Annotated in this window: 205 protein-coding genes and 2 pseudogenes (2 of these 207 cut by a window edge); 110 read left to right on the top strand and 97 right to left on the bottom strand. The window is 73.9% G+C overall.

Going from position 1 to position 227901, the window contains the following annotated elements:
* Together OG617_RS05680 and OG617_RS05675 are read left to right on the top strand one after the other, a co-directional pair.
* Window positions 1-72: the 3' end of a dihydrofolate reductase family protein gene (locus OG617_RS05680; protein WP_405099321.1), read on the top strand. It extends 492 nt beyond the left edge of the window; only the last 72 of its 564 coding nucleotides appear in the window; its start codon lies off the left edge, out of view; the stop codon is at window positions 70-72.
* A gap of 738 nt (window positions 73-810) precedes the next feature.
* On the top strand, window positions 811-1401 hold the full coding sequence (locus OG617_RS05675) for a DinB family protein (protein ID WP_405099319.1): 591 nt from the start codon (window positions 811-813) through the stop codon (window positions 1399-1401).
* 123 nt (window positions 1402-1524) lie between these two features.
* On the opposite strand, the gene OG617_RS05670 is transcribed toward OG617_RS05675, so the two are convergent.
* The 3 genes from OG617_RS05670 to OG617_RS05660 all read right to left on the bottom strand — a co-directional run bounded on the left by OG617_RS05670 (window position 1525) and on the right by OG617_RS05660 (window position 3571).
* Window positions 1525-2250 (bottom strand): PrsW family glutamic-type intramembrane protease, encoded by a 726-nt coding sequence (locus OG617_RS05670; protein WP_405099317.1) that lies wholly within the window; start codon window positions 2248-2250, stop codon window positions 1525-1527.
* Window positions 2225-2548, bottom strand: coding sequence for a hypothetical protein (locus tag OG617_RS05665; RefSeq protein ID WP_405099315.1), 324 nt, complete (start codon window positions 2546-2548; stop codon window positions 2225-2227). The genes OG617_RS05670 and OG617_RS05665 overlap by 26 nt, the downstream gene beginning before the upstream one ends.
* Before the next feature lie 168 nt (window positions 2549-2716).
* Window positions 2717-3571 carry a helix-turn-helix transcriptional regulator gene (locus OG617_RS05660; protein WP_405099313.1) on the bottom strand — a complete coding sequence of 285 codons (855 nt, stop codon included), beginning with the start codon at window positions 3569-3571 and terminating at the stop codon, window positions 2717-2719.
* 129 nt (window positions 3572-3700) lie between these two features.
* Between OG617_RS05660 and OG617_RS05655 the strand changes: the two genes are divergently transcribed.
* Window positions 3701-4360 (top strand): Atu4866 domain-containing protein, encoded by a 660-nt coding sequence (locus OG617_RS05655; RefSeq protein ID WP_405099311.1) that lies wholly within the window; start codon window positions 3701-3703, stop codon window positions 4358-4360.
* Between the two features lie 182 nt (window positions 4361-4542).
* On the opposite strand, the gene OG617_RS05650 is transcribed toward OG617_RS05655, so the two are convergent.
* Window positions 4543-5157 carry a class I SAM-dependent methyltransferase gene (locus OG617_RS05650; protein ID WP_405099309.1) on the bottom strand — a complete coding sequence of 205 codons (615 nt, stop codon included), beginning with the start codon at window positions 5155-5157 and terminating at the stop codon, window positions 4543-4545.
* Between the two features lie 90 nt (window positions 5158-5247).
* Here OG617_RS05650 and OG617_RS05645 point away from each other — a divergent pair, with 90 nt between their 5' ends.
* The 4 genes from OG617_RS05645 (at window position 5248) to OG617_RS05630 (ending at window position 8222) form a co-directional block, all read left to right on the top strand.
* Window positions 5248-6114, top strand: a complete 867-nt coding sequence (locus tag OG617_RS05645) for a hypothetical protein (protein WP_405099307.1) — start codon at window positions 5248-5250, stop codon at window positions 6112-6114.
* 224 nt (window positions 6115-6338) lie between these two features.
* Complete coding sequence (locus tag OG617_RS05640; protein ID WP_350882678.1) at window positions 6339-6557, top strand: hypothetical protein; 219 nt, start codon at window positions 6339-6341, stop codon at window positions 6555-6557.
* Between the two features lie 148 nt (window positions 6558-6705).
* Window positions 6706-7332, top strand: a complete 627-nt coding sequence (locus OG617_RS05635) for a class I SAM-dependent methyltransferase (RefSeq protein WP_405099304.1) — start codon at window positions 6706-6708, stop codon at window positions 7330-7332.
* 326 nt (window positions 7333-7658) lie between these two features.
* Window positions 7659-8222, top strand: a complete 564-nt coding sequence (locus OG617_RS05630) for a hypothetical protein (RefSeq protein WP_405099303.1) — start codon at window positions 7659-7661, stop codon at window positions 8220-8222.
* A 159-nt stretch (window positions 8223-8381) separates the two neighbouring features.
* Here the strand turns inward: OG617_RS05630 and OG617_RS05625 are convergent, their stop codons facing one another.
* On the bottom strand, window positions 8382-8627 hold the full coding sequence (locus tag OG617_RS05625) for a GntR family transcriptional regulator (protein WP_405099301.1): 246 nt from the start codon (window positions 8625-8627) through the stop codon (window positions 8382-8384).
* A gap of 153 nt (window positions 8628-8780) precedes the next feature.
* Between OG617_RS05625 and OG617_RS05620 the strand changes: the two genes are divergently transcribed.
* Window positions 8781-9098 carry a hypothetical protein gene (locus OG617_RS05620; RefSeq protein ID WP_405104121.1) on the top strand — a complete coding sequence of 106 codons (318 nt, stop codon included), beginning with the start codon at window positions 8781-8783 and terminating at the stop codon, window positions 9096-9098.
* Window positions 9099-9110: 12 nt separating this feature from the next.
* Here OG617_RS05620 and OG617_RS05615 read toward each other — a convergent pair whose 3' ends face one another.
* Window positions 9111-9482, bottom strand: coding sequence for a DUF4259 domain-containing protein (locus OG617_RS05615; RefSeq protein ID WP_405099299.1), 372 nt, complete (start codon window positions 9480-9482; stop codon window positions 9111-9113).
* Between the two features lie 245 nt (window positions 9483-9727).
* On the opposite strand from OG617_RS05615, the gene OG617_RS05610 reads away from it, so the two are divergent.
* Entirely contained in the window at window positions 9728-10102 is a 375-nt protein-coding gene (locus OG617_RS05610) for a nuclear transport factor 2 family protein (protein WP_396682799.1), read from the top strand.
* Window positions 10103-10127: 25 nt separating this feature from the next.
* Here OG617_RS05610 and OG617_RS05605 read toward each other — a convergent pair whose 3' ends face one another.
* The 6 genes from OG617_RS05605 to OG617_RS05580 all read right to left on the bottom strand — a co-directional run bounded on the left by OG617_RS05605 (window position 10128) and on the right by OG617_RS05580 (window position 15852).
* The gene (locus OG617_RS05605; protein ID WP_405099297.1) at window positions 10128-11636 is read right to left on the bottom strand and encodes a SulP family inorganic anion transporter; all 1509 of its coding nucleotides are present in this window, start codon (window positions 11634-11636) and stop codon (window positions 10128-10130) included.
* Window positions 11637-11897: 261 nt separating this feature from the next.
* Complete coding sequence (locus OG617_RS05600) at window positions 11898-12518, bottom strand: hypothetical protein (RefSeq protein ID WP_405099295.1); 621 nt, start codon at window positions 12516-12518, stop codon at window positions 11898-11900.
* A gap of 247 nt (window positions 12519-12765) precedes the next feature.
* On the bottom strand, window positions 12766-13989 hold the full coding sequence (locus OG617_RS05595; RefSeq protein ID WP_405099293.1) for a S8 family peptidase: 1224 nt from the start codon (window positions 13987-13989) through the stop codon (window positions 12766-12768).
* A gap of 106 nt (window positions 13990-14095) precedes the next feature.
* Window positions 14096-14872, bottom strand: coding sequence for a nucleotidyltransferase domain-containing protein (locus OG617_RS05590; protein ID WP_405099291.1), 777 nt, complete (start codon window positions 14870-14872; stop codon window positions 14096-14098).
* A 141-nt stretch (window positions 14873-15013) separates the two neighbouring features.
* The gene (locus tag OG617_RS05585) at window positions 15014-15517 is read right to left on the bottom strand and encodes a roadblock/LC7 domain-containing protein (protein WP_405099289.1); all 504 of its coding nucleotides are present in this window, start codon (window positions 15515-15517) and stop codon (window positions 15014-15016) included.
* Window positions 15514-15852, bottom strand: a complete 339-nt coding sequence (locus OG617_RS05580) for a hypothetical protein (RefSeq protein WP_405099287.1) — start codon at window positions 15850-15852, stop codon at window positions 15514-15516. Before OG617_RS05580 ends, OG617_RS05585 begins: the two co-directional genes overlap by 4 nt.
* A gap of 630 nt (window positions 15853-16482) precedes the next feature.
* Here OG617_RS05580 and OG617_RS05575 point away from each other — a divergent pair.
* From OG617_RS05575 to npdG, 4 genes are all read left to right on the top strand, one after another.
* Window positions 16483-16686, top strand: coding sequence for a hypothetical protein (locus OG617_RS05575; protein WP_161690512.1), 204 nt, complete (start codon window positions 16483-16485; stop codon window positions 16684-16686).
* Between the two features lie 82 nt (window positions 16687-16768).
* Window positions 16769-17611, top strand: a complete 843-nt coding sequence (locus OG617_RS05570; RefSeq protein WP_405099285.1) for a histone — start codon at window positions 16769-16771, stop codon at window positions 17609-17611.
* Between the two features lie 124 nt (window positions 17612-17735).
* The gene (locus OG617_RS05565) at window positions 17736-19169 is read left to right on the top strand and encodes an RNB domain-containing ribonuclease (RefSeq protein ID WP_405099283.1); all 1434 of its coding nucleotides are present in this window, start codon (window positions 17736-17738) and stop codon (window positions 19167-19169) included.
* Between the two features lie 96 nt (window positions 19170-19265).
* Window positions 19266-19964, top strand: a complete 699-nt coding sequence (gene npdG, locus OG617_RS05560; protein ID WP_405099281.1) for an NADPH-dependent F420 reductase — start codon at window positions 19266-19268, stop codon at window positions 19962-19964.
* Here the strand turns inward: npdG and OG617_RS05555 are convergent.
* From OG617_RS05555 to OG617_RS05545, 3 genes are all read right to left on the bottom strand, one after another.
* A complete protein-coding gene (locus OG617_RS05555; protein ID WP_405099279.1) occupies window positions 19951-20529 on the bottom strand; it encodes a hypothetical protein in 579 nt (192 codons plus the stop codon). The two genes, npdG and OG617_RS05555, sit on opposite strands and share 14 nt — an antisense overlap.
* A gap of 69 nt (window positions 20530-20598) precedes the next feature.
* Window positions 20599-21444 (bottom strand): 3-methyl-2-oxobutanoate hydroxymethyltransferase, encoded by an 846-nt coding sequence (gene panB, locus OG617_RS05550; protein WP_405099277.1) that lies wholly within the window; start codon window positions 21442-21444, stop codon window positions 20599-20601.
* A 146-nt stretch (window positions 21445-21590) separates the two neighbouring features.
* Complete coding sequence (locus tag OG617_RS05545; protein ID WP_405099275.1) at window positions 21591-23351, bottom strand: NAD+ synthase; 1761 nt, start codon at window positions 23349-23351, stop codon at window positions 21591-21593.
* Window positions 23352-23596: 245 nt separating this feature from the next.
* On the opposite strand from OG617_RS05545, the gene glnA (OG617_RS05540) reads away from it, so the two are divergent.
* On the top strand, window positions 23597-24946 hold the full coding sequence (glnA, locus tag OG617_RS05540) for a type I glutamate--ammonia ligase (protein ID WP_405099273.1): 1350 nt from the start codon (window positions 23597-23599) through the stop codon (window positions 24944-24946).
* A 103-nt stretch (window positions 24947-25049) separates the two neighbouring features.
* Window positions 25050-25475, top strand: a complete 426-nt coding sequence (locus tag OG617_RS05535) for a DUF350 domain-containing protein (RefSeq protein WP_396682771.1) — start codon at window positions 25050-25052, stop codon at window positions 25473-25475.
* Window positions 25476-25559: 84 nt separating this feature from the next.
* On the opposite strand, the gene OG617_RS05530 is transcribed toward OG617_RS05535, so the two are convergent.
* Window positions 25560-26081 (bottom strand): hypothetical protein, encoded by a 522-nt coding sequence (locus tag OG617_RS05530; protein ID WP_405099270.1) that lies wholly within the window; start codon window positions 26079-26081, stop codon window positions 25560-25562.
* Between the two features lie 184 nt (window positions 26082-26265).
* Between OG617_RS05530 and OG617_RS05525 the strand changes: the two genes are divergently transcribed.
* Window positions 26266-27147, top strand: a complete 882-nt coding sequence (locus tag OG617_RS05525; protein ID WP_405099268.1) for a virginiamycin B lyase — start codon at window positions 26266-26268, stop codon at window positions 27145-27147.
* A gap of 4 nt (window positions 27148-27151) precedes the next feature.
* Here the strand turns inward: OG617_RS05525 and OG617_RS05520 are convergent, their stop codons facing one another.
* A complete protein-coding gene (locus tag OG617_RS05520; RefSeq protein WP_405104120.1) occupies window positions 27152-28081 on the bottom strand; it encodes an LD-carboxypeptidase in 930 nt (309 codons plus the stop codon).
* Window positions 28082-28208: 127 nt separating this feature from the next.
* On the opposite strand from OG617_RS05520, the gene OG617_RS05515 reads away from it, so the two are divergent.
* The 8 genes from OG617_RS05515 (at window position 28209) to OG617_RS05480 (ending at window position 38986) form a co-directional block, all read left to right on the top strand.
* On the top strand, window positions 28209-28976 hold the full coding sequence (locus tag OG617_RS05515; protein ID WP_405099266.1) for a type 1 glutamine amidotransferase: 768 nt from the start codon (window positions 28209-28211) through the stop codon (window positions 28974-28976).
* 5 nt (window positions 28977-28981) lie between these two features.
* Entirely contained in the window at window positions 28982-32074 is a 3093-nt protein-coding gene (locus OG617_RS05510; RefSeq protein WP_405099264.1) for a bifunctional [glutamine synthetase] adenylyltransferase/[glutamine synthetase]-adenylyl-L-tyrosine phosphorylase, read from the top strand.
* Window positions 32067-33716: a hypothetical protein gene (locus tag OG617_RS05505; protein WP_405099262.1), complete on the top strand. Its 1650-nt coding sequence runs from the start codon at window positions 32067-32069 to the stop codon at window positions 33714-33716. Before OG617_RS05510 ends, OG617_RS05505 begins: the two co-directional genes overlap by 8 nt.
* Window positions 33717-34473: 757 nt before the next feature.
* Window positions 34474-34992, top strand: coding sequence for a helix-turn-helix domain-containing protein (locus OG617_RS05500; RefSeq protein ID WP_405099260.1), 519 nt, complete (start codon window positions 34474-34476; stop codon window positions 34990-34992).
* 106 nt (window positions 34993-35098) lie between these two features.
* The gene (gene mptB / locus OG617_RS05495; protein ID WP_405099258.1) at window positions 35099-36520 is read left to right on the top strand and encodes a polyprenol phosphomannose-dependent alpha 1,6 mannosyltransferase MptB; all 1422 of its coding nucleotides are present in this window, start codon (window positions 35099-35101) and stop codon (window positions 36518-36520) included.
* A 14-nt stretch (window positions 36521-36534) separates the two neighbouring features.
* Complete coding sequence (mptB, locus tag OG617_RS05490) at window positions 36535-38052, top strand: polyprenol phosphomannose-dependent alpha 1,6 mannosyltransferase MptB (protein WP_405099256.1); 1518 nt, start codon at window positions 36535-36537, stop codon at window positions 38050-38052.
* 98 nt (window positions 38053-38150) lie between these two features.
* Window positions 38151-38507, top strand: coding sequence for an ArsR/SmtB family transcription factor (locus OG617_RS05485; RefSeq protein WP_405099254.1), 357 nt, complete (start codon window positions 38151-38153; stop codon window positions 38505-38507).
* 14 nt (window positions 38508-38521) lie between these two features.
* On the top strand, window positions 38522-38986 hold the full coding sequence (locus tag OG617_RS05480) for an SRPBCC domain-containing protein (protein WP_405099252.1): 465 nt from the start codon (window positions 38522-38524) through the stop codon (window positions 38984-38986).
* 63 nt (window positions 38987-39049) lie between these two features.
* Here the strand turns inward: OG617_RS05480 and OG617_RS05475 are convergent, their stop codons facing one another.
* The 3 genes from OG617_RS05475 to glnA (OG617_RS05465) form a co-directional block, all read right to left on the bottom strand.
* The gene (locus tag OG617_RS05475) at window positions 39050-40048 is read right to left on the bottom strand and encodes a hypothetical protein (RefSeq protein WP_405099250.1); all 999 of its coding nucleotides are present in this window, start codon (window positions 40046-40048) and stop codon (window positions 39050-39052) included.
* Window positions 40045-40407, bottom strand: a complete 363-nt coding sequence (locus OG617_RS05470; protein ID WP_405099248.1) for a PadR family transcriptional regulator — start codon at window positions 40405-40407, stop codon at window positions 40045-40047. The genes OG617_RS05475 and OG617_RS05470 overlap by 4 nt, the downstream gene beginning before the upstream one ends.
* 134 nt (window positions 40408-40541) lie before the next feature.
* Window positions 40542-41966 carry a type I glutamate--ammonia ligase gene (glnA, locus tag OG617_RS05465; RefSeq protein WP_405099246.1) on the bottom strand — a complete coding sequence of 475 codons (1425 nt, stop codon included), beginning with the start codon at window positions 41964-41966 and terminating at the stop codon, window positions 40542-40544.
* A gap of 253 nt (window positions 41967-42219) precedes the next feature.
* Here glnA (OG617_RS05465) and OG617_RS05460 point away from each other — a divergent pair, with 253 nt between their 5' ends.
* On the top strand, window positions 42220-42618 hold the full coding sequence (locus OG617_RS05460) for an RDD family protein (protein WP_405099244.1): 399 nt from the start codon (window positions 42220-42222) through the stop codon (window positions 42616-42618).
* A gap of 134 nt (window positions 42619-42752) precedes the next feature.
* Here the strand turns inward: OG617_RS05460 and OG617_RS05455 are convergent, their stop codons facing one another.
* The 3 genes from OG617_RS05455 to lipA all read right to left on the bottom strand — a co-directional run bounded on the left by OG617_RS05455 (window position 42753) and on the right by lipA (window position 46195).
* Window positions 42753-43442: a DUF4191 domain-containing protein gene (locus tag OG617_RS05455; protein WP_405099242.1), complete on the bottom strand. Its 690-nt coding sequence runs from the start codon at window positions 43440-43442 to the stop codon at window positions 42753-42755.
* Window positions 43443-43501: 59 nt separating this feature from the next.
* Window positions 43502-44989 (bottom strand): NAD(P)/FAD-dependent oxidoreductase, encoded by a 1488-nt coding sequence (locus OG617_RS05450; RefSeq protein ID WP_405099240.1) that lies wholly within the window; start codon window positions 44987-44989, stop codon window positions 43502-43504.
* Window positions 44990-45187: 198 nt separating this feature from the next.
* Window positions 45188-46195, bottom strand: a complete 1008-nt coding sequence (gene lipA / locus OG617_RS05445) for a lipoyl synthase (protein ID WP_405099238.1) — start codon at window positions 46193-46195, stop codon at window positions 45188-45190.
* Between the two features lie 458 nt (window positions 46196-46653).
* Here lipA and aspS point away from each other — a divergent pair, with 458 nt between their 5' ends.
* Window positions 46654-47940: an aspartate--tRNA(Asn) ligase gene (aspS, locus tag OG617_RS05440; RefSeq protein ID WP_405104119.1), complete on the top strand. Its 1287-nt coding sequence runs from the start codon at window positions 46654-46656 to the stop codon at window positions 47938-47940.
* Between the two features lie 443 nt (window positions 47941-48383).
* Here aspS and OG617_RS05435 read toward each other — a convergent pair whose 3' ends face one another.
* The 4 genes from OG617_RS05435 to OG617_RS05420 form a co-directional block, all read right to left on the bottom strand.
* Window positions 48384-48776 carry a VOC family protein gene (locus OG617_RS05435; protein ID WP_405099236.1) on the bottom strand — a complete coding sequence of 131 codons (393 nt, stop codon included), beginning with the start codon at window positions 48774-48776 and terminating at the stop codon, window positions 48384-48386.
* Window positions 48777-48815: 39 nt separating this feature from the next.
* Window positions 48816-49463: a lipoyl(octanoyl) transferase LipB gene (gene lipB, locus OG617_RS05430; RefSeq protein WP_405099234.1), complete on the bottom strand. Its 648-nt coding sequence runs from the start codon at window positions 49461-49463 to the stop codon at window positions 48816-48818.
* Window positions 49464-49639: 176 nt separating this feature from the next.
* On the bottom strand, window positions 49640-51457 hold the full coding sequence (locus OG617_RS05425) for a DUF2079 domain-containing protein (protein ID WP_405099232.1): 1818 nt from the start codon (window positions 51455-51457) through the stop codon (window positions 49640-49642).
* Between the two features lie 265 nt (window positions 51458-51722).
* The gene (locus OG617_RS05420; RefSeq protein ID WP_405104118.1) at window positions 51723-52700 is read right to left on the bottom strand and encodes an NAD(P)-dependent oxidoreductase; all 978 of its coding nucleotides are present in this window, start codon (window positions 52698-52700) and stop codon (window positions 51723-51725) included.
* 84 nt (window positions 52701-52784) lie between these two features.
* On the opposite strand from OG617_RS05420, the gene OG617_RS05415 reads away from it, so the two are divergent.
* Entirely contained in the window at window positions 52785-55856 is a 3072-nt protein-coding gene (locus tag OG617_RS05415; protein WP_405099230.1) for a BTAD domain-containing putative transcriptional regulator, read from the top strand.
* A 66-nt stretch (window positions 55857-55922) separates the two neighbouring features.
* On the opposite strand, the gene OG617_RS05410 is transcribed toward OG617_RS05415, so the two are convergent.
* Together OG617_RS05410 and OG617_RS05405 are read right to left on the bottom strand one after the other, a co-directional pair.
* Window positions 55923-56822 (bottom strand): TIGR01777 family oxidoreductase, encoded by a 900-nt coding sequence (locus OG617_RS05410; RefSeq protein WP_405099228.1) that lies wholly within the window; start codon window positions 56820-56822, stop codon window positions 55923-55925.
* A 183-nt stretch (window positions 56823-57005) separates the two neighbouring features.
* Window positions 57006-57482: a hypothetical protein gene (locus OG617_RS05405; protein ID WP_405099226.1), complete on the bottom strand. Its 477-nt coding sequence runs from the start codon at window positions 57480-57482 to the stop codon at window positions 57006-57008.
* 350 nt (window positions 57483-57832) lie between these two features.
* Between OG617_RS05405 and OG617_RS05400 the strand changes: the two genes are divergently transcribed.
* Complete coding sequence (locus tag OG617_RS05400) at window positions 57833-58075, top strand: winged helix-turn-helix domain-containing protein (protein WP_405099224.1); 243 nt, start codon at window positions 57833-57835, stop codon at window positions 58073-58075.
* 193 nt (window positions 58076-58268) lie between these two features.
* Here OG617_RS05400 and OG617_RS05395 read toward each other — a convergent pair whose 3' ends face one another.
* From OG617_RS05395 to lpdA, 9 genes are all read right to left on the bottom strand, one after another.
* Entirely contained in the window at window positions 58269-58694 is a 426-nt protein-coding gene (locus tag OG617_RS05395) for a type II toxin-antitoxin system VapC family toxin (protein ID WP_405099222.1), read from the bottom strand.
* Window positions 58684-58953 carry a type II toxin-antitoxin system Phd/YefM family antitoxin gene (locus OG617_RS05390; RefSeq protein ID WP_405099220.1) on the bottom strand — a complete coding sequence of 90 codons (270 nt, stop codon included), beginning with the start codon at window positions 58951-58953 and terminating at the stop codon, window positions 58684-58686. Before OG617_RS05390 ends, OG617_RS05395 begins: the two co-directional genes overlap by 11 nt.
* A 304-nt stretch (window positions 58954-59257) precedes the next feature.
* Window positions 59258-60088: a CPBP family intramembrane glutamic endopeptidase gene (locus tag OG617_RS05385; protein ID WP_405099218.1), complete on the bottom strand. Its 831-nt coding sequence runs from the start codon at window positions 60086-60088 to the stop codon at window positions 59258-59260.
* A gap of 86 nt (window positions 60089-60174) precedes the next feature.
* Complete coding sequence (locus OG617_RS05380) at window positions 60175-61107, bottom strand: LLM class flavin-dependent oxidoreductase (protein ID WP_405099216.1); 933 nt, start codon at window positions 61105-61107, stop codon at window positions 60175-60177.
* 116 nt (window positions 61108-61223) lie between these two features.
* Entirely contained in the window at window positions 61224-62012 is a 789-nt protein-coding gene (locus OG617_RS05375) for a class I SAM-dependent methyltransferase (RefSeq protein WP_405099214.1), read from the bottom strand.
* An 80-nt stretch (window positions 62013-62092) separates the two neighbouring features.
* Window positions 62093-62608 (bottom strand): hemerythrin domain-containing protein, encoded by a 516-nt coding sequence (locus OG617_RS05370; protein WP_405099212.1) that lies wholly within the window; start codon window positions 62606-62608, stop codon window positions 62093-62095.
* Window positions 62609-62824: 216 nt separating this feature from the next.
* Window positions 62825-64162, bottom strand: a complete 1338-nt coding sequence (locus tag OG617_RS05365; protein WP_405099210.1) for a low temperature requirement protein A — start codon at window positions 64160-64162, stop codon at window positions 62825-62827.
* A 132-nt stretch (window positions 64163-64294) separates the two neighbouring features.
* Entirely contained in the window at window positions 64295-66133 is a 1839-nt protein-coding gene (sucB, locus tag OG617_RS05360) for a 2-oxoglutarate dehydrogenase, E2 component, dihydrolipoamide succinyltransferase (RefSeq protein ID WP_405099207.1), read from the bottom strand.
* A gap of 73 nt (window positions 66134-66206) precedes the next feature.
* A complete protein-coding gene (gene lpdA, locus OG617_RS05355) occupies window positions 66207-67598 on the bottom strand; it encodes a dihydrolipoyl dehydrogenase (RefSeq protein ID WP_405099205.1) in 1392 nt (463 codons plus the stop codon).
* A gap of 177 nt (window positions 67599-67775) precedes the next feature.
* On the opposite strand from lpdA, the gene OG617_RS05350 reads away from it, so the two are divergent.
* On the top strand, window positions 67776-68105 hold the full coding sequence (locus OG617_RS05350; RefSeq protein ID WP_405099203.1) for a hypothetical protein: 330 nt from the start codon (window positions 67776-67778) through the stop codon (window positions 68103-68105).
* A gap of 96 nt (window positions 68106-68201) precedes the next feature.
* Here the strand turns inward: OG617_RS05350 and OG617_RS05345 are convergent, their stop codons facing one another.
* Window positions 68202-69770 carry a leucyl aminopeptidase gene (locus tag OG617_RS05345; RefSeq protein WP_405099201.1) on the bottom strand — a complete coding sequence of 523 codons (1569 nt, stop codon included), beginning with the start codon at window positions 69768-69770 and terminating at the stop codon, window positions 68202-68204.
* Between the two features lie 164 nt (window positions 69771-69934).
* On the opposite strand from OG617_RS05345, the gene gcvT reads away from it, so the two are divergent.
* Complete coding sequence (gcvT, locus tag OG617_RS05340; protein ID WP_405099199.1) at window positions 69935-71065, top strand: glycine cleavage system aminomethyltransferase GcvT; 1131 nt, start codon at window positions 69935-69937, stop codon at window positions 71063-71065.
* A 92-nt stretch (window positions 71066-71157) separates the two neighbouring features.
* Here gcvT and OG617_RS05335 read toward each other — a convergent pair whose 3' ends face one another.
* From OG617_RS05335 to OG617_RS05320, 4 genes are all read right to left on the bottom strand, one after another.
* Window positions 71158-72450 carry a DUF2314 domain-containing protein gene (locus OG617_RS05335; protein WP_405099197.1) on the bottom strand — a complete coding sequence of 431 codons (1293 nt, stop codon included), beginning with the start codon at window positions 72448-72450 and terminating at the stop codon, window positions 71158-71160.
* 64 nt (window positions 72451-72514) lie between these two features.
* Window positions 72515-73324: an adenosylcobinamide-GDP ribazoletransferase gene (locus OG617_RS05330; protein WP_405099195.1), complete on the bottom strand. Its 810-nt coding sequence runs from the start codon at window positions 73322-73324 to the stop codon at window positions 72515-72517.
* Entirely contained in the window at window positions 73314-75338 is a 2025-nt protein-coding gene (locus OG617_RS05325; RefSeq protein ID WP_405099193.1) for a bifunctional adenosylcobinamide kinase/adenosylcobinamide-phosphate guanylyltransferase, read from the bottom strand. Before OG617_RS05325 ends, OG617_RS05330 begins: the two co-directional genes overlap by 11 nt.
* A 119-nt stretch (window positions 75339-75457) precedes the next feature.
* Entirely contained in the window at window positions 75458-77590 is a 2133-nt protein-coding gene (locus OG617_RS05320) for a protein kinase domain-containing protein (protein ID WP_405099191.1), read from the bottom strand.
* 154 nt (window positions 77591-77744) lie between these two features.
* Between OG617_RS05320 and OG617_RS05315 the strand changes: the two genes are divergently transcribed.
* Both OG617_RS05315 and OG617_RS05310 read left to right on the top strand, forming a co-directional pair.
* Window positions 77745-77945 carry a hypothetical protein gene (locus OG617_RS05315; RefSeq protein WP_396682704.1) on the top strand — a complete coding sequence of 67 codons (201 nt, stop codon included), beginning with the start codon at window positions 77745-77747 and terminating at the stop codon, window positions 77943-77945.
* Complete coding sequence (locus OG617_RS05310; protein ID WP_405099189.1) at window positions 77945-78745, top strand: site-2 protease family protein; 801 nt, start codon at window positions 77945-77947, stop codon at window positions 78743-78745. The genes OG617_RS05315 and OG617_RS05310 overlap by 1 nt, the downstream gene beginning before the upstream one ends.
* A gap of 85 nt (window positions 78746-78830) precedes the next feature.
* Here the strand turns inward: OG617_RS05310 and OG617_RS05305 are convergent, their stop codons facing one another.
* A complete protein-coding gene (locus OG617_RS05305; RefSeq protein ID WP_405099187.1) occupies window positions 78831-79829 on the bottom strand; it encodes an aldo/keto reductase family protein in 999 nt (332 codons plus the stop codon).
* 56 nt (window positions 79830-79885) lie between these two features.
* Window positions 79886-85576, bottom strand: a complete 5691-nt coding sequence (locus OG617_RS05300; RefSeq protein WP_405099185.1) for a WG repeat-containing protein — start codon at window positions 85574-85576, stop codon at window positions 79886-79888.
* Window positions 85577-85739: 163 nt separating this feature from the next.
* Between OG617_RS05300 and OG617_RS05295 the strand changes: the two genes are divergently transcribed.
* The 3 genes from OG617_RS05295 to OG617_RS05285 are packed head-to-tail and all read left to right on the top strand — an operon-like array spanning window position 85740 to window position 88430.
* Entirely contained in the window at window positions 85740-86591 is an 852-nt protein-coding gene (locus OG617_RS05295) for an ABC transporter permease (protein ID WP_405099183.1), read from the top strand.
* On the top strand, window positions 86584-87441 hold the full coding sequence (locus tag OG617_RS05290) for an ABC transporter permease (RefSeq protein ID WP_405099181.1): 858 nt from the start codon (window positions 86584-86586) through the stop codon (window positions 87439-87441). The genes OG617_RS05295 and OG617_RS05290 overlap by 8 nt, the downstream gene beginning before the upstream one ends.
* Window positions 87438-88430, top strand: a complete 993-nt coding sequence (locus OG617_RS05285) for an ATP-binding cassette domain-containing protein (RefSeq protein WP_405099179.1) — start codon at window positions 87438-87440, stop codon at window positions 88428-88430. The genes OG617_RS05290 and OG617_RS05285 overlap by 4 nt, the downstream gene beginning before the upstream one ends.
* A 43-nt stretch (window positions 88431-88473) precedes the next feature.
* Here OG617_RS05285 and OG617_RS05280 read toward each other — a convergent pair whose 3' ends face one another.
* The 3 genes from OG617_RS05280 to nadA all read right to left on the bottom strand — a co-directional run bounded on the left by OG617_RS05280 (window position 88474) and on the right by nadA (window position 91948).
* Window positions 88474-89076, bottom strand: coding sequence for a DUF3043 domain-containing protein (locus OG617_RS05280; protein WP_405104117.1), 603 nt, complete (start codon window positions 89074-89076; stop codon window positions 88474-88476).
* A gap of 105 nt (window positions 89077-89181) precedes the next feature.
* On the bottom strand, window positions 89182-90537 hold the full coding sequence (gene murA, locus OG617_RS05275) for a UDP-N-acetylglucosamine 1-carboxyvinyltransferase (RefSeq protein ID WP_405099177.1): 1356 nt from the start codon (window positions 90535-90537) through the stop codon (window positions 89182-89184).
* 214 nt (window positions 90538-90751) lie between these two features.
* Window positions 90752-91948, bottom strand: a complete 1197-nt coding sequence (gene nadA, locus OG617_RS05270) for a quinolinate synthase NadA (RefSeq protein ID WP_405099175.1) — start codon at window positions 91946-91948, stop codon at window positions 90752-90754.
* Between the two features lie 93 nt (window positions 91949-92041).
* On the opposite strand from nadA, the gene OG617_RS05265 reads away from it, so the two are divergent.
* The 3 genes from OG617_RS05265 (at window position 92042) to OG617_RS05255 (ending at window position 95042) form a co-directional block, all read left to right on the top strand.
* Window positions 92042-93178, top strand: coding sequence for a glycerate kinase (locus OG617_RS05265; protein WP_405099173.1), 1137 nt, complete (start codon window positions 92042-92044; stop codon window positions 93176-93178).
* A gap of 240 nt (window positions 93179-93418) precedes the next feature.
* Window positions 93419-93790, top strand: a complete 372-nt coding sequence (gene erpA / locus OG617_RS05260) for an iron-sulfur cluster insertion protein ErpA (protein WP_161690397.1) — start codon at window positions 93419-93421, stop codon at window positions 93788-93790.
* Window positions 93791-94064: 274 nt separating this feature from the next.
* Complete coding sequence (locus OG617_RS05255; RefSeq protein ID WP_405099171.1) at window positions 94065-95042, top strand: carbohydrate kinase family protein; 978 nt, start codon at window positions 94065-94067, stop codon at window positions 95040-95042.
* Window positions 95043-95105: 63 nt separating this feature from the next.
* On the opposite strand, the gene OG617_RS05250 is transcribed toward OG617_RS05255, so the two are convergent.
* The 5 genes from OG617_RS05250 to OG617_RS05230 form a co-directional block, all read right to left on the bottom strand.
* Window positions 95106-95603, bottom strand: coding sequence for a GNAT family N-acetyltransferase (locus tag OG617_RS05250; protein ID WP_405099169.1), 498 nt, complete (start codon window positions 95601-95603; stop codon window positions 95106-95108).
* Between the two features lie 11 nt (window positions 95604-95614).
* Window positions 95615-95830: a hypothetical protein gene (locus OG617_RS05245; protein ID WP_405099167.1), complete on the bottom strand. Its 216-nt coding sequence runs from the start codon at window positions 95828-95830 to the stop codon at window positions 95615-95617.
* Window positions 95827-96354, bottom strand: coding sequence for a hypothetical protein (locus OG617_RS05240; RefSeq protein ID WP_405099165.1), 528 nt, complete (start codon window positions 96352-96354; stop codon window positions 95827-95829). The genes OG617_RS05245 and OG617_RS05240 overlap by 4 nt, the downstream gene beginning before the upstream one ends.
* A gap of 118 nt (window positions 96355-96472) precedes the next feature.
* Window positions 96473-96700: a DUF397 domain-containing protein gene (locus OG617_RS05235; protein ID WP_405099163.1), complete on the bottom strand. Its 228-nt coding sequence runs from the start codon at window positions 96698-96700 to the stop codon at window positions 96473-96475.
* Window positions 96701-96715: 15 nt separating this feature from the next.
* Window positions 96716-97282 carry a DUF5753 domain-containing protein gene (locus tag OG617_RS05230; protein ID WP_405099161.1) on the bottom strand — a complete coding sequence of 189 codons (567 nt, stop codon included), beginning with the start codon at window positions 97280-97282 and terminating at the stop codon, window positions 96716-96718.
* 120 nt (window positions 97283-97402) lie between these two features.
* Here OG617_RS05230 and OG617_RS05225 point away from each other — a divergent pair, with 120 nt between their 5' ends.
* Window positions 97403-97684, top strand: a complete 282-nt coding sequence (locus OG617_RS05225) for a hypothetical protein (RefSeq protein ID WP_405099159.1) — start codon at window positions 97403-97405, stop codon at window positions 97682-97684.
* 1 nt (window position 97685) lies between these two features.
* Here the strand turns inward: OG617_RS05225 and OG617_RS05220 are convergent, their stop codons facing one another.
* Both OG617_RS05220 and OG617_RS05215 read right to left on the bottom strand, forming a co-directional pair.
* Window positions 97686-97946 carry a sulfurtransferase TusA family protein gene (locus OG617_RS05220; protein ID WP_405099157.1) on the bottom strand — a complete coding sequence of 87 codons (261 nt, stop codon included), beginning with the start codon at window positions 97944-97946 and terminating at the stop codon, window positions 97686-97688.
* Window positions 97943-99094: a cysteine desulfurase family protein gene (locus OG617_RS05215; protein ID WP_405099155.1), complete on the bottom strand. Its 1152-nt coding sequence runs from the start codon at window positions 99092-99094 to the stop codon at window positions 97943-97945. The genes OG617_RS05220 and OG617_RS05215 overlap by 4 nt, the downstream gene beginning before the upstream one ends.
* A 168-nt stretch (window positions 99095-99262) precedes the next feature.
* Between OG617_RS05215 and coxB the strand changes: the two genes are divergently transcribed.
* Window positions 99263-100234: a cytochrome c oxidase subunit II gene (coxB, locus tag OG617_RS05210; protein ID WP_405104116.1), complete on the top strand. Its 972-nt coding sequence runs from the start codon at window positions 99263-99265 to the stop codon at window positions 100232-100234.
* A gap of 10 nt (window positions 100235-100244) precedes the next feature.
* A complete protein-coding gene (locus OG617_RS05205; RefSeq protein WP_396682668.1) occupies window positions 100245-100670 on the top strand; it encodes a cytochrome c oxidase subunit 4 in 426 nt (141 codons plus the stop codon).
* Between the two features lie 260 nt (window positions 100671-100930).
* On the opposite strand, the gene OG617_RS05200 is transcribed toward OG617_RS05205, so the two are convergent.
* From OG617_RS05200 to OG617_RS05185, 4 genes are all read right to left on the bottom strand, one after another.
* Window positions 100931-101134 carry a hypothetical protein gene (locus tag OG617_RS05200; protein WP_405099153.1) on the bottom strand — a complete coding sequence of 68 codons (204 nt, stop codon included), beginning with the start codon at window positions 101132-101134 and terminating at the stop codon, window positions 100931-100933.
* Between the two features lie 229 nt (window positions 101135-101363).
* Window positions 101364-102410: an anthranilate phosphoribosyltransferase gene (gene trpD, locus OG617_RS05195; RefSeq protein ID WP_405099151.1), complete on the bottom strand. Its 1047-nt coding sequence runs from the start codon at window positions 102408-102410 to the stop codon at window positions 101364-101366.
* 142 nt (window positions 102411-102552) lie between these two features.
* Window positions 102553-102948: a hypothetical protein gene (locus OG617_RS05190; protein ID WP_405099149.1), complete on the bottom strand. Its 396-nt coding sequence runs from the start codon at window positions 102946-102948 to the stop codon at window positions 102553-102555.
* A 105-nt stretch (window positions 102949-103053) separates the two neighbouring features.
* Window positions 103054-104031, bottom strand: coding sequence for a cytochrome c oxidase assembly protein (locus OG617_RS05185; protein WP_405099147.1), 978 nt, complete (start codon window positions 104029-104031; stop codon window positions 103054-103056).
* 108 nt (window positions 104032-104139) lie between these two features.
* Here OG617_RS05185 and OG617_RS05180 point away from each other — a divergent pair, with 108 nt between their 5' ends.
* The 5 genes from OG617_RS05180 to OG617_RS05160 all read left to right on the top strand — a co-directional run bounded on the left by OG617_RS05180 (window position 104140) and on the right by OG617_RS05160 (window position 109355).
* Complete coding sequence (locus OG617_RS05180; protein ID WP_387023613.1) at window positions 104140-104739, top strand: heme-copper oxidase subunit III; 600 nt, start codon at window positions 104140-104142, stop codon at window positions 104737-104739.
* Window positions 104740-104811: 72 nt separating this feature from the next.
* Window positions 104812-105648, top strand: a complete 837-nt coding sequence (locus OG617_RS05175; RefSeq protein ID WP_405099145.1) for a cytochrome c — start codon at window positions 104812-104814, stop codon at window positions 105646-105648.
* A 67-nt stretch (window positions 105649-105715) separates the two neighbouring features.
* On the top strand, window positions 105716-106810 hold the full coding sequence (locus OG617_RS05170) for a ubiquinol-cytochrome c reductase iron-sulfur subunit (RefSeq protein WP_405099143.1): 1095 nt from the start codon (window positions 105716-105718) through the stop codon (window positions 106808-106810).
* On the top strand, window positions 106807-108432 hold the full coding sequence (locus OG617_RS05165) for a cytochrome bc complex cytochrome b subunit (protein ID WP_405099141.1): 1626 nt from the start codon (window positions 106807-106809) through the stop codon (window positions 108430-108432). The genes OG617_RS05170 and OG617_RS05165 overlap by 4 nt, the downstream gene beginning before the upstream one ends.
* 191 nt (window positions 108433-108623) lie before the next feature.
* A complete protein-coding gene (locus OG617_RS05160) occupies window positions 108624-109355 on the top strand; it encodes a DUF4142 domain-containing protein (protein WP_405099139.1) in 732 nt (243 codons plus the stop codon).
* A 64-nt stretch (window positions 109356-109419) separates the two neighbouring features.
* On the opposite strand, the gene OG617_RS05155 is transcribed toward OG617_RS05160, so the two are convergent.
* From OG617_RS05155 to OG617_RS05135, 5 genes are all read right to left on the bottom strand, one after another.
* Window positions 109420-109707 carry an Lrp/AsnC family transcriptional regulator gene (locus tag OG617_RS05155; protein ID WP_405099137.1) on the bottom strand — a complete coding sequence of 96 codons (288 nt, stop codon included), beginning with the start codon at window positions 109705-109707 and terminating at the stop codon, window positions 109420-109422.
* A gap of 124 nt (window positions 109708-109831) precedes the next feature.
* Entirely contained in the window at window positions 109832-110704 is an 873-nt protein-coding gene (locus tag OG617_RS05150; RefSeq protein WP_405099135.1) for an NDP-sugar synthase, read from the bottom strand.
* Entirely contained in the window at window positions 110701-111237 is a 537-nt protein-coding gene (locus OG617_RS05145; RefSeq protein WP_405099133.1) for an NUDIX hydrolase, read from the bottom strand. The genes OG617_RS05150 and OG617_RS05145 overlap by 4 nt, the downstream gene beginning before the upstream one ends.
* Before the next feature lie 53 nt (window positions 111238-111290).
* The gene (locus OG617_RS05140; protein ID WP_405104115.1) at window positions 111291-113078 is read right to left on the bottom strand and encodes a RelA/SpoT family protein; all 1788 of its coding nucleotides are present in this window, start codon (window positions 113076-113078) and stop codon (window positions 111291-111293) included.
* Window positions 113079-113207: 129 nt separating this feature from the next.
* A complete protein-coding gene (locus OG617_RS05135; RefSeq protein WP_405099131.1) occupies window positions 113208-114965 on the bottom strand; it encodes a DEDD exonuclease domain-containing protein in 1758 nt (585 codons plus the stop codon).
* Between the two features lie 127 nt (window positions 114966-115092).
* Between OG617_RS05135 and OG617_RS05130 the strand changes: the two genes are divergently transcribed.
* The 5 genes from OG617_RS05130 (at window position 115093) to OG617_RS05110 (ending at window position 119714) form a co-directional block, all read left to right on the top strand.
* The gene (locus tag OG617_RS05130; RefSeq protein ID WP_405099129.1) at window positions 115093-116544 is read left to right on the top strand and encodes an NYN domain-containing protein; all 1452 of its coding nucleotides are present in this window, start codon (window positions 115093-115095) and stop codon (window positions 116542-116544) included.
* A gap of 177 nt (window positions 116545-116721) precedes the next feature.
* Window positions 116722-116943 carry a hypothetical protein gene (locus OG617_RS05125; protein WP_405099127.1) on the top strand — a complete coding sequence of 74 codons (222 nt, stop codon included), beginning with the start codon at window positions 116722-116724 and terminating at the stop codon, window positions 116941-116943.
* Window positions 116944-117076: 133 nt separating this feature from the next.
* The gene (locus tag OG617_RS05120) at window positions 117077-117337 is read left to right on the top strand and encodes a hypothetical protein (RefSeq protein WP_405099125.1); all 261 of its coding nucleotides are present in this window, start codon (window positions 117077-117079) and stop codon (window positions 117335-117337) included.
* Window positions 117334-118593: a M48 family metallopeptidase gene (locus OG617_RS05115; RefSeq protein ID WP_405099123.1), complete on the top strand. Its 1260-nt coding sequence runs from the start codon at window positions 117334-117336 to the stop codon at window positions 118591-118593. Before OG617_RS05120 ends, OG617_RS05115 begins: the two co-directional genes overlap by 4 nt.
* The gene (locus tag OG617_RS05110; protein WP_405099121.1) at window positions 118590-119714 is read left to right on the top strand and encodes a glycosyltransferase family 4 protein; all 1125 of its coding nucleotides are present in this window, start codon (window positions 118590-118592) and stop codon (window positions 119712-119714) included. Before OG617_RS05115 ends, OG617_RS05110 begins: the two co-directional genes overlap by 4 nt.
* Before the next feature lie 112 nt (window positions 119715-119826).
* Here OG617_RS05110 and OG617_RS05105 read toward each other — a convergent pair whose 3' ends face one another.
* The 5 genes from OG617_RS05105 to OG617_RS05085 all read right to left on the bottom strand — a co-directional run bounded on the left by OG617_RS05105 (window position 119827) and on the right by OG617_RS05085 (window position 126896).
* Window positions 119827-121488 carry a putative bifunctional diguanylate cyclase/phosphodiesterase gene (locus tag OG617_RS05105; RefSeq protein WP_405104114.1) on the bottom strand — a complete coding sequence of 554 codons (1662 nt, stop codon included), beginning with the start codon at window positions 121486-121488 and terminating at the stop codon, window positions 119827-119829.
* A gap of 193 nt (window positions 121489-121681) precedes the next feature.
* Window positions 121682-122494 carry an SAM-dependent methyltransferase gene (locus OG617_RS05100; protein ID WP_405099119.1) on the bottom strand — a complete coding sequence of 271 codons (813 nt, stop codon included), beginning with the start codon at window positions 122492-122494 and terminating at the stop codon, window positions 121682-121684.
* A 196-nt stretch (window positions 122495-122690) separates the two neighbouring features.
* The gene (locus OG617_RS05095; RefSeq protein ID WP_007072219.1) at window positions 122691-123359 is read right to left on the bottom strand and encodes a response regulator transcription factor; all 669 of its coding nucleotides are present in this window, start codon (window positions 123357-123359) and stop codon (window positions 122691-122693) included.
* A gap of 7 nt (window positions 123360-123366) precedes the next feature.
* Window positions 123367-125064 (bottom strand): GAF domain-containing sensor histidine kinase, encoded by a 1698-nt coding sequence (locus tag OG617_RS05090; protein WP_405099117.1) that lies wholly within the window; start codon window positions 125062-125064, stop codon window positions 123367-123369.
* A 14-nt stretch (window positions 125065-125078) separates the two neighbouring features.
* Complete coding sequence (locus tag OG617_RS05085; RefSeq protein ID WP_405099115.1) at window positions 125079-126896, bottom strand: AMP-dependent synthetase/ligase; 1818 nt, start codon at window positions 126894-126896, stop codon at window positions 125079-125081.
* A 223-nt stretch (window positions 126897-127119) separates the two neighbouring features.
* On the opposite strand from OG617_RS05085, the gene OG617_RS05080 reads away from it, so the two are divergent.
* The 6 genes from OG617_RS05080 to OG617_RS05055 all read left to right on the top strand — a co-directional run bounded on the left by OG617_RS05080 (window position 127120) and on the right by OG617_RS05055 (window position 132387).
* Window positions 127120-127575: an SRPBCC family protein gene (locus tag OG617_RS05080; RefSeq protein ID WP_405099113.1), complete on the top strand. Its 456-nt coding sequence runs from the start codon at window positions 127120-127122 to the stop codon at window positions 127573-127575.
* A 43-nt stretch (window positions 127576-127618) separates the two neighbouring features.
* Window positions 127619-128314 (top strand): hypothetical protein, encoded by a 696-nt coding sequence (locus OG617_RS05075; RefSeq protein ID WP_405099111.1) that lies wholly within the window; start codon window positions 127619-127621, stop codon window positions 128312-128314.
* Between the two features lie 77 nt (window positions 128315-128391).
* Window positions 128392-129339: an ROK family glucokinase gene (locus OG617_RS05070; protein WP_405099109.1), complete on the top strand. Its 948-nt coding sequence runs from the start codon at window positions 128392-128394 to the stop codon at window positions 129337-129339.
* Window positions 129340-129350: 11 nt separating this feature from the next.
* Window positions 129351-130055 carry an endonuclease/exonuclease/phosphatase family protein gene (locus tag OG617_RS05065; RefSeq protein ID WP_405099107.1) on the top strand — a complete coding sequence of 235 codons (705 nt, stop codon included), beginning with the start codon at window positions 129351-129353 and terminating at the stop codon, window positions 130053-130055.
* A 104-nt stretch (window positions 130056-130159) separates the two neighbouring features.
* Window positions 130160-131566 (top strand): flavin-containing monooxygenase, encoded by a 1407-nt coding sequence (locus OG617_RS05060; protein ID WP_405099105.1) that lies wholly within the window; start codon window positions 130160-130162, stop codon window positions 131564-131566.
* A 26-nt stretch (window positions 131567-131592) separates the two neighbouring features.
* On the top strand, window positions 131593-132387 hold the full coding sequence (locus OG617_RS05055; protein WP_405104113.1) for an alpha/beta hydrolase: 795 nt from the start codon (window positions 131593-131595) through the stop codon (window positions 132385-132387).
* A gap of 47 nt (window positions 132388-132434) precedes the next feature.
* Here OG617_RS05055 and OG617_RS05050 read toward each other — a convergent pair whose 3' ends face one another.
* Entirely contained in the window at window positions 132435-133853 is a 1419-nt protein-coding gene (locus OG617_RS05050; protein WP_405099103.1) for a trehalose-6-phosphate synthase, read from the bottom strand.
* Between the two features lie 260 nt (window positions 133854-134113).
* On the bottom strand, window positions 134114-134941 hold the full coding sequence (locus OG617_RS05045; protein WP_405099101.1) for a DUF308 domain-containing protein: 828 nt from the start codon (window positions 134939-134941) through the stop codon (window positions 134114-134116).
* Between the two features lie 245 nt (window positions 134942-135186).
* Between OG617_RS05045 and OG617_RS05040 the strand changes: the two genes are divergently transcribed.
* Window positions 135187-135897 carry a lysophospholipid acyltransferase family protein gene (locus tag OG617_RS05040; RefSeq protein ID WP_405099099.1) on the top strand — a complete coding sequence of 237 codons (711 nt, stop codon included), beginning with the start codon at window positions 135187-135189 and terminating at the stop codon, window positions 135895-135897.
* A gap of 39 nt (window positions 135898-135936) precedes the next feature.
* Here the strand turns inward: OG617_RS05040 and OG617_RS05035 are convergent, their stop codons facing one another.
* Together OG617_RS05035 and OG617_RS05030 are read right to left on the bottom strand one after the other, a co-directional pair.
* Complete coding sequence (locus tag OG617_RS05035) at window positions 135937-139521, bottom strand: ATP-binding protein (RefSeq protein WP_405099097.1); 3585 nt, start codon at window positions 139519-139521, stop codon at window positions 135937-135939.
* A 481-nt stretch (window positions 139522-140002) separates the two neighbouring features.
* Window positions 140003-140695, bottom strand: coding sequence for a Crp/Fnr family transcriptional regulator (locus OG617_RS05030; protein ID WP_161690328.1), 693 nt, complete (start codon window positions 140693-140695; stop codon window positions 140003-140005).
* Window positions 140696-140931: 236 nt separating this feature from the next.
* Between OG617_RS05030 and OG617_RS05025 the strand changes: the two genes are divergently transcribed.
* From OG617_RS05025 to OG617_RS04995, 7 genes are all read left to right on the top strand, one after another.
* Complete coding sequence (locus tag OG617_RS05025) at window positions 140932-141429, top strand: polyadenylate-specific 3'-exoribonuclease AS (protein ID WP_405099094.1); 498 nt, start codon at window positions 140932-140934, stop codon at window positions 141427-141429.
* Between the two features lie 79 nt (window positions 141430-141508).
* Entirely contained in the window at window positions 141509-142012 is a 504-nt protein-coding gene (locus OG617_RS05020) for a pyridoxamine 5'-phosphate oxidase family protein (protein WP_405099092.1), read from the top strand.
* 165 nt (window positions 142013-142177) lie between these two features.
* Window positions 142178-143206, top strand: a complete 1029-nt coding sequence (locus tag OG617_RS05015) for a 6-phosphofructokinase (protein WP_405104112.1) — start codon at window positions 142178-142180, stop codon at window positions 143204-143206.
* Between the two features lie 186 nt (window positions 143207-143392).
* Window positions 143393-144211 (top strand): pyrroline-5-carboxylate reductase, encoded by an 819-nt coding sequence (gene proC, locus OG617_RS05010; protein ID WP_405099090.1) that lies wholly within the window; start codon window positions 143393-143395, stop codon window positions 144209-144211.
* 64 nt (window positions 144212-144275) lie between these two features.
* Window positions 144276-144626: a DUF2203 domain-containing protein gene (locus OG617_RS05005; RefSeq protein WP_405099088.1), complete on the top strand. Its 351-nt coding sequence runs from the start codon at window positions 144276-144278 to the stop codon at window positions 144624-144626.
* Between the two features lie 125 nt (window positions 144627-144751).
* A complete protein-coding gene (locus tag OG617_RS05000; RefSeq protein WP_405099086.1) occupies window positions 144752-147610 on the top strand; it encodes a BTAD domain-containing putative transcriptional regulator in 2859 nt (952 codons plus the stop codon).
* A 169-nt stretch (window positions 147611-147779) separates the two neighbouring features.
* A complete protein-coding gene (locus OG617_RS04995) occupies window positions 147780-148295 on the top strand; it encodes an RICIN domain-containing protein (RefSeq protein WP_405099084.1) in 516 nt (171 codons plus the stop codon).
* Between the two features lie 517 nt (window positions 148296-148812).
* Here the strand turns inward: OG617_RS04995 and OG617_RS04990 are convergent.
* The 3 genes from OG617_RS04990 to OG617_RS04980 are packed head-to-tail and all read right to left on the bottom strand — an operon-like array spanning window position 148813 to window position 151248.
* The gene (locus tag OG617_RS04990) at window positions 148813-149346 is read right to left on the bottom strand and encodes a flavoprotein (RefSeq protein ID WP_405099082.1); all 534 of its coding nucleotides are present in this window, start codon (window positions 149344-149346) and stop codon (window positions 148813-148815) included.
* A complete protein-coding gene (locus OG617_RS04985; RefSeq protein WP_405104111.1) occupies window positions 149343-150035 on the bottom strand; it encodes a 5-formyltetrahydrofolate cyclo-ligase in 693 nt (230 codons plus the stop codon). Before OG617_RS04985 ends, OG617_RS04990 begins: the two co-directional genes overlap by 4 nt.
* A gap of 46 nt (window positions 150036-150081) precedes the next feature.
* Window positions 150082-151248, bottom strand: a complete 1167-nt coding sequence (locus tag OG617_RS04980; RefSeq protein ID WP_405099080.1) for a helix-turn-helix transcriptional regulator — start codon at window positions 151246-151248, stop codon at window positions 150082-150084.
* A 246-nt stretch (window positions 151249-151494) separates the two neighbouring features.
* Between OG617_RS04980 and OG617_RS04975 the strand changes: the two genes are divergently transcribed.
* Window positions 151495-152901 (top strand): FAD-binding oxidoreductase, encoded by a 1407-nt coding sequence (locus tag OG617_RS04975; protein WP_405099078.1) that lies wholly within the window; start codon window positions 151495-151497, stop codon window positions 152899-152901.
* A gap of 24 nt (window positions 152902-152925) precedes the next feature.
* Here the strand turns inward: OG617_RS04975 and OG617_RS04970 are convergent, their stop codons facing one another.
* Both OG617_RS04970 and OG617_RS04965 read right to left on the bottom strand, forming a co-directional pair.
* Entirely contained in the window at window positions 152926-153759 is an 834-nt protein-coding gene (locus OG617_RS04970; RefSeq protein ID WP_405099076.1) for an exonuclease domain-containing protein, read from the bottom strand.
* Between the two features lie 195 nt (window positions 153760-153954).
* On the bottom strand, window positions 153955-154554 hold the full coding sequence (locus tag OG617_RS04965) for an NADPH-dependent F420 reductase (RefSeq protein WP_405099074.1): 600 nt from the start codon (window positions 154552-154554) through the stop codon (window positions 153955-153957).
* An 89-nt stretch (window positions 154555-154643) separates the two neighbouring features.
* Here OG617_RS04965 and OG617_RS04960 point away from each other — a divergent pair, with 89 nt between their 5' ends.
* Window positions 154644-155447 carry an SGNH/GDSL hydrolase family protein gene (locus tag OG617_RS04960; protein WP_405099072.1) on the top strand — a complete coding sequence of 268 codons (804 nt, stop codon included), beginning with the start codon at window positions 154644-154646 and terminating at the stop codon, window positions 155445-155447.
* A 93-nt stretch (window positions 155448-155540) separates the two neighbouring features.
* On the opposite strand, the gene OG617_RS04955 is transcribed toward OG617_RS04960, so the two are convergent.
* Complete coding sequence (locus OG617_RS04955) at window positions 155541-156029, bottom strand: glutathione peroxidase (protein WP_405099070.1); 489 nt, start codon at window positions 156027-156029, stop codon at window positions 155541-155543.
* Between the two features lie 148 nt (window positions 156030-156177).
* Between OG617_RS04955 and OG617_RS04950 the strand changes: the two genes are divergently transcribed.
* The 4 genes from OG617_RS04950 to OG617_RS04935 all read left to right on the top strand — a co-directional run bounded on the left by OG617_RS04950 (window position 156178) and on the right by OG617_RS04935 (window position 161158).
* A complete protein-coding gene (locus tag OG617_RS04950) occupies window positions 156178-157794 on the top strand; it encodes a glycosyl hydrolase family 18 protein (RefSeq protein ID WP_405099068.1) in 1617 nt (538 codons plus the stop codon).
* Between the two features lie 293 nt (window positions 157795-158087).
* A complete protein-coding gene (locus OG617_RS04945) occupies window positions 158088-158570 on the top strand; it encodes a hypothetical protein (RefSeq protein WP_405099066.1) in 483 nt (160 codons plus the stop codon).
* Window positions 158571-158669: 99 nt separating this feature from the next.
* Entirely contained in the window at window positions 158670-160076 is a 1407-nt protein-coding gene (locus OG617_RS04940) for a class II 3-deoxy-7-phosphoheptulonate synthase (protein ID WP_161690297.1), read from the top strand.
* A gap of 50 nt (window positions 160077-160126) precedes the next feature.
* Window positions 160127-161158, top strand: a complete 1032-nt coding sequence (locus OG617_RS04935) for a threonine aldolase family protein (protein WP_405099064.1) — start codon at window positions 160127-160129, stop codon at window positions 161156-161158.
* A gap of 156 nt (window positions 161159-161314) precedes the next feature.
* Here the strand turns inward: OG617_RS04935 and OG617_RS04930 are convergent, their stop codons facing one another.
* Window positions 161315-162184: a deoxyribonuclease IV gene (locus tag OG617_RS04930; protein WP_405099062.1), complete on the bottom strand. Its 870-nt coding sequence runs from the start codon at window positions 162182-162184 to the stop codon at window positions 161315-161317.
* Between the two features lie 2 nt (window positions 162185-162186).
* The gene (gene pknB, locus OG617_RS04925; RefSeq protein WP_405099059.1) at window positions 162187-164172 is read right to left on the bottom strand and encodes a Stk1 family PASTA domain-containing Ser/Thr kinase; all 1986 of its coding nucleotides are present in this window, start codon (window positions 164170-164172) and stop codon (window positions 162187-162189) included.
* A gap of 175 nt (window positions 164173-164347) precedes the next feature.
* On the opposite strand from pknB, the gene OG617_RS04920 reads away from it, so the two are divergent.
* Complete coding sequence (locus tag OG617_RS04920) at window positions 164348-164740, top strand: Rv2175c family DNA-binding protein (RefSeq protein WP_387023539.1); 393 nt, start codon at window positions 164348-164350, stop codon at window positions 164738-164740.
* Between the two features lie 263 nt (window positions 164741-165003).
* Here the strand turns inward: OG617_RS04920 and OG617_RS04915 are convergent, their stop codons facing one another.
* Window positions 165004-166086 (bottom strand): polyprenyl synthetase family protein, encoded by a 1083-nt coding sequence (locus OG617_RS04915; protein WP_405099057.1) that lies wholly within the window; start codon window positions 166084-166086, stop codon window positions 165004-165006.
* 106 nt (window positions 166087-166192) lie between these two features.
* Window positions 166193-167707: a transcriptional regulator gene (locus OG617_RS04910; RefSeq protein WP_405099055.1), complete on the bottom strand. Its 1515-nt coding sequence runs from the start codon at window positions 167705-167707 to the stop codon at window positions 166193-166195.
* 363 nt (window positions 167708-168070) lie between these two features.
* On the opposite strand from OG617_RS04910, the gene metF reads away from it, so the two are divergent.
* Window positions 168071-168988, top strand: a complete 918-nt coding sequence (metF, locus tag OG617_RS04905) for a methylenetetrahydrofolate reductase [NAD(P)H] (RefSeq protein ID WP_405099053.1) — start codon at window positions 168071-168073, stop codon at window positions 168986-168988.
* 43 nt (window positions 168989-169031) lie between these two features.
* On the top strand, window positions 169032-169721 hold the full coding sequence (locus tag OG617_RS04900) for a CDP-alcohol phosphatidyltransferase family protein (protein ID WP_405099051.1): 690 nt from the start codon (window positions 169032-169034) through the stop codon (window positions 169719-169721).
* A 164-nt stretch (window positions 169722-169885) separates the two neighbouring features.
* On the opposite strand, the gene OG617_RS04895 is transcribed toward OG617_RS04900, so the two are convergent.
* The 7 genes from OG617_RS04895 to OG617_RS04865 form a co-directional block, all read right to left on the bottom strand.
* Complete coding sequence (locus OG617_RS04895; protein ID WP_405099049.1) at window positions 169886-171373, bottom strand: phytoene desaturase family protein; 1488 nt, start codon at window positions 171371-171373, stop codon at window positions 169886-169888.
* Window positions 171374-171384: 11 nt separating this feature from the next.
* A complete protein-coding gene (locus OG617_RS04890) occupies window positions 171385-172512 on the bottom strand; it encodes a glycosyltransferase (RefSeq protein ID WP_405099047.1) in 1128 nt (375 codons plus the stop codon).
* A complete protein-coding gene (locus OG617_RS04885; protein ID WP_405104110.1) occupies window positions 172509-173300 on the bottom strand; it encodes a carotenoid biosynthesis protein in 792 nt (263 codons plus the stop codon). The genes OG617_RS04890 and OG617_RS04885 overlap by 4 nt, the downstream gene beginning before the upstream one ends.
* An 83-nt stretch (window positions 173301-173383) precedes the next feature.
* A complete protein-coding gene (locus tag OG617_RS04880) occupies window positions 173384-173974 on the bottom strand; it encodes a GNAT family N-acetyltransferase (protein WP_405099045.1) in 591 nt (196 codons plus the stop codon).
* Window positions 173971-174708, bottom strand: a complete 738-nt coding sequence (locus OG617_RS04875) for a monooxygenase (protein ID WP_405099043.1) — start codon at window positions 174706-174708, stop codon at window positions 173971-173973. Before OG617_RS04875 ends, OG617_RS04880 begins: the two co-directional genes overlap by 4 nt.
* Window positions 174705-175193, bottom strand: a complete 489-nt coding sequence (locus OG617_RS04870; protein ID WP_405099042.1) for a YbaK/EbsC family protein — start codon at window positions 175191-175193, stop codon at window positions 174705-174707. The genes OG617_RS04875 and OG617_RS04870 overlap by 4 nt, the downstream gene beginning before the upstream one ends.
* Window positions 175194-175293: 100 nt before the next feature.
* Entirely contained in the window at window positions 175294-176340 is a 1047-nt protein-coding gene (locus tag OG617_RS04865) for an EamA family transporter (RefSeq protein ID WP_405099040.1), read from the bottom strand.
* Between the two features lie 537 nt (window positions 176341-176877).
* Here OG617_RS04865 and OG617_RS04860 point away from each other — a divergent pair.
* The 9 genes and pseudogenes from OG617_RS04860 (at window position 176878) to OG617_RS04820 (ending at window position 187788) form a co-directional block, all read left to right on the top strand.
* Window positions 176878-177327 carry an SAV_6107 family HEPN domain-containing protein gene (locus OG617_RS04860; protein WP_396682874.1) on the top strand — a complete coding sequence of 150 codons (450 nt, stop codon included), beginning with the start codon at window positions 176878-176880 and terminating at the stop codon, window positions 177325-177327.
* A gap of 275 nt (window positions 177328-177602) precedes the next feature.
* The gene (locus OG617_RS04855) at window positions 177603-178412 is read left to right on the top strand and encodes a hypothetical protein (RefSeq protein ID WP_405099037.1); all 810 of its coding nucleotides are present in this window, start codon (window positions 177603-177605) and stop codon (window positions 178410-178412) included.
* Between the two features lie 5 nt (window positions 178413-178417).
* Window positions 178418-180139, top strand: a pseudogene (locus OG617_RS04850) (DNA polymerase Y family protein).
* Window positions 180140-180229: 90 nt separating this feature from the next.
* A complete protein-coding gene (locus OG617_RS04845) occupies window positions 180230-183592 on the top strand; it encodes an error-prone DNA polymerase (RefSeq protein ID WP_405104109.1) in 3363 nt (1120 codons plus the stop codon).
* 119 nt (window positions 183593-183711) lie between these two features.
* The gene (locus OG617_RS04840; protein ID WP_405099035.1) at window positions 183712-183861 is read left to right on the top strand and encodes a hypothetical protein; all 150 of its coding nucleotides are present in this window, start codon (window positions 183712-183714) and stop codon (window positions 183859-183861) included.
* Window positions 183862-183938: 77 nt separating this feature from the next.
* Entirely contained in the window at window positions 183939-184706 is a 768-nt protein-coding gene (locus OG617_RS04835) for a methyltransferase domain-containing protein (RefSeq protein ID WP_405099033.1), read from the top strand.
* On the top strand, window positions 184703-185968 hold the full coding sequence (locus OG617_RS04830; protein WP_405099031.1) for an alkaline phosphatase family protein: 1266 nt from the start codon (window positions 184703-184705) through the stop codon (window positions 185966-185968). Before OG617_RS04835 ends, OG617_RS04830 begins: the two co-directional genes overlap by 4 nt.
* Window positions 185969-186017: 49 nt before the next feature.
* Window positions 186018-187277 (top strand): DNA polymerase IV, encoded by a 1260-nt coding sequence (locus OG617_RS04825; RefSeq protein ID WP_405099029.1) that lies wholly within the window; start codon window positions 186018-186020, stop codon window positions 187275-187277.
* 115 nt (window positions 187278-187392) lie between these two features.
* Window positions 187393-187788 (top strand): DUF3040 domain-containing protein, encoded by a 396-nt coding sequence (locus OG617_RS04820; RefSeq protein ID WP_396682886.1) that lies wholly within the window; start codon window positions 187393-187395, stop codon window positions 187786-187788.
* 284 nt (window positions 187789-188072) lie between these two features.
* Here OG617_RS04820 and OG617_RS04815 read toward each other — a convergent pair whose 3' ends face one another.
* The 3 genes from OG617_RS04815 to OG617_RS04805 form a co-directional block, all read right to left on the bottom strand.
* Window positions 188073-190541, bottom strand: a complete 2469-nt coding sequence (locus OG617_RS04815) for a transglutaminaseTgpA domain-containing protein (RefSeq protein ID WP_405099027.1) — start codon at window positions 190539-190541, stop codon at window positions 188073-188075.
* Window positions 190542-190682: 141 nt separating this feature from the next.
* A complete protein-coding gene (locus OG617_RS04810; RefSeq protein WP_405099025.1) occupies window positions 190683-191981 on the bottom strand; it encodes a DUF58 domain-containing protein in 1299 nt (432 codons plus the stop codon).
* Window positions 191982-191983: 2 nt separating this feature from the next.
* The gene (locus tag OG617_RS04805; RefSeq protein ID WP_405099023.1) at window positions 191984-193039 is read right to left on the bottom strand and encodes an AAA family ATPase; all 1056 of its coding nucleotides are present in this window, start codon (window positions 193037-193039) and stop codon (window positions 191984-191986) included.
* A gap of 585 nt (window positions 193040-193624) precedes the next feature.
* Here OG617_RS04805 and leuS point away from each other — a divergent pair.
* On the top strand, window positions 193625-196486 hold the full coding sequence (gene leuS / locus OG617_RS04800) for a leucine--tRNA ligase (protein ID WP_405099021.1): 2862 nt from the start codon (window positions 193625-193627) through the stop codon (window positions 196484-196486).
* A gap of 402 nt (window positions 196487-196888) precedes the next feature.
* On the opposite strand, the gene OG617_RS04795 is transcribed toward leuS, so the two are convergent.
* From OG617_RS04795 to OG617_RS04785, 3 genes are read right to left on the bottom strand one after another with little or no spacing between them, the layout of a single operon-like run.
* On the bottom strand, window positions 196889-197575 hold the full coding sequence (locus tag OG617_RS04795; RefSeq protein ID WP_405099019.1) for a TVP38/TMEM64 family protein: 687 nt from the start codon (window positions 197573-197575) through the stop codon (window positions 196889-196891).
* Window positions 197572-198291 (bottom strand): type 1 glutamine amidotransferase, encoded by a 720-nt coding sequence (locus OG617_RS04790; RefSeq protein WP_396682898.1) that lies wholly within the window; start codon window positions 198289-198291, stop codon window positions 197572-197574. The genes OG617_RS04795 and OG617_RS04790 overlap by 4 nt, the downstream gene beginning before the upstream one ends.
* Entirely contained in the window at window positions 198281-199528 is a 1248-nt protein-coding gene (locus OG617_RS04785; protein WP_405104108.1) for a MurT ligase domain-containing protein, read from the bottom strand. The genes OG617_RS04790 and OG617_RS04785 overlap by 11 nt, the downstream gene beginning before the upstream one ends.
* Window positions 199529-199883: 355 nt before the next feature.
* Here OG617_RS04785 and mraZ point away from each other — a divergent pair, with 355 nt between their 5' ends.
* From mraZ to OG617_RS04660, 25 genes and pseudogenes are all read left to right on the top strand, one after another.
* Window positions 199884-200315: a division/cell wall cluster transcriptional repressor MraZ gene (gene mraZ / locus OG617_RS04780; protein ID WP_396682900.1), complete on the top strand. Its 432-nt coding sequence runs from the start codon at window positions 199884-199886 to the stop codon at window positions 200313-200315.
* A gap of 204 nt (window positions 200316-200519) precedes the next feature.
* A pseudogene (rsmH, locus tag OG617_RS04775) lies at window positions 200520-201610 on the top strand (16S rRNA (cytosine(1402)-N(4))-methyltransferase RsmH).
* Window positions 201607-202209, top strand: coding sequence for a hypothetical protein (locus OG617_RS04770; protein WP_405099016.1), 603 nt, complete (start codon window positions 201607-201609; stop codon window positions 202207-202209). The pseudogene rsmH and the gene OG617_RS04770 overlap by 4 nt, the downstream one beginning before the upstream one ends.
* A gap of 3 nt (window positions 202210-202212) precedes the next feature.
* Window positions 202213-204441 carry a peptidoglycan D,D-transpeptidase FtsI family protein gene (locus tag OG617_RS04765; RefSeq protein ID WP_405099014.1) on the top strand — a complete coding sequence of 743 codons (2229 nt, stop codon included), beginning with the start codon at window positions 202213-202215 and terminating at the stop codon, window positions 204439-204441.
* Between the two features lie 52 nt (window positions 204442-204493).
* The gene (locus OG617_RS04760; RefSeq protein WP_405099012.1) at window positions 204494-206056 is read left to right on the top strand and encodes a UDP-N-acetylmuramoyl-L-alanyl-D-glutamate--2,6-diaminopimelate ligase; all 1563 of its coding nucleotides are present in this window, start codon (window positions 204494-204496) and stop codon (window positions 206054-206056) included.
* Window positions 206053-207453 (top strand): UDP-N-acetylmuramoyl-tripeptide--D-alanyl-D-alanine ligase, encoded by a 1401-nt coding sequence (gene murF, locus OG617_RS04755; RefSeq protein ID WP_405099010.1) that lies wholly within the window; start codon window positions 206053-206055, stop codon window positions 207451-207453. Before OG617_RS04760 ends, murF begins: the two co-directional genes overlap by 4 nt.
* A complete protein-coding gene (gene mraY, locus OG617_RS04750; protein ID WP_405099008.1) occupies window positions 207450-208583 on the top strand; it encodes a phospho-N-acetylmuramoyl-pentapeptide-transferase in 1134 nt (377 codons plus the stop codon). The genes murF and mraY overlap by 4 nt, the downstream gene beginning before the upstream one ends.
* Window positions 208584-208867: 284 nt before the next feature.
* Window positions 208868-210274 (top strand): FtsW/RodA/SpoVE family cell cycle protein, encoded by a 1407-nt coding sequence (locus OG617_RS04745; protein ID WP_405104107.1) that lies wholly within the window; start codon window positions 208868-208870, stop codon window positions 210272-210274.
* Window positions 210274-211380 carry an undecaprenyldiphospho-muramoylpentapeptide beta-N-acetylglucosaminyltransferase gene (gene murG, locus OG617_RS04740; protein ID WP_405099006.1) on the top strand — a complete coding sequence of 369 codons (1107 nt, stop codon included), beginning with the start codon at window positions 210274-210276 and terminating at the stop codon, window positions 211378-211380. Before OG617_RS04745 ends, murG begins: the two co-directional genes overlap by 1 nt.
* Before the next feature lie 34 nt (window positions 211381-211414).
* Entirely contained in the window at window positions 211415-212908 is a 1494-nt protein-coding gene (gene murC, locus OG617_RS04735; RefSeq protein ID WP_405099004.1) for a UDP-N-acetylmuramate--L-alanine ligase, read from the top strand.
* A 32-nt stretch (window positions 212909-212940) separates the two neighbouring features.
* Window positions 212941-213723, top strand: a complete 783-nt coding sequence (locus tag OG617_RS04730; protein ID WP_405104106.1) for a cell division protein FtsQ/DivIB — start codon at window positions 212941-212943, stop codon at window positions 213721-213723.
* A 270-nt stretch (window positions 213724-213993) separates the two neighbouring features.
* The gene (gene ftsZ / locus OG617_RS04725; RefSeq protein ID WP_405099002.1) at window positions 213994-215109 is read left to right on the top strand and encodes a cell division protein FtsZ; all 1116 of its coding nucleotides are present in this window, start codon (window positions 213994-213996) and stop codon (window positions 215107-215109) included.
* Window positions 215110-215118: 9 nt separating this feature from the next.
* A complete protein-coding gene (locus OG617_RS04720; RefSeq protein ID WP_405099000.1) occupies window positions 215119-215865 on the top strand; it encodes a YggS family pyridoxal phosphate-dependent enzyme in 747 nt (248 codons plus the stop codon).
* Window positions 215866-216052: 187 nt separating this feature from the next.
* On the top strand, window positions 216053-216763 hold the full coding sequence (locus OG617_RS04715; RefSeq protein WP_405098998.1) for a cell division protein SepF: 711 nt from the start codon (window positions 216053-216055) through the stop codon (window positions 216761-216763).
* A gap of 29 nt (window positions 216764-216792) precedes the next feature.
* Complete coding sequence (locus OG617_RS04710) at window positions 216793-217095, top strand: YggT family protein (protein ID WP_396682922.1); 303 nt, start codon at window positions 216793-216795, stop codon at window positions 217093-217095.
* A 52-nt stretch (window positions 217096-217147) separates the two neighbouring features.
* A complete protein-coding gene (locus tag OG617_RS04705; protein ID WP_396682924.1) occupies window positions 217148-217948 on the top strand; it encodes a DivIVA domain-containing protein in 801 nt (266 codons plus the stop codon).
* Window positions 217949-218021: 73 nt separating this feature from the next.
* Complete coding sequence (locus OG617_RS04700) at window positions 218022-218720, top strand: hypothetical protein (protein WP_405098995.1); 699 nt, start codon at window positions 218022-218024, stop codon at window positions 218718-218720.
* Window positions 218721-218726: 6 nt separating this feature from the next.
* Window positions 218727-219026, top strand: a complete 300-nt coding sequence (locus OG617_RS04695) for a DUF167 domain-containing protein (RefSeq protein ID WP_161690192.1) — start codon at window positions 218727-218729, stop codon at window positions 219024-219026.
* Between the two features lie 22 nt (window positions 219027-219048).
* Window positions 219049-220554, top strand: coding sequence for a potassium/proton antiporter (locus tag OG617_RS04690; RefSeq protein ID WP_405098993.1), 1506 nt, complete (start codon window positions 219049-219051; stop codon window positions 220552-220554).
* A gap of 223 nt (window positions 220555-220777) precedes the next feature.
* Window positions 220778-221197 carry a TraR/DksA family transcriptional regulator gene (locus OG617_RS04685; RefSeq protein ID WP_405098991.1) on the top strand — a complete coding sequence of 140 codons (420 nt, stop codon included), beginning with the start codon at window positions 220778-220780 and terminating at the stop codon, window positions 221195-221197.
* 62 nt (window positions 221198-221259) lie between these two features.
* Window positions 221260-221874 carry a signal peptidase II gene (gene lspA, locus OG617_RS04680; RefSeq protein WP_405098989.1) on the top strand — a complete coding sequence of 205 codons (615 nt, stop codon included), beginning with the start codon at window positions 221260-221262 and terminating at the stop codon, window positions 221872-221874.
* Window positions 221871-222815: an RluA family pseudouridine synthase gene (locus tag OG617_RS04675; protein ID WP_405098987.1), complete on the top strand. Its 945-nt coding sequence runs from the start codon at window positions 221871-221873 to the stop codon at window positions 222813-222815. Before lspA ends, OG617_RS04675 begins: the two co-directional genes overlap by 4 nt.
* Before the next feature lie 142 nt (window positions 222816-222957).
* Window positions 222958-223824 (top strand): hypothetical protein, encoded by an 867-nt coding sequence (locus OG617_RS04670; RefSeq protein ID WP_405098985.1) that lies wholly within the window; start codon window positions 222958-222960, stop codon window positions 223822-223824.
* 76 nt (window positions 223825-223900) lie between these two features.
* Window positions 223901-225499 (top strand): AAA family ATPase, encoded by a 1599-nt coding sequence (locus OG617_RS04665; protein WP_405098983.1) that lies wholly within the window; start codon window positions 223901-223903, stop codon window positions 225497-225499.
* Window positions 225500-225556: 57 nt separating this feature from the next.
* Window positions 225557-226543 (top strand): DUF2567 domain-containing protein, encoded by a 987-nt coding sequence (locus OG617_RS04660; protein WP_405098981.1) that lies wholly within the window; start codon window positions 225557-225559, stop codon window positions 226541-226543.
* Here OG617_RS04660 and OG617_RS04655 read toward each other — a convergent pair.
* Entirely contained in the window at window positions 226458-227159 is a 702-nt protein-coding gene (locus tag OG617_RS04655) for an LON peptidase substrate-binding domain-containing protein (RefSeq protein WP_405098979.1), read from the bottom strand. The genes OG617_RS04660 and OG617_RS04655 overlap by 86 nt on opposite strands.
* Window positions 227160-227265: 106 nt before the next feature.
* Here OG617_RS04655 and hisD point away from each other — a divergent pair, with 106 nt between their 5' ends.
* A protein-coding gene (gene hisD / locus OG617_RS04650; RefSeq protein WP_405098977.1) for a histidinol dehydrogenase crosses the window boundary here: on the top strand, window positions 227266-227901 show its beginning. The gene runs 687 nt beyond the window's last position; 636 of the gene's 1323 nt are visible here — the first part of the coding sequence; it begins with the start codon at window positions 227266-227268; its stop codon lies beyond the right edge, outside the window.

The following is a 227901-nucleotide window of genomic DNA, read 5'->3' as shown; positions in this document are numbered from 1 at the left end:
AACCTGAACCTGGTGGAGACGCGGACGTTTCCCGGCGGGGTGGTTCTGACCAGGTACGAGACGAGGCGCTAAGCGCGCGCATGATCGTGCATCTCGATATCAAAGTGTGCGGCCTGTAATCAGTGCGGTCGAGGCGCTTGCATCGTCTGCTTTGGGGGCAAGGTCTGAGACGCCTGCATAAGCGGGTGAGATCGCCTTGGCGGGGTGCGTCAGTCGGGCTTGGACTGCTGGAGGTATGAGGAGGATCGGCTGGACGGCCCAGCGACGGCCCACAGTGGTTGTCGCCGGGCTCCGCCCCAGGTCAGTGGCGTTTCATCTTCATAATCCGGCGTACAGGTCGACTCGTCCGTCGCCCACCAGCCCCCACCAGCTCAGAGCCCTGATCAAGGCTCTGAGCTGGTTCTATGTTCGGGTGCCGATGGTCGTTCTTGGTCAACATTGGCCGGCGTTTGACGCCCTGAGAACGCCCTGACGCCCTGGAGACGCCCTGAGCGTGGGCTCAGTTGACCTTGCCTCGGCCCTGGCGGGCTGCGCTGTCGTGGGGGCCTTTCCGGGGCTGGCGCTCGGGGCTCTGGGTCGGGGCCAGCGGCTGCGGGGAGGGTCGGGCACGTCCTGGCGGTGGAGTTGGTGCCGCTACCCGGTGACCCGGTGGCAAGCCAGTCCCGGGTTTGGACTGGCGCGGCAGCCGGAAGCCCCGACCACGCGACCGGAGTTGCTCGCCGGCTTCCGTCACGGCCTTGCCGGGCTCGTTCCCTGTCGTACGGCCGGCGCCCCGCATGATGGTTCGGCGCATAAGGAAGACTGGCGGGCATGGCTGACTTGGGCGATGCGAAGGCTGCGCTGCACCACTACCTCGAAACGACTCGCGAAGACCTGATCTGGAAGCTCGACGGGCTGAGCGAACGCGAAGCCAGACTGCCCCGCACCGCGACCGGCAACAACCTGCTGGGAGTCCTTAAGCACTGCCTCAATGTCGAAGTCGGCTACTTCGGGCCTACCTTCGGGCGCGAATTCCCGACGCCTGCGGAACTGGTCCCCATGCAGGCGTACGACGAGGACCCGCAGGCAGACTGGTACGCGCGGGAGGACGAGACGAAGGATGGGCTGATCGACCTGTATCGCCGTGTCGGGGTGTTCGCGGATCAGACGATCGAACAGCTACCGCTCGACGCACCGGGGCGGGTGCCATGGTGGCGGCCAGGTGGACAGGCCGTGACGCTGCAAAGGATCATCGCCCACGTGACCTGCGACCTCGCTCGTCACGCCGGTCAGGCCGACATCATGCGCGAGCAGCACGACACGGCGATCGGCCTGCGGCGGGAGAACACCAACATCCCCGACGACTATGACTGGCCGGCGTACGTCACCAAGCTGACGAAGCTGGCTGACCGCTTCGGATAGCCGCCCGGTCCCGTCGGCACAGTTGGTGAGTTCAGCATCCGTCTCCGGCATGACAGGACCTTGCCTCGGCGGCCGTCCTGTCGCCCCTGGCTTGCTGGATTCGCCATGCATCAGGTGAAGCCGCTACTTGCGGTTACGGAGGCGATCGACCTCTGCCCGGGCGTGCTCGACGGCTTCGGTATCGCGCCCGCCGGAGCGGGCGACTTCCTGGGCCAGATCGTTGGCGGCCTCAAGGACATGCTTGGCAGCCTTGCGATCATGGTGCCCACGGATCGACTTGCGGTAGGCGCGGCGCTTTCGGTACCCGCTGGCTGCGGCCTCGACCTCAGCCTCGGTAAGCAGGCCACGGTCGGCCTCGGGAGCGAGAATGGCGCGTAGCCATCCCTGTTCCTGTGGGGCGGCAAGGCGGAACGTGACCGTCAGCAGTATCAATCCGACGATGAACAGGATGATCAGGATGAGGAAGAGGCCGGCAGCGCCGGCCAGGCGTTCACCGTAGGCGGCGGTGTTGTCCCAGCCGTTGTGCACCAGCATCGCGGCGAGTATCAGCAGCAGACCGCGCAGCCGGTGCCGGCCCTCGCCTCGGCCGATCAACCACATCAGGCCCGCGCAGAAGACCGCGCTGAACAGCACATGCTGGACCAGGCCGCTCACCGCTCGGGTGCCGATGATCTGCATGGCCGCGCTGACCTGACCCGCCCCGAAGCCGTTGCCCGCCGCGTTGAACACGTACAGCGCGTCTTCGGAGATCTGCAGGCCGAGGCCGGCGAACGCGCCGATCATCAGACCGTCGTACGGGCTACGAACCAGCCGCGGGGCCAAGTCACCCGTCGCCGGAGAACGCCGCATCGGCCGTACCCGCGGTGACCGGCACCGTGGTCTTGTCACCGACCCGGATTCCGCTCTCCAGCTCCCAGCCGGCCGGCGGCGTGACGACGATGCCCCCGCCCAGATCCAGGCGCTCACCGGCCCGGATCGGATCGTCCTGCGGCACCGCCCGATCGATCAGCGGCACCACGAACGTCAGCAGAACTGCGATCGCCGCGACCATGATCGTCGGCGTCAGGCTGCGCCTGTCGAGCCCGAGCCACCGGCGTTCCACCGGCACCCAGCCCTCGGCATTCCGCCCCCCACAGGTGTCGACCATGAATAACACCATGTCAGGTGCGCGGACGCCTCGTACCACCAGGAGACCGACGTTACGTCGTCCCCAGAGTGACGGTCGACCTGGCCGCTTCGGGAGGAAGTCATTCGGCGTGCGTCACGAGGCGTTGCGGAACTGGATTCGTCAGTCCGAGGCCGACGCGGGTGAGCGTCACGACCGGCCCACCGGCGAGATGGTCGAGGAGAACCGCCGGCTCGTGGACAGCATGCCGAGGAGTTTGAGGGCTTCGGCGCTGCGGCTGTTGGGCTCGGCCTGGTAGACGATCAGCTGCTGGTCGGCGGCACCCCGGACGTCGAAGGCGTGGTAGGAGAGGGTCAGGTCGCCTACCGCGTTGTGGCGGAAGGTCTTCGCCTCGTGGGTCTTGCCGCGTACGTCGTTGCGTTCCCACAGTGACCGGAACTCCGGCGCCCGCTCGGTCAGTTCTGCCACCAGTTGCAGCGCCGGCCGGTCGTGCGGGTCGCGGCCGAGGGCGAGGCGCAGGTTCGCCACGCTGGCCTGCGCCGAGCGTTCCCAGTCGGCGAAGAACGTCCGGCCGGCGGGGTCGAGGAACGTCATCCGGGCGTAGTTGTCGGCGCTGGTGAAGTCGCGGTAGAACGCGTCGGCGAGCGCGTTGCGGGCCAGCAGGTCGAGCCGGTGGTTCATGACGATGGCGGGTGTGTCGGGCCAGGCGTCGAGCAGTTCACGCAGGCCGCGCGTCACCTGGGGGCGCGCCGGCGCGGGGGCGACGCCGACCGGGCTGTCGGCCAGGCGGAACAGGTGCTCGCGGGCCTCGGGGCCGAGGTCGAGCGCGCGGGCGATCGCATCCAGGACGGCGGGTGACGGGTTGCGCTCGCGGCCCTGCTCGAGCCGCGTGTAGTAGTCGACGCTCACGCCGGCCAGCACCGCGACCTCCTCGCGGCGCAGCCCGGCCACCCGGCGGGTGCCGGTCGAGACCATCCCGACCTCGTCCGGGTTCAGCCGGGCGCGTCGGGCCGCGAGGAACGCACCGAGTCGGGTTTGAGGCATGTGACCAGCGTAGACGCGCTCCGGGGGCGGGCAGCCAGGGTGTCGCGCACCCGGGGAGAGCCTGGCCTGGTTGCGGCAGCTCCGGCGGCCGAGTGTGGGTGTCAACAACCCCTAGCTCGGAGGTACACCGTGAGCACTCCACTGCTCGACGAGGCAGTCCTGTCGGCCGACCGCAACCGGCCGCTGCTCTTCGTCAACGCCACCATTGACACGCTGGACCCGGTGATCGGGGAGACGACCGGCGCTGACCTGATGATCGTGGGCGCCGAGATCGTCTGCGTCGGGCCCGGGCTGCACACCGCCGCGGAGGACGACAACTCGATCGTGGTCGACTGCACCGGGCTGACCATCGTCTCGATCTTCTCCCCGTCGGTCAGCTCGCTGGCCCCCGGTAATCCGGCCACCTTCGCGGTGGTCCCCTCCCCGTCGACCGACGATCGCGCCGAGAAGGTCGTCCGGTGGCCGTCGCAGGCCGCCGCGATCGTCGTGGACGGGGAGTTCGTCCTGTTCAACGGCGTTTCCCGGGCGTCGTTCATGCCGGCCGCGCCGTCATCCAACTCGCCCTATGTCGGCATGTGGATCAACTCGACCGGGTTCATCCACCAGGAGCTGACCGCCGAGGGCCGCTACGACGAGGCGCGCGGCGGGCGACCGCACGCCTACGAGGGCTCGTACTGGATCGACGGCGACCGCATCGTCTACCGCGACGACCTGGGCTTCTGGGCCTACGGCCAGTTCATCGACGGCGTGCTCCACCACGCCGGATACACCTTCACCCGCCAGTCCTGACGGCCGGCGGCTCCTGACCAGGAGTTCGCGCTGACCGACCGCTGATCGCGGGCGGGATCAGGCTGGGAGCCACGGCTTGTCCCGTGGGACGGGCGCCGTTCAAGGGTGTCCGCCCCACGGGCGGGCAAAACGACCAAAGCAGCCCAGCGGAGGTTGCAAGAGGAACCACTGATCGTGACCCGTCACGGCAGCGGAACGGTTGCGACTGCCGCGATGGCGGCGTGCGGCCGATGAGCGCCTTCGCCGGGCCGCTGCAGGCGCTCAACTTCCGTGAAGCCGGCTCGCGCCAGCCGCTCGGAGAACTCGTCAACGGGCCAGCGATAGGCGGTCACGACTTTGTGGTCGAAGGCGGCGACCTCGTCACCTACGAAGAAACCGATCACCAACGTTCCGGCCGGGGCCATTGCTCGCCGGAACTCAGCGAGCATGCCGTCGAGATCTTGCGGCGGCAGGTGGATCAGCGAGCCCCAGGCCAGGATGCCGGCGGTGGAGTGGTTGGCAACGTCGAGGACTTCCATCGACCCGAGCTGGTACCTGCCGCCCGGGTGGGCCGCCTGCGCATGGGCGATGAACTCGGGGACCATGTCGATTCCCGTTGCGTCGACGCCCAACGAGCGAAGGTAACCGGTGATATGGCCAGGCCCGCAGCCCAGATCCAGCACCGTGCCAGGTCGGCCCGCCAGATGTCGCCCGATGAAGGCGAGGTCGTCGGCGTGTACCTGCTGGCTCGTACCGAACAGCCTGATGTAGAGCTCTGCGACGGACGAATAGGCCTGCCGGACCTGCTCCAGGTTCACCGCGTGACTGTAGCTGTCGGAGTGGGCAGAGGCCGGAGCGCTGGAACCACTCGACCCTAGGCATTGGTGGGTTCGGGGGAGATCCGGACCATGCTCGGCGACATCTCGCGGCAGCGCGTCCACCAGATCACCAGCCGGGGATCCCTGGCGGGGTACGACCGCCGTGGGCGTTTGCATCCCTGTGCGTACCGTTTGGTCGTGCCCGCCATGATCGATGCCTTCGTGGCCCGTCGCCGCCGCCCGATCCTCGTCATCGTGCTGGTCGCGACGGCTGCGGTGGTCCTGGCGCTCCTGCTTCAGGAGGGCAGCCCGAAGGTGGTCGACCTGTTCGCTGTCGTGGTCGGCTCCGCTGCGGTCCTGCTGGTGCTGTCCATGCTGAGCTGGGGGCGCTCCCGTCCGGCCGTGCTGGTCGTCGACTCGCAGCACCGGGCCTTTCGGGCCCCGCAGAGCGCGACCGACGTGTACTTCGCCGCCGCGTACGTCGTTCTGCTGTGCCTGCCGATCGCCATGCTGTCGTCCTCCTCAGGCCAGGATCTGGCCTGGCCCCTGGTTTCGTGCTTGGTGTGGGCCTACCTGGCCGCGCTCCGCGTCATCGACGCCTGGCGAGGTACCCACCTGCACCTGCGCTCCGAGGGTATCGAGGAGCGAACGGCCCAAAGTTCGCTGTTCGTGCCCTGGGACGCCTTGCAGGCCGGGCATCCGCAGCGGCCGTCGCCGCGCGCCCACCAGCTCACGTTGTCCTACTCACACCCTCACCGAGTGGGCCGCCGAGGACTTGGTTCGGGGAAGCGGCTGCCGATCGACACCGTGCATCCGTGGTTCATCGCCGACGTTATGCGCCATTACGCCGAGTACGCCGAACACCGCGCCGCTATCGGCACACCCGACGAGTACCGCCGGCTCCTTGGCCGGCTGGCCGACGGGACTGGCACCCCGTACCCGGACGACAATCCCTAGACCGACCATCAAGCATCAGGTGGGACGCATCAGCCTCACGAGGTGATACCGGCGGCCCGGTCGGCGCCGCAGGTCAGAGCCCGTTTGCTCGTGCTGAGTGAGGACTCTGTGGCGCACAGACCAGGATCGGGCGAGGGGCCGGGGCGCGGATGCGGGGGCTCGTCCGGGCCGGGCGGCCTGGACACGATCCTGGCGGTACTCGCGTCTCCTGGTACGGTCGCGAGGTGAACGTCGAGGAGCACTGGTGGAATGGGGAAGCGACGCCGCGGGGACGTCGCGACATCTACATCCGTACTGATGGTCAGCGCTGGGAAGTTCAGGCGCAGATCGGTGGTGCACAAGGTCGTTCGAAGGTGCTGGAATGTTCCAGCCGCAGCTCGGCGAGCATCCTCGCCGGGGCCTGGCGCGGGAGTAGCCCGACCTGGCGCGAACTGCCTCACTGAGCGTCGTTTCCGTCAGACTGAGGGTAGTGGCAGCGGCCGGAGGCCGCCCGCCGGGCAGCAGTCCGCAGGCGGGCGGTTTCCGGCTGTACGGGCACACGGAGCGGGCATCGGATCGGCAACGGGCATCGGGACTCGTAGTCTCGCCAGGATGGGCGGCAACGACGAGCGGGACCTGGTTCGACGTGGTTACGACGCGCTTTCCTACCACTACCGTGCGGACGATGCCGACGACGGCCAGTACGCGTCCTGGCTCGCCGACCTGCACCAGCGCCTGCCGACCTCGGCGGCGGTCCTCGACCTCGGCTGTGGCTGCGGCGTGCCGGTCGCCCGTTTCCTCGCCCACGCCGGGCACCGGGTCACCGGCATCGACATCAGCGACGTGCAGATCGAACGGGCCCGCCGCCTGGTGCCCACCGCCATCTTCCTGCGCGCGGACGCGACCCAGCTCGACCTGGCACCGGAGTCGTTCGACGCCGTGGTCTGCCTTTACGCCCTCATCCACATGCCCCTGCCCGACCAGCCGCGTCTGGCCGAGCGGATCGCGACGTGGCTACGCCCCGGCGGCTGGCTGTTGACCACCGTCGGCCACGACGCGTGGACCGGCACCGAGGACTCCTGGCTCGACGGTCCCGCCGCCATGTGGTGGAGCCAGGCGGACACCCCCACCTACCGTTCCTGGCTGCGGCACGCCGGATTGACTGTCACCGCCGAGGCATTCGTCCCCGAGGGCGCGAGCGGGCACACCCTGTTCTGGGCGCGGCGACCGGTGCGCTGATCGGGTGGGTCGGACGTTCCGCGTTCCGGGGAGCGTCGCTGCGCGCCTCGCCGGCAACGGCACGCGACACGTGCTCTCCAGTCGTGACCTCGGCTCAGGCAGGGCGGATGTCGGGCCGTTGTTACGATCTTGCCGTGCCCACACACCCCACCCCACCAGGCCGAATGCAGTCTGGTCCCTGGCAGCCAGTCGACGGGCGAGCCGTCCGTCCGGGACCGGCCGAGCACAATCCGTACCCGTACGGATACGTTCCCACCGGAGCGCCCCCGACCGGTCCCGTTCCGGCGGCGGGCGCCTGGTCGGCCGGCAAATCGGTCCGGAGGACCATGCTGGTGGTGCTGCTCGGCCTGGCCGTCGTCGGGCTGAGTACCGCCGTCGCGTACGCCACGGCCGGCTGGCCGAAGGCGGTGCCGATCAGCACCGGCCTCGCCCTCTGCGTCGTCTTTGCGTCGGTCGTAGGTGTGTTGCACCGGGCGGCGTGGCTGGCCTTCCTCGCGATGGTTCCCGCCCTGTTCGTCCTCGTGGGGTCGGTGCAGTTCGCCCCCGAGGCGGTGCTGGAGGCGCGCGGCGTTCGTCAGCAGGTGGCCATCGTCAACGTCGAGGTTGTCGGTAAGCGACACGCGTTCACCCTCCGGGGCGAGGACGGGCCGCTCGACGAGCCACTGATCTATCGGGGCAGCAACCCCGGCTACCAGCTCGGCGACACCCTGGTCGTGCTCACCGACCCGGACGGGGTGGTCCCGCTCCAGGACGCCGATAAGGTCGACTCCCGTGGGATGCTGGTGGCACTGGCACTCGGTGCCGCCGGCTGGACCGTCATCACACTGCTCGCCGGCTGGCGCGGGCACGTCCGCCGCCGCAAGGGCCGGTTCGATACCCTGATCATCTAGCCAATGCCGGCCGGGACCCGTGCCCGGGGGACAAGCCGGGACCTCTCGGTGCGCTCGTCCGGGAAGGGCTCGATGTCCCATCGCCGGCCAACATCTGCCATCGCCCGAGACGGCGGTGGCCCCGGCCGGCCCGGTTTTCGGCGGTAGTCGACCGCATGCTCAGCCCTGCGGTTCGCGCGGCTCTGGTTCGTCGGTCACAAAGACGCCCTGGCCCTGCTGCCCGTACACCAGGTTGCGCGCGTGCAATTCCTTCACGGCCCGGTGCGCCGTGGACCGCGCGATTTTGTAGATCTCGCCCAGCTCGGAGACCGAGGGCAACTGCTGCCCGCTCGGGTACTCGCCCGATCTGATCCTCTGCTCGATGTCGTCGGCGACACGTCGGTAGTGCGGCGGTCTGGTTGCCATGATCAGCTCTCCTGGACTTCAGCGAAGATCATGCTTCCAGGTCCGGACGCGGATGGACAAGCCAGCGAGCCGGCAAGTGAGCACAGTGAAAACTTGACCCGCCCGGCGGAGACGGTGGAGGGACTGCGCCGGAGGGGGAAGCCGGTGGACGGCCTGCCCTCCCCGGGTGACGTCGTGCTGGTCACCCGGGCCGCGTCGGTGCAGTTCGTCCGGCCGGTGATGTTCCGCGTGATCCGGGTGGTCACGGAGTGGGTCACCTACGACGGCTGGACCTGGCTGCACGGCTATTCGCTCGACGAGCGCGGCAACGCCGTCGAGAAGCGGGACCTCTTCGTGTGGCCGGTGGGCCTCCAGCTCATGCGCCGGCCGGCCGCGCCTCCCCCGCGCCGGACCAACCAGCGGCCGGCGGCCCCGACCCGCCGGCCCGCGCCCGTACCCGCGCCGGGCCCACGCCAACCGGTACGCCGGTGAACGGCGACCGCGTCAGCTCTTGCTGATCGCCAACTCGGCCAACTGGTCGAAGGTGCGTACGAGGACCTCGCGCCGCTGCGCCCGGTGCTCCGGGCCGGGTTCCAGGCCGTCGATCGACCCGTCCCAGACGGCCAGGAACCGGGTCTTCCAGGCGGCGATGGTGGCCGGGTCGGGCAGGACGGCCCCGACGTAGTTCTGCCGCGCGACGAGGTGGAGCAGCTCCAGGTTGCAGGGCACCGCGACGCCCCAGTAGTCGTCCGGCTCGATCCCGGACGGGTCGCCGGACATCGCCTCGGCGACCTCGGCGATCAGCCGGTTGGTCAGGTCCGACAGGTGGTCGGCCGCCGTGTCGTCGTCGAAGTTCCCGCTGCCCCAGGTTCCCATGGTGTCCGCACCCTCTCCGTTCTCAAGTCCGACCGGCATTGAAGCAGGTCCCACCGACGGTTCTCCCGGGCCGCCGGTTGGCCCGTGCGGCCCGGGAGACTCGCATAGGGTCGTGACGTCGGGGCCCGGCCGTCGTCCCGAACCATCGGTACGCCGGGGCGGGCCGGGCAACCGGCGGCCGAGTGACAGCACCTCGGGTGGCGGCCGGGCTTGCCGACGAGGTCTGGTCTGAGGAGGAGGACACGATGCCGGACAGCGAACGTGAGGCCGAGCTTTTCGACGCCGAGCGCCGGCTTCAGGCCGCCCAACGGGCGGGGGACGTGGCCGCCTTCGGCGAGCTGCTCGACGAGCGCCTGATCGCCTTCGGCCCGGACGGGAACAGGTTCACCAAGCAGGACGACCTGATCGCCCACCGCGACCGGACCTCCGTCATCGACGAACTGGTGGAGGAGGAGCTGGACCTGATCGTCGAGGGGACGACCGGGGTGACGTTCTTCCTGGGCCGGGTGACGGGGACCTTCGGTGGCGTCCCGGTCACGGCGAGGCTCCGGTACACCAGGACGTGGACGTACGGCGATCGCGGCTGGCGGATCCTGGCGGCCCACATCAGCCCGGCCTGAGCGCGGCCCGGCCCACGGGACGGGGTCACTCGGTGGCGTCGACCGTCCGGGGCCGGTCCTCCTCGGCCGGGCGCGGGGCGACGATCTGCACGGACACCCCCGCGTTGCCGTTGTGCGTCTCGATCCAGGCGTCCAGCGCCGACCGGCAGGCGAGGTCCACGTGCCGCAGGCCGCGCAGGTCCAGCCGTACGGTCCGGTCGGCCGGCATCCCGTTCAGCGTGGTGAGGATCGTGGGCAGCCGCAGGAACGTCGCGTTCCCGGAGATCGCGACGTCGATCGGCCCGGCCCGGCCGTCCCGCACGGTGACCCGCACGTGGGACGTCTCCCACGCCGTCTTGACGATGGCCAGGCCGAGGCCGACGAGCACGCCGACGAACATGTCGGTGGTGAGGATGGACACGGCGGTCACCGCGAGCACCACCACCTCGCCCCGGTGCCCCCGCCACAGCTCCGGTACCGCCCGCAGCGGCAGCAGCTTCACCCCGGCGTGGACGAGCACGGCGGCGAGCGCGGGTAGTGGGATCAGCCCGAGCAGGCCGGGCGCGGCGGCGGCGAACAGCAGCAGCCACACCCCGTGCAGTACCCGGGACGCCTTCGTCCGCGCGCCGGCCCGCACGTTCGCGGAGCTGCGCACGATGACCGCCGTCATCGGCAGCGCGCCCAGCAGGCCACAGACGGTGTTGCCGGCGCCCTGCGCCACCAGCTCCTTGTCGAAGTCGGTGCGCGGGCCCTGGTGCAGCCGGTCGACCGCCGCCGCGCTGAACAGGCTCTCCGCCGACGCGAGCAGGGTGAACGTCCCAATGGTGGCGAGGACGCCCAGGTCCGCCAGCGTGCCCCAGTCCCCGAGGGAGGGCTGCACCGCCGCGAGCAGTCCTTCGACCTGGATGGTGTGCACCGGCAGGCGCAGCGCGGCGGTCACCACGGCCGCGACCGCCACGGCGACCAGCGCGCCGGGGACCGTCCGGAGCCGGCCGGGCAGGGCGTCCCAGAGCACCATGACCACGAGGGTGGCCACGCCGACGGCGAGCGAGAGCCGGGCAGTGTCGGACGTGACGAGGTCGCCCGCAAGCCCGGGCAGGGCGGTGAACTTGCCCAGCCCGGAGTGCGGCGCGGTGCCACCGGCGAGGACGTGGAGCTGGCCGGCGATGAGCAGCAGGCCGATGCCGGCGAGCATGCCCTGCACCACGGCCACGGAGATGGCCCGGAACCAGCGGCCGAGCCGCAGCAGCCCGAGGGCGACCTGGAGCAGCCCGGCGACCAGCACGATCGTGCCGAGGCCGGCCAGTCCGTAGCGGTCCACGGCCTCGGCGACCAGCACGGTCAGCCCGGCTGCCGGGCCGCTGACCTGCATGCTGCTGCCGGGCATGAACCCCACGACCAGGCCGCCGACCACGCCGGTGACCAGGCCCAGTTCGGCGGGTACGCCGGAGGCGACGGCGATGCCCACGCAGAGCGGCAGCGCGACGAGGAAGACGACGAGGGAGGCGGGCAGGTCGGCGCGCAGCGCACGCCAGGACTGGGCGGAAGGCAGCATGGTCCACTCCGGAAGGCAGCGGGGGAGCAACGGGTCGGCGCACCACCGCCCGGCGGAGACCGGGCGTACCGCCGACGACGGTCGGCGGTACGAGGGCGGAGGTGCGCGTGGTCGGCGGGCGACCGCGTGGTCGGCGGTGTGCGGTGTGCTCCGGCGTTTCCGGGCTGCGCCGCTGTCGCCGCCCGTCCTGTCGGCCGACCTGGGCGACCTCAGCGGGCGGGCGGGCGGGTGGCTGCGGCGGGGACGCCCGGGGCACGCCGGTCAGCAGCGCAGGATGCTCAGCCGGATCGGGTCGGGGGCCGCGTCCGCGGTGAGCGGACGGCCGTCGGCGGTGTTGTCCCTGCGGTACGACACGTCGGGCGGCGTCGACGTCTCCTGTTCCACCGGGTCGCGGCGGTCGGTCGTCGGGTTGCTCCGCCCGGGGCGGGTGACCGACCCGTACGCCCTGCCGTCGAAGCTCGCCCCCACGGTCCCCTGCGGCGACCGGCCGGTCCGCGCGGCGAGGGCGGTCACGTCGAGGTACGCCGCGAACCGCACCCGGTCAGCCCGGGCGGGAACCGGGGCGAGGCTGGCCTGCGCGGGAACCGGGGCGAGGTCGGCCCGCACCTGGCGTGGCGCGGCGCCGGTCCGCGTGGTTGGCGCGGTGACGGCGGCTCGCGGCTCGGGTGTCGGCGTGTCGGTGGGTGTCGGTGCGTGGGTGGAAACCGGCGGGTGAGTGGAGACCGGCGCGTGGGTGGGTGGCGGTGCGTCGACCGACGCCCGGGCGTGGGTCGCGACGAGTCCCTGGACGGCCGGGGCGAACGGTGGGCGGGAGGCGAAGCCGAGGTGCAGCAGGAGCGCGCAGGCGAGCAGCGGGGCGACGGCGACGAGTCTGTGCTGCACCGCTCACCCCCAGGCCGTGACGTGTGCCCGCGGGACCGCACGCCCACGTCGTGGGGACCAACCCGCCGCCGGGGGCATCGGTTACGCCCGTTCCAGCAGGTGAACAGGGCTGGCGGGAGGCCGGCAGGTGGAACGGCTCTCGGGCCGGTGCCGCCGACGTGATCGCGCCCGTCGCGGCCTGACGCCGGACGCGGTGCGGCCCCGGAGCGATCGAGCGCTCCGGGGCCGCACCAGGGGGGTGGGAGGATCAGCTGGTGGGGGAGAGGTACAGCAGGCGGTTCGGGGAGCCGGTGCCCGGGCTGCCCACCACGCCGGAGGTGGCGGTGGAGACCAGGTACGACGCCACCTGGGCCGGGGTCCAGGTCGGGTTGTTCTGCAGGACGCGGGCGGCGGCGCCGGCCACGTGCGGCGAGGCCATCGAGGTGCCGCTGATGGTGTTGGTCGCCGTGGTGCTGGTGTACCAGGCGGACAGGATGCTGGTGCCCGGCGCGAAGATGTCCACGCAGGTGCCGTAGTTCGAGTACGACGCCCGGGCGTCGTTGCTCTGCGTCGCGCCGACGGTGATGGCGGTGGCGGTGGAGGCCGGCGAGTAGTTGCAGGCGTTGGCGTTGGAGTTGCCGGCGGCCACCGCGTAGGTGACGCCGTCGGCGACGGAGTTCGCCACGGCGGTGTTCAGCGCGGTGTTGAGCCCGCCGCCGAGGCTCATGTTCGCCACCGCCGGCTGGCCGGCCTGGTGGTTGGAGGTCACCCAGTTGACCCCGGCGATGACGCCGGCGTTGGTGCCGCTGCCGGCGCAGTTGAGCACCCGCACGGCCACCAGCCGGACGTTCTTGGCGACGCCGTACGTCGAGCCGCCGACCGTGCCGGAGACGTGGGTGCCGTGGCCGTTGCAGTCGGCGGCCGGCAGGGCGTTGTCGACCGCGTCGTAGCCGTCGACGGCCCGCCCGCCGAAGTTGGTGTGGGTGGTCAGGATGCCGGTGTCGATGATGTACGCGGTGACGCCCGACCCGGTGCTGGTGTAGCTGTACGCGCTGTTCAGCGGCAGGTTGGTCTGGTCGATCCGGTCCAGGCCCCACGGCGGGTTGGTCTGGGTGGTCTGGAGGGTGACCTCGTGGTTCTGCTCGACCCAGGCGACTGCCGGGTCGGCGGCGAGCCGCTTGGCGGCGGCCTCGGACAGTCGAGCCTCGAAGCCGTTGAGCGCCTCGCCGTACACCTGGGCGACGTCGCCGCCGTAGCGCTTCGCGAGCTTGTCCGCGGAGTTGGTGACGGCGGCGGCCCGGGTGCCGGCCTTGCCGCCGACGGCGGCGTCGTTCAGAACGACGATGTAGCTGGAGGGGACGGCGGTGGCACCGCCGGCGGAGCGGATCTCACCGGTCGTCGGTGCGGCTGTCGCCGGGCCGCCGATCATGGCCGTTGCCATCGCGGATACGGTCAGCACGCCGAGGGCAGCGACCTTGCGGGGGAGCGTCATCTGTCGGTCTCCTCTGTCGTCGACCGCGTCGGAGCTGGTCGTACGCGGTCCGAGATCGTGATGACAGGCTATCGACATATCCACGTTTGGCTATATATCAGTAAGGTCATAGCATCGCGTGCAGCTCGTCGAGGACGGTCCGCTGGAAGGCCCGCGCGGCCTGGCCACCCGGCGGCGGGCCGCCGTGCCGGGCGGCGATCGCCCGCTCGACCAGCGCCGCCCCGGGATGCCCCCGCTCCACCAGCCGCCGCCCGGCCGCGACCTTGGGCAGCCACACCCCGTCGCGGCAGCGCACCAGCGAGCGGCAGGCGCCGAGCACGGCGTCCTCGGCGCCGGCAGCCGGCACGTCGCCGGGCGGCGTCGGCAACGCGAGCCACCAGGTCAGCGCGTCCACCAGCAGTCGGCGCAGGTCGGCCGGCGTCAGGTCGGCGAACGTCTCCGCCGCCGGGGGCCCGGCCAGGGCCAGCCCGCCGGAGTGCAGGATGCTGCGGTCCAGCCCGTACCAGAACCGGCCGTCCGCCGCCGGCCGCCCGTCGCCGGACCAGGTCACCCGGAACGGCATCCGGGCGCCGGTGTTCAGCTCGACCTCGAAGCCCGGCTCCGGGGTGCCGGAGCGGGCCACCTCCCGCCGGTAGACGACCAGCTCCAACCCGCGCGCCGGGCAGGGCAGCGACTCGTGCCGCAGCCGGGCCACCAGCTCCCGCTTGCGCCCGTCGGCCAGGGCATGCGCGCAGACCAGCGCCACGTCGACGTCGCTGCGCCCCGCCTGGTACGCGCCGAGGGCGACCGAGCCGGCCGCGTACGCCCCCACCAGGTCGGTGCCGAGCACGTCGCGGGCCGCCCCGACCAGGTCGGTCAGGTACCGCCGTACGTCCGGGTCCATGCCGCATTGTGGCGTGCCGGCCCGGGGCGGGTGGCCCCGGGCCGGCACGAGGGGTCGACCGGCCGTGGCGTCGGCGAGGCCGGACCGTGGCGGTGCCCGCCCGTGTGTTCCCGGTCCGTCAGCTCGCCGGCAAGTGCCGGGTCACCGTTGCCGGGAGGTCGGCGTCACGCCGTCGAGCAGGACGGCGAGCCGCTCGGCCACCTGCGGGGCGTGCAGGTGCAGCCGGGCCACGTTGATGGTGTCGCCCCCGACCACGGCGAGCAGCGCCTGCGCGCTGACCGCGTAGACGCTCAGGTAGCCGAGGGCGTTGCGGACCGTGGACTGTTGGAAGTCGCCCTGGCCCAGCCGCAGGCCGACCTGGCGACCCAGGCCGTACGTGGTCGCCGCGAGCGCCGCCAGGTCGCTCGGGTCGATGTCGGTCTGCAGGTTGTGGGTGATCATCAGACCGTCCACCCCGCCCAGCACGCAGCCGTGCACCCCGGGGATCTGCACGCGAAGCTCGGCCAGCTCCTGACCGATCTGCGGGTACGGCAGCGCCGGGTTCCCGGCGAGCGACGGTGGGAGCGACCGGGGCGGCGGCATCCCTCCGGGCTGCCGGGCGGTGCGGCGAGGGAGGGCCGTCCCGATGTTGTCCAATCCGCTCACAACTCCAGGTTCTCCTCGATGGTGCGCAACTGGTGACGGGCCATCGCCAGGTTGGCCCGGCTCTTGCTCACCATCAGGTAGAGGAAGAGCCCCTTGCCGGTGCGGCTGCTCACCGGCCGGATCAGGTGGTACTGGCCGCCGAGCGTGATGAGGATGTCCTCGATCTCGTCGTCGAGGTTCAGCATCTCGATGGTGCGCATCTTGGCGCGTACCACGTCGGTGTTGCCGGCGGCAGCGACGGTCAGGTCGATCTCCCCGGTGCCGCCGGCCACGCCGAGCGTCATGCCGCTGTTGTAGTCGACGAGCGCCACCCCGATCGCCCCATCGATACTCATCGCGCTCTTCAGCGCAATGTCAAGGTTCGCCACAGTTCTTCCCCCCAGCTATGACGGGCCGGCGCCACCGTCTCCGTGCCGAGGGTCACCCCTCGGTGACAGGTGGCGCGACGCCGTGAAAATGCTCCGACGAGGCTCGCACACGGCAGGTTCCGGCGCACCCGAGGGTGATCGCATCGACCTGAGCGGACGAAGCGACTGGTCCCGCCAGTCCCGTAAGTGGGACGCTCCGACGGATGGTTGATCTCGGGTCCAGCTGATATGAAGTTCCCCAGGTCGGGCGGTATGGGGCAACAGCCTCTTTGGCTAACCTCGCGGTCTCCTCCGACACCGCCGTCAGGCCGACCAGCTCACCGCCCGGCGGACCCGGTCCCGCGTCGTCCTCCGTGTCGCACCCCGGGATTGTGCGCCATCGCCCGCCGCCCGGCTGCCCCGCCCGGCTGCCCCGCCCGGCCCTTCCGTGGCCGCCCCGACGGCGGGCCCGGGCCGCCCGGCGGGGTCGCGACGTACCCGGTCCGGCGGGTTTCGCGGTTCCGGCCCGGCCGCTGACCAGCACGTCTACTGTGGAAGCCGCCACCGGTTCTGGTTGAACCGGTGGCGGCCGGGCGGTTCGCGGTGCACAGTGATCCCATGAGCGACAGCGGAAGTGGTGGGCACTACTACTGGTGCACCCGACACCACCGGGTCGAGACCGATGCCGACGTCTGCGCGGCGAGGCACGTGCTCGGTCCGTACGCCTCGGCAGCCGACGCGGAGAACGCCCTGCAACAGGTGCGGGAGCGTAACGACGCGTGGGACGCCGCGGACGCCCGCTGGGCCGGGGAGGACAGATAAGCGGCGCGGGACCGCCCGCGTCGAGGAACTCCGTGCCCCGCGAGGCGGCACGCGAGCGCATGTCCCCAAGGAGGGAACCCAGATGGCCGAAGCACAAAAGGCCACCACCCGCCCGGCCGCCAAACGTACGCCCGCGAAGAAGACCGCCACGGCCGGGCGGGCCGCGGGCGGGACCCGTGCCACGGCCGCGCGCCCCTCGGGGACGGCCGGCGCGGCCCGGGGGTCGACCGTGACCAAGGCGTCCCCCAACGCCTCCGGCGCCGGGGCTGGCCGGGTGCCGGCGAAGACGGCGGTCGCGAGGAAGGCCGCCGCGACGAAGATCGCCACACGTAAGGCCCCGGCCTCGAAGACCGCCGCGAAGAAGGCCCCGGCCACCAGGACCACGGCGAAGACGGCCCCGGCAGCCCGGAGCACGGCGAAGAAGACGACCGCCGCCGCGGGCCCGGCGACGAAGCGGACCACCACCGCAGCCGCGGGCACTGCGGCGAAGCCCACCGGGGCGAAGTCCACCGCGGCGGCGAAGGCCACCGCGAAGAAGGCGCCGGCGGCGAAGAAGGCGGGCGCGGCGGCGACGAAGACGACCACCGTGGCCAGGAAGGCCCCGGCGAAGAAGACGACCGCCGCGAAGAAGACGACCGCCGCGAAGAAGACGACCGCCGCGAAGAAGACCACCGCCGCGACGAAGGCCGCCTCGACCCGGCCCACCGGCGGCGCCCGCAAGGCAGCCGCGAAGAAGGCCCCGGCGAAGAAGGCGACCGCCACCTCGTCGAGCACCACCCGCAAGGCTGCGGCGGCGAAGAAGGCCCCGGCGAAGAAGACCACGGCGAAGAAGGCGACGGCCCGGACGGCTGCGCCCCGGACGGCGGCGGCCCGCGCGAGCGCGCCGCGCGGCACCCGGGCGACGGCCCGCAAGGCCACCGGCTGAGCGAGGCCGCCCGTCGCTGACCGCCCGTCGCCGGCCCCGCCACCCGCACCGGTACGCGGCCCGGCGGCGGGTCCGCGAGGTGCCGGGGGAGCGGATCGCCCGTTCCGCTGTCAGGATTGACCCCGTGGTGATCCGACGCGTACTGGCGCCCCGCATCGACTTCAGCGCGCTGCGCCGCGAGCTGGGGCTGCCCGAGCAGTTCCCGCCCGCGGCGCAGCGCGAGGCCGAGGCGGCGGCAGCCGCGCCGCCCCGGCCCGCCGTCGACCGCACCGACGTCCCGTTCGTCACCGTCGACCCGGCCACCTCGCGGGACCTCGACCAGGCGATGCACCTCGCCCGCCGCCCCGGCGGCGGCTTCCGGGCCCGGTACGCGATCGCGGACGTCGCCGCGCACGTGCGCCCCGGCGGCGCGCTGGAGGAGGAGACCTGGCGGCGGGGGCAGACCGTGTACCTGCCCGACGGCAACGTGCCCCTGCACCCGCACACCCTGAGCGAGGGCGCGGCCAGCCTGCTGCCGAACGAGGACCGGGCGGCCGTGGTGTGGACCATCGACCTCGACGCCGACGGCGACACGGTCGCCGTCACGCTGGAACGCGCCCTGGTGCGCAGCCGCGCCAAGCTGGACTACGCGGGCGTCCAGGCCGACGCCGACGCCGGGCGACTGCCCGAGCCGATCGCCCTTCTGCCCGAGATCGGCGCCCTGCTCACCGCGCGCGGACTGCGCCGGGGCGCGGTGAACCTGCCGCTGCCGGAGCAGGACGTCGAGGCGGACGGCGACGGCTGGCGGCTGGTGCTGCGCGGGCCGGTGCCGATGGAGGACCACAACGCCCAGATCTCCCTGCTCACCGGGATGGCCGCCGCCGACCTCATGCTGGCCGGCGGGATCGGGCTGCTGCGCACCATGCCGGCGCCGAAGCCGGAGGCGGTGGCCCGGCTGCGCACCGCAGCCGCCGCGCTCGGCGTCGACTGGCCGGCCGGTGTGGGCGTCGGCGAGGTACTCGCCGGGCTGGACGCCTCGAAGCCCCGGGCGGCGGCGTTCGTCGACCAGGCGGCCGAGCTGATGCGCGGCGCCGCGTACACGGCGTTCGACGGCGTGCCGCCCGAGCAGCCGCAGCACGGCGGGGTCGCCGCCGCGTACGCCCACGTCACCGCGCCGCTGCGCCGGCTGGCCGACCGGTACGCCACCGAGGTGTGCCTGGCCCTGCACGAGGGGCGGGCGGTGCCCGACTGGGCCCGGGCGGTGCTGCCGAAGCTGCCGGAGGTGATGGCCGCGACCGACCGGGCCGCAGGCGCGGCCACCCGGGGCGCGGTCGAGCTGGCCGAGGCGGTGCTGCTGGAGCACCGGGTCGGTGAGACGTTCGACGCGGCGGTGCTCGACGTGGACACCCCGCCGAACGGCCAGCCGAAGCCGGGCCGGCAGCCCGGCGGCACGGTGGCCCTGGACTCCCCGTCGGTGCGGGCCCGCTGCACCGGCGAGCTGCCGCTGGGGGAGCGGGTCCGGGTCCGGCTGGTCACTGCCGACCCGGTTGCCCGGAAGATCCTGTTCGCACTGGCCTGAGCGCGACCCGTCGGCCTGATCATGGGCCGTGACCAGCGAAGATTCTCACACCGGCGGACGCCGCCAGGGCGGCCAGCCGTTTGCGAGGATGGGCGCATGGCATACAACGCGAGCAGGCAGCCCGACGTGTCTGGGCTGACCGTCGGGATCATCGGCGGCACCGGCGACCAGGGCCGGGGCCTGGCCTGTCGGTTCGCCCGGGCCGGGCAGACCGTGCTGATCGGCTCCCGGTCCGCCGAGCGGGCCGTGCAGGCCGCTGAGGAGATCGCCGTCATGCCCGGAGTGCCATCCGGCGCGACCGTCACCGGCGGCGACAACGACGAGGTGGCCCGCCGCAGCGACGTGGTGGTGATCGCGGTGCCGTGGGACGGTCACGCCGTCACCGTCGCCGCCCTCGCGCAGCCGCTCGCCGGCAAGATCGTCATCGACTGCGTGAACCCGCTCGGCTTCGACAAGCAGGGCCCGTACGCGCTGCTCGTCGCCGAGGGCAGCGCCGCCCAGCAGGCCGCCGGGCTGCTGCCCAACTCCCGGGTCTGCGCCGCGTTCAACCACGTCAGCGCGCCGCTGCTGGCCGACCCGGAGATCGACCGGATCGACCTCGACGTGCTGATCTGCACCGAGGACCGCGAGCTGGTGGACGTCGTGGGGGCGCTCGCGGCCCGCATCCCCGGCATGCGTGGCGTCTACGCCGGACGGCTGCGCAACGCCCACCAGATCGAGGCCTTCGCCGCCAACCTGATCGCCATCAACAAGCGCTACAAGTCGCACGCCGGCATCCGCGTCACCGACGTCTGAGCCGCCGGGGCGGGAGATCCCGGGCGGGCAGCTTCCCGCCGGGGCCACCGGCGGCGGGCAACGGATGGCGGAAGTAGCGGGGGTCGGGCGGGCCGAAGACGAGGCCGTTCTCGTCGAGGGCGTTGTGGACGACCAGGTCGCCCCGGGGGAAGGCGAGACCGAGCGCGACGGCACCGTTGGCCAGGTCGCGCTTGGCTCCCCGCCACTGCAGCAGCGTGACCGCGCGCAGCTCCTGGCCCCGCAGCGCGGCCAGTTCGGGCAGCGGCTCCGCGCGCCAGGCCAGCCGGGAACCGGGCCAGGCGGGCCCGTCGACCGGGGACACCGAGTTCCAGGTGACCGAGAGGTCGTCGAACTTCTGGTGGTTGACCTCGACCTGCTCGCCGGCGAAGTCCAGCAGCACCGGGCAGTCGGCGAACCAGGAGTCGTCGTCCAGGTCCCAGGCCAGCCAGGCCCCGGTCAGCGGGCGTCCGGCCAGTGCCGCGAGCCGGTCCCCGTGGGCCGCCTCGACGGCCGCCCGCCCCTGGAGCCACGCCGGCCGGTAGCCGGAGATGCCGAAGTCGAACATCCCCCGATTGTGGACGCGGTGACCGCGGGGTGGGCAGCCCACCCCGCGGTCACCGCACCCGCGTACCGGTCAGAAGGTGTGCTCGGCGGCGGGGAACTCGCCGCCGCGGACCTCGTCGGCGAACCGGCGGGTGGCGTCGGTCAGCGCGCCGGCCAGCTCGGCGTAGCGCTTCACGAAGCGCGGGGCCTTTCCGGTGCGCAGGCCGGCCATGTCCTGCCAGACCAGCACCTGCGCGTCGGTGTCCGGGCCGGCCCCGATGCCGACGGTCGGGATCGGCAGCTCCGCGGTGACCCGCCCGGCCACCTCGCCCGGCACCATCTCCAGCACCACCGCGAACGCGCCCGCCTCGGTCACCGCCCGCGCGTCGGCGAGCACGTCGTCGGCCGCGTCGCCCCGCCCCTGCACCCGGTACCCGCCGAGGGTGTGCTCGCGCTGCGGGGTGAAGCCGATGTGCGCCATCACCGGGATGCCGGCGTCGACGATCGCGGCGATCTGCGCCGCGCAGCGCCGGCCGCCCTCCAGCTTCACCGCGTGGCAGCCGCCCTCCTTCATGAACCGCACCGCGGTGCGCAGCGCCTGCGTCGGCCCCTCCTCGTACGAGCCGAACGGCAGGTCGCCGACGACCAGCGCCTGCCGGGTGGCCCGCACCACCGCGCGGACCAGCGGCAGCAGCTCATCGACGGTCACCGGCAGCGTCGTCTCGTAGCCGAAGACGTTGTTCGCCGCCGAGTCGCCGACCAGCAGCGCAGGGATGCCGGCGGCGTCGAAGATCGACGCCGTGTACTGGTCGTATGAGGTCAGCATCGACCACCGCTCGCCGCGCTCCTTGGCGGCGAGCAGATCGCGGGTGCGGACCCGCCGGGTGGCCGGGCCGCCGTACAGCGCCGTCACCTCGGTCGGGGTGGACTCCACCATGACTGTCTCCTTCCTCGAGGCCGCCTTCGCGGTCCCCGGGCTCCGCCGCGATCGTCGCACCGGGTGGGCGGCGGCGGGAGGAGTCAGTGCAGGATTTCACTCCCCGGCGGCGGGGCGGGCCGGCCGGCGGGCGTACCCCCGCCGGGTCAGCCGTCCTCGCGCCAGCGGTTGGTGATCGGCAGCCGGCGGTCCCGCCCGAACGCCTTCATCGAGATCTTCGTGCCGGGCGCCGACTGCCGGCGCTTGTACTCGGCGGTGTCCACCATCCGCAGCACATGGTCGACGACCGCCGGGTCGTGGCCGGACTCGACGAGCCCGGCCCGGCCGAGGTCGCCGTCGACGTACCCGATCAGGATTGGGTCGAGCACGTCGTAGTCGGGCAGCGTGTCGCTGTCGAGCTGGCCGGGGCTCAGCTCGGCGCTCGGCGGCTTGCCGATCGAGTTCTCCGGGATCGGCGGCGTCTCGCCCCGGCGGGCGGCGTCCGCGTTGCGCCACTTCGCCAGCCGCCAGACCAGCGTCTTCCACACGTCCTTGATCGGGTTGAACCCGCCGACCGAGTCGCCGTACAGGGTGGAGTAGCCGACCGCCAGCTCGCTCTTGTTGCCGGTGGTGAGGACGAGGTGGCCCTCCTGGTTCGACAGCGCCATCAGCAGCACCCCGCGTACCCGGGCCTGGAGGTTCTCCACCGCCAACCCGGACAGCGACAGGTTCGCCAGGAAGGTGTCCACCATCGGCTGGATCGGCTGCACCCGGTAGTCCAGCCCGGTGCGCTTGGCCAGGTCCTCCGCGTCCTCCCGGGAGTGTTCCGAGGAGTGCTGGCTGGGCATCGACACCCCGACCACCCGGTCCGGGCCGAGCGCGTCGACCGACAGGGCCGCCACCACCGCCGAGTCGATGCCGCCGGAGAGCCCCAGCACCACCGACGGGAACCGGTTCTTGTCGACGTAGTCGCGCAGGCCCAGCACCAGCGCCTGCCACACCTCGGCCTCGTCGGCGGCCGGCTCGATGATCCCGCCGACCGCCACCTCACCCGGGGCCGGCGGCAGCGGGTCGCTGACCTCGGCGCGCACGATCCGCATCCCGCCTTCCACCTCCCCGACGCCGCCGACCGGCTCCGGCGCCGCCGGCAGCTCGACGTCGTGCAGCAGCAGGTGCTCGACGAACTGCGGGGCGCGGGCCAGCAGCGTCCCGTCCGCGCCCACGATCATCGAGTCGCCCTCGAAGACCAGCTCGTCCTGTGCGCCGACCATGTTGACGTACGCCACGGTGGCGCCCGCCTCGGCGGCCCGGCGGCGCACCAGCGGCAGCCGGACGTCGTCCTTGTTCAGCTCGTACGGCGAGCCGTTGATCGTGACCACCAGGCCCACGCCGGCCTGCCGGGCCACCGCGAACGGGCCGCCGGCCTGCCACAGGTCCTCGCAGATGGTCAGCGCCACGTCCACCCCGCCGACCCGCACCACGGTCAGGGTGTCGCCGGGAACGAAGTAGCGATCCTCGTCGAACACGCCGTAGTTGGGCAGGTGGTGCTTGAAGTAAATGGCCACCACCTCGCCACGGTGCAGCACGGCGGCGGCGTTGCGGGCCCCGTGGCCCGGCTGGGCGTCGGCGCTGACCTGCGGCGGGCCGTCGGCGTCCAGGTAGCCGACCACCACCGGCAGCTCGCCGAGGCCGTCGGCGGCCAGGTCGGCGGCGAGGCGGCGCAGCGCGGCCTGGGACGCGGCGACGAAGGACCGGCGGAAGACCAGGTCCTCGACCGGGTACCCGGTCAGCGTCATCTCCGGGAACAGGACGAGCTGGGCGCCCGCATCGGCGGCCCGCCGGGTCCACCGGCGGACCAGGTCGGCATTGCCGGCGAGGTCGCCGACGCTCGGATTGACCTGGGACAGGGCGAGACGCAGGGTGGACATGCCCTCATCTTGCCCCAGCCGGACTGGCCCGACACGGCGGGCGGCGGGAGACGGCGGCCACCGGCCTGGGCGCCCTGGAACCCGGCCGGGGACCATGGGGGCAGGTCCGCCGGTCAGCCCGCCAGGTGGCGGGACACGACAGGACGCGGCCCGGAAGGGTCGCGTAACGTCTGCGTAAAGGACCCGGTGGAGACTGGGCGATCAGGCCCGGCCGGTGCTGGGCAACAGTGTCGCGAGGGGTGGAAGTGGACCGTCAGCAGGAGTTCGTCCTCCGTACGCTGGAAGAGCGGGACATCCGGTTCGTCCGGCTGTGGTTCACCGACGTGCTGGGCACCCTCAAGAGCGTCTCGGTCGCGCCCGCCGAGCTGGAGGCGGCCTTCGAGGAGGGCATCGGGTTCGACGGCTCGGCGATCGAGGGCTTCGCCCGGGTCTTCGAGTCCGACATGGTGGCCATGCCCGACCCGACCACCTTCCAGGTGTTCCCCTTCGAGGGCGGGGTGAGCGGCGAGAGCGCCCGGATGTTCTGCGACATCCTGCTCCCCGACGGCGGCCCGTCCTGGGCCGACCCCCGGCACGTGCTGCGCCGGATAATGTCCAAGGCCGCCGAGAAGGGCTTCACCTTCTACACCCACCCGGAGATCGAGTTCTTCCTGCTGGAGAACGGCCCGCAGGACGGCTCGGTGCCCGTCCCGGTCGACACCGGCGGCTACTTCGAGCACACCACCCACGCGGTGGCCCGGGACTTCCGCCGCCAGGCCGTGCTGGCCCTGGAGCGGATCGGCATCTCGGTGGAGTTCAGCCACCACGAGGTCGCCCCCGGCCAGCAGGAGATCGACCTGCGCTACGCCGACGCGCTGACCACCGCCGACAACATCATGACCTTCCGGCACGTGGTCAAGGAGGTGGCCCTCTCCACCGGGGTGCAGGCCAGCTTCATGCCGAAGCCGTTCACCGACCAGCCGGGCAGCGGCATGCACACCCACCTGTCGCTGTTCGAGGGGGAGCGCAACGCGTTCCACGACGCCGGCGACCCGATGAAGCTGTCGAAGGTGGCGAAGTCGTTCATCGCCGGGCTGCTCATGCACGCCCGGGAGTACACGGCGGTCACCAACCAGTGGGTCAACTCGTACAAGCGGCTGTTCCCGCAGGCGCTGCCCGACCGGATCACCGAGAGCCCGGCGTACGTCTGCTGGGGCCACCTGAACCGGTCCGCGCTGGTCCGCGTCCCCGCGTACGGCAAGCCGAACTCCGCCCGGGTCGAGGTCCGCTCGCTGGACTCGGCGACCAACCCCTACCTGGCCTTCGCGATGCTGCTCGGCGCCGGCCTCAAGGGCATCGAGGAGGGCTACGAGCTGCCCCCGGGCGCCGAGGACGACGTCTGGTCGCTGAGCAGCGCCGAGCGCCGCGCGATGGGGTACGAGGCGCTGCCGGAGAACCTGTCCGAGGCGATCGACGTGATGGCCGGCTCCGAGCTGGTCGCCGAGGTGCTCGGCGAGCACGTCTTCGACTTCTTCCTGCGCAACAAGCGGGCCGAGTGGGAGCAGTACCGCCGCGAGGTCACCCCCTACGAGCGGCAGCGCTACCTGTCGCTGTAGGGCCGCTGCCCGGCGCGGGCCGCCGGGGGTTGCGGCGGGCCGCTATCGTCTCGATCACCGCGCCGGCACCCCCGCCGGGCGGTAGGTGGTCGGGAGGCAGTCGGTGCTGGAGGACCTGCTCAGCGGAGCCTGGCAGAGCGTCGTGTTCGGGGTCGTCGGGGTGGGGCTGATGGCGGCCGGCTTCGGCCTGGTCGACCTGCTCACCCCGGGGAAGCTGCGCGAGCTGATCTGGGTGCGGCGCAACGCCAACGCCGGGCTGCTGCTCGCCGCGAACCAGCTCGGCATCGCCGGGATCGTGTTCACCGCGATCCTCACCAGCTACAGCGACTTCGCCAAGGGGCTGGCCTCCACGGTGATCTTCGGGCTGATCGGCCTGGCGGTCATGGCGCTGGCCTTCTTCGTGCTGGACCTGCTGACCCCGGGCCGGCTCGGCGAGGTCATCTGCTCCGACGAGCCGCACCCGGCGGCCTGGATCAGCGCCGCCACCCACTTCGGGGCCGCGCTGATCGTCTGCGCCTGCATCGCCTGACCCCGGTCCCGCCCTCGCCCCGCCTGACCCTGCCGGCGCACCGGTGCGCGGCCCCACCCCGACAGGGGCGGGGCCGCGCGGGCGTCACTTGCCCTCGGACTCGCCGTCGGCTTGGTCGCCCTTGTCCTGGCTGCCCTTGTCCTGGCCGCCCTTGCCCGGGCCGCCGTGGCCGTGGCCCCGGTCGCCCCCGCCGGGGAACACGCCCGCCTCGGCGGCCTTGGTGATGGCGTCGGCCTGCTCCTGGGTGAGCTTGCCGTCCTTGACGGCCTGGTCCAGCCGCTCCTTCATCGCGGCCTGCCGGTCGGCGGCGTCGGGACGCTCGCCCCGCTCCGGCCGGTCGGCCTTGTTCTGCTCGCGCACCTTGTCCAGGGCCGCGGTCACCTTGTCGGTGGAGACCCCCAGCTCCTTGGCGAGCGCCTCGGCGAACTCGGACTGCCGGTCGGCCTGCTGCTGCTGCCGGTCGGTGCCCTCGCTGCTGCTCGCGCTCGCGCTCGGGGTCGAGCTTTCTTCGGCGAACGCGACGGCCGGCGCCGCGATCCCCACGGTGAGTACGCCTGCCGCCGCGAGGCCGGCCAGCAACTGCTTCTTGGAAATCGTGCGGGACATTCGCTCTCCATTTCGTTTGCTCGGGTGCGATGACATCACCGACAGTGACCGGGTTGGCTGGGTAAGGGCCATGGCGACCCTGTCAGCGAGCTGAAAATCAGGTTTCGAATCGGGGACAAACCGGTTGCCAAGGGACGGCCCGGCATACAGGGTGGGCTCGAGTCGAGCAGAGAGGCGGGCGTCCGTGACCACCCCCACCATCCGAGAGACCGTCCTGCCGGACCCGCACTGCGGGCCGTACGGGATCACCGCCGGGCCGGACGGCGCGCTGTGGCTGACCCTGGTCCGCGCCGGCGGGATCGCCCGGGTGGCCGCCGACGGCGCGGTGCGGACCCACCCCGGCGACCCGGCGAGCCGCCCGCTGGTCATCGCGGCCGGCCCGGACGACGCGCTCTGGTTCACCCGCTCCGGCGACGACCGGATCGGCCGGATCACCACCGGCGGGGCGGCGACGTCGGTCGCGCTGCCGGTCGGCACCGCACCGTGCGGCATCGCCGCCGGCCCCGACGGGGCCCTCTGGTACGCGGGGATGAGCAACGACACCGTGGGACGGGTCGGCACGGACGGGACGGTCACCGCGTACCCGCTGCCAGTCAGCGGCGGGTTCCCGTCGATGATCACGGCGGGGCCGGACGACGCCCTGTGGTTCACCCTCAACCAGGCGAACGCCGTCGGCCGGATCGCGCTGGACGGCGCGGTACGCCTGCACCCGCTGCCCACCGACGCCGCCGGGCCGGTCGGCATCACGCTGGGCGCCGACGGGGCCCTCTGGTTCGTCGAGATCGCCGCCGGTCAGCTCGGCCGGGTCACCCCGGACGGCCGGGTCGAGGAGTACCCGCTGCCGGACCGGGCCGCCCGGCCGCACGCGATCGTCGCGGACCCGGCCGGCGGCTGCTGGTTCACCGAGTGGGCGGCCAACCGCATCGGCCATGTCACCCCCGACGGCCACATCGACGCGTACGACCTGCCCACCCCGGACTCGGAGCCCCACGGTCTCGCGGTCCTGCCCGACGGCACGGTCCACGCCGCGTTGGAGCGGGGGGCGGTGGCCCACCTCACGCCCTGAGGGGTCAGCGGACGGCGGGCTCGACCGTGAGGGTGCCGGCGTCGGCGTCGAGCGTGGCCGGGACGCCGACGCCGACCGTGAGCTGGCCTTGGCCGTGGCCGATCGGGAGGCCGCCGAGGACCGGGACGCCGAGGTCACCGAGGCGGTCGGTCAGCACGTCGGCGACCGTGGTGTCCCACCCGTCCGCGCAGTCGGTGAACTGCCCGACGGCCACCCCGGCCAGGCCGTCCAGGGCACCGGCCCGGCGCAGCTGGGTGAACATCCGGTCCACCTTGTACGGGGGCTCCCCGACGTCCTCGACCAGCAGCACCGCCCCGGTCAGGTCGGGCATGTCCGGGGTGCCCAGCGACGCGACGAGCAGGCAGAGGTTGCCGCCGAGCAGCGTCCCGGTGGCACGGCCGGGAACCCGGACGGCGAACGTCTCCGCACCGGGGGCGGCGGCGACGGTGACCGGCTCGGTGGTCATCAGCGCGGCGTGCAGCGACTCGGCGGAGCGCAGCGGGGTGCGCTCGTCCAGCCAGGCCGCCCCGGGGCCGTGCACGCCGGCCAGCCGGGCGCCGCGCCAGAGGGCGAACTGCAACGCGGTGATGTCGGAGAAGCCCGCCACCACCTTCGGGTCCCGGCGCACCGCCGCCATGTCGATCGCGTCGACCACCCGCTGCGCGCCGTAGCCGCCCCGGGTGCAGATCACCCCCCGCACCGACGGGTCGGCGAACGCTGTGTTCAGGTCGGCGGCGCGCAGCTCGTCCGGCCCGGCCAGGTACCCCTGCCGGGCGTACGCGTGCGGCGCGAGCACCGGGCGCAGGCCCCACCCGGTGAGCAGTTCGACGCCCCGGGCCACCCGCTCCGGACGGGTCGGCCCCGACGGGGAGACCAGCATCACCGCGTCCCCCGGACGCAGGACCGGTGGGCGCAGGACGGCGTCGTCGGCGATCACAGCCGCAGAGCCTAGCGGCCGGCCGGGACCCTGGGCCGACCCGCCGCCCGGCCGGTGCCGTTTCGGGGAGCACCAAGCCGAGGCGTTCCCGGCCGCGGTCGGCGTACCCGATAGCCTCGACGGCGTGGCAACCGCGCTGGTGATCGAGAACGACCCGACCGATGACGTCCGCCGCCTGGGGGAATGGCTGGTGGAGGGAGGCCTGGAGTTGCGGGTGCTGCGCCCGCACGCCGGGGACGAGCTGCCCGCCGACCTCGACGGGTACGTGGCCCTGGTGGTGCTCGGCGGCGAGCAGCAGCCGTACCCGCTGCCCGACGGGAGCCCCGGGGCGCCCTGGTTCCCGAAGCTGGAGGGGCTGCTGCGCAAGGCGGTCCGGCACCGGGTGCCCACCCTCGGCATCTGCCTCGGAGCGCAACTGCTGGCCACGTCGCACGCCGGCCTGGTCGAGCGGAGCACGTCCGGGCCAGAGGTCGGCCCCGCCGTGGTCGGCAAGCGGGACGCCGCCGACTCCGACCCGCTGTTCCGGTACGTGCCGCTGATCCCCGACGTGTTCCAGTGGCACGCCGACGAGATCACCGAGCTGCCGCACGGGGCGACCCTGCTGGCCGCCTCCACCCGCTACCCGCACCAGGCGTTCCGCCTCGGCGACCGGGCCTGGGGGTTGCAGTTCCACATCGAGTGCGACACCGCGATGATCGTTGACTGGGCCACCGACTCGCGCCTGATCGCCGAGCTGGGCTACGACCCCGAGCTGGTGGTCGACGCCTGCGCCCGGCTGATGGCCGACGTCGAGGAGGTGTGGCAGCCGTTCGCGATCCGGTTCGCCGCCCTCGCCCTCGGCGAGCTGGGCGACGACAGCTTCCGGCGCGATCTTCCGCTGCTCGGGCACTGAGCGTGATGAGCAGACCGGCCCGGGGCCGGCTGGCCCGCTACGGCTTCGGCGCCGCCGACGGCGACAACGGTTCCCGGGCCGCCGACCTGCTCGGCCCGGCCGGGCTCGGCCTGTGGCGGCCGGAGGAACAGGAGCCGGTCGACGAGCGGGCCGCCGAACTGCTGGCCGCGCTGTCCCGGGCCGCCGACCCGGACCTGGCCCTGCGCCAGCTGCACCGCCTCGCCGAGGCCGAGCGCCGCGCGGCCGGCAGCACCGGCGGTGGGTCGACGGGTGCGCGCCGCGCCACGGGGGCCACCGGCGACGCCGGCAAGCCCGCCGACTCGGCGCTGCTGGACGCCCTGCACGTCGACCCGGGGCTCCGCCGTCGGCTCATCGCCGTGCTCGGCGCGTCGTCGGCGCTCGGCGACCACCTGGTGGCCAACCCCGACCAGTGGCCGGTGCTCGCCACCGATCCGGACGGGCTCGCCCCCGCCGCCGAGGGCCGGCTGGACCTGGCGGCGGCGGCCCGGGTCACCGCGTCCACCCAGCCGATCGCGGTGCTGCGCCAGGCGTACCGGCTGGCCCTGCTGCGGATCGCGGCGGCCGACCTGACCGGCGGGCGCGCCCTGGAACAGACCATGGCCGCGCTCTCCGGGCTGGCCGACGCCACCCTCGGCGCGGCCTACGACATCGCGGTGGGCGAACTGCCCGAGGGCACGCCACGGCCCCGGCTGGGCGTGGTGGCGATGGGCAAGTGCGGCGGCGGCGAGCTGAACTACGTCTCCGATGTCGACGTGATCTTCGTCTGCGCCGAGGACGACGAGCTGCCGGCGGCCACCACGGTCGCCACCCGGCTGATCCACATCTGTGGGCTGGTCGCCTGGCCGGTCGACGCCGCGCTGCGCCCCGAGGGCAGCCGGGGCCCGCTGGTCCGCACCCTGGCCAGCCATCTGGCGTACTACCGGCGCTGGGCGCGCACCTGGGAGTTCCAGGCGCTGCTGAAGGCCCGCCCGGCGGCCGGCGACCTGGCGCTGTCCCAGGAGTGGATCGACCAGCTCGCCCCGCTGGTCTGGCGGGCCGCCGAGCGGCCGGAGGCCGTCGAGGACGTCCGCTCGATGCGTCGCAGGATCATCGACAACATCCCGCCGAAGGAGCTGGACCGCGAGATCAAGCGCGGGCCGGGCGGGCTGCGCGACATCGAGTTCGCCGTCCAGCTGCTGCAACTGGTGCACGGCCGGGGCGACGAGGCGCTGCGGGCACCCGGCACCATCCCCGCCCTGCGCGCGCTGGTGGCCGGCGGCTACGTCGGCCGGGCCGACGGCGAGGCGCTGCTGCGCGGGTACCGCTTCCTGCGCGGCGTCGAGCACTGCCTCCAGCTCCAGGGACTGCGCCGCACCCACACCGTGCCGGCCGACCCGGCCGGGCTGCGCTGGCTCGCCGCCGCGCTCGGCTACGCGGCCACCCCGGGCCGCAGCGCCGTCGAGGAGTTCCGCGCCGAGTGGGTCACCCACGCCACCGAGGTACGCCGGCTGCACGCCAAGCTGCTGTACCGGCCGCTGCTGGAGTCGGTGGCCCGGGTCCCCGCCGACGGGCTGCGGCTCACCCCGGAGGCGGCCCGGCACCGGCTGGAGATCCTCGGCTTCGCCGACCCGGCCGGGGCGCTGCGCCACCTCCAGGCCCTCACCGGCGGGGTGAGCCGTACCGCCGCAATCCAGCGCACCCTGCTGCCGGTGCTGCTCAGCGAGTTCGCCGACGCGCCCGAGCCGGACCGGGGGCTGCTCAACTACCGCAAGGTGTCCGACAAGCTGGGCGGCACCCCCTGGTACCTGCGGCTGCTGCGGGACTCCGGCCCGGTGGCCCGCCGGCTGGCCCGGGTGCTCTCCTCCTCCCGGTACGCGGCCGACCTGCTGGCCCGGGAGCCGGAGGCGCTGCGGCTGCTGGCCGAGGAGAACGAGCTGACCCCGCGCCCCCGCGACGTGCTCTGCGAGGGCTTCGCCGCGGCGGCGGCCCGGCACGCCGACCCGGTCGAGGCGACCCGGGCGGTCCGCGCGCTGCGCCGCCGGGAACTGGTCCGGATCGCCTGCGCCGACGTGCTCAGCCGCGCCGGGTCGCTCGCCCCCACCCCGACCCGCCCCGATTCGACCGGGCGGGCCTCGCTCGGCCTCGCCGACATCACCGCCGTCGGCGCCGCGCTGGCCGGTGTCACCGACGCCACCCTCGCCGCCGCGCTGCGCGCCGCCCGGGCCGCCCGGCCGGCCCCGCCCGGGCTGCGGTTCGCGGTGATCGGAGTGGGCCGGCTCGGCGGGTACGAGTCGAACTACCTCTCCGACGCCGACGTGCTGTTCGTCTACGACCACCCGTCCGGGGCGGAGGAGGGCACGGCCAGCGCCGCCGCCCACGCCATCGCCGAGGAGCTGCGCCGGCTGCTCTCCGCCCCGGCCCCCGACCCGCCGCTCGGGGTGGACGCCGACCTGCGCCCGGAGGGCCGGCAGGGCCCGCTGGTACGCAGCCTCGCCGCGTACGCCCAGTACTACGCCCGCTGGTCGGAGGTGTGGGAGGCGCAGGCGCTGCTGCGCGCCCGGTTCGTCTGCGGCGACGTCGACCTGGGCGTCGAGTTCGAGACGATGGCCGACCCGGTGCGCTACCCGGCCGACGGGCTGACCCGGGAACAGATCGTCGAGATCCGCCGGATCAAGGCCCGGGTGGAGACCGAGCGACTGCCCCGGGGCGCCGACCCGGCCACCCACACCAAGCTGGGCCGGGGCGGCCTCGCCGACGTCGAGTGGGCGGTGCAGCTCCTCCAGCTCCGGCACGCCGGCCGGCTCCCGGCGCTGCGCGGCACGCGTACCCTCGACGCGCTCGCGGCGGCGGCCGACGCCGGCCTGGTCGACCCGGCGGACGCCGTCGAGATGGCGGCCGGCTGGACGCTGGCCGCGCAGGTCCGCAACGCGCTGATGCTGGTCCGCGGCCGGGCCGGCGACCAGTTGCCCCGGCACGGCGTGGAGTTGGCCGGGGTGGTCCGGCTGCTCGGCCGCGACGACCCGGGCGAGTTCCTCGACGAGTACCTGCGCACCGGCCGCCGCTCCCGCACGGCGATGGAACGGGTCTTCGGTGGCTGAGGCGTCAACCCGCCAGGCGCGGTCCGCCCCCGCCCCACGCGCCAACCACCGGATGCCCCTCGGCTGGTTGCCGGCCCCGGTGGTGGCGCTGCTGCTCTCCGTGGCTTTCCTGCTCGCCCCGCCAATGGGCACCGACCTGGCCGCGCAGAGCTCCCGGGCCGGGTTCGTCGCCCGCTACGGCGGTGTGCCCATCGACCTCGGCTGGTACGGCGGCGTGAACCAGTACGGCTACAGCCTCTTCACTGCCCGGCTGGGCGCGTGGGTCGGAGTGCGGCCCCTGGGAGCCCTCGCCGCAGTGCTGGGCGCCGCAGCCCTGGGATGGCTCCTCGTCCGGCACGGGGCCCGACGGCCGGTGCTCGCCGGGGTGCTCGGCGCGGTGGTGCTGGTCGGCAACCTGGCCAGCGGCCGGATCACCTTCGCCGTCGGACTCGCATTCGGGCTGCTCGCCCTCTGCGCGGTCGGCGTCGGGCGGCCAAACCGGACGGTACGGCTGACCCTGGCCGCCGTGCTCGCTGCGACCGCCACCTGGGCCAGTCCGGTCGCTGGTCTCTTCACCGGCCTGGCCGGTGCCGCGCTGCTGCTGGCCGCCCTGCGCCGCGGCGACGGACCGGGGCGGCCCCTGGCCGGCGGCTGGCGGGTGGACCGCCCGCTGGCCGAGAGCGTGGTCCTCTGCCTCACGCCGGCGCTCGCGCTTGCTCCGATGGCCGTGCTGTTCGGCAACGGTGGCACCCAGCCGTATTCGGCCGAGTCGATGCGAATCAACGTGGCGCTGGCCGTGCTGGTGTTCGTCGTCGTGCCCCGGCGGTGCCGGACACTACGGATCGGTTCGGTGCTCGCCGTGTTGTTGTTGGTCGCCGCCTTCTACCTGCCTACTCCGATCGGTTCCAACGCACTGCGACTGCCGATGCTCTTCGCGGTGCCGGTGCTTGCCGGGTACGCCACGCTGCCACGCCCGTGGCTGGCCGGGCTGCTCGCCGCCACCGTCTGGTGGCAGAACCCGGTGATGGTCGGCGATGTGACCCGCGCGGGATCGGCGGAGAGCACCGCTGCCTTCCACCGCCCGCTCGCCGACGAACTAGCCCGGCGGCAGCCGGTGGGCCGGGTCGAGGTGGTGCCGCTGCGCGACCACTGGGAGTCGGCGTACCTGCCACCGACGGTTCCCCTGGCGCGGGGTTGGGAACGGCAGACGGACACCAACCGCAACGCCGTCTTCTACGGAGACGGGCTGACTGCCCAGTCCTACGCGGACTGGCTCCGCCGCGACGCGGTCCAGTATGTCGCGGTCGCGCCTGACGCCGTGCCCGACCGATGGGGGCGTGCCGAGGCAGGCCTGATCCTTGCCGGCCAGCCCTATCTGCGTGAGGTGTGGGGGAACACGGACTGGCGGCTGTACGCCGTGGTCGATCCGACGCCGCTGGTGGGTGCCCCGGGCCGACTGGTGGCCTCTGACCAGGCGCGGGTGCGGTTCATCACAGACCAGGTTGGGCGCGTGCAGGTCCGCGTTTGGTGGTCGCGCTGGCTGTCCCTTGAAGGGGCCGACGGGTGCCTGAGGCCAGGGTCGGACGGGTGGGCCGAGGTGGCGGTCCGTACCCCGGGCGAATTTTCGATCTCCAGCGACCTCGCACCGGCGAACCACTGCTGAGCGCCGAGCCTGCTCGTGGGATGAACACTGGCCCCTGCCAGGGCAAGGGAAGCGCGCCCGCCGACGAACGGCCCCGTTCGTCGGCGGGCGCGTACCTGCCGGCAAGTCGCCGGCCAGGTGGGTTTGCTAGGCGGTTGCCCACTGGGTGCATTCGCTGTCGGTGTTGTTCGGGCCCGCGCACACCCGGTACGAGGTGATGGTGCCACCCCCCAGGGGGGACTCGGAGCCACAGTTCGGACCGTTGCCGTCCGCGTCACCGACGTGGTCAGTGACCCCGTTGGTCGTCTTGTACCACGTCCGTACCCCCCAGCCTTCGTTATTCGAATCGCATACGGAAACGGTGGTGTGGCTGGCGGTGACACAACCCGTGCCTCGATTGGGCAACGTCATGCAAGTTCCGTGTGCCTGCGCGGGGCTGGGCGCGGCGAGAACGAATGGGGTCGCGAGCAGCGCGGCTCCCAGCGCGATTCGACGGTTTCTCGACATGTCAAACTCCATTCTGAGTCGCCAGTGCCTGCTGTCAGCGCGTTTCAGGAATGAATTGCAAAATGCAGTGTCCAGCAAAGTCTTGTCGGGGATTTGTGGTGCGCTGACTCGCCATAGTCTGGCGTGGCATCCATCGTTCCGCTAGTCTTGCGAGACGATCAGGGACATTGAGGGATGTCTTGCTTCTGCTAATGTTCTGGCTGTGAATCGGGGGACTGGAATGTTGTGGAGGAAGTTGCCTGTCGGTCTTCCTGAAGCGGCTGGACGCCTGGTGATTGAGCTGCGATTTCTCAAAGACCATTCCGAATTGAGCCTGACCCGACTGGGTCAACGGACCAGTTTTAGCAGGTCATCGTGGGAGCGGTGGCTCAACGGTAAACATTTACCGCCGCGGCAGGCGGTGGAGCGCATGAGTGCCGCGTGTGGCGGGGATGGCGTCAGGTTGGCCGCGCTGTGGGAGGAAGCGGCCAGGGCGCATGCGGCCAGACTCGATGTACGCGGCTTCGGCGCTGCTGCCTCCGAGGATAGTGAGCCCTGGTCGCGGTCCGACACCTTGCCGGGGACGCCTGACGCTTGCCGATTGGCAACCCGTGTCCGCTGCCTGGTAGACCGGTCGGGACTGGACGTGGTGCGGCTGGAGGAAATTACCGACCTCAGTCGTGCCACCTGGGAGCGTTGGCTGAACGGGCAGCAGCCGTTGCCGAAACACGCCGTTCTCTACCTGGTAGCGGCCTGTGCCCAGGAAACCCCGGGCCTCCTGGCGCTGTGGGAGGAGGTCACTACGGCGTAGTAGGGGGTCGTGGACGTGGCGTGGCAGGAGTACCGAGTTCGGGCCAGGCTCGGGACGCCTCCCCGGTTGGGTGCCCGCCATTGCTCCCCGCCGGCCGGCTGGCAGCATGATGGGCGTGCCTCACCACCTCGCGCGCTGGACCGGCCTGGCCGGTTCCCTGCTGCTCGCCCTGGCCGCATTCCTCGGCGGCGCGTTCCCGGACGGTGACCTGCGCCCCACCCCCGTCAGCATCTGGCAGGGGCCGAACGGGCCACTGATTATCGCGGCCTGGCTGCTCGGCGCCGCCCTGATGGCCTGGGCGTGGTGGTCGCTGCGGGACGGGGTGCCGTCCGCGCGTTGGGCCCTGGTCACCGCCGGCCTCTGGCTGCTGCCGCTGCTGGTCGCGCCGCCGATGGCCAGCCGGGACGTGTACGCGTACGCCTGCCAGGGCGCCAGCTTCGCCAACGGGATCAGCCCCTACGAACAGGGGGTGTCCGCGCTGCCCTGTCCGTGGCTGGACTCCATCTCGTACATCTGGCGGGACACCCCGGCCCCGTACGGGCCGCTGTTCGTGGTGCTCGCCGGGGCGGTGGTGAAGGCGACCGGTTCGCTGACCGCGAGCATCGTGGCGTTCCGGCTGTTCGCGGTGGCCGGGCTGGCGCTGACCGCGTGGTGCCTGCCGGTCCTGGCCCGCCGCTGCGGCGTGCCGGTCGGCCGCGCGCTGTGGCTGGCGCTGGCCAGCCCGCTGGTCGGGGTGCACCTGGTCGCCGGCGCGCACAACGACGCGCTGATGGTCGGCCTGTTGGTTGCCGGCCTGGCCGTGGTGGCCGCCCGGCCGGGCCGGCCCGGCCCGCTGCTGGCCGGCGGCGTGCTACTCGGGCTGGCCGTGTCGATCAAAGTCACGGCGGTGGTGGTGGTGCCGTTCGCCGCCCTGGCCGCCATGACCGGGCCGTACCGGAGCCGGACGCTGGTCCGCGACGGCGGGTGGGTCGTCGTCGGCACGGTCGCCACCGTGGTCGGGGTGACCCTCGCAGCCGGTCTCGACTTCGGCTGGATCGGCGGGCTGTCCAAGGGCGGCGACGCGATCGCCTGGACCTCGCCGCCCACCGCCGTCGGGCAGACCGCCGGGTACGTCGCGCTGCTCTTCGGCGCGCACGTCGACGCGCTACCGGTGGTCCGGGCGCTCGGCGTGGTGGTGCTGGCCGGGCTGCTGCTCTGGCTGTGGTGGCGGGCCCGCACCCGGGACCCGCTGTGGCACGCCGGACTGGCGCTGGCCGCCACGGTGGCGATGTCGCCGGTGGTGCACCCCTGGTACTGGGTCTGGCCGCTGACCGTGCTCGCCGCGACCGCGCAGCGCATCCCCTGGTTCACCGTCGTTGCGCTGGTCAGCGCGTTTCTCATCCTGCCGGACGGTACCGGGCTGGCCCGGTACACGAAGCTGCCCGGTGCGCCGCTGATGACGCTGTTGCTGATCTGGGTGGTCGTCCGGTTGGTACGGTCGGCCAGGGCCGAGCGTGCGCCGACCCCAGCCGCCGCAGGAGCCGACTGAACAGGGGTGCGCCGGTGACCGTCCCCGGCGACCCGCCCGCACCCTCCCGCCGGCGGGCCGCGCTCGCCCGCTGGGCCGGGCTGCTCGGCGCGGTGCTGCTCACCGTCGCCGGCTGGCTCGGCGGGGCGCTGCCCGAGCTCACCGGCGGCAGCCCGATCGACACCTGGCAGGGCCCGCGCGGGCCGGCGGTGCTGGGCTGCTGGCTGGCCGGCACGGGGCTGACGGTCGGGGCGTGGTGGGCGCTGCGCCGGGGCGCCCCGTCGACCGGGTGGGCGTACCGCACCGCCGGGCTCTGGCTGCTGCCGCTGCTGGCCGCGCCGCCGCTGGGCAGCCGGGACGTCTACTCGTACGCCTGCCAGGGCTGGTCGTACGCGCACGGGCGCGACCCGTACGAGGTGGGGGTGGCGGCGGCCGGCTGCCCGTGGCTGGACTCGGTCGCCCCGATCTGGCGGGACACCCCCGCGCCGTACGGGCCGCTGTTCGTGCTGCTGGCCGCCCTCGCGGTGGCCCTCGGCGGCGGGCTGGTCGGCGCGCTCGCGGTGCTGCGGCTGTACGCCGTGGCCGGGGTGCTGCTGACCGCGCTCTGCCTGCCGGGGCTGGCCCGGGCGGCCGGTGCGCCGACCCGGCGGGCTGCCTGGCTGGCGCTGGCCGCGCCGCTGGTCGGGGTGCACCTGGTGGCCGGCGCGCACAACGACGCCGTGGCGCTCGGCCTGCTGCTGCTGGCCCTGCTGGTGCTGGTCCGCCGGCCCGGAAAGCCCCGCGCGTTGCTGCTGGCCGGGGCGCTGCTCGGGCTGGCGGTGCTGGTGAAGGCGACCGCCGTGGTGGTGCTGCCGTTCGCGGCGCTGGCCGCCGTGCTCGGCCCGTACACCTGGCGGGCGCTGCTGCGCGACGGCGGCTGGCTGGCCGGCGGCGCGCTGGCGGCGGCGCTGGCGACCTCGCTGGCCTCCGGGCTGGGCCTGGGCTGGGTCGGCGGGCTGGCCCGCAGCGGCGACTCCGCCCAGTGGACCTCGCCGCCGACCGCCGTCGGCTTCGTCGTCAACTACGTGGGAAGGCTGGTCGGGCGGCGGCCGGACGCCGTGCCGGCGGCCCGGGCCGCCGGCCTGCTGCTGCTCATGGTGCTGCTGGTGGCCCTGTGGTGGTGGGCCTGGCGGTCGCTGCGCCGGCTCAACGACGTCCGGCAGCGGGCCCGCGCCCTGGCGGCGGCCCGGCCCCGGGTGGCCCTGCTCGGGGCGGGCCTGGCGCTGGCCGCCACGGTCGCTCTCTCCCCGGTCTTCCACCCCTGGTACGCCCTCTGGCCCCTGACGCTGCTGGCCGTCTCGGTGATCCGGGCCGCCCGGACCACCTGGTTCGTGCTGCCGTGCGCCGTCGCCGCCGTACTGACGCTGCCGGACGGCACCAACCTGGCCCGGTTCACCAAGGCCCCCGGCGCGATCGCGATGACGGCGCTGGTGCTGGCGCTGGCGGTGTGGGCGTTCGTCGCCGCCCGCGCCGCCCCTGCCGCCCTCGGCGATGAGCGGGCGGTCGGGCGATGAGGCGGCCGGGGTGGTCGAAACGCGGCGGAAGCGCTTGACGGGGTCGGCGCCCGGCCCTATGTTTAACCCATAAGTTAATTAACGAGGTGGTTAAGAGCGTGGCAACCGATCGACTCAGCGTCATCTTCGCGGCGCTGGCGGACCCGACCCGCCGGGCGATCCTCGCCCGGCTCGCCGAGGGGGACGCCACGGTCTCGGAGCTGGCCGAGCCGTTCGCGATCAGCCTCCCGGCGATCTCCCGGCACCTGAAGGTGCTCGAACACGCGGGGCTGATCTCCCGGAGCCGGTCCGCCCAGTGGCGCTCCAGCAGTCTCAACCCCGAGCCCCTGCGGGAGGCGACGGCCTGGATGGAGCGGTACCGGCAGTTCTGGGACACGAACTTCGACCGACTCGACGCGCACCTGCGGCGGATGCGGCAGGCGCAGGCGACGCCCACCGACAACGACAAGCAGTGAGAGAGGACGACACCATGACCGAGGCCCCAGCCACCGAGACACTCGTCATCACCCGGATCTTCGACGCCCCGCGCGAGCTGGTCTACCGCGCCTTCACCGACCCCGACCAGCTCGCCCAGTGGTTCGGCCCGGTGGGCTTCTCGGTGCCCCGGGAAACCGTCAGCGTCGACGCCCGGGTCGGCGGCCACCAGCGGTTCGTCATGGTCAGCGACGCCGATCCGAGCTTCAGCTCCCCGGTCGACGCCACGTTCACCGAGGTGGTCGAGAACGAGCTGCTCGTCGGCTACGAGGAGGTGCACGGCGTCCCCGGCTTCCCGGACGGGGCCCGGCTGGAGATGCGGATCGAGTTCCACGACGAGGGCGACGACAAGACCCGCCTCGTGCTGTGCCAGGGCCCGTACTCGACGGAGGTCGAGGCGGGCGCGCGGGAGGGCTGGGGCAGCTCCTTCGGCAAGCTGGACGCCCTGCTCGCCCGCTGAACGGGGGCGGTCGCCCCGCCCGCCCGCCCCCGTCGGTCGGGGCGGGGCGGGGCGACCGACCGTTCAGCGCGACGCGCCGCAGGTGGGGCAGCAGCCGACCGCCCGCTGCGGGAGTGGCCGGCCACGGCGAGCCGCCAGCGCGAACAACAGCAGGGCCGGGCCGAGCAGGGTGACGGCCACGGCGGTGCCGGCCAGGGCCGACCAGTACGGGTTCTGCCCGATGAACTGCTCGGCCAGCTTCCGCACCGAGAGCAGGCCGGCTGGGGTGAGCAGCACCAGCAGCGCCCAGGCGCCTCGGGCGTCCCGGCGGAGAGCCAGGGCGAGCGCGAGCGCCAGCGCGACGATCAGCAGTGCGCCCCCGACGGGGGCCAGCAACTCCAGGCCGGAGCTGTGGTAGCTGACGTAGTCACCCTTGGGCGCGAGCCAGCGGACGGCGAGCGCGGCGGCGAGGGCGGCGACGGCCGCCGGGGCGAGCCGGACCCACAGGGGCAGCCGGTCCGGCAGGGCGAGCGCCAGCAGGCCCAGCGCGAGCTGCGGCACCAGCACGGACAGCGGCGGCCGGGGCGCGCCGGTCAGCGCCGCCGCCGGCACCACGAGCGCGGTGAGCAGCACGGCCAGCCCGATCAGCGAGCGCGCGTGCCGCGCCGGGGCGAGCGCGTGGGTGACGGCGGCGACCAGCCAGGCGGCCCAGGCCACCACGCCCAGGCTGGCGAACGGGCCGAACGTTCGCACCTGGAATTCCGGGGCCGGCGGGTGCGATTCCAACACCGACCACCCGGCCGCGAGGGCGGTCGCGGTGGGGAAGGCGAGGACGGCCGCGAGGCGTACCCCGGAAAGCAGGCCGGCGGTGCCGGCGGCCCGCAGCCGCTCGCGGAGGCCGCCGCCCACGAGGTCGGCGGCGTCCGCGAGCGAGGGCCGACGCCGCCCCTCGCTCGCGAGATCGAGGTACGTTCCGACGAGCTCGGCGCCCCGGTCCCGCCGGTACGCCGACGGGTACGCCCACAGCAGCCTCCGGTAGCGGCGCTCCAGCTCGCCACTGCCAGTCCTTACGCTCTCGCTCATGCCAGCCCTCCCGCCAGGCGTGCGGTGCCAGACCGGGCGGCGGCCCGGCGGCCCAGCCGGGCGGTGGCCGCCTCGACGTTGCGGCGCAGCCGCTCGGTCTCGGCCGTGAGGGTGGCGTCGCCGGCGGGGGAGAGGCGGTAGTAGCGGCGCAGTCGGCCGTCCACGATCTCCTCCCGGTCGACCTGCACCAGGCCGGCGTCGACCAGCCGGTCCAGGGCGCCGTAGAGGGTGCCGGGGCGCAGCGAGACGCGCCCGTCGGAGATGGTGGCGACCTCGCCGATCAGCCCGTAGCCGTGCATCGGCTCCCCGGCCAGTGCGGTGAGGATCAGGAACGTGGGTTCGCGCAGCGGTGTGTCCACGTCCTCAATATATCGGACGCGAAGCTATATCGGGGGGCGGTGCGTCGGGTGGTGGGACGACAAGCGGCCGGGCCGGCCCCGCGTGCTGCGGAGCCGGCCCGGCCGGTGCTGGAGGAGCGTGCTGACCCGAGGGCTCAGCAGTCGTAGTACATCGCGAACTCGTGCGGGGTCGGGCGCAGGCGCACCGGGTCGACCTCGTTGGCCCGCTTCCAGCCCACCCAGGTGGAGATCAGGTCCGGCGTGAACACGCCGCCGTCGAGCAGGTAGTCGTGGTCGGCCTCGAGCGCGTCGAGCACCTCGGGCAGCGAGCCCGGAACCTGCTTGACCGAGCCCCACTCCTCCGGCGGCAGGTCGTACAGGTCCTTGTCGATCGGCTCCGGCGGCTCGATCTTGCTCTTGATGCCGTCCAGGCCGGCCATCATCATCGCCGAGAAGGCGAGGTACGGGTTGCTCGACGGGTCCGGCACCCGGAACTCGACGCGCTTGGCCTTCGGGTTGCTGCCGGTCACCGGGATGCGGGTGCAGGCGGACCGGTTGCGCTGCGAGTAGACCAGGTTCACCGGCGCCTCGAAGCCCGGCACCAGGCGGCGGTACGAGTTGACCGTCGGGTTGGTGAAGGCCAGCAGCGACGGGGCGTGGTGCAGCAGGCCGCCGATGTACCAGCGGGCCATGTCGGACAGGCCGGCGTAGCCGGTCTCGTCGTAGAACAGGGGCTCACCGTTCAGCCACAGGCTCTGGTGGGTGTGCATGCCCGAGCCGTTGTCGCCGAAGAGCGGCTTCGGCATGAACGTGGCCGTCTTGCCGTTGGCCCAGGCCTCGTTCTTGATCAGGTACTTGAAGAGCTGGAGCTGGTCGGCCGACTGCAGCAGGGTGGAGAACTTGTAGTTGATCTCCGACTGGCCGGCGGTGCCGACCTCGTGGTGCGAACGCTCCACGGTGAAGCCGGCGTCGATCAGGCGGCGGACCATGCCGTCGCGCAGGTCGGCGTAGTGGTCGACCGGCGGCACCGGGAAGTATCCGCCCTTGTACGGGGTCTTGTACCCGCGGTTGCCGCCCGGCTCCTCGCGGCCCGAGTTCCAGGCGCCCTCGACCGAGTCGATGTAGTAGAACGACTGGTGCGCCGAGGTCTCGTGGCGGATCGAGTCGAAGATGTAGAACTCGGCCTCGGCACCGAAGTACGCGGTGTCGGCGATGCCGCTCGCGGCGAGGTACGCCTCGGCCTTCTTCGCCACGTTCCGCGGGTCCCGGGAGTACGCCTCGCGGGTGAACGGGTCGTGGACGAAGAAGTTCAGCGCGAGGGTCTTCTGCACGCGGAAGGGGTCGATGAACGCGCTCGCGACGTCCGGGAGCAGGAGCATGTCCGACTCGTGAATCGTCTGGAAGCCGCGGATCGACGACCCGTCGAAGGCGAGACCGTCGCTGAAGACGCTGTCGTCGAAGGACTCCACCGGCAGGTTGAAGTGCTGCATCACGCCGGGCAGGTCACAGAAACGTACGTCGACGAACTTTACGTCCTCGTTCTTGAGGTATCGCAGGAGTTCCTCGGGATTGGCGAACACACGTCCTCCTGGCACGTCCACGGGGTGGCTGGCTCCTGGCGACGCTATGACCGCGCGGTTGCCCGGCCGTATCTTGAGTGTTTCTGTCGTGTTACGTCGCTCGCGCTGCGTCATCTTCGCCGGTCAGTCGCCAGCCGCTGTCCGTTCGGAGGATACCCGGCGCGCCGTTGTACCGCAGATTACTGCCTTTGGTCCGATTCGTCGGCCGGTGCCGATCCGACCATCCCGGCGTGCCTGACTACCCTTGGCGACTGTGACCACGCCGCAGCATCCCGCGCCCCCCGCCGCCGACCCCGGTTTCGTCCCGCCCACCCTGGGCCGCCGGTTCGGCGCTCTGGTGATCGACTGGGTGCTCTGCCTGCTGGTGTCCAATTTCTTCGCCGACCCGGTCCACGACGGCTGGGCCCCCGTCGTGGTGCTGATCGTCGAGTACGCCCTCTTCCTCGGCCTGTTCGCCCAGACCCCCGGCATGTACATCACCCGGATCCGCTGCGTGTCCTGGGCCGACGGCGGCCGGATCGGGCTGACCCGCGCGCTGCTGCGCGGCGTCCTGCTGGCCCTGGTGGTCCCGGCCCTGATCATGGACGAGCACCGCCGCGGCCTGCACGACCGCCTCACCGGCTCGGTCATCACCCCCGCCCCCCGCCCCTGACCACCCGCCCCCGCGCCCCCTGACCTCGCGCTATTACACGGAAAGAGTGGCCTCCCGTCGACGGGAGGCCACTCTTTCCGTGTAATAGCGCGTCTTGCGGGGCCGGGCGTGGTGCCCGGGGTGGGGGTGGGGGGTTAGCGGCCTCGGGTTTGGCGGAAGGTGCCGCCTTGCGGGCGCATGTTCTTCGGGATCGCGCCCTTGGGCATCTGCGGGCGGGCGGTGAGCGCCTTGAGCCGCTTGTCGAGGGCGTTGACGTCCTTGCCGCTGAGGCTGCGCGGCAGCCGCATCAGGGTCATCCGTAGCTTGCGGATCGGCAGCTCGTTCTCGGCCTGGCCGATCACGTAGTCGTAGAGCGGGGCGGAGCCGATGACCTTGGTCAGCCGCCGCTTCTCCTGCCCCAGCAGGCCACGGACCCGCTGCGGGTTCCCCTCGGCCAGCAGGATCACGCCGGGGCGCCCGATCACCAGATGCACCATGTCCATCTGGGTGGTGGCGCTGACGGCCGGGGTGACCCGCCAGTCGCCCCGCATGTTCTCCATGATCTGCGCCGCCGCGCCGGGCTGCCCCTCTGCGGCGTTCATCATCGCCTTGTTCGACCGCAGGTTGAGCACGATCAGCACGGCGAGCAGGGTGATCAGGATGCCCAGCGGCAGCCAGAACCAGCCCCAGAGGATCACCGCGACCACGGTCAGCGCGAGCGGGATCAGCACCGCGCCGGCGGTCAGCGGCGCGAACCACCGGTCCTGCTTGGCGGTGAACTGGAACACCATCCCGATCTGCTTCAGCCGCTGGCCGAACGAGACCTTCTCCTGGGGCTTTGCCATGTCGCAGAGTCTAGTGGTCGCCGTGCAACGGGTTGAGCCGCGCCCGGTGCTCCGGGCGGTCAGGGGCGGCGGGGCAGGACCGGGGCGGCCCGTCCGGTGCCGTGCCGGCCGGTGGACCCGGCTGGCGGGGAGCCGCCGGCCTGCTCGTGGTACTCCTCCTCGACGTTGACCGCCCACACGTCGTGGTCGCCGCCGTCGAGGATGTTCTCCACGGTCAGCATCGCGGTGAGCATCGAGTGGTCCTGGTTGTTGTAGCGGTGCATGCCGTTGCGGCCGACCGGGTGCACGTTCGGCACCGCCTCGGCGAGCCAGGCGCGGAGGGTCTCCACGGCCTGCTCGTACCCGGCGTCGTAGAGCGGGTACGCCTTCGGCATCCGGACCACGTACCCGGCGGAGACCGCACCGGCGTCGACCAGCCCGAGCGCCTCCAGTTCGGCGGTGCCCAGGGCGACCAGCTCCTCGTCGGGGGCGTCCCACAGGTCGTCGCCGACATCGACGAAGTACTCCAGCCCCAGGCAGGTGAACCCCTCCCGCACCAGGTACGGCGACCAGGAGCCGAAGTTCTGCACCCGGCCGACCCGTACCCCCGGGGTGTGCACGTAGATCCAGTTGTCCGGGAAGCCGGCGGCGGCCGGCACCACCAGGGCCACGGTGAGGAAGTCGCGGTGCCGCAGCGCGTCGGCGGCGGCCAGCACCTCCGGCGGCGCGGGCGGGTCCATGGCCCGGACCAGCGCGGGCAGCGGCATGCTGCTGATCACGTGGTCGGCGGCGACCCGGCGCGCGCCGCCCGGCCCGGCCACGGTCACCGCGACCGCCCGGCCGTCGGCGCGGTGCACGGTCGCCGCCCGGGCCCCCAGCGTCACCACGCCGCCGGCCTTGGTGACCAGTTCGGCGCAGCGTTCCCACATCATCCCCGGGCCGAGCCGGGGGTACTGGAACTCCTCGATCAGGCTGGTGATGTCGGCCCGGGCCAGGCGGGGCAGCAGCGCGTTGCGCACCGCCCCCGCGAGCGACAGGTTACGGATCCGCTGGGCCGCCCAGTCGGCCTGCAACTCGGTGGCCGGGATGCCCCAGACCTTCTCCGTGTACGTCTTGAAGAACATCCGGTACAGCCGGGTGCCGAAGCGGGCCGACACCCAGCCCTCGAAGTGGCTCTGGTCCGCCGGCGGTCGCACCCGCGCCCACAGGTACGACCCGACGCAGCGGACCGCCTCGACGATCCCCAGGTTGCCCAGCGCGTTGCCGGCCCGCAGCGGGTAGTCGAACAGCCGGCCCCGGTAGTGGATCCGGCTCATCCGGGGGCGCAGCAGGAAGTCGCCGTCGGGCAGCACCTCGTGCCAGAACGCCTCGACCCGGGCCACCTTGGTGAAGAACCGGTGCCCGCCGATGTCGAACCGCCAGCCGTCCCGTTCGACGGTGCGGCTGATCCCGCCCACCACGTCGTCGGTCTCGACCACCTCGACGGGGGCGTTCCGCCTGGTCAGTTCGTAGGCGGCGGTCAGACCCGCGGGACCGGCGCCGATGATCACCGTACGTGGCAGGGGCATGACTAAATTCATCATCTTCGACGTCTCTCGGCAAGAGTCGCCCCGCTGGGTGGGACGTCGGGGGCCGGGCCGCGCGGAATTTAGCACGCGGTCGACCCCGCCTGCGGCCCCGAAGGCGGCGCCATGTCGGCAGGCGGACCCAGTGGTCGCTGTAGCCGGCGTACGTCCGTCAGTCCCGGTGCACGCCGGGCCGACGGGTCAGGCGCGGACGGCCCCGCGGGCGTCCAGCGCCTGCCGGTAGAGCCGCCCGGCCCGGTACGACGAGCGCACCAGCGGACCGCTCATCACCCCGGCGAAGCCGATCTCCTCGGCCTCCTCGCGCAGCTCCACGAACTCCTCCGGCTTGACCCAGCGGGTCACCGGGTGGTGCCGGGGCGTCGGGCGCAGGTACTGCGTGATGGTGATCAGCTCGCAGCCCGCCTCGTGCAGGTCGCGCAGCGCCTGGGACACCTCGGCCCGCTCCTCGCCCATGCCGAGGATCAGGTTGCTCTTGGTGACCAGGCCGTCGGCGCGGGCCTGCCGGATCACGTCCAGCGAACGGTCGTAGCGGAACGCCGGCCGGATCCGCTTGAAGATCCGCGGCACCGTCTCGACGTTGTGCCCCAGCACCTCGGGGCGCGAGCCGAAGACCTCGGCGAGCTGCTCGGGGACCGCGTTGAAGTCGGGGATCAGCAGCTCCACGCCGCAGCCGGGCTGGAGGGCGTGGATCTGGCGGACCGTCTCGGCGTACAGCCAGGCGCCGCCGTCGGGCAGGTCGTCGCGGGCGACACCGGTGATCGTGGCGTAGCGCAGGCCCATCGACACCACGGACTCGGCCACCCGGCGCGGCTCGTCGGCGTCGAACTCGGCCGGCTTGCCGGTGTCGATCTGGCAGAAGTCGCAGCGCCGGGTGCACTGGTCGCCACCGATGAGGAAGGTGGCCTCCCGGTCCTCCCAGCACTCGTAGATGTTGGGGCAGCCGGCCTCCTGGCAGACGGTGTGCAGCCCCTCACGCGAGACGAGCCCGCGCAGCTGGGTGTACTCCGGCCCCATCTTGGCCTTGACCTTGATCCACGGCGGCTTGCGTTCGATCGGCGTCTCGGCGTTGCGCGCCTCGATCCGCAGCATGCGCCGCCCCTCCGGGGCGACCGTGGCGGTACGCGCAGCGGGGCTGGTCGTCGGCTGCTCGGTCGTCGGCGTCGTCGGCGCGAAGTGCTCGATCGTCACGAATTGAGCCTACGCCGGACGGCCGCCGTCGATGAACGTGAGGCGACGGCCGTCACCCCCTAATCCCTGTGACGCCGCCCACCGCCACCGCCGAAAATCCCGTTACCGGCCCCGCCCGGGGTGCTAGCTTGCGGCAAAGCTGTGACGGAGCCGAGTAGCGCGTCGCCCCGCCAGTCGAGAGAGCCGCCGTTCGCTGCGAGGCGGTCTGGCGTCGGCGCGCGAAGACCCTCCCGAGCTGCGGGAAGAACGGCGTGCGCGGCTGCCCTGCGGGCGCCCGCCCAGTAGAGCCCGCCCGGCTGGCCCCGGTCATCAGGCGACGAACGAGGCCCCCGCGCGAGCGGGGGCGAAGGTGTGGTGGCACCGCGAGGACCCGCTCGCCCACACCTCCCGGGGCTGAGGCGATGCTTCGCCGCCCTGCGGCGGCGAAGGCGTTGCGATTGATCGAGGAGCAGCCCGCCGTGCAACGCATCCTGTCCACCCAGCTCCCCGCCCATGCCGGCGCGACCGTCCGGGTCGCCGGCTGGGTGCACCGCCGCCGGCTGCTCAAGTCGGTGACGTTCCTGATCGTGCGGGACGCCGCCGGCCTGACCCAGGTCGTGGTCACCGACCCGGCCGTCCGCGCCGCCGTCGGGGCGCTCACCGAGGAGACCGTCGTCGAGGTGGTCGGCACGGCCACCGCGAACCCGGCGGCCCCCGCCGGGGTCGAGCTGACCGACCCGACGGTACGACCGCTCGGCCCGCCCGCCGTCCCGCCCCCGTTCGACCTGTACCGGCCGGCGCTGACCGCGAGCCTGCCCACCCAGCTCGACCATGCGCCCGTCGCCCTGCGCCACCCGAGGAGGTCGGCGGCGCTGCGGATCTCGGCGACGGCGGTGGCCGGCTTCCGGGCCGCCCTGGACGCCCGCGACTTCGTGGAGATCCACACCCCGAAGGTGGTCGGCTCGTCCACCGAGTCCGGCGCGAACGTCTTCGCGCTGGACTGGTTCGGACGGCCCGCGTACCTGGCCCAGTCGCCGCAGTTCTACAAGCAGCTCATGGTGGGCGTCTTCGAGCGGGTGTACGAGGTCGGGCCCGTGTTCCGGGCCGAGCCGCACGACACCGTCCGGCACCTGGCCCAGTACACCTCGCTCGACGCCGAACTGGGCTTCGTGGCCGACCACCGCGACGTCATGGCCGTGCTGCGGGACACCCTCGCCGGGATGCTGGCGACCGTGGCGGACCGGGCCGGCGCTGCCCTGGCCACGCTGGGCGTGACGCCGCCGGAGGTGCCGGCGCGGATCCCGGAGGTGCACTTCACCGAGGCCCTGCGGATCGCCGGCGCCCCGGCCGACGAGCCGGACCTCGCCCCCGCCCACGAGCGGGCGCTGGGGGAGTGGGCCCGCGCCGAGCACTCCTCGGAGTTCGTCTTCGTCACCGGGTACCCGATGGCGAAGCGGCCGTTCTACACCCACCCCGACCCGGCCCGGCCGGCGTACTCCAACGGGTTCGACCTGCTGTTCCGGGGAGTGGAGCTGGTCACCGGCGGGCAGCGCCTGCACCGGTACGACGACTACCTGGCCGCCCTCGCGGCGCGCGGCGAGCCGGTCGGCCCGTACGCGGGCTACCTCGACGCGTTCCGGCACGGCATGCCGCCGCACGGCGGCTTCGCGATCGGCCTGGAACGGTTCGTCGCCCGCCTGGTCGGCGCGGCCAACGTCCGCGAGGTCACCGCGTTCCCCCGCGACCTGCACCGCCTCACCCCCTGAGCGGCCGATTCCTGCTCGGTGCCTACACGGCGTCACGGCCCGACCGGTCGCGCGTCCCCGTCACCCACCGTTAGCCGTGGCGGGCTGGCTGCCTCAGGCCACCCCGCCACGGCTACCCCTGACCTGCGTCGACCCCGCCCACCTCAACCCCCACTCCGCCCCTTTGCTCTGCACCCACCGATGCAACAGGCGCGTGCAGTAACTGTTGCGTCGGTGGGTGCAGAGCAAAGCGAGTGGGGAGGGGTGGGTGCTGGGGACGGGTGGTGTCGGTGCGTCAACGGAGTGCTCGGTCGCGTTGTCGAGCACCCGACGGGCAGCGTGCCGGGCGCGTCCGGCCGGGAGGGCGCGAGGACTCGGAGGGAGCGCAGGAAAGCCGGTGGAGCTGGAGGGCGGATTGCACCGTCCAGGGCAGGTCGCGCCGGGGCAGAGTGGGCAGGGCCGGGTCAGGCCGAGCCGAGGAGGTCCCAGGGGTTGCCGGCGATGTCCCGGAAGACGGCCACCCGGCCGTACGGCTCGGTGCGCGGGGGCCGGACGAACTCGACGCCCGCGTCGACGAGGCGGCGGTGGGTGGCCTCGAAGTCGTCGACCCGGAGGAAGAAGCCGACCCGCCCGGCGGTCTGGTCACCGACCGCCGCCTCCTGCCGCTCCCCGTCGGCGCGGGCCAGCAGCAGGCCGGTCTGCGCGCCCGGCGGGCGGACCACGACCCACCGCTTCGGGCGGCCGTCGTTGGTCAGGGACGGGGAGTCCTCGACCAGTTCGAAGCCGAGGACCTCGGTGAAGAAGGCGACGGCCGGGTCGTACTCGGCGACGATGAGGGTGACGAGATCGATCTGCATCCGCCGAGCCTAGTAAGGCGTCGCGGTGGCCGGGGCGGGTCAGGCGGGCGGGGTGACCAGGGTGGGCAGGTGCCGCTCGACCACCGGCAGCATGTCGGCGACGGTGATCGGGCGGCCCAGCTCGGCGGTGAGCGAGGTGACCCCGGCGTCGCGGATGCCGCAGGGCACGATCCGGTCGAAGTACGCCAGGTCGCAGTCGCAGTTGATCGAGAAGCCGTGCAGGGTGACCCCCCGGGCGACCCGGATGCCGATGGCGGCCACCTTGCGGGCCGGGCCCCGGTCGTCCTCGGGCACCCAGACCCCGCTGCGCCCCTCGACCCGGCTGGCGGCCAGCCCGAACTCGGCGCAGACGTCGATCAGCAGCTGCTCGGTGCGGCGGACGTAGGCGACCACGTCGACCGGGTCGGGCAGCCGCACGATCGGGTAGCCGACCAGCTGCCCCGGGCCGTGCCAGGTGATCTTGCCCCCGCGGTCGACGTCGACGACCGGGGTGCCGTCCATCGGGCGGTCCCACGGCTCGGTGCGCTTGCCGGCGGTGTAGACGCTCGGGTGCTCCAGCAGCAGCACGGTGTCGCCGCGCTCGCCGGCCACCACCGACTCGTGCAGCCGGCGCTGCTCGTCCCACGCGGCCTGGTAGTCGAGCACCCCTGCACGTACGGCGGTCAGCCCGGGAATCGTCGCGGTCACGCCCACCAGCCTAGCCCCGTACCGGCCGGTCACCCCCGGTGAGCCGCCTCACCACCCGCCCCCCCGCCCCGCGCGCCCCGCCCCCGCCCCCGCGCGATCTTGCAGTTGCGGCCCCCGGGGTGCCCTTTTCGTGCCTTTCGCCTGGGCCCGAAGTGCAAGATCGCGGGGGAGAGGGGTCAGGGTGGGGGGACCTTCCAGAGCCAGACGTCGTCGACGCGTTGTGGGGGGCCGAGGAGGGCGGTGGCGGTGCGGCGCAGGGCCTCCTCGTCGAGGTCGTACTTGGCGCCGTGCACCCGGTCGGCGAGGACCACCACCTCGACGCCCCAGTACCGCAGGTCGGCCAGGGACTCCTCGATGCTGCCCTCGGTGATGATCGGCACCAGCCCGGTGCGGCCGGCCTGGTCCATCAGGGTGTCGAAGGTGCGCGGCGGCGGGCCGATCCGGCCCCGTCCGTCCGGGCCGCCCGGGCCGAGGAAGAACCCGGCCGGGATGCGGAACTCGCCCTGCCGGTGGGCCAGCGCGTACGCCTGCCAGCGCTGCCCGTCCGGGGTCACGTCGAGGGTCAGCGGCAGCGGGGTGAGCACCCCGCCCGGGGAGACGTACTGTCGCCAGGTGCCGGCCGTGACGAACGCCGGCACCGGCTCGCGGACGCTGGTCAGCAGCGGGGTGGGCAGCAGTGGCAGCAGCGCCGCCGCGAAGCCGAGGCCCCAGGCGGCGGACGCGGCGCGGCGCCGGGGCGGGTCGGCCCGCAGCCGGTCGACGGTGTACGCCAGCAGCAGCCCGATCACCGGGGCCACCACCAGGGCCAGCCGGGACGGCAGGGCGGCGTTGACCACCGGCAGGTTGTCCAGCAGCAGGAACGGCAGCGGCCGGTCGGTGCGCTCGCCGTTCCACTTGGCCCGGGGGCCCCAGGACAGCACCGCGAAGACCACGCCGGTGACGCCCAGCGCCCACACGGTGGCCCGGCGGGCCCGGTCCCGTCGCCACAGGTAGCCGAGGCAGACGGCGGCGAGCAGCAGCAGCGGCACCCCGAAGAACGAGTTCTCCTCGGTGGGGTTGGGCGCGAGTGAGGTGCCCAGCCCGGCCTCGCCGGCCAGCGACCGGCGCGGGTACGCCCCGAACGCGGCGACGTCCTCGGAGTGGATGATCGGGTCGAAGCCGGTGCCGTGGAACCGCTGCGGCCCGGCGAAGTGCAGCCACAGCGGGTACGCCAGCAGCACCCCGGCGGTCAGCGCGGTGACGCCCAGCCCGCGCAGGAAGGTGGGCAGCGCGGCCCGGGCGGCGGCCCGCCGGCTCGGGTGCAGCGCCCAGACGGGCAGGAAGACGCCGAGCGCCAGGGCGGTGAAGAACAGCCCCTCGGCGGCGATCGAGAAGGCCACCGCGACGGTGATGCCGAGCACGATCCCGTTGCGCAGCCAGTGCGCGGGGCGGCGCAGCGCGAACAGCCGCCAGAGCAGCAGCGGCACCAGCCAGCCGGCCGTCCAGTTCAGATGGGCGTTGGCGTGCGACACCATGCCGGGGGAGTACGCGACGAACAGTGCGCCGACCGCCGCCGCGAGCCGGCTGTGGACGAACTGCCGGGACAGCAGCAGGTACCAGGCCACCGCCGTGGCGGCCAGGTTGAGGGTGAGGATCACCAGGAACGTCGCCGGCGGCCCGACCAGGTACGTCAGCGGGGCGAAGACCGCCGCGTACACGGTGATCGAGGTGTTGACCGCGAGGTTCACCCCGTCGGGGACGTTGATCAGGTACGTGAACAGCGGGTTCTCGCCGTGGGTGAGCGCGTGCCCGCCGAAGGCGAGCAGCCATTCGAACAGCGCCTGGTCGCTGGAGTTGACCGTGATGGCGCGGGTGTTCGGGTCCCGCCACAGCCCGCTGGTCACCCAGACCGCGAGCGCCAGCGCGACGAGGACGACGGCCAGGTCGGCCCGCCGGTGGCGGACGACACGGGGCGGCGGGACCGGCGACGACGCCGGGGACGGGGAGGTCGGCACCCAGGGACGTTACCAACCGCACCGGGCACGCCGGTCAGGACGCACTCGAACCCCGGCAACCTCACCGGGTACGCGTACCGGCCGCCGCCCGGTCGCCCGGCCGCTGATCTCGCGCAGGTACGCGACGAGTTCCTGCGGCTCGTGCACCTAGAACTCGCATTCATCCCGGTTCCCAGAGATTGAGGAGACGGCTCGGTATCGCGCCCGGCTCGGGCAGGGGCCAAGTCTGCCTTGTCCCCTGCCGCTGGGCCGGAAAGGCCGTGTGTCAGCCGATCCGCGTTCCGCGCTCATCGCCCCCCAGGGCTCGTGATCTCAACAGCTCGTACACGCTGGAAAAGCTGTCCTGGCCGTGACCGTCGGCCGACCGCCTGTCGAGCAGGGCTTTCAGCGGCTCATGGACGGCGGCGGCAATACCGTTGGCCTTGCTGAGTTGGATGAGACTGTCGACTCCGGCCCGGTTCATGTCGACCGTGGAGACTGCATTCGTGTACTCCGATGATCCGGCTTCGCGCGCCAGCTCGGGCAGGAACTCGGCCATGCCGCGCAGCCATTGTGCCGCCAGCGGGGCGAACACCTCCGGGGTGGTGCCCACAACGTCGAGTAGCGCCGCGGCGTGCAGGAATCCGGTGAGGGCCGCGTACCCGGTGCCCAGCAGGGCCAGGTCATGAATCTCCGCAGAGCCCGCCTTCGTGCCGAAGTAGTGCGCCGGTGCCATTACCTCCAAATCGCGCCGGTGGGTGGTGAAGGCATGCTGGGATCCGCTGTAGAGAAAAAAGCCCTCCGGGGTGGCGACGGTCTCGGGGAGGGCCATCATGGCGCCGTCGAGGTAGTCGGCGCCGTGCCCGGCCACCCACCCTGCCATCGTCGCGGCGTCCTCCGAGGTGCCGAAGGTCAGGTTCACCAGGGCCCGACCCCGCAGACTCTCTGCCACCGGCCCGAGCAGATCCCGCACGGTCGGGTAGTCCGGTAGGCAGACCACGACGAGGGGACTCGCGGCGACCGCCGCTTCCACGGTCGCCGCCCGGACGGCGCCCTGTACGACGAGGGCGTCGGCCTTCGCCGCCGTACGGTTCCACACGGTCGTCGTGTGCCCGGCAGCCAGAAATGCCTGGGCGAGCCGGCTCCCCATCTGCCCCAGGCCGATCACTGACACCGCGGATCGCTCGTGGTTGTCGTTCTCCGACATCTGATGCCTCCTTTGTTCCTTCGGCCGGCGTCGCCGGACGCGTCGTTCGGTCTTCACAGTGCCGACCGGCGCTGGCGGAACTTTGTCGAGCCGCTGTCGGTCTTCAGGCGGCCGCCGTCGGTGGCCGGATACTGTGCCGCCATGTACTTCCGCGTGCTGGGCCCGCTCGCCGTCCGGACTGCCAGCGGGACCGCGGTCGACGTCCCCGAGGCGAAGGTCCGCGCGCTGCTGGCTCTGCTGCTGATCCACGCGGGGCGTGTGGTTTCGGTGGACCGATTGGTGGACGACCTGTGGGCGGACCGGCTACCCGGAAACCCTGCCGGTGCCCTACAGACGAAGGTGTCGCGACTGCGTCGTTCCCTGGCAGGGGCCGAGCCCGGGGCCGGGGCGCTGGTGGAGTCAAGGCCGCCGGGATATCTGCTGCGGATCGGCCCCAAGGACGTTGACTCCCACCGGTTCACCGAGATGACCAACGCCGCCTACCGCACCGAGGACCTGCACACCAGGGCGAGCCTGTTGACGGAAGCTCTGGCCCTGTGGAGAGGGGACGCCTTCGCTGACCTCGGTGACCACAGATTCGTGCGGACCGCGGCCGGGCGGCTGGAGGAACAGCGGCTGACCGCCGTTGAGGCACTCGCCGAAACTCGTCTGGAGCTTGGCGAGCACCGCACGCTGATCGATGGGTTGAGTGAGCAGGTTGCCCGCCACCCACTGCGGGAACGGCTGCGCGCCGCGCAGATCCGGGCGCTCTACCAGGCCGGGCGGCAGTCCGAGGCCCTGGCCGCCTATTCCCAGCTACGGCACCAGCTGGCCGACGAACTGGGCGTGGATCCCGGGCCGGAGCTGACCGCCCTGCACCAGGCCATCCTTGAGCACGACGCCGCGCTGGAGGCGGCCCCCACCTTCCGGGAGCGCGGCGGTGAGCCAGTGGCTCCACTCACCGCTCTGATCGGCAGGGACGACGCCGTGTCCGCGGTAGGTGAACTGCTCATCTCCCACCGGCTGGTGACCCTGACCGGCCCCGGCGGGGTCGGCAAGACCCGGCTGGCCGAGGAGGCCGCCGCCCGGGCGGCCGACGTGTATCCGCACAGCGTCCGGACCGTCAGCCTCGCCGGATCCACTGAGGTGGCCGAGCAATTGAGTGCAGCGCTGGGCATCCGTGAAGTGGGGCCAGGGGGGCTCGAGGACGCGCTGCGTTCGAGGCGGCTCCTGCTGCTCCTCGACAACTGCGAGCACGTCATCGACGCGGCGGCCGATGTCGTACGCCGGATCTTGTCCGCCTCACCGGGCTTGCGCGTCCTGGCCACCAGCAGGGAACCTCTCGGGCTGGCCGGTGAGGCGGTGTGGGCCGTGCCGCCGTTGCCGCAGGCCGACGCCGAGCGGCTGTTCGCGGTGCGCGCCGCAGCCGCCGCGCCCGGGTTCGCCGTTACCGCGGACAACACGGACGCCGTCGCCACCATCTGCCGCCGCCTCGACCGGATACCTCTCGCACTGGAACTGGCCGCCACCCGGGTCCGCGCGCTGGGCGTGCACGAGGTGTCCAGCCGGCTGGATGACCGGTTCCGGCTGCTTGCCGGCGGCAGACGCGGCGTTCCACCGCGCCAGCGAACGCTGCGGGCGGTGATCGACTGGAGTTGGGAACTTCTCGCTGACGACGAGCGTGGGCTCCTGCGCCGCCTCGCGGTCTTCGCCGACGGCTGCACTCTGGACGCGGCCGAGGCCGTGTGCGGCGGCGACAACGAGGTTCTCGACCCACTGATCCGGCTGGTGGACCGCTCGCTGGTCACCGTGGCCGACGGCCCTCGTTACCGGCTGCCGGAGTCGGTGGCGGCGTACGCGCTGGAACGCCTGGAGGAGGCGGACGAGTCCGAGGCGCTCCACCTGCGCCACCACGCCTACTACACCGAACTCGCCGAACAGGTGACGGCCCAGCTCTACGGCCCCGAGCAGCAGCGCGGGCTGGACCTCCTGGACCACGAGAGCGCCAACCTGCGCATCGCCCTGGAGTGCGCCGTGCGCCGGAACGATGCCACCGGGGCCCTGCGGACGGCGCTGGCCTCGACCTGGTACTGGTTTCTTCGCGGTCGGCTGAGCGAGGCCCGACGATCGCTGGGCGAAGCCGTGCGGGTCAGCGGCAGCACCCCCAGCGTTCTCCGGCCCCAGGCCGTGCTCTGGCACGCCGGATTCACCCTGCTGGCCGGGGAGAAACGGAATGGCCCGGCTCGCCCGAACGAGGCGGAGGTGGACGGCCGGGCGGATTGCGCACGCGCCAACTGGTTCCTCGGCCACGCCTCGCTCGGCGCGGGCGAGGACCTGGCCCGCAGCGAGAGACTGGTGAACCGCGCCCTGACCGACTTCCGCGTGACCGGCGACCGTTGGGGCATCGCCGCAGCACTCAGCACCCGGGCCACGCAGGCTCTGCTGCGGGGAGATCTCATTGCGCTGAGTCGCGACGCCAAGGAGGCCCACGCGCGCTTCGAGAAACTCGGCGACCGCTGGGGACAACTGCGGACCACCTATCCGCTGGCGGCACTGGCCACGATCACCGGCGACTACACACTCGCGGCACACCTGCACCAGGCCGGCCTGCACCTGGCCGAAGAACTGGGCTTTTGGACGGAAGCCGCCGACCGGATCACCGGGCTCGGCAGAATCGCTCTTCTCACCGGTGACTTCCGGCAGGCCGCCGATCTCCACGCTAGGGCGATGGCCCTGGCTGCCGAGCACGGGTACACGGCGGGCGAGATCCACGCCGAGATCGGTCTCGCTCTCGGGGCCCGGCGCGAGGGCGACCTTGACCTCGCTGAGGAATACCTGCGCAAGACTCTCGCGTGGCACCGCCAGGTCGAATTCGGCCCGGGCCCGGCACTCCTTCTTGCCGAACTCGGATTCCTCGCCGAACAACGCGGCGACGCACCCGAGGCCCTCACCCTGCACCGCCAAGGCCTCGCCGTCGCCCGGGACAGCGGCGACCCCCGGGCCCTCGCGCTCGCCCGCGAGGGCCTCGCCGGGGCATACGCCCTCGCAGGCCAACCCGTGCGGGCCGCCCGCCTCCTGGGCGCCGCCGTCCGGGCCCGCGAATCCTCCGGCGCGCCGCTTCCGGAAGCCGAGCGCGGCGACGTCGACCGCATCACGGTCAAGGTCCTCGCGACGCTGGGCACAGAGATGTTCGCTGCTGAGTTCTCTGCCGCCGTCGACGACGATTCCGAGTAAAATCCGCCCGGCGGCCCGCATGCCCGCCCGGCTGACCGCGTACGCGTACAGCCGCGCGTGGTGTGGCTAGTCGGTGAGGGCGGCGTGCAGGGCGGTGGGCAGGTCGGGTTGGCGGTAGGTGAAGCCGGCTCCGGTGAGCACGCCCGGCAGGACGCGGGTGCTGGTCAGCGCCTCGTGGGCGAAACCGCCGAGCACCACCTTCAACGCCAGCGCCGGGATCGGCACCACCGCCGGGCGACGCAGCTGCCGGGCCAGCTCCCGGGTGAACTCGGCGTTGGTCACCGGGGCCGGTCCCACCAGGTTGACCGGCCCCACGACGTCGTCGCGGCCCAGCAGGAACCGCACGGCGTCCAGCCAGTCGGCCATCGAGATCCACGGCAGCCACTGCCGGCCGCTGCCCAACCGCCCCGCGACGCCCAGCCTGAACGGCAGCAGCTGCGGCTTGAGCAGCCCGCCGTCGCGGTGCAGCGGCAGCCCGGTGCGCAGCCGGATCACCCGCACCCCGGCGTCCTCGGCCGGGCGAGTGGCGGCCTCCCAGACCCGGCAGACGTCGGCGAGGAAGCCCTCGCCCGCCGGGGCGTCCTCCTCCACCACCCGGTCGCCCGTGTTGCCGTACCAGCCGACGGCCGAGGCGTTCAGCAGCACCGCCGGGCGGTCGGCGGTCGGCATGCCGGCGATCGTGATGGCCAGCGTGGTGGTGGTGTCGACCCGGCTGGACCGGATCAGCCGCCGGTACTCGTCGTTCCACCGCTTGTCGCCGACGCCGGCGCCGGCCAGGTTGACCACGGCGTCGGCGTCGGCGACCACCGCCGGGTCGAGCTGCGCGGCGGACGGATTCCACCGTCGCTCGTCGGGGGTACGCGCCGGCCGCCGGACCAGGCGGGTGATCTGGTGCCCGTCGGCTTTCAGGCGGTCGACCAACCGGGTGCCGAGGAAGCCGGACGCGCCGGCCATGAGGATGCGCATACCCCCATCTTCGGGTACGCGACCCCGGTCGGACGCGGGGAGCGGATCTCGATCACACCGCCCGGGCACGTCGTCGGCATCCAAGATCACGCTCGAACCCGCTTGTAGTGGCCTCGCCGTCGCTGGGAGGCCACTACAACCATGATTCTGTGTGGCTGTAGTGGTGGCCCGGGGCAGTGTCGGTCAGCTCGCCGGGTTGGGTCGGGGAAACTCGACGACGGAATCTTGGGGTGAGTCGTTCGGCGATTTGCGGACGCGTGCCCACGCCAGGAACCGGTCGAAGAGCTGCCCCGGCTCCGGGGCGTCGTGCGGGTTGAGGGTGTACAGGTGGCCGGTCGCCTCGTGTAGCAGCCCGGCGAGGTGGATCAGCAACGCGATCCGGTCGTCGGCGTACTCCCGGAGCAGCATGAGCCGGGCCGTGGCGCACGGCCAGGGGGCGGCGCAGGCCCGGCAGAGCCAGAGCGGGCGTAGCGGCAGATGCCGGCCGGCCCCCGTCACCAGCGACCGCCGTTGTTCCGCCTGGTCCGCGCGTCCGATCCGACGGACCCGTCCCGCCAGCGGGTGTTTCGCGGCGGCGGGGTCGGTGGCTCGGTGGCCGGGGTCGCGTGCCGGTCCGGGCATGCCGTCCAGCGCAGGCCGCACGAGCACCAGCGCTGCCATCCGCGCCAGGTCCGCCGGTGGCGCGGACCGAGGGGGACCGGTGTCGCGTAGCGCTGCCGGCCCGGCCACCTCACCGCGATCCTTCGGGTACGCGGAACCTCTCCTTGCCGATCGTTGAGTACACGCCTTCCCGCCCTTCCTCGCCGGATCGGTGGGGTGGCACCCGGCCGACCGGGGGAATGGTCGACCGGGTGCGTCCTGCGCAGGACAGCCAGCTCCGGGTTTGCAGACCTGGGAGCCAGCCGCCGCCAGCTTTACACAACAGGATGTGTAAAGTAAGGAAGAGCTGGTCCTTACTTGTTGTGGGTAGTAGTTCGTGGTCGAATGGCGGTGCAGACCTGGGAGTGTGGATGCCCGCTAAGGCAAAGTGGGCGCAGCTCGCCGACAACATCCGTGAGCGGATCGAGTCCGGCGAGCTTGCGCCAGGAGACAAGCTGCCGTCGACCGCGCAGCTCAAACTGGAGCACGGCGTGTCGGCCACGGTCGTGCGGCAAGCGATCCTGGTCCTTCAGATGCAGGGCTGGGTCGAGGGAGTCCACGGTGTCGGGGTGTTTGTCGCCGAGCGGCCGGAGGGCCCACTCATGCGTCCGTGACTGGCGCGGCGTGTGCGAGTGGACCGCCGCCGTCACCTCCTTATGCTGGCCGCGCGGCAGCGTCAGGGCGAAGGCGACGCCGGCGAGCAGCAGCGGCACCGCCTCGCGGTGCGGCGCGGGCGGGTCCGGCCACGGTGCGGCGGGAGTCGGACGTGATCATCACCGCTGGCACGGTGCCGACGGCCCGCACCACCTAGCGTGCGTCGGGACGCGCCACCGCCGTGATCGTCACCAGTTCTGCCAGGCCCGAGAAGTCGGTCGGGTTGGTCGTGTAGAGCGGGATCCCGTGAACGTGGGCGACTGAAGCAATCATGAGGTCCGCGATGCGGCGGCGGGTGCCCCGGCCGGATGCGAGCACGGCCGCCGAGATCAGGCCGAACGCTCGTGCTGCCTCGGCATCGAACGGCAGCGGGTCGAAGGTCGCCTCCACGTGCTGGAGAACGCTCATCCGCCGCGCACGCTCGCGCGGATCATCAGTGTGGTGCGGCCCTGCGGACAACTCGGCCAGCGTGACCGCGCTGATGACCATCTCCTCAGGAAGCTGGTGAGGGTCGAGGGCAGCGAGGTGGATGACGATGTTGGTGTCAATCAGCCCGCGTGCGAGTGCTTCACCACTCACGGTCGGAGAGTTCCTGTTCCATGGCCTCGTCGAGGTCGGCTCGGAAAGTGGCGGCGTCGAGGACAGGCGCGGTGGCGAAGGCGGCGATGACCTCGGCGCGCGGCACGAAGGTGCGGCGGCGGATCGGGATGAGCCTGCCGATCGGCGTGCCGTTGCGGGTGATCGTGAAGGATTCTCCGCGCTCCACCCCGCGCATGATCGTGCCGGAGTCGTTTCGTAGCTCGCGTTGGGTGATCTCGCGAGAAGCGTGCTCAGCCACGAGAGCAGTCTACCGAGATTGTGCTACGAAGTGCTACGCGAATCACCCTGCACCGCCATCGGCAGCGCCGGGCCGTACCGGTGCGCGGCGTCGGCGGGCGCCACAGGCTCGGGGCGTTCGCGCCGAGCGGCCGGCGGGCTGACCGGTGCGTCGTGAAGCGTGCCGTGCAGCTCGAACGGCAGTACGCCAGTCACGTGCCCTTCAGCCGACGTGATCCGTACACGGACGTGTGGAAGTTCGTCGAGGACCTCGGAGTGACCGAGTACTAGCTTCACCTCCATCGAATGAGGGCTGACGACCCAGGTCAGAGGCCGAGCAGGATGGGTGCCGCGTTGATCGCGCCGTGCACCACGAGCAGCGGCCACATCCGCCGGTACCGGGACCACAGGTAGCCCAGGAAGAGTCCGGTCACGCCCTGGTTGACCGCGACGACCGCCAGGTCGGTCCCGAGCCGGCCGGTGCCCTGGATGCCGACGTGCCAGGCCGCCCAGACCAGCGACGCCAGCACGATGGCCGGCCAGCGGCCCAGGATCGACTCCCACCGGGTCTGCAACCAGCGCCGGTAGAAGACCTCCTCCAACAGGGCGTTGAGTGCGAAGCCCACGACGAGCGTGCCGACCAGCACGGCCGCGTCGACGCTCCGGCCGTAGTCGCTGGGCGGCATGGCCAGCGGGGTGGCGTAGCTGAGCGCGAGCCAGACCACCACCGGCAGCGCCGGCCCCCAGCGGTACGCGGCGTCGGCCGGTGCTGGCTCGGGACGCCACCTCGGCGTCCGCCGACGTGCCAGCCAGAACACCCCGGCCGGTACGCCGAGCAGCAGCGCCAGCTTCAGCAGCGTGTACGCCGGCTCGCCGCCGAGCAGCGGCAGCGTGACCGCGAAGACGACGGCGGCGAGCAACAGCGGCACCGCCTCGCGGTACGGCGCGACCGGCCCGGCCCACGGTGCGGGGCCAGCCGGCGGCACCAGCCGAATGAGCGCGATGCCGACCAGCGCGGGGATCCAGTGGTGCCACATCGGGACGGTGCCGTCGTGGTCGGCGGTGTACCGGATACCGGTGTCACCGCTGGCAATCAGCCACAGCGCCGAGCTTACGATCAGGAGCCCGCCGACCGCGAGAACGATCGCCCCCGCCACGGGTCTCCGCGCTGGTGCGGGACTGTCGATCATCACCGTAGGCACGGTACCCATGCGGCGCCACCCGCCCGGCTCCGAAGGGGTGGCTACGCCGGGCGACCGTCACCGGTCAGGCGGGCGAGCACCGGGGTGAGCGGGTCGAGGGCGTTGGCGCGTACCACGAAGCGGGTGACGCCCCAGCGGCGCTCGTGCTCGGCGACCGCCGCGACGATCTCGTCCTCCGTGCCGATCAGCACGAACGGCGTGGCCAGCAGCTCGGCGACGGTGAGGCCGGTCCGGGCGGCCTGCTCGGCGGCGGCGGCCTCCGCGTCGTCGGTCACCAGCACCGTCTGCACCAGCGCCTCCAGCGCCGGCGGCTCGGCACGGCCCGCCGCCCCCTCGGCGACACGGGCGAGCTGCGCCTCGATCTGGTCGGCCCGCCACCGGGCCTCGTGCTGGTGCCCGTCTTCGAGGGTACGGCCGAAGCCGGCCAGCCCGACCACGTCGGCGTGCGCCCCCGCCCAGCGCAACAGCGTCGAGTTGGACGTCCCGACGGTCAGCGGGATGCGCTCCCGCACCGGCCGGGGCGACTCCAGCCGGGCGGCGTGCACGGTCAGCTCGGGGGAGTCGACGGTGACCTCCTGCCCGTCGAGCAGGGCGCGGACCGCCTCCGTGACCGCGACGCAGCGGCGGACCCGGCCGGCCACGTCGGGGCGTTCCCGGCCGACCGCCCGCCACTCGGCCGGGGTGTGGCCGGCGCCGACGCCGAGGCGGGCCCGCCCGCCGGAGACCACGTCGAGGGTGGCCACGTCGACGGCGAGCAGCATCGGCTCGCGGACGCCGAGGTTCGACACGTACGAGCCGAGCCCGATCGTCGAGGTCACCGACGCGGCGGCGGCCAGCGCCACGAACGGGTTGGCGCAGGAGCCGGGGTGGTCGGCGGCGAGCAGGGCGTCGAAGCCGGCGACCTCGGCCCGGCGGGCCAGGTCGAGCCAGCTCGCGGCGTCGGCGGGGGTGGACTGGAGGGAGAAGGTCGCCATCGCCCCAGGGTGCGGCGTCCACGCGCGTCGGGCCAGCGCACCGGGCCGGATTCTGCCGACCGGCGAATCAGCCGACCGCTGAACCTGGCCCGACGGCCGCCCCGGCCATAGTCTTCTCAGTCCGCGTGGCCGAACTGGGCGACGACGGTCACCCGTTCGGTGACCCGGTCGCGCCCGCCGAGGGCGGCGCGGAGTTCGGCGGTGAAGGCAGCCCGGCCAGCCGGGTCGGGCAGCAGGTCGGGTGACATCGCGGAGAAGACACCGCCGACCATGTCGTCGACGGTGAGCGGCGCGGCGTACGCCACCGTGGACTCCGTCACCCGGTAGCCGGCCGTGACCAGGGCGTCCCGGTTGCGCCGCCGGCCCGCCTCGTCGGTCTGGCACGTCGCGGTGACCGGATGCCCGAGCAGCCGCTCCAGGCCGGCCAGCAGCGCCCGGGACCAGTCGGCGTCCTGGGCCCACAGCGGGGTGCCGTTGGTGACCACGGCGATGCCGCCCCCGGGGCGCAGCAGCGGCCGGGCGGCCCGGAACAGCGCGTCGCGGTCCATGAAGTGGATCGCCACCGCGACGGTGAGCGCGCCGACCGGCCGGCCGCCCAACACCCGGCCCAGGACGGGCAGGTCGGTGTCGGCGCCGAGCAGCCAGACGACGTTTCCCGCGCCGGAGTCGACGGCGGCGCGGCGGGCCAGCGCCAGCATGTCCGGCTCGGGGTCGACGCCGACAACCGCCCCCACCCGGGCGGCGAGCGGCAGAGTGAGCTGCCCGGTGCCGCAGCCGACGTCGATCACCGCGTCGTCCGCGTCCAGCCCGAACGCCCCGGCGATCGCGTCCACCACCTCCGCCGGGTAGCCACGGCGGTGGCGCGCGTAGTAGACGGCGACCTCGCCGCTGAATCCCGTGCCCATGCCGCCCAGCCTGCCGCCCGCGCGTGCCGCAGGGATAACCGTTCTGCTCAGGGCACGCCCACCAAGTCGCGGCGGCGGTGTCACCAGGCCGGCGGGGCGAGGCCGAACAGCTCCTCGGCGGTGCCGGCGTCGGCGCGCAGCGCGTCCAGCGCGGCGATGATCGTCCGTTCCTCGAAGCCGAAGTGCGACTCGACGATGGCGGTGAGGCCGTCCAGTTCGGCGAGCACCCGGGCGGCGGCGGCCGGGTCGTCGCCCGGCGGGTCGGCGGCCAGTTCCTCGATCCGGCGGACGATGCCGTCGATGAGCCGGTGGTCCTGGGCGAGTTTCTCCAGGACCGGCCGCAGCTGCGGCGCCTCCTCGGCGAGCACCCGGAACGCGCCGGCGTCCTCGCCGGTGTGGTGCGCGGTGAGGGCGGAGCAAAAGCTCAGGCAGTGGGCCCGCAGGCTGCGCAGCCGGTCGCCGCCGGCCGGCGGGGCGGCGCCGGGTTCGAGGCTCGCCCGCAGCCGGGCCAGCTCCTCGCGGAGCCAGTGGTGGATCTCGATCAACTGGGTGCCGAGCGCCGTGAGGCGGTCGCCCGGCTGGGTGGAAGGCTGCACATCAGTCCTGTACGGTCCCGCGCCTCCATGCCCTCGGCGGTCTCCTTGCCGGGTGCACCGCGACGCCGCCGATGATCCTACCCACCGTGGCCGCCGCGTGCCGGCCTTACAAGCCGCGCCCACCATGGCCGCCCCGGCCCTGCGGCCCGCACCCAGAGTGGCCGCCGGGTGCCGGCCCTGCGGGCCCGCACCCGGCGCGGTCGGCCGGCTGATCGGTCACCGCTGGCCGGGCGGCTGATCCCCGGAGGCGTTCTCGCGCCACTGGGCCCGCCAGGCGGCATCGCTCGCCTCGTGGCTGGTGCGCTCGCGGGTGACCTCCTCGTGCAGGGCCTGCCGGCCCTCCCCCATGATGATTACCTCGGCCGCGACCAGGCCCACGCAGATCACGGTCAACAGCCCCACGGCGGCCAGCCCGGGCAGGCGGGCACCGACCGGGATGCCGGCGGCGAGCACCACGACGGCGGCGACCCGGGTCCAGGACAGCGTGCGCAGCGTGCGGAGCTGGAACAGCATGTTCCCGCACAGGTAGCAGATCACCCCGCCGAAGAGCAGGGGCACGGGCGAGCCGTGGCCCGGCTCGTCGACGGGCACGGTGGGGTCGGTGATCCCGCGCACGATCTCCTCGGCGCCCAGGGCGAACAGGATGATCCCGGCGATCATCGGCAGGTAGAGGTAGGCGAACGCGTCGCGGGCCATCGTCGCCCGGGGGCGGCCCTTCGCGGCGTGCAACGCGATCCGGGCGGCCGGCCCGATGACGTCGTAGTGGGCCCACCACAGCGCCGCGGTGAAGAAGATGCCGAGGACGGCCACGGCGACCGACGGCCAGGTCGGCGGCTGGCCGAGGAGGTTGCTGCCGACGCCGACCGAGATGACCGACTCGCCCAGCGCGATGATCAGGATGAGGTCGTAGCGTTCCGTCCAGTGCTCCGCCGACTGCACCGCCCAACCCTCGGTGCCGAAGAGTCCCGTGCCGTACTGGAGCAGCACCACGGCCACCCAGAGCCCGTCCCGGACCAGGTTCGTCCGGTCCAGGTCGTGGATCAGGGAGGGGACCAGCGCTGCGGCGAGCAGCAGCAACGTGCTGAGCACCATCTCCGGGGCGAACCGGAGAAGCTGCCGGCGCTCCCCCGGGCTGTCCCGCCCGGCGTACAGGTAGAGGAGGAACAGGTGCACGCCGCGGATGACCACGTAGCTGACCGCGACGACCACCGGCCCGGCTGAGCCCTCGCGTGGATCGTCGAAGGCCTGGGGCAGCGCGAGCGCGAAGCAGAAGAGCGCCGCCATCGCGACGACCATCAGCACCGGGACGAAGCCCTGGCCGAGCCGGATCCGGGTGGCCACCACGCTGTGCACCACCCAGGTCCACCAGAGCACGGCGAGCACCAGCATGGCGTGCAGCAGGGACGTGCCGGTGATCTCGGCGGCGGTGGCCCGGGTGATGATGAAGAACGAGAAGACGAAGACCAGGTCGAAGAAGATCTCGAACCTGTCGACCCGAGCGCCCGGGGCGACCGCCACGGCCGGGCCGAGCCTCCGCCGCCGGTTGCCGCCCACCCGTCCACTCTCGCAGCGCGCGGTGGGCCCGGGGTCGATTCGGCTCAGCCCGGCGGGCGGTACTTCGAGGACTACTGCGACGGGCGCCCCGGCCGGTGTGGCCGGGGCGCCCGTCGAGTGGGACAGCGGGAGTTACAGGCCGAGCTCGGCCTCGAAGTTGCCGGCCTCCAGCCGCTCCTTGACCGCGACCAGGAAGCGGGCCGCGTCCGCGCCGTCGATGAGCCGGTGGTCGTACGACATGGCCAGGTACACCATCGAGCGGACCGCGACGACCTCGCCCAGCTCCGGGTCGTTCACCACGACCGGGCGCTTCACCACGGCACCCGTGCCGAGCATCGCCGACTGCGGCGACGGCACGATCGGGGTGTCGAACAGCGCGCCCCGGCTGCCGGTGTTGGTCAGCGTGAACGTCGCCCCGGCGATCTCGTCCGGGCTGATCTTGTTGGTCCGGGTGCGCTCCGCCAGGTCGGCGATCCGCTTGGACAGCCCGCCCAGGTTCAGGTCACCGGCCCCGTGGATCACCGGCACCATCAGGCCGCGCTCGGTGTCCACCGCGATGCCGAGGTGCTCGGCTTCCGGGTAGGTGATCGTGCCGGCGTCGAGGTCCATGCTGGCGTTGACGATCGGGTACGTCTGGAGCGCCTCGATCGCCGCGAGGGCGAAGAACGGCAGGAACGACAGCTTCACCCCGTGCCGCTGCTGGAACGAGTCCTTGGCCCGGGCCCGCAGCTTGGCGACCTTGGTGACGTCCACCTCGACCACCGTGGTGAGCTGCGCCATCTCGTGCAGCGACTGCTGCATCCGCTTGGCGATGGTCGCCCGGATCCGGGGCAGCTTCTCGGTGGTGCCGCGCTTCGCGCTCGGCTGCGGCTTCGCGGCCGGCTTGGCCGGGGCCGCCGTGGCGGCCGGCTGCGCCGCCGGGGCCGGGGCTGCCTTCGCCGCCTTGGCCTTCTCCGCCGCCTCCAGCACGTCCTGCTTGCGGATCCGGCCACCCACGCCGGTGCCGCTGATCGAGGACAGGTCCACCCCGTGCTCGCTGGCCAGCTTGCGCACCAGCGGGGTGACGTACCCGGCAGCCTCCTCGCCGCCGCCCTCGGCGGGCGCCGACGGGCGCTGCGGGGTGGCGGTCGGGGCCGCGGGCTGGGCCTGCTGCTCGACCTGCGCCGGCTTGGCCGCGGTCTCGGCCTCCGCCGCCGGCTCGTTGTACGACTGACCCGGGGTCGGCTCCTGCACCTTCGGCGCCGGGGCGGCCTCGGCCTTCGGCTCCGGCTTCGGCTCGGGCTTGGCCTCCGGCTTCGGCTTGGCCTCCGGCTTCGGCTCTGCCTTCGCCTCGGCCGGGGCGGCACCGGCCGCGCCGATGATCGCCAGGTCGGCGCCGACGGCGGCGGTCTCGTCCTCGGCGACCTTGATCTCCAGCAGGGTGCCGGCGACCGGCGACGGGATCTCCGTGTCGACCTTGTCGGTCGAGACCTCCAGCAGCGGCTCGTCCACCTCGATGGCGTCGCCGACCTGCTTGAGCCAGCGGGTCACCGTACCCTCGGTGACGCTCTCACCCAGGGCCGGCATCTTGACCGGGGTGCCCTCGCCCGACGGGGCCGGGGCGGCCTGGGCCGCCGGCTCCTCGACGGCCGGTTGCTCCGCCTCGGCCTGCGGCTCGGCGGCGGCCTCGGCGGCCTCCTCGGCCGGCTCCTCCTGCTGCGGCGCGGCGGCCTCGCCGCCGCCCGCCGACTCGCCCTCGCCGGCAATGACGGCCAACTCGCTGCCCACCTCGGCGGTCTCGTCCTCGCCCACCACGATCCGGCTCAGCACGCCCGCCGCCGGGGACGGGATCTCGGTGTCGACCTTGTCGGTCGAGACCTCGAGCAGCGGCTCGTCGACCTCGACGGTGTCGCCCTCCTGCTTGAGCCAGCGGGTGACGGTGCCCTCGGTGACGCTCTCGCCGAGCCGAGGCATGGTGACCGATACCGGCATGTTCTAAGACTCCTTCATTCCCCTGGTGCGATCTCGCCCGTCTGTCGCCGGACGCCGCGGAATCAGTTCTCGATCAGGCGTGCGCGTGCAGCGGCTTGCCGGCGAGGGCGAGGTGCGCCTCGCCCAGGGCCTCGCCCTGGGTCGGGTGGGCGTGCACGAGCTGCGCCACCTCGGCCGGGTAGGCCTCCCAGTTGTAGATGAGCTGCGCCTCGCCGACCAGCTCGCCGACCCGGGCGCCGACCATGTGTACGCCGACGACGGGGCCATCCTCGACCCGCACCAGCTTCACGAAACCGGCGGTCTTGAGGATCTGGCTCTTGCCGTTGCCGCCCAGGTTGTAGTTGTACGTCTTGACCTTGTCAGCACCGTACTGCTCCTTGGCCTTCGCCTCGGTGAGGCCGACCGACGCCAGCTCCGGGTCGCAGTAGGTGACCCGCGGGATGCCGGCCTCGTCGATCACGGCCGGGTTCTGGCCGGCGATCTCCTCGGCGACGAAGATGCCCTGCTGGAAGCCGCGGTGGGCGAGCTGGAGGCCGGGCACGATGTCGCCGACGGCGTACATGTTCGGCACCCCGGTGCGCAGCCGCTCGTCGGTCAGCACGTAGCCGCGGTCGGTCTTGACGCCCTGCTCCTCGTACCCGAGGTCGGCGGTGTTCGGGCCGCGGCCGACGGCGACCAGCAGCAGCTCGGCCTCGATGGTCTCGCCGCCGGCGATGGTGACCTTGACGCCCTTGTCGGTCTTCTCGACCTTCTCGAACGGCTTGCCGACCTTGAAGTTGATCTTCCGCTTGCGGAAGGCCCGCTCCAGCGCCTTCGACGACTCCTCGTCCTCGGCGGCGACCAGCCGGGGCAGCGCCTCGATGATCGTCACGTCCACGCCGAAGGACTTCCACACGCTGGCGAACTCGACGCCGATCACGCCACCGCCCAGCACGATCGCCGAGGAGGGGACCCGGTCGAGGTTCAGCGCGTGGTCGCTGGTGATGATCTTCTCGCCGTCGACCTCCAGGCCGGGCAGGCTCTTCGCGTACGAGCCGGAGGCCAGCACGACGTTGCGGCCGGTGTAGCGCTTGCCGTCGACCTCGACGGCGTTCGGGGCGACGAGCTTGCCGGCGCCCGCGACGAAGGTGATGTTCTTGGAGCTGCCCACCAGGCCCTGGAGGCCCTTGTAGAGCCGGGAGATCACGCCGTCCTTGTACGAGTTGACGCCCGCCATGTCGACGCCGACCAGCTCGGCCTTCACGCCGAACTGCTCGGACTCGCGGGTCTGGTCGGCGATCTCGGCGGCGTGCAGCAGGGCCTTCGTCGGGATGCAGCCGTTGTGCAGGCAGGTCCCGCCGAGTTTGCCCTTCTCGACCAGTGCGACCGACAGGTCCAGCTGGGCGGCGCGCAGCGCCGCCGCGTAGCCGCCGCTGCCACCTCCGAGGATGACGATGTCGAAGGTTGCGTCGTTCGGCTCGCTCACGTCCAACTCCCAGTTCGCGTCACTGCATCGGGGGTCACGGCGGGGTGGCACGGACAGTCCCCACCTCGGTCATCTTGTCACCACCGCCCACCGGGCGCGTAGTGAGGTGCCCAACGACACGTCACCGACACGTACGCTTGGCGCCGGCTTCGATGACGGACACGGGGGAGACGGCCGGTGGCGCTGTTCCGACGACGCAAGCAGGCGCGCCCAGCGGGCCGCGATCGCGCGCTCGACCGCGCCGATCTCGAACACCTGGAGAACTTCGTCCGGACCCGGCGGGGCGTCGAGGCGTTCATCGAGCCGCGGACCACCGTCACCGAGACCACCGTGATCCTCATCGCCGACGACGGGGAGTGGACCCGCCGCCGCGTCGACGGCCCCGAGGGCGCCCGCCGCTTCGCCCACAAGCTGGCCATCCCCATCTACGACGTCCGCCTGATGGGCTACCCACAACGCATGCGTGACTACAACGAACGCCGCAAACGCCGCCCCCACCTCCCCTGACCCCGCGCCCCTCCCCGCCCCTGCGGGCCCCTCTTGCATGGAAGGAGTGGCCATTCCACGCGGAATGGCCACTCCTTCCGTGAAAGTGCGCGGGGGTCAGCCGTTGGTGGCGACGTCCTCGACCAGGTGGATCAGGGTGCGGACCGGGACGCCGGTGCCGCCCTTGGTCCAGTAGCCGGTCGGCTCGCCCGAGTGGTAGCTGGGGCCGGCGATGTCGATGTGTGCCCAGGCCACCTCGTCGGTGACGAACTCGCGCAGGAACACGCCGCCCTGGAGCATGTGACCCGCCCGGTCCATGCCGGCGTTGACCTGCGAGATGTCGGCGACGTCGGAGTCCATGCCCTTGCGCACGTCGTCGGGCAGCGGCATCGGCCAGGCCGGCTCGCCGACCGCGTCGCCGGCCACCCGGACCCGCTCGCACAGCTCCGGGCTGCCCATCACGCCGGCGATCCGCTTGCCCAGCGAGATCACCTGACCGCCGGTCAGGGTGGAGGTCTCGAACAGGTAGTCGGCGCCGTCCTCGCAGGCACGGGCGAGGGCGTCGCCCAGGACCATCCGGCCCTCGGCGTCGGTGTTGAGCACCTCCACCTTCTTGCCGTTGTACATGGTGATCACGTCGCCCGGCCGGTAGCTCGTGCCCGACGGCATGTTCTCGGCCATCGGCAGGTACCCGGTGACCGCGACCGCCGGCTTGAGCGCGGCGATCGCCAGCATGGCCGCGCCGACCGCAGCCGCGCCACCCATGTCGGACTTCATCTCCCACATGCCCTGGGCCGGCTTGATCGAGATGCCGCCGGTGTCGAAGGTGATGCCCTTGCCGACCAGCGCCACCCGCTTGCCGGTGCCGCCACCCTCCGGCGTGTAGGTCAGCTTGACCAGGCGCGGCGGGGCCTCGGAACCCTGGCCGACGGCGATGATGCCGCCGTAGCCGCCGGCCGCCAGGGCCTCCTCGTCGAGCACCTCGACGCCCAGCCCGGCCGCCCGCGCGGCCTCGGCCACCACGTCGGCGAACGCCGGCGGACGCAGCATGTTCGGGGCGGTGTTCACCCAGTCCCGGCTCAGCCGGACCGCGCCGGTCACCGCCTGCGCCCGCTCGACCTCCGCCTGGGCGGCCGCGTCGCCGGCCTCCGGGACGGCGATCAGCACCTCGGCCACCGGCTCCCGCCGGGCCGGCTGCGGCCGGGTCTTGTACCCGGCGAAGCGGTACGAGCCGAGCAGCGCGCCCTCGGCGACCGCGCGCAGTGCGGCGGGGGCGTCTGCGTCGTCGGGCAGCGGCAGGGTCAGCGCCACCCGGCGCGCCCCGGCCAGGGCCCGGACCACCGAGCCGGCGGCCCGGCGCAGCGTTTCCGGCGCCGGGGCGGCGCCGGTCGGCTCCGCGCCGAGCCCGACCGCGGCGACGATCGGGGCGGTGACGGTGCCCAGGGTGGCCAGCTTGATCACCTCGCCCGGGGCACCGGTCGCGCCGAGCAGCGCCAGCGTCTCGGTCAGCTTGCCGTCGAAGGCGGCGGCGATGCTCTCGGCGCCACTGGCGAGCAGCAGCGCGCTGGCCGGGCCGGCGACGTCCTGCTCTCCGGTCTGACTGTGCAGGCCGATCACGATCGCGTCGACGGCGAGCTCGGCGGGGTCGGTGTCGACCAGGCTGATGGTGGTGCTGGGCGATGTCACTGAAGCTACTCCGGGCGGGCCGGGCCGGCCGCGTCGTCGCGTACCGGCGATGAAGGTCTCCGGCGGCAACCTACCCGCCGGACGATTGGCTGTCCCACCGAAACTGCATCGGCGGGCTCCCGCCGATGCTAACCAGCCGTTCAGGCACCGGTAAGTTGCCACCCATGACCGACGTGACCTCCGACGCCGCCGCGACCCGGCTGCGCCGTTCCCCGTTGCACGGGCGGCACACCGCCCTCGGAGCCAAGTTCGCCCCGTTCGGCGGCTGGGAGATGCCGCTGGAGTACGCCGGCGGCGGAGTGCTCAAGGAACACACGGCGGTCCGTACCGGGGTCGGGGTGTTCGACGTGTCGCACCTGGGCAAGGCCCGGGTGGTCGGGCCCGGGGCGGCGGACTTCGTCAACGCCTGCCTCAGCAACGACCTCGGCCGGATCGGCCCCGGCAAGGCGCAGTACACGCTCTGCTGCGACGACGCCACGGGCGGCGTGGTCGACGACATCATCGCCTACCTGCACGCCGAGGACCATGTCTTCCTGATCCCGAACGCCGCGAACACCGCCGAGGTGGTGCGCCGCCTGCGGGCCGCCGCGCCGCAGGGGCTGGTCGTCACCGACGAGCACGAGGCGTACGCGGTGCTGGCCGTGCAGGGGCCCCGCTCGGCGGAACTGCTCGACGCGCTGGGCCTGCCCACCGACCACGGCTACATGAGCTTCCGCGCCGCCACCCTGGCCGGCGCGGACCTGGTGGTGTGCCGCACCGGCTACACGGGCGAGCTGGGCTACGAGCTGGTGGTGCCGGCCGAGCACGCCGTCGCGGTCTGGGACGCGATCTTCGCCGCGGGCCAGGCGTACGAGCTGCGGGCCTGCGGGCTGGCGGCGCGGGACACCCTGCGCACCGAGATGGGGTACCCGCTGCACGGGCAGGACCTGTCGCCGGAGATCACCCCGGTGCAGGCGCGCTCGGGCTGGGCGGTCGGCTGGGACAAGCCGGCGTTCTGGGGTCGCGACGCGCTGCGCGCCGAGAAGGCCGCCGGTCCGGCACGTACGCTGCGCGGCCTGGAGGCGGTCGACCGGGCCATCCCGCGCCCCGGCATGGCGGTGTACGCCGGCGACACGCAGGTCGGCACGGTGACCAGCGGCACCTTCTCGCCGACCCGGAAGCAGGGCATCGCTCTGGCCCTGCTGGACACGTCCGCCGCCCTCGCCGACGGCGACACGGTAGAGGTCGACATCCGCGGCCGCCGCACCCCCATGCGCCTCACCCGCCCCCCGTTCGTAACCCCCTCGGTCCGCTGACCCCCACGCCCTGTCCCGCCTGGGCCTCGTTGATCAAGGAGTTTGCGTCGGGAATCCGGCGACCGGAGACGCAAACTTCTTGATCAACACGTTCAAGGGAGGGTGGGGCGGTCGTCGGCGTCCAGGACTGCCTGGGTCCAGCCGCCCTCGGTTACGCCGGTGCCGTCGAGTATCGCCCAGTCGACCACGTCCGTCGCCTCGATCGTCACGGGGGAGCCGATGCGGACCGTGGGATCGGTGTCGGCGTCGGTGACGCTGGCCCCGACGATCCGCTCCGGGGACTCCCACGAGGTCACCCCCGCCCAGACGTACTCGGGGCCCTCGTCGGCCGGCAGGCCGTACTTGACCACGAGCTGTGACTCGCCGGGCAGCCCACCGGCCAGGAACCGGGCCCGGATGTCGTCCAGACTGGCCCGGGCGGTGGCGATCGCCGCGCTCATCGCGTCGCCCCGGCGGGCGTAGCGCACGTCCGGCTGGATGCCGTTGAACAGGGTGGCGCAGGCCGCCGCGAAGTACCTTCCCGCCGGCCCCGGGTGCCCCGGCGGCGGGCGCAGGCTCAGGAACGAGTCGGCCTCCGGATCCGTGGCCGGGTCCAGCTCCAGCCGCAGCAGCACCGGCGCGGTCGCCCCGTGCTGCTCCGGATTGCCGTACGCCACCGCGATGTCGTGCCCGGTGATCGTGGCGAGCACCGGAAGCTGCACGAACGCCGGCACCTCCTCGCCGGCCAGCCCGTCGGTCCAGTCCCGCAGCAGCCGCCGGGCCGCCCCGGTCATCACCGCGCCCCAGGCCCGGGTGAGGTGGTCGGGCACCCCCTGGGTCTGCAACTCCAGCAGCCCGAACCGGCGCAACCCCTTGGTGGTGAACCACAGCCCGTCGGCGTCCGAGGAGTACGGCACCAGCACCCAGTCGACCAGCCGGATCCGGCCCTGGTCGTCGGGCAGCGAACGCAGCGCCGTCGCCGGGTCGAGGAACTGGAGGCCGAAGACGTCCACCACGTCGCCGCCGACGGTGTCGGCGACCGCGGCGGCCACCGCCCGGGCCGCCCACTCGTGCGCGGGCGGCCAGCCCGGCCGGTACTCCGCCTGCACCACCACCAGGTGGGTGGCCGCGGCGAGCCGGTCGAGCTGCGCCCCCGTCGCCCCGAACGCGGTGAGCAGGTCCGGCGGCAGCGCGGGGAACTCGGCGATCGGCCGGGTGTCCACGCTCATCAGCGGGCTGTCCAGCATCTGGGCGGCCAGCCCGTACACCGGCTCGGCGAGCCGGCCGGCCAGCGCCCGAACGGCGGTCTTCGCGCTGACCCTCGGCAGCCCCGCCATCGGCACCAGATAGGTGGCGCTGAGCGACTCGGGGACCGGGACGGGCAGGAAGTCGTCGGTGATGAGCATGTGGGTCTCCCGTCTCCCCGTGCCGGCCTGTCGCCCGAACGCTACCCGGCCCGGCGGGCCCGGATCAGCGGGTCAGCACCAGACCCAGGTAGACCAGCGTGGTGACCAGCTCCACGGCGGCGCCGAGCACGTCGCCGGTGATCCCGCCGAGGCGGCGTACCACGTGGCGCAGCAGCGGGACCGCGACGGCGACGGCGGCGAGCACGACGAGCGGCCCCTGCCACGGGCGGCCCGGCACGGCGGCGACCGCGACGACCGCGACGGCGGCCGTGCCGAGCGCCGCCGCGATCGGGCCGACGGTGCCGGCGACCAGCGCGCCCAGCCCGTCCGGCCGGGCCGCCGGCACCCCGCGTCGGCAGGCCAGGGTGACCCCGAGCCGGCCGGCCGCCGTCGCCGTCACCACCGCCGCGAGCGCCGCCGGCCACGATCGGCCCGCCAGCTCCGCGAGTGCCGCCGCCTGCACCAGCAGTACGACCACCAGCGCGGCCACCCCGAACGGGCCGACGTCCGGCTTCTTCATGATTTCCAGCGCCGCCGCCCCACGCCGGTACGACCCGAGCGCGTCCACGGTGTCGGCCAGCCCGTCCAGGTGCAGCCCCCGGGTGAGCAGGGCGCCCACCGCGACCGTCACCCCCGCCGCGACCAGCGGTGCGGCGACGGCGGCGAGGAGCAGCAGAGTCCCGGCCAGCACCGCCCCGAGCAGCGCGCCGACCGCCGGGGCCAGCGCCATCGCGGCGCCCGCCGTGGCCCGGTCCACCCGGCCGGGGCGTACCGGCAGGACGGTGAACGTGGTGAGCGCGAGCCGGACGCCGTCGGCGAGCCCTCGCCCGGCCGGCCGGGCATGCCCGGCCCGGTCGTCGGGTTCAGCCGGCACGCCAGCCGGCCGGATCCGGCTGGGCCGGCTGGTCCGGTCCGGCGGGGGCGGGTCCGGTGGTGGCCGGTCCGGCGAGGGTCGGCTCGGTGGAGGTTGGCTCGGCGAGGGCCGGCTCGGTCGGCTCGGCGGTGGCCGGTCCGGGGCCAGCCGGCTCCGGCTCGCGGAAGTCTGGCTCCCCGTCGCCCGGGTCCTCCCCGTCGTCCTCTCCGCCGTCGCCCTCGCGACCGGGTTCCTCGCCGCCGGGACCAGTGCGGGTGGGCTCCGGTCGGGTGGGCAGCGCGGCAGCCAGCGACAGCACTGAGCGCAGCAGCGGCAGCGCGGCCAGCGCGTTGGCGCCCTCGCCCAGGTCGAGGCGCAGGTCCAGCAGCGGGGTCAGCCCCAACACGTCGGCGGCGAGCCGGACCGCCGGGTGGCCGCCGCAGTCGGCGAGCAGGCACCAGTGTCGGGCCTGCCCGGCCAGGTCCCGGCTGACCATGCCGGCGGCCAGGCCGACCGGGCCGTCCAGCAGCACCGGGATCCGGCGGGCGGTCGCGCCGAGCAGCACGCCGGTGGCCACCGCGATGTCCCCGCCGCCCAGCTCGGCCAGCACGTCCTTGGCGTTCCGCGGGGAGCGCCGGGTCCGGTGCATCGCGTCCCGGACCGCCGCGCAGCGCCGCATCCACGCCGCGTCGTTGATCTCGCCGTTCGCCGTCACCACCCGGCCGAGCACGGCCGGCGGCTCCGCCCCGGCGGTCGCCGCGAGCACCGCCGCCGCTGCGGCGTCGGCCCCGGCCCCGCACGACGCCAGCACCAGCAGCTGTACGCCCGCGTCGGCGGCCTCCTCGGCCAGCCGCCAGCCGTACCGCAGGGCCTTCTCCACCGTTTCGTGGTCCAGCGCCGGGACGCCCTCCATCGGCTCGGCGGTCGGCGCGTCCACCACCTGGAGACTGGCGCCGCTCTCGGCGGCCAGCCGGGCCAGCACGCCCTGGCCGGCGCGGGCCTGTGCGGCCCGTCGGGCCGACTCGCCGGGCACGGAGCCGGCGGCGGCGCCCCCGGCGTGGTCGCCGTGCAGCAGCAGCACCCGCACGGAGCCCCAGGGCGCCGGGGTGGCGGTGCCCTGGGTGGCGGCGGCGAAGCCGACCACCCGTTCCAGCACGCCCAGCCCGGCGCCGGGCACGTCCAGGGTGGCGAGCCGCTCCGTCGCCTGCGGCCCGGAGTACTCGTCGGGCATGGGCAGTTCCATGCCGGCCTGGATGACCAGGCCCGTGGCGACCACCGGCAGCGCCATGGTGGGTGCCGCCCACGGCGCGCCGGCCGGTCCCGGCGTGGCGGTCGGGGTGAGTACGTCCGGCAGAGCGGCCTCCCGCTCGCCGTCGTCGGGCCGGGCGGCGGCCGGCTCCGAACGCGCGGACGCGTCCACGGTCCCCGTCATCGGCGCGGCCTGGCCGGCCTGTGCCGGGACGGCGGTGGCGGTGGCGCGCGGGACGGCGGAGGGCTTCAACCAGCACGCCTGGCCGGCGACCACCAGGACCACCGCGTCGCACGCGTCGGCGACCGCCCGGTTGGCCGCCCCGAGGGCATCGGTGAACGCCCGGCCCAGCGGGGTGGTCGGCACCAGCGACAGCCCCACCTCGGGGCTGACCAGCACCACCCGTGCCGGGCAGTCGCGGAGCGCCGTGGCCAGCTCGGCGATCGTCGCCGTGTCGTCCGCCGGCTGGTGGGCCGGGTCGAGCAGCACCGTCACCCAGCCGCCGAGGTCGTCGACGAGCAGCGTGTCGTTCGGCCCGGCCGAGGAGACGACATCGGCCAGCCGGCGTGGGTCGTCGGCGGTCTCCTCGGTGGTCCAGCTTCCCGGGCGACGGCTCCGGTGCGCCTCCAGCCGGGCCGCCCACTCGGCGTCCTCCGGGTCGCCGGGCGCCGACGTCGCCACATAGCGCACCGTGGGCGCGTCGGCTACCAGCGACTCCGCGAACTCGGACTTGCCGGAGCGGATACCGCCGAGCACCAGGACCGTGTTCCACCCGTCAACGGACATGCCCGTACCTTAAAGCCGTCGGACGCCGCGCCGCCCGCCGGCCCGTATCGGTGACGGCCGTACCGGTGACCGCCGCACCGGCCCCGGCGCCGAACGATCCCCTGGCGTCACCGCCCGGCTCACCCGCAGTGCTCGAAGGGGCTGCCGTAGCCGACCCCGCCGACCGCGCCGCCCCACCGCACGCAAATCCGGTCCGCGTCCGCCCGGACTGGCCCGGCGTAGTACGCGAAGGAGCCGCTGTCGGTGCTGCGGGCCTTCCCCTTCACCTCCAGGTACGCCGACACGGCCGACTTGACGCCGACGGCGGTGTCCTTGAGCGTCACCACGCAGTTCCGGCCGGTCGAAGCCTGGTAGAGCAGGAACACCCGGCCCCGCCGGACCCCGTCGGAGCCGGTGAGGGTGGCCGTGTCGATCACCTGGTACCCGCTGCCGCAGGCCTGCGCCGCGGTGTACGGGTTCGGCTTCGGCTTCGGTGGGGCGGCCGTGGTCGGCGCGGTGGTGGCGCTCGCGGCGCCGGAGGGGCGGGCCGTGGCCCCGTCGGCGGCCGAGCGTGTCGGCCGGGCGGAGGCGCTGGGGCGGGCGGACCCGGAGGGCGTGGTCGGGTCGGCGGCACCGGTCGCGTCGGGCCGGTCCGGGCGCGCCGGCCCGGTGCCGTCGGGCGCGGTGGCGGACGCCGAGCCGACGGTCAGAGCCGTCCGCTGCTCGGGCGGCCCCGGGTCCCCGTCCGGCCACAGCGTCGTCACGGCGACCACGGCGACCAGCACCGCGACCACCGCGCCGGCGGCCCCGGCCAGGGCGAGCCGCCGGTTCCGGTGCGGCCGGCCGGCCGGATCCTCCCGGGTGGGTGCCGAGCCGGCGTCCGCCCAGCCGGGCCCGCCGGGTCCGCCGGGCGTAGGGGCGGGACCAGCCGGGTACGGCCTCGGGCTGCCCGGCAGCGGAGCCCCGTCGACGGGCCGGGCTTCCGGGCTCGCGGGCGGGGCCGGCGCCCAGGCTGGCCACGGGACCGGCCCACCACCGGGCGGCGGGGTCGGTGTGCCGGACGGTGGGGTCGGCGGGAAGGGCGGCGGGGTTGGCGTGGCGGGCCGGACGGCAGGGCCGTCGGGCTGCCGGGCCGGCCCGACGGACCACGGCACCGGATGCTCGGGGCCGGGTGCCGCCACCGGATCGGCCGCGCCGGGTCCTTCCACCGGTCGGGCCGGGCCGGGTTCCTTCCCCGGACGGGCCGCGCCGGCTTCTCCCGTCGTCCCGGCCGGGCCGGGAACAGCCGGGGCGGGGGCCTGGGCCTGGGCGGGAGCAGGCTGGGCCAGGCCGGGAACAGGCGGCGCCGGTGCCTGGGCGGGTGCCTGGGCTGGGGCGGGAACGGGATGGGCCGGGGCGGGGACCGCCCAGGGCGGGCGGGCCGAGACCGGGAAGCGGGTCAGGGTCGCCTCGCGGGCCTGTTCCGCCGCGTCGGCCAGCTCCGCCGCGCTGGCGTACCGGTCGGCCGGGCGTTTCGCCACCGCCCGTGCGACCAGCTCGACCACCGCTGCCGGGGTGTCCGGCGGCAGCGGCTCCGGCTCGTCCTGGGCGTGCCGCAGCGCCACCTGCAACGGGTTCTCGCCGTCGAACGGCGGCCTGCCGGCCAGGCAGAAGTACGCGACCGCGCCGAGGGCGTAGATGTCGGAGGACGCCGACACCGGCTGCCCGGTGGCCTGCTCCGGGGACATGTACGACGCGGTGCCGAGCACCATGTGCGCGCCGGTGATGCCGGCCGTGCTCCCGGACCGGGCGATGCCGAAGTCGACCAGCACCACAGTGCCGTCCCGCTTGACCAGCAGGTTCCCCGGCTTGACGTCGCGGTGCACGATCCCGCCGGTGTGCGCGGCGTGCAGCGCCCCCGCCGCCTGCGCCACCACCGACATGGTCGACGCCGCATCCAGCCGCCCGGCGCGGCGCAGCCAGACCACCAGCGACTCGCCGTCGACGTACTCCATCACCAGGTAGCTCACCCGGCTGCCGTCGTCGAGGACGGCCTGCCCGACGTCGTGCACGGCGACGATGCCCGGGTGCCGCAGCGCGGCCATCATCCGGGCCTCGGCCTGGAACCGGGTGGTGAACTCCGGATCGTCGCCCAGCGACGGCAGCAACACCTTGACCGCCACCTCGCGGTCGAGCAGCGTGTCGGTGCCCCGCCAGACGGCCCCCATGCCCCCGGTCGCGACGCGCTCGTCGAGCCGGTACCGGCCGTTGAGCACCACCCCATGAGTCAACACCGCGTCACCGTACCGGCGGCGCCGGCCCTGGTCACCCACCGCCCGCCGGAGCCGGTCGCGGTCCCGGGGCGGAGCGTCGGGCCGTCCGGCGCCGCGGCCGACTACGCTTGCGGGGTTCGTCCCAGGGGACTTCAGCGGCGAGGGGAGACGCGGCATGGCGTGGAGCTGGCGATACGAGGGCGCGAACGGCGAGGCGGCCGAGGGGTCGACGGAGACGTTCGGGAGCCAGGCAGACGCCGAGTCGTGGATCGGCCAGGCCTGGCGGGAGCTCGCGGCGTCCGGCGTCACCACGGTCGTGCTCGTCGAGGACGACCGGGTGGACTACCGGATGAGCCTGCAACCCCCGGCCGAGTGATGGTGTCGGACCGTCCGGAGGGCGGCGAGCCGCTCGTGCTCGGCGTGCCCCGGGCGGCGTTCCGGCCCAGCCCGGTGTTCCTGGCGTTGGTCGCGCTGTTCGTGACCAGCGCCGTGCTGACCTGGAACCGGATCGGCAACGTCCGGTTCGACGTGTTCCTGCTCGTCGTCTCGGGCTGGCTGGTGTCGCTCTGCCTGCACGAGTACGCCCACGCCGTGGTCGCGTACCGGGCCGGCGACCGCAGCGTCGCGCACCGGGGTTACCTGACGCTCAACCCGTTCAAGTACACCCACCCCCTGCTGTCGATCGTGCTGCCGGTGGTGGTGGTGCTGCTCGGCGGGATCGGCCTGCCCGGCGGCGCGGTGTGGGTGGACCGGCACGCCATCCCGGGGCGGCTGCGGCACACCCTGGTCAGCCTCGCCGGCCCGGCCACCAACGTGCTGTTCACCCTGCTGCTGGTGGCCGTGCTGCGGATCGGGTTCGGCGGGGGTGGGCCGGTGGAGTTCTGGGCCGGGCTGGCGCTGCTGGCGTTCCTCCAGCTCACCGCCAGCGTGCTGAACCTGCTGCCGGTGCCCGGCCTGGACGGCGGCAACATGATCCAGCCGTGGCTGAACCCCCAGTGGCGGCGGATGTACGACCTGTTCGCCCCGTACGGGTTCATCCTGCTCTTCGCGCTGCTGTGGAACCCGCGCATCGGCGGCTGGTTCTTCGACGCGGTCTTCGCCGTGGCGAACCTGCTCGGCCTGCCCCCGTGGCTCTACGCCGCCGGCCTGGAGCTGATCCGCTTCTGGCGCGGCTGATCCGGGGCTGATCCGGGGCTGACCCGGGGCTGGGCACGGCTGATCCGGGTCCGGCCGGCACATTCGCGCCGGCCGGACCCGAGGGTCACGGCCGCTGGGGCGGGGACTGGGTCTTCGCCGGGTTGCGCTCGACGATCGGGTCGAAGATGTCGTCGATCGCCTTCAGCAGGGCCTCGTCCAGCTTCACGCCGGCCGCCTTGACGTTGTCGCGCACCTGCTCGGGGCGGGACGCGCCGATGATCGCCGAGGAGACGTTCGGGTTCTGCAGCACCCAGGCGATGGCGAGCTGCGGCATGGTCAGCCCGGCCTGCTCGGCCAGGGGCTTGAGCTGCTGCACCCGGGTCAGCACGTCGTCGGTGAGGAACTTGGCGATGAAGCTCGCCCCGGACTTCTCGTCGGTGGCGCGGGAGCCGGCCGGCGGCGGCTGGCCCGGCAGGTACTTGCCGGAGAGCGCGCCCTGGGCCATCGGCGACCAGACGATCTGCCCAAGGCCCAGTTCCTCGCTGGTCGGGACGACCTCGGTCTCGATGACCCGCCACAGGATCGAGTACTGCGGCTGGTTGGAGACCAGCGGGACGCGCAGCTCGCGGGCGAGCCGGTGGGCCTCGCGGATCTCCGACGCCCGCCACTCGGAGACGCCGATGTAGTGCGCCTTGCCGGAGCGCACGACGTCGGCGAAAGCCTCCATCGTCTCCTCCAGCGGCGTGCTGTGGTCGTACCGGTGGGCCTGGTAGAGGTCCACGTAGTCGGTCTGCAACCGGCGCAGCGAGCCGTCGATCGACTCCATGATGTGCTTGCGGGACAGGCCGCGGTCGTTGCGGCCCGGGCCGGTCGGCCAGTAGACCTTGGTGAAGATCTCCAGACCCTCGCGGCGCTCGCCCTTGAGGGCCCGCCCGAGCACCTCCTCGGCCTTCGTGCCGGCGTACACGTCGGCGGTGTCGAAGGTGGTGATGCCCGTCTCCAGCGCGGCCCGGACGCAGGCGGTCGCCGCGTCCTCCTCGACCTGCGAGCCGTGGGTGATCCAGTTGCCGTACGAGATCTCGCTGACCATCAGGCCCGAGCGGCCCAGGTGTCGGAATTCCATGCCCCGACCCTAGCCCGGGGGGATCACCCGTCGGCGGGCCGGCACACCGGCACGGGTCACAGCAGCGGGCTGGTGTCGGCCAGGAGCCGGTCGATCTGCTCCACCACCCGGTCCCGGCTCGGGTGCACCGGGTCGAGCAACGGCTCGCCCCGCCGGTCGAGCGCGCCCCAGCGGCCGGCGCCGTCACCGACCAGGAACGCGACCGGGTGTACGACCAGCGCGGGGTGCGTCGGCGCCACGACCATCCGGCCGGTGCGGTCCACCACCCCGCGTCGGCCGTTCAGCTCCACCACGGCCAGGCCCTCGTCGGTGAAGCCGTCGACGTAGCGCCCGTCGGCGAGCGCCGTGGTGAGGCCGTGGTACCGGGTCGGCACGACCATCGCGCCGGTCCGGTCGACGGCTCCCCAGCCGCCGTCGGCGCGGACCGCCGCCACGCCGCGCCGGAACGGGCGTACGTCGTCGAAGCCCGGCGGGATCACCACGGTGTTGGACGGGTCGATCGCCATCCAGTCGCCGGTGCCGTCCATCGACACCCAGGCCAGGCCGTCGGAGAACGAGCCGGCCGCGCGATAGCCGTTGTTCGCCTGGATCAGGGTGCGCCCGGCCTCGTCGATCAGCGTCCACCGGGCGCCCTCCGGGCGGCGTACCCAGGCCATTCCCTCCCGGAACGGCTGCACCTCGGCGTAGTCGGTGCCGACGACCAGGTTGCCGTCGGCGTCGGCGTATCCCCACCGGTCCAGGTCCTCGTCGTACGTGGGCACCGGCGGCCGGCCGGTGTGCAGGATCTCGTCCCGGCTGCGCGGGTACGGGCCGAAGCCGTCCCGGCCGGCCCGCTCGGCGACCGCGTCGAGCGCCACCCGGGTCCGGCCGGTCAGCTCGGCGTCGGCCGCCCGGTGCAGGTCCAGCGCCCGCTCGAAGTGGTGACAGGCCTCGATCAGCCGGCCCTGGTCGTAGCTGCACCGCCCGGCGTGCTCGTGCAGGGCCGCGCGCAGCCGATCGGGCAGCTCGGTCGAGTTGGCCTCGGCGAACAGCCGGTCGGCCTCGGCGAACTCGCCCCGCCAGCGCAGCACGTGGGCCAGCCGAGCCCGCGCCAGGGCGGTCCGCCGGAACTCGCCAGTGCTCTCGGCGTACGTCAGGGCGAGCCGGGCGTCGTCGAGCGCGTCGTCCAGGTCGCCGAGGATCCGGGACGCGACGGCCCGCAGGCTGAGCAGCCGGGCCCGGGACCGGTTGTCCAGGGCGACGGCCAGCTTGGCGGTCAGCCCGTCCCGCACCGCACGCAACCGCTCCGGGGCGTCGGTCTCCTCCCGCAGGGTCTCCGGGTGCAGGCGCCACCGCAACGCCGCGAGCGTCCGCTCCGGGTCGGCGGCCCCGGCCGCCCCGTCGGCCGGGGCGTTGCCCCGCCGGTCCTGCCCGGTCCGGGCGTCCACCCCGTGGACGGACCCCGACCCGGCGGGCGACACCGGCCGCCCGGGCGGCCCGGAGACGGGGTACGCCGGCACTCCTGACACGGGGTACGCCGGCAGCCCGGAGACCGGCCGCGCCGGCGGTCCCGAGACGGGCTGTGCGGGCGGTCCCGAGACGGGCCGTGCCGGTGGCGCGGAGACGGGGCGTGCCGGTGGCGTGGAGGCGGGCCGTGCCGGTGGCGCGGAGACGGGGCGTGTTGGCTGCTCCGGCGTCGGGGGTGCCGACACCGGTGCTGCCGCAGTCCCATCCCTCGGCGTGGAAGCCGATCCCTCCTCCGCCGGCACCGCGACGGACGAGGCTCCCGGGGCGGCCGTCGCGGCCAACGGGCGACCTGCGTCCGGCGTCTGCTCGGGGGCCGGCGGCGCGGGCCTGCTCGGTCGGAACCAGGCGTCCGAGTGGTCCGGGGCGGGCGCGGTTGCGCGTGGCGGCTCGGTCGACACCGGGGCGTCGGGGCGGTCCGGCGGCGGTCCGGGCCGTGCCGTGGGGGAGTCGGTCGGCGCGGCCGTGGTCACGGTGTCCTGCGGCGCGGGGACGGTCACGGCCGACGACGGCTCGTCAACGGGCTGTCTGCCGGGCTGCCCGGCCTCCTGCCGCGACGGCGACGTCAGCTCGCTCCCCGGCGTCTCCGCAACGTCCCCGACGGCGAGGCTCCCATGCTCGTCGGCAACGACACTCGACTCGTCAGGGACGGCACGCGGCTCGGGGGCGACACTCGGCTCGTCGGGGACGGCGCGCGGTTCGTCCATCCGGACCTGCGGCTCAACGGCTCCGACACGCGACCCGTCGGCGTCGACGAGACCGTAGGTGTCTGCCCCGTCGACGTCCGTGCCATCGGCGTCCGCCCCGTCGATATCCGTGTCGTCGACGTCCGCCCCGGGGTTGTCGACGTCCACGCCTACGGCGGCATCGTCGAGGTCCACGGTGAGGTTGGTGTCGCCGGCGTCGGGCAGCGGACCGGCCGGCTGTTCCGGGCAGCCGACGACAGCATCCAGCCGGTCGTTGTCCGCCCCGTCGATGTCCGTCGGGCTGGCGTCCGGCTCGGCGGGCCGTGGATCGGCTGTGCCCGAATCCGGCTCGACCAGTGGCCAAGGGGCGGCCTGGACCGCAGGCAGCGGCTCCGGGACCGCAGGCAGCTGGACGATCGATTCCTCGGCGGGCTCCGGCTGACGCGGAACCGGTCGTGCTTCCGTACGTTCGGCGGGGCTGTCGTCCTCGGTTCGCCGGGGCGACGACAATTCGGCCGCGTCCAGCGGCCCGGCACCGGCGTCCGGCTCTGCGGCCCCGGGCGTCGGGCTGGGGTCGGCGGATGCCCCGGCGGCGACCGGGAGGCGAACTGCCGGGCTGGACGGCACTGACCCGGCAATATCCAACGGTACGGACTCGTCGGCACCCGCGTCCGCCGAGTCCATCGCGTCTGGAGTGTCCATCGCGTCCGGCGCGTCGGCGCGCGGGGCGGACCCCACCAGCGGCTCGTCCCGCTGTGCGGGCGCGGATGTGCGCTGGACCGGCTCGGGGGCCGGCAGGAACTCCAGTCGAAGCCGGGGCGCTGGCGGCCCGGAGACCGGCTCGACCGGAGCAGTGGACGCCACGCCCCCGGGCGGCCCGGAGACAGGCCGTACCGGCGGCGTGGGCCGGCTGGGCAGCCCGGATGCCGGTGGCGCTGGCGGCCCGGACACCGGCACGACGGATGTCGGGCCCGTGGCCGCCCGGGTGGCGGGTGGCGGGGTAACCGGCGCAACCGGCGGCGCGGGTGGCCCGGAGATCGGCGGGCCGGACACGGGGGCACCCGCAACCGGCATGCCTCGTGCCGGCCGTTCGGGACCGAAAGTGCCGGGAGCCGACGGCCCGGCCAGCGGCGGCCCAGAGCTCGGAGGACCCGAGACGGGCCGCCCCGGAATAGGCCGTCCGGCCACGGGTGGACCCGCCACCGCCCGGTCCGGCCCCGGCGGGCCCGAGACCGGCCGACCCGGGGCGCCGGAGACCGGAACGGCCGAGACTGGCGCATCGGTCGTGGGCGGAGTGCAGTGCTCGTCGTGCGATGCGCCGGCGGCCGGCTCGACCGGTGGCCGGTGCGGTGCGGCCGGCCAGTGCGGCGGTGGGCCGAGCCGGGGCGCGTCGCTGGGCCGCTGCTCGGTGCTCGGGCGCTCGGCCGGTCGGTCCGGGTGGATCGGATCCGGCCCGGGGCGGCGCGCGGCTGGCTGGTCGGCGTCGGGTACGGGCCGGACCGGGGCTTCGGGCGGTTGCCCAGCGAACCGCCGGTCGTCGCGTACCGGCTGCGTGCCCCGTTCGTCGCGAGGCAGCGGGGCGAGCCGTTCGTCGCGGGGCGCAGGGGCGGGCCGCTCGTCGCGAGGCAGCGGGGCGGGCCGTTCGTCGCGGGCGGGCGAAATGGGCTGGTTCTCGCGGGCCGATGGAGTGTCCCGGTCGCCCGGTGCGGGGCGTCCGTACCGGTCGGTGGTGGACCGCGCGTCGGGCCGGCCTTCGACCGGTCCGTCCGGGCGGTGCAGGTCGCCCGGGGCGGCGTCCGCGAACCAGGGGTCCTGTCGTGTGCCGTCGACCCGTCCCGCGCGTTCGACCGGCCGCGTGCCGTCGCCCGGCCGCGCCTCGGGGCGGGCCGGGTCGGTCGGGCTGGCGTCGGGGCGGGGAGCGTCGCCGGGGCGCGTGGGTCCCCGATCCGGGCCTGGCATCCGGCCCAGGTCCGGCCGTAGGGGACCGGGCTCCGGCCAGGGCAGACCGCCGTCGCGGGCCGGCGTCGGCCGACCGGTCGGGTGGCGGTACGGCTCCGCCCACGAGGCGGCCTCCCGGCTGGCGTCCCGGTGAGGTTGCCCGTCCCGATCGACGGGGTGGCGCGGTGCCCCGGCAGCGGGTCGGCCGGCGTCCGGCTGGCCGACGCCGGGCCGGCCGGCATCCCGCGGCCCGTGCTCCGGCACCGGCCCGTCCACAGGTCGCGCGGGGCGCGCGGGGCCGGTTCCGGGCGGCGCCGTCCGGCCGTCGCGGTCGAGGCTGGTCCGGCTGTCGCGGTCCGGTGCCGCCCGGCCGTCGCGGTCGAGGCTGGTCCGGCTGTCGCGGTCCGGCGCCGTCCGGCCGTCGCGGGCAAGGCTGGTCCGGCCGTCGTGGTCCTGGCTCGGGCGGCCGTCGTGGTCGAGGCTTGGCCGGCCGTCGCGGTCCAGGGCGGGCCGGGGACGGTCCGGCCAGCCGGGACGGCCGGGTCCGGGTCGCTCGGAACCGCTTCGGTCGCCGGTCGTCCGGTCGTGGGGGCGGTGCGGGCGCTCCTCCGGCTCGGGCAGCCACCCCGGCTCCGGCCGGTGCGCGGGGGACACCGGCGCCGCAGCCTCGGGCGGGGGAGTCCGCCGGCCGGGGTCGGCGGGGTGCCGCTGGTCGTACCGGTCACCGTGCCAGCCGGCCGCCGGGTCGCGATCCACCGTCCACTCGGGCCGGCGCGGCTCGTGACGCGGGGGCAGGTCCGGATCGGGCCGCAGCGGGTACGCCTCGACCGGTCCCCGGTCCGCCGGGTGCTGGTCGCGGCGCCACCTGCTGTCGTCGCGGCCCTGGCGGCCGTACCGGTCGTGGTCCGTCGCCTCGGGCCGGCGGTCCTCGCCCCGCAGGCCGTACCCTCGTGCGTCGTGTTCTGCGGCCCCGGCGCCGCGCGGGCGCCATGCCTGTTCGCGCTCGTCGCGGCCGTGCCGGTCGGGATCCCGCTCGTCGCGGCCCCGACGGTCGTGCCCGTCGCGGTCGGTCGGGCCGTGGTGGCGGTCGGTCGGGCCGGAACGGTGGTCGGTCGGGCCGGGGTGGCGGTCGGTCGGGTTGGGACGGTGGTCGTCCCCGCCCCGCCGCTGCTGGTCGCCGTGCGCCGGGGGCCGTTCCTCGCGTGCCGGCGGCCGGGTGTACCCGGCAGGGCGGTCGTCGACGGGGGTGGCGCGGTCCCGGGCCGGGCCGGCCCAGGCCGGGCGCGCGTCGGGCCGGCGCGGTTCGGCCGGCGCCGCGCGGCGGTCGTCCCAGCTGCGCCGGGCGTGGCCGTCCGGGGTGGGGGCCGCCAAGGGGTACGCCCCGTCGCGCCCACCCGGAGCGGGGCTCACCGGTCCGGGGTCGGGGGCGGGGCTGACCGGCCGCACCTCGGCCCGGCCGACGACGGCGGCCCGGCCACGGTGCTGGGGCGGCAGGTGTCGCAGCCCGATGTCGCCGGGGTAGCGCTGCCCCGGGAACTGAGGCTGCCACTCCGAGGTCGGCTCGAAGACCCAGGACGGTTCGACCGGGTCCCGCCAGCGGTCGTAGAAGTCGCCGCTCATCGCAAGGCCTCGTCGCCGCTCGCGTGGCGAGCCCCGGCGCCCGGCTCGCGTCGCTCGCTCACGGCGATGTCACCTCGCGTTGGAAATTGTCGCGCTGGGCGCCCCGCCTGCCGGTAAAGTCGCCCGGTCCGGCATGGCGTGGCTGCGGAAGGAGGGTAACGGCGTGGGCTCTGTCACCGCCACTGTGGCACCGCCCACCGCGTCAAACGTTATCCTATGGTTTCGGACATTCGGTGCGATAGCGGGATCGGGATTCCGACGATACGCCACGTACCGCCAGGCGGCGTTGGCCGGTGCCGTCACCAACATCGTCTTCGGGTTCCTGCGCTGCTACGTCCTCCTCGCGGTGGCCGGCGCGGCCGGCAGCGCCGCCGGGTACGACCGGGAGCAGCTCGCCACCTTCGTCTGGGCCGGGCAGGGCCTGCTGGCGGTGATCCTGCTCTGGGGCTGGACCGACCTGGCCGACCGGATCCGCACCGGCGAGGTGGCCAGCGACCTGCTGCGGCCGGTCCACCCGGTGACCAGCTACCTCGCCACCGACCTGGGGCGGGCGGTCTGGGCCGGCGTGTCCCGGCTGTTGCCGCCGGTCGTGGTGGGCCCGATCTTCTTCGACGTGCACCTGCCCGCCCGCTGGTCGACCGTGCCGCTGTTCGTGGTCTCCGTACTGGTCGCGGTGGTGCTCTCCTTCGGCTGCCGGTTCCTGGTCAACACGACCGCGTACTGGCTCGAGGACGTCCGGGGCCCGCAGATGCTGTGGCTCCTCGCCTCGGGCGTGCTGGCCGGGCTCTACTTCCCGCTGCCCTTCCTGCCCGACGCGCTGTACCTGGCGTTGCAGTTCGGCACCCCGTTCCCGAGCCTGTTGCAGATCCCGCTCGACGTGCTGGTCGAGCGGGATCCGACGGCCACCCAGGCCGGGCTGGTCGCGGTGCAGGTCGGCTGGGCGGTCGCGGTCCTGGCGCTGTGCCGGCTGGTGCAGCGCCGCGCCGAGCATCGGCTGGTGGTGCAGGGTGGTTGAGCCGGTCGTCCTGCCCCGGCAGCGGCCACCGGGGCATCCCCGGCGCCCGTCCGGCCGGCTGGCCGCGTATCGGGCGCTGCTCGGGGCGCAGGCGCGGTCCCAGGCCGCGTACCGGACGTCGTTCGTGGTGGACCTGGTCGGCAACGTCGGGGCCACCGTCTTCGACGTGGTCACCGTGCTGGTGATCTTCGGGGTCACCCGGGAGTTGGGCGGCTTCACCCTCCGCGAGACGCTGGTGATGGTGGGTCTGTCCGCCGCCGCGTTCGCCACCGCCGACCTGCTCGTCGGCAACATCGAGCGGCTGCCCAGGTACGTGCGCACCGGCCTGTTCGACGCCGTGCTGCTGCGTCCGCTCGGCGCGCTGCCCCAGCTCCTGCTGATGGACCTGCCGCTGCGCAAGGTGTCCCGGGTGCTCTTCGGCGTGGCCGTGCTCGTGGTGGCGGTCGGCTCGGCGGGGATCGACTGGACCCCGGGCCGGGTGGCGCTGGTGCTCATCGCCCCGCTGGCCGGGGTGGTCTTCTTCGGCTCGGTCTTCGTGGCCACCGCCACCGTCTCGTTCTACTGGACCGAGTCGGGGGAGTTGGCCAACTCGGTCACCTACGGCGGGCGCGACTTCACGTCGTACCCGGTCACGGTCTTCGACGGCTGGTTCCGCGCGGCCTTCGCGTACGGGATGGGATTCGCCTTCGTCAGTTACCAGCCGGCGCTGGCGCTGCTCGGCCGCGCCGACCCGCTCGGCCTGCCGGCCTGGGCCGGCTGGGCCGCTCCGGCGGTCGCGCTGGTCGCCGCCGCGCTCGCCGCCACCGCCTGGCGCGTCGGGGTCCGCCACTACCGGAGTACGGGGTCATGAGCGTCATCGAGGTACGCAACCTGCGCAAGGAGTTCACGGTCCGGGTGAAGGCGGGGCGGCTGCGCCGCGAGAAGCGCACCGTCGGCGCGGTCGACGGGGTCGACCTGCTCGTCGAGCGGGGCGAGATGCTGGGCTACATCGGCCCGAACGGCGCCGGCAAGTCCACCACCCTGAAGATGCTCACCGGCGTGCTCACCCCCACCTCCGGCGAGGTGCGCGTCTGCGGCCTGCGCCCGGTGCCCGAGCGCACCCGGCTGGCGTTGCGCATCGGCGTGGTCTTCGGCCAGCGCTCCCAGCTCTGGTGGGACCTGCCGCTGGGGGACTCGTTCGACCTGCTGCGGCACGTCTACCGGGTGCCGGCTGACGCGCACGCCGCCCGGCTGCGCCGCTGCCGCGACCTGCTCGACCTGGACGGCTTCCTGGACACCCCGGTCCGGCAGCTCTCCCTCGGCCAGCGGATGCGCGGCGAGCTGACCGCCGCCCTGCTGCACGGCCCGGAGGTGCTCTTCCTCGACGAGCCGACCATCGGGCTGGACGTGGTGAGCAAGCAGGCCGTCCGGGGCTTCCTGGGCGAGCTGGGCCGGGCCGGCGACACCACCCTGGTGCTCACCACCCACGACCTGGCCGACATCGAGCGGCTGTGCCGGCGGCTCGTGGTGATCGACCACGGCCGGGTGGTGCACGACGGCTCGATCGCCGCCCTGCACGACCGGTACGGCTCGCGTCGCCTCGTCGTCGCCGACCTGGACGCCGCCCTGCCGGAGCCGCCGGAGCTGCCCGGCGCCCCGCTGCGCCGCGTGGAGGCGGACGGGCACCGGCTGGTCTTCGCGCTGGAGTCGACGGGCGCCGCCGAGGTGGTGGCCGCCCTGGCCGGGCTGGCCACCCTGCGCGACATCTCGATCGTCGAGCCGGACATCGAGGAGGTCGTCGCCCGCCTCTACGGCCGGGAGGAGGGGCCCCTGGTCGACGCCTCCGGGGCGGCATCGTGACAGCCGCCCCGGCAGGCCCGGGCCGGACCGGAGCAGGCGCGGGTCAGACCGGGTCGCCGACCTTGACCCGGGGCTCCGGCGCGCGCATCCGGCGGAAGGTGATCGACCGCATGATCGCGTACAGGTAGAGCGAGCCCATCCGCTCGCCGCTGGTCGGGAGGCGTTCCTGGACCAGCTTCTTGATCTTGCGGCTGATCAGGATCGAGTCGATCACCACGCCGAGGGCGAGCACGCCCCAGAGGATGTTCGAGATCAGCCGGACGATCGGCGGCATCGCCTGGTTCGAGCCGAGCAGCACGATCAGCGCCCCGCCGAAGAACCAGGTGCCGATCGTGCGGCGGGAGTCGACCACGTTGCGGGCCAGCAGCTTCGCCGGGCCACGGTCGCGGGGGCCGCCCTCGCGGCGGAACTCGGCCGACGACTCGGCGCGCAACCGCCGCCGCCGCTCCCGGGCCTCCTCCTTGCTCAGCGGCTTGGTCGGGCCGGCCGGCCGGCGGCCGGCGACGGGCCGCTTCGGCGTCTCCCGCCCCAGTTCCTTCTTGCTCGGGGTGTAGCTCCGGCGGGCGGACGCGGGCGCCTCGTCGGGCGTCACCGAGGTGACGGACTCGTCGACGGGGGCGGAGGACTTGCGGCGAAACGGCGACAGCACGAGGAAAGGGTAGCCAAGCGCCCGCGCCCGGTGCACATCGCGGTGCACCGGGCGCGGAACGGGAGTGAGCAAGGTTACGGTCGAACCCGGCGGTGAGCCCGGTTACGGCCGCTCGACATGGGCGCCCAGGTCGGCCAGCTTGGCCTCGAAGTCCTCGTAGCCCCGGTTGATCAGGTCGACGCCGTACACCCGGGAGGTGCCCTCGGCGGCGAGCGCGGCGATCAGGTGGCTGAACCCGGCGCGCAGGTCCGGGATGACCAGGTCGGCCGCGTGCAGCTTGCTCGGGCCGGCGATCACCGCGGAGTGCTTGAAGTTGCGCCGGCCGAACCGGCACGGGGTGCCGCCGAGGCAGTCGCGGTAGACCTGGATGTTGGCGCCCATCGTGTTCAGCGCCTCGGTGTAGCCGAGCCGCTGCTCGTACACCGTCTCGTGGACGATCGACAGGCCCCGGGCCTGGGTCAGCGCCACGACGAGGGGCTGCTGCCAGTCGGTCATGAAGCCGGGGTGCACGTCGGTCTCCAGCGCCACGGCGTTCAGCTCGCCGCCCGGGTGCCAGAACCGGATGCCGCCCTCCTGGCCCGGGTCGCCCAGCTTCGGCGGCCGGGCGTCGGTCACCTCGTACTCGCCGCCGACCGAACGGAAGATGTTCAGGAAGGTCATCATGTCGGCCTGCTGCGCGCCGAGCACCTCGACGTGGCCGCGGGTGGCCAGCGCCGCCGCCGCCCAGCTCGCCGCCTCGATCCGGTCCGGGATCGGCCGGTGGGTGTAGCCGTGCAGCTTCGGCACGCCCTGGATCTCGATCACCCGGTCGGTGTGGACCTTGATGATCGCGCCCATCTTCTGCAGGATGCAGATCAGGTCGATGATCTCCGGCTCGACCGCGGCGTTGCGCAGCTCGGTGACGCCCTCGGCCATCACGGCGGTGAGCAGCACCTGCTCGGTCGCGCCGACGCTCGGGTACGGCAGGGCGAACTTGGTGCCGTGCAGCCCGTTCGGGGCGGACAGGTGCAGCCCCTCCGGGGTCTTGTCGACCGTGGCGCCGAACTCGCGCAGCGCCTGGAGGTGGAAGTCGATCGGGCGCGGCCCGATGTGGCAGCCGCCCAGGTCCGGGATGAACGCGTGGCCGAGGCGGTGCAGCAGGGGCCCGCAGAACAGGATCGGGATGCGGCTGGAGCCGGCGTGCACGTTGATCTGGTCGGTGCTGGCGCTCTCGACGTTGGCTGGGTCGAAGACCAGCTCACCGGTCTCCGCACCGTCGGTGACCTTGACCCCGTGCAGGCCGAGCAGCCCGCGGACCACCTCGACGTCGCGGATGCGCGGCACGTCGAACAGCCGGCTGGGGCTGTCGCCCAGCAGGGCGGCGACCATCGCCTTGGAAACCAGGTTCTTCGCGCCGCGCACGCGGATCCGCCCTTCCAGCGGAGTACCTCCGTGTACGACCAGGACGTCGTCGGTCAACGCAACCTCCAGCGCGTCGGGTGCTGCAGTGTTTGTGATGATGCGGGAGTTGTCGGTGGTACCCGCGATGCGGCCGGCGGTAAACGGATCCGCGCGCGTCGTCGCCCCGGCAGCATAGCCCTCGGTGACCAGAGTGGATGCGGTCACATCGCCCCCGAGGGCATGAAACGGGGTGTCACGTGCGCAAACGCACCCAGAATGTCACACAGGGTGGTCAGGCTGTCGGCGCTACGGGGTCGGCGGCGGGGAGGGCCAGCATCTGGTCCAGCGCCACCCGGGCGTGGTGCGCGGTGTCCGGGTCCACCGTGATCTGGTTCACCACCCGGCCGGCCGCCAGCTCCTCCAGCGCCCACACCAGGTGCGGCAGGTCGATCCGGTTCATCGTCGAGCAGTAGCAGACCGCCTTGTCCAGGAACATGATCTGCTTGTCCGGGTGGGCCAGCGCGAGCCGGCGCACCAGGTTCAGCTCGGTGCCGATCGCCCACGCCGAGCCGGCCGGGGCGGCCTCGACGGCCTTGATGATGTACTCCGTCGAGCCCACGAAGTCGGCGGCGTTGACCACCTCGTGCCGGCACTCCGGGTGCACCAGCACGTTCACCCCCGGCACCCGCTCGCGGACGTCGTTGACGCTGTCCAGGGTGAACCGGCCGTGCACCGAGCAGTGCCCGCGCCACAGGATCATCTTCGCGTCGCGGAGCTGCTCGGCGGTGAGCCCGCCGTTCGGCTTGTGCGGGTTGTAGAGCACACAGTCGTCGAGCGAGAGGCCCATCTCCAGCACGGCGGTGTTGCGGCCCAGGTGCTGGTCGGGCAGGAACAGCACCTTCGACCCCTGCCCGTACGCCCAGTCCAGCGCCCGCTTGGCGTTGGACGAGGTGCAGACCACGCCGCCGTTGCGGCCGACGAAGCCCTTGATGTCAGCCGAGGAGTTCATGTACGTCACCGGGACGGTGTCCTGCGCCACGCCCAGCTCGGTCAGCACGTCCCAGGCGGTCTCGACCTGGGACAGCACCGCCATGTCGGCCATCGAGCAGCCGGCGGCCAGGTCGGGCAGGACCACCTTCTGAGCGGCGGTGGTGAGGATGTCGGCGCTCTCGGCCATGAAGTGCACGCCGCAGAAGACGATGTACTCCGCGTCCGGCCGGGCCGCCGCCTCGCGGGCCAGCTTGAACGAGTCGCCGGTCACGTCGGCGAACTGGATCACCTCGTCGCGCTGGTAGTGGTGGCCCAGCACGAAGACCCTGTCGCCCAGCGCCGCCTTCGCCGCCGCGGCCCGGGCCACCAGGTCGGGGTCGCTGGGCGCCGGCAGGTCGCCCGGACATTCCACGCCACGTTCGGTGGCGGGGTCGCTGCCACGGCCGAGCAGCAACAGGGCCGTCGCGGTGTCGGATGGTTCCGCCCAGGTCGAAGTCACGCCCTCATGGTTCCACAGCCGGGAGCACGCGGCTCGTAGCGGTGTGGGCTGCCGCACTGCCTCGTGCGATGGGGCCCTGCCACACTGCTCGGCATGCGCGTGCTGCTCTGCCCCGACAAGTTCGCCGGCACGCTGCCGGCTCAGGAGGTCGCCGCGGCGGTGGCCGAGGGCTGGCGGGAGGTGGCCGGCGGGGACGACCTGCTCATCCGCCCGCTCGCCGACGGCGGCCCCGGCTTCGTCGCCGTCCTCGCCGAGGCGCTCGGCGGGCGCCGGGTGCCGGTGCCGACCGTCGACCCGCTCGGCCGGCCGACCGACGGTGAGATCCTGCTCACCGACGACGGCACGGCGTACCTGGAGAGCGCCCAGGCCTGCGGCCTGCACCTGCTCGCCGCCGCCGAGCGCGACCCGAAGGCCACCACCTCGTACGGGCTCGGCGCGCTGGTCACCGCCGCGGTGGAGCACGGCGCCCGGACGGTGGTGATCGGGCTCGGCGGTTCGGGCACCAACGACGGCGGGGCCGGCCTGCTCACCGCGCTCGGCGTCACCGCGCTCGACGAGACCGGCCGGGCCCTGCCGTACGGCGGGGCGGCGCTGGCCGGCATCGCCGGGCTGGACGGCGCGCCCCGGCTGCGCGGCGCCACCCTGGTCGCCGCCACCGACGTGGACAACCCGCTGCTCGGGCTGCACGGCGCCAGCAGCGTCTACGGCCCGCAGAAGGGCGCGACCCGTTCCGACGTGCTGCTGCTCGACGCCGCGCTGGAGCGCTTCGCCGACGTGCTGGAGCGGGACCTGCCCGGCTGCCCGGCGGGCCTCGGCGCGCTGCCCGGCGGCGGTGCGGCCGGCGGCCTCGGCGCGGCGATCCTGGCCCTCGGGGGCCGGTGCGAGTCCGGCATCGGCCTGGTCACCGAGGCCATCGGGCTGTCCGCCGCGCTCGACGCGGTCGACCTGGTGGTCACCGGCGAGGGCTCCTTCGACCACCAGTCGCTGCGCGGCAAGGTCGTCGCCGGGGTGGCCGGGGCCGCCCGGGACCGGGGGGTGCCCTGCGTGGTGCTGGCGGGGCAGGTGAGCACCGGGCGGCGCGAGGCCGCCTCGGCCGGGGTCACCGACGCGTACAGCCTGGTGGAGCACTTCGGCGGGGAGGAGCGCGGCGGGCTGGACGCGGCGCTCAGCCGCCCGGCGGAGGGGCTGCGCCAGCTCGGCGCCCGCCTGGCCCGCCAGTGGAGCCGCTGAGCGCCGGCCGGACGCTTCCGCTTCCCACCTATCCTCCTAGGACGACTCACCGGGTGTGGTCGGGACCGTGACGGCCGGACCAGGGGCCGATCCGGGCCTGACCCGGGGCCGGGTCACGTCGATCGGGTGCTCCGGGCCGGGGCGGCGTACCATCGGGTCTGCGACCACATCGGGAATCACTGGACGACGCGAGACGTTGGCCAGTGCGTCCAGACCCAGACCGCGCAGGGAGATTTCCACGTGACCACGCCAGCGCAGACCGAGTCGACCGAGTCGACCGAGGCCCCTACTTCCATCGTCCTCACCGACGTCGCGGCGCAGAAGGTCAAGGCCCTGATCGAGCAGGAGGGCCGCGACGACCTGCGGCTCCGGGTGGCGGTGCAGCCGGGCGGCTGCTCCGGCCTTCGGTACCAGCTCTTCTTCGACGAGCGTTCGCTCGACGGTGACGTCGTCACCGACTACGACGGCGTCGAGGTCGTGGTCGACCGGATGAGCGCCCCCTACCTGTCCGGTGCCACGATCGACTTCGCCGACCGGATCGACGCCCAGGGCTTCACCATCGACAACCCGAACGCGGGCAGCTCCTGCGCCTGCGGCGACTCGTTCAGCTGAGTCGACGCCCCACGGCCGATGCGGCAGCGGGGCCACCCCCGGCCGGGGGTGGCCCCGCTGTCTCTTTTTTCGGACGGCTTCACCCTCCGCAGCCGCCCACGGGTGCCGTCGCGGTGGGCAGACCAGGGCGGATCCGGTCCCCGGCGGACGCCGGCTGGCCGGCCGGCGACGCGGGGTCGAGCGGAACGTGAACGATCTCTCTTCGACCCGGGACCACGACACCGGATGGCCCGGTAGGCTGACCCGCGCCGTGCTCCCGACCACGAGGGTTGACATGAAGATCGCCGTGACCGGCTCGATCGCGACCGACCACCTGATGAGCTTCCCCGGCCGGTTCGCCGACCAGCTCCTCGCCGACCAGCTCGACAAGGTCTCGCTGTCCTTCCTCGTGGACGACCTGGTGCTTCGCCGGGGTGGGGTGGCCGCCAACATCGCCTTCGGCATGGGGCAGCTCGGCCTGAGCCCGATCCTGCTCGGCGCGGTCGGCGCCGACTTCGCCGACTACCGCTCCTGGCTGGAGCGGCACGGCGTCGACTGCGACTCGGTGCACGTCAGCGAGGTGGCGCACACCGCCCGGTTCGTCTGCACCACCGACACCGACATGTGCCAGATCGCCTCCTTCTACGCGGGCGCGATGAGCGAGGCACGCAACATCGAGCTGGCCCCCGTCGCGAAGCGGCTCGGCGGGCTCGACCTCGTGCTGGTCGGCGCCAACGACCCCGCTGCGATGCTGCGGCACTCCGCCGAGTGCCGCGAGCGCGGGTACGCCTTCGTCGCCGACCCGTCCCAGCAGCTCGCCCGGATGGGCGGCGATGACGTGGTGGGCCTGATCGACGGCGCCGAGTACCTGATGACCAACGAGTACGAGAAGTCGCTGCTGCAGAGCAAGGCCGGCCTCACCGACGCGCAGCTGCTGGACCGGGTGAAGGTCCGGGTGACCACGCTGGGCAGCAACGGCGTGGAGATCGCCAGCCGGGACTTCGACACCATCCACGTGCCGATCGCCCGGGAGACCCGTGCGGTCGACCCCACCGGCGTCGGGGACGGCTTCCGGGCCGGCTTCTTCGCCGCGCTCTCCTGGGGCCTGGGTCTGGAGCGGTCCGCCCAGGTCGGCTCCCTGCTGGCCACCCTGGTGCTGGAGACCGTCGGCACCCAGGAGTACGAGGTGCGCCACGACCTGTTCGTCAAGCGGCTCGCCGAGTCGTACGGCGACGTCGCCGCCGACGACGTCCGGCCGCACCTGCTGCCGTAGGCCCGGCCGGCGCGGCACGCTCCACGCAGTCGCCAGACACGATCCAGGCACCGCCTCGGCGTGTCACGAGGCGCGCGGCAGCGCCAGCCAGTCCTGCCAGGTGATGTCGCGGCCCAGATGACGGGGCTGCCGGAAGGGCCAGTCGGCGGCGATCCACTGCGGCACCAGCGCGTCGAGCGCGCGCTCGACCTCGCCGCCGACAAGGTCGTCCACCACCCACCAGGAGACCTCGCCGTCGGAGCCGGTGCGCTCGGGCGGGTCGATGTAGACACAGCCGAGGATCCCCGTCTCCTCCTCGTCCAGCAGCGCGTAGTTGAACGACTGGTGCGCGGCTATCTCCTTCTCGTGCCGCAGCAGGTCGATGCGGTCCTCTTCATAGGTCATCGTCTCCTTGGGCCAAGCCCAGGCCGGGCCGAAGATCTCCCACAAGCGCTCTCGAGAGCCCATGACGGCGGGGTAGTCGAGCGCGGTGTCCGCCTCCCGGATCGGCCGCAGGTGAAGCGCGGTGTTGGGCACGGGCACGTAGACGGGATGGACGAAGTCGTCAGGCAGCCAACTCATGAGGGCCGAGGCTACAACCGGTCGGCGCGGGCGCTACGGCTCAGCCCCGCCACCATCCGCGACTTCGACCAGGAGTTGACGGCGATGGTCGAGCGCGGGTTCACCCCGGTGCTGGCGTTGCACACCCGGATGGCCTCGCCGACGACTAGCCGCTGGACCGGGTCAAGATCCAGGTGCCCACGCTGGGCAACGGCTGCCCTCGGCCGTGCCGGCACATTCGCTGTCACTCGTCCTCGTCGTCGTACTCCCAGTGCGGCTCGGGTGACACCTGCCAGAGACAGATCCGGTAATGCTCCACGCCCGCCAGGGCCGCACCGATGGGGTCGGTATCACCCGGACCGCCCGGCTCCACGCGTTTCTCCCGTAGCTGCCGTACCCGAGTGCGGCCGTAGCCGCACACCCGCACCCCGTACGTGCCGGGACCGGCCGGAAGATCCACGCCGCGCTGGAACATGTCGTCGACCGAATACAGCACACTGATCAACCCGCCGGGCACCTCGAGCTGCCCGTCCCGCAGAAGATCAGCGGAATCGTCCGCGGCCGGCGCCTCGTCGAACACCTCGATCCGCACGTCGATGCTGACCAGGTCGGCTACCACGCGCACCATCACCGCGTTCGTCGCCCAGCCGACTACCTCCCGGCTCGCGGCGGAGATCGCCGTGGCGAAGTTCTCCGACTCCTCGCAGGTCGGATCGTGGAACCCGAACATGCAGTAGTTGGCACTGACCACCGTGCGCCAGACCAGACCCATGGCAAGCCCGTCCCGTCAGAGCGGAGATCGGATAGATCTTGGAAGATTTCGGCCCCTGGAAGGGCCGTTTGCTTCCAAGATCTCCCAGTTCGGGGTGGCCGCAGCGGTGAGCGGGGGGCTAGCGTCGCGCGTCCGCAGCCTGCGGCGGGGCGACGGTGCCCGAGGCGGTCGCGGCGATGAACGCGGACCACTGGCGGGACGGGAAGACGAGCGTGGGGCCGGACCGGTCCTTGCTGTCGCGCACCGCCATCAGCTCGGGCAGGACGGCGCACTCCACGCAGTCGCCGTTGTTGGCGCTGCGGCTGCTGGTGAACCAGTGGGCGGCGGCGAGGTCGGGGGTGGGCATGGTGGCCTCCGAGGGTTAGGCCGCGCCGGCCAGCTCCCGGATCAACGCGCGCGACTCGGCGGGGGATAGGGCGACCTGGCGCAGGTTGTCGGCCACCATGTTATAGGTCCGGACGCCGTCCGGGTCCTGCACGTACATCGCCCCGTCGAGCACCTCGGTGTAGGCGATCGGCCGGACGTGGGCGAAGTCCAGCACCACGAACTTACCCAGCGGCGTTGCGGCGTGCGGCCCGTCCTCGGGGCGGAGCACCTGGACGGTGACGTTCGGCAGCTCGGACATGGCGGCCAGGTGTGCGAGCTGGGCCCGCCGGGTCTCGTCGCCGTTGACCCGCAGCCGGAGCGCCGCCTCGCCGACCACCGCGTGCAGGGTGAGCGGCTCGTCGTCGGTGAGCCGCCTGGCCCGGGTCTGCCGGAAGGACACGAAGCGCTCGGCGTGGTCGGGGCGGACGAACCCGGTGCCGAGGGTCAGCGCCTGGGCGTACTCCTCGGTCTGGAGCAGGCCGGGGATGACCATGGACTCGAACACGAACGCGGAGTCGGCCAGCCCTTCCAGGCCGACGTACGTCTTGAACCAGTCGGGCATCACGGCGGCCCACGGCGCCCACCAGGTCTTGGCGTCGGAGCGGGTGGCGAGCGTGGTGAGCCGGTCGATCGCGGGTTGGTCGGCCCCGCAGGCCCGCAGGACGTTGGCTGGAGGTGGCTCGTGGGCGAGACGACGGTCGAGCAGTTCGGCACGGACGAGGAGTTCCAGCAGGCACTCGTGGAGCTGGCCAACGACTTCGCCCCCCGGCGGTTCGCCATCTGCGAGGAGCACGGCGACCGGATCGACGGGGAGGTCTTCGCCTGGGGCCTCGCGTTCACCGAAGGCGCGCTGGTGTGCGACGACGCTCGCTCCCTCACCGGTCACTTCCGTGATGCGGGGAGCGCGGTGCGACTCTTCGCCAGGACCGGGCGGCGGCTGCGCCTGATCTGGATCGACGAGTAGGTCAGTGGGCGCGGCGGACGTCGTAGCCGGGGCCCTCGGGGTGAGCGGCGACGAACTCCTGGCCGCGCATCCGGCACCAGGCCGGGATGTCGACGGCCGCCGCCGGATCGTCGGCGAGCACCCGCAGCACCGCGCCGACCGGCAGCTCCGGCAGCCGTCGGGCCAGCCCGATCACCGGCAGCGGGCAGCGCTGCCCCCGACAGTCCAGCACCCCGTCCGGCGCCCCGCCGTCCTGCCTTGCCCCCTCGCCCGGCCCGGTCAAAGCCCCACCACCCCCGCCTCGGCGCGCAGCTCCGCGACGATCCCGGGCAGCTCGGTGAGGAACCGCTCCACGTCCGCCCCGGTCGTCTCCCGGTGCAGCGACACCCGCACGTTGCCGTGCGAGAGCACCCCCATCGCCTCCAGCACGTGCGACGGGCGCAGCGTCGACGACGTGCAGGACGAGCCCGAGGAGACCGCGAACCCCCGGCGGTCCAGCGCGTGCAGCAGCGCCTCGCCGTCGACGTACAGGCAGGAGAAGGTGACCAGGTGCGGGAGGCGATCGACCGCGTCGCCGACCACCTCCACGTCCGGCACCTCGGCCGCCACCCGGGCCCGGATCCGGTCCACCAGCGGGGCCAGTCGGGCCGCCTCGGCCGCCGCGTCGGCCGCCGCCGCGCGCAGGCTCGCCGCCGCCGCCACGACCGCGGGCAGGTTCACCACCCCGGGGGTACGCCCCGACTCCCGCTCGTCGGCCGGCCACGGCGACTCCCACCGGGTGCCCTTGCGCACCACCAGCAGCCCGACGCCGGGCGGCCCGCCCCACTTGTGCGCGCTGGCGGTCAGCACCGACCAGCCGCCCGGCACCGGGGCCCGCCCGACGAGCTGGGCCGCGTCGACGTACAGCGGCACCCCGGCGGCGGCGCACGCGGCGGCGGCCTCGGCCACCGGCTGCACGGTGCCCACCTCGTGACTGGCCCCGATCAGGGCGGCGAGGGCCACCCCCGGGGCGGCGACCGCCGCCGACCAGGCGGCCGGTTCGACCCGGCCGAGCCGGTCCACCGGCACGCTGGTCGCCGTGCCGCCCGCCGCGACGTGCCACTCGGCGGCGTGCAGCACGGCCGAGTGCTCGATCGCCGAGTGCACCAGCGTCCCGCCCGCCCGGCGCCGCCCGGCCAGGCCGCCGAGCACGGCCGAGTGCGCCGCGGTCGTACCGCTGGGGGTGAAGGACAGCTCGTCGGCGCGGACACCGAGCGTGGCCGCGGCGGCCTCGCGGGAGGCATCGAGCAACTGCCGGGCGCGGCGGGCCTGCGTGTAGAGCCTGGCCGGGTCGGCCCAGCCGTCGTCGAGGGCGGCCAGCAGGGCCTGCCGGGCGACCGGATGCAGCGGCGCGGCGGTGGCCGCGTCCAGGTAGACCAGGGGTGCGCTCACGGCTCCGACGCTATCGCGCCGGTATCCTCAAGATCCCCCCGATGGGGGTGGACAGTGACCCCAACACGGTCAGGCCCGTCATGGTCGAGTAATCTGCGACCGTCGGTGACGCCTTTGCCGCTGGTCGGGGACAACAACCACCGCGGCGCGCTAGGGAGGCAGGACCAGGTGGTCGCAAGGAGTTCGGAGGTACGGCAGTCCGCCGTACGGCACAGCGCTTCTCCGGGAGTCGGTGGACGCCGGCGGCGTGGTGCTGGTCGGCTCGCCGGGCTCGGCCTCGGCGGCGCGGCGCTGCTGGTCCTGCTCACGGGCTGCGACGTCGGCAAGACGTTCGGCGGCTTCGGCTGGCCGCAGGGTGGCATCACGCCCGAGTCCCACCGGATGTACGACCTGTGGATCGCGTCCTGCATCGCGGCGCTCGCGGTCGGCGTGTTCGTCTGGGGCCTGATCTTCTGGTGCGTGGTGCGCTACCGGAAGCGGGGCAACGACCTGCCGGTGCAGACCCGCTACAACATGCCGATGGAGTTCCTCTACACGATCGCCCCGATCCTGATCGTGTCGGTGCTCTTCTACTACACGGCGGTCGTGCAGACCGACGTGACGAAGACGACGAAGAACCCGGACGTCACGGTCGAGATCGTCGCCTTCAAGTGGAACTGGCAGTTCAACTACCGCGACGGCCAGGGCAAGGACGCGAACACCGTCGCGTCGGTGCTCGGCACCAGCGAGGTCATCCCGATCCTGGTCCTGCCGACCGGCCAGTCCATCCGGTTCGAGGAGACCAGCAAGGACGTCGTCCACTCCTTCTGGGTGCCGGAGATGCTGTTCAAGCGGGACGTCATGCCGGGCAACATCCGCAACGTCTTCGAGGTCTCCAGCCTCGACGCCGAGGGCGCGTACGTCGGCCGCTGCGCCGAGCTGTGCGGCAGCTACCACGCGTTCATGAACTTCGAGCTGCGGGTCGTCTCCCCGGAGCAGTACGACCAGTTCCTGGCCGCCAAGCGGGACGGCAAGTCGACGCAGGAGGCGCTCACCGCGATCGGTGAGGACCCGTACGCCTCCACCACGCAGCCGTTCAACACGCGGCGCGACACGGCCAACTTCAACCCCGACGACGTTGCCGCCGGCGCGGGAAGCTGAGGGAGCGGGCATGAAGACCGAGTGGCGTATCTTCCTGGTCATCGCCGGGTTCCTCTTCGGCGTGACGGTCCTCTACGGCGCCTGGACGTACGGCGCCGACGGACATGTCGAGTGGATCGGCACCGTCGCCCTGCTGCTGTCGTTCCTGCTCTGCACGATGTGCGGTGGCTTCTTCTGGTTCGTCTCCCGCCGCATCGACCTGCGGCCGGAGGACCGGCCGGACGGCGAGATCGCCGACGGCGCGGGCGAGATCGGCTTCTTCAGCCCCGGCAGCTACTGGCCGTTCGGGCTGGCGCTGTCCGCCGCGATCGCCGGTCTCGGCCTGGTGTTCTGGCAGTTCTGGCTGGTCGGCCTGGGCCTGGTGTCGGTTGTCTTCGCCGCCTGTGGCCTGCTCTTCGAGTACTACACCGGCACCCGGCGCACCGCCGAGCACTGACCGGCGACCCGGCACTTCCGGAAGCCCGTGACCCCTTCGGGGGGCGCGGGCTTCCGTGTGTCCGCCCCCCGCCCTGCCGGGGTGCGCGCAGGTCAGGTGACACGCCGACGCGATGGCGGGGGCCGTGCCGGTTCAGGCCGACGCGACGGCGGGGCGCGCGGTGGCGGTCAGGCCGACGCGATGGCGGGGGCGCGCGATGGCGGGGGCCGTGCCGGTCAGGCCGCGCGGTGGCGGGGCTGGCGGTGGCGGGGTCGCGCCGGTCAGGCCGCGCGGTGGCGGGGTGCGCGGTGACGGCGGCCGGCGGGCTGGGTGGCCGGGAAGGTGAACGTGCCGATCATCACGGCCGTGCCGCAGCCGGTGCAGGCCAGCTCAGGGCAGTCGGCCCCGTGGCCGTCGGCGCACGGTGGCGCCTCGAACGGCTGCACGCCCTCGCAGGTGTCGCAGTAGAGCTCGCGGTCCGACACGGGCGTCTCCTCTCGTTGCTGGACGCCGTCGTGGTCGCGCGGTGCCGTCGGGCGGCTGACCGGGGACCCACGGGGACGTCGGACGGCCTGGTGGCCGGCGTGTGCCGACGTGGTGGCCGGCGGCCCGACCGGCGGTCGGGCCGGAACGGGCATCGGAAAACTACTCGGATGTAGTTTCCCACGGAGGTCCGACACGTCCGCCGGTGCCTCGGCCGTTCGGCCGCGGTGGTCAGGCGGAGCGGGCGATCTCGATCCAGCGGTCCAGCGAGGCGGCGGCGGCGCCGGAGTCGATCGACTCGGCGGCCCGGGCCATCCCGGCGCGCAGCGCCTCGACCAGGTCGCCGTCGAGCGGGCCCTGGGTGGCCAGCGCGGCCGCGGCGTTGACGAGCACCGCGTCCCGCACCGGGCCGGTCTCGCCGGCCAGCAGCCGCCGGGCCACGCCGGCGTTGTACGCCGCGTCCCCGCCCCGCAGCTCGGCGAGGGTGGACCGGGGGACCCCGAGGTCGGTGGCGTCCACCAGGGCCTCCCTGACGGTGCCTGCCTGGGCCACCCAGACCCGGGTGGGCGCGGCGGTGGTGAACTCGTCGAGGCCGTCCTCGCCCCGCAGCACCAGCACCGAGTCGCCCCGACCGGCGAAGACGGCGGCCATCACCGGCGCCATCCGCAGGTCGAAGCAGCCGACCGCGCCGGCCCGGGGCCGGGCCGGGTTGGTCAGCGGGCCGAGGAAGTTGAAGAAGGTGGGCACGCCCAGCTCACGCCGGGTCGGGCCGGTGTGCCGCATGCCCGGGTGGAACCGGCCGGCGAAGCAGAAGCCGATGCCGGCCTCGGCCACGCACCGGGCCACCCCCTCGGGGGACAGGTCCAGCGGCAGGCCCAGGAACTCCAGCAGGTCGGCTGTGCCGCACAGGGACGAGGCGGCCCGGTTGCCGTGCTTGACCACCCGGACCCCGGTACCGGCCACCACGAGGGCGGCCATCGTGGAGATGTTCACGGTGTGGGCGAGGTCACCGCCGGTGCCGACCACGTCGAGCGCGGACGTCCGCAGTTCCTCCGGCAGCTCGACGGGCACCGCCTCGCCGAGCATCGCCTCGACCAGCCCGGCCAGCTCGGCCGGGGTCTCGCCCTTGGCCCGCAGCGCGACGGCGAAGCCGGCGATCTGCGCCGAACCCGCCGAGCCGGCCATGATCTCGCCCATCGCCCAGGCGGTGTCCGCGGTGGAGAGTTCCTCGCCGCGCAGCAGCGCGGAGATCAGGTGCGGCCAGGTCCGTTCGCCCATGGCGGGCCTCCCGATCGGGCGTGGGGTGCGGGGACGGGTGGTGACCGGCGTGGGCCGGCGCGTCGGGCCGGGCGTCGCCGGTGGCGCCGGGCGCGGTGGCTCAGGCCGGGGAGCGGTGGCTCTCAGGCCAGGCCGCAGTGGCTCAGGCCGCGGCGCGGCTGCGCAGCAGCTCGGCCACGGTGGTGCCGGTGGTCACCGGGTCGAGCGGGTGCACCAGGGTGGCGTCGACCTCGGCGTACGCGGCCAGCCAGCGGTCGGCGGCGCGGGCGATCACCAGGCAGGTCGGGGGGGCGTCGTCCCGGTCGTCCTTGATCTGCCGGGCGATGCCGAGGCCACCGCCGGGGCTCGCCTCGCCGTCGAGCAGCATCAGGTCGATCTCGTACTCGTCGACCACCCGGATGCACCCGGCGTAGTCGGACGCGTCGACGAACTCGATCTGCAGCCCGGGGGCGGGCCGGGTGCCGACGGCCAGCCGCATCCGGTCACGGACCTGCGGGTCGTCGCTGTAGAGCAGGACGGTGCAAAGACGATCGCTCATCGCTGGCTGGCTCCCACCTCGTAGCTGCCCGCTGATCGTACCCGCCGCCGCCGGCCCGTCGACCTTGCGCCCACGCGGCGCGGTCGGCGTACCGGAAAGGGCAGGTCAGGAGGCTGTTTCCGCTGTTCCCGCCGCCTCCGCGGCGCGCTGCCGGGCCTCCTGGCGGTCCAGCTCGCGGTCGAGCCGGCGGGCCTCCCGCTCGGACTGGCGTATCCACTGCGCCACCAGGACCGCGAGCATCGTCACACTGACGAACTCGCCGCCGGCCCACAGGACCCCGCCGGCGACCACCTGGTCGTCCCAGGGGTTCGACCAGGTCAGGCCGAGCGACGGGTACCAGTCGCCGCCGAAGAGCGTGGTGCTCTGCATGATCGTGAGCCCGAGCACGGTGTGGAACGGCACCGACAGCACCATCAGCAGCGCCCGGCCCGGGTACGGCCACCGGCCGGGCAGCGGGTCCAGCCCGAGCAGCGGCCAGAAGAACACGCAGCCGGTCATGATGAAGTGCGCGTGCACCAGCTCGTGCGCCCAGGCGTGTTCGAGGGTGTAGCCGTACAGGTCGGTGAAGTAGAGCGCGAAGGGGTTCACCACGAAGATGGCGAACGCCACCAGCGGGAAGCTGTAGATCCGGGCGATCCGGCTGTGCACGATCGCCAGCAGCCGCTTGCGCGGCCGGACCGGCAGGGTGCGCAGGGCCAGGGTGATCGGGGCGCCGAGGGCCAGGAAGATGGGCGAGACCATCGACAGCACCATGTGCTGCACCATGTGCACCGACAGCAGCGCGGTGTCGTACGCGTGCAGGCCGCTGACCGTGACCGCGGCGATCCCGCCGAGGCCCGGGCCGAGGAAGAACACCGTACGGGCGACCGGCCAGCGGTCCCCGCGCAACCGGAGCCGGTGCACTCCGTAGAGGTACAGCCCGGCGGCGAGCACCAGCCCGAGGGCCAGCCAGCTGTCCAGCCGGGTCTCGGTGAACACCCGGGCGACGGTGAACGGCGGCGGAAGCGGGTCGCCGCCGGCCGCCACGGCCTGCGGTGCGGCGACCGCCGAGGTGGCGGCGAAGATCGAATCGACGTGCAGCACGCTTTTCAGGCTAGGCCAGGCGAACCGGACCGCCACGATCGGGCCACCTGTGCCGCCGGTTTGCCCCCCGGCTGATCGCCGGCCGTGGTCAGGGGCAATAATGACCGCGTGACTGCGGCCCCAGCCATTGACAAGAGCCGGATCCACTCTCTGACACGGCCGAACATGGTCAGCGTCGGGACGATCGTGTGGCTCTCCAGTGAACTCATGTTCTTCGCGGCGTTGTTCGCGATGTACTTCTCCATCCGCGCGGCAGCGCCGGAGCAGTGGGCGAAGCACACCGAGCACCTCAACATCCCGTACGCGACCACCTTCACGGTGATCCTGGTGTTGTCCTCGGTGACCTGCCAGCTCGGTGTGTTCGCCGCTGAGAAGGGTGACGTCCACGCCCTCCGGCGTTGGTTCACGATCACCTTCGTGATGGGTCTGATCTTCGTGCTCGGTCAGGTGAACGAGTACCGGACCCTGGTCCACGAGGGCGTGAAGATCAACGCGGACGGGTACGGGTCGATGTTCTACCTGACCACCGGGTTCCACGGCCTGCACGTGACCGGCGGTCTGATCGCCTTCATCATCTTCATGATCCGCACGACCATGGGCCGGTTCACCCCCGCCCAGGCCACGTCGGCGATCGTCGTGTCGTACTACTGGCACTTCGTCGACGTCGTGTGGATCGGCCTCTACGCCATGATCTACTGGCTTCAGTGATCATGGCGCGTCACGAACCGCGCCGCTGCCCCGTCCCCTGAGACAAGGTCCCACCGGTTAAGGACACAGGTCATGACTTCTGACAACGACCGCCGACGCGGTCTGCTCGCGCGGCTGCGCGGCGAGCGGTCCGCGGGGCGCAGCAGGGGCCGCCGCCGGCTGGGCGCCGCGTTCCGGCTGATCGCCGCGCTGACGCTGGCCGGCGGCGCCTACACCGTCTTCGCCCCCGGCGTGCAGGCGCAGGAAAACCCGCCGATCACCGGCGCCGCCGCCGAGGGCAAGGCGCTGTTCGACGTGAGCTGCGTGTCCTGCCACGGTCGCAACGCGCAGGGCGTCGAGGGTCGTGGCCCGAGCCTGGTCGGGGTCGGCGCGGCCTCGGTCGAGTTCCAGGTCGGCTCCGGCCGCATGCCGATGGCCCGCCAGGAGGCGCAGGCCATGCGCAAGCCGCCGGTGTTCACCGACGAGGAGGTCCGCCAGCTCGGCCAGTACGTCCAGGAGCTCGGCGGCGGCCCGCAGGTCCCCGAGGGCGACCTGCGCGAGGGCGCCAACCTGGCGACCGGCGGTGAGTTGTTCCGGATCAACTGCTCGCAGTGCCACGCCTTCGGTGGTGGCGGCGGCGCGCTGTCCTCCGGCAAGTACGCGCCGAGCCTGCGTCCCGCCACCGACCGGCAGATCTACGCCGCCATGCTGAGCGGCCCGCAGAACATGCCGGTCTTCGGGGACAACCAGATCACCCCGGAGCAGAAGGCGGACATCATCGCCTACATCCAGGGCACCCTGAAGGCCGACCAGGATCAGGGTGGCTTCAACCTCGGTCGGTACGGGCCGTCCACCGAGGGACTGGCGATCTTCCTGGTCGGCATCGTCGCGCTCGTCTTCGCCAGCCTGTGGATCGCGGGCAAGTCGTGACCGAGCGGATCATTCGATTCAGCGCTGTGGTGCCGCAGCCCGGCACCGCCCGTAGCGAGGTGACGGCATGAGCACCCAGACCGAGCACCAGGCCCACCAGGGCCCGGAGCCGATCGACGTCCACGATCCGCGGCTGAGCCGGTTCGACATCGTCCGGGAGGGCGCGCGTCGGGACGACATCGAGATCGTCCACTACGAGGAGCAGGTCGTCCCCGGCAGCCGGGCAGAGCGGCGGCTGACCCGCACGGTCGCCGCGATGTTCCTGCTGACCGGCCTGGCCGCGACCGCCTTCCTGATCATCTACATCTGGTGGCCGTGGAAGTACGAGCCGGGCTCGGGCGGGGACAAGTACTACACCCCGCTGCTCGGCCTCACCCTCGGCCTCGCCCTGCTGGGCGTCGGCTTTGGCATCCTGACCTGGGGCAAGAAGCTGCTGCCCAAGGAGGTGTCGATCCAGGACCGGCACGTGGAAGACCCCGACGCGCCGGAGAGCCGCAAGATCACCGGCGAGACGATGCTCTTCCTCGCCGACGAGCTGGGCGTGAAGCGCCGCCCGCTGCTGGGCATCTCGCTGCTGGCCGGCCTGGCTCCGGTCGCCGCGGTCGCCGCGGCGCCGCTGGTCGGTGGCCTGATCTCCAACCCGCACAAGAACAACCAGATGTTCACCACCGGCTTCGCGCCGGTCGGGGGCAAGAAGATCCGGCTGGTCCGCGAGGACGGCCGGCCGATCCGCCCGGCCGACGTCAGCGTCGGCGGTCAGCTCACCGTCTTCCCCGGCATCGAGCACGGGGTGAGCAACAAGCACGCCGACTCGCCGACGCTGCTGATCCACCTGCGCGAGGACGACGCCCAGCAGTCCCGGGCGGCCAACGCGCGGCCGGACATCCGCCACGGCGACTACATGTGGGGCAACTACGCGGCGTACTCCAAGATCTGCACGCACGCGGGCTGCCCGGCGAGCCTGTACGAGCAGCAGACCAACCGTCTGCTCTGCCCGTGCCACCAGTCCCAGTTCCTGATCACCGACAATGCGCGGCCGGTCTTCGGCCCGGCCAGCCGGCGGCTGCCGCAGCTGCCGATCGAGGTCGACGAAGAGGGCTTCTTCGTGGCGCGGTCGGACTACACCGAGACCGTCGGGCCTGACTTCTGGGAGCGGCCGTGAAGCGTCGTAAATTGGACATGGCGTCCGTGCCGGGCAAGGCCGCGGTGGGGATGGACGAGCGGCTCCAGGTCTCCACCCCGCTGCGCAAGCTGCTGAACAAGGTCTTCCCGGACCACTGGTCGTTCCTGCTCGGCGAGATCGCGCTGTTCTCGTTCGTCGTGCTGCTGCTGACCGGTGTCTTCCTCACCTTCTTCTACGAGCCGGCGATGACCGAGGTGGTCTACAACGGCAGCTACGCCCCGCTGCGGGGCACGCCGATGTCGGCCGCGTACGCCTCCAGTCTGGACATCTCGTTCGACGTCCGCGGTGGCCTGATCATGCGGCAGATGCACCACTGGTCGGCGCTGCTGTTCATGGCCGCGATCGTCGTGCACATGCTGCGGGTCTTCTTCACCGGCGCGTTCCGCAAGCCGCGGGAGACCAACTGGATCATCGGCTCGCTGCTGTTCTGGGTCGGCTTCCTGGCCGGCTTCACCGGCTACTCGCTGCCGGACGACGGCCTGTCCGGCACCGGCCTGCGGATCGCCTCCGCGATCATGCTGTCGATCCCGGTGATCGGCTCCTGGGTCACCTCGTCGATCTTCGGCGGGGAGTTCCCGGGCGACATCATCATGAGCCGGTTCTTCATCGCCCACGTGCTGCTCATCCCGGGTCTGCTGGTGGCGCTGATCAGCGCCCACCTCGGCCTGGTCTTCAAGCAGAAGCACACCCAGTGGCCCGGCCCCGGCCGGACCAACGACAACGTGGTCGGCGAGCGGATGTTCCCGCGGTACGCGTTGAAGCAGGGCGGCTTCTTCATGGTCGTCTTCGGCGTGATCGCCCTGATGGGTGGTCTGTTCCAGATCAACCCGATCTGGTACTTCGGCCCGTACGAGGCGTGGGTGGTCTCGGCCGCCAGCCAGCCCGACTGGTACGTCATGTTCCTCGACGGCTCCACCCGTCTCATGCCGGCCTGGGAGATCAACATCCCGATCGGCGACGGGTACGTCATCCCGCCGCTGTTCTGGCCCACGGTCGTGCTGCCGGGCATCCTGGTCGGCCTCTCCACGCTCTACCCGTTCGTGGAGGCCCGCCGGCTCAAGGACACCCGCACCCACAACCTGCTCCAGCGCCCCCGGGACGTCCCGGAGCGGACCGCGATCGGCGCGATGGCGTTGGCGTTCTACGTCGTGCTCACCCTCTCGGGTGCCAACGACGTGATCGCGGACAAGTTCCAGATCAGCCTCAACGCGATGACCTGGGCGGGCCGGATCGGCCTGCTGGTCCTCCCGCCGCTGGCGTACTACGTGACGTACCGGCTCTGCCTGGGCCTGCAGCAGCACGACCGGGAGGTGCTGGCCCACGGCGTGGAGACCGGCATCATCCGGCGGCTGCCGAACGGCCGGTTCGAGGAAGTCCACCAGCCGCTCACCGCGGCGGGCGACGACGGCCACGGCGAACTGGAATACATCGGCTGGGTGGTGCCCAAGAAGATGAACCGGCTCGGCGCCCTCGGCCCGGCCATCCGGGGCTTCTTCTACCCGATCGAGAAGCCGGCCGAGGCGCCGGTCTCGCCGGGGCACCCGCCGGTCGAGTCCCGGCCCGAGCGGGAGGAGATCGGCAGCGGCGAGAGCCGCCGCTGAGCCGCCGAGACACCGCAAGCGTGGCGCCCGCCGGATTCCTCCGGCGGGCGCCACGTCCTTTTTCGCCCTCCGGGTGGCCGCCGACCGCCGGGGGCGCCCCCTGGTGCCGCACGCACGGTGGCTGCGGAACCGGCAGGGTTAATCCGGGTCAGCCGGGTATCCGTGCGGTCCAACGAAAAAGGGGGGGAAACATGTTGGGTCTCAAACGTCTCGGGCTGCTCGCCGCCCTGGTGGTGGTCGGGCTGGCGCCCGCGGCGGCTGCGCAGGCCGCGGCACAGCCATCGACGCAGGACACCCAGTACCTGCAGGCGCTGCACCAGGTGAACCTGACGGAGATGGAAACCGGGAAGCTGGCGCAGGACAAGGGCCAGAACCAGCAGGTCAAGGACCTGGGTGCCCAGTTCGTCACGGACCACACCCAGCTGGACCAGACGGTGCAGAGCACCGCGCAGCAGCTCAACGTCCAGTTGCCGGACGCGCCGACCGCCGACCAGCAGGAGGTCATCGACAGGCTGAAGAACCTCAGCGGCGCCGAGTTCGACAAGGCGTGGGTGACCGCCGAGTTGGCCGGCCACGTCCAGGCCATCCAGGCCACCCAGACCGAGATCTCGCAGGGCTCCGAGCAGTCGGTGGTCCAGCTGGCCCAGAACGCCCTGCCGGTGCTCCAGGCGCACTACGACGCGTTGGTGGCCCTGGCCCAGACCCTGGGCGTCCCGGTCCCGCAGACCAGCGCCAGCGGCACGCCCAGCCCGGGTGGCAGCGCCACGACGCCGGCCCCGGGCGGCACCACCGAGGCCCCGACTCCGGGCGGCACCACCGAGGCCCCGACTCCGGGCGGCACCACCGAGGCCCCGACTCCGGGCGGCACCACCGAGTCGCCGGCCCCGGAGAACACCGAGGCGCCGGCTCCGAGCGTGAGCTGACGTCGTACACCGCCGGTAGCCAGCCCACCGACCGGTGGGCTGGCCACCGCCGTGCGTGGGCGGGTCAGTCCGCGCTGGCCATGCCGATCGCGAACGCTTCCTCCAGGTCGTGCCGGGAGTACGCCCGGAAGGCGATGTGCGACTCCGTGTCCAACACGCCCGGCACCTTGGAGATGCTGCCGGCGATCACCTGGGCGATCTCGTCGAACTCCCGGACCCGCACGATGGCGATCAGGTCGACGTGCCCGGCCACCGAGTAGACCTCGCTGACCCCGGGCAGGTTGGCCAGGTTCTCGGCCACCTCGGGGATCGAGTCGGTGGCGCAGTCGATCAGTACGATCGCGGTGATCACGGGTCCGCTCCTTCGTCGTGCGTCCACTCCCGCCGGTCGGCGTCGATCACCATGCTAGAGGCCGCCCGATCCGCCCGGACCGGGACCGGCAGGCCGCAACGGGTCCGCTGCCGGCGGGCCGTCGTCAGCGGGGCGCGGCCGGGACGGTCAGGCCCCCCGCCGCGCGGATGACCCCGGTCAGGCGCTCTCCGGCGGCCACCTCGGCGTCCGGCCAGACCACCGACCGGGTCACCTCGCCCCGCACCGTCGCCCCCGCACCCACCACCGCCTCCCGGCACCGACCGGTGACCGTGGCGCTCGGGTCGACCAGGTTGCCGCCGCCTGCGGCGTGCAGGTTCGCCGCCAGGTAGTCCGCCGGGGTGCCGGTGTCGTAGAAGGTGCCCCGGTACGGCACCACGGTCAGCGCCCCGGCCGCCTCGGCCGGCCGCCACACCGCCCGGACCAGGTCGCCCGGCTCGACGGGCAGGCCCCGCACCAGCCGCCAGGGCAGCAGCGAGAAGCCGACGAACCGATGGCCGTCGAAGGTGCCGGGGGCGGCCGGGTCGTCGGCGGGCTGGCCGAGCAGGCGTACGGTCTCGCCGTCCCAGCCGGCCAGCAGCGCGGCGACGTCCGGGCCCGGCACGGCGGCCGGATCCGCCAGGTACGCGTCGGCGTTGCCGACCAGCACGCCCCGGCCGGCGATCCAGTCCCGCAGGTTCGCCACGCCGCCGGCCGTGCCGAGCGGGTCGCCGGGCTCGACCGACAGGTGGGCCCGGCCGCCGACGTGCGCGACCACCTGGTCGCCGAGGTAGCAGGCGTTCACCGAGACCCGGGTCGGGCCGGTGAGGCCGAGCCCGGCCAGCCGGGCCAGCGCCCGGTCCAGCAGCGGGGTGTTGCCGACCGGGCAGAGCGCCTTGGGCAGCCGCTCTGTCAGCGGGCGCAGCCGGGTCCCCTCGCCCGCGGCGAGCACCACCGCGCAGACCTCCGGCCCGCCCCCGGCGGGGACCGGGGCGGTCACACCGTCGGGCGGTGCGGCGGCACCTCGCCGGCCCGCGGCCCGATGCCGTAGTACCCGAGCAGGTTCGCCGTCGCCCGGCTTAGCCGGGGCAGGTCGTCCAGCGGGTGCCAGGCGGCCTCGTAGACCTCCGCGCCGTCGACCTTCAGTTCAGTGGTCGACGCCGGGACCTCGGTCTCGAAGACCATGTCCACCCAGCCCTTGGCGTGCACCAGTGCGTTCGGCGCCGCCGGGCGGAGCCGGTCCGGGGCGAGCCGGACCCCGGACTCCTCGAACAGCTCGCGCGCCGCGCCGACGACCGGGTCCTCGCCGCGTTGCAGCAGCCCGGCCGGGAGCGTCCAACTGTGGCCCGGCGGCTGGCGCAGCAGCAGCAGGCGGCCGGGGCCGTCGGCCTCGGTGTCGCGGACCAGGGTGACCGCCCCGACGATGTACTTCGGCGTGGCGATCCGGACCAGCCGGCGCCGCACCGACACGGGCAGCCGGTAGAAGACCTGATAGGCGAAGGCCCGTCCGGTGGCGCGGGAGCGGGGGATCATGGGTCCAGATTAGTGGCCGGCGCGGGCCGGGCCGGCCACCGGGGGGAGAACGGTCAGTGCCGATGGTCGACCAGGTCGATGAGCTGGAGCACCACCGCGTCGGGCTCGATGGCCCGGTCAAACACCGCCACCAGCATGGTCTCCAGATCCGGGTAGCCCAGTTCCTCCGAGAGCCGCAGCAGCGGCAGGTCGCTGGCCAGCCCCCGGTTGTGCTTGCGCAGCGTCAGCCCGATGGTGGCCCGGCCGAGGCGGACCTTGTCGGCGATCGAGATGCCCGGCTCGGTGTGCTCGGCGAACCACCGGTTGATCTGCATCTGGGCGTGCGGGGACTTCACGAAGCCGAGCCACTCCTTGCGGGGGCCGCGCGGGGCGACGTCCGCCTCGAAGCCGGTCTCGGCGGCGGACTCGGTGAAGATCTCCACCACGTCGCCCTCGTCCAGTTCGGAGGAGAGCGGGGCGAGGCGGCCGTTGATCCGGGCCGCCAGGCAGCGGTCGCCCCGGTCGGGGCCCAGCTCGTACGCCACATCCACCGGGGTCGCCCCGGCGGGGAGGACCACCTGCCGGCCCTCGGTGACCACCTGGATCTGCGCCTCGGCGAGGTCGCAGCGCAGCGACTGGAGGAACTGCGCCGGATCCGCGGTCTCCTGCTCCCAGTCGAGCACCCGGCGCAGCCAGTCGAGCTGTTGGGCGCGGGCGGCGGCCCCGGCGGTGCGGGGGGACCGGAAGTCGGCGGCGATGCCGTACTCGGCGGCGCGGTGCATCTCCTCGGTGCGGATCAGCACCTCGACCGTGCGGTTCTTCGGGCCGCACACGCTGGTGTGCAGCGAACGGTAGAGGTTGTTCTTGGGGGAGGCGATGAAGTCCTTGAACCGGCCGGGTGCGGGCCGCCAGAGGCCGTGCACCGCGCCGAGGGCCGCGTAGCAGTCGGTCGCCGGGCCGTCCACCACGATCACGATCCGGGGCAGGTCGTACGGGGTGCCGTGGCCGCCGGCGACGGTGTCCTTCCAGATCGAGTAGAGGTGCCGGGGCCGGGGGGCCACCTCCGCGTCGACCCGGCTGCGGCGCAGCGCCACCTTCGCCTTGGCGACCACGTCGCCGAGGTACGCGCCCCAGCCGGGCCGGTCGTGCACGAACCGGGCGATCCGGGCGTGCTCGTCGGGCTCCAGGTGCAGCAGCACCACGTCGTCCAGCTCGCGTTTGAGGGTCTGGATGCCGAGCCGGTCGCAGAGCGGGACCAGCACCTCCAGCGTCTTGCGGGCGATGCGCTCCCGCGACGCGGCCGAGCGGACCCCGAGGGTGCGCATGTTGTGCAGCCGGTCGGCCAGCTTGATGATCAGCACCCGGACGTCCTTGCCGGCCGCGATGATCATTTTTCGGGTGGTCTCCGCCTCGGCGGCCTTGCCGTAGAACGCCTTGTCGAACTTGGTCACCCCGTCGACCAGGTGGGCCACCTCGCCGCCGAAGTCCTCGGCCAGGGCCTGGAGGGTGTAGCGGGTGTCCTCCACCGTGTCGTGCAGCAGCGCGGCGACCAGGGTGGTGGGATCCATGCCCAGCTCCGCGCAGATCTGGGCGACCGCCAGCGGGTGGGTGATGTACGGCTCGCCGCTCTTGCGGAACTGGCCGCGGTGCATGTTCTCCGCGATCGTGTACGCCCGGCGCAGCACCGACGGGTCGGTGCCGGTGTGGATCGCCCGGTGGGTGCGGACGAGGTGGGTGACCGGGTCTGTCTCGGCGCTCGGCCAGCTCAGCAGCGACCGCAGCCGACGGGCCAGGGGCAGTTCCCCCGGCTGGGTCGGGAGCGCGCCCCCCAGGGCGGCGCCGTGTCCGGCGTCGACGTCCACGAGGGACACCTCCTCACCCCGGCTCCACAGGCAGCCGGGCACGGCAACCGGGAGCAGGCCCACGAAACGGGCAGTACTGCACTTCCTTAACAGCCTAAGCGAGGCAGGGTCGTCCGATCGGTCACTTGGTCATGGGCGTTCGGTCGAGAGTTGGTGGGACGATGCGCCCTCGGCCTTGCTGAGCAGGTCACGGAAGCGGCCCGCACCGGTCGTCGGCGACGACCAGCCGGAGGACATCTCCACCAACCGGGTCTCGGGCCGCTCCAACCAGGACAGGATCCGCTCCGACTCCTCGGCGGAGGCCCGGGGCGCCGGGCCGTGGCCGGGCGGGACCGTCTCGGCCGTCGCCCGGATCGCGTTCAGCGTCGGCCGCGGGTGGACGCCGGGCGGGGAGACCCCGGCGCCGGCCAGCCGGCCGTGCCGGACCAGGGCCAGCTCCCAGCCGCCCCGGGCGGCCGGGCGGGCGGCGGCCAGCTCGGCGATGCCGGCCAGCGCGGCCAGCCGCTGCATCCGTACCGTCGCGCGCAGCACCGCGGCGAGCCGCGAGCGCACCACGGCCGCCTCCTCGTAGCGCTGGTCGGCCGCCAGCGCCTCGATCCGGGCCCGCAGCGCCTCCACCACGGCACCGGGGTCGCTGGCCGTGGCGGTGCGGAACGGCGCGACGGCGCGGTCGTCGTACTCCTGCGGGGTGATCCGGTGCTCGCAGGGCGCCGGACAGCGACCCAGCTCGGCCAGCGCGCAGGCCGGGGTGACCGTGCGCAACGACAGCCGGTGCGTGCACTGGCGCAGCGGCACGGCGTCGTGGAAGCCGGCGGCGGCCAGCTCGGCCGCCCGCCGGGAGCTGAACGGCCCCAGGTAGGCCTCGTCGCCGGGAGCCAGCGACCGGACCACCGACAACCGGGGGTACGGCCCGTCGGTGAGCCTGAGCCAGACCATCCGCTCGGGATACTTCGACCGCCGGTTGTACGGTGGCGCGTGCGCGCCGATCAGCCGCAGCTCGCGCACCTCCGCCTCCAGCGAGTGGGCGCACTCGACGGCCTCCACCCGCTCGGCGACGGCGAGCATCTCGGAGATCCGGGCCCGCTTCTCGGCGGCGGTGAAGTAGCTGCGCACCCGGGTGGCGATGTCGCCGGAGGTGCCGATGTAGAGCGGCCGGTCGTCGGCGGCCCGGAAGATGTAGACCCCGGGGACCTTCGGCAGCCCGTCGGCGAGGTGCCGTTTGCGCCGCTGGGTCGGGGTGACCGCCCGGGCGAACTCGATCGCCTCGCCGACCGTGTCGACCCGGTGCCCGCCCAGCCTGGCGATCAGCCCGTGCAGCACGTCGACGGTGGCCTTCGCGTCGTCGAGGGCCCGGTGGGTGGGCTGGGTCGCGGTGCGGAAGTACGCCGCCAGGGTGCCCAGCTTGCGGTTGGGCACCTCGTCGCGGGTGAGCACCCGGCGGGCCAGCGCCGCGGTGTCCAGCACCCGGGGGTTGGGCCAGCGGTAGCCGTGCCGCGCGCAGGCCGCCTTGAGGAAGCCGACGTCGTAGGGGGCGTTGTGGGCGACCAGCACCGCGTCGGTGATGAACTCCAGGAAGCTCGGCAGCACCTGCTCGATCGGCGGGGCGGGGATCAGCATGGCCTGGGTGATCCCGGTCAGCACGGTGATGAACGGCGGGATGGGCACGCCCGGGTCGACCAGGGTGGCCAGCACTCCCAGCTCCTCGCCGCCGCGCACCTTGACCGCGCCGATCTCGGTGATCCCACCGCCGTCCGGCGCGCCGCCGGTGGTCTCCAGGTCGACCACCACGAAGGTCGTCGCATACAGCGGCAGGGCCGGGTCCACCCCGTCGCCGGCGGCCCGGTCCAGACCGGCCAGCGCCTGCTGGACGTACTCCTCTCGTGCCACCTGCGGCACGCTAGTCCGCGGGTGCGACACTCCCGCATCAGCGGCCCCAGACGTCGTCACCGGTCTAGGATGAGAGATCGGCTCACTCACCGGGCGGTGGGCCCGGTCGCGGTGGGAGACTTGCCATATGCCCCTCACCGAGCCCCGCGACGACAACCTCCCGGGGGAGGTGTCGGCCGGTGCCATGCACCACCCCGGTGAGGACTCCCCGGACACCGACCGCACGTCCGACCTGCGGCGCGAGCCCGACCTGACGGAGCCGCCCCTCGGGGAGCCGGAGCCGACACTGCCGGAGCCGGTACGCCAGAGGATCGTCGCGCTCACCGCCGCCGTGCTGCCGGTCCTGTCCGGCGACGAGGTGCCGGTGCCGCTGCGCCGGGTGGCCAAGTTCGCCCCCAACCGCCGGGCCCGGCTCGGCGCGTCGGTGATCGCCGCCCAGCTCGCCGCCGACCCGCTGTTCCGGCAGCGGATCACCGCCCGGGTGCTCGCCGACGCCGGCGACCTCGGGGCCGCCGTGGTCGAGGGCACCGCCCCGGCCGCCGCCGACCCGGTCGAGGTGGCCGCCCTGGCGTACCTGGCCCGGCCCCGGGGCTGGCGCGAGCTGATCGAGGCCAGCGGCGCGGCGGTGCGGGCCGAGGCGGACAAGGCCGTCGTCGACGAGCTGATACGCGAGTCCGAGCAGCGGGCCGGCCGGGCCGAGCACGACCGGGCAGTGGCCCGGGTGGAGGCCGACAAGCTCCGCGACGAGCTGGCCCGGGTCCGCGAGGAGCTCGGCCAGCTCCGCGAGGAGAGCCGCCAGCTCGCCCGGACCCTGCGGGAGACCCAGGCCCGGGAGCGCAAGGCCGGCGAGTTGCTGGCCACCGAGCGGGGTCGGGCCTCCCGGGCCGCGGCCGACGCGGACGCCGAGCTGCGCCGCGCCCGGGCCCGGCTGGCCGATGCCGAGGCGGCGGCCGGCGTGGCCCGGGTCAGCGCGAAGGAGGCCCGCTCGGTCGATGACGCGAGGCTGTGGTTGCTGCTGGAGACGATCGGGCAGGCCGCCGTCGGGCTGCGCCGCGAGCTGGCGCTGGACCCGGTCGACCAGCTTCCCGCCGACTTCGTCGCCGACGCCTTCACCGACCGGTCGGCGCCCACCCCGGCCGGCGCCGCCACCCGGGCCCGCGACACCGACGACCCGGCCCGCCTCGACCAGCTCCTCGCGCTGCCCAAGGCGCACCTGGTGGTCGACGGCTACAACGTGACCAAACGCGGCTTCGGCGAGATGTCCCTGGAACAGCAGCGCAAGCGGCTGATCACCGGGCTGGGCGGGATCGCGGCCCAGACCGGGGACGAGGTCACCGTCGTCTTCGACGGCGCGGAGCGGATGCACGGCCTGCCGCCCACCCCGCGCGGCGTGCGGGTGCTCTTCTCCCGCAAGGGCGAGACCGCCGACGAGCTGATCCGGCGGCTGGTCCGGGCCGAGCCGGCGGGCCGGCCGGTGGTGGTGGTCTCCTCCGACCGGGAGGTCGCCGACGGGGTGCGCCGGCACGGCGCGTACCCGCTGGGCGCCGACTCGTTGCTGCGCCGGCTGGCCCGTTCCTGATCCGGGGCGCTTGCTCGGATCTGGGCCGTAGCGAGCTGGTTGTCCGATTCTGTCGTACCCAAGCCGTAGCGTCGGGATGACCGACGGTGGCCGGGCGGTGACGACGGCGACCTGGGCGACGACGTGGTCGGCCAGGTCGGTTCCGCCCGCCGCCGACGCATCGCTTCAGGAGGAACGATGCTGATCGACTGCGACAGGTGCGCGATCCGGGGCGCGGGCTGCTCCGGCTGCCTGGTGACCGCGTTGTTCGATGCCGACGGGCCCGGGGGCGAGCTCGGCGCCGCCGAGCAGCGGGCGATCGAGGTGTTCGCCCGGGCCGGCTTCGACGTCGAGGTGCTCCCGCCCGCCGCGCCCGTCCGGGCGCCCCGCGCCCGCCCGGCCCGCCGCCGGGTGGCGTAACCGTCCGCCTGCCGCCCGCCGCCGGTCGGGGTGGGGGCTGTCGCGGGCCGGTCGGCGCGACCGCCGCAGGCCGCCCGCCCAGGCTCCGCCGCCGTCGGGCCATAGGATGGGCGCTCACGGCGGGAGGAGTGGCATGACGCGGGTACGACGCGACAGCGGTGCACACGACCCGACGTCGACCTGCCCACCAGCGGTCCCCGCCGCGGCCGGCCGAGTGCTGCCCCGTGTCCCGCTGCCCGGTGTCCCGCTGGCTCGTGCTCCGTTGGCCGGTGCCCTGTTGGCCGGTGCCCTGTTGGCCGGTGCCCTGTTGGCCGGTGCCCTGTTGGCCCGGGGCCTGGCGGTCGGGATGGCACGGGTGGTCGGGATGGCACGGGTGGCGGGGGTGGCGGGATGACGCCGCGCGGCTGGGCGATGCTCACCCTCGCCGGGCTGGCTGTGGCGCTGCTCGTCGTCGGCGCCCTGCTGGTGCCGTGGCACCGGCCGCCGGCCCCGCGCGCCGACCAGCTCGCCGCGCTGCGGGACCTGCCCGTCGACCAGGTCGCCCACAGCCGGGAGTTCCGGGCCGCGCTGCGCCCCGCCGGCTGGGCCGGCCTCGCCCTCGGGCTGCTGGTGGCCCTGGCGCTCGGGCTCACCCCGCTGGGCAGTCGCCTCGTGGAGCTGGCAGGGCGCCCGTTCGGCGGAAACTGGATCGCCCAGGCGGTGCTCGGCGGCCTGGCCGTGGTGCTCGTCGCCGACCTGCTCACCCTGCCCCTCTCCGCCTGGCGGCAGACGATCCTCACCCGGTACGGGCTGAGCACCCAGGGCTGGGCCGGCTGGACCACCGACCTGCTCAAGTCGTACGCGGTCAGCGCGGTGATCGGCGCGCTCGCGCTGCTCGGCTTCTACACCGTGACCCGGCTCGCCCCGCGCTGGTGGTGGGCGTTCGGCGCGGCCGGCGCGGCCGGGCTGGTGGTGCTGCTGTCGTTCGTGCTGCCGGTGCTGGTGGAGCCGGTGTTCAACCGGTTCACCCCGATGGAGCAGGGCCCGCTGCGCACCGAGCTGATGGGCATGGCGGCCCGCGACGGGGTGCCGGTGCGCGACGTGCTGGTCGCCGACGCGTCCCGGCGTACCCGCGCGGTCAACGCGTACGTCTCCGGGCTCGGGCCGACCCGCCGGGTCGTCGTCTACGACACCCTGCTGCGCGAGGCCACCCCGGCCGAGGTGACCAGCGTCGTCGCGCACGAGCTGGGGCACGCCAAGGACCGGGACGTGTGGACGGGCACGCTGACCGGGGCGCTGGGCGCCGCGTTGGCCGTGGTCGTGCTCTACCTGCTCGGTTCGGCCGGCCCGCTGCTGCGCCTGGCCGGCGTCGACTCGATCGCCGAGCCGCGCGCGTTCCCGCTGCTGATCGCCCTGGTCACGGTGGCCGGGCTGGTGACCACCCCGGTCCAGGCGCTGGTGTCCCGCCGGGTCGAGGTCCGGGCCGACGCGCACGCCCTCGCCCTCACCGGCGACCCGGCGACCTTCGAGGCGATGCAGCGCCGCCTGGCCGGGGTGAACCTGGCCGATCCCGATCCGCCCCGCTGGGAGTACCTCTACTCGGCGTCGCACCCGTCCACGGTCGAGCGGATGGCCGCCGCCCGCGCCTACGCCAGGGAGGCCGGCCGATGAGCCGCACGCTGCTGATCACCAACGACTTTCCGCCCCGCCCGGGCGGTATCCAGTCCTTCGTGCACAACCTCGCCGTCCGCCAGCCCACCGGCTCCGTGGTGGTCTACGCGTCGAGCTGGCGCGGGGCGGAGAAATTCGACGCCGACCAGCCGTTCGAGGTGGTCCGGGAGCGCACCCGGGTGCTGCTGCCCACCCCGCTGGTCGCCCGCCGGGCCGCCCGGCTGGCCCGCGAGCACGACTGCGACACCGTCTGGTTCGGCGCGGCGGCCCCGCTCGGGCTGCTCGCCGCCGGGCTGCGCCGCCGCGCCGGCGTCCGCCGCGTGGTGGCCCTGACCCACGGGCACGAGGTGGGCTGGGCGGCGCTGCCCGCAGCCCGAGCCGCGCTGCGCCGGATCGGCCGGGGCACGGACGTGGTGACGTACCTCGGCGAGTACACCCGGGTCCGGCTGGAGCGGGCGCTGCACGGGGTGACCGAGCTGCACCGGCTGGCTCCCGGCGTGGACGTCGAGACGTACCATCCGTCGGTCGACGGCGAGCCGGTCCGGGCCCGGCTCGGGCTGGCCGGCCGGCCGGTGGTGGTCTGCGTCTCCCGGCTGGTGCCACGCAAGGGCCAGGACATGCTGATCCGCGCCCTGCCGGCGATCCGCCGCCGGGTGCCGGACGCGGCGCTGCTGGTCGTCGGCGGTGGGCCGTACCGGGGCACCCTGGAGAAGCTGGTCCGGCAGACGGGCGTCGAGCGGGACGTGGTCTTCACCGGCTCGGTGCCCTCGGCGGACCTGCCCGCCCACTACGCGGCCGGCGACGTCTACGCCATGCCCTGCCGCACCCGCAACCGGGGCCTGGACGTCGAAGGGCTCGGCATCGTCTACCTGGAGGCGTCCGCGACCGGCCTGCCGGTGGTGGCGGGCGACTCGGGGGGTGCGCCGGACGCCGTCCGCGAGGGCGAGACCGGGTACGTCGTCTCCGGCCACGACGTCGCCCAGCTCGCCGACCGGGTGGCCACCCTGCTCGCCGACCGGGACCTGGCCCGGCAGTTCGGTGCGGCCGGCCGGGCCTGGGTGGAGCGGGAGTGGCGCTGGGAGACCCAGGCCGCCCGGATGGCCACCCTCCTCGCCGGCTGACCCCTGCCCCTCGGCCGGCCGCCGTTTTCGGCTGGTCGCGTCCCTGCCTGGTCCAACGAGGCCGGGGCCCCGATCATGTCGGCGTCTCGGTCAGGCCGGCGTCCGGTCGGGATCAGGTGCTCCAGGAGGCGGGCGGCGGTGCCGGTCGGCCGAAGTGCCAGCCCTGGGCGGCGTCGCAGCCGATGGCACGCAGCCGGTCGGCCTGCCCGGCGGTCTCCACCCCCTCGGCGGTGACGGTCAGGTCCAGCGCGTGCGCCAGCGAGACCAGCGAGGCGAGGATCCGCTCGTCGGTGCGGCTGGCCGGGTCGTCCGCCGGGGCCCGCAGCCCGGCCACGAACTCCCCGGCCACCTTCAGCTCGGTCACCGGCAGGTCCCGAAGGTACGCCAGGTTGCAGTAGCCGGTGCCGAAGTCGTCGATGGCGATTCGCACGCCGAGGTCGGCCAGCACCCGCAGGGCGCGTACCGGCTCCTCGACGGCGCTCATCATGGCGCTCTCGGTGACCTCCAGCTGGAGCCGCTCGGGCGGCAGGCCGGTGCGGTCGAGCACGGCGCGCACCTCGTGCACCAGGCCGGGCCGGTGCACCTGCCGCACCGCCAGGTTGACGCTGACGAACGGCGTGACGCGCCCCGGCCCGGACCAGGTCGCCGCCTCCCGGCACGCCTCGGCGAGCACCCACCCGCCGAGCGGGACGATCAGCCCGGTCTCCTCGGCCAGCCCGATGAAGCTGTCGGGGCGCAGCTCGCCGAGCACGGGGTGCCGCCAGCGGACCAGGGCCTCGACGCCGAGCACGGTGCCGTCGCACAGCGAGGTCAGCGGCTGGTAGTCCAGGTAGAACTCGCCCCGCTCCAGCGCCGCGGGGATGGCCGCGGAGAGCGCGTACCGGGCCAGCTCCCGGCGGTTGCGGTCGGCGTCGTACAGCGACCAGCGGGCGCCCCCGGCGGCCTTGGCCCAGTGCAGCGTGGCGTCGGCGGCGCGCATCAGGTCGACCGGGGTGGTCCCGGCCACCGGGCGTTCGACGATGCCGATGCTCGCCGACACGGTCAGCTCGTGCCCGTCGACCAGGGCCGGCTCGCCGACCGCGGCGAGCGCCGCCTCGGCCACCTTCACCACGTCGTCGGTGCAGGCCGTCCGCTCGACCAGGATGATGAACTCGTCACCGCCGAGGCGGGCGACCAGATGCTCGTCGAGCGCCCGGCGCAGCCGGTCGGCGACCGAGACCAGCAGCCGGTCGCCGATCTGGTGGCCGAGGGAGTCGTTGACCACCTTGAAGCGGTCCAGGTCGAGGAAGCACACCCCGACCCGGTCGGCTCCCCGGCCCGGGGTGTCGATCGCGGCGGCGAGCCGCTCGGTGAACAGGGTGCGGTTGGGCAGGTCGGTCAGCGGGTCGTGGGTGGCCTGGTGCCGGAACCGGGCCTCGCTGTCGCGCAGCGCCCGCTCGGCCTGCGCCCGGGCCACCATCGCGGCCCGGCGGATGGACTCCTGCTCGTCCAGCGTGCGGGCCCGCAGCGCCCGGGCGTAGCCGGTGGCCACGGTGGCCAGCAGCCGGGCCAGCCGGTCCTCGACGTCCTCGCCGACCAGCCTCAGGTCGCGCAGCAGCCGGAGCTGCACGACCTCGATCGTGCGGCCCAGCCCCTCGGCGGAGGCGATGTGCGACTCGACCAGCTCCGCCCCGACCTGGTAGCCGACCCGCCGGTCGAACGGCTCGGCCACCAGTGCCTCGGCCAGCCGGTCGGTGAGCCGTTGCAGGAGGGCCTCCAACTGGGCCTGGGTCATCGGCAGGTAGCTGGTGCCGGAGACCGCCTTCGCCCAGGCCCGGGCGAAGGCCCCGGGGTGCGGGGCGAGGTGCCCCGGGTGCGGAGCGAGTGGCGTCGGCTGCGGGGCGAGGTGCCCGGGGTGCGGAGCGAGTGGCCCCGGGTGCGAGGCGAGTGACCTCGGGCCCGTCGGGCCCGCCGGGCCGTCGGACCGCTCACCCACCGAGCCGCCCGACGCCGCCCATGAAGACCGCCTGCTCGGCGTCCTCCGCGCTCTCGGGTGTCTCGGGGCGCCACTGCGGCACCCAGCCCACTCCCGGGTCGACCAGCTCGAAGCCGTCGAAGAGGGAGGTCAGCTCGGCGCGGCTGCGGATGAACAGCGGGTTGTCGGTGCGGCGGTAGACCGCCTCGGCCTCCGCCCGCTCCCCGGTGTCGTGTCGGTCCTCGTCGCTGGCCTGGGAGAGCACCAGGTAGCTGCCCGGCGCCAGCGCCTCGCGCAGCGTCCGCAGGATCTCCGCCGGCCCGTCGGAGTCCGGGACGAAGTGCAGCACCGCCACGATCATCACCGCGACCGGCTGCGACAGGTCCAGCATCCCGGTGACGTCGGGGTGGGTCAGGATCCGCTCGGGGTGGCGCAGATCCTCCTGGACCACGGCGGCCCGGTCGTTGCCGCTGAGGATCTCCCGGCTGTGCGCCACCGCCACCGGGTCGACGTCGACGTAGACCACCCGGGAGGCGGGGTCGATCCGCTGGGCGATCTCGTGCACGTTGCCGACCGTCGGGATCCCGGAGCCGATGTCGAGGAACTGGCGGATCCCGGCCTCGGCGAGGAAGTGCACCGCCCGGCGCAGGAACGCCCGGTTCGCCTGGGCCATCAGTGGCGCCTCGGGCACCGCGTCCACCATCGCCCGGGCGGCGGCCCGGTCGGCGGCGAAGTTGTGCGAGCCGCCGAGGTAGTAGTCGTACATGCGGGCCACGCTGGGGCGCTCGATGTCGATGGTGTCGGGTGCCCAGTCTGGCCGCTGCATGCCCTACCCCTTTTGTCAACGACGCGGAACACGTCGTCCCGCGCGGGTCATCCGGGTATTCTGCCCCGCCCGCCGCGCGGGTGACCAGAGAGGGCCGCTCCCCGCCCGACCGGCCGGTCGGGAGGTCCCGTTGACCGGACCCATCGGCCGTCGCGGAAACCCCCGACCGGCGACTGCCGGCCGGACGGGGAAGCGGTCAGAACTTCGGGGCGTCCGGCGCCTCGAGCAGGCCGAGCCGTAGCGCGGTCATCAGCGCCTGCGCCCGGTTGGCCGCGCCCAGCTTCTCGTAGAGCTTCGAGATGTGGGTCTTGGCCGTCGACTCGCTGACGAAGAGCTGCTTGGCGATGCCCGCCACGCTCATGCCGTCGGCAAGCAGCCGCAGCACCTGGCCCTCCCGGGGGGAGAGCTGCGGGCCGGACGGCGCGAGCCGCCGCTTCATCGCCTCGGCCAGGTCGGCCGCGGTGAACGCGCTCGGCGAGGAGGCGGCATGCCGGGCGGCGGCCACCACCTCGTCGGCCGGGGCTGTCTTGGGCACGAACGCGCTCGCCCCGGCCTCTAGGGCGCCGAAGAGCTGGTCGTCGCCGGCGTACATGGTGAGCACGACGATGCCCATCGAAGCGCTGGACTTGCGTAGCGCGCGGGTGGCCTCCAGGCCACTGCCGTCGGGCAGCCGCAGGTCCATGATCACCACATCGGGCTGGAGGGCGCCGGCCTGCCGGACCCCCTCCGCCGCCGTGGCGGCCTCGCCGACGACCTCGAACTGCCGGTCCCGCTCGAAGGCGTGCCGCAGTCCCTTGCGGATCAGGTCGTGATCGTCGACAAGGAGGACCTTGGTGCGGGTCGCCGGTGTCGGGCTTGTGGTCATCCTCGGGTTACTCCCCTTCTGCTGCTGCGGCGTTGCCGCGCACCTTATCGCGCCGGGACGAGGAGCCGAGAACCACCGCCACCGTCGTGCCGCTGGGTCGTCGCGGCCTGATCTCCAACCGGCCCCGGATACGTTCCGCCCTCTCGGCCATGATCGCAAGGCCGTAGTGCCCGTCCGGGCGCTGCTCACCGATGCCGTGACCGTCATCCGACACTTCGATCTGCGCGTACGGCGGGTCCACCTCGCAGGTGACCCACAGGTTCGACGCCCCGGCGTGCTTGCGGGCGTTGGTGACCGCCTCCTGCGCGATACGCAGGAGTTCCGCTTCGGTCGCGGCGGGCAGCCGGGCGGTCGACTCGTCCAGCGACAGGTGCACCCGCAGCCCACCGGACGCGCCGACGGTGCGGGCGTACTCGGCGATCGCGGCGGCCAGGCCACCCTGCCGGTCCACCTCGCTGCGCAGCTCGAACAGGCTCAGCCGCAGCTCGGTGATCACCCGGGTCACCTCGTGGCGCAGCTGGCGCAGCGACTCGGCGGTCTCGTCGGCGTCCTCGAAGACGGTGGCCAGGGCGTTGTCGATGCCGTACCCGACCATGACCAGTTCCTGGGCGACCCCGTCGTGGATCTCCCGCGCCAGCCGCTGCCGCTCCTCGTTGGTGGCCAGCGAGCGCACCTCGTCGAAGAGCAGGGCGGCCTCCAGCCGCAGCGCGGCCGGGCGGGTCAGCGCCGTCACCCGGGACACCACCGGCGGCGGGTACGCCTGCGCGGCGTCCGCCTCCATCACCAGCATGCCGATCGTGCGGACGCCGGCGACCAGGGGCACGATCAGCGCCGACACGTCGCCGCCGGCGTGCGAGCGGGCCTGCGAGCGGCTCGCGGTCTGCGGCTGCTGGCTCGCCCAGGCGTCGGCGATCGCCGAGTCCGCGTCGAGCGTGGTCTCCCAGTCGACCCGGTCCACGCCCACCTGGGCGAGCACCACCAGCCGCCCGCCGCCGCTGGCCGAGAGCACCGCCGCCCGTTCGGCCCGGGCCACGGTGCGCAGCTCCTCCAGCAGGTGCTCGGAGATGCCGCCCGGGTCGAGGGTGGCCCCGGGAAGCTGCCGGGCGACCGTGCGGAGCTGGGTCAGCAGCCGGGTGGCCTCGGCGTACGGCTGGGGCTTGCCCTCGACGCGGACCCGCATCACCCGGTGCAGGGTGCCGGCCGTGTAGAGCCCGAGCCCGGCCAGGATCAGCCACTGGGCGCAGACCGCGAGGTACCCGGGCTGGCCGAGCTGGCGACCGCCGTCGACCCCGGTGAGCGCGGCGCTGATCAGCAGGGTGGCGGCGCAGACGGCGAGCAGCGCCGCGCCCTCGCGGAACCGGCGGCGCAGCGCGGTCACGGTCACCGGGACGGCGAGGTACGCCAGCACGGCCGAGGCGCCCAGCCCGTTGGCGGCGCCGTCGAGGGTGGTGTCGGCGGCGACCTGGCTGGCGGCCAGCCCCAGCACCACCACCTCGGCGAAGCGGCTGAGCGGGCCGAGCCGTCGGTGCTGGGGGGCCAGGGCGGCGGGCAGGCCGGCGACGCCCAGCAGGGCGATCCACCAGAGCTGCCCGACGTCGCGGGTCGCGAGGAGGGTGAGAACGGCGACCAGCGCGAGCATGACCAGGCGCGCGGCGGTGGCGAGTGGCTGCGTGGGCGGCCGGGCGGGTGTCGAGGAGGCTGGCACGTGACGGATCGTAGTCAGCGCCGGTAGACGTCGGCGATTTCCGCCGCGTACGTCTTGTGCACGACCTGCCGCTTGACCTTCAGCGACGGGGTGAGCTCGCCGGTGGCCTCGGTGAAGTCGTGCGGCAGGATGCGGAACACCTTGATCGCCTCGGCCTTGGAGACCGACTGGTTGGCCTGGTCGACCGCGCCCTGCACCTCGGCGCGCAGCGCCTCGTCGTCGCGCAGGTCGGCGACCGGGGTGGTCTCCGGGCGGCCGTGGGCGGCCAGCCACTTCGGCAGCGCCTCCTCGTCGATGGTGACCAGCGCGGAGATGAACGGCTGGCGGTCACCGACCACGACACACTGGCTGATCAGCGGGTGCGCCCGGACCTGGTCCTCCAGCAGCGCCGGGGCGACGTTCTTGCCGCCGGCGGTCACGATGATCTCCTTCTTCCGGCCGGTGATGCTGAGGAAGCCGTCGTTGTCGAGCTGCCCCAGGTCGCCGGTGCGGAACCAGCCGTCCGCGCTGAGCGCCTCGGCGGTGGCCGCCTCGTTGCGCCAGTACCCCCGGAAGATCAGGTCGCCGGAGATCAGGATCTCGCCGTCGTCGTCGATCCGGACGGTCACGCCGGGCAGCGGGCGGCCGACGGTGCCGATCCGGGTGGCGTCGGGCAGGTTCGCGGCGGCGGCCGGGGAGGTCTCGGTGAGCCCGTACCCCTCGCAGATGGTCACCCCGATGCCGCGGAAGAAGTGGCCGAGCCGGGCGCCGAGCGGCGCGCCGCCGGAGATCGCGTCCCGGCACCGGCCGCCCAGGGCGGCGCGCAGCTTGCGGTAGACCAGCTTGTCGAAGACCGCGTGCTGGGCGCGCAGCGCCAGGCCCGGCCCGCCCGGCTTCTCCAGGGCCTCGCTGTACGCGACCGCGACCTGCTCGGCCCGGTCGAAGATCGTCCCCTTGCCGTCGGCCTCGGCCTTCTGCCGGGCCCCGTTGTAGACCTTCTCGAAGACCCGGGGGACCGAGAGCACGAAGGTCGGCTTGAACTCCTGGAGCTCCCCGACGAGGTTCGTCGTGTCGGCGCAGTGCGCCATGGTGGCCCGCGCGTGCACCACGCCGATCTGGATGAGCCGGGCGAAGGCGTGCGCGAGCGGGAGGAACAGCAGGGTCGACGCGCCCGGCCGCAGGAACAGGTTCGGCAGTACGGGCACCGCGTTGGCGATGTCGGCGTACATGTTGCGGTGGGTCAGCACGCAGCCCTTGGGGCGGCCGGTGGTGCCGCTGGTGTAGATGATGGTCGCCAGATCGTCGGCCCGGACCGCCGTGCGGCGCCGGTCGATCTCCAACGGGTCGACCGGGGCGCCGGCGGCGACCAGGTCGCCGACCGCGTCCAGCTCGATCTGCCAGACGTGTGCCAGCTCGGGGAGCCGGTCCCGGACGCCGGCGACCAGGGTGGCGTGCGCGGTGCTCTCGACCACGACCGCGACCGCGCCGGAGTCCTCCAGGATCCAGGCGGCCTGCTCGGCGCTGGAGGTCTCGTAGATCGGCACGGTGACCGCGCCGGTCGCCCAGATCGCGTAGTCGAACAGGGTCCACTCGTACCGGGTGCGGCTCATCAGGGCGACCCGGTCGCCCGGGGACACGCCGGCCGCGACCAGCCCACGGGCCACCGCGACCACCTCGTCGCGGAACTGCCGGCAGGTCACGTCCTCCCGGGCCGGGCCCGCCTCGCCGGCCGACGGGACGGGGCGGACGAACTGCACCGCCTCCGGTGCCGCCTCGGCGTTGTCCCAGACCGGCTGTGTCAGGTTGGCCGAGTCGCCGACGGTGACGATCGGCGGAACGGAGAACTCGCGCACCTGCACTCCCTCGTGCTCGCACTGGCCGGGCGGGCAGGGGCCCGGACGGGTCGGCTCTGTCGAAACCTACCCGCCCGCCCAGCTGACTGCGGTAGGAGGTTGCCGGACCGTCGCCCGAACCGGTCCCGTGCGGGCGTGCGCGGCCGGGCCCGCCGACGACGGGCCGCTGCGTGGCGGGGGTGGACCGGGGCGGGTCCGCCCGCCGCCGGGTAGCCTCCCCCACATGGCGGACTCCTCCACCCAGTCGATCGTCATCGGCGCGTCACCGGACCAGGTCGCGACGGTGATCTGCGACTTCACGCGTTACCCCGAGTGGACCGAGGCGATGCGCCGGGCCGAAGTCGTCGAGGAGTACGAGGACGGCTACGCCAGCCAGGTCCGGTTCGCCATCGACGCCGGGGTGCTGGCTGACGAGTACGTGCTCGCCTACGAGTACTCCGAGGATCTGACCCGCATCGAGTGGCATCTGGTGGCGCCCTCGAAGATGCAGCGCTCCCAGCGCGGGGCGTACGACCTGGTCGGCAACCCGGACGGGACGACCACGGTGACCTACACCCTGGAGGTGGAGCTCTCCGTGGGCATGCTGGGCATGTTTCGGCGTAAGGCCGAAAAAATGATCATGGATACGGCGTTGAAGCAGCTCAAGCTCCGGGTAGAAGAATCCGGTGCGGCGCGGTGACGCGACCTGCTGCGGCACGCCCGGCACGGTAGAGGAGCCGACCGTGGGGGGTATCGAGCCGGGTTCGGCCCGGGAAGAGGCGGAGCGGCTGGTCGCCATGGTGCTCGCGGCGGCCCGGCTGGCCGGGGCTCGCGCGGGCGCTGGTTCCGGTTCCGGGGAGGGCCCGTGGGGTCCGGTCGGCGGGATCCTGTCGAGTGTCCTCGGTCACAGCACCGGCGGGCGTACGGCCGGCGGCCCCACCGAGACCGGCCGGGTTGGTTTCGCCACCGGCGCGGCAGAATGCTGCATCTGCCCGGTCTGTCGCGGTATCGCGGCGTTACGAGACCCGAGTCCGGAATTTGCCGAGCGGCTCGCCACCGGAGCGGGTGATCTGGCGGCCGGCGTGGCCAGCCTGCTGCGCGCGTTCGCCTCGGCCGGTGATCCTGCCCACCGCCCGCCGGAGCCGGGCGAAGCCGCACCGCCCCCGCCCCGGACGGGGGAGCACCAGGGGTCGGGCGATCATGTGTGGCGCGAGGCCACCCGTACCGGGCATGATTCTCAGCCGGCGCCGGAGCAGGACGTGTGGTCCGCCGCGACCCGGGGGGAGGGTCGGGGCGTTCCGGCTGCCGACGTGCCGCCCGCCGACGACGCCGGGCCGGCCGCGCCGCGGGATTCCCGACAGCCGGCCGGCCAACCCGCGGGGTCCGCGTCGCGGACACCCGGCGGCGCGGTCGAGGACGCACCAGGCGACGAGGCCTGACCACCGGACATCCCGGCCCACCCCACGGCGGTTCGCCGTGACGGTGCCGGACGGCACAGCAGAGGGGAGTGGCAGCGGTGACGCTGACCATCGGAGTCGACGTCGGTGGCACGAAGGTGGCCGGCGGTGTCGTGGACGACACCGGCAAGGTCCTCGTGCAGGCCCGACGGGACACCCCCGCCGACAACGTGGCCAAGACCCGCGACGTCATCATCGAGGTGGTCACCGAACTCGCCGCCGGCCGGGAGATCTACGCCGTCGGCATCGGCGCGGCCGGCTGGATCGACGTCAGTCGCTCCACCGTCCTCTTCGCCCCGAACCTGGCCTGGCGCGACGAGCCGCTGCGTGAGTACGTCAGCGTCGCGACCGGCCTGCCGGTGATCGTGGAGAACGACGGCAACGTCGCAGCCTGGGCCGAGTTCCGCTACGGCGCGGCCCGGCAGGCCGACGACTCGATGGTCATGTTCACCATCGGCACCGGCGTCGGCGGCGGCATCGTGCTCGGCGGTGAGCTGGTGCGCGGGGCCAACGGCATCGCCGCCGAGCTGGGCCACATGCTCACCGTCCCCGACGGCCACCAGTGCGGCTGCGGCCGGCTCGGCTGCATCGAGCAGTACGCCAGCGGCAGCGCCCTGGTCCGGTTCGCCCGCGCCGCCGCCCGCCAGGAGCCGCACCGGGCCACCGCACTGCTGAAACTGGCCGGCGGCGAGGCCGAGGCCGTCACCGGCCCGATGGTGACCGCCGCCGCCCAGGGGGGCGACCCCGTGTCCGCCGAGGCGTTCGCCCAGGTCGGGCGCTGGCTCGGCACCAGCCTCGCCGACATGGCGCAGATCCTCGACCCGCAGGTGCTGGTCGTCGGCGGTGGCGTCGTCGAGGCCGGCGACCTGCTGCTCGGCCCGACCCGGCGGTCCTTCGCCGACGCGTTGGCCCAGCGCAACCGGCTCCCGGTCGCCGAGGTGCGTCCCGCCGAGCTGGGCAACACCGCCGGTGTGATCGGCGCCGCCGACCTGGCCCGTCGGGTCTGAGGCGGGCCAGGATGAGCGAGAACGCGGGCGTGCCGCTGCGCGTCGTGTCGTACAACATCCACAGCCAGCGCGACGACGCCGCCGCGCTGGCCGCGGTGGTCCGCGAGGCCGCGCCGGACGTGGTGATCGTGCAGGAGGCCCCCCGGCGGTTCCGGTGGCGGCAGAAGTCGGCCACGCTGGCCGGGTCGTTCGGGCTGGTCGTCGCCGCCGGCGGGCTGCCGTCGCTGGGCAACCTGCTGCTGACCAGCCTGCGGGTGCGGGTGCTCGACACCCGCTGCCAGCGTTACCCGCTGACCCCGGGCCGGCACCTGCGCGGTGCCGCGTATGCCGAGTGCCGGGTGGGCGGGGCGCGGTTCCTGCTGGCCGGCTCGCACCTGTCCACCGACCCGGCCGAGCGACCCGCCCAGGCGGCGGCGTTCAAGCGGGAGCTGGCCGCCGCCGACCTGCCCGTGGTGGCCGGCGCCGACCTCAACGAGGGCCCCGACGGCCCGGCCTGGGCGACGGTGGGGGAGGGGCTGACCGACGCGGCGGTCGCGGCCGACCGGGCCGACCGGCACACCTACTCGTGCGCCGACCCGCGCCGACGGATCGACGCGGTCTTCGTCGACCCCCGGATCACCGTGGTCGACTACGACGTGGTGGACACCCCGCAGACCCGCCGCGCCAGCGATCACTTCCCCGTCCTGGTCGACCTGCTGCTGCCGGCCACCGGCTGACCGTCCCGGAGCGTCCGACCCTCCACAGGGGCTGGACAAACCGGTCGGGTTACCGGAAGGATTTCGCAGCGACCGGCACTCGTGCCGCACCTAAGGAGAATCCGGTGTCCCCCTCCACCGATCCCGGCAGCCCCGAGCCGGAAGCGGCGACGCTCGCCCCGAACCGGGACGGCCGCCCGATTTCCGACCGGGGCGACACGGTCTGCGTCATCGGGGCCGGGGCCAGCGGTCTGACCGCCGTCAAGAACCTGCGCGAACACGGCTTCGGCGTCGACTGCTACGAACGGGAGACCGGCGTCGGCGGCGCGTGGAACTGGCGGCACGACCGCAGCCCCGTGTACGCCAGCACCCACCTGATCTCGTCGCCGCCGTTCACCCAGTTCCCCGACTTCCCGATGCCGGACGACTGGCCGGACTACCCGCACCACAGCCAGCTGCTGTCCTACTTCGAGCGCTACGCCGACCACTTCGACCTGCGACAACACGTCTGGTTCGGCACCGAGGTGGTCCGGGTCGAGCCGGTCGACGGCGACCGCTGGGACGTCACCACCCGCAGCACCGGCGGGTACGGCCCGGAGCGCACCTCCCGGTACGCCGCCGTGGTCGTCGCCAACGGCCACAACTGGTCGCCGAAGCTGCCCCGCTACGAGGGGCTGGAGGAGTTCCGGGGCGAGATCATGCACGCCTCGTCCTACAAGGACCCGGCCCAGTTGCGCGGCAAGCGGGTGCTGGTCGTCGGGGCCGGCAACACCGGCTGCGACATCGCGGTCGAGGCGGCCCAGCAGGCGTCCCACTGCTGGCACTCCACCCGCCGCGGCTACTGGTACGCCCCGAAGTACGTCCTCGGGCGCCCCACCGACCAGGTCAACGACCGCCTGCTGGCGCTGCGGGTGCCGCTGCGGATCCGGCAGTGGCTCTACCACTGGACGCTGCGGCTCACCGTCGGCGACCTGACCCGGTTCGGCCTGCCGAAGCCCGACCACCGGGTCTACGAGACCCACCCGATCGCCAACAGCCAGCTCGTCTACTACGTCGGCCACGGCGAGGTCGCCCCGGTGCCGGACGTGGCCCGGTTCCACGCCAAGGCGGTGGAGCTGACCGACGGCCGCCGGATCGAGCCGGATCTGGTCGTCTTCGCCACCGGTTACCTTCCCCGCTTCGAGTTCCTCGACCCGAGGATCCTCGGCGACGCCGACGGGTCGGGCCGGCCCCGGCTGTGGCTCAATGCCTTCGCCCCCGGCCATCCGACCCTCGCCGTCGCCGGCCTGGTCCAGTCCGACTCGGGGATCTTCACCCTGTCGCACTGGCAGACCGTGCTCTTCGCCCGGCTGCTCGCGCTGCGCCTCACCCGGCCCGACCGGGCCGCCGCGTTCGCGAAGCGGGCCGCGGCCGGGGTCGGCGAGCGCTACTCCGGCAAGGTCAAGGACAGCAGCCGGCACTGGTTCGAGGTCGGCCACGCCGACTACCTGCGCGCCGTGCAGCGCGCGATGTACGACCTGGAGGAGAAGTGAGCGGCGGCGGGGAGCGGGTGCGGATCATGCGGGGCCGGGAGTGGGCCCACCCGGTCCGCCCGGCCCGCCGCGAGGTGCTCAGCGTGCTCCCCGAGCTGGAGCAGGGCCGCCCCCCGCTGCTGTTCGTGCCCGGCTTCGGGCACGGCGCGTGGGCGTTCGCCGAGCACTGGCTGGAACACGCCGCCGGGCGCGGCTTCCCGGCGTACGCGCTGAGCCTGCGCGGGCACGGCGGCAGCGAGCCGGCGCCGGAGGCGACGCTGCGGGCGTACACCCACGACGTGACGCAGGTGGCGGCGGGCCTGCCGCGCCAGGCGGTGCTGGTGGGGCACGGCGCCGGGGCCCTGGTGGTCCGGCACGCCCTGGCCCGCTACCCGGCCCGGGCGGCGGTGCTGGTCGCCCCAGTGCTCGGCGAGTGGGGGACGCTGGGCGCCGCGCTGCGCCGCAATCCCGGCGGCACCCTGCCCGCCCTGGTCGGCGGCGGGCTGCGGCTGAGCCGCCGGCAACTGTTCAGCCGCGAGCTGCCCGACGCCGAGGCCCGCCGGTACGCCGCCCGGCTCGGCCGGGCCGGCCGGCGCGCGCAGTGGCAGTTGCTGACCCACCGTGACCCGGAGCCGGCCGTGGGTCACCCTCCGGTGCTGGTGCTGGGCAGCCCCGACGACCGGGTGGTCCCGCCGGCCGCGCTGACCCGGGCCGCCCGGCGGCACGGCGGCGCGCCGCTGCTCTTTCCCGGGATGGGGCACGACCTGATGCTGGATGCCCGCTGGCGGGAGCCGATCGACGCGATCCTGGACTGGCTGGAGAAGGAGCACACCCCGGCCTGACCCGCGCCGGCGCGGCCTGAGCGGGCCTGGGCGGAGGGGCCGGCCGGTCAGCCGGTCGTGCTGATGTGGTTCAGCAGCGAGCCGCCGTCGTCGAGGGCGCTGAGGTAGGAGCGCGCCCAGGCGTGGATGTCGTTGCGGTGCAGGTGCTCGCGCATCGCGCGCATCCGGGCGGTGACGTCGGCCGGGTCGGCCTGGAGCGCGGTCAGCAGTTCCTGTTTGAGCCCCTCCAGGTCGTGCGGGTTGACCAGGTACGCCTGCGGCAGCTCCGCCGCCGCGCCGGCGAACTCGCTGAGCAGCAGCGCGCCGGTGTCGTCGACCCGCGCCGCCACGTACTCCTTCGCGACCAGGTTCATCCCGTCCCGCAGCGGGGTCACCGCCATCACGTCGGCGATCCGGTAGAGCGCGGCCAGCTCGGCCCGGTCGAACGGCTGGGTGAGGTAGTGGATGGCGGGCTCGCCGACCCGGCCGAACTCGCCGTTGATCCGCCCCACCTCGCGCTCGACCCGGTCGCGGAGGATCTGGTACTGCGTCACCCGCTCCCGGCTGGGCACCGCCACCTGCACCAGCACCGTGTCGCGCACCTTGACGTGCCCGCTGGCCAGCAGCTCGCTGTACGCCTTGAGGCGCTGCTCGATGCCCTTGGTGTAGTCCATCCGGTCGACGCTGAGGATGACGTGGTCGGGGTCGCCGAGGTCGCGGCGCAGCCGCCGGGCCCGGGCGGCCACGTCGGGGCGGCCCGCCAGGGCGGCCATCTCGGCGGTGTCGATCGAGACCGGGAACGCCCCGATCCGGACCACCCGGTCGCCGACGGCGACCCGCCGGTCGGTCGCCGGCAGCTCCAGCACCTTGGCCACCAGTTGGGCGAAGTTGTGCGCGGCCTGGGCGCGCTGGAAGCCGATCAGGTCGGCGCCGAGCATGCCGCGCAGCAGCTCGGCCCGGCGGGGGAGCTGCATGAACAGCTCCGGCGGCGGGAACGGCACGTGCAGGAAGAAGCCGATCCGCAGGTCGGGGCGCAGCTCGCGGAGCAGGCCGGGGACCAGTTGCAGGTGGTAGTCCTGCACCCAGATCACCGCGCCCCGCTCGGCCACCTCGGCCGTCGCCTCGGCGAACCGCTGGTTGACCCGCTGGTACGCCTCCCACCAGCGGCGGTGGTACTCGGGCTGCTCGACCGCGTCGTGGTACAGCGGCCACAGGGTGGAGTTGGCGAAGCCCTCGTAGTGGTCGCGGAGATCCTCGGAGCTCAGCGGCACGGTGTGCATCCGGACGCGGTCGACGTCGGGCAGGGCCGGCGCCGGCCCGGTGCCGCCCGCCCAGCCGACCCAGGTGGCCGGGGTGTGCCGGAGCAGGGGGTGCAGGGCGCTCACCAGCCCGCCGGGGCTGCTCCGCCACTCGCAGGCGCCGTCGGGCGCCACACTGTCGTCGATGGGGAGGCGGTTGGCCACCACCACGAGTGAACTCTGTCGCATCTCGGGCATTCCGATCAGCAGAGACCGACCACCACGAGCGAGGAACAACCGGGCAGTCAGTGGGGGAATTGACGTACAGCGGTATTCCTACGACAGTAAGTTACACCACTGTTACGCCTTTCGCGGCGGCGGTGGGCGTCCCGCAATTCGGGCACCCGGCGTCCGTGCCCGGGAACGGTACGCGACGGAGCGTGAGCCTGCCGCCTGCGGGCCCGGGCGCGATCATGGGCCGGGACGGTGGGCGGGGTGCGCGGGGTCGGTCAGACCTGGGCGCCGTTGTCCGGGTCGTCGTCGGAGTCACCGGGGCGCAGCCGCCAGATCAGCGTCACGAAGCCGGCCAGTATCCCGGTGAACCCGAACAGGGTGACCACCGACGAGTCCACCGGCAGCAGCGACGGCCTCAGGAAGAGCACGAAGCCGACAATGATGGCGAGCACGCCGGCCACCGCGTACTTGGAGATCCGGGGCAGGGGCGGGGGCGGCGGCGGGGTGTAGCGCTCCTCCGCGTCGTCGGGCAGGTCGGCGCCGAAGGTGTCCAGCCCGTCCAGCAGCGACGGCTCGTCCTGCCGGCCCTGGCCCACGGAGACGCCGGAGATGTCGGCGGCCCAGGGCAGCCGGCGCACGTCGGTGGCGGTCCCGCCCTCGTCCACCCCGACCCGGCCGGCTCCGCCCGCCGCCGGCTCACCCGGCTCGTCGTCGACGTCCTCCGCCGCCGGCCAGGGGTGCGCCCCGGCGGCCGGGGCGGTGTGGAAGCCGGCCACGATGCGGGCCCACTCGGCGTCCACGTCCGGCTCGTTCCGGGCCGGCTCGGCGGGGGTCTCGTCGGCGAGCTGGGTGAGGTAGTCACGTGCCGTGGTCAGGTGCGACCGGTCGACGTAGAGCCGGTCGACCGGCCGGGACGGAACGGTGGTGGTGCGGGTGACGGGGTTCAGGTCGGCCGACGGTTGGAGGTACGCCGCGATGCCGCCGGCGGCCAGCACGTCGAGCAGATGCTCGCCGACGCGCGGATCCACGTCGCCGGCGACGGCGTACTCGCTCGCGTCGAGCCCGTTGTCCCGCCGCCCTCGGCGGGCCCCACCCGCTGACACCGGACATCCTCCCTCGGCGCACCTCACGGTGCGGTCGCCCCGGCGCCCCGCACGCCGTGCCCTGAATCGTGACACGTCGGGGCCCCGTTCCGGGAGTGCGTTGTGGCGTGCCGCTCCTGGTTCGTAGGCTCATGGCCGACGGTCCCGCTCGCCGACGGCGCCCCTGCGGGCCCGCCCGGGCGCTTTCCCGGCGCCCGGCCCGCCGGCCGCGATGGCGTCGCGGCCACCTCTCGGGAAGGACATTGGTGCTGTACTGGCTGATGAAGTACGTCATCCTCGGCCCCTTGCTGAGGCTGATCTTCCGCCCTCGGGTCGAGGGCCTGCCCCACGTGCCCGACGCCGGGCCGGTCATCCTCGCGAGCAACCACCTGTCCTTCTCCGATTCGATCTTCACGCCGCTGGTCGTCAAGCGAAAAGTCACATTCATCGCCAAAGCGGAGTACTTCACCGGTAAGGGGCTCAAGGGCTGGCTGACGAAGATGTTCTTCGTCGGCTCCGGCACCATCCCGGTGGACCGCTCCGGCGGCCAGGCCGGGCAGGCCGCGCTGGACACCCAACTACGCGTCCTGCTCGCGGGCGGCATCGCCGGCATCTACCCCGAGGGCACCCGATCGCCCGACGGCCGGCTCTACCGGGGCAAGACCGGGGTGGCCCGGCTGGCGCTGGAGAGCGGTGCCCCGGTCGTCCCCGTGGCGATGCTCAACCTCGACGAGATCCAACCGCCCGGCAAGCTGATCCCGAAGGTCGAGCGGGTGCGGATCCGCTTCGGCGCCCCCCTGGACTTCTCCCGGTACGCCGGGCGGGCCGGCGACCGGTTCGTCGAGCGCGCGGTCACCGACGAGATCATGTACGAGCTGATGGAGCTCTCCGGGCGCGAGTACGTCGACGTCTACGCGCAGAAGGTCAAGTCCCGGCCGCCCGCCGAGACGTCCCCACAGGAGGCGGTCGCCGCCTGACGGCGAGTGCCGGGCGAGTGCCTGGCGGCGGCGGGAGGGCTACCCCTCCGGGGCGACGCCCGCGAGTCGGAGCAGGCCCGGCGCCAGGTTGCGGGCGGCGAACTCCCGCACCTCGGCCAGCACCTCGGCCGCGTCCGGCGGGTCCACCTCGCGCAGGGTGGGCAGCGCGAGCGCGAGGGCGAGCGCGTGGTCGGTGACGTCGCCCATCCGGCGGTACTGTTCGGCCGCCGACCGGAACAGCCCTGCGGCGGCGAGGGTGTCCCCGGCCGCCCGGGCGAGCGCGGCCTCCGCCTCCTGGCCGGCGGCCAGGGCCCACGGGGTCGTCCGTGGCGAGCGGGCCAGCAGCTCCCGGACCTGTCGGGCGGCGTCCCCGCCGAGCACCACCGCGACGTGCCCGATCGCGGGAACCCACTCGGCGAACGGGATCATCCGGCTCCGCCGCCAGTCGTCGTCCAGCTCGGCGAGCAGCCGCAGCGCCTCGGCATCGCGTCCCTGCACCGCCCGGCAGAGCGCGGCGTGGGCCAGCGTCGAGCGGAGCACCCGGTGGAAGCCCGAGCGTCGGGCGGCCAGCACCGCCCGCTGCACCTGATCGCCCTCGCCGCCCTCCTCGGCCGCGCCCCCGCCCCCGACGGCCGCGCCCCCACCCGCCCCGCCCCCGTCCGGGCCGGTGGCGGCACCCGGCCCGGTGGCGGCAGCCCCGGCCCGCTCCGAGTGGTCCCGCAGCGCCCGCAGCCAGCCGGAGACCGCGACGATGTGCAGGTCCCACTCGGCGGTGGGCCGCCGGGTCGACTCGGCCACCAGCGCCGCCGCCGAACCCCAGTCCCCGGCGTAGTACGACCGGGCCCACTGGTCCTCGAAGCTCGTCGCCAGGCTGTGCTCGCCGCCGAGGTCCAGCGAGCGTTGCTCGTCCACCAGCCGGGCCGACCCGGCCAGGTCGCCCTCCTCCTGCAACACCCAGGCCAGGTTGTGCACCGCCCGGCGACGGCTGGTCAGCCGCTCCACCCGGCAGTGCTCGGTGATCTCGGCCAGCTCGGCGTACGCCTCGCCGACGCCGGACATGTAGCGGGCCACGGCGAGGGTGATCTGGGCGTTCGCGCTCACCTCGCGCAGTTGCAGGCGCTCGGCGAGCCCGGCGGCGGTCCGGGCCGCCGCGCAGGCCGGGTCGGTCTCCGCGTTGAGCATGTGCACGCGGGCCAGTTCCAGCAGGGCGCCCGCCTTCTCCTCGGTGTCCGGCAGGTCGACGTAGATGCCCAGCGCCCGGTCCAGGCAGCGCAGCGTCTCCGAGCGGTCGGCGCGGCTCCACGCCGCCGTGGCGAGCAGCGTCCAGGCCCGGGCCGCCCCCGTCCGCTCGCCGGCCTCGGCCAGCCGGTCGGCCAGCCCGGTCAGTTTGCCGGTGCCCCCGGCCACCAGGAACGCGTCGCCGTCGCGGTAGAACGCCAGCTCGGCGTCGAACAGCTCCAGCGTCGGGTCGGGCCCGCCGGCCAGGGCCAGCGCCCGCCCGACCAGGGTCGCGGCGTTGTCCAGCGCGTGCAGCTCGTTCGCCCGCCGAGCCGCGCGGTGCAGGGCGGCCCGCGCCGCCGGGGCGTACGGGGCGGTGTCCAGGCCGACGGTGCGGGCGATCTCGTGCGCCGTCCAGCGGTGGTTGGCCAGCACCTCGACGAGGTCGTGCTGCCGGCCGTCGGTGACCTGCTCCAGCCAGTCGGCGGTGTGCTGGTGGCGCAGCACCCGCTCGGCCCGGGGAAGCCGCTGGTAGCAGACGTCCCGGACCAGGATGTGCCGGAAGCGGTACTCGGGCTGGCCGGGCATCGTCGAGGTGGGCTGCTCGTACACCAGGTCGCGGCGTTGCAGCCGGTCCAGCGCCCGCTCGACCCACTCCACCGGTCGGCTCAGTGCGGTGGCCACCGGCCCCGGCCAGAACTGCACGCCGACCACCGCGGCGGCCTGGAGCACGGCCCGGTCGGACGGGTCGAGCAGGTCGAGCCGGTTGGCGATGACCGCCTGCACGGTGCGCGGCATCCCCGGGGAGCCGGCCGGGTCGAGCCGGACGTCCGGCCGGGTCGTGGCGAGCAGCCCGCCGTCGAGCAGCATCCGGGCGTACTCCTGGGCGTAGAGCGGGTTGCCGTCGGCGAACTCGATCAGTGGCCCCCGGGACTCCGGCGACAGCGTGGCCTGCCCGAGCAGCAGCGAGTAGAGGGTGTCGATGTCCGCGTCGTGCATCGGCGGCACCGAGATCGACATCGCCCCGCTGATCGTCCCGGTCCAGGCCGGGTGGCGCTCCCGCAGCTCCGGGCGGGCGGTGGCCAACACCAGCAGCGGCACGCCGCGTGCCGCCGCGCCGAGCTGCTCGACGAAGGCGAGCATGGACTGGTCGGCCCAGTGCATGTCCTCGAAGACCAGCACCGTGGGGCCGGCGGCGGCCAGGGTGAGCAGGAACCGCCGCCAGGACGCCTCGGTCTCGCCCGGGGTGAGCCGTTCGCCGGGCAGGCCGATCAGCGGGCCGAGCTGACCGGCCAGCCGGACGCCGTGCCGGTCGGCCAGCCCGCCCAGGCGGCGCCGCAGCAGGTCGTCGAGGGCCGCCGGATCGTCGACGTCCGACACGCCGACCCACCCCTTGACGATGTCGGCGAGAGCCGCGTACGCGACGTTCTCGCCGAACGGCGGGCAGTGCCCGACCAGCCAGGTGACCGGCGGCCCGGGCCGGCTGGCGGCGTGTCGGGCCAGCTCGCGCAGCAGGCGGCTCTTGCCCACCCCGGCCGGGCCGAAGACGGTGACCAGCTGCGAGGTGCGCTCGGTGATCGTCCGGTGTAGGGCGTTGACCAGCAGGCCGCGCTCGTGTTCCCGGTTGACCATCGGGCTCAGCTCGGCGGTGCTCAGGTCCCGCTGGGGCAGCGCGCGGACGGCCAGCCAGATCCGGCTGACCGCCGAGCGGCCCCGCAGCGTCACCGAGGGCTGGACGGCGTACTCCATGTCGTGCCGGGTGGCCGTCCAGGTGCTCTCGTCCACCACCACCCCGCCGGAGGGGGCGAGGGACTGCAACCGGGAGGCCGTGTTCACCACGTCCCCGGTGACGAAGCCCTGCCCGCCGTCGCGGGCGGCGGAGAGGTCGACCAGCGCCTCGCCGGTGGCGATGCCGACCCGGAACCCGAGCGGCGGGTGCGGGCCGGCGGGCTGGCGGGCCAGGTTCCGTTGCAGCTCCAGCCCCGCGCGTACGCAGCGCAGTGCGTCGTTGTCGGTGGCCACCGGCGCCCCGAACAGCGCCATCACCGCGTCGCCGATGTACTTCTCGACCACCCCGCCGTACTGGTGCACCAGCCGGCGCACCGTGGCGAAGTAGCCCTGCTGAAGGCTGCGGGCCTGTTCCGGGTCGGCCCGTTCGGCGTACGTCGTGAAGTCGACGATGTCGATGAACAGGACGCTGACCTGGCGGCGGTCCTCCTGCGCCGCCACCGGCCGGTCGTGCAGCGGCTGGCCGCAGCTGGTGCAGAAGTTGGCCTCGGCGCCGTTGGGGTGCCCGCAGTGGGCGCAGCTCCGGCTCAATGCCTGCCCGCACCCGCCGCAGAAGCGGTCGTCGGGACCGGCTCCGCGTGAGCAGTGTCCACACTTGAGGTCGATGGTCGGCTCCATAGCGCGAGGTGGCCCCAGTATCACGCTCCCGCCGCCGAGTCGGCTACCCGATATGTGGGCGGACTGTGCGGCTGATCGGGCCACACTAAGCTTCCACTCAGGAGATACACCGTCAGGAGAGTGCCGTGCACGTACGACTGTCCGCCCCGTGGACGGATTCGCGCGGGACCGTGTGGGCCCCGGGCGACACGGTAGAGGTCGACGCCGTCACTCTCGCCTCACTGGAGGAGCAAGGCATGGTAGAAGCACCGGACGGCCAGGGCACTGGCCCCGAGAACAGCACGAACACCACGTCGACGCCCCCGCCGACGCCCAAGCCGACCGATCCGACAAAGATCGGTCCTGGCCCGGGCGCGCCGCCCGCGGACGAGCCGGGCAACTGAATAACGGGACACGTCAATAACCGTTGAAAAGGGCCGGCGGGCCTCGCCCGCCGGCCCTTTTCGTCGTCAGCGGGTCCGCTGGGCTCGACCGGAGTGGCTCAGCGGTCGTTCATGCCGGCCCGGCGGCGCAGTGCCCCCACATCGGTGACCACGATCCGCCGGCCCTCGGTACGCAGCCAGCCACGGCTGGCGAACGAGCCGATCGCCTGGTTGACGCTCTGCCGGGAGCCGCCGGCCATCTCCGCGAGCTGGCTCTGGTTGAGCTCGATCGTGATCATCGGGGCCTGGCTCTCGCCCGCCAGCCGGACCAGCGTCTTGGCGACCCGACCGGGCAGGTCCAGGAAGACGTGGTCGGCGTTCTGCTCGGTCAACCGGCGGATGAGCCCGCCGAGTGAGCGCATCACCGCGTCGAGGATGCGCGGGTTGGAGTGCACCAGCTCCATGAAGGCGGGGCGGGACAGCGCGAGCGCCGCGGAGTCCTCGATCGCCTCGGCCGACGCCGAGCGGGTGGACGCGTCGAGCAGGGAGACCTCGCCGAGCACGTCCGGGGGTCGGATCACCGACAGCACGGCCCGTTCACCGGTCGGCGCGGTGCGGAACACGGCCACCGCGCCCCGGCGCAGCACGATCAGCGACTCGCCCGGGTCGTTCTCGACGAAGAGCAGCTGGCCCTTGCGGTACGTCCGCGGCACCGCCGCCGCGATCACCCGCTGGCGCACCTCCGGCTCGAGGCCGGCGAACATGTCGACGCCGGTGAGGGCGTCACCCGGCTCCGGCAGGCGCATCTCCACGGCCCAACCCCTCCCCGGTCAAGGACCACAACTCGCAGCCGGGTGAACCTGACAGCCCCGGTACGAGGTTCTGAACCGGTTCGGCGTCCGGTAGCGGTACACATCAGATCATGACGGCCCAGTCGCTTGCTGTACACCCCTGGAAACACTTCCGTGACACTCCCGAGCTGCGGCGAAGGGCGGCGGGGCGGGCCCCGGCCGACGGCGGGTGACGCGGGTGGGCCAGGATTGGCCCGATGGTCTACCGCTATTTCTACGACTGCGAGTTCATCGAGGACGGGCGCACCGTCGACCTGGTGTCGATCGGCGTCGTCGACGAGAACGGGCGCGATTTCTACGCCGTCTCCACCGAGTTCGATGACTCCCGGGCCGTGCCCTGGGTGCGCCGCAACGTGCTGGACAAGCTCCCCTCGCCGGCCGACCGGGCCTGGCGGTCGCGGGAGCGGATCCGCGACGACCTCTACGAGTTCCTGGTCGAGCCGGTCCGGGACCGGCCTGGCGAGCAACTGGAGCTGTGGGCCTGGTACGCCGCGTACGACCACGTGGTGCTGGCCCAGCTCTGGGGGGCGATGCCGGCGCTGCCCCGGGAGATCCCCCGGTTCACCAAGGACCTGCGGCAGCTCTGGGACGACCGGGGGCGGCCGCCGCTGCCGAACGCCGACGCCGCCCGGCACGACGCGCTGGTCGACGCCCGGCACAACCTCGCCCGCTGGCACGCGATGACCGCCCGCTGACCTTCGTCGGCTCCTTCAGGTTTGGTCGGGTCCGTCCCGGGCACCGCCTCGACATCCGGTCGATCGAGGGGGTACCGCCATGAGCAGCGAGCCGACAAGTGTCGCCGACGCCCGGCGCCGGGTCACCGAGCTGGTCCGCGAGGCGCGGATCTGCATGCTGACCACCATCGGCCTGGACGGGCGGCTGGTCAGCCGGCCGATGGGGCTCCAGGCGGCGGAGTTCGACGGCGACCTGTGGTTCTTCGCCCACGCCGACTCGGCGAAGGTCCGCCAGCTCCGGGTGAATCCGGAGGTCAACGTGGGCTTCTCCGACCAGCGGAACAACGCCTGGGTGTCGCTGTCCGGCACCGCGCAGGAGGGGTACGACCGGGCCCGCGCCGAGCAGCTGTGGAACCCGTTGCTGAAGACCTGGTTTCCGGACGGCCCGGACACCCCCGGCCTGACGCTGATCAAGGTGCACGCCAGCTCCGCGGAGTACTGGGGCTCGCCGAGCGGCACCGTGGTCAACCTGCTCGGCTTCGCCCGGGCGGCGGTCATCGGGAAGCAGCCGAGGGCAGGGCAGAACCGGGAGGTGACCTTCTGAGCGGCAGGCGGGGCTGCCTGGGGCGCGCGGTCGCGGTGCGGATACGGCGGCTACAGTCGCACTGACGGCCCGCCCCGGGCCGGCAATGGCGCCGATGGTCTGGTCTGACACATATCCTGGGGCAAATCGGGCTTCACCTGATGCTCCAGGAGGATGATGCAGATCATGCGTATCGGCGTGCTCACCGGCGGCGGCGACTGCCCAGGTCTCAACGCGGTAATCCGGGCGGTGGTCCGCAAGGGCGTCGCCAACTACGGTCACGAGTTCGTGGGCTTCCAGGACGGCTGGAAGGGGCCGCTGGAGGGCCTGTCCAAGCCCCTGGGCATCGCCGAGGTACGGGGCATCCTGCCGCGCGGCGGCACGATCCTCGGCTCGTCCCGCACCAACCCGTTCAAGATTGAGAACGGCGTCGAGCGGATCAAGGACAACCTTGCCGCGCAGGGCGTGGACGCGCTGATCGCGATCGGTGGCGAGGACACCCTCGGTGTCGCCACCAAGCTGTACGAGCTGGGCGTCAATGTGGTCGGCGTGCCGAAGACGATCGACAACGACCTCGGTGCCACCGACTACACCTTCGGCTTCGACACCGCCGTCAACATCGCGATGGAGGCGATCGACCGGCTGCACACCACCGCCGAGAGCCACCACCGCACCCTGGTCGTCGAGGTGATGGGTCGGCACGCCGGCTGGATCGCCCTGCACGCCGGCCTGGCCGGTGGCGCCAACGTCATCCTGCTGCCGGAGCGGCAGTTCGACGTCGAGCAGGTCGCCGGGTACGTCGAGAAGCGCTTCCAGCACCAGTACGCCCCGATCGTCGTGGTCGCCGAGGGCGCCCAGCCGCTGGACGGCCAGATGGTGCTGCACAACCAGCAGCTCGACTCGTTCGGCCACGTCCGCCTCGGCGGCATCGGCCAGTGGCTCGCCGAGCAGTTGGAGGCCAAGACCGGCAAGGAGGCGCGGACCGTCGTGCTGGGCCACATCCAGCGCGGTGGCACCCCGACCGCGTTCGACCGGGTGCTCGCCACCCGGCTCGGCCTCCAGGCCATCGACGCGGTGCACGAGGGCGACTGGGGCAAGATGGTCGCGATGCAGAGCACGGACATCGTCCGGGTGCCGCTGGCCGACGCCACCCGTGAGCTGAAGACCGTGCCGCTGGAGCGGTACGGAGAGGCCGAGGTCTTCTTCGGCAGCTGACGCCCACGCGGCGCGTGCGGCATTCCCCCACGTGGGGGGCGCCGTACGCGCCGCCGGGCTCCCGCCGCGGCCGGTCCAGGGCGTCCGCGGCGGCCGTCGCGCCGGCCGCGGCCCGGGTCGGGCGTCCGACCGGGCGACGGCGACACCCTGGAGCGACGCGAGGCGGGCGACTGAGGGGGTACGGCCATGGCGGCGGGGACACACACCGTGGCGGTGATCGGGGCCGGCAAGATCGGCGAGCTGATGCTCTCCGGGCTGCTGCGGTCCGGGTGGCCGGTGGAGCGACTGCTCGCCACGGCCCGGCGGCCGAGCCGGGCCGAGGAGCTGACCGCCCGCTACGGCGTCCGGGTGGTCGACAACCTGACCGCGGTGGACGAGGCGGCGGTGCTGGCCATCTCCGTGAAGCCGCAGGACGCCGCCGCCCTGCTCGACGAGATCGGGCTGAAGGTGCCGGCCGACAAGCTGGTCATCTCGCTCTGCGCCGGCCTGCCCACCGCCTTCTTCAACCGGCGGCTGCCCGAGGGCACCCCGGTGGTCCGGGTCATGACCAACACCCCCGCCCTGGTCGACGAGGCGATGAGCGCGATCTCGGCCGGCGCGCACGCCACCGGCGAGCACCTGGCCCTGGCCGAGGAGATGTTCAAGCCGCTGGGCGCGACCGTCCGGGTCCCCGAGTCCCAGCAGGACGCCGTGACCGCCCTGTCCGGCTCCGGGCCGGCGTACTTCTACCTGCTGGTCGAGGCGATGATCGACGCCGGCATCCTGCTCGGCCTGCCCCGGCAGGTCGCCCACGAGCTGATCGTGCAGACCGCGATCGGCTCGGCGGTGATGCTGCGCGACTCCGGCGAGCACCCGGTCAAGCTGCGCGAGGCGGTCACCTCGCCCGCCGGCACCACGATCTCCGCCATCCGGGAGCTGGAGAACCACGGCGTCCGCGCGGCCATGCTCGCCGCGCTGGAGGCGGCCCGCGACCGGGCCCGGGAACTGGCCGCCCAGTCCGAGTAGACCGCCCGGTTCCGTCAGCGGCCGGCGGGGCACGTCGGGCACCCGCGTGCCCCATACTGTCGCGGTGTTCACACTCGCCCAGGCGCGGTACCTGGTGGCCACCCTGCACCCACGTGTCGACGAGCTGATCCGGCTCCGGGCCGACCTGGCCGAGCTGCGGGCCGACCTCGCTGACGGTGGGCTGAGCCCGCTCGGCGGCCTGGCCGAGGTCAAGGGCCTGGAGGCCCGGCTGCACGGGATCGTGGACGAGCTGCACGAGCACGACATCCAGGTCAAGGGCATCGCCCCGGTGCTGCTGGACTTCCCCGGCGAGCGGGCCGGCCGCCCGGTCCTGTGGTGCTGGCTGGAGGGCGACTCCGACGTGCGGTGGTACCACCGCGTCGAGTGCGGCTTCGCCGGCCGCCGCCCCGTGTGAGCGCAGGACACCGCGCCGGCGACGACCGTCCGCCCCGCGACGGTCCGGTGTCCGACTGAGCCGCCTGAGGCCGGCTGCCTCGCCGTTAGCCTGAGCACGTCTTTGCTCGAAGCGGGGGCGGGTCAATGCAGGTCAGGCTTCTCGGACCGGTCGATGCGATGGTGGACGACACGCCGCGAACGGTTTCCGGCCTGCGCCGAAAGGCCGTGCTCGCCGTGCTTGCCCTGCACTCGGGCGAGATCGTCAGCACCGACCGTCTCGTCGATGTGATCTGGGGCGACCGGGCGCCCGCGACCGCACCGAACACCTTGCAGAGCCATGTGTCCTACCTGCGCCGGACGATCGGCGTACGGAACGTGATCGTGGCGCGACCGCCCGGCTACGAGCTGAACGTGCCGGGTGAGGCCACCGACGTCGAGGCCGCCGAGCGCCTCATCCGCGCCGGTACGCGCACCGCCGACCAGGCGTACGGCCGCTCGTGCCTGCGGACCGCGCTCGGTCTGTGGCGCGGTCGGTCGCTGGTGGACGTCGCCGGCCTTTCCTGGCTGCACGAGCAGGCCGAGCGCCTGGAGCACGTCCGGCTGGTGGCGGTACGGGCCCTCGCGGATGTCCGGTTGGCCCTCGGCGAGCACACGCAGCTCGTTCCGGAGCTGGACCAGCTCAGCCGGGAGCACCCGCTCGACGAGCACATCTACCAACAGCTGATGCTGGCGCTCTACCGCACCGGCCGGCAGTCCGATGCGCTGGCGACGTACCGGCGGCTGCGTAGCATGCTCCGCGAGGAGTTGGGGATCGAGCCGAGCCCGGCCCTGCGCGAGCTGGAAGGCGCCATCCTGATCCAGGACCCGGCCCTCGACCCGGCCCCGCCGCCGATCGAGGTGGCCGTCGGTGCGGGGCGTCCGTCGATCCCCGCACACCTACCGCCCCCGGTGCGTGCCTTCGCCGGCCGTGCCGCCGAACTCCGCCGGCTCGACGATCTGCTCGCCGGGACAGCCGAGACCGGTCCGGCGGCGGTGGTCATCTCGGCCGTGTCGGGAACCGCGGGGGTGGGCAAGACGGCACTGGCCCTGCACTGGGCCCACCAGGTCGCCGACCGTTTCCCGGACGGGCAGCTGTACGTGAACCTACGCGGATTCGACGCCGGCGGCTCAGTGCTGGACCCCGCCGAGGCTGTGCGGGGGTTCCTGGCCGCGCTCGGAGTTCCGGTGGAACGCATCCCGGCGGACTTGCCGGCGCAGGCTGGTCTCTACCGCAGCCTGCTGACCGGCAAGCGGGTCCTCGTGCTGCTGGACAACGCCCGTGACGCGGAGCAGGTCCGTCCGCTGCTGCCCGGCTCGGCCGGCTGTTTCGCCGTGGTGACCAGCCGCAACCAGCTCACCCCGCTGGTCGCCATCGAGGGCGCCCACCCGCTCGCTCTGGACGTGTTGCCGACCGCGGAGGCCCGGGATCTGCTGGCCTGCCGACTGGGTGCCGACCGGGTGGCCGGGGAACCGGACGCGGTGGACCAGATCATCACGAGTTGCGCACGGCTGCCCCTCGCGCTGGCCATCACCACCTCCCGGGCCGCGACCCGCCCCGGCTTTCCGCTGGCGGTGCTCGCCGAGGAGCTGCGGGATGCGGCGGGTGCCCTCGACGCCTTCGACGGCGGGGACCCGGCCACCAACGTACGGGTGGTCTTCTCCTGGTCCTACCGCGCGTTGGGCCAGGACGCCGGCCGGTTGTTCCGGCTGCTGGGTCTGCATCCCGGCCCGGACATCGCCGTGCCCGCCGCGGCCAGCCTCGCCGGCATCGCGCCGCGCCAGGCGCGGGTCCTGCTGGCCGCGCTGGCGCGAACGCACCTGCTCATCGAGCACGCGTCGGGGCGGTACCTCTTCCACGACCTGTTGCGGGCCTATGCCACCGAGCTGACCCACGACCTCGACAGCGAGGCCGACCGGCGCGCGGCGGTGCGCCGGCTGCTCGACCACTACCTGCACGTCGCGTACGCCGGTGCCCGGCTGTTGCAGCCGTTCCGTGAGCTGATCGACCTGGAACCCGCCCTGCCCGGCGTCACGACGATGTCGCCGGCGGACGCCGAGCAGGCGATGGCCTGGTTCGACATCGAGCATCCGGTGCTGCTCAACGCCGTGGCCCGGGCGGCCGAGGACGGTCTGCACGGACACGCCTGGCGGCTGGCCTGGACCCTGTCCGACTTCCTGGACCGCAAGGGACACTGGCACGACTGGGTGGTGACCCACGAGACCGCGCTGGCCGCCGCACATCGGTTGGCGGACCTTCGGGCCGCCGCGAGGGTCCACTGCGGCCTTGGCCGCGCCCGGGCCCAGCTGGGCCGGTTCGCCGACGCCCATGCCCACTTCCGGTGGGCGGCCAGCCTGTCCGGCCAGCTCGACGACCCGGCCGGTCAGGCGCACGCCGACCGCAGCATCGCCTGGGCGTACTCCCAACAGGGACAGCACTGGAAGGGACTCGTCCACGCGCTGCGCGCGCTCGACCTGTTCGAATCGGTCGGCGACCGTCCGATGCAGGCCAGGGCCCTCAACGGGGTCGGCTGGCAGTACGCCCAACTGCGCGACCACGGACAGGCCCTGCGCTACTGCCAGCGGGCGTTGGGCCTGCTCCGCGAGGTCGGCGACCGCTTCGGCGAGGCCAACACCTGGGACAGCCTCGGCTACGCCCACCACCACCTCGGCGAGTACCAGGAGGCCACCGCCTGCTACCGGCGGGCGGTCGAGTTGTTCCGCGACGTCGGTGACCGCTACTACGAGGCCGACACGCTCAGCCATGCCGGGGACAGCCAGCAGGCGGCAGGCGACCTGGACGCCGCAGGCCGGTCCTGGCTGCGGGCCCTGGGCATCCTCGACGCACTCGGTCACTCCGACGCCGAGCGGGTCCGCGTGAAGCTGCGCCGGTTCCCACGACCGCCGCAACTGCTCGGCCCGGCTTCGCCGAGCCACCTGGACGCCGGTTCGTTGACCGCGCCATAGCCGTTTCAGCGTCGCGTCAGGCCCGTTTCAGCCCTGGCCCCCAGAGTTACGGAGACGGCGCGAACGCGCCCGACCGTTAAAGGGCCGGCCGGCTGTCCGCTGGCGGACGGCGACACCTGGAACACCACCACCGGGCGGCCGAGCCGGCATTCTTTGGAGGACGAAGAACATGAAGCACCGACGCGGGTTCGCCGCACTACTGCTCGCCGCCGCGGGCTCGACCGCGGTCGCCCTGGCACCCGCACAACCGGCCAGCGCGGCCACCTTCTACACGATCCAGAACTTCGGCAGCGGCAAGTGCATCCAGCCGCCCCCGGCCAACTCCACGGACATCGGCGTGCAACTCGTGCAGATGACGTGCAACGGGAGTGCCGCCCAGCGTTGGGCGCCCATCTCCCTCGGCGGCGGGCAGTACCGGTTCCTGAACCAGAGCACCGGCGGATGCCTGGACGCCCACGGCCCGAACGCCAACAAAACCCCCGTCGACACGTGGGCCTGCAACAGCATCAGCAACGAGAAGTGGCAGGTCACCCCCGCGATCCCCAACTCCGTGCCGGCCCGGATCGTCTCCGCGATCGGCAGCCGGTGCCTCGACGTGGCGGGCGGGTCACCTGCGGACGGCGCGCCCATCCAGATCTACGCCTGCACCGCCGACAACCCCGCCCAGGTGTGGCTGATCCGTTAGGGCGTGTGTCGAGGCGCGGGAGACGCGCGGCCACGTCTCCGCGGCAGGCAAACGCGTACGCCACCAACCGGAACCGACCGGTGCCCTGACGATCAGCGGAGACCTACCAGCTCCGGAGCGTTCCAGGGCCGGGCGGCCTCCCGGGAACCGCCGTTGATCGGCCAGGCGCGCAAGGTCGTGCTCGATCCCGGAAAGTGTGGCCTCCTACCCGCAACGAGGCCACACTTTCCCTGATCGAGCACGACCTTGTTCCCTGATCCAGCACGATCGAGTCGAGGTAGGTCGACTTCGACACAGGCTCGGGCCGGCTGACGCGCTCGCGCGACCGAGGCGTCCCGTCATCGGGCCGGACACGGTGACCAGGGGTCGACGAGTTGCTTCGTCGACCCCTGGTCACCGCCTGTCTCGCAGGCCAGCGGGCGACGGCGGACGGTGAGCCGCTCTACCGCTCGTGGGGATTCGCCCCCGCCGCCGGCCAGACGTTGCGCCTCAGCCTGCCCCGGCCAACTGACAGCGGTCACGTGTCGGCGGCCGGAAGATGACGCCTCAGCCGTTCGTTCACCACGTGCCACGGGTGGTCGTCGGCGGTCGTCCTCGGCCGTAGGGCCTCTGTCTCCGTGAACTCCACGCCGGCTGCGGCGAGCAGCCGGACGTGTCCGGCGTACGAGGGGTGCGCCGTCATGCTCTGCTTGACGTACGGGGAGGCGAGGATCGGCAGGCCCGACATGAGTAGCTCGTTGAGAATGCCGAGGGCGACGCTGTCGTTGATGCCGAGCGCCCACTTGTTGACCGTGTTGAAGGTCGCGGGTGCCACCAGGACGGCGTCGGCCTCGGGGTGCACGGCGGGCTCTCCGGGCGTCCGGGGCGTCCAGCGGACGGGGTGACCGGTCCGCTCGGCCAGGGCCTCCCTGTCGATCCAGGTGGCGGCCGTCGGCGTGGCGATCACGCACACCGTCCAGCCGTCGCGCATCAGCAGCTCGACCAACTCGCCGATCCGCTGCGCGGGGGGAGCGGCGCACACCACCAGGTACAGGACCGGATGGTCGGTCACGTCTTCGACCGCGTCGCGGCACGAGCGGCAAGGACTGGGATCGCGGCCACCTTGGCCGGATCCAGGCTGTCCCAGTACAGGCCGGCGGGGCGGTGAGCCGGTGGACACTCGACTATCTCGTTCGGGGTGACGATCAGGTCGACTCTGAAGTCGTGCGCGGCCTCGGGTATCGGCCCATTCACGATCTGTAGTGGATGAACGGTGGTCGCGAGAATGGTGGATGGGCTGACCAGCCCTGCCTCGGTGAGTAGGGCCACCTCGATGTCTGAGTAGCCCGCACCCTTACCGATTCGTGCTCCATCGCGGTTGACAGCCACGCTGCCGCAGATGACCAGGTCGACAGGTGGCATCTCGCCCACGCCGACCTTCGGCGCATGCCGGGCTGCGCCTTCGCTGGTCACGATGCGTTCCGGTCGGTCCGTGAGGTTGCGCGGGTCGAGGAGGTAGAAGGGCTGGATGTCAGCGATTCTCGGTACCGCCATGTAGAGCCGTTTGCCTTCGGCGAGAGCCAGCAACCTTACGGGCAGTTGGGCCTTGTCGGGATTGCACTTGATGACTCCTGCTCGCTGCCATGAGGGGTGGCTGGCGAGCCGTTCTGCGGCCGCTTCGGCGCCGACGAAGTTCGGAATTCGTCCGGCAGCGCCGGGAGGATGAGCAACTCCTGATTGGTCGAGCCGGGACCAGACCATCTCGCGCACGGCCAGCTTCGCGTCTTCGTGGCTCACTCGGGCCTCCTTAGGCAACCATCAGGTCCAGCGTGCGGTCCATGATCTCCTGTACGTCTGTTCGGTCCCGCCATGCTCGCAGCTCACGATTCGCCCTGAATAGGACGTTGACGGCTCCGCCTCCCCGGGTTACTTCCACTACATCGATCGCCCCATGCAACGCCTCAACCGCGCCTTCCAGGTCCCGTAGCCGTAGGCGAGCGAGGCCGAGGTTCGCCAGTGCGATTCCGTACGACTTCTTGCGGTTGCGGGCGGTCGGTAGACCAGCGGCGAGGAGACACTGAGCGCGCAGGGGGTTCCCCAGGAAGAGATGACAGGAGCCTGCTATCCGATGTAGCTGCCCGGCTGACACGAGCGAACGGGCGGGATCGGCGTCATCAGCTTGACTCAGCTGCTGTTCGGCCTCACCGAGGCTTCGTTCGCAGTCCATGGTCTCGCCCATCATTGCGCTTGCCTCGGCTACATGCAGCAGGGCAGAGGCCCTCATGGCATGGCTCCCACTGCGTCCGGCAATTTCGGCGGCGTGACTCGCCCGGGCCAACCCAGCGGCCGGATCGCCCTCGCCGTAAAGAGCCACAAAGCTGAGGCGAAGCCATGCTTGGGCCTCAGCATCCGCATACCCGCTTTGCCGAGCAGCGTTGGCCGCCCGGTCGTAGTAGCTGGCGGCTGTCGCGTTGTCGCGTCGCTGCGACGCGTCCCAGATCAGCTGGCCCATCAATGTTGCAGAGCCCGCCTCCACCCTTCTCAGGGCTCGGCGCACTCCTTCACCTCGGGCATTTGAGCAGAGAAAGCGCACTTCGTGGCACAGGCGGCCGGCCTCTGGAAGCACAGCGGTTGAGGGAGCCGTGTCGTAGCTGTCGTTCAAACGCTCAAGTTCGAGCCGTAACTGCCGAACGGCTTCGAGGTCAACCGATGCAGGACGGTTCCGGAGGGCGGCGAGGCGATCCGATGTCGACCCGCTGCCGTCTTCAACCCGGTCCAGCATCCTCGTCAACTGTTCCAGCGTCACGTTGAGGGCATCGGCGAGTTTTGGTCGTATCCAGGGTTGAGGTTCCGACTCGGTGCGTTCCCAGCGGACGACGGTGGTGCGGTCGACGCCGAGCTTCTCCGCGAGGCTCTCCTGGGTGTGACCGACCGTTTTCCGGCGCTGGGCAAGGCGGTGTCGCTTGGGGGCCATCGCGGCACCTTCCGTCGCGGACTGTGATCGGGCAGCACTACACAGTTACCTGTCTGGTGATCGGGATGCAACACCTGTGCCGCTGTTTCGCCGAGTTGCCGCACTGGGGCCGACCCGTGCCGACGGCGAGGGTGGAGGCATGGCCCGGGGCGGGTGCCGGGCTCCGGTGGGAGCGTCACCCCGAGCGCTTCCACCGCCCCCGCCCGCCCCGGTGCCGCTCCACTTCTCAGCCAACGGAGGCCAGCGGTGACGTACCGGATGGGGTTGTTCGGCCGGCTCGGGCCGGCAGGGGTGCGCGACGCGGTGACGCGGTGGCTGCGGCTGGTGGCTGCGGACGCCGACCTGTCGCCGTACCTCGTCGGGGTCGATCGGACCCGGCTCGCCGGGCACCTGGCGCTGACCCTCACGACGGCGCTCGGCGGCCCGGCCGGCGGCATCGCCCGCCCGGCGGCGGGCGCGTGGCGCGGCCTCGGGCTCACCGAGGCGCAGCACCGGCGGGTGGTCGACTACCTGACCGGGGTGCTGCTGGCGCGCGACCTGCCGGCGGCGGCGGTCGAGGCGGCGGGCCGGGCGTTCGCCGACGAGGCCGGGCCCCCGGCGACAGGCCAGGCCACGTCGTGGGCGGCGACCTTCCGGTACGCCGACGTGGCGGCCCGCCACTTTCGGGCGGCGACGGGCGGTGGCCCGCAGGGGCGGGACGGGCCGCTGCTGTTCGCGAGTCTCGCCCGGCTGGTCGACGGCGGCGACGACCCGGCGGGGCGGGCAGCCCTGCTGACGGTGCTGGGACGGGCCCGGCGGCGGTACGGCCTGCGACCCGAGCACGCCGAGTCGATCGCCGACGCCCTTCTCGCCGCGTCGCCTCGGAAGGAGCGGTGGACGCCGGAGCTGACCACCGACTGGCTGTTTCGCTGCCGCGAGGCGCTGCGCGAGCTGCCGCCGGGCGGGACCGGGCCGGCGTGGTGGTCGGCCCGGGTCGTCGACCACGACCGGGCGGGCGACAACGTCGCGATCCTGACCGTGCAACCGGGGGAGCGCCTGCCGCACCGGCCCGGCGAGGCTGTCCCGGTCTGCACACCCCGCCGGCCCGGCGTCTGGCGCTGGTACTCCCCGGCCAACGCCCCGCGCCCCGACGGAACCATCGAGCTGCACGTCCGCGCGGTCGCCGCCGGCGCCGTCTCCCGCAGCCTCGTCCACGAGGTACGCCCCGGCGAGCCGCTCTGGCTCGGCCCGCCCGCCGAGGTCGGGCTGACCCTCCACCCGCGACCCCGCCGGGACCTGCTCCTGGTCGCCGGGGGTACCGGCCTCGCGCCGCTGCGCGCCCTCGTCGAGCAGGTCGCCGCCGCCCCGGACGGCCGCCGGGTCACCCTCGTCGTGGGTGCCCGCACCTTCGCCGACCTGTACGACGCGATCAGCCTGGACAGGCTCCAGTGCGCCCACGGCTGGCTGACGATCGTGCCGGCGTTCTCGCACGACGTCCTCGCCGAGCCGGCCGAGCGGGGCGACGCCCTGACCGTGGCCCTCGATCACCACGAGCCCGGGCAGGAGGTGTACGTCTGCGGGCCGCCGGCCATGCTGGCCGGCGCGCGGTTGCGGCTGCGCGCGGCGGGGGTTCCCGCCGAGCGCAGCCGGCTGCCCGAGACCTTCACCCGTTGACGGCTGCCCGCGGCCGGTCCGCCGTCAGCCGCGCGGCTTCGTCTCCAGGGGCCACTGCGTGCTGACCGTCTCGTTCCGGCCCTGCCGGTCGAAGTAGCTCTGGAGGTCCCGGGACTGCTCGGCGTACCAGCCGATCTGCGCCTGGTGCAGCAGGTCCGGCCGCATCCGGGCGATGCGCTCGTGTCGGGCCGCGATCGACCGGGCCATGTCGGCCGCCGCCCGCGCGTCGCTGGCCGCCTCGTGGGCGGTCTCCAGCGTGACCTCGTAGTACCGGCACAGATCGCCCAACTGCTTGCTGCCGTACCAGCGGGGCTCGACCTCCTTGTGCAGCACCGACGGGTCGATGATGACGGCTCGGTCCCAGTCGATGGCGGGCAGGCCGTGCCGGGCCAGTTCCGTGTGCAGGGCCGTGACGTCGTACGGGGCGCAGAAGGCCACCAGCGGGATTTCGTCGGCGATCAGCTTGGCGACCGCTGTGCCCAGATCCGCCAGCGCCTCGCGGGTGGGCTGGCCGCCGCCGCGGACCATCTCGTCGGTGATGCCGTGCCGGGCCGTCGCGTCGGCGGGGATCGGCACACCCGGGTCGATGAGCCACTCCTGCGTCGTCCCGTCCGAGTGGACCAGGGCAGCGGAGATGATCCGGGTCTCCGCCGGCTCGGGCAGCGTGCCCTCGAGGTCGAAGCCCACCACCGGGAGGTCGTGCCACCCGGCGTGACGGCCGACCGGCGGCGCGACCCGGACCGGGACGCACCCGTGGTGGTACGAGTTCCAACGACCATCGACGTTGACGGCCTGACCGGCGCCGACCTCCACCCGTGCGCTGCACGTGCCGCAGCGCCCGGCGTACTTGTTGATCATCTCGGAGATCTCCTGTGGGAAGTGCTTGTGAGTCTGGAGATGATCTTCGAGTACGTGCCGGGCGGGCGGCTGTCCGGGATCGCCGACGATCGGCCCGAGTGCCGCTCCGTTCGGACGGCCGGATCGGGAGGGTGGAGGCGGGTGCGCGACTGTGGGGCCCCTTGGGTCCGCCGAGGCGTTCACAAGGGGCCCTGCTCACTTCTCAGGCGTCGGCGTAGCGGCGGGCGGCGGCGAGAGGGCCGCGCGCAGCTTCTCCGCGTCCACCCGGGCGGGAACCTCGAAGGCGGCCGCCGGGTCGGCCGAGTAGAGGCCGGCGTACGCGGTGGAGTCCCGCTGGAACCGCCAGCCCTCGGTGAGCGGGCCGGCGTCGACCGTGTCGTACCCGAGGGTGTCGAGGAACGCGGTGACGGCGGCCTTCGCAGTCGCGTCGTCGCCGGCGATCGGCAGGGCGCTGCGGTCGGCGGCGCCGGTCGGGCGGGCCAGGGCGAGCAGGTGCCCGGAGTAGATGTTGTTGAAGCCCTTGACCACCCCTGACTTCGGCAGGTGCCGCTGGAGCAGCTCGCTGGTGGTGGTGGACTCGTCGTCCAGCTCGGGGAAGTGGCCGTCCCGCTCCGGGTAGTAGTTGTTCGTGTCGATCACGACCTTGTCGGCGAGCGGGGCGGCGGGCACGTCGCGGTAGGCCCGCAGCGGGATGGTGACCACGACCAGGTCGCCCGCCGCCGCTTCCCGACCGGTCCGGTGGGTTATCGCCTTCTGCCACTCTGGACGGTTGCGGACCGAACCACCCCTATTCACCCCTGTAGGCAATCGGTGATCTTCCATAGAGCCTGCATTCAGTGATACCTATCTCTCACTACCACTTCCCCCCACCCCAGGAGTGCGACGTGCGGAGATCCCGCCTCATTACCCTCGCCGTGAGTGTTGCGGCGTCCCTCGGTGCCACGCTCACGCTGGCTGTTCCCGCCCAGGCGTCGGCCAGCGACCACTACGTCGCCCTCGGCGACTCGTACGCCTCCGGTGTCGGCGCCGACAACTACACCGCCGAGAGTGGTTCCTGTAAGCGCAGCACAAACGCGTACTCGGCGTTGTACAACACCAAGATCAAGCCCGCCTCGTACAAGTCGGTGGCCTGTTCCGGGGCGATCACCACGGACGTGATCAACAACCAGATCTCGGCCCTGTCGTCGAGCACCACGCTGGTCAGCGTCACCATCGGCGGCAACGACGTCGGCTTCTCCACCATCATGCAGACCTGCGTGCTCCAGGGCGAGAGCGCCTGCGTGGCCGCCGTGACCGCCGCCGAGACCAAGGCTCGCACCGAGCTGCCCGGCAAGCTGGCGAACGTCTACAACGGAATCAAGGCCAAGGCGCCCTCGGCCCGGGTCGTGGTCGTCGGCTACCCGGTCTTCTACCAGCTCGGCACGCCCTGCGTCGGCCTCACCGTGACCTCCCGGACGAAGCTCAACGCGGGCATCAACCTGGTGGACGACACCATCCGCACCGCCGCCACCTCGGCCGGCTTCAAGTTCGCCGACGTGCGGTCGGCCTTCGTCGGCCACCAGCTGTGCAGCTACGGCGACAAGTGGATGCACGCCCTGAACTTCCTCAACATCGGCGTCTCGTACCACCCGACGGCGGCTGGCCAGTCCGGCGGCTACTACCCGGTGTTCCGCTCCGCCGCGGGCTGACCGGGTCGGCCCCGGCCGGTGACCTCCGAGGCCGCGCCCCCACCCGCCGGGTGGGCGCGCGGCCTCGATCAATTCGGGGAAGGGATCGGCGGGCTACGCCGGCAGGACCTTCTCGATCGCGGCGCGCAGCTCGGGGGAGTCCGGCGCGACGGTCGGGGCGAACCGGGCGGCCACCGTGCCGTCCGGCGCTACCAGGAACTTCTCGAAGTTCCACCGCACGTCGCCGGTGTGCCCTTCGGCGTCCGGCGTGGTCACCAGTTCCGCGTACAGCGGGTGCCGGGCCGGGCCGTTGACGTCGACCTTCTCCGTGAGCGGGAAGGTCACCCCGTAGTTGACCTGGCAGAACTCGCCGATCTCGGCGGCGGTGCCCGGCTCCTGGCCGGCGAACTGGTTGCACGGCACGCCGAGCAACACCAGGCCCCGGTCGGCATAGGTCTCGTGCAGGGCCTGGAGGCCGGCGTACTGCGGGGTGAGGCCGCAGCGGGAGGCCACGTTCACCACCAGCAGCGCCCGGCCCCGGTGGCGGGCGAGGTCCGCCGGGCCACCGGTCAGCGCGTCGATCTGGGTGTCGAAGACGGTCATCCGCCGAGGCTACCGACCGGCCGCGACGGCCGGCCGGGACCGGGGTTCCCAAATATCGACGCATGTGCATCTTGACGAAGTGGTGACGCCGTGAGTAGCGTCTCACCATCCTTTAGGAAAGTTTCCTAACTGTTTGGGGAGACGCCACATGAAGAGATCGTTCCGCCGGGCCGTCTGGGCCGGCGCCGTGGTCGCGGTGACCGTCGCAGCGGTCCCGATGACCTCGGCGTTCGGCGCCGGAAGTGTGACCGCCACGTTCGCCAAGGCGCAGGACTGGGGGACCGGTCACGAAGCCCGGGTGACCGTCGCCAACGACTCCGCCGCCAGCATCAGCACCTGGCGCATCGAGTTCGACCTGCCGGCCGGCACCACCATCAGCAGCTCGTGGGACGCCGACGTCACCAGCAGCGGCAACCACTACGTCGCAGTGAAGAAGAGCTGGGCCGGCCCGCTCGCCCCCGGGACGAGCTTCAGCTGGGGCTACAACGGCACCGGGGCGTACAAGGCTCCGCTGAACTGCACCATCAACGGCGCACCGTGCGGCGGGGGCACCCCGCCGACCACCGCGCCACCCACCACCACCCCGCCGACCACCGCGCCCCCCACGACCCCGCCGCCGACCACGCCGCCGCCGACCACCCCGCCGCCCGGGGGCAAGAAGGTCGTCGGGTACTTCGCCGAGTGGGGCGTCTACGGCCGCAACTACCACGTCAAGAACATCCACACCAGCGGGTCCGCCGCGAAGATGACCCACATCCTGTACGCCTTCGGCAACACCACCGGCGGCCGTTGCAGCATCGGCGACAGCTATGCCGACTACGAGAAGGCGTACACCGCCGCGGACAGCGTCGACGGCGTGGCCGACACCTGGGACCAGCCGCTGCGCGGCAGCTTCAACCAGCTCCGCAAGCTGAAGAAGATGTACCCGAACCTCAAGGTCATCTGGTCCTTCGGCGGCTGGACCTGGTCGGGCGGCTTCACCCAGGCCGCGCAGAACCCGGCCGCGTTCGCCGAGAGCTGCCACAACCTGGTCGAGGACCCGCGCTGGGCGGACGTCTTCGACGGCATTGACGTCGACTGGGAGTACCCGAACGCCTGCGGCCTCACCTGCGACGCCAGCGGCCCCAACGCCTTCAAGAACGTGATCTCCGCGCTGCGGACCAAGTTCGGCTCCTCGGCGCTGGTCACCGCCGCCATCACCGCGGACGGTAGCGCCGGCGGTAAGATCGACGCCGCCGACTACGCCGGCGCGGTGCCGAACCTCAACTGGCTCATGCCGATGACGTACGACTACTTCGGCACCTGGGCGGCGCAGGGTCCCACCGCCCCGCACTCCCCGCTCACCTCGTACACCGGCATCCCGACCCCGGGCTTCTACAGCGACGCGGCGATCCAGAAGCTCAAGAGCAAGGGCATCCCGTCCGACAAGCTCCTGCTCGGCATCGGCTTCTACGGCCGGGGCTGGACCGGGGTCACCCAGGCAGCCCCGGGCGGCACCGCCACCGGCGCGGCCCCCGGCACGTACGAGGCCGGCAACGAGGACTACAAGGTCCTCAAGAACACCTGCCCGGCCACCGGCACCGTCGCCGGCACCGCGTACGCCAAGTGCGGCAGCAACTGGTGGAGCTACGACACCCCGTCGACCATCGGCGGCAAGATGACGTACGCGAAGAACCAGGGCCTCGGTGGCGCGTTCTTCTGGGAGCTCTCCGGTGACACGAGCAACGGTGAGCTGATCGGCGCCATCAAGGGCGGTCTCGGCTGAGCCGAGGGCCGACGCAACACCCACACGGCGGGGAGGGACCACGCACCGGTCCCTCCCCGCCCGCTCGTGCCGCCGACCCCTCGCCGACGCCCCCGGTGGCGAGGGGCCGTCTCCCGCCCGTCCACGCCCCGCCCGGCCCGCCCGTCCGACCCGCCCGTCCACGCCCCGCCCGGCCCGCCCGTCGGCCCCGGCACGACGCCCGCAGTGGCGCACCGGGTGCTCGGCGGGTCCGGGGCGATGTGTCAGACTCGCGCATCGGCACCTGCCCGTGCCGGGTCGAGGGGGAGGGACGGATGGCTGTGACTCACTCCAGGTCGGCGCTCGTCGCGGCGCTCGCGCTCCTGCCGTTCACCCTGTTCGGCTGCGGGCTCGGCGGCGGCGACGAGAAGGCGGCGGAGCAGCCCGGGCGGGCACCCGCCGAGGAGGCGGCCACCAAGGCCCGCGAGCGGGTGCAGGCGTACCTCGACGCGATGATCGCCAAGGACACCGCGGCCGGGCGCAGCCAGCTCTGCGCCCCCGCCCAAGAGGGCTTCGACTCCGCCGCCACCGGCCCTAACGGCGACTTCGCCGACCACTTCACCGTGACCGAGGCGGCCATCACCGACGTCCGACCCGGCGCGGCCGGGCAGGAGGTCAGCACGTCGATCACCGTCACCGCCGGCGCCCGCGAGGCCACCCGGCCGCTGCTGTTCACCGTCACCCGCAGCGGCGCCGACTGGTGCGTCGCGGGGGAAGCGCCGGGCGGGCAGACCCCGGGGCCGACGGTCACCCCCTGACCCCCCGCCATCCCGGGCCACGCGGTCCCGGGGCTCCCAACCTCCGGAACCGTCCCCCTCGACGCCCGGTCCCTCCGGGGGCCGCCGTAGGCTTTCCCCATGCGCCATGAGTGGCATCAGCTGAGCCATCCCGCGGTGGGCAGCCCCGGCCTCCAGACCAGCCGTCCGACCGTCGACTCCGCCGAGGACGCCGCCCTCGGCCTGGACCGCTGGCGGGACCTGCCCCGGACGCAGATCCCGCCGTGGTCGGACCCGGCCGCGGTCGCCGAGGTCTGCAAGGTGCTCGACACCGTGCCGTCGGTCGTCGCGCCCTACGAGGTCGACCAGCTCCGGCACCGCCTCGCGCTGGTCTGCGAGGGCAAGGCGTTCCTGCTCCAGGGCGGCGACTGCGCGGAGACCTTCGTCGACAACACCGAGAGCCACCTGCTCGCCAACGCCCGCACCCTGCTCCAGATGGCGATCGTGCTGACCTACGGCGCGTCCCTGCCGGTGATCAAGGTCGCCCGGGTCGCCGGGCAGTACACCAAGCCCCGGTCGCTGCCGACCGACGCCCGAGGGCTGCCGGCCTACCGCGGCGACCTGATCAACTCGCTGGAGGCCACGCCGGAGGCGCGGGTCGCCGACCCGCAGCGCATGATCCGGGCGTACGCGAACTCGGCCGCCGCGATGAACATGCTCCGGGCGTACCTGGCGGGCGGGCTGGCCGACCTGCACGCGGTGCACGACTGGAACAAGGGCTTCGTCAGGAGCTCCCCGGCCGGCGAGCGCTACGACGCGATCGCCCGGGAGATCGACCGGGCGCTGGCCTTCATCAACGCCTGCGGGATGACCGAGGACGACGCGCTGCGCACCGTCACCCTCTACTGCTCCCACGAGGCCCTCGCGCTGGAGTACGACCGGGCGCTCACGCGGGTCTCCGACAGCCGGGCGTACGGCCTGTCCGGGCACTTCCTGTGGATCGGCGAGCGCACCCGGCAGATCGACGGCGCGCACATCGACTTCATCTCCCGCATCGCCAACCCGATCGGCGTGAAGCTCGGCCCGACCACCACCCCGGACGAGGCGATCGAGCTCTGCGAGAAGCTCAACCCGGAGAACATCCCCGGCCGGCTGACCCTGATCAGCCGGATGGGCAACCACAGGGTCCGCGACGCCCTGCCGCCGATCGTGGCGAAGGTCACCGCCGCCGGCGCGAAGGTCGTCTGGCAGTGCGACCCGATGCACGGCAACACCCACGAGTCCTCCAACGGCTACAAGACCCGGCACTTCGACCGGATCGTCGACGAGGTGCTCGGCTACTTCGAGGTGCACCGGGGCCTGGAGACCCACCCGGGCGGCCTGCACGTCGAGCTGACCGGAGAGAACGTCACCGAGTGCCTCGGCGGTGCCCAGGGCATCGAGGACCTCGACCTGCCGGACCGGTACGAGACCGCCTGCGACCCGCGGCTGAACACCCAGCAGTCGCTGGAGCTGGCCTTCCTGGTGGCGGAGATGCTCCGTGGCTGACCCGAGGAGTGAGCTTGCGGGCCCCGCAGTCGGCGGCCGAAGGGGCAACCGTGGCTGACGATCTCATCGACCTGCGGTCGGACACCGTGACCCGGCCCACCGCCGGGATGCGGGAGGCGATGGCCACCGCCGAGGTCGGCGACGACGTCTACGGCGAGGACCCGACGGTCAACGCCCTGGAGGCCGAGGTCGCGGCCCTGTTCGGGCACGAGGCGGCGCTGTTCGCCCCGACCGGGTCGATGGCCAACCAGATCGCCCTGCAACTGGCGGTGTCGCCCGGCGACGAGCTGCTCTGCGACGCCGACGCGCACATCGTCACGTACGAGATCGGCGCGGCGGCGGCGTACGGCGGGATCTCGTCGCGGACCTGGCCGGCGGTCGGCGCGGACGTCGACCCCGACCTGGTTGCCGGCATGGTCCGGCCGGACGGCTACTTCGCGGTGCCGACCCGGGCCATCGCCGTGGAGCAGACCCACAACCGGGGCGGCGGCGGGGTGATCCCGCTGGCCACCCTGCGCGAGCTGCGTCGGGTCGCCGACGCCAACGGGCTGGCCCTGCACTGCGACGGCGCCCGGATCTGGCACGCCCACGTCGCCGACGGCGTGCCGCTGGCTGCCTACGGTGCCCTGTTCGACACCATGTCGGTCTGCCTGTCCAAGGGCCTCGGCGCGCCGGTCGGCTCGCTCGTCGTCGGCAGCGCGGAGAAGATCGAGCGGGCCCGGTTCGTCCGCAAGCGGATGGGCGGCGGAATGCGCCAGGCCGGCGTGCTCGCCGCCGCGGGCCGGTACGCCCTGGCCCACCACATCCAGCGACTCGCCGACGACCACGCGAAGGCAGCCCGGCTGGCCGAGGCTGTCGCCCCGTTCGGGGTGCTCGCCACAGCGGTGCGCACGAACATCGTCCCGCTGGACCTGACGAAGTCCCCGCTCGACGCACGGGGCCTGGCCGCCGCCGCCCGCGCCGAGGGCGTACTGATCTCGGTCCTCGGCCCGCGTTCCGCCCGCCTGGTCACCCACCTGGACGTCGACGACACCGCCATCACCCAAGCCGCCCAGACCCTAACCACCCTCCTCGCCCCCTAACCCCACCACCCCACCCCACCCCCCACCCCCCGATCGCCCCGGTGATCAAGAGGTTTACGTCGGGATCCGGCGCTCGGGTGACGTAAAGCTCTTGATCACCGGGGCGAGACGGACGGGCGGACGCCGGGCCGGTGTGGGGGTGTGGGTGTGGGTGGGTTAGGGGTGGAGGCGGGTGAGGGTGGCTATGTCGGTGGCGTGGCCCTCGTGTTTTTCCGTGGGGGTCTCCACCACCACCGGGATGCCCGCCGTGGCGGGGTGGGTCATCAGCTCGGCGAACGCCGACTCGCCGATGTTGCCCTTGCCGATGTTCTCGTGCCGGTCGCGGGTCGAGCCGCACAGGTCCTTCGAGTCGTTGGCGTGCACCAGCCGCAGCCGGTCCGGCCCGACCGTGGCGACCAGTGTGTCCAGGCAGGCCGTCATGCCGCCGTCGACGGCCAGGTCGTGCCCGGCGGCCCAGGCGTGGCAGGTGTCGAAGCAGACGCCCAGGCCGGGGTGCTGGTCCACCGAGTCCAGGTACGGGCCGAGATGCTCCACCCGGGAGGCCAGCGACCGGCCGCCACCCGCGCTCGGCTCGACCAGCAGCAGCGGGCCACCCGCCGCCAGCGTCTCGTCGAGCAGCGGCAGCAGCGCCTCGCGCACCTGACGCATGGCCGCGTCGGCGTGACCCGCGTCGACCGCGCTGCCGGCGTGGAAGACCACCCCGAGGGCGCCGATCGCCCGCCCCCGGCGCAGCGCGTGGGCCAGGGTCTGCGCCGACCGTTCGACCGTGGCCGGGGTGGGAGAGCCGAGGTTTACCAGCAGCGACGCGTGGACGAACACCGGTACGCCCCGCTCGGCGCAGCCGTCGCGGAACAGCGCGTCCTGGGCCGGGTCGCCCGCCGGGAGCGCCCAGCCCCGGGAGTTGGAGACGTAGACCTGGACGGCCTCGGAGCCTGCGGCGTCGACGTACGGCAAAGCCGCCTTCGCCAGCCCGCCCGAGGTGGGGGTGTGCGAGCCGACCGGCCGGCGGAGAGCGGGCGCCGACATCTCTACAGACACCCGATCGTGATCTGGGTGCCCGGCGCCACCTGGGAGTTCTCCCCCGGGTTCTGGAACCGGACGGTGCCGTTCGGGTTGAACTGCACGTTCACCGGGAAGCCCTGGCTCTCCAACTGCTGCTTGGCCTGCTGGCAGGGCAGGTCGAGCACCCGGGGCACGACCACCGGGGCGGGGCCCTTGCTGACGTCCAGCTTGACCTGGGCCCCCTTCTCCACGCCCGCGCCGTCCGCCGGGCTCTGCCCGAGGATCTCGTCCTTCGGCTTGTCCGAGTCCTTGTACGTCTCGACCGGCACCAGGCCGAGCTGGGCCAGGGCGGTGCGGGCCTCGTTGACGTTCTTGCCGACGAGGTTCGGCACCGAGATCGGGGCCTTGCCCTTGCTCAGGATGACGGTGACCTTCGCGCCCGGCTTCACCTCGGCACCGACCTTCGGGTTGGTGTCCACCACCACGCCCTCGGGCAGGTTGTCGTCGTACCGGGGGGTGCCCTTGGCGACCACCAGTTTGGCGTTGACCAGGTCGGCCTCGGCCAGCTCGAACTCCTTGCCGACCACGTCCGGCACGGGGAACCGGTCCGGCCCCAGCGAGAGGGTGAGGGTGATGGCGCCGCCCTTGAGGATCCGGGCGGCCGAGGCGGGGCTCTGCGCCACCACGCCGTCGCGCGGGACCTTCTCGTCGTAGCGGGGCTCGGCGTACTCGAGGGTGAAACCGCCCCGGGTCGCCTGCGCCTGCGCCTCGGCCTTGCTGAGGCTGACCAGCTCCGGGGCAACCGTGTACCGGCCCACCCCGAACCACCAGCCGGTGAGCGCGGCGATCAGGACGAGCACCACGGCCGCCGCCAGCAGGCCCATGCGCCCCCGCTGGTCGCCAAGCACCCGGGCCCGCAGGGCGGAGATCCGGCCGCCCACACCGGTGCTCTCCGGCGCGGCCCGCCGCCGGTGCGGGCGCTGCTCCTTGTGCTCGGGCAGCCGGGCCCAGGCCGGGCGTTCGGTGGGCCGGACCGCCGCGACCACCATGGTGGGCTGATTCAGCGGGGCTGCGTCGTCGGTCACCGCGCGCAGCACGGCGGTGTGCGTGTTCTGGTCGCCCAGGTCGTCGCGGGCGACCTGGACCTCGGCCAGCAGGACGGCGGCGTCGGTCGGCCGCGCCTCCGGGTCGCGTCGGGTGGCCCGGGCGACGAGATCGTCGAGCGCCTTCGGCAGCCCCGGCACCAGCGTCGAGGGGGCCGGCACGTCGTTGTCGACATGCTGCCAGGCGACGTCCACCGGCCGGTCGCCGTCGTACGGGACCCGGCCGGTGAGCATCTCGAACAGCACGATGCCGGCCGAGTAGACGTCGGTGCGGGTGTCGGAGCGCCCGTCGGTGACCAGTTCCGGCGCGACGTACGCCACCGTGGCCATGAGCTGGTTGCCCGGCTCGTCCTCGGCGCTGGCCTCCACCGCGCGGGCCAGCCCGAAGTCGGCGACCTTGACCACGCTGTCGACCAGGTTGGCGACCCCGCCGGTGGGCGCCTCGGCGACCAGCACGTTCTCCGGCTTGACGTCGCGGTGCACCAGGCCGGCCCGGTGCGCGGCGGCGATCGCGGCGAGCATCTGCTCCATGATCGCCAGCGCCTCGTCCGGGTGCAGCCGGCGCCGCTCGGCGAGCACGTCGCGCAGCGTCCGGCCGCGCACGTACTCCATCACCAGGTACGGAAGGCCGGCGTGAGTGCCCTGGTCGTAGACCGCCACCACGTTCGGGTGGGTCAGCCGGGCGATGGTCTTCGCCTCGTCGGTGAACCGCTCCAGGAACCCGGCCATCCGGGCCCGCGTCTCGGCGGCCTGGGTCGGATGAATGATCTTGACTGCGACGGTGCGCTCCAGGCGCTCGTCGGTGGCGGTGTACACGGTCGCCATGCCGCCACGGGCCACGCGACCGCGAATGCGGTAGCGCCCGTCGATCAGCGAGCCCAGCAACGTGTCGGCGACCTGTGTGTCCATCGGCAGGCAGTCTATGTGTCCAGAGGGTGGAGGTTGAACAGGATGCTACAGCCGGCCGGCGAGAGGATTCGTCCCGCCGCGCTCGCACCGCCGCTTTGAGCGCTCCGGGCGCCCGTCCGGGCCGGTCGAGGGGGTGCCCTCGCCGCCGCCGTCGGCGGCGTGGCAGGGTGATCGGGTGACCGACTCCGTACCCTCCGACCAGGCTGCCTCCGGCGCCGGCCCTGCCGGCCCGACCGATCCGGCCCGCTGGCTGACCCTGCCGGACGTCGCCGAGCGCCTCGACCTGTCGATCAGCAAGATCCACCAGATGATCCGGGACCGGGAGTTGCTCGCGGTGCGCCGCGACGGCATCCGGCGGATTCCCGTCGACCTGGTGGCCAACCAAACCGTGCTCAAGCACCTGCCCGGGGTGCTCACCCTGATGACCGACGCGGGCTACGACGACGAGGCCGCGCTGCGCTGGCTCTACGAGCCCGACGACACCCTGTCCGGCGGCACCCCGGCCGCCACGCTCGGCGGCGACCACGCCCGTGAGGTCAAGCGCCGCGCCCAGGCCCTCGGCTTCTGACCCCCTGACCTGACTCGCCCCGCCCGACCCCGGTTCCCGTCACACCGGGCGGGTCGGCCAGGTCGGGACAGGTCGGCCAGGTTGCACAGGTTGCGCAGGTCGGCTGAGTCGGCCGGGCCATACCGGGCGGGCAGGTCGGCCGGGTCGCACCTGGCGGGCCGTACCGGGCCGCCTGGCCCGGCCGTACCTGGCGGGCCGTACCTGGCCGCCTGGTGCGGGCAGACGGGGTGGCGGGTCGCCGGGTCGGGTGGGTCGGGTGGGTGTCAGTCGGCGCGGCGGGTGGCGGCGATGGCGAGGTCGACCAGGGCCTGGCGGGCCTCCGTCTCCAGGTCGACGGCGGCCAGCGCGGCCAGCGCCGTGTCGGTCAGCGTGGCGATCCGCTCCTCGGTGCGGGCCAGCGCCCCGGTCGAGGTGATCAGCTCACGCAGCCGGGCCACCCCGTCCTCGTCCAGGCCCGGGTCGCCGAGCCGGCCGAGCAGCAGCTCCCGGCCGGCCGCGTCGGCGGCCTCCACGGTCACCGCGACCAGGTACGTCCGCTTGCCCTCACGCAGATCGTCGCCGGCCGGTTTGCCGGTCTGCGACGGGTCGCCGAACACCCCCAGCACGTCGTCGCGCAACTGGAACGCCTCGCCCAGCGGCAGCCCGTACGCCGAGTAGGCCGCCCGGACGTCCGCCGCCGCGCCCGCCAGCGCGGCGCCCAGCAGCAGCGGACGCTCGACCGTGTACTTCGCCGACTTGTACCGGGCGACCTTGCTCGCGCGCTCCACCGAGGTGTCGCCGGTGGCCTGGGTGAGCACGTCGAGGTACTGCCCGACGGTGACCTCGGTGCGCATCTCGTCGAAGACCGGGCGGGCTTGGGCCACGATCCGCGGGTCCAGCCCGGCGGAGTGCAGCAGTTCGTCGGACCAGACCAGACACAGGTCACCGAGCAGGATCGCCGCCGCGTCGCCGAACCCGTCGGCGTTGCCGCCCCAGCCGGCGTTCCGGTGCCGGGCGGCGAACCGCCGGTGCACCGCAGGCTCGCCGCGCCGGGTGTCCGAGCGGTCCATCAGGTCGTCGTGGATCAGTGCGCTGGCCTGCACGAACTCCAGCGCGGCCAGCGCGGTCACCACCTGGTCCGAGTCGCCCCCGCCGGCACCCCGGAATCCCCAGTACGCGAAGGCCGGGCGCAGTCGCTTGCCGCCGCCCAGCACGAACGCCTCGATCGCCTCGGCCACCGGCACCAGGGCGTCGTCGACGCCTGTCATCCAGGTGCGCTGGCCGGCCAGGAACTCGGTCAGGGACTTGTCGATCCGCTGACGCAGGCCGGCGCGGTCGACGGGGGACACGGGAGCAGCGTGGGTCACGCCCCGACGCTAGCGGGTTGCCTGGGACCGCGCCGCATCCGCGGCCCGTGGCGTGCCGTGGGCCGCCCCGGCCGCCGAGCGTCGTCGCGACGGGTTCAGTGCCTGGTCACGGGCGGTGACCGCCGGCCCGTCCGGTGGTCGGCCCGTCCGGTGGTCGGCCGGGCGGGTGGCGGGGCCGGCCGGGTGGCGGGGCCGGGCGGGGCAGGTGGCGGGCCGCCGCGCCGGCGAGGGCGGCGTGCCGCCGTACCGCCGGCTCGTGGGCGTGCCGGGCCAGCCGGCGGCGCACCTCGGCGAGCTGGCCGGCGGCCCGGAGCGAACCGGAGCGGATCGCGTCCAGCAGCGCCGCGTCGGCCACCGCGCACGCCTGCTCCACCTCGCCGAGCTGGAGATGGCCCCGGGCCAGCCAGCCCCCGTAGAGCGCGGCGCTGCGCGGGCGGCCGGCCCGGCGGGCGGCGGCCAGCAGCGGCTCGGCCGGCCGGGGCCGGCCCAGCGCGACCAGCGTCCGCCCGGTCATCGCCGCCAGCTCCGGCCCGTCGAGCCAGTACAGCCAGGGCGGCTCCCGGCCCGGCTCGACGGCCCCGGCGAGCCGCCCGGCCGCGGCGAGCGCCTGCCGGGCCGCCTCCGGCCGGCCGCCGAGGGCCGCGGCCAGGGCCACCCGGTGCAGCAGCAGCGCCCGCAGGCCGGGGCTGGCGTGGCGCCGGGACCCGGCGTACCCGGTCCGGGCCAGCACCAGCGCGCCGTGCGGGTCGCCCGCCTCGGCCAGCAGGTGGCTCGCCGCGCCGAGCACGTGCCCGCCGAGCGTCGGGTCGCCGGCCGCCGCCGCGGCCCGCAGCCCCAGCCGGTACGCCTGCAGGCCGTCGGCCGGGCGCCCGGCGTCGGCGGCGAGCCAGCCGGCCAACTGGGCAGACTCGGCCAGCACCGGCAGCAGCCGTCGACGGCCGGCCGGGCCGGCCCCGGACAGCGCCCGCACCGCCCGCCGCAGCCGGTACGCCCCGTACCCGAACAGGTCGGCGCCCCCGGCCAGGTCGTCCAGCCGGCGCAGCCCGGCCAGCGTCACCCCGGGCGTCAGGGCCAGCGTCACCCCGGGCGTCAGGGACTCCGTCACCCCGGGCGTCAGGGCCGGCGGCGCGGCGGTGCCGGGCTGGCCGTCCGGCGTCGGGCCTGCGGGTGTCGCCTCGGCCGGCGGCCGGGCCGGCGGCGGGTCGACCGGCGGCGCGGCCGGCGTCGCCGGGAACTGCCCGGCGGTCGGCGCGGCGACCAGCAGCGACCCGCACGGGTCGGCCAGCCAGCGCTGGGCCAGGCCGAACAGCGCCGCGCGGGACCGGGAGCCCGCCGGATCGACCGCCCCGGGCGGCGGGCCCAGCCGCCGGCTGTGCGCGGCGGCCTCGGCCAGCAGTTCGACCGGCACGGCGAGGACCACGGCGAGCCACCCCAGCCAGAAGCCCCCCGGCACGCGGAGCTGCCGCTCCCAGCGGGACACCTCGTGCCGGCTCAGCGTGGGCACGCCCGAGGCGGCGCACAACTCGGCGGCGAGGAGCTGCTGGCTGTGGCCCCGGGCCAGGCGGAGCCGGGCGAGCAGCGGCCCGAGCAACTCGGGGCCGGGTGGCGTGGGTGGCGTCATCGGTTCTCCAGGGGGTCGGCGCGGTGGCGGCGCCGGTCCCTCCCGGACGGGCGGGACCGGTGTGCCGCGGTCGGTGCTGACCCCCGCGCGGGCCCCCCGGAGCCGGCTCCCGCCGGCCCCACCCGCGCTGCTCAACTGTCTACCCCGGGGGTACGACGGTCTGCCCGGCCGGTCGTCGGGACGTGGCGCGGATCGATCACATCGACGCCTGCGGACGGCCCGTCGGGGAGTACCTGCGGTGCTGCCTCCGGCAGGGCCTCGACCCGCCGACGCAAGGCGTGGGGCCTGTCCGCCGGGGCGTGTCCGTCGCGCTCTGTGGGAAGGACTCTGTCTCCGGCATGCGCCTGCGGCTAGAGTCGATCCGTGGCGCTCGGTCTTCCCTCTGTCCTCCCCAATCCGCAGCCGGCGATCGGGGAGCTGATCCGCGACCGTCAGCCGACCTTCTCGTTCGAGTTCTTCCCGCCCAAGACCGCGCACGGCGAGCGGCTGCTCTGGCAGGCGATCCGCGAGCTGGAGTCGCTGCGCCCGTCGTTCGTGTCGATCACCTACGGGGCCGGCGGGTCGACGCGGGACACCACGGTCTCGGTGACCGAGCGGATCGCCACCGAGACCACCCTGCTGCCGATGGCGCACCTGACCGCGGTCAACCACTCCGTCGCCGAGCTGCGCAACGTCATCGGCCGGCTGGCCGGTGTCGGGGTGCGCAACATGCTGGCCGTGCGGGGCGACCCGCCGGGCGACCCGGGCGGGGAGTGGGTCCGCCACCCCGAGGGCGTGCTCTACGCCGAGGACCTGGTCCGGCTGGTCCGCGACGCCGGCGACTTCAGCGTCGGGGTGGCTGCCTTCCCGTACAAGCACCCGCGCTCTGCCGACGTGGCCGGCGACACCGCGCACTTCGTCCGCAAGTGCCAGGCCGGCGCGGAGTTCGCGATCACCCAGATGTTCTTCGACGCCGACGACTACCTGCGGCTGCGCGACCGGGTTGCGGCGGCTGGTTGCGACACCCCCATCCTGGCCGGGGTGATGCCGGTCACCCAGCTGGGCACCATCGAGCGTTCGGCGCAGCTTTCCGGGGCGCCGTTCCCGCCGGCCCTCGCCGCGCGGTTCGCCGAGGTCGCCGACGACCCGGAGGCGGTCCGCCGGCTCGGCATCGAGCAGGCGGCCGAGATGTGCCGGCGGCTGCTGGACGAGGGCGTCCCCGGGATCCACTTCATCACCCTCAACCGGTCCACCGCGACCCGGGAGGTCTGGCAGCAGTTGCAGGTCGGCACCCGAGTGTGACCCCCGTGGCGCGACACCTGGGCGCCGATGCGACGGTTGTTCCGTGGTGGGCAGTCAGCTGAACTGGGACGAGTACGCGACGGCGTGGGCGCGGCTGCACGGTGGCTTCGATCCCCGGGCGGCGGCCCCGGTGGTACGCGCCTGGCTGCGGTTCGCCTACCACGTCGGGTACGTGCTGGGCCGGCTGCGGGTCACCCCGACCGCGGTCACCTTGGCGGGCGTGCTGCTCTGCCTCTGCGTGCCGCTGTTTGCCGTCCGGCCGGTGAACGGGCCGGTCATCGGGGCGCTGTTCGTGCTGGCCGCCTCGGTGGCCGACAGCGTGGACGGTGCGGTGGCGGTCGCCACCAACCGCACCACCCGGCTCGGGTACGTCTACGACTCCGTGGCCGACCGGCTCGGCGAGGTCGCCTGGCTGGCCGCGTTCTGGCTGTTGGGCGCGCCGGGCGCGCTGGTGGTAGCCGCGGGCGGGCTGTCCTGGCTGCACGAGTACGTCCGAGCCCGGGCGGTCTCGGCCGGGATGCGGGAGATCGGCGCGGTCACCGTGGGGGAGCGCCCCACCCGGGTCTGCGTGGCCCTGGTCGGGCTGCTGCTGGCTGGGCTGGCCGGACTGATCGACCCGGACCTGACCGCCGGCACCATCACCATGGCCACCGCCGTCTGGGTGCTGCTCGCCGGCTTCGGCCTGGGCCAACTCTTCTCCACCGTCCGCCGCGCCCTCGTCAACGCCGCCTGACCCCGCCCCCCACCCACGCCACCCCCACCCCCACGCTCCCAACGGCGCGCAGTTTCACGGAAAGAGTGGCCTCCAGGCTCGGCGAGGCCACTCTTTCCGTGAAACTGCGATGATCTTGGGGTGCGGGGGTGCGGGGGTGCGGGGGGTGCGGGGGTGCGGGGTGCTTAGGCCCAGGCGGGGCCGATTTCGTTGGCGACGATCTGCGCGGAGAGGGTGACCATCGGGAGTCCGCCTCCCGGGTGGCTGGAGCCGCCGACCAGCCAGAGGCCGGCCGCCGGGCCCCGGTTGGCCGGGCGGAGCAGGCCGCCGGCAGTGCCGTAGATCGACCCGCCGGGGGCGCCGGTGGTGGCGTCCAGGTCGGCCGGGGTGCGGACCTCCCGGAACGCCAGCCGGTCCCGCACGTCCACGCCCCGTTCGGCGAGCACGTCGAGGACCCGGTCGGCGTACGCGTCGGCGAGCCCCGGCCGGCGCCAGTCCACCGCCCCGGTGGCGGTGCCGTGCCGGGCGGCGTTGACCAGCACGAACCACGCCTCGTGCCCCTCGGGGCGGACGGCCGGGTCGTCGGCGACGGTGACGAAGACCGTCGGGTCGGGCGCGGGACGGGCCCGGATCCCGCGCCCCGGGTGGCCGAAGACCGCGTCGAACTCGGCGTCGTAGTCGCGCGGGAAGAACACGTTGTGGTGGGCCAGCCCGGTGTCGCCGGCCACCCCGAGCAGCAGGACGAAGCCGGCGAGGCTGCGGTCGGTGAGCCCAGCCAGCCGGCGCGGGCTGGGCAGCAGGTCCCGGTAGACGGTCAGCGCGTCCACGTTGGCCACCACCACGTCGGCGGGGACCGGCGCGGCGACGCCGGCCAGGCGTACCCCGTGCACCCGGCCGCCCGCGGCGTCGATCCGGGTGACCGCGGTGCCGGTCCGCACGACCACGCCGAGGTCCAGGCACCTGGTCAGCAGCGCGTCGGCGAGGGTGCCCAGGCCGCCGCGCAGGTACCAGCCGCCGAACGTCAGCTCGGCGTACGGCACGGCGACCAGCGCGGCCGGGGCCCGGCGGGGGTCGGCCCCGGTGTAGGTGGCGTACCGGTCCAGCAGCATCCGCAACCGGGGGTCGGACAGGTGTCGGCGGCCCAGCCCGCGCAGGGTGCGGCCGGGGCCGATCGCGGCGAGGTCGCCCAGCCGCCAGGCCAGCGAGGCGAGGTCCAGCGGGGAGTCGACGGCCCGGCGCAGGACGTCGGAGTGCGAGGCGTCCCAGACCCGGGCGGCGCGGCGCCACAGCCGCTGCCAGTCGGCGGCGGCCCGGTCGCCGAACGCCGCCCCGACGCGGGCGGCGAACTCCGCCGGGTCGGCGCACGAGTCGAGCGTGGCCCCGTCGGGGAAGACGTGCCGGGCGATCGGGTCCACCGGGACCAGGTCGAGGTACTCGTCGAGCTTCGCCCCGGTCGCCTCGAACAGGTCGTGGAAGACCTCGGGCAGGGTGAGCAGGCTCGGCCCGGTGTCGAAGTGGAACGACCCGGCGGGGGCGTCGTGGACGTACCGGCCGAGCTTGCCGCCGACGGTGTCGGCCCGCTCGAAGACGGTCACCTCGTGCCCGGTGGCGGCCAACCGGGCGGCGGTGGCCAGCCCACCCACCCCGGCGCCGACGACCACGATCCGCGCCATGACGTGCCCTCCTAGCTGACCGGGCGGCCTCGCCAGGACAGGCGGCGCCGCTTCCGCAGATGGTACGACCGCAGGGTCAGCCAACCGAGGACCACGACCGACACGGGGTGGCCGAGCGCGTCGGGCCACCACCGGCCGCCGGTCGCCCGGGCGCTGACCGCCCGCCCGGCGGCCCCGAGCAGGTAGCCGAGGGACGCCAGCGCCGCGACCGCCGGCGCGCCGGCCGGCAGGGCGACCAGCGCGATCAGCGGGGGAGCGGCGTACAGCAGGAGCAGCAGGGCCAGCACGACCGCCGCGGCACCCGGGTGGCCGAACGTGGCCCACAGCGACTTGGTGTAGCCGTCGCGTAGCTGCGGCCAGTCGTCGTACATTCGGCAGGCGGCCAGCCGGGAGCCGTCGGCGAGGGCGATCCGGCCGCCGGACCGCTTGACCGCCCGGGCCAGCTCGATGTCCTCCAGGACCCGCGCGCGCACGGCGGCGTGCCCGCCGGCCGCGTCGTACCCGGCCCGGTCCGCCACCAGGAACTGCCCGCCGGCCGCGGCCAGCGACGGCCGCGGCGAGCGCTCCATCGCCCGCAGCGGCAGGAAGGTCAGCCACAGCCACTGCAACAGCGGCTGCACCAGCCGGTCGGCCGCCGTCGCCACCACGATCCGGGGGTACGGCGACAGCAGCGTCACCCGCGCGGCGCGCAGCTCGGCCACCACCGCCGCCACCGCGTACGGGGTGAGCACCACGTCGGCGTCGACGAACGCCAGCACGGTGGCGGCCGGGTCGGCCCGGGTGGCGAGCTGGTGACAGGCGTGTGGCTTGCCCAGCCAGCCCGGCGGCGGGGCGACCCCGGTGAGCAGGGTGACCCGGGGGTCGGCGCCGGCCACCGCGCGGACCACGTCGGCGGTGCCGTCGGCGGAGCCGTCGTCGAGCACCACGATCCGCAGGTCGGGCACGCCCCGCTGGGCGAGCAGCGCCCGCAGGCACGGGGTGACCCGGGCGGCCTCGTCGCGCAGCGGCAGCAGCACCGCGACGGTCTCGGCGACCCGCACCGGCCCGTCGGCGGGGCGGCGCAGCCACCGGGTGGCGTTGATCCAGCTGTGCGCGGTGAGCGCGGCGACGCCCGCGACCAGCAGCAGGACGCCGGTCATGCGGTGGCGTCGACCGGCCGGCGCGGGCGGTGCTCCCGGCGTTCCCGGCCCAGCGCCAGGGCCAGTGGCACGGCGGCCACCGCCATCCCGGCGGCGCCCCACACCGCCGAGGCGGGCAGGCCGAGGAAGACCGCGTGGGCCAGGACGCTGGACAGGTACGTCCACAGGTAGAGCGCGAACATCGGGGCGTCCCGGGAGTCCGCGTGGTCGATCACCGGCCCGGCCAGCGGGCGCAGCGCCGCCATCAGCAGCACCGCGAACAGCAGCCAGCCGAGGTAGTTGCTGACCGGCACGCCGGGCAGGCCGGGCAGCGCCGGGGTGGCGTCCTGCCACCTCCAGTAGCCCTCGGCGACCATCTGCGGGTCGAGGAAGAGATCCCAGGCGGCCAGTCCGACGGCTGCGAGGGCCACCCGGCGCACCCCGGGCGGGGTGAGCCGGGCCGCGGTCAGCCAGGCCGGCCAGGCCATCCACGTCCAGGCGAGCGGGATGATCAGCGGCACTCCGGCCAGCTTCGGGCCCAGCTCGCCGGAGTAGTCGTAGCTGCCGAACGGGAAGCCGGTGGCCACCCCCAGGGCCTCGATCGCGAAGCCGCCGCCGGTGGCCACGGCGACCAGCGCCGCCGCCGCGCGGGGCCCCCGGGTGAGTAGCGCGTGACTGACCGAGATCAGGTATCCGAGCACGACGGTGGCCACGGTCAGCCCGGCCCGGGTGGCGCCGGCGGTGAGCGGGTAGCAGATCTGGGCCAGGACCAGCACGCCCAGCCCGGCCCAGGGCAGCCGGCGGTCCAGCCCGGCCCGGAGTAGCCCGGCTCGGGGTAGCGGGCGGTCCGGCCCGGCCTGGCGAAGTCGGGGTCGAGGTAGTCGGGGTCGGGTCACGGCACGCCCGGGCCCGGGGCGGAGGCCGCCCCGTCCGCGGGGGCCTGCGGGGTGAGCGGGAGATCCCGGCCGAGGATGCCGAACGGGCGCTCGTCGCCGGGGAAGTGGAAGTGGCGCAGCACGTCGACGAAGCCGAACCGGCGGTACAGCCGCCAGGCGCGGGAGCGCTGCTCGTCGGCCTCCGGGGTGGACAGCAGGGTGGTGCTGCCCGGCGCCATGGTGAGCAGGGCGGTGAGCTGACGGGCGCCCAGGCCGTGCCCCTGCGCGGGCGGCCGGACGTGCAGCTCGACCACCTCGAAGCAGTCGGCGAGCCAGCGCCGCCGGGCGTCGCCGTCCAGCGCCCGGTGCACCTGGTCGTGCCACCACTGGCCCGCCGCGCCGAGGTACCCGTACCCGAAGCCGGCCAGGTGGCCCTCGGAGGTGAGGCTGGCGACGGCGCGGAAACCGGGCCGACGCACGTGGGTGGCGATGTAGCCGCGTCGGGCCTCCAACAGGTCCGTCCGGTAGTTCATCGCCTCGCCGTAGACGGCCACCACGTCGTCCAGCCGCCGGACCAGGTCGTCCGGCGTCCAGCGCACCAACCTCATGCCCGTCCATCCTTCGCCGTCTCCGGATCGCCGTCGGCGACCCAACCCAGCACCGACCGGTCGCCGACCACGTCGCGCACCTCGAACCGCGCGAAGAGTTCCTCCGCGTACCACCCCGCGGTGGGGGTGCGCGTGATCGCGGCGCGGTGCTCGGGGTGACGGTACGCGAACGCGACGAGGTCCGCCGTGTCGCGCCACACGCTGACCGTGCCCTGCCAGCCCAGCGGGGCCTCGCCGACGCCGAACCGGGCCAGCAGGCCGGGCGCGGCGTGCAGGGCGGCGGCCACCGGCGGCACCGCCCGCCAGAAGGTGGCCGCCCGGCGGGCCCGCAGCCGGGCCCGGGTCAGCGCCAGCACCGGGCCGGCGACCCGACCGCCGGACGGCTCGCCGAACGGCCGCCGCCCGGACCACTCGCCCCGGCTGGTCAGCGGGCGTAGGTCGACCCGTACCTGGGAGTGGGCGATCCGGGCCCAGGAGCGGCCCACCGGCGAAGCGTCGAAGCCGGCGGCGTCGGCCGGGGAGTCCCAGACGGCGAGGGCCGCCCAGCGGGTCAGGTCGGCGTCGCCGGGGCCGAAGCCGGTGCCGGTCCCGGTGCCGAGCAGCTTGCCGAACCGCACCCCGGGGGTGCGGCGCAGCCGCGTCGGGTGCGTCGTCATCCGGGCCAGCGCCCCGGGCAGGGCGGCCCGCCCGATCCGCCAGACGTGCAGGGTGACCAGCTCGGGTACGCCGCTCACGCCACCTCGGCCGGGATGCCGGCGGTGATCCGGAGCAACTCCGCGTACGTGGTGGGGAAGACCGCCCGGGGCACCCCGCCGGCCGCCCAGACTTCGTCGTACCGCTCCAGGGCGGTGTCGACCAGGGTGCGCAGCGGCGCGGGGTGGCCGAACGGGGCGACCCCGCCGATCACCTGGCCGGTGTGCTGCCGGACGAACTCGGGGGTGGCCCGGCGCAGGTGGGTGACCCCGAGGGACGCGGCCAGGCCGGCCGTGTCCACCCGGTGCGCGCCGGAGGTGAGCACCAGCAGCGGCGCGTCGTCGGCGGCGAAGACCAGCGAGTTGGCGATGGCGCCGACGCCCACGCCGAGCGCCTCGGCCGCCGCGGCGGCGGTGTGCACCGCCTCGGGCAGCAGGCGGACCGCGCTGGGCCGGCCGGCACCGTCGAGCGCGCCCGCGGCGTCGAGGGCCTCCTGTACCGCCCGTACGTTCGGGTGTGACTGCATGCCGCCCATTCTTCCCGTCCCGCTCCCGCCCAGCTCCCAGGGGCGGCCCGGGCCTCGTCCGGCCCGCCCCTTCCGCTCAGGCCACGTCCAGGAAGTGTCTTCAACTCGAACGTGTGCCCACGGGCCCAGCAGCCCCCGCTTCCACGCCACCCTCGACATGGTCGGCCCCCTTGAGCGGCCGGGTGGGCGGGGCCGTGCCGAGCGTGACGGCGTCGGGCGCGGTCTGCCGGGGCGTGGCCACCCGGGCCGTCTCGGCCAGCGCCACCCCGAGCAGCACCAGCGCCCCGCCGCCGAGTTGGGCGGCGTTGAGCGTCTCGCCGTCGCCGATGACCACCCAGGCGACCGCCGCGGCGAGCACCGGCTCCACCATGCCGACGATCCCGACGCTGGTCGCCGGCAGGTGCCGCATCGCGCCCGCCACCAGTAGGTACGGCACGATCGAGCCGAGCACCACCACGTACCCGCAGAGCAGGGCGACCGGGACGTCCGCCGCGCTGCCGGTCAGCGGCTCCCAGCTGCCGGTGCCGGCGGTGACCGCCCGGGTGAGCAGCCCGGCCACGGCGGACGCGCCGAACGCCCAGGTGCACAGCGACAGGGCGTCCCGCCCCTGCACGCCGCGTGCGCCGAGCACGTAGTAGACGGCCAGGAAGACCGCCGCGCCGAGGCCGGCGAGCATGCCTAGCCCGTCCAGCTTCAACTCGCCCCACACCTCGGCCACGCAGCCCAGCCCGGCCAGGCTCAGGGCCAGGCCGGCCCAGAGGCGGGGGCGGACCCGGTGCCGCTGGCCGAACCGGGCCCAGAGGGCGACCAGCAGCGGGGCGGAGTACTCGAACAGCAGGCCGAGGCCGACCGGCAGCCGGGAGATGGCGACGAAGTAGAGCATCGGCACCAGGAAGAAGCCGGTCAGGCCGTACGCGACCAGCAGCGGGATCTGTCGGGGGGTGACCCGGAGCCGGCGCGCGCCCGGGCGCAGCACCAGGCTCAGCAGGAGCAGGCCCGCGACGGCGCCGAGCGCGCGCAGCAGGGTGAGCTGCTGGGCGTTCAGGCCGGCCCGGAGCACCAGCTTGGAGACCGTGCCGTTGACGGCGAACAGGGCTCCCGAGCCGAGCACCATGGCGACGCCGAGGGCGGGGCGGGGGGTCGTCACGAGCAGAGGCTAGCCGTGGTCGTCAGGGGGTTCAGGGGCAGGCGCTCGTTACCCGTCCGGGCACCGCGCGGGCGCCCGGCGGTCGGGTCTCGTCGGGTGCGGGGAGCCGGTCCGGCGTGCGGGGCCGGCCGGCCGGCGTCGCCCCGCCGCGCCGTCCGCCACACGTTGCATTTTCGTCGGGCGCGGGGTGTACTGTCAGCAGCAGTTAGAACGGGTGTTCGATTGCCTCGAACACTCGTTCCAACAGCCCGGGCGGTGTTTCGCGGCGCCGGCCCCGGGCGGTGCGGCTCCGCGGGCCGCACCTTGGGTCCCGGGCAGTCGCGAGTCCGGGCCCGACAGGCGGGAGCGTCGTCCGCCGCCCACGACCCCCGGGCGGCGGGCGACGAACCTGCCGGTACGCCGGCCGGGTGTGGTGTGGGGAAGCGTCCACACCCGGCCGGCTCCCACTGGTGCGTCTTCCTCCGCACCACTCGACGGCCTGCGCGCCGACGGCCCCGGTCGTCCGCGCCCCGCCCGGCCACGTGGAGGAGACAGCCCATGCCGACCAACCCGGCCCAGCCACCGACGGTGCCGGCACACGTGCTGCCGCACCGCACCCCGGCCCAGCTTCTCGCGGTGGCCCGCCACGGGCTGACCGAGGCCGCCCGGACCGGCCCCGACGGGCTGCGCTACGCGGCGGCCCACCTGGCCGCGCTGCGCGCCGCCGCGGCCCTGCTCGCCGCCCGTGCCCGTCCCGCCCCGGTCCGGCGCAACCGGATCACCAGCGTCTGGGTCCTGCTCTCCACCGTCGCCCCCGAGCTCGACGAGTGGGCAGCGTTCTTCGCCGCCGGCGCCAGCAAGCGCGCCGCAGCCGAGGCCGGCATCCCCCGGGTGGTCACCGCCCGGCAGGCCGACGACCTGCTCCGGGCGGCCGAGGAGTTCGTGACGGTGGTGGAGAGCACCCTCGGGCTGGCCCACCAGCCGGCGCTCGACGGCCTGGCCGCCTGAGCGAGCCGCCCGGCGGGAGCTGGTCCGCCCCCGCCCAGCCCGCGCAGGGCTCCGACCACCCCGCGTCGGCGCGGCCCCCGCCGGTGTGTGACGACGCCCGTTAGCGCGGCGGCACCCCCGTCCACCGGGCCCGCTCGGGCGTACCCAGGCCAGGCACGGTCCCGGGGGCACGCGGTCCAGGAGTAGCGGTCCGGTGCCGGGCCGGCGCACCACGACCTCAGCACGATCCGGCACGCACGATTCCGGCACGACGAGCACGACGGGGGGTAGGTCCGATGGCGGGCCTGATGGTGGTCGGTTCCGCCGCGCTCGCGGGCCTGGTACGCCCGGCCAGCGCGCCGGATCCGGCCGGTGGGCAGCGGGTGCTCCCGGTGCCCCCCGAGCTGACCGGCCTGTTGCCCAGCCGAGGGCTGCGCCGGGGGAGCACGATCGCGGTCGCCACCGGCCAGCCCCGGCGCAGCGGCGGCACGTCGCTGGTGCTGGCGCTCCTCGCCGAGGCGTCCCGAGCCGGCTCGTGGTGCGCCGTGGTGGGGGTGCCGACCTTCGGCGCGGGCGCGGCGGCCGAGGCCGGGATCGTCCTGGACCGGCTCGCCCTCGTGCCGCAGCCGGGGCCGGAGTGGCCCACCGTCGTCGCCGCGCTGATCGACGGGGTGGACGTGGTGGTGGCCGCCGTGCCGGCCACCGTCTCCGCCTCGGTCGCCAACCGGCTGGCCGCCCGGGCCCGGCAGCGGGGCAGCGTGCTCGTCCCGTACGGCCGCTGGGACGGCGCGGACGTCACGTTGCAGGTGGTCCGGGGCGTCTGGGAAGGGCTGGGACAGGGCCGGGGCCGGCTGCGCCGGCGCGAGGTCACCGTCTCCGCCCGGGGGCGGGGCGCGGCAGCCCGGCCCAAGGAGATCAAGGTCTGGCTCCCCGGCGACGGGCTCACCCGGATCATCCCCCGGTCGGCCGCTGTCCCGGCCGCCTCCGTCACCGGCCGGTCGACCGCCGGCCGGCTCCGCCCGGTGCCTCCGGCGTTCCCGACCGTCCCGCCCGCCTCTGCCGTCCCGCCCGACCGTGGCGGGCTTGCCGTGGTCGGTCCCGGGTGACCGGGGTGCCGACGCGCACGCTGCTGCTCTGGTGCCCGGACTGGCCGGTGCTCGCCGCCGAGATCGTCGACGGGGTGCCGGCCATCGGGGCGGTCGCCGTGCTGCACGCCAACCGGGTGGTCGCCTGCTCCGAGCGGGCCCGCGCCGAGGGCGTCCGTCGGGGGCTGCGCAAGCGGGAGGCGCAGGGGCGCTGCCCGCAGCTGACCGTCGTCGACCACGACCCGGGCCGGGACGCCCGGGCGTTCGAGCCGGTGGTCGCCGCGGTCGAGGAGGTCGCCGCCGGGGTCGAGGTGGTCCGCCCGGGCGCCTGCGCGCTGGCTGCGCGCGGTCCGAGCCGCTACCTCGGCGGCGAGGAGCCAGCCGCCGAGCGGATCGTCGAGCACGTCGCGCAGACCTGCGCGGTGGAGAGCCAGGTGGGGATCGCCGACGGGGTCTTCGCCGCCGGCCTCGCCGCCCGCGTCGGGCAGGTGGTGCCCGCCGGCGGTACGCCCGGATTCCTGGCGGGCCTGCCGGTGGAGGCGCTCGGCCGGCCGGCCCTGGCCGACCTGCTGCGCCGGCTCGGCATCCGTACCCTCGGGGACTTCGCCGCGCTGCCGGCGGGGGACGTGCTGGCCCGGTTCGGGTTCGACGGTGCGCTGGCCCACCGGCTTGCCGCGGGCCGGGACCACCGGCCGTTGGCCGTCCGTCAGCCCCCGGCCGACCTGGCGGTCACCGCCGACCACGACGAGCCGATCGACCGGGTGGACGCGGCGGCCTTCGCCGCCCGTGCGCTGGCTGAGCGATTGCACGACCGGCTGGCCGCGCACGGCCTGGCCTGCACCCGGCTCGGCATCGAGGCGGTCACCGCGCACGGCCAGGAACTGCACCGGGTCTGGCGGCACGACGGCCTGCTCACCGCTGCGGCCATCGCCGACCGGGTGCGCTGGCAGCTCGACGGTTGGCTCTCCGGCAGCACCGGGCGGCCCGGCGCCCGCCCGGCCCGGCCGACGGCCGGGATCATCCGGTTGCGGCTGGTGCCCGACGGGGTGCTAGCCCAGGCCGGCCTGCAACCCGGGCTGTGGGGGGAGGTGGGCGAGGAGCGGGAGCGGGCGCACCGGGCGCTGAGCCGGGTGCAGGGCATCCTCGGCCCCGATGCGGTGGTCACCGCGGTGCTCGGCGGCGGGCGGTCCCCGGCCGACCAGGTGCGGCTGGTGCCCTGGGGCGAAGAGCGGCTGCCCGCCCGCCAGGGCGAGCCCACCTGGCCGGGCCGGGAGGCCCTGCAGGCGCCGGTGGAACCGGCGGGGTCCGGCGGTGCCGTCGGCTCCGGTGGGGCCATCGGGTCCGACGCCGTCGGGTCCGGCAGGGCCGTCGTCGGGTCCGGCAGGGCCGTCGGCTCCGGCAGGGCCATCGGGTCCGGTGTTCCCCCGTGGCCGGGGCGCCTTCCGCCGCCCGCGCCGGCCGTGGTGCTCCCCGCGCCGCTGGCCGCGACGGTGTACGACGCCGTCGGCGAGCCGGTCGGGGTCAGCGCCCGGCTCCAGGTGAGCGCAGCCCCCGCCCGGCTGGTGGTCGGGACGGCCCGTCCGGTGGACATCGTCGGCTGGGCCGGCCCGTGGCCGGTGGACGAGCGCTGGTGGGTGCCGGCCGAGGCCCGTCGCCGGGCCCGGTTTCAGGTCTGCCTGGCCGACGGCGCCGCCCTCCTCCTCGCGGTCGAGGCCGGCCAGTGGCTGGTGGAGGCCATCTATGACTGACCGGCGGGCCGCCTTCCCTGCAGATCTTGGAAGATTCCGGCCCCTCCAGGGGCCGGAATCTTCCAAGATCTCCGCCGAGCCGGGGGCGTGGTGAGTTTTCACAATCCGCAGATGCCCTGGGTGGAGCTGGAGCGGGTGCTCTCCGGGGGATCCGGCGGCGGTGCGGCGGGCGGGCGGCACCTGCACGTGGTGGACCCGCTCGCCGTCGACGCCGACGGGGGCGACGCGCCGGCCTGGGGCCGCCGGCGGGAGCCGTACCGGCCGCCGGAGCTGTCCCGCCCCGGCGGCGCGGTGCCCTACGCCGAGTTGCACGCGCACAGCAACTTCAGCTTCCTGGACGGGGCCAGCCACCCCGAGGAACTGGCCGAGGAGGCGGCCCGGCTCGGGCTCACCGCGCTCGCCGTCACCGACCACGACGGCTTCTACGGCGTGGTCCGCTTCGCCGAGTCGGCCCGTACGCTGGGGCTGCCCACGGTGATCGGCGCGGAGCTGTCGCTGGGCCTGCCCGGCCCGCAGAACGGCGAACCCGACCCGCGCGGCACCCACCTGCTCGCCCTGGCCCACGGCCCCGAGGGGTACGCCCGGCTGGCCCGCACCATCGCCCGCGCCCAGCTACGCGGCGGGGAGAAGGGCCGCCCGGACTACGGCGAGTTGGAGGAGGTCGCCGCCGAGCTGCGCGACCACGTGCTGGTGCTCACCGGCTGCCGCAAAGGGCATGTGCCGGCGGCGCTGCTCACCGAGGGCGTCGACGCGGCGGCCCGGGAGCTGGACCGGCTGACCGCGCTGTTCGGCGCGGACACGGTGGCGGTGGAGCTGACCGACCACGGCCATCCGGTCGACGCCGACCGCAACGACGCCCTCGCCGAGCTGGCCGCCGCGGCGGGGCTGCCCACGGTGGCCACGAACAACGTGCACTACGCCACGCCGGGCCGGCGCCGGCTGGCCACCACCCTGGCCGCGGTGCGGGCCCGGCGCAGCCTGGACGAGATCGACGGCTGGCTGCCCGCCGCGTCCACCGCACACCTGCGCAGCGGGGAGGAGATGGCGGCCCGGTTCGCCGCGTACCCGGGTGCGGTGGCCCGGGCTGCCGAGTTCGGCGCGGAGCTGGCGTTCGACCTCCAACTCGTGGCGCCGCGGCTGCCGGCGTACCCGGTGCCGCCGGGGCACACCGAGATGACCTGGCTGCGCCGGCTCACCATGGACGGCGCCCGGGAGCGGTACGGGCCACCCGGGGCGCACCCGGCGGCGTACCGGCAGCTCGACCACGAGCTGCGGATGATCGAGGAACTGGGCTTCCCCGGCTACTTCCTGGTGGTGTACGACATCGTCGCGTTCTGCCGCCAGCAGGACATCTACTGCCAGGGCCGGGGGTCTGCGGCGAACTCGGCGGTCTGCTACGCGCTGCGGATCACCAACGTGGACGCCGTCCGGCACCGGCTGCTCTTCGAGCGCTTCCTCGCCCCGGAGCGCGACGGCCCGCCCGACATCGACGTCGACATCGAGTCCGACCGTCGGGAGGAGGTGATCCAGCACGTCTACGCCCGGTACGGCCGGGAGCACACCGCCCAGGTCGCCAACGTCATCTCGTACCGGCCCCGGTCGGCGGTGCGGGACGTGGCGAAGGCGTTCGGCTTCTCGCCCGGCCAGCAGGACGCCTGGAGCAGGCAGATCGACCGTTGGGGCTCCGTCGCGTCGGTGGACGTGGAGGGCATCCCGGAGCAGGTCGTCGCGTACGCCGACGAGTTGCAGACGTTCCCCCGGCACCTGGGCATCCACTCCGGCGGGATGGTCATCTGCGACCGGCCGGTGATCGAGGTCTGCCCGGTGGAGTGGGGCCGGATGCCCGGCCGCAGCGTGCTCCAGTGGGACAAGGACGACTGTGCGGCCGTCGGCCTGGTCAAGTTCGACCTGCTCGGCCTCGGCATGCTCTCCGCCCTGCACTACGGCTACGACATGATCGGCGAGACCCTCGACCTGGGCGACATGACGCTGGACGACCCCGAGGTTTACGACATGCTCTGCCGGGCCGACTCGGTCGGGGTCTTCCAGGTGGAGAGCCGCGCCCAGATGGCCACCCTGCCCCGGCTCAAGCCCCGCGAGTTCTACGACCTGGTGGTGGAGGTGGCGCTGATCCGTCCCGGCCCGATCCAGGGCGGCTCGGTGCACCCGTACATCCGGCGCAAGAACGGCCAGGAGCCGGTGACGTTCGCCCATCCGCTGATGCGCAACGCGCTGGAGAAGACCCTCGGCGTGCCGCTGTTCCAGGAGCAGCTCATGCAGCTCGCCATCGACCTGGCCGGCTTCGACGCGGCCGGCGCCGACCAGCTCCGCCGGGCGATGGGGGCCAAGCGCTCGGTGGAGCGGATGGCGCAGATCGCCGAGCGGCTCTACGCCGGGATGGCCGAGCGGGGCATCGCCGGGGAACTGGCCGACGACGTCTACCGCAAGCTCACCGCGTTCGCCAGCTACGGCTTCCCGGAGAGCCACGCGATGAGCTTCGCCTACCTGGTGTACGCCAGCTCCTGGCTCAAGCGCTACCACCCGGGCCCATTCCTGGCCGCCCTGCTCAACGCCCAGCCGATGGGCTTCTATTCGCCGCAGACCCTGGTCGACGACGCCCGCCGGCACGGGGTGGAGGTTCGCCGGCCGGACGTCAACGCCAGTGGCGCGAAGGCGGTGCTCGAATCCACCCCGGCCACCCGGTGGGGCAGCGCCCCCGGGGAGCCCCAGCACGAGTGGGGGCTCGGCGGGCCGGCCGTCCGGCTCGGGCTGGGCGGCGTGCGTACCCTCGGCGACGGGGTGGCCGAGCGGATCGAGGCGGAGCGGGCGGCGCACGGGCCGTACCGGGACATGCCGGACCTGGCCCGGCGGGTGGGTCTCACCGCCGCGCAGCTTGAGGCGCTGGCCACCGCGGACGCCTTCGCCTGCTTCGGGCTGACCCGGCGGCAGGCGCTCTGGGCCGCCGGGGCGGCGGCCCAGGACCGGCCGGGCCGGCTGCCGGGCACGGTGACCGGCACGACCGCACCGACCCTGCCGGGGATGGAGGCGGTGGACCGCCTCGTCGCCGACGTCTGGGCGACCGGCCTGTCGCCGGAGAGCCACCCGGCCCGGTTCATCCGGGACCGCCTCGACGCCCTCGGCGCGGTGCCGATCGCCCGGCTCGGCCGGGTGGAGCCGGGTCGGCGGATCCGGGTCGGCGGGATCGTCACCCACCGGCAGCGGCCGGCCACCGCCGGCGGGGTCACCTTCCTCAACCTGGAGGACGAGACCGGGATGCTCAACGTCACCTGCTCGCCGGGGTTGTGGCAGCGCTACCGGCGGGTGGCGCGGACCAGCGCCGCCCTGGTGGTGCGCGGCCGGTTGCAGCGGCACGAGGGGGTGACCAGCCTCACCGCCGACCGGCTCGACCCGATCGAGCCGCCGGTCGCCCCGGCCTCCCGCGACTTCCGGTGATCGACGTTACAGTGTGGCGGGCGATCGCGGGGGAGACTTGTGACCGCGCGCGGGCAGAGTCGCCCGGGTTCCATGAGGGGGTAGGACGAGTGGCGGGTAACGACACTTACACCGGTGCGGTGGCGAACGCCCGACGCACCCGGCTCGATGCCGGTTGGGTCGCGGCGCACACCACAGAGATTCGCGAATACTCGGTGACCGACGGCCCGGTGGCCAACGCCCGCCGGTCCCGCGCCGAGGAGGACCCGGCCGGCGGCGGCGAGTCCTGACGCACCCCGGTCCGGAGCCGCCCGGCTACACCGGTCGCCGTTCCCCGGCCACCGGATGCGCCGGGCGGCTGGACCAGGTGACTAGGCTCGACCGCGTGGAGCAGACCCGTGGCCGGCTCACCGGCCCGCCGTTGACCCCCCGTACCGCCGTCATCTGGTCCGTGCTCCGGGCCGAGCTGGACCGCCGCGCCGAGGCCAGGCTCACCGTCCTCGACGTCGGCGGCGGCACCGGCGGGTTCGCCGTGCCGCTGGCCCAGGCCGGGCATCGGGTCACCGTGGTCGACGCCAGCCCCGACGCGCTCGCCGCGCTGACCCGCCGGGCCGCCGAGGCCGGCGTCGCCGACCGGGTACGCGCCGTGCAGGGCGACGGCGACGCGCTCGCCGGGCTGGTCGAGCCGGCGAGCGTCGACTTGGTGCTCTGCCACTCGGTGCTGGAGGTGGTCGACGACCCCGCGCCGGTGGTGGCCGCGTTGGTCGCCGCGCTGCGTCCGGGCGGCGCCGCCAGCGTCCTGGTCGCCGGGCAGGCCGCCGCGGTGCTGGGCCGGGCGATGAACGGCCACCTCGACCTGGCCGCCACCGTGGCCGCCGACCCGGCCGGTGCCGCCGGCCCCCGGGACACCCTGCTCCGGCGCTACGACGTCGACCGCGCCGCGGCGCTGCTCACCGACGGGGGCCTCGCGGTCGAGGAGATCCACGGGGTACGCGTCCTGGCCGACCTGCTGCCCGCCGCCGTCACGGACGGTCAACCGGCCGCCCTGGTCGAGCTGGAGCGGGCTCTGGCCGCCCGGCCGCCGTACCGGGACCTGGCCGCCCAGCTGCACCTGTTCGCCCGCCGACCGGCGTGACCGGGCCCGTGCCGCCCCCGCCCGGCGGTCCGCCCCGCCCGGCGCCGGCGGTCGGGCCGGCGTTTCCGGTCTCGCCGGCCTGTTCGGAGCAGGCGTCGGAGCCGGCGTTCCCGGTCGCGCCGCTGGAGCCGGTCGCGCCCCGGTACGGCGGCGGAAGCCTGGCCGACGTGCTGCCCAGCGCGCTGGCGGTGCTCGGCGTGCCGGGGGCCGCGGACCTGCTCGGGCTGGCCCCAAAGCTGGCCGGGGTGCGGCGGGTCGCAGTGCTGCTGGTCGACGGGCTCGGCTGGTACCAGATCCCCACCGCCGCCCCGTACGCCCCGACCCTGGCCGGGCTGGCCGCGACCGTCGGCCGCCCGCTCACCTCCGGTTTCCCGTCCACCACCCCGACCAGCCTGGTGACCCTGGGCACCGGCGTGCCCCCCGGCGCGCACGGGGTGCTCGGCTTCAAGGTCCGGGTGCCCGGCACCGACCGGGTGCTCAGCCACATCGAGTGGACCGGCGATCCGGAGCCGCTGCGCTGGCAGCCCGTCGCCACCCAGCTCGAACGGGCCCGCGCCGCCGGGGTCGCGGTGACCGTGGTGAGCCGCCCCGAGTACGCCGGCAGCGGCCTCACCCTGGCCGCCAACCGGGGCGGCGACTACCGGGGCGCCGCCGACGCTGACGCACTCGCCGCCGCGATGCTCACCGCGCTGGCCGCCGGGACCGGGCCGACCCTGGTCTCCGGCTACCACCCCGATCTGGACCGGCACGGCCATCTCAGCGGGGTCGACTCCGCGCCGTGGCGGGTCGCCGCCGCCGTGGTGGACGGGCTGCTCGCCCGGCTGGTCGACGGCCTGCCGAGGGACGCCGCGCTGCTGGTCACCGCCGATCATGGTCAGCTCGACGTGCCGGTGGCGGACCGGGTCGACTTCGACGCCGACCCCGGGCTGCGGGCCGGGGTGCGGGTGCTGGCCGGCGAACCCCGGGTCCGCTATCTGCACGTCGAGCCAGGCGCGGCCGATGACGTGGTGGCGGCCTGGTCGGCGGTGCTCGGCGACGCGGCCCGGGTGCTGCACCGGGGCGAGGCGGTGGCCACCGGCTGGTTCGGCCCGGTGCCGGAGGAGCACCTGTGCCGGGTCGGCGACGTGGTGGTGGTCTGCCGGGGCACGTCCGCGGTGGTGGCCACCCGGTCGGAGAAGCCGATCGAGTCGCGCCTGGTGGCGTACCACGGGGCGGACACGGCCGCCGAGATGACCATCCCGCTGCTGGTGGTCCGCGGCTGAGCCGCCGTGCGGTCCCCGGGGCGTCGTACCCGGGGGCTAGCCTGCGGGGATGGGCCGCAGTCAGTCGTTGCCGCGCGGGGGCGACCCGCGCTTCGGGCCCGACGGCGACGACTCCGGCTGCCCGATCCTGCACGTCGACATGGACGCCTTCTTCGCCTCGGTCGAGGTGCGCCGCCGCCCCGAGCTGCGCGGCCGGCCCGTCGTGGTCGGCGGGGTCGGGCCGCGCGGCGTGGTCAGCTCCGCCAGCTACGAGGCCCGACGGTACGGCGTCCGTAGCGCCATGCCCACCGCGCGGGCCCGGGCGCTCTGCCCGCACGCGGTCTACCTGCCGCCCGACTTCGCGCAGTACACGGCGGCCTCCCAGGCGGTCATGCAGATCTTCCGGGACGTCACCCCGCTGGTCGAGCCGCTCTCGCTCGACGAGGCGTTCCTCGACGTGGCCGGTGCCCGCCGGCTCTTCGGCGCACCGGCCGGGATAGCCCGGCGCATCCGCGCCCGGGTCGAGCGGGAGCAGGGGCTGACCTGCTCGGTGGGGGTTGCGCCGAGCAAGTTCGTGGCGAAGCTCGGCTCCACCCGCGCCAAACCCGACGGGCTGCTGGTGGTGCCCGCCGACCGGGTGCTCGACTTCCTGCACCCGCTGCCGGTCTCCGCGCTCTGGGGGGTGGGGGAGCGGTCCACCGAGACGCTGCGCAGGCTCGGGCTGGCCACCGTCGGTGACCTGGCCGAGGCGCCGTTCGGCATGCTCCGCAAGGCGGTCGGGGCGGCTGCCGCCAGCCACCTGCACGAGCTGGCCTGGGGGCGGGACCCGCGCCGGGTCAGCCCGGAGCAGGTGGAGAAGTCGATCGGCGCCGAGGTGACCTTCGACGTCGACGTCGGCGACCCACTGGAGATCCGCCGGTCGCTGCTCGCCCTCGCCGAGAAGGTGGGCGGCCGGCTGCGCCGGGCCGGTCAGGTCGGCCGGACGGTGTCGATCAAGGTGCGGATGGCCGACTTCCGCACGGTCAACCGCTCCCGCACCCTCGGTGTCCCCACCGATACCGCCCGGGAGATCTTCGACACGGCATGGGCGCTCTACACCGTTCTCGACCCCGGCGAGCGGATCCGCCTCGTCGGGGTGCGCCTGGAGGGCCTCGCGCCGACGGAGCAGACCCCGCAGCAGCTCACCCTCGGCGCCCCCGAGCGCGGCTGGCGGGAGGCGGAGGCCGCCGCGGACGCCGCGGCTGCCCGTTTCGGGCGGTCCGTCATAGGTCCGGCGAGTCTGCTCGGTCGTCGCGACCGAGGGCGAAATGAAAATCCACCCCGCCCATAGGTCGTCCCGCTTTCCGACGCGCGACCCCCCTCGTAGACTTGGCGGTAAGCAGCCGGTCGGCTGCCACGGTCTGTCGGCCCGCCCGGGCCGACCTACGTGACCGGGGAGGAGTGCCGTGCCGCTCTCGGAGCACGAGCAGCGGCTGTTCGATCAGATCGAGCGGTCGCTTGCCGAGGACCCCAAATTCGCCTCGGCCGTGCGTGCCAGCGATCCGCGCTTCCATGCGCGGCGTCGCCTGCTTGTCGCTGCCGGCGCGATCATCGTTGGGCTGGCCCTGCTGGTCTACGGTGCGGTGATCAAGACTCCACCGCTCGCGGTGGCGGGGTTCGTCGTCATGTTGGGTTCGGCGGCGTACGCGGTGCAGTCGCACCGGCGGGCGCAGTCCCCCGACCTGCACGTGGTCGGCGGGACGACCAGTCGGCGCCGTCCGCGTGGGCGGTCAGGCCGACGGTCGTCGTTCCTGGACCGGATGGAGGACCGGTGGCGGCAGCGCCCGGAGGGGCACCGCTGACCCGGCCCCTCCGCTGATCCCCGGTCCCGCCGACCCGGCGGGACCGCGCTGACCTCGGCCTTTCCGACGAGGGGCCGATGTTCCACGCCTGCGGCCGGCACAACCCGGGCCTCTCCACGCCCCGCACACCCCGCCCCCAGGCGGCCTGCCTTCCGGGCAGAAGGGCGTCATCGGCGCGTCGGCCTCGTGCGTACCGCCCCCATGCGGCCTGTCTGCGCCTCGTGAAGCCTTTCCCCGCACCCCGTTGTGGCCCTCGGCGTGCCTCGTGGTTCTGCCAGCCGGGGTCAGCGGCCGCTGCGGGAGGCCAGCAGGCGGCGGGGGTTCCAGCGCAACAGCCGGTACCGGGCGGCGCCGGTGGTGGCCACCATCCGCGAGGACGTGTCGCTCACCGCCGTCCGCCAGCGCAGCAGCACCGACGGGGGCAGCACGGTGGCCAGCAGCCTGGTCCGCCGATCGGCCCGGCCGGCGAGCACACCGCGGACGCTGCGCAGGGCCGGGGTCAGCTCCTCACCGGCGAGCGGGTCCCGGGCGTAGCGGGCCCGCTCCTCGGCGCGCCCGAGCAGCCGCGCCGCCGCGGCGGCGGAGACGTCCTCCGTCAGCGCGTCGGTGGCCAGGCGCTCGGCCGTCGCCCGGGGCGTCTCCGTCCGGTCCACCCGGACCCGGTAGTCGACCAGGGTGTCGAGCAGCTCGTCCCAGGCCGCGTGCGCGTCCGCCCGGGCCCGGGCCGGGTCCACCCCGACCACGATCGTCCGCTCGACGCCGTCCCGGCCGGCGCCGGCGTCCACCATGGTCGCCTTCGGGGCCGCCGCAACCCGGGTGCCCCGGCGTCGACGCAGCGCCGCCCGGCGCAGTGCCGGCACCGCGAGCAGGATGAGCAGGAGCAGCACGCCCGCCGTCCACCAGGGCCAGACCGGGGCCTGCCGGGTGGGGTCGCCGGCCCCGATGGCCAGCCCGGCGTCGGTTTCCCGGTCGGCTGGGTCCGGGCCGGCGGCCTCCGGAGAGGGGCCGTTCTCGCCCGGGTCGCTCGGCGTGCCGGCCTCAGGGGTGACGGACTCCGGGGCGTCGGTGTCCGGGGCCCACGCCGAGCGGGCCGACCCCTGCACCCCGTACGCCGGGGTGGCGTCGAAGGGCACCCAGCCCATCCCGTCGAAGTAGACCTCAGTCCAGGCGTGCAGGTTCCGGTTGGTCAGCACGTACCCCTCGCCGGTGCGGCCGGTGCCGTTGGTGAAGCCGAGCACCACCCGGGCCGGGATGCCGGCCGCCCGGACCAGCCACGCCATCGCCGCCGCGTACTGCTGGCAGAAGCCGGCCTTGTTGCTGAGGAAGTCGACGATGTCCTGCCCGCTGGTGCCGCCCTTGGTGGTCAGGCTGTAGGTGAAGCCGTTGTCCGAGGAGAAGTAGTCATAGATCGCCCGCACCTTGTCGTAGTCGGTGCGCTTGCCCTGGACGAGGTCGGAGACGAGGGTGTCCACCTGCGACACCGGCGGGGTCTCGGTCTGCTGGACCCGGACGGGGTGGTCGGCCGGCAGCGAGGGGGCACGGCGCAGCGCCGCTGGGCTGTACGTCGACCGGACGTAGTCGAACGAGTAGCGCTTGTCGCGGGCGTTGTCCCGGTTGGAGTAGATCACCTGGAGGGCCGAGTCGTACAGCCAGTTGCCGCCCAGCTCCTCGGTCCGTACCGGCTCGCCGTAGACCGGCAGCAGGGGCATGGGGAAGTTCTTCGTCACCTCGACGGTGGCCCGGTGCTGCTGCTGTTCGACGCCCTCCCCGGCCCGTGTCGGGTCGGGCAGCCCTCGGGTAACCGGCTGGCCGGTCGGGTCGCCCATCCGGAAGCCGTCCGCCCGGAGCTTGTCCAGGACGCCGAAGCGCAGGTAGAACGGGCTCGGCTCGGTGGTGGTCACCTTCACCATCTCGACGACCTCGGACTGGTTGAGCTCGCCGCTCAGCCTGGCGAACAGGTCGACCTTGCTCGGGTTGCCGCCCTGGCCGGCGCGGCCGGTGCCGTTGCCCGCCCCGGAGCCGAGGGTGTCGAGCAGCCCGCCGGTCATCCCCGGCACGGCCAGCGGCAGCACCACCGCCAGCGCGACCCCCACCACGGCCAGCCGGCGGCCGGCGGCGGCCAGCGGGGACGACTCCCACACGTCGACGCCCCGGCCGTCACCGGTGAACCGGCGGCCGAACCGGCGCACCCGGTCGACGTTGTCGGCGACCAGCAGCCAGAGGTAGCCGGCGGTGCCGACCGCGAACGGCACGGCGGGGACGCTGTCGACGTACACCGCGACCGGCACCGAGTAGATGGCGAGCATCGGCAGGCCGGCCAGGGCCGGGCGGCGCAGCCCGACGGCGAGCACGTCCACCACCACCGCCACCCCGCCGATGCCGAGCGCGCTGACGAACAGCAGCGGATCGGCGTCGGGCACCTTGACCCCGTACGAGCGCATGTCCTGCACGGACGCCCCGACCAACTCGCCGAAGTGGGCGAAGGTGGCCGGGGTGGGGACGAGCGCCACCAGTTCCCCGCCACTGGGGAAGATCCAGGTCAGCGCGAGCACCAGCCCGGCGAGCATGCCCAGCACCTGCCCCCACAGCGGCGCCCGGACCAGCCGGGTCAACGCCGCCGCCCCGGCCACCACCGCGACCGCGATGACGGCCTGGATGAGCCAGGTCCAGCGTTCGAAGATGGCCGACAGCGGGGCCGCCGAGAGCAGGGTCGCGGCGGCGGCCACGAAGCCGAGGTTGCGGGTCGCGGTCACGGGACCACCCTTCCGGTGTGTGTCACGCCCGGCGTGCCGGGCCCCTCGCGTGCTCCCGCCCGGGGAGCGTCACCTCACGCCCCGGCCGGAGCGTCGGTTCGCCACTGGCCGGGGCGGCGGTCCGTCGCCCCGGCCACGGTGTCACTTCACGCCGCCCGCGACCGTCTCTGCCAGCGCCGCCCGCAGGGCGAACCCCTGCGAGCCCCGGCCGGCCTGCGGCCAGAGCGCCGGCAGCCGGGCCCCGTGGTCGACCCCGATCACCCGCCACCCGTTCCGCACCAGGGCGAGCGCGGCGGCGCCGTGCGCGTGGTCGGCCTCGGCCCGGGCCCGAGCCGGCAGGTTCAGCCAGGTGGAGCTGTTCAGCAGGAAGCCGACGCAGGTGGCGCCGTTGCCGCGCAGCCCGGCGAGCAGCTCGGCCTCGGCGGTGCTCAGCGAGCCGAACAGCGCGATGATCAGGCCGCCGTCGGCGCGCTGCCGGACCCGCTGCACCAGCGTGGTGATCTCGCCGCGCCCGTCGAGCCGAACCTCGGCGAGGTGGTCGAGGAGCACGCCGTCCCCGGCGCCCTCGGTCGCGTCGACGTCCGCGCCGCCGCCGGTGACCAGGCGCAGCTTGTACCCGGCCTGGCGCAGGTGCACGGCGATGCTGGCCGCCGCGGAGACGGTCCACTCGAAGCTCGCCGTCGGCCCATCGCCGCGGTGGCCGTACCCCCGGGTGTCCAGGACGACGGTGGCCCGGCTCTCCCAGGGCTGCTCCTCGCGGCGGACCATCAGCTCCCCGGTGCGGGCGGTCGACTTCCAGTGCACCCGGCGCAGGTCGTCGCCCACCCGGTACTCCCGGGTCGCCGCGTCGTCCTCGCCGTGCACCGCCACCGAGCGGGCCCGGCTGTCGCCGCTGCCCGCGTACTCGCCGGGGAGCCGGACCGAGGGCAGGGCCGTGACCTGCGGGATCACCGTGAGGTGGTCGGTGCCGGGGAAGGCCCGGCTCAGCTCGCACAGCCCGAACGGGTCGGTCAACCGGACCACCAGGGGGCCCAGCCCGTACCGGCCGCGCACGTCCGCACGGACGGTGTACGCCACCGAGCTGGCCTGGTGCGCGCCGAGCCGTTCCAGCACCACCCGGGGCCGGCTGCCCAGCGCGTACGGCAGGCGGTCCTCCAGCAGCAGGGTGCCGGTGGGCAGCCGGGACATGTTCTGCAACCGCAGCACCACCCGGGAGCTGGCCCCGACCGGCACCCGGTGTGGCTCCAGGGACCGGTTGCAGGCCAGCTTGTACCGGCTGCGCCCGACGTACGCGGCGGCGATCAGCGGCAGGACGGCCAGCAGCACCGCCACCCGCAGCAGGTCCTTCTCGCCGAGGACGGCGGCGGAGACGCCCGCGGCCAGCGCCGCGGCCAGGAAGGAACGGCCGCGGGTGGTCAGGCCCCGGAGCCCGTCGCGCACGGTCACCGCCTCCGGGGCTCGTACGGGGCTCGGCCGTTGCCCTCGCCGCTGGGCCGGGTGTCGTACGGGGAGCGCTGGCGGTCGTGCGGCAGCGGGAGCCGGTGCACCAGCTCGGACACGATCGCGTCGGTGGTGCGCCGGGCGAGCTGGGCGTCGGCGGTCGGGATGATCCGGTGGGCGAGCACCGGCACCGCGAGCGCCTGGAGGTCGTCGGGCAGGACGTAGTCGCGGCCCTCCAGGGCGGCGACGGCCCGGGCGGTGCGCAGGAGCTGGAGAGTGGCCCGGGGGGACGCGCCCAGTCGCAGGTCGGGAGCCTCCCGGGTGGCGGTGACCAGGTCGACCGCGTACTGCTTCACCGCGTCGGCGACGTGCACCTCGCGGACCGTGGCGATCAGCCGGCGGACCGTGTCGGCGTCGGAGACGGCCCCCAGCTCCTGGAGCGGGTCGGCCGCCCCGTGCCCGTCCAGCATGGCCAGCTCGGCCGCGGGGTCCGGGTATCCCATGGCGATCCGGGCGGTGAACCGGTCCCGCTGCGCCTCGGGCAGCGGGTACGTCCCCTCCATCTCGATCGGGTTCTGGGTGGCGATCACCATGAACGGGGTCTGCAACTGGTAGGTGACCCCGTCGACGGTGACCTGGCGCTCCTCCATGCACTCCAGCAGCGCGGACTGGGTCTTCGGCGACGCGCGGTTGATCTCGTCGCCGACGACCAGGTTGGCGAAGACCGCCCCGGGCCGGAACTCGAAGTCGTGGGTCTCCTGGTTGTAGACGCTCACCCCGGTGACGTCGCTGGGCAGCAGGTCCGGCGTGAACTGGATGCGGCGCACCGAGCAGTCGATCGAACGAGCCAGGGCCTTCGCCAGCTTGGTCTTGCCGACGCCTGGGACGTCCTCGATGAGGAGGTGGCCCTCGGCGAGCAGGACGGCGAGGGCGAGCCGCACCGTGGCGGTCTTGCCCTCGATGACATGCTCGATGTTGGCCACGATGGCCTCGCTGGCGGCGCGGAACTCGTCGTGCGGTAACAGACCGCCCACCTCGTCCCAGGTCTGTTGTGTCACGGGCCTCCTCCTCGTCGCCGGAACGGCAGCTCTGTACAGAGCACCTGGACCCGCCGTTGGGTTCGCAGCGGGAAGAAATCTCGTCTGCCGCAGAAATCTCACAGGCCCCTCAGGCTAACCATGTTTGTCTTGATCGCCGACCCCCGCAGGAACTCTGCCGGTTACACCCCGAATATTCGCCGGACGGGGGAAGTCCTCACCGTCGGTGAACGGACCGTGCCGGCGCTCCGCCTCGTGGTGGCGGGCGACGTGCAACGCCCGGCCTGTCTCCGCCTCGTGGTGGCGGGCGACGTGCGCGCCCGGCCCGCGGGGTACACTCCCCGACATGGCCGGAGTCTTCCTGCTTCTTACCGGGCCGTGCTGATGCGCTGACGCGCGACAGCACGGCGGCCCCTCCTGCGCGAGGGGCTTTTTTGTGCCCTCCGCCGGTCGGGCCCTCTCCGGCGACGGGCGGCCCGGTCCCTGCCGCCGCGTGGCGGCGGGCGGGCGGAGCACTCCCCATTGACGCATGACCGCGCCGAGCGAGGTCAGCACCCAGCCCGGCCGGGGCGTGGCCGGCGGCGACGAGCGAAGCGAGGAGACACCATGAGTGAGGCAGCACCGGCGGGCGACATCCCCCCGTACCGGTACACCGCGGCCCTGGCCGACGAGATCGAGCAGCGCTGGCAGGACACCTGGGAGCGGGAGGGCACCTTCCACGCCCCGAACCCGACCGGCCCACTGGCCGACCCCGACCACCCGCGGGCCGGCGCGGAGAAGCTGTACGTGCTGGACATGTTCCCGTACCCGTCGGGGGCGGGCCTGCACGTCGGGCACCCGCTGGGGTACATCGGCACCGACTGCTTCGCCCGCTACCAGCGGATGGCCGGGCGCAACGTGCTGCACGCGATGGGCTTCGACGCGTTCGGGCTGCCCGCCGAGCAGTACGCGGTGCAGACCGGCACCCACCCGCGCACCACCACCGAGGCGAACATCGCCCGGTACAAGGAGCAGCTGCGCCGGCTGGGTCTGGCCCACGACGACCGCCGCTCGGTGGCCACCTTCGACACCGACTTCTACCGCTGGACCCAGTGGATCTTCCTGCAGGTCTTCAACTCCTGGTATGACCAGGACGCGAGGAAGGCCCGCCCGGTCGCCGAGCTGATCGCCGAGTTCGCCGGCGGCACCCGGCCCACCCCGGACGGCCGCCCCTGGGCGGAGCTGACCGTCGCCGAGCGGCGGAGGGTCGTCGACGACCGCCGGCTGGCGTACGTCTCGGAGGCGCCGGTGAACTGGTGCCCCGGGCTGGGCACCGTGCTGGCCAACGAGGAGGTCACCGCCGACGGCCGCTCGGACCGGGGCAACTTCCCGGTGTTCAAGCGGAACCTGAAGCAGTGGATGATGCGGATCACCGCGTACGGCGACCGGCTGATCGAGGACCTGGACACGCTGGACTGGCCCGAGCCGATCAAGCTGATGCAGCGCAACTGGATCGGCCGATCCACCGGCGCCCACATCGATTTCCCGGTCGTGCCCACTGATTCCGGTTTCGCGGGCGAAGCCCGTGTCAGAGTCTTCACCACCCGGCCCGACACCGTCTTCGGGGCCACCTACATGGTGCTGGCCCCCGAGCACGAGCTGGTCGACGCGCTGGTGCCGGCGGCCTGGCCGGAGGGCACGAAGGACGCCTGGACCGGCGGGCACGCCGGCCCCAGGGCGGCAGTCGAGGCGTACCGGAAGGCGGCGGCGGCCAAGACCGACGTGGAGCGGCAGTCCGAGACGAAGGAGAAGACCGGCGTCTTCGTCGGCGCGTACGCCACGAACCCGGTCACCGGCGGGCAGATCCCGATCTTCATCGCCGACTACGTGCTGGCCGGCTACGGCACCGGCGCGATCATGGCGGTGCCCGCGCAGGACGAGCGGGACTGGGCGTTCGCCGAGGTCTTCGACCTGCCGATCGTGCGCACCGTGCAGCCGGCTGACGGCTTCGACGGCAAGGCGTACACCGGGGACGGCCCGGCGATCAACAGCGCCGCGCCCGAGCGCGGCCTGGACTTGAACGGCCTGGAGGTCGCCGACGCCAAGGCGGCGATCATCGCCTGGCTGGAGGCCGACGGGCACGGCACCGGCGCGGTCACCTACCGGCTGCGCGACTGGCTGTTCTCCCGGCAGCGCTACTGGGGCGAGCCGTTCCCCATCGTGTACGACGAGACCGGAGCGGCCATCGCGCTGCCGGAGGAGATGCTGCCGGTCGAGCTGCCCGAGGTGGACGACTTCTCCCCGAAGACGTTCGACCCCGACGACGCCGCCAGCAACCCGGAGACCCCGCTGTCCCGGCGGCGCGACTGGGTCGAGGTGGAGCTGGACCTGGGCGACGGGCCGAAGCGGTACACCCGCGAGACCAACGTGATGCCGCAGTGGGCCGGCTCCTGCTGGTACGAGCTGCGCTACCTGGACCCGACCAGCGCCGGCCGGTTCGTCGGCGCCGAGAACGAGCGGTACTGGATGGGCCCGCGCGCCGAGGGCGACTGCGGTGGCACCGACCTGTATGTCGGCGGCGCCGAGCACGCCGTGCTGCACCTGCTGTACGCGCGCTTCTGGCACAAGGTGCTGTACGACCTGGGCCACGTCTCGTCGTTCGAGCCGTACCGCAAGCTGTTCAACCAGGGCATGATCCAGGCGTACGCGTACGTCGATCCCCGGGGCTCCTACGTGCAGGCCGAGGAGGTCGTCGAGCGCGACGGCGCCTGGTTCCTGGGCGACGAGGAGGTGCGCCGCGAGTACGGCAAGATGGGCAAGTCGCTGAAGAACGTGGTCACCCCCGACGACATGTGCGCCGCGTACGGCGCGGACACCTTCCGGGTGTACGAGATGTCGATGGGCCCGCTGGAGATGTCCCGCCCGTGGGAGACCCGGGCGGTCGTCGGGTCGTACCGGTTCCTGCAGCGGGTCTGGCGGGCCGTCGTCGACGAGCAGACCGGCGAGCTGCGGGTCACCGACGACCCGGCCGACGAGGCCACCCGGCGGCTGCTGCACAAGGTGATCGACGGGGTGCGCGGCGACATGGAGGGGATCCGGTTCAACACCGCGATCGCCAAGCTGATCGAGCTGACCAACTCGCTGACCCGCCTGCCGGCCACCTCCCGCGAGGCGGCCGAGCCGCTGGTGCTGATGCTGGCCCCGTTCGCCCCGCACGTCGCCGAGGAGCTGTGGCGCCGGCTGGGCCACGACGCCTCGCTGGCGTACACGGACTTCCCGGTCGCCGACCCGGCGCTGCTGGTCGCCGAGACGGTGACGTACCCGGTGCAGATCAACGGCAAGGTCCGCGGCCGGATCGAGGTCGCCGCCGACGCGCCCGAGGACGACGTGCGGGCGGCAGCCCTGGCAGCGGTCGAGTCCGCGCTGGCCGGTAAGCCCCCCCGCAAGGTCATCGTGATCAAGGGCCGCATGGTCTCCGTGGTCGCCTGACCCCACCCCACCCCACCCCCGCCCCCGCCCCCGCCCCGCCCCGTGTCTCCGCGATCTTGCGGTTGCGGCCCTTGTTCCGTCCGTTCTGGCCGGTATGTCGGGGCCGCAACCGCAAGATCGGCGGGGACGGGTGGGGGAGGGTGGGGGAGGGGGTGTGGGGTTGTCAGTGGGGTGGGGCCACGGGGCGGGCGGCGTGGATCGTTCACGGGTCCTCGGTCGTCGGGATGATGCCCCGCGTGCCGGCGCGGTGTGCCGCCCCAGCACACCGATCGTCCACCTCGTCATCTCCGCCTCCCGGGGGCGGGGCGCTGTGGCGGCAAGTTCCTGGAATGAGTGGCCATTCCAGGAACTTGTGCGAGCGAGCAAACCCGCCCGGGCATGCGATGACGGTCGCTGTGCTGGTCATTTCGCGGTCTTCGCCCGCCGTCCGCGTTCGGCACGCCACCACCGGTGGACCAGCACCGCGCTGGCGATCAGGCCGAGGCTGGCGGGGGCGGCGGCGTACCAGTTGATGTCGCCCGGCGAGGTGGCCGCCGCGCCGAGCGCCGCGTAGCCGAACGCGGTGGGGGCGGAGGCGAGGACGCTACCGGCCAGGAACGGCAGCACCCGGGCCCCGGTCGTGCCGTAGCCGTAGCTGACCAGCCCGTACCCGGAGATCGGCAGCAGCCGGACCGTCGCCACCCCGAGCACGCTCTGCCGGGCGAACCAGCCGTCGAGGCGGGCCAACCGGCCGCGCACCCGCTCGGCGACGAACTGCCGTCCCAGCGCCCGGCCGACGGCGAAGCCGAGCGCCGCGGCCAGCAGCGCCGCGCCGAGCGCGTACGCGGCGCCCTCCAGCGCGCCGAAGATCGCGCCGGTGGCGAGCGTGACGAAGGTGCGGGGGACCAGGGCGACCAGCAGCAGCGCCCCGCCGACGACCGCCGCGACCGGGGCGTACCCGCCGAGGGAGTCGGCGATCCGGGGCAGCTCCGCCGTGTCGGGTCGGGGCGCCACCGGCAGCAGCGCCGCGAGCCCGGCGAGCAGGAGCAGCAGGAGGGCGAACCGGCGGGCCGACGGCTGCCGGAGCAGCAGCCGGACCGCCTGGATCATGCCCGGGCGGCGGCCACCGCGGCGCGGCGTTCGGCGCGGAGCCGGTCGGCCCAGGTGTCGTCGAGCGGCGGGAGCTGGTGCGCGCCGGTGGCCCAGCGCAGCAGCAGGTCGGCCAGGGCGGGGTTGCGGGCCAGGGCGGGGCCGTGCGAGTACGTCCCGAGCAGCTTGCCCCGCCACGCGCCCTCGGTGGCGCCGTCGTTGCCGACCCCGGTGGTCACCCGGGCCAGCGGGGACACCCCCGGGCCGAGTTGGGTCCGGCCGCCGTGGTTCTCGAAGCCGGTGAGCGCCGGCACGCCGAGCCGGGGGTCGATGTCGCCGGCCAGCTCGCCGACGGCGCGGCTCGGGCCCCGGTCGGAGGAGAGGTCGAGCAGCTCCAGCCCGGTGCACTGGACGCCCTTGGCGAAGAACGAGGTGCCGAGGAGCTGGTAGCCGGCGCAGACGCCGAACACGACCGACCCCTGGGCGGCGGCCCGGTGCAGGCCGCCGTCGGCCCGCAGTCGCTGCGCGCCGAGCGCCTGTGGGCCGTCCTCGCCGCCGCCGATGAGGTAGATGTCGGCGGTGGCGGGCAGCCGCTGGTCGGAGCGGACCTCCAGCACCTCCACCGGCATCCCGCGCTGCTGCGCCCGGCGGGCCAGGATCAGCATGTTGCCCCGGTCGCCGTAGGTGGACAGCAGGTCGGGGTAGATCCAGACGATACGCAGGCTCTCAGTTGACACGGTCCAGCTCCGCTCGGATGTCCTGGAAGGCGGTGTAGTTGGCGATGACCTCCAGGCGGCCGGGTGGCACGGCCCGGACCACCTCGGCGAACGTCCGCACGTGCTGGAACGGCACCCCGTTGACATCGAGGCGGACCGCCAGGTCGTACGCCCGGTCGCCGGTGATCAGCACCTGTCGGCCGCGCAGCGGGGCGAAGTCGACGTCGAACAGCCAGGAGGTGTCCATCCCGTCGGGGTCCCGGGCGTTGATGGACAGCAGCGTCGGGGCCACGTCGGCCATCTCGAACGCCTCCAGCCAGCTCGCCGGGTTCTTCGCCAGCAGCAGCCGGATGTTGCGCCCGTCCCGGTCGACCTGGGCGTAGCGGCCGGCGACCGAGGTGACGGAGCCGAGCCGGGAGACCGCGTCGACCGGGCGTACGCCGAACTCGGCGGCGACGGCCAGGGCGGTCGCGGCGTTGCCCAGGTTGACCTTGCCGGGGAGCTGGAGGGTCACCTTGTGCCAGGCTCCGGTGGGGTCGAGCACGCCGTCGTCCTCCACCGTCCACTGTGGGCCGGGGCGGCGCAGCGGGCAGCCGCTGCACCACCACTGCTCGCCGGAGCGCTGGATGGTGTGGCCGCACTCGGGGCAGACCCACGAGTCGTCGTGCCAGCGCTGGCCGGCGCTGAACCAGGTGACGTGCGGCGGCCGGATGCCGCGGGCCGGGTCGCCGGGCGGGGTGGCGGCCCACACGACCATCGGGTCGTCGGCGTTCGCCACCACCCGCACGTCCGGGTGGTTGACCAGCGCGGCCCGCCAGAGCTGCGCCATCATGGCGACCTCCTTGGCCCGGTCGAGCTGGTCCCGGGAGAGGTTGAGCAGCGCCACCACGTGCGGCTCGGTGGCCTCCAGGACCTGGGCCAGGTAGTGCTCGTCGACCTCCAGCACCGCGTACGGGGTGCTGCCGGCCTTGGCCAGGGCCGAGGTGTGGCCGGTGGGCATGTTGGCGCCGAAGGAGTTGGTGGCCACCCGGCCGAGGACGCCGACCGCCGCGGCGGCCAGCCGGGTGGTGGTCGTCTTGCCGTTGGTGCCGGAGACGAGCGCGATGGCACGTCCGGCAGAGAGGTGGGCGAGCAGGTCCGGGTCGATCTTCAGGCCGATCCACCCGCCGATCACCGAACCGTCACCACGACCCGCGGCTCTCGACAGCGCCGCGGCGGTCCGCGACACCGAGCTGGCCACCTTCGCCCGCAGGGGCATCTTCGCGTCCGTCACCCGAGCGAGGTTACCGGACCGCCGCGCCCGCCAGATCGCCGCCGACGGCGAACCGTTCGGCCGGGGGCGTCCGGCGGACGGTCAGCGCGCGCTCGACCGGATGGAGTCGATCTATGTCGGGTAGTGGACGCCCCGGCGGGGGCGCTTCGGCCCTCCACTCCGCTCCACCCCCTCTGACGTGCGGTTTTGCGTTCGGAAACGCCGCGCCGCGCGGGTGATTCTGGTTGCAGGTGGAGGGAAGTGGAGTAGAGTGGGGCCCAATGGTGAGGCCGGTAGGGCCAACCGGCCCGGGGGGAAGCGGCGCCGCGAACGCCGCTGAAAGGGCGAGGGGGTTGGGCCGATGTTTCTCGGCACCCACACTCCGCGCCTGGACGACAAGGGCCGGTTGATCCTTCCGGCGAAGTTCCGGGATGAGCTGGCGGGGGGTGTCGTGATCACTAAAGGGCAGGATCGCTGTCTCTACGTCTTCCCGATGCCCGAGTTCCAGCGCATCGCCGACCAGTTGCGCGGGCAACCCATGACGCACAAGGCGGCCCGGGCGTACAGCCGGGTCTTCTTCGCCAGCGCGCACGACGAGGTCCCGGACAAGCAGGGCCGGGTCGTCATCCCGCCCCACCTACGGGCGTACGCCGGGCTCGACCGGGACCTGGTGGTGATCGGGGCGAGCACGCGGGTGGAGATCTGGGACAAGGCGGCCTGGGAGGCCTACCTCTCCGAGAGCGAGGACGACTTCGCCGACATCGAGGAGGGGGTGCTGCCGGGCGGTCTGTAGGGCGTGACGGCGCCCGACGTACTGCGAGATCTCCAGCCGCTTTCGAGTTCCTGGCACCCCTTCCCCGGTGCCAGGCGCACGATCTCATCGGAGGGCCGCGGCCTCCGGCGGGCGGGAGCGGATGGGGATCTGGCGGTACGACGGAGGCGTCGTGGCGACGGCAGGCGAAAAGAGAAACGGACGGTTCAACCAGTGGGGGTCGACATGGGGGAGCTTCGCGGCACGCACGTGCCTGTGCTGCTCGAGCGGTGTCTCGAGTTGCTGGCCCCCGCGCTGGACAGGGGCGACCGCACGATCCACGTCGACGCCACGCTGGGTTTGGCCGGTCACGCCGAGGCGGTGCTGGAACGGCATCCGCGCACGGTGCTGATCGGGCTGGACCGGGACACCGAGGCCCTCGCCCACGCGCGGGTCCGGCTGGCCCGGTTCGCCGACCGGGTCCACCTCGAGCACGCCGTCTACGACGAGCTGCCCGAGGTGCTGGACCGGCTCGGCTACCCGGCGATCGACGGCATCCTGTTCGACCTGGGCGTCTCCTCGCTCCAGTTGGACGCGCCCGACCGCGGGTTCGCCTACGCGCAGGACGCCCCGCTGGACATGCGGATGGACCAGACCCGGGGGGTGACCGCCGAAGAGGTGGTCAACAGCTATCCCCACCCGGACCTGGCCCGGGTGCTGCGGGTGTACGGCGAGGAGAAGTTCGCCGTGCGGGTCGCCTCGGCGATCCTCCGGGAGCGGGAGCGGGCCCGGATCACCTCGTCGGCGCGACTGGCCGAACTGGTCAGGGAGAGCATCCCGGCAGCAGCCCGACGGACGGGCGGACACCCGGCCAAGAGAACGTTTCAGGCTTTACGGATCGAGGTAAACAAGGAGCTGGCAGTGCTGGAGACGGCGCTGCCGGCTGCTCTCGACAAGCTCACCGTGGGCGGTCGCATGGTGGTCCTGTCCTACCACTCGCTGGAGGACAGGCTCACCAAGGCGGCCCTCGCCGACCGGGTCCGCAGCAAGGGCCCGGTCGACCTCCCGGTCGAACTTCCCGGTTCGGGTCCGACGTTCCGGCTGCTCAGCCGGGGCGCGGAGCTGCCCGGGGAGGCGGAGGTCGCCGCGAACCCGCGCGCCGCCTCGGTGCGCCTGCGGGCCGCGGAACGGATCGACCCGGAGGCGGAGCAGCAGGGGCGGGCCGACCGCGAACGGTACCGCCGGCGGGTCAGGGCGATGCACCAGCCGGGATCGGCGGATCCGCGGCCGGCGCCGGGCGAGGGGCAGGGACGGACGAAGAGGGGGAGGGAAGATGAACGTTGACAAGCGCGACGGCCGGGACACCGGTGTCGGGCAGCGCGCACCGCGGTCGGGGGGCCGGACCGCGGCGCAGCGGACCACGCAGACCGGGGTTCCGGCGGCGGGGGCCGCCCGGTTCGACCGGCAGGGGGAGGCTCGCGCCCGGGGGGCGCGCGAGTTCCCGACCAACGGCAGCGCCGCGCTGCGCCCGGCCGAGCGGACCAGCCCGGTGGCGACCCCGTCGCCACGGCTGCGGGTCGCTCCGCCGCCGCCGGTGTCGGTGCCGCGGGCACCCTTCGTCGCGCTGATCCTGGTGCTGGTCGTCGGCGGGGTGCTCGGCATCCTGCTGGTCAACACCAAGATCAACGAGAATTCCTTCCGGCTGGAGAGGCTCCAGCAGCAGCAGGCCAAGCTCGACGTGGACCAGCAGCAGCTGGAGAAGGAGATCGCCGACGCGAAGGCCCCCGGCAACCTCACCGCCGCCGCGAAGCGGTTGGGCATGGTCGAGGCCGAGGAGCCGGCGTACATCCGACTGCCGGACGGCCGGATCATCGGCGTGCCGCAGCCGGCCAACGGCCAGCCCTCGGTCACCAGCCAGCAGGGCGCGGGAGGCTGACCGGTGCCGCCGAGATCGGATGAACCGCGCCGGGACCCCACGGGGTCCCGGCGCGGTTCATCGCGTTCCACCAGCGGTCGGGGCGAGCCGCGTGCCGGCGAGCCCGGGGTGGGGGGCATCTCCGACGCTCGGGCGTACACCCCTCGGGGGCGGACCATCCGCGAGGAGCGCGGCGCGCTCGGTCGGCCGAGCGCCGGGGGCGCCGAGCAGCGGCGTACCCCCCGCAGCACCCGGGCCGGCGGCGACCCGTTCCGGCCGGCGTTGCAGGTGCTCGACGGCGGCCGGGTCGGCTCGACCCGCGCGGGCCGGCGGGAGGGCGTTCCGGCCGGGCGCTCCGGGGTGATCCGGACCGTCCAGCCCAGACCGGCCCGCACGCCGGCCGACGACGACGATGACGCCCCACCCCCGCCGCGCCGCCGGCCCGGCCCGCGCGCCCCGCGCCGCCCGGAGCGGCCCGCCGCCCGGCGCAAGCCGCGCAGGCCGCGCAAGCCGCCCCGGCTGGCCGACCCCCGGCGCCGGCTGCGCCTGGGCACCCTGCTCGTCCTCGTGCTGTTCGCCACCATCGGCATCCGGCTGGTCTTCCTCCAGGCGATCGACACCCCGGCGTACGCCGGCGGCGGGCTGGCCGACCGGCTGACCGGGGTCGACCTGCCCGCCCCCCGGGGAGCCATCTACGACCGCACCGGAGCCCCGCTGGCGCACAGCGTCGAGGCCCGGTACGTCTTCGCCGACCCCACCCGGGTCAAGGACCGCCCGGCGACCGCCCGGGCGCTCTCGCCCCTGCTCGGCCTGCCCGCCTCCGACCTGGCCGGGCGGATGAAGCCGCGCACCCTGGAGAACGGCAGCGCCTCCCAGTTCGAGTACCTGGCGCGCGGGGTCGACATCTCCACCGCGAAGAAGATCATGGCGCTGGAGCTGGCCGGCATCGGCGTGCACCGCGACGAGCGGCGCGAGGTGCCCGGCGGCGACCTGGCCGCCAACCTGCTCGGCTTCACCAGCCAGGACATGGTCGGCCTGGAGGGCCTGGAGGCCCGCTACGACGACCTGCTGCGCGGCGAGAACGGCCGCCGGGTGTACGAGGCCGGGCAGGGCGACCTGGGCGCCCCCATCCCGGGCGGCTACAGCCGCACCACCCCGGCCAAGCCGGGCAGCTCGCTGGAGCTGACCATCCTCCGGGACCTCCAGTTCAAGGCGCAGCAGGTGCTGAAGGACCAGACGGACAAGGCCCAGGGCAGCGTCGGCGCGGTCGTCGTGCTCGACGCGCCCACCGGCGAGGTGCTGGCCCAGACCAGCCACCCCACCTACAACGCCGCGAAGCACGAGGAGAGCGCCCCCACCGACCGGGAGGACGCCGCGAGCAGCTTCGTGGTCGACCCCGGCTCGATCCACAAGGCGATCACCTTCGGAGCCGCGCTCCAGGAGGGCGTCGTCACGCCCGACACCGCGCTGCCGATCGCCAACACCATCCGCAAGGGCGACACGGTCTTCCGCGACACCCACCCGGCCAACGGGCAGAAGATGAGCCTCGCCGGGATGCTGGCGTACTCGTCGAACGTCGGCACCATCGAGATCGCCGACAAGCTCGGCCGGGACCGGCTGATCGACTACCAGAAGCGCTTCGGGCTCGGCCAGCGCACCGAGGAGGGCATGCCGGGCGAGGCCAGTGGCCGGCTGCTCCCCGCCGACCAGTGGAGCGGGTCGTCGGAGGGGTCGGTGCCGATCGGGCACAGCGTCGACGCCACGCCGCTGCAGATGGCCGCCGCGTACGGGGCGATCGCCAACAACGGCACCTACGTCCAGCCGCACCTGATCAAAGAGGTGATCAGCGGGAAGGACGGCAGCCGGACCCCGGGCAAGGCGCCGGTCACCCGCTCGGTGCTCAGCCCGCAGAACGCGGCGGCGCTGCGCACCCTGCTCCAGGCGGTCACCACGGTCGACGGGGCCACCGGGCTCGCCGCGGCGGTGCCCGGCTACCAGGTGGCCGGCAAGACCGGCACCGGCCTGCGCTACGTCGACGGCAAGCAGCAGCCCGGCGAGGTCGGCTCGTTCATCGGGATGGCCCCGGCGGACAATCCGCGGTTCGTGGTGGCGGTCTTCGTGTGGAGCCCGGAGGGCGGCGGCGGGGCGGTCGCCGCGCCGGCCTTCCGCGAGATCATGGGCTTCACGCTCAGCCGGTACCGGGTTCCCCCGTCGTCGGCCAAGCCGCCCAAGTTCGAGGTCTTTCCGCGCTGACCAGGAGCGGGGGGACATCATCGGTGAGTGGGGACGAACCGCCGGGGCGGCTGTGCGGTCGGGACCGGACGACCGGGTAGGGTCTGACGCCGTGCCCGGCAATCCACGCCCCCGTACCGTGACCGGACTCCGGCTCGGCGATCTCGCCGACCGGCTCGCCGTCGAGCCGCCGTCAGGCGCCGCCGACGTCGCCGTGACCGGGGTGACCCACGCCAGCCAGGAGGTCCGCCCCGGCGACCTGTACGCCGCGCTGCCCGGCGCCCGCCGCCACGGCGCGGAGTTCGCCGCCGGCGCGGCGGCGGCGGGCGCGGTGGCCGCCCTGACCGACCCGGCCGGCGCCCCGGCGGTGGCCGCGGCGGGCCTGCCCGCGCTGGTGGTGCCCGACCCCCGCGCGGTGCTCGGCGCCCTCGCCTCCGCCGTCTACGGCGACCCCACCGCCGGGCTGACCGTCATCGGGATCACCGGCACGGCCGGCAAGACCTCCACCGCCTACCTCGTCGAGTCGGGGCTGCGCGCCGCCGGCCACGTGACCGGGCTGATCGGCACGGTGGAGACCCGGCTGGGCGACCTGGCGATCGACAGTGTGCGGACCACCCCGGAGGCCACCGACCTGCACGCCATGCTCGCCGCCGCCCGGGAGCGCGGGGTGACCGCGCTGGTCATGGAGGTCTCCAGCCACGCCCTGGCGATGGGCCGGGTCGGCGGGGTGCGGTTCACCGTGGGCGGGTACACGAACTTCGGCTCCGATCACCTGGACTTCCACGCCGACTCGGCGGACTACTTCGCCGCGAAGGCCCAGCTGTTCGACGGGCGCTGCGCGGTCGAGGTGCTCAACCACGACGACCCGGCCCTGCGCCCGCTGTTCAAGCCCGCCACGGTCAGCTACTCGGCCGCCGGCGACCCGACCGCCACCTGGTACGCCGGCGACGTCGACGGCGAGGGCTACGCCCAGCGGTTCACCGCGCACGGCCCCGACGGGCTGACCGTGCCGGCCAGGGTGGCGCTGCCCGGGCGGCACAACGTGGCCAACGCCCTGCTGGCCATCGCCGTGCTGGTCGCCGCCGGGGTGGACGCGGAGACCGCCGCCACCGGGGTGGCCGCCTGCGGCGGGGTCCCCGGCCGGCTGGAGCTGGTCTCCACGGCCGGCCCGGTGCGCGGGGTGGTCGACTACGCGCACAAGACGGACGCGATCGTGGCCGCCCTGGCCGCGCTGCGCGAACTGAGCGCCGGGCGGCTGATCTGCGTCATCGGCGCCGGCGGCGACCGGGACCGGGGCAAGCGGCCGGTGATGGGCGCCGCCGCCGCGCAGGGGGCCGACGTGGTGCTGGTGACCGACGACAACCCGCGCACCGAGGACCCGGGCGCGATCCGGGCGGAGGTGCTGGCCGGGGCGTACGGGACCGGCGCGCCGGCCCGGATCGTCGAGGTGGCCGGCCGCCGGGCGGCGATCGACGAGGCGGTCCGGCTGGCCGCCCCGGGCGACGTGGTGGCCGTGCTCGGCAAGGGCCACGAGCGCGGGCAGGAGATCGGCGGCGAGGTGCTGCCGTTCGACGACCGGACCGAGCTGGCCGACGCGCTGCGCGCCCGCTTCGGCGACCTGGCGGGTCAGCGGTGATCCCGCTGACGTTGGCCGAGGTGGCCGGGGCGGTCGACGGCCGACTGTTCGCCGCCGACCCGGCCGCCCGGGTGACCGGCCCGGTCGAGTTCGACTCGCGCAAGGTGTCCGCCGGGACGCTGTTCGTGGCGTTCCCCGGGGAGAAGGTCGACGGCCACGACTACGCCGCCGCGGCCGTCGAGGCCGGCGCGGTCGCGGTGCTCGGCACCCGGGAGGTGCCCGGGGTGCCGATGGTGCTGGTCGCCGACGCCCTGGACGCGATGGGCCGGCTGGCCCGGGCCGTGGTGGACCGGCTGCCCGAACTGACCGTGATCGGGCTGACCGGCTCGTCCGGCAAGACCACCACGAAGGACCTGATCGCCCAGCTCACCGTCCGGCTCGGCCCCACGGTGGCCCCGCCCGGGTCGTTCAACAACGAGCTGGGGCACCCGTGGACGGCGTTGCGGGCCGGACCGGACACCCGGTTCCTGGTGCTGGAGAAGGGCGCCCGGGGGGTGGGGCACGTGCGCTACCTGTGCGAGGTGGTGCCGCCCCGGATCTCCGTGGTGCTCAACGTCGGCGTGGCGCACCTCGGCGAGTTCGGCTCGGTGGAGAACATCGCGCTGGCCAAGGGGGAGCTGGTCGAGTCGCTGCCGGCCGACGGGCTGGCCGTGCTCAACGCCGACGACCCGCTCGTCGAGGCGATGGCCGGGCGCACCCGGGCCCGGGTGGTCCGCTACGGCGAGGCCGCGCACGCCGACGTCCGCGCCGAGGACGTGACCCTGGACGGGCGGGGCCGGGCGTCGTACACCCTGGTGACGCCGGAGGGGAGCGCGCCGGTGCGGCTCGGGCTGACCGGCCGGCACCAGGTCTCCAACTCGCTGGCGGCCGCTGCGGTGGCCCGGGAGCTGGGCATGCCGGTGACCGAGCTGGCCACCGCGCTGGGCGAACTGGGTCTGGTCTCCACCCGTCGGATGGACGTCTTCGAGCGCCCCGACGGCGTGACGGTGATTGATGATTCGTACAACGCGAACCCGGCGTCGATGGCGGTGGCGCTGCGGGCGCTGGCCGGCATGCGCGGCGGGGGGCGCGCGCTCGCGGTGCTCGGCTACATGGCCGAGCTGGGGCCGTACGAACGGGACGGGCATCTGGAGGTCGGCCGGCTCGCGGCCGGGCTGGGGGTGGACCGGCTGCTCGTGGTGGGCGAGCCGGCGGCGCCGATCCATGAGGGCGCGACAGCGGTAGAGGACTGGGGAGGAGAGTCGGTGCTGCTCACCGATCAGGCGGCGGCCGTCGAGGTGCTGCGGGGCGAACTACGGCCGGGTGACGTCGTCCTGGTGAAGGGCTCCCGGTACCGCACCTGGGAGGTGGCCGACGCGCTGCGCGTCGACGCCACGGGCGAGGGGGCCGCCGCATGAGGGCGGTGATCATCGCCATCGGGGTGGCGTTCCTCGTCTCGCTGTTCTGCACCCCGATCGCGATCAAGGTGTTCACCCGGCTCAAGGCCGGCCAGCCGATCCGGGCCGAGGGCCCGGCCATGCACCAGACCAAGAAGGGCACGCCGACGATGGGCGGCGTGGTCTTCATCCTGGCCACCGTCATCGCGTACGTCGCGGGGCACCTGGCCCTGACCACCCTGCCGGACGCGCAGATCGCCCAGGTCGAGCCGACGATCACCGCCCTGTTCCTGCTGGGCCTCATGGTGTTCTCCGGGGCGGTCGGCTTCATCGACGACTTCCTCAAGGTCCGCAAGCGGCACAGCGGCGGGCTCAACAAGCGGGGCAAGCTGGCCGGGCAGATCCTCGTCGGCGCGCTCTTCGGCGTCGTCGCGCTGTACTTCCCGAGCAGCATGACCGACGCCAGCGGCGCGGCCACCAACACCGAGACGGTGGGTGCCAGCACGCTGAGCTTCATCCGGGACATCCCCGCCCTGGACGTCAGCAAGATCGGCGCGGTGGTCATCTTCATCTTCGTGGTGATGGCGGCGACCAACGGCGTGAACCTCACCGACGGCCTCGACGGCCTCGCCACCGGCGCGTCGGTGATGGTCCTCGCGGCGTACGCGCTGATCGCGTTCTGGCAGTACCGGCACTGGTGCGCCGACCCGGCGTACACGGCGAACCCGAACAACTACTGCTACACCGTCCGGGATCCGTTGGAGATCGCGCTGATCGCCGGGGCGGCGGCCGGGGCCTGCGTCGGCTTCCTGTGGTGGAACACCTCGCCGGCCCGGATCTTCATGGGCGACACCGGGGCGCTCGGGCTGGGCGGCCTGATCGCCGGCATGGCGATGTCCACCCGGACCATCCTGCTGCTGCCGATCATCGGCGGGCTGTTCGTGATCATCACGATGTCGGTGGTCATCCAGATCATCTCGTTCCGCACCACCGGCAAGCGGGTGTTCCGGATGTCGCCCCTGCAGCACCACTTCGAGCTCGCCGGCTGGAGCGAGGTCAACATCGTGGTCCGGTTCTGGATCATCGCCGGGATCGGGGTGGCCATCGCGCTGGGGCTGTTCTACAGCGACTTCCTGGCCGCGATGGGCTGAGTAGCCCCGCAGCCGCCCGCCGCCACGCGGCGGCCCGCGGCTCCCGAGGCGTCCGGAGGGTCCCCTGCGATAGCAGGGGGCCCTCCTTTTCGTCGGTCCGACACGCCGACCACGGCGTTCGGCGGGAACGGGCCGGTCGCATTCGCCATGATGGGCGGGTGGGGGAGGACCGAGGTACCGGCACGACGACAACCGACACGTCTCCGAGGCGGGCGGCGGGGGGTGGGCGTACCGCCGATCCGCCGGCTCCGGCGCGGGGGTTCGGCCTGGACGCCGCGGGCGGGCTGGCGGCGCTGCGCGGCCTGCTGGCCCGGCCGCTGGCCTCGTACTACCTGCTGATCTCCAGCGCCAGCCTGCTGCTGGTGATCGGCCTGACCATGGTCTTCTCGGCCACCAGCGTGATGAACTACGCCGAGCAGGGCAACGCCTTCGCCGACCTCACCCAGCAGGCCATCTTCGCGGTGATCGGCGTGGTGGCGTTCTGGGTCTGCCAGCGGCTGCCGGCGAGCACCTACCGCTCGGTCGCCCGGGTCGCGCTCGGGATCGCGGTGGGGTTGCTGCTGGTGCTCAACCTGCTGCTCGCCCTGAACTCGTTCTTCGGGGTGAAGCGGATCGGGCCCCTGGAGGCGAACCTGCTCTGGCTGTTCGTCGGCGGCATCCAGCTCCAGCCGTCCGAGCTGGCGAAGTTCGCGCTGGTGCTCTGGGGGGCCGACGTGCTGGCCCGCAAGGGCGTCCGGCTCGGCTGGTGGAAGGAACTGGCCACCCCGCTGTTCCCGGTGGTCGGGCTGCTGTTCGTGCTGGTCGGCTACAACGACGTCGGCACCATGCTCTGCCTGCTCGCCCTGGTCGTCGGGCTGCTCTGGGCGGCCGGGGTGCGGGCCAAGGTCTTCGCGGTGCTGTCGGTGATCGGGCTGGTCGGCATCGGCCTGCTGATCGCCGCCGCCTCGCTCGGTGCCGGCTCTGGGACCAAGGGACAGGAGAACTACCGGCTGGCCCGGCTGACCGTCTTCATCAACCCGCCCGACCCGGCGAAGTGCTTCGAGACCTGGTGCTACCAGCCGGTCCAGGCCCGCAACGCCATCGAGCACGGCGGCTGGTTCGGCGTCGGGCTGGGCAAGAGCAGCCTCAAGTTCGGCTGGCTGCCCGAGGCGCACAACGACTTCATCTTCGCCGTGCTCGCCGAGGAGCTGGGCGTCGTCGGCTGCGTGGTGTTGATCACCCTGTTCGCGGTGCTCGGCTACACCGGCCTGCGGATCGCCCGGCGGGTGGAGGACCCGTTCCGCCGGCTCGCCGCGGCCGGGGCGACCACCTGGCTGGTCGGCCAGGCGATCATCAACATCGGCGGGGTCATCGGCCTGATGCCGATGACCGGCGTTCCGCTGCCGTTCATCTCCGACGGCGGAAGCGCCCTGGTGGTGACCCTGGCGGCGATCGGGATGCTGGCCTCGTTCGCCCGCGCGGAACCCGACGCGGCCCGAGCCCTGCATGCCCGTCCGCCCGCCCGATGGGTCCGACTACTCTGGGCCCCGTTGCCGCCGCTTCCCGGCCGGCGCCGCCGACCGGCGCCGCCACCGCCGGACCGTGGGTCCGTACCCCGGTCCCGGGCGCGGCGCGAGGACGACCAGGCCGCATCCCGCGGCGCCCGGCCCGACCGGGCCCGGGGCGGGACGGCGAGCGAGAGGAGACGCTGATGGGTCCGCTGCGTTCGGTGGTGCTCTGCGGAGGGGGCACGGGTGGCCACATCTACCCGCTGCTCGCCTTCGCCGACTGCCTGCGCCGACACGACCCGGGCGTCCGGATCACCTGCCTCGGCACGCCGAAGGGCCTGGAGAACGAGCTGATCCCGCCGGCCGGCTACGACCTGCGGCAGATCCCGGCGTACCAGCTTCCCCGGTCGGTCAACATGAGCCTGGTCCGCACCCCGGACCGGATGTGGAAGGCGGCCCGCGCGGCGGGCAAGGTGATCGACGAGGTCCGGGCCGACGTGGTCGTGGGCTTCGGCGGGTACGTCTCGGTGCCCGGCTACCTCGCCGCCTGGCGGCGCGAGCTGCCGATCGTCATCCACGAGGTCAACGTGCCGCCGGGGGTGGCCAACCGGCTCGGCATGAAGTTCACCGACAACGTGGCCGTGGGCTTCCCGCACCAGCCGGCGCAGGCCGAGGCGCTGCGCGACGCCCGGGTCGTCGGCGTGCCGCTGCGCCGGGGCATCGCGGGGCTGGACCGGGCCGCCAACGCCGCCGCCGCCCGCGCCCACTTCGGACTCCGCCCCGACCTGCCGGTGCTCTTCGTCGCCGGCGGCTCGCAGGGCGCCCGTTCCATCAACCTCGCGGTGGCCGGGGCGGCCAAGGAACTGGCCCGGCACGGGGTGCAGGTGCTGCACGTGATGGGCGCCCGCAACGAGCCCGTGCCGATCCCCACCGACCTGCCGGTGCCGTACGTGACCCTGCCGTACCTGTCCCAGATGGAGATCGGCTACGCCGCCGCCGACCTGATGCTCGGCCGGGGCGGGGCGATGACCTGCGCCGAGGTCGCCGCGATCGGCCTGCCCACCGTCTACGTGCCGTACCCGCACAGCAACCAGGAGCAGAAGCGCAACGCGCTGCCCGTGGTGGACGCCGGCGGCGGGCTGCTCGTCGACGACGCCGAGCTGACCCCGGCCTGGGTGGAGCGCACCATCATCCCGCTGATCCGCGACCCGCACCGGCTCGCCGCGATGGGTGCCGCCGCGGCGGGCTACGGGCGGCGCGACGGCGACGAGGCGCTGCTGAACTTCGTCTACGAGGCGGTGGCCCGTTGACCGGGCCGACCGTCGAGACCGGAAGGTACCCGTCATGAACACCGCGCAGTTCACCCCGGCCGGCACACTGACCGCCGAGGACCTGGGCCGGATCCACCTGATCGGGGTCGGCGGGGTCGGGATGAGCGGACTGGCCCGACTTTTCCTCACCCGGGGCCTGCCGGTCTCCGGCAGCGAGCTGCGGGACTGGCCGTCGCTGGCCGGGATGCGCGCCCTCGGTGGGACCATCCACTCCCGTCACGAGGTGTCCAACCTCGACGGCGTCGACACTGTGGTCTACTCCTCGGCGATCCCGCAGGACCACCTGGAGATGGTGGAGGCGCGTCGGCGCGGGCTGCGGGTGCTACACCGCTCCGAGGCCCTGGCCGCGGCGATGACCGGGCGGCGGACCGTGGCGGTGGCCGGCACCCACGGCAAGACCACCACCACCTCGATGGTGACGATGGTGCTCCAGCAGGCCGGCGTCGATCCGTCCTTCGTCATCGGCGGGGAGATCTCCGAGGTCGGCTCCGGGGCGCACCACGGCACCGGCGAACACTTCGTGGTCGAGGCGGACGAGAGCGACCGCTCGTTCCTGATCTACCGCCCGTACATCTCGGTCATCACGAACATCGAGGCGGACCACCTCAACACCTACGGCGACCTGGCCACCCTGGAGGCGGCGTTCGCCGAGTTCGCCCGGCTCACCGACCCCGACGGGTTCATCGTCACCTGCGCCGACGACCCGGGCGGGCGGCGGCTGGCCGAGACGCTGCGGGCCGAGGGCCGCCGGGTGCACACGTACGGCGAGGCGCCCGACGCCGACCTGCGGCTGAGCGGGATCGTCTCGTCCGCCCACGGGGTGCGCTACCTGGCCGAGGTGGACGGCCGCTCGCTGGGCGAGATCCGGCTGCCGGTGCCGGGGCGGCACATGGGGCTCAACAGCGCCTCGGCGGTGCTGACCGCGTACCTGCTGGGGTTGCCGGTCGAGGCGGCGGAGGCCGCGCTCGGCGCGTTCCCGGGAGTGCGGCGGCGCTTCGAGCGCAAGGGCGTGGCCGACGGCGTGCTGGTCTACGACGAGTACGCCTACCACCCGACGTCGATGACCCTGGCGTTGCAGACGCTGCGTGAGGTGGCCGGCGACGGGCGGCTGATCGTGGTGTTCCAGCCGTACCGGCTCTACCGCACCCGGGACCTCCAGGCGGAGATCGCGGCGGCGCTGGGCATCGCGGACGAGCTGGTGTTGCTGGAGGTCTTCGGGCCGGGCGAGCTGCGCCAGCCCGGCGAGGGCTCGGCCGCGCTGGTCGAGGCCGTGCCGCTGCCGGCCGACCGGAAGGTCTTCGTGGACTCCTGGGACGACGCGCCGGTGGAGGTGGCCCGCCGGGCCCGCCCTGGCGACGTGGTGGTGACCATGGGTGCGCCGCCCATCTCGCTGATGGGCGACCAGCTCCTGGACGCCCTGTCGGCCCGCGCCGCCGTCGACCCCGCCGTCGACCCCGCCGTCGACCCCGCCGTCGACCCGGGCGGTTCGGCGGCCACCGCCGGATGAGCCCCGGTCCGTCGCGCGGCCGTACCGCTGGGGTGGACCCGGGCGGCGGCCGGCGTGGGCCGGTGCGCCGCTGGCAGCTGGTCCGGGCCGGCACCGACGCGGTGCCGCCGTCCACCCGGCGGTTCATGGCCCGGGCCCGGCAGCGCCGGATGCGCGCGGCGCTGCCCTGGGCGGTGGTCGCCGGGGTGTTCGCCCTGGCCGCGCTGGTGGGCTGGACGGTCTTCGGCACCGGCCTGTTCGGGGTGCGCGAGGTCCAGGTGGAGGGCGCCGAGCTGGTCAGCTCGGTGCAGGTCCGCGAGGCCGCGGCGGTGCCGGACGACTTCCCGCTGGCCCGGGTGGACCTGGCCGGCACCGCCCGGCGGATCGGCACGCTGGCCCCGGTGGAGCGGGCGACGGTCACCCGGGACTGGCCGGGCACGCTGGTGGTGCGGGTGGTGGAGCGGACGCCCGTGGCGGCGGTGCCGCAGAACGGCGCGTTCGCGGTGGTCGACCGGTCCGGGGTGGTCTTCCGGTCCCTGCCGCGTCAGCCGGACGGCCTGCCGGTGGTGCGGGTCGGCCGGCCGGGCCCGGAGGACCCCGGCACCCGGGCCGGGCTGGAGGTGCTGGCCGTGCTCACTCCCCAGCTTCGCGGGCAACTGGTGGAGGTGACCGTGGAGGGGCTGGCCCGGATCAGCCTGCGGCTGCGCAGCGACCGGACCGTGGTCTGGGGGGACGCCACCCGGGGCGCGGACAAGGCCCGGGTGGCCACGGCCCTGCTCAGTCGTGAGGCCGACACCATCGACGTCAGCGCTCCGGACGTGGTCACCTTCAAGTGACCGGCCGGTCAGGGTTCGTCCGGGGTGGCCGGTGGGCGGTGGAAGTGAGGCGTGGCCCTCTCCGTGCGGCGACACGCCGGGCGGGTCCTTGGCTCCGGGCGTGGGGCCGCTTACGTTGCCCCGAAGAGGATCGGTAGTTGACATAACTGTAAGCCTCTAGTAGAGGGTGAGTGTTCAGCTCGGCCTCGCAGGGACAAGCTGACGTCGACGCTGGTCTGGCCAAGCCGTGTGGGGTCGGCCCATGCCAATCTCGAAGGGAAAGGACCGGAGATGACACCTCCGCACAACTACCTGGCGGTCATCAAGGTCGTCGGCATCGGGGGCGGCGGCGTCAACGCCGTCAACCGGATGATCGAGGTTGGGCTCAAGGGCGTCGAGTTCATCGCGATCAACACCGACGCGCAGGCGCTGCTGATGAGCGACGCCGACGTCAAGCTTGACGTCGGCCGCGAGCTGACCCGCGGGCTCGGCGCGGGCGCCAACCCGGACGTGGGCAAGAACGCCGCCGAGGACCACCGCGACGAGATCGAGGAGGTGCTCAAGGGCGCCGACATGGTCTTCGTGACCTGCGGCGAGGGCGGCGGCACCGGCACCGGCGGAGCGCCGGTGGTGGCGAACATCGCCCGCAAGCTCGGCGCGCTGACCATCGGCGTGGTCACCCGGCCCTTCTCGTTCGAGGGCAAGCGCCGACAGGTGCAGGCCGAGGCGGGGATAGACGAACTGCGCAACCAGTGCGACACGCTGATCGTCATCCCCAACGACCGGCTGCTGGCCCTCGGCGACCGCAACATCAGCATGATGGACGCGTTCCGCACCGCCGACCAGGTGCTCCTCTCCGGTGTCCAGGGCATCACCGACCTGATCACCACCCCGGGTCTGATCAACCTGGACTTCGCCGACGTGAAGAGCGTGATGAGCGGCGCGGGCAGTGCCCTGATGGGCATCGGCAGCGCGCGTGGGGAGAACCGCGCGGTCGAGGCGGCCGAGGCGGCCATCTCCAGCCCACTGCTGGAGCAGAGCATGGACGGCGCGCGCGGCGTGCTGCTCTCCATCGCAGGCGGCTCCGACCTGGGCCTGTTCGAGATCAACGACGCGGCCCAGCTGGTCACCGACGCGGCCCACCCGGACGCCAACATCATCTTCGGCGCGGTCATCGACGACGCGCTCGGCGATGAGGTGCGGGTCACCGTGATCGCCGCCGGCTTCGACGGCGGCACCCCGGCGTACAAGGCGGTCGAGCCGGGCCGCAAGACCAACCAGAACCAGCCGAGCCAGCCCAATCCGCCGGTCACGCCGCAGACCACCATGTCGGCGCCGACCCAGTCGCCGCGTCGCGTGCTCTTCGACGACGTGGACGTGCCGGACTTCCTCAAGAACGGATCCTGACCAGCGGCTATGACCGACGCGAAGCCGACCGTGCTCCCGGACCGCCAGGCCGAGCTGGCGGCCGGGCTGGCTCAGGTCCAGGCCCGGATCGCCGACGCCTGCGCGGTCGCCGGGCGGGCCCCTTCCGAGGTCACCATGGTCGCGGTCACCAAGACGTACCCGGCCTCCGACGTGCTGGCCCTGACCGGGCTCGGGGTGACCGAGGTGGGGGAGAACCGGGACCAGGAGGCGGCCGGCAAGGCCGCCGAGGTGGCCGCCGCCGGGGCGACCCCGCGGTGGCACTTCATCGGGCAGCTGCAGCGCAACAAGTGCCGTTCGGTGGTCGGGTACGCCGACGTCGTCCAATCGGTCGACAGCGCCCGGCTGGCCCGGGCGCTGGCCGCCGCGGCGGTGGCCGTCCGGGATCGGCCCCTCGACGTGCTGATCCAGGTCAGCATCGACGGCGACCCGGCCCGCGGCGGCGTGCTGCCGGGTTCCGCCGACCCGGACGCCGGCCTGCACCCGGTGGCCGAGGCGGTGGCCCGCGCGGACGGGTTGCGGCTGGCCGGGTTGATGGCGGTGGCCCCGCTGGGCTGGGAGCCGGAGCGGGCGTTCGCCCGGCTGGCCGAGATGGCGCGGGAGTTCCGGGCCGCCCATCCGGAGGCGGTCGTGCTCTCCGCCGGGATGAGCGGGGACCTGGAAACCGCGATCGGGTACGGCGCGACACATGTCCGCGTCGGCAGCGCGTTGCTCGGAATGCGTTCCACGCTGCGGTAGCCTGACCGCGAGAGAAGCAAATTACATCAGTGTTGTTTCAGGAGCGGCGTCCCGTTGTCAGGGGGCAGGCCCGTGACCGCGAATCGCGGGCCGGGGATTGCCGCTCCGGTCCGGTGGGCAGTTGTCTACCCGCGAGAAGCGACACGGCACGGGGGCGCGTGCCGCACGGCGGACGGAAGGGCGCGGGATGGGTGCACTGCGCAAGGCGGGGGTCTGGCTCGGTCTGGTCGAGGAGGACGACGAGCGGGCCTACGACGACGGTGGCTACGAAAAGAGTGGCTACCGCGAGTCGCGTTACCGGCAGGGCCGATACGCGGAGGAGTTCGCCGACGACGATGACGACGAGGCCGACGAGCCGCCGGCTCCCCGACCACGGGCCGGGGAGCGTGGTCGGCTGACCGAGCGCTCCGCGAGCCGCTCGCTGGACACCGACCGGGCCGAGTCCGACCGGCCGGAGCGGGTCGAGCGCGAGCGCGCCGACCGGTCCAGCGTCCGGTCGATCACCCGCAACTCCGGCGGCGACGGCTCGGGTGCGCTGAGCTACCACACCCGGGACAACCTGGCCCTGGCCCCGCAGGGGCAGGCCCGGGAGCGGGTGGCGCCGGCCGAGGAGGAGCAGCGGTACCAGATCACCACGCTGCACCCGACCACGTACCGTGAGGCCCGCACGATCGGGGAGCACTTCCGCGACGGCGTCCCGGTGATCATCAACCTCACCGAGATGGACGAGGCGGATGCCCGCCGACTGGTCGACTTCGCTGCCGGGCTGGCGTTCGGCCTGCGCGGTACGATCGAGCGCGTGACCAACCGGGTGTTCCTGCTCTCACCGGCCAACGTCCAGGTCACCGCAGAGGACAAGGCCAAGATTGCCGAGGGCGGGTTCTTCAGCCTGAGTTAGCCCCGGCCGACCGAGGGACGTCGCCTGCTGTGTTGTCGATCCTGCTGCAAGTCCTGTACCTGATTCTGTATGTCTTCCTGATCATTCTTCTGGCCCGGTTTGTCCTCAGCGCGGTCCTTGCCTACGGGCGCCGCTGGCAGCCGGGGCGGGGGGCGACGGCGGGACTGGAATCCGTGTGGAGCGTCACTGATCCGCCTCTCAAGGCGTTGAGGCGTGTGATCCCTCCGCTGCGAATTGGTACCGTGAGCATCGACCTGGCCTCCCTTGTGCTCCTGGTTATCCTGTTCGTGCTGATGGAGTTCGTGTTGAAGCGGCTGATCCTCGGGTGGTGAACACCCGCAGGTCCAGCCCGCTACGCGGCCGCAACTGACCCGAGGAGTTTCGATGCCGCTGACCCCGGCCGACGTCCACAACGTCGCCTTCAAAAAGCCGCCGATCGGCAAGCGGGGGTACGACGAGGAGGAGGTCGACGCCTTCCTGGACGAGGTCGAGCGTGAGCTTGCCCGTCTGATCGAGGAGAACAACGAGCTGCGCGCCCAGGTGGAGCGTGGCGGCCGTGGCGGTGCCCCCGCCGGCCCCGGCGGTGACGCCCGGCTCGCCGCCGAGCTGAACGACGTCAAGGCCCAGCTCGACCGGGTGCAGCGCGACAAGGCGGCGGCCGAGCAGGCCGCCCGCGCGATGCAGGCCGAGCTGGAGCAGGTCCGCACCCAGGGCGGCCCGGCTGCGGCCGGCGACGGCGAGCAGCAGGCGCTGCGGGTGCTGATGATGGCCCAGCGCACCGCCGACGACCACGTCTCCGACGCCCGTCGGGAGGCCGACCAACTGCTCTCCGAGGCCCGTTCGAAGGCCGAGGAGGTCACCCACGAGGCTCGCTCCAAGGCCGACGCCCTGGAGCGCGACGCCCGCCAGCGGCACCAGGAGGCCATGGGCGGCCTGGACGCCAAGCGCACCGCGCTGCAGAAGCACATCGAGGAGCTCAAGCAGTTCGAGCGGGAGTACCGCACCCGGCTCAAGGCGTACCTCGAGAGCCAGCTGCGCGACCTCGACGGCCGCGGTCAGGGCCTGGAGGCCGAGATGACCCGCGAGGGCAGCCGGGCCGTGGGCGGCAGCAACGGCCTCGCGGCAGCAGGCCTCGCCGGCTCGTACGGCGGCGGTCGCTCCGGCGCCCTGGAGTCGGGTCGCTGATTCCGGTACGGCGGTCGTCGTGGGGACGACCGCCGACCACGCCCACCTGAATCCGACGCGGCGGGGGTGAGCCGTGCTAGTCGTAAGCCTGTTGCTCATCCTCGTCGCCGTCGTGCTCCTGGTGGTCGGCCTCACCGGTGGTTCCAGCCTGCTGCTGACCACCTCCATGGCGGCCAGCCTGCTGGCCGCCGTCGCGTTGGTGGTCGGTGCCCGCCAGGCGGCCGCCACCCGGGCGGCAGCCGAGCGGTCCGACCCGGACGCCAACTGGGTCCGCCGGCCATCGGCCGGCGACGACCTGGAGGCCGGGGCCCACTCCCCGGCCGGGTCGGACATCCCGGCCCAACACGTTCCCCCGACGATCGGTGCCGACGACACTGGGTGGCGGCAACCACCCGGGTCGTCGGCCGTCGTCGGGGAGGACCCGCACGACCTGTACGCCGACGGGCAGCCGTACCCGGCCGAGGGCCCGCACGATCCGTATGCCGACGGGGACCCGTACGCCGGTCCGGTCGACCCGGACCAGGTCGCAGTGCCGCCGGACGAGCCGCCCGCGCTGCGGGTGTCCCCGTCGGACGCCGCGCTGGTCGCCCAGCTCGACACCGAGGTCCAGGTCGTCGACGGGCGACCCCGCTACCACCTGGCCGACTGCCCGCACCTGTTCGACCGCGTCGCCGAGCCGCTGCCGGTGGCCGAGGCCGTCCGGCTGGGCTTCACCCCGTGCGCCGGTTGCGCGCCGGACACCGTCCTGCTCGCCGACGCCAGGCCACTCTGACGCCCCATGGACGACACGCTCACCGTCGCCGTGCGGGTGAAGCCAGGGGCAGCCCGGGCCCGGGTCGGCGGTCGACACGACGGCCCGCACGGGCCGGCCCTGGTGATCGCCGTGAACGCCCCGCCGGTCGACGGCCGGGCCACCGAGGCGGCCCGTCGGGCGCTGGCCGAGGCGCTCGGCGTCCGGCCGGCGGCCGTGTCGCTGCGGGCCGGCTCGGCCAGCCGGGACAAGCTCTTCCTCGTCGAGCGCCCGCCGCCGGAGCTGGCGCAGGCGCTGCGCCGGCTGCGCGACGGGGCCGACCGGTGACGGCTGCCCGTCCCGGGCCGGCATGACGCCCGGGTTCGACCTCACGCTGCTGCTCGGCGCCGCGGTGCTGCTGGTGGCCGTCGGCGCGGTCCGGTTCTCCACCCGGCTGGGCGTGCCGAGCCTCCTGGTCTACCTCGCGCTCGGCATCGCGATCGGCGAGTCCGGGTTGGGCATCCGGTTCGACGACGTCGAGCTGACCCGGACCCTCGGCTTCTGCGCCCTGATCGTGATCATCGCCGAGGGCGGGTTGACCGCCCGGTGGAGCACCCTGCGACCGGTGCTCGGGCTGGCCGCGGTGCTGTCCACCGTCGGGGTGGTGGTGAGCATCCTGGTGGTCGGCCTGGCGGTGCACCTGCTGCTCGGGCTGGACTGGCGGCTGGCCATGCTCTACGGCGCGGTGCTCTCCTCGACCGACGCCGCCGCCGTCTTCGCCACCCTGCGCCGGCTGCGCCTGCCGCCCCGGCTGGTCGCCACCCTGGAGGCCGAGTCGGGGATGAACGACGCCCCGGTGGTGCTGCTGGTGGTGCTGCTGTCCCGTGCGGCAGCCGACGCCGCCCACCCCTGGTGGTACGAGGGCCTGCTGCTCGGCTACGAGCTGGGCGTGGGCGTCGCGGTCGGGCTGGGCGTCGGGCTCGCCGGCCGGGCGGCGTTGAGCAAGGCGGCGTTGCCCTCGGCGGGGCTCTACCCGATCGCGGCGGTCGGCTTCACCGTGCTCGCGTACGCGGCGGGCGCGGTGCTGCACGCCTCCGGCTTCCTGGCCGTGTACGTCGCGGGGGTGCTGCTGGGCAACGCCCGGCTGCCGCATCGGCAGGCCATCCTCGGCTTCGCCGACGGGCTGGCCTGGCTGGCCCAGATCGGCCTGTTCGTCCTGCTCGGGCTGCTGGCCTCGCCGGGCCGGCTGGACGCGGCGCTGCTGCCGGCGATCGTCGCCGGGCTGGCGCTGGTGCTGGCCGCCCGGCCGTTGTCGGTGGCGGTGTCCGCCTGGCCGTTCCGGTTCGGCCTGCGCGACCAGGCGTTCCTGTCCTGGGCCGGGCTGCGTGGGGCGGTGCCGATCGTGCTGGCGACCATCCCGCTGTCGGAGCGGGTGCCGGGCGCGGAGCGGCTCTTCGACGCGGTCTTCGTGCTGGTGGTCATCTTCACCCTGCTCCAGGCGGGCACCCTCGCCCCGGCCGCCCGCTGGCTGGGGGTGACCGCGCCGGCCGAGCCGGCGGAGATCCGGGTGGAGATCGCCCCGCTGGAGCGGATGCGGGCGGACCTGCTCCAGTTGGAGGTGCCCCCGCAGTCGCGGCTGGCCGGGGTCCACGTGGACGAGCTGCGGCTGCCGGTGGGTGCCTCGGTGACCCTGGTGCTGCGCGACGGGGCGGGCTTCGTGCCTAGCCTGGACACCCGGCTGAAGGCCGGCGACAGCCTGCTGATCGTGGCGACGGCGGGGGTGCGGGACGCCACCGAGCAGCGGTTGCGCGCGGTCAGCCGTCGGGGGCGCCTGGCCCGGTGGTTTGGCGAGTACGGCGAGGATCGCGATGGTTGATCTGCTAGCGTTCCTTTTGCCCATTTGAGGCCTTTTCGAGGCGGAATGGCGGGGCGGCGGTGCGGCACGTTGTCGGACGCCTGTACGTTCCGTATTCTTGCCAACCTCCGGAGTGCGCGGCGAGTGTTGCCGTGCGCCCGTTTTGTACCTGGGGGCGCCAGGCCGGCGACCCCTGTCCAGGGGCCGCGGCAGCGCCGCGGCGCCGCGGCGCTAGGGAGCGACGATGGCGAAGCCAGCCGAGACCAGGACCGCCGGCCGCAAGCCGGTGACCAAGGCCACCCGCAGCGTCGCGGAGACCGAGAAGATCCGGGCGGCCCTGGCGGCGCGGCGGGACGAGTTGCGTGCCGAGTACGATCAGACCCTGAGCGAGATCACCGAGCTGCAGCGCGATCGGCTGACGGACTCGGCCGGGGACGACCAGGCCGACACCGGCACCAAGACGTTCGAGCGGGAGCAGGAGATCTCACTCGCCAACAGCATCCGGGAACGGATCACGCAGGTCGAGCGGGCGCTGGAGCGGCTCGACGAGGGCGGCTACGGCTGGTGCGAGCGGTGCGGCGACCCGATCCCGGTGGAGCGGCTCGCCGCCTTCCCGTCGGCGACCCTCTGCGTGAAGTGCAAGCAGCTGGCGGAGCGGCGCTGAACTCGCTCCCCGGCCGATCAGGACGGTGAGCGATCACCGCCAAGAGCGTCGATGGGGAGCAGATGACGGCTACACCGCCCGCCGGGTCCGAGACCGGCACCGCCGAGCCGGGCGGGGCCCCGCCCCCGGCCCGGCGCCGGGCGCTGGTGATCCTCGCCGCGGTCGCCCTGGTGGCGTTCCTCGCCGACCTGCTCACCAAGCACTTCGCCCTGCTCGGGCTCAGCGACGGGGGACCGGTGAAGCTGCTCGGCGGCGCGGTCTACCTCAGCCTCACCCGCAACAGCGGCGCGGCGTGGGGCATCGGCGGCGACCACACCTGGGTCTTCCCGCTGATCACCACTGGGGTGATCGTCTGGATCGGGTGGATGGCCGTGCGGCTGCGTTCGCTGCCCTGGGCGGTCTCGCTCGGCCTGGTGCTCGGCGGGGCGCTGGGCAACCTGGCCGATCGGATCTTCCGTGCCCCCGGCCACTTCGTCGGCCACGTGGTCGACATGATCAGCCTCTTCGACCCGTACGGCCAGGTGTGGCCGGTGTTCAACCTGGCCGACAGCTCGTTGCTCTGTGGGGTGGTGTTGGCCGTGGTGCTGGAACTCACCGGGCGCCAGCGCGACGGCTCCCGGCTCGGCAGGGACAAGGCCGCCGACGCGGTCCCGGCCGGACAGCGGGAGCGGGCGTGACCGCGGCGTTCGCCGCGGGCGGCGACCAGCGTTCCCTGCCGGTGCCGGACGGCCTGGACGGCATGCGGCTCGACCAGGCCGTGTCCCGGCTCTTCGGGCTCTCCCGCACCGCCGCCGCAGCCCTGGTCGACGCCGGTGACGCGCTGGTCGACGGCGCGGCCCGGCCCAACTCGCACAAGGTCAAGGCAGGCTCGTGGCTGGAGGTGACTCTGCCCGCCCCGGTCGCCCCGGCGACCGTGGTGCCGCAGACGGTTCCCGGCCTGCGGGTGGTGTACGCCGACGACGACATCGTGGTCGTGGACAAGCCGGTGGGCGTGGCGGCCCACCCCAGCCCCGGCTGGACCGGCCCGACCGTGATCGGCGGGCTGGCCGGCGTCGGGCACCGGATCTCCACCAGCGGCGCCGCCGAGCGGCAGGGCGTGGTGCACCGCCTCGATGTCGGGACCACCGGGATCATGGCGGTGGCCAAGAGCGAGCAGGCGTACACCGCGCTGAAGCGGGCCTTCAAGTACCGCGAGGTGGAGAAGCGCTACCACGCCGTGGTGCAGGGCCACCCGGACCCGCTGCGCGGCACCATCGACGCTCCGATCGACCGGCATCCGACCCACGACTACCGGTGGGCCGTGGTCTCCGACGGCAAGCCCAGCGTCACCCACTACGACACGCTGGAGGCGTTCCCGGCGGCGAGCCTGCTGGACGTCCGGCTGGAGACCGGCCGGACCCACCAGATCCGGGTGCACTTCTCCGCCCTGCGCCACCCCTGTGTGGGCGACCTCACCTACGGCGCGGACCCGACGCTGTCCGCCCGGCTGGGCCTGGACCGGCAGTGGCTGCACGCCCGGTCGCTGAGCTTCATGCACCCGCGCACGGGCGACGAGGTGACCTTCGTCAGCGACTACCCGGCCGACCTGGAACGGGCGCTGGAGATCCTCCGCGACTGACCCGACGTCCCACCGAGACTCTTCCGACGAGGGGGCCCGCGCGGTGCGCGCTACCGAACCACCGCGGTCCGACCAACCGCCGTCGGGCCCGGAGGCCGGGCCGGCCGCGACCGGCCCCGCCGCCGGTCGCGTCCCGGCCGGAGTGGCCCGCAGGCCTCGCCTGATCACCTCGGCCGCGCTGCTGGCGGTGGCGGCGGTGCTGCTCACCGCCGGGTGGGCGAGCCGCCGGGACCGGCCGGCGGGGGACCGAACGGTGGGCGAGGTGACCCGGGTCGGAATCGCCTCCGGCGACCCGATCCCCGGGTACCTGAGCGCCGCCGCGGCCGAGCTGGCGGCCCTGCCGGCCGCCGGGTCGCCGGCCGGAACGTACGCGCTGGTGTCGTTCTCGGCGTACGTCGCCCCGGGCGGGCTGCCGGCGCTGCTCGACGGCGTGTCCGTCGCGGAGGTGGTGGCCCGGGCGCCGCTGCCCGGCCGGCAGACCGAGATCGTCCGGCTGCCGGTCGGATGGCTGCCGCAGGACGTGACCGCCGGGATGGCCGGGGTGGCCGACCGCAAGGACCGCGAGGCCGCCGACCAGCGGGCCCGGGCCGCCGGCGCCGCCGACCCCGAGCTGCGCCGGGGGTACGAGACCGGGGCGCAGGTCGCGGCGGGCGAGGCGGCGGCGTACCGGGCGGGGTGCGCCTGCGTGTACGCGGCGGTGGTGCGAGGCGTGCCGGAGGAGCTGCGGGCGCTGGCCGGTCGGCCGCGGGTCCGGGCCGTCGAACCGGCCCCGGAGCTGCGCCGGTTGGACCGTACCGTGCTGACCCCGCCGCTTCCCGAACAGCGCGACGTGGCCCGCCCGCCGGCCGACACCGGGCCGGCGCCGGGGGCGGGCGAAACGTCGGAAGCGGCACCGAAGGTCGTGGTGTCGTCACCGCCTGTCGGCCCGGCGTCGGCCGGGGAGATCGCGCCGAGCGCCGCGACCTCGCCGTACGCGGCCGGCGGCGACCCGGAGGCGGTGCCCCGGTGACAAAGACGGACCAGAAGGTGCGCAGATCGGTGTGGTCCGAATAGGGTTTCGTTCGTAGCCTGTCAGGCGGAGATCGATGGCGCTGGGAGGGCGAGCCTTGGACGGCACGGAGACCAGCTGGGGTCGACCGGCCGAGCCAGCACCGCGATGGCGGGCGCTGCTCGACCGGGCCCGCCACGGCGGTCGCACCGCGGAGCAGGCTGAGGTCGACCATCGTGCCGAGGAGGCGTCCCGGGTGGCCCCTGACCCGCTGCCCCGGCGTACGTCGGGCAACGGCTATGCCGGGCGGGCGCAGGCGATCGGCCACTCCGCCGAGCCGTCGTACGGCGCGGAGCCCGGCCACCCGGCCGAGCCACCCCACGGGGGCTACCGGGCCGGGGCGAGCTACCGGGTGGACCCGGCCTACCGGATCGACCCGTCCTACCAGGCCGGGCCGGCGTACCAGCCTGAGCCGTCCTACCAGCCAGGGCCGGCGTACCAGCCTGAGCCGTCCTACCAGCCCGAGCCCGCCTATCCGGCCGAGCCGGTGTACCCGGTCGAGCCGGCGTGGCGGGCCGAGCCGGCCCACCCCGAGCCGGAGCCGGTGCGCCGCGCCGACCTCGCCCCGCCGGCCCAGTCCCGGTACGCGATGCTGGACACCGGCTACCGGCGCGAGCCGCCACCGGTCGAGTCGCGGTACGCGCTGCTGGACGGCGGCGGGTATCGGCCCGAGCCGACGTACCAGCCGCCGGTCGAGCCGACGTACCAGGCCCCGGTTGAACCGGTCTACCAGCCCCCGGTCGAGCCGGTCTACCAGCCCGGGCCGCCGGCCGTGGTGGACCGGGGCTACCCGGCCCGGATCGAGTGGCGACCGCAGAGCCCGGAGATCGAGCTGGAGCGGTCCGCCGGGGTGCTCCGTCGGGAGCTGGGCACCTCCCGGGTGCTCGCCTTCGCCAACCCCAAGGGCGGGGTGCACAAGACCACCGCCACGGTGCTGGCCGCCGCCACCGTCGGCAGCGTGCGGGGCCGGGGCGTGCTCGCGTGGGACGACAACGAGTTGCGTGGCACCCTCGGGCTGCGAGCCGGCAGCGCCCGGCACGCCCGGACCATCCGGCACCTGATCGGCGACCTCGCCCAGATCGAGATCCGCGAGGGCGCCGAACTGCTGGCGAGCCTGGACGACTACCTGCGGCACGCCTCCGACGGCTCGTACGACGTGCTGGCCGGGGAGGAGAGCCCCCGGTTCGCCCAGCGGCTGGACCAGTTCACCGTCAAGCGGGTGCTGGAGCTGCTGCGCCGTACCCACGACGTGGTCTGCGTGGACACCGGCAACAACGTGGAGAGCCCGAACTGGCGCACGGTGATGCAGGCCGCCGACCAACTGGTGGTCACCACCGTGCCCCGGGAGGATGCCGCGTTCAGCGCGGACTGGATGCTCGACCTGCTGCACGAGGTGGGCATGGGTGAGCTGGCCGACAACGCGGTCACCCTGATCTCCTGCCCGACGCCCGGCCGCTCGCCGCTGCAGGACGACCTGGAGCGGCACTTCGCCACCCGGACGCGGGCCGTGGCCGTGGTGCCGTACGACCCGGCGCTGGAGACCGGGTCCTCGATCGAGTACGAGCAGCTCCAGCCGGAGACCCGCCAGGCCTGGCTGCGCGCCGCGTCGACCATGCTCGAACCCTTCGCCGGCTGAGGACCGTCCGGCGGCACCGACGCCCCGGGGGCGGGCCCGGTCTGGAAGGATCAACCGGTGAGCCCGGACACCTCCGATTCCGACCGCCCCGTGCCCCCACCCGCCGCGCCGGGCGGGCCCGAGCCCGGGGCGCAGCCCTGGCCGGCGGCGGGCCCGGAGGCCCCCGGCTGGTCCGCCGGCCTGCCGGTGCCGCCGGGCACCCCCGCCGCCGTGCCCGGCGCGGACCCGCTCGCCTGGCCGGCCCCCGACCCCGGGGCGTCCGGTCCGGCGGCTCCCGCCACCGGCAACGTCCCGCCCCCCGCCGCCGACCGGCCCGCGCGGCGGCCGGGCCGGGCGATCGCGGTGGCGCTCGGCGCGGCGGCGGCGCTGGCCGCGCTGGGCGTTCCGTTGGGGCTGCTCTGGGCGGCCGTCGCGCCCGACACCCCGGTGGTCAAGACCGCCGCGGGCGCCGTCTACGCCCAGCCGCAGCCGGAGCAGCCGATCGCCGCGGACGGCTGGTTCAGCATGCTCGGGCTCGGGTTCGGCGTGCTCGCCGCGCTGGCCCTGTGGGTGCTGCTGCGTCGCCGCCGCGGCCCCGCCGGGCTGCTCGCCGGCGTGCTCGGCGGGCTCGCGGCGGCACCGGTGGCCTGGCAGGTCGGCCGCCGGGTCGGCCTGTCGACGTACGACCGCCTGCTGGCCGATGCCCCGGTGGGGCAGGCGTTCACCAAGCCCGCCGACCTGCGCGCCGGGGGCGTGCACTGGTTCCTCGACGTGCTCCCGGTGCCGTACGGCAACCTGCTGCTGCCGGCGTTCGCCGCGGCCGTGACGTACACCCTGCTGGCCGGCTGGTCCCGCTGGCCGTCGCTGCGCCCGGAGCCGACGCCCGACCTGAACTGGGCGCTGGACGCCCCGCCCGGCGGTTTCCCGGCCGCCCCGCCCGGCGGCTACCCGGCCGGCCCGCCCGGCGGTGCGCCGGGGGTCAGTTCGGGGCCGGCGGGCTCGCCAGCTCCGACAGCGGCACCGGAACCGCCCGCACCTGGCGCAGCAGAGCCGCCTCGCGGTTGAGCAGCCGCAGCTCGGCGCGGAGCCGGGCGGTCGTGTCGTCGATGGCAAGCAGCCGCTGCCGGTCGTCCACGGTCAGCATGGCCGTCGCGGCGACCAGGTGGGACAGGACGGTGGGGTCCTCCGGGAGCTGCTCGGAGATCTCCTCCGGGGCGGGTCGGATCAGCCCGAGGTACTGCCGGAACACCGAGATCACCCGGGCCGCCAGCAGGTCGGCGCCCTCGTCCGGGCCGCCCGGCTCCGGCAGCCACTCCACCTCGGCGGTCAGGTACGGCTCGGCACGCTCGTCGACGTCGACGATGCGGAACCGCCGCCGTCCCACCGTGACGATGTCGAACCCGCCGTCGGCCAGCTCGGTCACCTGACGCAGCTCGGCGGTGCAGCCCACCTCGTGCAGCGTGACGTCCCCGACGCCGGGGACGGGCCGGTCTGTGGCGCCGGGGGCCACCTCCCAGCCGGCCCGGATCGCCGCCACCCCGAACTCGCGGGGCGCGCCCTCGGGCAGGCCCACCAGGTGGCGCACCAGGGCCCGGTAGCGTTCCTCGAAGATGTGCAGCGGCAGCACCAGGCCGGGGAAGAGCACCGTCCCGAGGGGGAAGATCGGCAACCGTGCAGTCACGTGGTCGAGCCTAGCCCGCCCGCGCCGCGCCGGCGTGGCCCGGCTCACCGTCCCGGCCTGCGGGCGGCGCGGGCCGGCGCCGGGCGGTCCGCCTAGACTCGCAGGGGTGTTGAATCGGATCGACCTGCGCGGCGCCGTCCGGGACCCCCGCCGCCTGCTGCCCCGTGCCCAGCTCGACGTGTCCGTGGCCGTCGAGCGGATCCGTCCGCTCGTGGAGGCGGTCCGGGAGCATGGGTACCCGGCGATCCGGGAGGCGAGTGAGCGGTTCGACGGCGTCTCGCCGGAGCGGCTGCGGGTCCCCGCCGAGGCGATCGCCGAGGCCGAGGGGACGCTCGACCCGCAGGTCCGCGCGGCGCTGTCGGAGTCGATCAGCCGCGCCCGGAAGGTGCACGCCGACCAGCGGCGCACCGACCACACCACGCAGGTGGTGCCCGGCGGCACGGTCACCGAGCGCTGGGTGCCGGTGGACCGGGTCGGCCTGTACGTTCCCGGCGGCCTGGCGATGTACCCGTCGACCGTGGTGATGAACGTGGTCCCCGCCCAGGCGGCCGGGGTTCGTTCCCTGGTGGTGGCCAGCCCCCCGCAGCAGGACAACGGCGGCCTGCCCGACGCCCGGGTCCTCGCGGCCTGCGCGCTGCTCGGCGTCGACGAGGTGTACGCCGTCGGCGGCGCCCAGGCGGTGGCCATGCTCGCGTACGGCTCGGCCGTCGACCCGGCCGGCGCGGAGCGCTGCGACCCGGTC

Source organism: Micromonospora sp. NBC_01412, from assembly GCF_045040215.1.
GTDB lineage: Bacteria > Actinomycetota > Actinomycetes > Mycobacteriales > Micromonosporaceae > Micromonospora > Micromonospora rubida.
This window is presented reverse-complemented; position numbering and strand designations above follow the sequence as displayed.

What these genes read in the sequence shown, in the direction of transcription:
- OG617_RS04980 (WP_405099080.1), bottom strand. Translation starts at nt 151,248, where the DNA reads ATGGCCCCCAAGCGACACCGCCTTGCCCAGCGCCGGAAAACGGTCGGT.
- leuS (WP_405099021.1), top strand. Translation starts at nt 193,625, where the DNA reads ATGAGTGAGGCAGCACCGGCGGGCGACATCCCCCCGTACCGGTACACC.
- OG617_RS05450 (WP_405099240.1), bottom strand. Translation starts at nt 44,989, where the DNA reads ATGCCCCTGCCACGTACGGTGATCATCGGCGCCGGTCCCGCGGGTCTG.
- OG617_RS05405 (WP_405099226.1), bottom strand. Translation starts at nt 57,482, where the DNA reads ATGGCAGCGCTGGTGCTCGTGCGGCCTGCGCTGGACGGCATGCCCGGA.
- mraY (WP_405099008.1), top strand. Translation starts at nt 207,450, where the DNA reads ATGAGGGCGGTGATCATCGCCATCGGGGTGGCGTTCCTCGTCTCGCTG.
- OG617_RS05110 (WP_405099121.1), top strand. Translation starts at nt 118,590, where the DNA reads ATGAGCCGCACGCTGCTGATCACCAACGACTTTCCGCCCCGCCCGGGC.
- OG617_RS05510 (WP_405099264.1), top strand. Translation starts at nt 28,982, where the DNA reads ATGAGCAGACCGGCCCGGGGCCGGCTGGCCCGCTACGGCTTCGGCGCC.
- OG617_RS05190 (WP_405099149.1), bottom strand. Translation starts at nt 102,948, where the DNA reads ATGAGCGATCGTCTTTGCACCGTCCTGCTCTACAGCGACGACCCGCAG.
- OG617_RS05285 (WP_405099179.1), top strand. Translation starts at nt 87,438, where the DNA reads ATGAGCGTCATCGAGGTACGCAACCTGCGCAAGGAGTTCACGGTCCGG.
- OG617_RS05080 (WP_405099113.1), top strand. Translation starts at nt 127,120, where the DNA reads ATGGCGGACTCCTCCACCCAGTCGATCGTCATCGGCGCGTCACCGGAC.
- OG617_RS05590 (WP_405099291.1), bottom strand. Translation starts at nt 14,872, where the DNA reads ATGGACCCGGACGTACGGCGGTACCTGACCGACCTGGTCGGGGCGGCC.
- mptB (WP_405099258.1), top strand. Translation starts at nt 35,099, where the DNA reads ATGATGGGCGTGCCTCACCACCTCGCGCGCTGGACCGGCCTGGCCGGT.
- OG617_RS05555 (WP_405099279.1), bottom strand. Translation starts at nt 20,529, where the DNA reads ATGTTCGACTTCGGCATCTCCGGCTACCGGCCGGCGTGGCTCCAGGGG.
- OG617_RS04940 (WP_161690297.1), top strand. Translation starts at nt 158,670, where the DNA reads ATGCGCCATGAGTGGCATCAGCTGAGCCATCCCGCGGTGGGCAGCCCC.
- OG617_RS05265 (WP_405099173.1), top strand. Translation starts at nt 92,042, where the DNA reads ATGCGCGTGCTGCTCTGCCCCGACAAGTTCGCCGGCACGCTGCCGGCT.
- OG617_RS04890 (WP_405099047.1), bottom strand. Translation starts at nt 172,512, where the DNA reads ATGACCGGCGTCCTGCTGCTGGTCGCGGGCGTCGCCGCGCTCACCGCG.
- OG617_RS05050 (WP_405099103.1), bottom strand. Translation starts at nt 133,853, where the DNA reads ATGCGACAGAGTTCACTCGTGGTGGTGGCCAACCGCCTCCCCATCGAC.
- OG617_RS04945 (WP_405099066.1), top strand. Translation starts at nt 158,088, where the DNA reads ATGGCTGTGACTCACTCCAGGTCGGCGCTCGTCGCGGCGCTCGCGCTC.
- OG617_RS05130 (WP_405099129.1), top strand. Translation starts at nt 115,093, where the DNA reads ATGCCCCTCACCGAGCCCCGCGACGACAACCTCCCGGGGGAGGTGTCG.
- OG617_RS05480 (WP_405099252.1), top strand. Translation starts at nt 38,522, where the DNA reads ATGACCGAGGCCCCAGCCACCGAGACACTCGTCATCACCCGGATCTTC.
- OG617_RS05055 (WP_405104113.1), top strand. Translation starts at nt 131,593, where the DNA reads ATGCGGGGCCGGGAGTGGGCCCACCCGGTCCGCCCGGCCCGCCGCGAG.
- OG617_RS04995 (WP_405099084.1), top strand. Translation starts at nt 147,780, where the DNA reads ATGAAGCACCGACGCGGGTTCGCCGCACTACTGCTCGCCGCCGCGGGC.
- OG617_RS04705 (WP_396682924.1), top strand. Translation starts at nt 217,148, where the DNA reads ATGCCGCTGACCCCGGCCGACGTCCACAACGTCGCCTTCAAAAAGCCG.
- npdG (WP_405099281.1), top strand. Translation starts at nt 19,266, where the DNA reads ATGGCATACAACGCGAGCAGGCAGCCCGACGTGTCTGGGCTGACCGTC.
- OG617_RS05160 (WP_405099139.1), top strand. Translation starts at nt 108,624, where the DNA reads ATGTTGGGTCTCAAACGTCTCGGGCTGCTCGCCGCCCTGGTGGTGGTC.
- sucB (WP_405099207.1), bottom strand. Translation starts at nt 66,133, where the DNA reads ATGCCGGTATCGGTCACCATGCCTCGGCTCGGCGAGAGCGTCACCGAG.
- OG617_RS05235 (WP_405099163.1), bottom strand. Translation starts at nt 96,700, where the DNA reads ATGCCCACCCCCGACCTCGCCGCCGCCCACTGGTTCACCAGCAGCCGC.
- OG617_RS05240 (WP_405099165.1), bottom strand. Translation starts at nt 96,354, where the DNA reads ATGGGTCTGGTCTGGCGCACGGTGGTCAGTGCCAACTACTGCATGTTC.
- OG617_RS05120 (WP_405099125.1), top strand. Translation starts at nt 117,077, where the DNA reads ATGACGCGGGTACGACGCGACAGCGGTGCACACGACCCGACGTCGACC.
- OG617_RS05020 (WP_405099092.1), top strand. Translation starts at nt 141,509, where the DNA reads ATGAGCAGCGAGCCGACAAGTGTCGCCGACGCCCGGCGCCGGGTCACC.
- OG617_RS04785 (WP_405104108.1), bottom strand. Translation starts at nt 199,528, where the DNA reads ATGCCCCTGCGGGCGAAGGTGGCCAGCTCGGTGTCGCGGACCGCCGCG.
- OG617_RS04690 (WP_405098993.1), top strand. Translation starts at nt 219,049, where the DNA reads ATGACGCCCGGGTTCGACCTCACGCTGCTGCTCGGCGCCGCGGTGCTG.
- OG617_RS05035 (WP_405099097.1), bottom strand. Translation starts at nt 139,521, where the DNA reads ATGGAGCCGACCATCGACCTCAAGTGTGGACACTGCTCACGCGGAGCC.
- murG (WP_405099006.1), top strand. Translation starts at nt 210,274, where the DNA reads ATGGGTCCGCTGCGTTCGGTGGTGCTCTGCGGAGGGGGCACGGGTGGC.
- OG617_RS05125 (WP_405099127.1), top strand. Translation starts at nt 116,722, where the DNA reads ATGCTGATCGACTGCGACAGGTGCGCGATCCGGGGCGCGGGCTGCTCC.
- OG617_RS04720 (WP_405099000.1), top strand. Translation starts at nt 215,119, where the DNA reads ATGACCGACGCGAAGCCGACCGTGCTCCCGGACCGCCAGGCCGAGCTG.
- panB (WP_405099277.1), bottom strand. Translation starts at nt 21,444, where the DNA reads ATGGTGGAGTCCACCCCGACCGAGGTGACGGCGCTGTACGGCGGCCCG.
- OG617_RS05670 (WP_405099317.1), bottom strand. Translation starts at nt 2,250, where the DNA reads ATGCGGCGTTCTCCGGCGACGGGTGACTTGGCCCCGCGGCTGGTTCGT.
- OG617_RS05325 (WP_405099193.1), bottom strand. Translation starts at nt 75,338, where the DNA reads ATGTCCGTTGACGGGTGGAACACGGTCCTGGTGCTCGGCGGTATCCGC.
- OG617_RS04955 (WP_405099070.1), bottom strand. Translation starts at nt 156,029, where the DNA reads ATGACCGTCTTCGACACCCAGATCGACGCGCTGACCGGTGGCCCGGCG.
- OG617_RS05400 (WP_405099224.1), top strand. Translation starts at nt 57,833, where the DNA reads ATGCCCGCTAAGGCAAAGTGGGCGCAGCTCGCCGACAACATCCGTGAG.
- OG617_RS04685 (WP_405098991.1), top strand. Translation starts at nt 220,778, where the DNA reads ATGGCGAAGCCAGCCGAGACCAGGACCGCCGGCCGCAAGCCGGTGACC.
- trpD (WP_405099151.1), bottom strand. Translation starts at nt 102,410, where the DNA reads ATGGGCGAACGGACCTGGCCGCACCTGATCTCCGCGCTGCTGCGCGGC.
- OG617_RS05115 (WP_405099123.1), top strand. Translation starts at nt 117,334, where the DNA reads ATGACGCCGCGCGGCTGGGCGATGCTCACCCTCGCCGGGCTGGCTGTG.
- OG617_RS04695 (WP_161690192.1), top strand. Translation starts at nt 218,727, where the DNA reads ATGGACGACACGCTCACCGTCGCCGTGCGGGTGAAGCCAGGGGCAGCC.
- OG617_RS05605 (WP_405099297.1), bottom strand. Translation starts at nt 11,636, where the DNA reads ATGCTGCCTTCCGCCCAGTCCTGGCGTGCGCTGCGCGCCGACCTGCCC.
- OG617_RS05170 (WP_405099143.1), top strand. Translation starts at nt 105,716, where the DNA reads ATGAGCACCCAGACCGAGCACCAGGCCCACCAGGGCCCGGAGCCGATC.
- OG617_RS05300 (WP_405099185.1), bottom strand. Translation starts at nt 85,576, where the DNA reads ATGAGCGGCGACTTCTACGACCGCTGGCGGGACCCGGTCGAACCGTCC.
- OG617_RS05545 (WP_405099275.1), bottom strand. Translation starts at nt 23,351, where the DNA reads ATGTCCACCCTGCGTCTCGCCCTGTCCCAGGTCAATCCGAGCGTCGGC.
- OG617_RS05310 (WP_405099189.1), top strand. Translation starts at nt 77,945, where the DNA reads ATGGTGTCGGACCGTCCGGAGGGCGGCGAGCCGCTCGTGCTCGGCGTG.
- OG617_RS05635 (WP_405099304.1), top strand. Translation starts at nt 6,706, where the DNA reads ATGGGCGGCAACGACGAGCGGGACCTGGTTCGACGTGGTTACGACGCG.
- OG617_RS04665 (WP_405098983.1), top strand. Translation starts at nt 223,901, where the DNA reads ATGGCGCTGGGAGGGCGAGCCTTGGACGGCACGGAGACCAGCTGGGGT.
- OG617_RS04770 (WP_405099016.1), top strand. Translation starts at nt 201,607, where the DNA reads ATGAACGTTGACAAGCGCGACGGCCGGGACACCGGTGTCGGGCAGCGC.
- OG617_RS05305 (WP_405099187.1), bottom strand. Translation starts at nt 79,829, where the DNA reads ATGGAATTCCGACACCTGGGCCGCTCGGGCCTGATGGTCAGCGAGATC.
- OG617_RS05665 (WP_405099315.1), bottom strand. Translation starts at nt 2,548, where the DNA reads ATGGTCGACACCTGTGGGGGGCGGAATGCCGAGGGCTGGGTGCCGGTG.
- OG617_RS04855 (WP_405099037.1), top strand. Translation starts at nt 177,603, where the DNA reads ATGGCGGGCCTGATGGTGGTCGGTTCCGCCGCGCTCGCGGGCCTGGTA.
- OG617_RS05630 (WP_405099303.1), top strand. Translation starts at nt 7,659, where the DNA reads ATGCTGGTGGTGCTGCTCGGCCTGGCCGTCGTCGGGCTGAGTACCGCC.
- OG617_RS05530 (WP_405099270.1), bottom strand. Translation starts at nt 26,081, where the DNA reads ATGTCCCGCACGATTTCCAAGAAGCAGTTGCTGGCCGGCCTCGCGGCG.
- OG617_RS05575 (WP_161690512.1), top strand. Translation starts at nt 16,483, where the DNA reads ATGAGCGACAGCGGAAGTGGTGGGCACTACTACTGGTGCACCCGACAC.
- mraZ (WP_396682900.1), top strand. Translation starts at nt 199,884, where the DNA reads ATGTTTCTCGGCACCCACACTCCGCGCCTGGACGACAAGGGCCGGTTG.
- OG617_RS05065 (WP_405099107.1), top strand. Translation starts at nt 129,351, where the DNA reads ATGAGCGAGAACGCGGGCGTGCCGCTGCGCGTCGTGTCGTACAACATC.
- OG617_RS05595 (WP_405099293.1), bottom strand. Translation starts at nt 13,989, where the DNA reads ATGACGCTCCCCCGCAAGGTCGCTGCCCTCGGCGTGCTGACCGTATCC.
- OG617_RS05145 (WP_405099133.1), bottom strand. Translation starts at nt 111,237, where the DNA reads ATGATCCCCCGCTCCCGCGCCACCGGACGGGCCTTCGCCTATCAGGTC.
- OG617_RS05100 (WP_405099119.1), bottom strand. Translation starts at nt 122,494, where the DNA reads ATGCAGCGGCCAGACTGGGCACCCGACACCATCGACATCGAGCGCCCC.
- OG617_RS05105 (WP_405104114.1), bottom strand. Translation starts at nt 121,488, where the DNA reads ATGACCCAGGCCCAGTTGGAGGCCCTCCTGCAACGGCTCACCGACCGG.
- OG617_RS05410 (WP_405099228.1), bottom strand. Translation starts at nt 56,822, where the DNA reads ATGCGCATCCTCATGGCCGGCGCGTCCGGCTTCCTCGGCACCCGGTTG.
- murC (WP_405099004.1), top strand. Translation starts at nt 211,415, where the DNA reads ATGAACACCGCGCAGTTCACCCCGGCCGGCACACTGACCGCCGAGGAC.
- OG617_RS04715 (WP_405098998.1), top strand. Translation starts at nt 216,053, where the DNA reads ATGGGTGCACTGCGCAAGGCGGGGGTCTGGCTCGGTCTGGTCGAGGAG.
- OG617_RS04880 (WP_405099045.1), bottom strand. Translation starts at nt 173,974, where the DNA reads ATGAGGTTGGTGCGCTGGACGCCGGACGACCTGGTCCGGCGGCTGGAC.
- OG617_RS05455 (WP_405099242.1), bottom strand. Translation starts at nt 43,442, where the DNA reads ATGGCAAAGCCCCAGGAGAAGGTCTCGTTCGGCCAGCGGCTGAAGCAG.
- gcvT (WP_405099199.1), top strand. Translation starts at nt 69,935, where the DNA reads ATGACCGACGTGACCTCCGACGCCGCCGCGACCCGGCTGCGCCGTTCC.
- OG617_RS05025 (WP_405099094.1), top strand. Translation starts at nt 140,932, where the DNA reads ATGGTCTACCGCTATTTCTACGACTGCGAGTTCATCGAGGACGGGCGC.
- OG617_RS05095 (WP_007072219.1), bottom strand. Translation starts at nt 123,359, where the DNA reads ATGACCACAAGCCCGACACCGGCGACCCGCACCAAGGTCCTCCTTGTC.
- OG617_RS04950 (WP_405099068.1), top strand. Translation starts at nt 156,178, where the DNA reads ATGAAGAGATCGTTCCGCCGGGCCGTCTGGGCCGGCGCCGTGGTCGCG.
- OG617_RS04795 (WP_405099019.1), bottom strand. Translation starts at nt 197,575, where the DNA reads ATGATCCAGGCGGTCCGGCTGCTGCTCCGGCAGCCGTCGGCCCGCCGG.
- OG617_RS04910 (WP_405099055.1), bottom strand. Translation starts at nt 167,707, where the DNA reads ATGACGCCACCCACGCCACCCGGCCCCGAGTTGCTCGGGCCGCTGCTC.
- OG617_RS05230 (WP_405099161.1), bottom strand. Translation starts at nt 97,282, where the DNA reads ATGCCCGACTGGTTCAAGACGTACGTCGGCCTGGAAGGGCTGGCCGAC.
- OG617_RS04930 (WP_405099062.1), bottom strand. Translation starts at nt 162,184, where the DNA reads ATGTCGGCGCCCGCTCTCCGCCGGCCGGTCGGCTCGCACACCCCCACC.
- OG617_RS05000 (WP_405099086.1), top strand. Translation starts at nt 144,752, where the DNA reads ATGCAGGTCAGGCTTCTCGGACCGGTCGATGCGATGGTGGACGACACG.
- OG617_RS05615 (WP_405099299.1), bottom strand. Translation starts at nt 9,482, where the DNA reads ATGGGAACCTGGGGCAGCGGGAACTTCGACGACGACACGGCGGCCGAC.
- proC (WP_405099090.1), top strand. Translation starts at nt 143,393, where the DNA reads ATGGCGGCGGGGACACACACCGTGGCGGTGATCGGGGCCGGCAAGATC.
- OG617_RS04860 (WP_396682874.1), top strand. Translation starts at nt 176,878, where the DNA reads ATGCCGACCAACCCGGCCCAGCCACCGACGGTGCCGGCACACGTGCTG.
- OG617_RS05570 (WP_405099285.1), top strand. Translation starts at nt 16,769, where the DNA reads ATGGCCGAAGCACAAAAGGCCACCACCCGCCCGGCCGCCAAACGTACG.
- OG617_RS05675 (WP_405099319.1), top strand. Translation starts at nt 811, where the DNA reads ATGGCTGACTTGGGCGATGCGAAGGCTGCGCTGCACCACTACCTCGAA.
- OG617_RS05015 (WP_405104112.1), top strand. Translation starts at nt 142,178, where the DNA reads ATGCGTATCGGCGTGCTCACCGGCGGCGGCGACTGCCCAGGTCTCAAC.
- OG617_RS05315 (WP_396682704.1), top strand. Translation starts at nt 77,745, where the DNA reads ATGGCGTGGAGCTGGCGATACGAGGGCGCGAACGGCGAGGCGGCCGAG.
- OG617_RS05660 (WP_405099313.1), bottom strand. Translation starts at nt 3,571, where the DNA reads ATGCCTCAAACCCGACTCGGTGCGTTCCTCGCGGCCCGACGCGCCCGG.
- OG617_RS05415 (WP_405099230.1), top strand. Translation starts at nt 52,785, where the DNA reads ATGTACTTCCGCGTGCTGGGCCCGCTCGCCGTCCGGACTGCCAGCGGG.
- OG617_RS05375 (WP_405099214.1), bottom strand. Translation starts at nt 62,012, where the DNA reads ATGGGCACGGGATTCAGCGGCGAGGTCGCCGTCTACTACGCGCGCCAC.
- OG617_RS05175 (WP_405099145.1), top strand. Translation starts at nt 104,812, where the DNA reads ATGACTTCTGACAACGACCGCCGACGCGGTCTGCTCGCGCGGCTGCGC.
- lspA (WP_405098989.1), top strand. Translation starts at nt 221,260, where the DNA reads ATGACGGCTACACCGCCCGCCGGGTCCGAGACCGGCACCGCCGAGCCG.
- ftsZ (WP_405099002.1), top strand. Translation starts at nt 213,994, where the DNA reads ATGACACCTCCGCACAACTACCTGGCGGTCATCAAGGTCGTCGGCATC.
- OG617_RS05250 (WP_405099169.1), bottom strand. Translation starts at nt 95,603, where the DNA reads ATGAGTTGGCTGCCTGACGACTTCGTCCATCCCGTCTACGTGCCCGTG.
- OG617_RS05205 (WP_396682668.1), top strand. Translation starts at nt 100,245, where the DNA reads ATGAAGACCGAGTGGCGTATCTTCCTGGTCATCGCCGGGTTCCTCTTC.
- OG617_RS04825 (WP_405099029.1), top strand. Translation starts at nt 186,018, where the DNA reads ATGGGCCGCAGTCAGTCGTTGCCGCGCGGGGGCGACCCGCGCTTCGGG.
- OG617_RS05435 (WP_405099236.1), bottom strand. Translation starts at nt 48,776, where the DNA reads ATGCAGATCGATCTCGTCACCCTCATCGTCGCCGAGTACGACCCGGCC.
- OG617_RS05645 (WP_405099307.1), top strand. Translation starts at nt 5,248, where the DNA reads ATGCTCGGCGACATCTCGCGGCAGCGCGTCCACCAGATCACCAGCCGG.
- pknB (WP_405099059.1), bottom strand. Translation starts at nt 164,172, where the DNA reads ATGGACACACAGGTCGCCGACACGTTGCTGGGCTCGCTGATCGACGGG.
- OG617_RS04970 (WP_405099076.1), bottom strand. Translation starts at nt 153,759, where the DNA reads ATGATCAACAAGTACGCCGGGCGCTGCGGCACGTGCAGCGCACGGGTG.
- OG617_RS05580 (WP_405099287.1), bottom strand. Translation starts at nt 15,852, where the DNA reads ATGAGTATCGATGGGGCGATCGGGGTGGCGCTCGTCGACTACAACAGC.
- OG617_RS05475 (WP_405099250.1), bottom strand. Translation starts at nt 40,048, where the DNA reads ATGAGCGAGAGCGTAAGGACTGGCAGTGGCGAGCTGGAGCGCCGCTAC.
- OG617_RS04895 (WP_405099049.1), bottom strand. Translation starts at nt 171,373, where the DNA reads ATGGCGCGGATCGTGGTCGTCGGCGCCGGGGTGGGTGGGCTGGCCACC.
- OG617_RS05380 (WP_405099216.1), bottom strand. Translation starts at nt 61,107, where the DNA reads ATGGCGACCTTCTCCCTCCAGTCCACCCCCGCCGACGCCGCGAGCTGG.
- OG617_RS05335 (WP_405099197.1), bottom strand. Translation starts at nt 72,450, where the DNA reads ATGCTCATCACCGACGACTTCCTGCCCGTCCCGGTCCCCGAGTCGCTC.
- OG617_RS05610 (WP_396682799.1), top strand. Translation starts at nt 9,728, where the DNA reads ATGCCGGACAGCGAACGTGAGGCCGAGCTTTTCGACGCCGAGCGCCGG.
- OG617_RS04985 (WP_405104111.1), bottom strand. Translation starts at nt 150,035, where the DNA reads ATGGTCTGGTCCCGGCTCGACCAATCAGGAGTTGCTCATCCTCCCGGC.
- OG617_RS05625 (WP_405099301.1), bottom strand. Translation starts at nt 8,627, where the DNA reads ATGGCAACCAGACCGCCGCACTACCGACGTGTCGCCGACGACATCGAG.
- OG617_RS04870 (WP_405099042.1), bottom strand. Translation starts at nt 175,193, where the DNA reads ATGCAGTCACACCCGAACGTACGGGCGGTACAGGAGGCCCTCGACGCC.
- OG617_RS05255 (WP_405099171.1), top strand. Translation starts at nt 94,065, where the DNA reads ATGAAGATCGCCGTGACCGGCTCGATCGCGACCGACCACCTGATGAGC.